The organism is uncultured Maribacter sp. (genome assembly GCF_947500405.1).
Lineage (GTDB): Bacteria > Bacteroidota > Bacteroidia > Flavobacteriales > Flavobacteriaceae > Maribacter_B.
Genome location: NZ_CANMRY010000004.1, coordinates 115,049 through 345,734 on the forward strand (window position 1 = coordinate 115,049; position 230,686 = coordinate 345,734).

Below are 230,686 nucleotides of genomic sequence, written 5' to 3' on the forward strand. Positions count from 1 at the left end.
AAAGAAGAAGAGCAGCCATTGTTTAATACGCTAAGCAGGCTTAAATTACAAGAGCCAATACAATATATTTTAGGGACTACAAATTTTATGAATTTAGATTTTACAGTAGATTCTAATGTCTTAATTCCTAGGCCAGAGACAGAAGAATTGGTGTGTTGGATATTAGAGGATTTAAAATCTAAAAAAGAGCAGAAATTAAAAATTCTAGATATTGGTACAGGTACAGGTTGTATTGCAATTTCTATAGCTAAAAATTTTCCAGAAGCAGAGGTTTATGCTTTAGATGTTTCTATGGGAGCGCTACAAATTGCTAAAAAGAATGCTGCGTGTAATAATGTAGCTATTAACTTTATAGAGGAAGATATATTACAATTACAATCTATTAATGTAGATTTTGATATAATTGTATCTAACCCGCCTTATGTTAGAGAGTTAGAAAAGGAACAGATGGCAGAAAATGTAAAGAACCATGAGCCAGATTTAGCATTATATGTTCCAGATAATAAGGCGCTTATGTTTTATGAAGCCATAAGTGTTTTTGCAAAAGAGAATTTAAAGTTAGGCGGTTTTTTGTATTTTGAAATAAACCAATACTTAGGAAAAGAAATGAAGGTTCTTTTGGAAGACAATAATTTTTTAGAAATTGAACTTCGAAAAGATATGTTTGGTAATGACCGAATGATAAAAGGGATAAAAGAATAAAGTAAATGAGCGTAAAAGAACAAATAGAAGCTTTACGAAAAGAATTAAGAATGCATAATTATAATTATTATGTGTTAGATAATGCTACTATATCGGATTACGATTTTGATATTAAACTTAAAGAATTACAAGCTTTAGAAGAAAAGCATCCAGAGTTTTATGATGCTTCTTCGCCAACACTAAGAGTAGGTGGGGAGGTTACCAAAAATTTTGAAACCATTGTGCATGAAAATCGGATGTATTCTCTAGATAATTCCTATTCTAAAGAGGATATAGAAGATTGGGAAAAAAGAATACAGCGTGTTTTAGGAGATGTAGAAGTGCAATTTACTTGTGAGCTAAAGTATGATGGGGCTTCTATTAGTTTAACTTATGAGGAAGGTAAATTAAAACAAGCGGTTACTCGCGGAGATGGTTTTCAGGGAGATGAAGCAACTACGAATGTAAAAACTATAAAATCGGTTCCATTACAATTAAAAGGCGATTACCCTCCAAAATTTGAAATTCGAGGAGAAATTGTTTTGCCTTTTGAGGGTTTTAAAAAAATGAATGAAGAGCGTATAGCAGCAGGAGAAGAACCCTATATGAATCCTAGAAATACGGCTTCTGGGAGTTTAAAGTTACAAGATAGTGCAGTAGTAGCACAACGCCCACTAGACTGTTTGTTGTACGGTATTGTTGGTGAGAATACAGGAGTTACTTCTCAGTTTCAAATGTTAGAAAAAGCTAGAGACTGGGGGTTTAAAGTGCCAACAATAGCAAAACTATGTAAAACCACTTCAGAGGTTATGGAGTTTGTAGAGTATTGGGATGTGCATAGACATGAACTTCCTTATGAAACCGATGGTGTGGTTATTAAAGTAAACAGTTTAAGATACCAAGAAGAGTTAGGGTATACTTCTAAATCACCTCGTTGGGCAATGGCTTATAAATTTAAAGCAGAACAAGTCTCTACCGTTTTAAATGAGATAACTTATCAAGTTGGGCGTACAGGGGCAATAACACCGGTGGCAAATTTAGAACCTGTGTTACTAGCAGGTACTACAGTAAAAAGAGCTTCATTACATAACGCAGACCAAATAGAGAAACTAGATATAAGAGAAAAAGATACGGTTTTTGTAGAAAAAGGAGGAGAGATTATTCCTAAAATAATAAAGGTAGATTTAGAAAAAAGACCAGGGGATTCTACAGTAACAAAATACATAACCTACTGTCCAGAATGCCATGAAGAATTGGTAAGAACAGAAGGGGATGCAAAACATTATTGTATAAATTATTATGGTTGTCCGCCACAAATTACAGGCCGTATACAACACTACATTTCTAGAAAGGCAATGGATATTGAAGGTCTAGGAGGTGAAACCGTAGAGCTTCTTTTTAAAGAGGGGTTAATTACTAATTATGCAGATTTGTATACTCTTACCAAGGAAGATGTATTGCCACTAGAACGTATGGCAGAAAAGTCTGCTGAAAATCTAGTTGCAGGTGTAGCGGCTTCAATAAAAATACCTTTTGAGAGGGTAATGTTTGCTTTAGGTATTCGTTTTGTAGGAGAAACTGTAGCAAAAAAGTTAGCTAAAGCCTATAAAAATATAGATGCGCTTATGGTAGCAACGGTAGAAGAATTAATTTTGGTAGATGAAATTGGACAGCGTATAGCCGAGAGTGTAGTAGAGTTTTTTAAGAACGAAAAGAATGTAGAAATAGTAAATAGGCTAAAAGAATATGGCGTACAGTTTGAAATTTCAGCAGACAAACTATTAAATCAAACAGAAAAGCTAAAAGGGCAAACTTTTGTGGTTTCTGGAGTTTTTGAAACTGTTAGTAGAAACGATTTAAAGAAAATGATAGAAGATAATGGAGGGAAAGTAGGTTCTTCTATTTCTTCTAAAACTTCTTTTTTAGTTGCTGGAGATAAAATGGGACCAAGTAAATTAGCTAAGGCAGAAAAACTAGGTGTTTCTATAATTTCTGAACATGAATTTATTGAAAAAGTGTCTTAATGCGTCAATAGAGTATTACAATTAGTAGTTTTCTGTGTAGTTTTAATATTATTTCTAGTTTAATTTTGTAACGAATTAAAACATATTGGTATGAGTCAAATAGTAACATTTGGAGAAGTTTTAATGCGTTTGTCTCCTCCAGGAAATAGAAAATTTATTCAATCTAACAGATTAGAATTTTATTTTGGAGGAACAGAATTAAATGTGGGGATTTCTATTGCTAATTTTGGAGGTAGAGTAAAACACATAAGTTGTATTTCGGATGATTTTATTGGCAACACGGCTATTTCTTATTTAAATAAATTTGATGTAGATACCTCTTCTATTGTTAGGTCAAGTAGGCCTTTGGGAGTTTACTTTTTAGAGGTGGGAGCGGTAATGCGCCCAAGTGCTATTTCATACAATAGGTCACATTCTTCTTTTTCAGAAATTGAAGCTTCTATGGTGGATTGGAACTCCTCATTAAAAGATGCTACCTGGTTTCACTGGACAGGTATTACACCTGCCTTGTGTCAAGGAGCTTATGAAACACTTAAAGAAGGTTTAATCTTAGCCCGTAAAAAAGGCATAACGGTAACTGCAGACCCCACCTATAGGAGTGGTTTATGGAAATATGGTAAAGATGCAAAATCTACCTTATCAGAATTATTAGAATATTCAACCATTTTTATAGGAGGTGTCAATGAAATTAATGAAGTTCTTGGTACAGCGTACGGATATTCTAATGAGGATTTTATTGAGGCAAGTAAATTGTTAATAGAAAAATATCCATCTATAGAAAAAGTGTTTGATAAAATTAGAACCTCACTAAATTCTTCTTGGCATAAAATTAGGGCTAGAATGTGGAATGGAAAAGAGTTTAGAGAATCAGAAGATTTAGATATTACCCATGTTGTGGATAGGGTAGGAACTGGTGATGCGTTTGCTGCAGGTTTAATTTTTGGGTTACAACATTATGATGACTATAAAGCTATGGAATTTGGTAGCGCAGCTTGTGCTTTAAAACATACTTATGAAGGAGATGTAAATTTTGCTACTGTTAAAGAAGTGGAAGCAATTTTGGAAGGGAATACAACAGGTAGGTTAAAAAGGTAACCTAGACTTCTTTTTTAAAACACAAACTGTTCTTAACGCCTATATACTGTCCGTAGTTAGGAATAATGTTGTAATTACATTTTTTATATAAAGCAACCGCTTCGGTTTGTCTTATGCCAGTTTCTAAAATACAAGAAGTGTAATTTAGTTCTTTTGTCCAAGACTCTAGTTCTTTAAGAATTCTAGTAGCTATACCTTTTCCTCTTGTTTTAGGGGAAACATACATTCTTTTTATTTCCATAGAAGAGGTATTTAATGGTTTTATAGCGCCGCACCCTACAGGAATATCATTTACATAAACAACTAGAACATATTTTAAGCTTTGTATAGAGTTAAATTGATTATAGAAAGCATGTTCATCGCCATCTGTAATAGCTAAATAAGCGTCTAGTTCTTTTACTAAAACAGTAAAATCTTTGTTTTTGGATGTTGTTCTTACTAATTTCATGTCTAAACCTTTATAGAAACACCGTTATATTCTGTATTTGTAGTGCCTCTAAAGTAAAAATCTACTCGTCCTAAATTTATACCAAAACAGCCAACTTGGTTTACTAAAATTTCTTTGTTTTCGGCGTTTTTAACTATGGTTGGTTTTTCAAGAAAAGTATGGGTGTGTCCGCCAATAATTAAATCGGTGTGTTTGGTTTTTGAAGCCAGAGTAAGGTCGTCAGGATTTTGTTCTGTAGTGTACTCGTAGCCTAAATGGGAAAGACAAATTACTAAATCACATTTCTCTTGTTCTTTTAGTTTGGTTTCTATGTCCGTAGCAACCTCAAAAGGGTTATGGTAAACCGTTTCTTTATATAAACTTTTAGATACAAGGCCTTTTAGTTTAATGCCTAGACCGTAAACACCAATTTTAAGATTGTTTATTACGTAGGTTTTATAGGGTTTTGTAAAACCACCCAGGACAGTATTTTTAAAGTCGTAGTTAGCTGTAATTAAATCAAATTTTGCGTGTGGTAATTGAGAAAGTAAACCATTAATTCCATTGTCAAAATCATGATTCCCTATCGTGGCAGCATCATATTTTAGCATACTCATAAGTTTAAACTCTAATTCTCCACCATAAAAATTAAAATAAGGGGTACCTTGAAAAATATCTCCAGCATCAAATAAAAGAGTATTTGGATTTTCTTTTCTAATAGAATGTACTAGAGTAGCTCTTCTGGCTAAGCCGCCAAGATTAGCAAACTCTGAATGGCTTTTGGGGAAAGGGTCTATGTGGCTGTGTACATCGTTTGTGTGTAAAATAGTGATTTTAGTAACCTCTTCCTTAATGCAAGAATCTAATGTTAAGCCTCCTAAGCCAATAAAAGCAGAAGAAGCGCTAGTATTTGTAATGAATTTTCTTCTGTTCATGATTATGTTTTTTTATAAAATCTATTATCTACTGTAGCGTGAAGAGTATCTACTTTCTTAAAGTAATCTATGATAGCATTTCTAAATTTATAATCTAGAGGTGTAATAGTAATAGCATCTTTAAAAAACACCATATTATCGCCTCCACTTGCTAAATAATTATGTGTCGCTACATAATACGTCTTTTTAGGGTCAAAATTTTTATTTTGAATTTTAAAAGAAGCTAAACTATTGTCTTTGTTTAGTATAATTTGCGCGCCAGAAATAGGGTGAGCGGTGTTGGAGTTTAGTATAAAATGTACTAGTTCTTGAATAGATTTTCCAGAAAGTTCTGCAACAACAATAGTATTTTCAAAAGGCATAATTTGATATGCATTTCTTGTGGTCACATTTCCTTTAGATATTATAGAGCGTATACCGCCATGATTTATAAGAACAAAATCTATTTCTTTTTTAGTGATAGATTTAAATATGGGGTTAGCTTGGTTGTACAAAAGGTCTGCTAATAAATTTCCTTCGGATGTGTTGTATTCCCCATCATCTGCAGTTATTTTCTTTGGGGTATAGGCAAGAGTACTATCCATTATTTGATTAATACGCTGTCTATAAGGATTAATATAAGATTCTACAGCATCGTTTTTTTCTAGGTCATTAGAAATTGATAGCTGTTTAACCTCTATTTTTGACAATTTTTTAGGAGGGGTAGAGCAAGCTATTACAAAACTAAATGTTGTAAATATAACAAAATGTGTTATTTTTAAATTCATGATTGTTTTAATTTTGACCTGTCCAAACAAATGAAGATTCTTTACATTTGTATAAATGTAAAAATACATGTTTAACGCAATAAAAGATAAATTAAAACGTAAATCTGGAGCTAAATTTTTAAAGACAGAATTAAGTAAGTCTAAAGTAGAAGTTAAGCGTAAAAAAGGGATTACATCTATTGGCTGTATTGTAGATTTAGATAAGTTTGAAAACTCAAATTTATTTTATGAATTTATAGAAGAATTTTCATTACGACCAAATGCTGTTAAAATAATAGGATATAAGAGTTTTTATGATAAAAATTCGCCATATTCTATTCCTGTTTTCTCTGGAAAAGACTTAGGTTGGAATGGAAATATAGAAAATAGTTACGCTTTAGAATTTCTTAGTCGCGACTATGATATGTTAATAAACTATTATAATGAGGAAAACTTATTATTAGAGTTAATGACAGTAAAAACAAGAGCAAGAGTAAATGTTGGGTTTGTTGAGGTAGATAAAGTTTATAATGATTTAATATTAGATACTCCAATGAATAATTTTAAAGTTTTTAAAACAGAACTTAAAAAATATTTAAGAGTATTAAACGAAATAGAATAATGAAAGAATTGTTGGGTACAGGCGTTGCTTTGGTAACTCCTTTTAATGAAGATGGGAATGTTGATGTTGCTGCTCTAACTGCAATAGTAGAGTATAATATTAATAATGGGGTAGATTATTTGGTAGTATTAGGTACTACAGGGGAATCTGTAACATTGTCTAAAGCAGAAAAGCAGTTAGTTATAGACACAATTACTAATGCAAATGCAGGGCGTTTACCAATGGTTTTAGGGGTAGGAGGTAACAATACAGCTTTAATAGTAGAAGAGTTATCTATAGCAAACTTAAAAGGTTTTGTTGCTATTCTTTCTGTTTCTCCTTACTACAATAAACCTACACAGGAAGGAATATATCAGCATTTTAAAGCTATTTCTTTAGCGTCTCCAATTCCGGTAATCTTATATAATGTACCAGGTAGAACAGGAAGTAATGTTTTGCCAGAAACCGTAGTTCGTTTAGCGCAAGATTTTGATAATATTGTGGCGGTTAAAGAAGCTTGCGGAGATATAGTACAAGTAATGGAATTAATTAAAAATACCCCAGATGATTTTCATGTAATTTCTGGAGATGACATTACGGCATTGCCTAGTGTTTTGGCTGGCGGTTCAGGTGTAATTTCTGTAATAGGTCAAGGTTTACCTAATGAGTTTTCTTCAATGATACGGTTAGGATTAGAAAAGAAAGTAGAAGAAGCTTATGCATTGCATTATAATATGCAAGAAGGAATGCAATTAATTTTTGAAGAAGGAAACCCTGCTGGAATTAAAACAATTTTAGAATTGGCAGGCTTGTGTAAAGTTACTGTACGCTTGCCTTTAGTTCAGGCAACATCAGAGTTAAAACAAAAAATTGAAGCATTTGTAAAGCCGTTTATTAAGGTTACAGCATAAATATTTTTACAAGAAAGTTAAAACTAGCATAAAAGCATTGTGGTATCCCACGAATGCTTTTATTTTAGCATTGTAAAAATGTTTTTTATATCCATTGATAATCCCTAATTTTGCAGAATGTTTTTAAAGAAGAGTAACTTTTTTTCAATTGTTATTGTCGCATTAGTATTACAATCATGTAGTGAGTACCAAAAAGTACTTAAGAATGATGATGTAAAGGCTAAGTACGACATGGCTGAAAAGTTTTATAAAGAAGAAGATTATAAACGTTCTAATCGTTTATTTGAGCAAATAGCTCCAAAATATATTGGTAAGCCGCAAGGGGAGAGAGTAATGTTTTTCTTTGCAAATACTTATTTTCAAAGAAAAGATTTTAATATGGCAGGCTATCAATTTGAACGCTTTATTAAATCTTACCCCAAAAGTGATAAGTTACAAGAGGCTGCATTTTTAGGGGCAAAAAGTTATTATATGCTTTCTCCTAATTATTCATTAGATCAAACGGATACGGATAAAGCACTATTGAAATTACAGAATTTTATTAATACATATCCAGATTCTGAGTATTTTAAAGAAGCAAATAAAATAGCAAAAGAACTTACGACTAAAAAAGAAAAAAAGTCTTTTGAAATAGCAAAGCAGTATAATAAACTTGGAGAGTTTAATTATGAGCTTTTAAAATCTTCAGTAGCAGCTTGTGATAATTTTGTTTCAGATTATCCTGGGTCTATTTTTAAAGAAGATATTTTATATATAAAGTTGCAAGCTACAACACGCATAGCAATGAATAGTTATGAAGTGTTAAAAAAGGATCGTTTAAGCAATGCAAAAGATGCTTATAACGTTTTAAAGAAAAAATATCCTGAAACTAAATTTGGAAAAGAGGCGGATGACCTTCTTAAAAAAATTGAAAAAGAATTAAAAAGTTTTCCTACGGAAGCAAAATAAATACCTAGTATTATGAACATGAACGATTTAAAAAATTCAAAAGCTTCTGTTTCTACAAAAACCATTAATAAAAATGAGTTTGATAAAGAAACAGAAAATATTTACGAGGCTATTTCTATAGCATCTAAAAGAGCTATTCAAATAAATTCTGATATTAAAAAAGAACTTTTAGAAAAATTAGAGGAGTTTGCTACGTATAGCGATAGTTTAGAAGAAGTTTTTGAAAATAAAGAACAAATAGAAGTTTCTAAATTTTACGAAAAACTACCAAAGCCACATGCATTAGCAGTAGAAGAGTGGTTAAATGATAAAATATACTACAGAAATACAGAGAAAGACGCATAATATATGTTAGCTAATAAGAACATCCTTTTAGGAATTACTGGAGGGATTGCAGCTTATAAGACTACATTTCTTGTTCGTAAACTTATTAAAACTGGCGCCAATGTTAAAGTTGTTTTAACAGAGAGCGCCAGCTCTTTTGTCTCTCCACTTACCTTAGCCACGTTATCTAAAAACCCTGTTGTAACCTCTTTTGTTTCTAAAGAGGAAAACCAAGTAGATTGGAATAATCATGTGGAATTAGGTCTTTGGGCAGATTATATGATTATTGCTCCTGCAACTGCAAATACTATGTCTAAAATGGCTAATGGTACTTGCGATAATTTATTGCTAGCAGTATATTTATCTGCTAAATGCCCTGTTTTTATTGCTCCAGCAATGGATTTGGATATGTATAAACACGGTTCTACAAAAGCATCTTTAACTACTTTGGAGTCTTACGGTAATATAATTATACCTGCTGCTTCTGGTGAATTAGCAAGTGGTTTAGTTGGTGAAGGCAGAATGGCAGAACCAGAAGATATTGTTTCGTTTGTAGAAAATGAAATAGCCAAGAACCTTTCTTTGCAAGGAAAAAAGGTTTTAATTACGGCTGGACCAACGTATGAGGCTATAGACCCTGTTCGTTTTATAGGGAATCATTCCTCTGGTTTAATGGGGTATGAACTTGCAAAAAGTGCTGCGAATTTAGGGGCAGAAGTAATATTAGTTTCAGGGCCATCTAAATACACTGTGGATCACAATTTTATTCATTTGGTAAAAGTAGTTTCTGCAGATGAAATGTATGACGAAGTACATAAATATTATAAAGAAATAGATATTGCAATTTGTGCGGCAGCAGTAGCAGATTATAAACCTAAAATAAAAGCAACTCAAAAAATAAAAAAGAAACAAGAGGAGTTTTCTATTGAGCTTGTTAAAAATAAAGACATTTTATTTTCTTTAGGTGAACAAAAAACGAATCAATTTTTAGTTGGTTTTGCTTTAGAAACAGAAAATGAAGTAGAAAATGCAACTGGAAAGTTAAAAAGAAAAAATTTAGATGCTATTGTTCTTAATTCTTTAAACGATAGTGGTGCTGGTTTTGGAAAAGCAACTAATAAAATCACCTTCATAGATACCAATTTACAGATAAAAACGTTTGAATTAAAAACTAAGGCAGCTGTTGCTCTAGATATATTAAACGAAATAATTCAAAGACTAGATGCGTAATCTAATTATCGCTATATTTTTTTTAGGTTTTTCTTTGTTTGTAAAAGCACAAGAATTAAACTGTAAAATTACTGTAAACTCTGATCAGGTTTCACAAACTAATCAGCAAATTTTTAAAACTTTAGAACGTTCTTTAAACGATTTTGTAAATAAAACAAAGTGGACAAATAAGGTGTATAAGGAGAATGAACGTATTAATTCTCAGTTGTTTATTACTATTACGGAGTATGAGTCTAACAGGTTTAAGGGTAATATACAAATACAATCTTCTAGGCCGGTTTTTAATACATCTTATGAAACTCCAGTCTTTAATTATAAAGACAATCAGTTAAACTTTGAATACATAGAATTTCAGCCATTAGTTTTTAATGAAAACGTGTATGAATCTAACTTAGTAAGTGTTGTAGCTTATTATGTGTATATAATGATAGGGTTAGATGCAGATACATTTGCATTAGAAGGCGGTAGTGAGTTTTTTAGAAAAGCGCAAAGTATAGTTACACAAGCACAAGGAGGTAATTCAGCAGGGTGGAGCCAGTCATCAGACCGAAGTCGTTTTGAACTTGTAGATAATTTACTTTCTAATACCTATAAAGAGTACAGAGTTGCAATGTATAATTATCATAGAAAGGGGTTAGATATTCTTGGAGATAACAATAGTACAGGTAAGCAAATTATTGCAGGTACCATGAACTTGTTTGATACTATGATAAAGAGAAGACCTAATGCTTTTTTAATGCAAACTTTTTTTGATGCTAAGTCTGAAGAAATTCAAAATATCTTTTCTGGAGGCCCAAAAGTGGATGTGGTGAAGTTAAAAGAAACCTTAAATAGGGTTGCGCCATTATATTCTAGTACCTGGAATGATATTAAATATTAACTCTATTTTTTTACGATAGAATATAGATTACATTTGTAGCAATAAAATTATCTACATTGCTTACAAATTTATCCATAAAAAATTACGCCCTAATAGATCACTTAAATGTATCCTTTACAAAAGGATTTACGGTAATTACGGGAGAAACAGGAGCTGGTAAATCTATACTTCTTGGAGGTTTGTCTTTAGTCTTAGGGAAACGCGCAGATTTGTCTTCTTTAAGAGATAAAACAGTTAAATGTGTTATAGAGGCAGAGTTTAATATAGAAAAGTATAATCTAAAATCTTTCTTTACCAAACAAGATTTAGATTATGAGAGTACCACAATTATACGTAGAGAAATACAGCCAAGCGGAAAATCTAGAGCATTTGTAAATGATACACCGATAACCCTAGATATACTATCAAGATTAGGAGAAAAACTAATCGATGTGCATTCCCAACATCAAACTTTACAATTAGGAGATAATAATTTTCAGTTAAAAGTAATAGATGCTTTAGCAGACAACTCTAAAATTTTAGAGAAATATGCTGCTGCTTTAAAATTATATCAATCTTTAGTAAAAGAATTAGAAGAGCTTATTTTATTTCGTGATAACGCCTCTAAAGAGCAGGATTATAATAGCTTTTTATTAAAAGAATTAGAGTCTGCGCCTTTAAAAGAAGGAATTTTGGAAGAATTAGAGCAAGAATATGAGCAGCTTAATAATGTAGAGCTCATCATGGAGCAGTTGGCAACAGGTAATCAATTACTTAATGAGGAGCAAATAGGTGTAATAGGGGCTCTTTCTCAATTAAAACAAGTAACTACTAAGTTGTCTAATTTTAGTACTAAATACAATTCTTTAAATGAAAGAGTACAATCTGTTTTTATAGAGTTAGATGATGTTGCTACAGAATTACAAGATTATATAGAGAATACCGAAGCAAATCCTAAAGTTTTAGAAGAGGTTAACGCAAAACTTCAGTTGTTGTATGATCTTCAAAAAAAGCATAGTGTTTTAACTATAGAAGAATTAGTTGCTGTAAGAGAAGATTTAAGTAAAAAAGTTTCTACTACAGAGAATATAGAATCTACAATTAAAGAAAAAGAAGAAGCACTTTCTAAGCAAAAAAATGTTTTAGAAGACATTGCTATAAGCTTACGAAAAAGAAGACAAAAAGTAATACCTAGTTTAAAAAAACAATTAGAAAATTCATTAAGTACTTTAGGAATGCCAAGTGCTTCCTTTACTATAGAGGTTAATAAAGCAGAGGCTTATAAAGCATTAGGTAAAGATGATTTGGTGTTTTTATTTTCTGCCAATAAAGGAGGTAATTATGGAGAACTAAAAAAAGTAGCTTCAGGTGGTGAACTTTCTAGAATTATGTTGGTAATAAAAGCAATATTAGCTAAATATGAAGATTTGCCAACCATAATGTTTGATGAAATTGATACAGGTGTTTCAGGTGAAATATCTGGACAAATGGGGGTTATTATGAAGAATATGAGTGCAGATATGCAAGTTTTTTCTATAACGCATTTACCACAAGTAGCATCTAAAGGAAACCAACATTATAAAGTACGCAAAACAGAAGATAAACAAGGAACAACTACTAATTTATACATACTATCTGAAGAAGAAAGAGTAGTAGAGTTAGCAGAAATGTTGGGAGGAAAAGAACATTCGAATTCTGCAATTGCACATGCAAAGGAATTATTAAGTGGAGCATAGATATTTATAGATGCTTAACTACTATTTTTTTAACATATTTTAAATATCTTTGATTTTTATAAAAACCCTAAGAACAGGAAAATGGCATATAATTTATTAAAAGGCAAAAGAGGAATTATTTTTGGAGCATTAGATGAAAATTCTATTGCATGGAAAACAGCATTAAGTGTCCATGCAGAAGGAGGTACTTTTGTTTTAACCAATGCGCCAATTGCTTTACGTATGGGGCAATTAAAAGAGCTTGGAGAGCAAACAGGTTCAGAAATTATACCTGCAGATGCAACAAGTGAAGAAGATTTAAAAAATCTTGTAACAAAATCTATGGAGATTTTAGGAGGTAAAATAGATTTTGTTTTACATTCTATAGGAATGTCTGTAAATGTTCGTAAAGGAAGGTCTTATATGGATGAAAACTATGACTTTACAGCTAAAGGTTGGGATATATCTGCTTTGTCTTTTCATAAGGTAATGCAAACATTATATAAGAATGATGCTATGAGCGAGTGGGGAAGTATTGTTGCTCTAACGTATATGGCAGCGCAAAGAAGTTTTCCTGATTATAATGATATGGCAGATAATAAAGCATATTTAGAATCTGTAGCACGTAGTTTTGGTTATTTCTTTGGAAAAGATAAAAAAGTAAGAGTTAATACTATTTCACAATCTCCTACTGCAACAACTGCTGGTCAGGGAATTAAAGGGTTTAATGGCTTTATTAATTTTGCAGACCAAATGGCACCATTAGGTAACGCAACAGCGCAGGATTGTGCAGATTATACCATAACACTATTCTCGGACCTTACACGTAAAGTTACCATGCAGAATTTATTTCATGATGGTGGTTTTTCTAATACAGGAGTTAGTAGAGAAGTAATGGATAAGTTTGAATAAAGTTATTTTATATAAATAATTTTTTAGGTTGACTTTTGGGAATACTATTCCTGGAAGTCAATTTGTTTTTTTACGTAAATTTACCAACAAATTAGGTTTCTATGGATTTGTCTTTTTCTTTTATTGTTCCAGTTTATAATAGACCTAATGAGGTTTTGGAGCTCTTAGAAAGTCTTTCTAAGCAAACGTATGCCAAACCTTTTGAGATAGTACTTATAGAGGACGGTTCTACAGTTTCTTCAGAAAATGTGGTGCAAAGTTTTGCATCAAAATTAAACATATCTTACTATAAGAAATTTAATTCTGGCCCAGGAGATTCTAGAAATTATGGAATGCGAAGAGCAAAAGGAAATTATTTTATAGTGCTAGATTCCGATTGTATAATTCCGCCTCAATATTTAGAAGTAGCAGAAAAATCTTTGCAAGAAAATTTTGTTCACTGTTATGGAGGTCCAGATGCGGCACATGAATCTTTCTCTACAGTGCAAAAAGCAATTAATTATGCAATGACCTCTTTTTTTACTACAGGTGGAATAAGAGGTGGAAAAAAGGCAGTAGACAAGTTTCAGCCTCGTAGTTTTAATATGGGGATCTCTAAAGAAGCATTTGAGAATGTAGGCGGTTACGGTAATATTCACCCAGGAGAGGATCCAGACTTAACCATACGTATTTGGAATAAAGGATATGATACAAAGCTAATACCAGAAGCATATGTGTATCATAAAAGAAGAATAGATTGGAATAAGTTTTATATACAAGTAAATAAATTTGGAATGGTAAGGCCAATTTTAAATAAATGGCATCCAGAAACGCAAAAATTAACCTACTGGTTTCCTACGCTATTTTGTATTGGTTTTATAGTATCTATTTTATTACTGTTATTTGGTATTTGGATTCCTTTAGCATTTTATAAAGTCTACTTTGTAATATTGTTTTTTCATTCTTTATTACAGAATAAAAACTTTAGTGTAGCAGCACTCTCTTTGGTTGCTGTGGTTATTCAGTTTGTAGGTTATGGATACGGTTTTTTAAAATCTACTTTTTGGATTAACTTTAGTAAAAAGAAACCAAGAGAAATATTTCCAAATTTGTTTTTTAAAATTAACAGCATACTTTGATAAAGAAAATAGGTAAACATTTAAAGAAGAGAAAAGTAAAAATATTTTCTATTTTTTTACTAGTTTCTAGTTTAGCTTGGTTTATAAACAAACTATCAGAATCTTACACGAGTAACACAACGTTTAAATTAAATTATTATAATATCCCTGAAGGGTATCTTTTAAAGTCTGTTACAAAAGAAAAGTTAGATGTAAAGTTACAGGCTATAGGGTTTCAGTTTTTAAGTTTTGGGTTAAGTGCTAAAGAAATAGCTATAGATTTATCGGAAGAAGAAGTAAAGAACTCTAAGTTTAGTTTATCTGTAAAGCAAATACAAAAACAAGTGGAAAAAGCTTTGCCAAACTCTATGGTTTTAAAAGATTTGGATAAGGAAAATATAGATTTTGAGTTGGTTAAAATAATAACGAAATCTATTCCAGTAAATGCCAATATAAAGCTAACTCTTCAAAAGAATTGTATGTTAGATGGTGCTATTGTTTTAGAACCTAATAGTATTGAAGTTACGGGGCCAGAAAATGAAATAGATACCTTGCAGAATTTAAAAACAGCCTTAGTAGAGTTGTCTAATATTGGGGAAGACTTTTCTAAAAGAACCAAAATAATAACTCCTAAAGTATTAAAAAATACAACTTATAGTACAGAGAATATTATTGTAAAAGGCGATGTTTCTCGTTTTTCAGAAAAAATAATTAATAATATTCCTATTAAGGTTATTAACTTGCCTCAAGGTACTATAGTAAAGATTTTCCCAGACAGAGTTAAAATTTTGTGTAAAGCAAAATTAGAAGTATTAAAAAAAATATCGAAAAAAGATTTTGTTGTAACAGCAAATTACAATAATATGCTACAAGGTAAAGAAAAAGTAGCACTGAAAATTACTAGTGCGCCAAATAAAGTTTATAGTGCAACTCTTTTAGAAAACAAAGTAACCTATATTATTAGCGAGCAATGAAAATAATTGGTTTAACAGGAGGTATTGGTAGCGGAAAAACTACTGTTGCAAACTTATTTTTAGCATTAGGTGTTCCTGTTTATAATTCAGATAAAGAAGCTAAAAACTTAATGAGTACCTCTAAATTTTTAATTAGAGAAATAAAAAAACTATTAGGAGAAGAATCCTACAAAAAGTCAAAATTAAATAGAAACTATATTGCGGGGAAAGTTTTTAAGGACAAAAAATTGTTACAAAAACTTAATGCTATAGTGCACCCAGCTGTACGGGAAAACTTTTTACAGTGGGTAAGTGAACAAAGTACTTCATACGTAATTCAGGAAACAGCACTTTTGTATGAAAATAATACAGCTTCATTATATGATGCTGTAATTTTAGTTACAGCTCCAGAAGAACTTAGAGTAGAGCGAGTTTTGCATAGAGACGCTACAAGTAAAGAAGCCATTTTAGCTCGTATTAATAATCAATTAAGTGATAAAGAGAAAATAGCAAAGGCAAATTTTATCATTGAGAATATTGATATTAAAGAAACAGAACAAAAAGTAGAAGCATTACATAAGTCTTTGCTTGCATATAGCTAGCATAGAGAGATTTTTACATTTTTGTTAAGGTTAGGTTAAAGGTGCAATTTTCTATAGGTTAAATCTTAATTTTACAAAGAATGAATAAGAGGTTGTTTGTTATTTTAGTTGTTTTAATGAGCCTCTCACTTGTTGGAATTATTTTTGTTCAAATCTTTTGGATCAAACAATCTGTTGAGGATAAGGAAGAACAATTTTCCAATACAGTGTCGGAAGCTCTTAATAATGTTACAAATAAAATAGCTAGTAGAGAAACAAGAAACTATTTTGATAGGTATTTTAATCTTAGAGATAGCATAGGGAAACCTAAAAGTTCTCACTTAAGGAATTTCTTTTTTATAGATAGAGATATAAACTCTAATGAGATACGTATGTATTCGCATGGTATCTTAGAAGAAGATTATAATATAGCATCTACGTTCTTTGACAATGGAAGTATAGACACCGTAACAACAATTAAAAACTATACAAGTAAGCGTACCACTGCAATTTATAAAGAAAATGTTGGTCTAGATGGCAAGCAATATGAATTAAATGCAGTTCAGAAATTTGAAAAAATTGGCGGCTTATCTGAAATAGAAAGAGCGCAAATGGAGGATGTTTTTAGTGAATATGCTAAGAAAGTACCTATTCATAGAAGAGTTTCTACACAGGAAATAGAGTTGTTGTTAGATCGTGAATTAAAAAATAGAGGATTAAATGTAGATTTTGAATATGGAGTATACAGTAAAGGTTTGCCAACAAAAGTAAAATCTAAAAAGTTTAAGTATACCAAAACAAATATTTACCAATCGCCTATTTTTAAAGATTTAGAAGGGAATTCTAATTTTTCTTTGCTTATTAATTTTCCGAAGAAAAAAAGATTTTTAATACAATCTATTTTAGGAATGGCAGGTTTGTCCTTGCTATTTACCTTAATTATTGTTCTTGCTTATGCAGGAGCTATATACCAGTTAATACAGCAGAAACAAATATCTGAGATTAAGACAGATTTTATAAATAATATGACGCATGAGTTTAAAACACCCATTGCAACTATTAATTTGGCTGTAGAAGCTATTAAGAATCCTAAAATAATAGAAGATAAAGAAAAAGTAATGCGGTATTTGCAAATGATACGTGATGAAAATAAACGTATGCACGCGCAAGTAGAAAATGTATTACGAATATCTAAATTAGAAAAAAACCAACTAGATATTAGTAAGGATAGGATAGATGTACATGACATAATAGAAGATGCAATAGCGCATGTAGAATTAATTGTTGAAGATAGAGGAGGTTATATAAATACACATTTAGAAGCGCAAAGAACAGATGTGTTAGCTAATGAAATGCATTTTACCAATGTAGTGGTAAATGTTTTAGATAATGCAATTAAATACTCTGTACAAGCACCAAAGATTGATGTATATACAGAAATTGCAAAGAGTAACATAATTATAAAAATAAAAGACCAAGGCTCAGGAATGAGTAAGGCGGTATTAAAAAAAGTGTTCGAAAAATTTTATAGAGAACACACAGGAGACATTCATAATGTAAAAGGGCACGGATTAGGGCTTTCTTATGTTAAAAAAATAATAGATGATCACCAAGGTGAAGTTTATGCAGAAAGTGAAAAAGGAAAAGGAAGTACTTTCTATATAAAGTTACCGTTAATTTAAAATAATATGGAGACAACAGAAAAAAAAATACTATTAGTAGAAGATGATCCAAATTTTGGTATTGTTTTAAAAGATTACTTAGCAATGAATAACTTTGATGTTACTCTTGCTAAAAACGGTATGGAAGGTTTTGAGAAATTTAAAAAGGACAATTATGACGTATGTATTTTAGATGTAATGATGCCTTATAAAGATGGATATACTTTAGCAAAAGAAATTAGAGAAAAGAACGAGAATGTTCCAATTATTTTCTTAACAGCTAAAACAATGAAGGAAGATGTTTTAAAAGGATACAAAGCTGGTGCGGATGATTATTTAAATAAGCCTTTTGATTCTGAAGTGCTTTTAATGAAACTTAAAGCAATACTTCAAAGAAAGACATCTAATACACTAGCTGATAGTAGAAAATTTGAATTTGTAATAGGTGGATTCCATTTAAATTCTAAACTTAGATTTTTAAAATTTGGAGAAGAAGAGGCTGTAAAACTTTCTCCTAAAGAAAATGAGTTATTGCGTTTATTAGCCTTACATGAAAATGATTTAATGCCAAGAGAATTAGCGCTTACAAAAATTTGGAGAGACGATAATTACTTTACCTCTAGAAGTATGGATGTTTATATTGCTAAACTTAGAAAGTACTTAAAAAAGGACGATTCTGTAGAGATTCTAAACATTCACGGAGAAGGCTTTAGATTAGTAATAAAAACAGAAGAATAGTCTCTGTATTTTAAAAAGATTTAAAAACCATCTAAAATTTTTTAGATGGTTTTTTCTTTTACCTGTTTTTCTAATGTATTTAAAAATACTTTCCAATCATAATTAAAATCAAGCCAAAGAGTGTCTTCATTCTTTTTAAACCAAGTTTGTTGTCTTTTGGCAAATCTGCGGGTATTTTTTTTAATTTCAGAAATAGCAAACTCTAAAGTCCACTCTCCATTTAAATAATTAAAAAGCTCTTTGTAGCCAACAGTATTTAAAGCATTTAAATGTTTTTTGCTTTCTAAGGATTTTACTTCTTCTAAAAGCCCTTCTTGTAGCATAATATCTACTCTTTTGTTTATACGGTCGTAAATTATTTCTCTATCTGCAGTAAGTCCTACTGTAATTACATTAAAAGGTCTGTTTTCTTTCTTATCTGTAATAAAAGAAGAATAAGGTTTACTAGAACCAATACAAACTTCTAAAGCTCTTATGACTCTATGTGGGTTTTCTGTATCTACTACAGCATAGTATTTTGGGTCTAATAGTTTTAGTTGCTCTTGGAGAGGACTAATGCCATCATTTATTAGAGTGTTATTTAGTTTTTCTCTAATTTCAGGAGCTACTTTAGGAAATGTGTCAAAGCCTTTAATTATTGCATCTACATACAATCCGCTGCCACCAACTAGTACTACAATTGAATGTTTTTTATGAAGTTTAGCAATGCAAGCAAGTCCTTCTTTTTCAAAATCTCCAACGGAATAGGGGGTTATAATACTTTTGTTTTGTATAAAATGGTGCTTGGCTGCTTGTAATTCCTCTTTTGTAGGAACAGCCGTTCCAATACGCATTTCTTTAAAAAATTGTCTAGAATCTGCAGAAATAATTTCAGTATTAAAATGCTGTGCTATTTTAATTGCAAGTTTTGTTTTTCCTATAGCTGTAGGGCCTACAACAGAAATAATGGTGTTTTTCATTATAAGGTTCCTCCGCAATTGTAGCAATGTTTGGCATTGTCTCTATGACCTTCCGCAGAGCAATTTGGACAACTTTGTGTGTTTGTATGAACAAAGTTACTTCCGTTATCTACGGCATTACCTTTCTGCTTATTGTTTTTAGCAAACTCAGTAGTTACAATACCTGTAGGAACCGCAATAATGCCATAACCTAATATCATAATTAATGTTGCAATAAACTGCCCCCAATGTGTCTGTGGAGCAATATCTCCATATCCTACAGTAGTTAAAGTAACTATAGTCCAATAAATACTTCTAGGTATGCTTGTAAATCCAGTTTCATCGCTCTCTATATAATACATTAAAGTACCCATTATTATAGATAAAATGATTACTACATATATGAAAACTGCAATTTTAGCTCTGCTAGATTTTAAAGCTCTAGTTAATTCTGATGCTTCGCCAATAAATTTAACAAGTTTTAATATTCTAAAAACACGTAACAGTCGTAAAGCTCTAACTGCCAAAAATATTTGGGAGCCCGCAAAAAAGTAAGAAATGTATAGTGGGATTGTAGATATAAAATCTATAATACCATAAAAGCTAAAAACATATTTTAAAGGTTTTTTAATACTTACTATTCTTAGAATATATTCTATACTAAAAAAAATAGTAACTACCCATTCAAAAGCATATAGAGCATCATGATACTTAGCATCAATCTCTTTTACACTTTCGAGCATTACTAGTATTACGCTTATTATTATTAGAATAAAAAGAATAATATCAAACCATTTACCCATAGGAGTATCTGCCTCATAAATAATTTCATGAATTCTATTCTTCCAAGTAGTGTTAGTTTTTTTTTTGTTCAAAATTTAGGTGTTCAATTCTATAATTTTTACGACTCTCTTTTTTCTAAGATAAGTTTCAATTAAATGTATGGCATTTTTACCACCATTCATAGGTGTTATAATAGATTCTAATATGTTTAAATTATTTATTTGAAAATTTAAATCGTAAAATCCTAACCCTATAAAAATACCATCTTTTATTAAAATGGCGCTATATTCTCCAATTTCTCTTCCTTTGTCAACAATAATTATGCTTTTGTTTGCAAGACTATATTTATTAATTGCCATTAATGCTCTCTGGTTATACTCCGTAACAAGTTCTTTTTCTATACAAGCACCATTACACTTATTTTCATCGTATTTAGAACAGTTTTTTTTAGCTTCCGAGACCCCATTTATTTTATCACATAAATTAAATTCTTCATTTATTTTATAAATAAAATTTTTAGCGCCATGAATGCTGTTAAATGTCGTAAGATTTGGTCTATTACCAGTAATATGACTTGCATTAAAACTAATGTAGCCTTCTTTAGTTTCTCCTTGATATACAGCGTGAGAATATATTTTTTGTTTATTCTTATTGTTGTATCTAGGTTTAGTTTTATTTTGCTCTTCTAGCTCTTTTAATAGAGCTATTAACTCATTTCCTGTTTTTTCGTAAGTTACTTTCTTTGTTTCTTTTTGAAGTTTACGAGCTCTATCTCCTCTTTTTGTAAAATGTATATTAACTCTTTTTTTAATGTTTTTACTGTGCCCCAAAAAGAGAATTTCCCCGTCTTTATTAAGCATGTAATAAACCCCAACAACAGATGGTAAGTCTTCTATGATATGAAGTTGTTTTTCAGAAAGTTCCCCATGGGTTTCTTTTCTTATTACAGTTTTAAGAATTTCTTTATCGGTATCTTTTGCAAGTAGTAACTTAAATAGTTTTACTGTTGCTAAGGCATCTCCATTAGCTCTATGTCTATCACTAACTGGTATTCCTAAGGATCTAACCAATTTTCCTAAACTATAAGATTCTGCATCTGGTAGTAGCCTTTTAGAAAGTTCCACAGTACACAAGGTTTTTCTTTCAAAATTATATCCTAGTCTTTTAAATTCAGTTCTTAAAATTCTATAATCAAACTGAGCGTTGTGTGCTACCAAAACAACATCTTCGGTAATTTCTATAATACGTTTAGCAACCTCGTAAAATTTAGGTGCTGTGCGTAGCATTTTGTTGTTTATTCCTGTAAGCTTAACTACAAAGGGTTGTATTTCTTTTTCAGGATTAACTAAGCTAATGAATGTATCTATTACTTTGTGTCCATCAAATTTATGGATAGCAATTTCTGTAATACCTTCTTCATTGTATTTTCCTCCTGTGGTTTCTATATCTAGTATTACGTACATTAAGTTGCTTTTTTAAGCGAGTTTGATGTTACTTATAATTTCTAACTCCAAAAATACTACTACCTATTCTTACCATGGTGCTTCCTTCTTTTATAGCTATTTGGTAATCTCCACTCATGCCCATAGATAAGATTGTAATGGTTGGAAGAATATTTTTTGTGTTGTTGTAAATTGATTTTAAAGAACTAAATTCTTTTTTTATTTGATTTTCGTCACTTGTAAAAGTAGCCATTCCCATGAGTCCCTTTATCTCTATATTTTTTAAATTTTCATAACTTTTAGAATTAAGAAGTGCTATTAATTCTTCTTCATTTAACCCAAATTTGGTTTCTTCTGTTGCAATATGAATTTGTAATAGGCAAGGAATTATTCTGTTGTGTTTTGCAGCCTGTTTATTAATTTCGGTAAGTAGTTTTAAGCTATCTACACCATGAATTAAAGAGACAAACTCGGCCATGTACTTTACTTTATTGCGTTGTACATGCCCAATCATGTGCCATTCTATGTCTTTAGGAAGTGTTTCCCATTTTTGAACCATTTCTTGAATCTTATTTTCGCCAAAAATGCGTTGACCAGCATTGTAAGCTTCTTGTAGATCCAGAATAGGCTTTGTTTTAGAAACAGCAACTAATGTAACCTCATTAGGAAGCGTGTTTTTTATGTTTTGTAAATTTTGCTTTATAGACATAAAGATATACTACTATTTTAAGCAAATTGCTTTGCTATTTTTTCTGCTTTTTTGGACTCGGAATAATCATAAAAACCTTCTCTTGATTTTACACCTAGCTTGCCTGCCATTACCATGTTTACTAAAAGAGGACAAGGAGCATACTTTGGGTTTTTAAAACCATCATAAAGTACGTTTAGAATAGATAAACATACATCTAAGCCTATAAAATCGGCTAACTGTAAAGGTCCCATTGGGTGCGCCATACCTAATTTCATAACGGTGTCAATTTCAGATACTCCTGCAACTCCATTATATAATGCTTCTATGGCTTCATTTAACATAGGCATTAAAATACGATTTGCAACAAAACCAGGATAGTCATTAACTTCGGTTGGAGTTTTTCCTAATTGGAGCGAAATGTCCATTATGGTTTTTGTAGTATTGTCTGATGTGTTGTAACCTCTAATAATTTCTACTAATTTCATGATTGGCACAGGGTTCATAAAATGCATTCCTATAACCTTATCTGGTCTATTCGTAACTGCAGCAATTTTAGTAATAGAAATAGAGGAAGTATTTGTTGCTAGAATAGTATTTTCTTGGCAAGCTTCGTCCAACTCTTTAAATATTTTTAGTTTTAAATCGGTTTTTTCTGTAGCTGCTTCTACTACTAAATCTGTGTTTTTAACACCATTAGGGATAGAAGTATATGTTGTAATATTTGCTAAAGTGTTAATTTTAACATCTTTCGTTATTTTATCTTTGGTAATAAGACGGTCTAAATTTTTAGTAATCGTAGCAATACTTTTTTCCAAAGATGCTTCAGATATATCTACTAGATTTACTTTAAAATTATTTTGAGCAAATACATGAGCAATACCATTACCCATTGTTCCTGCTCCAATAACAGCAATGTTTTTCATGCTAAATATGATTAAAAGATTCTATAATTTCTAATGCAACTTTTAATGCGGCAGTACCGTCTTGTAGGGTTACAATGGGAGTAGAGTTAGAGTTTATTGCATCTGCAAAGGTTTCTAATTCGTCTAAAATTGCGTTGTTTGTTTCTATTTCAGGGTTTTCAAAATAAATTTGCTTTTTTTCTCCTTCTGCATTTTGTAAAATCATATCAAAATCACCAGTTTTTTCGGGAGCATCTTTCATTTTTACAACCTCTACTTTTTTCTCTAAAAAATCTACAGAGATATAAGCATCTTTCTGAAAAAATCTAGATTTTCTCATGTTTTTTAAAGAAATTCTACTCGCTGTTAAATTCGCAACACAACCATTTTCAAATTCCAAACGAGCATTAGCAATGTCTGGAGATTTACTTATAACCGAAACACCACTAGCATTTACTTTTATGACCTTAGATTTTACAACGCTTAGAATAGCATCTATATCATGAATCATTAAATCTAAAACCACTGGCACATCTGTTCCTCTTGGATTAAATTCTGCCAAACGGTGCGTTTCAATAAACATGGGAGCATCTATACTATTTTTAACCGCAGAAAAAGCAGGGTTAAATCTTTCTACATGCCCCACTTGTCCTTTTACATTATTCTTAGTGGCTAAAGAAATAAGCTCTTCGGCTTCTTCTAATGTATTTGTTATAGGTTTTTCTATGAAAATGTGCTTACCTTTTTCTATTGCTTTTTTAGCGCAGTCGTAGTGAGAAAGAGTAGGAGTTACTATGTCAACAACATCTACGGCATCTATAAGTGCATTTATATTATCAAAATAGGTGTACCCAAATTGGTCGGCTACTTTTTTACCATTTATAGCATCAGGGTCATAAAAACCAATTAAAGTATATTTATTAGATTCATTTAATAGGCGAAGATGAATTTTTCCTAAGTGACCAGCGCCAAGAACACCAACTTTAAGCATATATTTCGTTTTTTCAAAAATACGGATACTTTAGAAGTTTATTGTCTTGATATTTTAAAACTTTATGGTTATAATAATAGAAATATTTGATACTAAAAATATACTAAGAAATAGCGTTTCGTTTTTATTCTTCTAATTAACTTTCCTAACTTTGAGAACTAAACCAACCCCGATTGAAAGATACTCTTAAACATAGCGGAATGCGTAATAAATTAGCAGAAGTGCTAATTGAAAAAGGTATAGAGGATAAGAATGTTTTAAATGCTATTAGGAAAATTCCCAGACATTTGTTTATGGATAGTAGCTTTGAGGGGCATGCGTACCAGGACAAGGCTTTTCCAATTGCAGCAAACCAAACTATTTCGCAACCGTATACTGTGGCTTTTCAGACAGAGCTTCTGCAAGTTTCTGCAAATAAAAAAATATTAGAAATTGGTACAGGGAGTGGGTACCAAACAGCGGTTTTATTGGCCTTGCATGCTAAAGTGTATTCTATAGAAAGGCAATTAGAGCTTTTTAAAAAAACATCTATTTTTTTTAAGAAAATGGGATATAGACCAAAAAAAATGATTTTTGGCGATGGTTACAAAGGTATGCCAGAGGAAGCTCCTTTTGATGGTATTATTGTTACTGCGGGTGCTCCAGAAGTACCAAAAACCTTGCTGGCACAATTAAAAATAGGAGGTAGGTTAGTTATTCCTGTTGGTGTAAATGATCAAATAATGACATTATTTGTTAGAAAATCTGAGAAAGAGTTTCAAAAAACCGAGTATGGTTCTTTTCGTTTTGTGCCTCTATTAGAAAACAAAAATTAAGAGTTGAAACTTTTCTTAACTCTTGCTAAATCTCTTTTGTTATCGCGATCTTTTATGGTTTCTCTTTTGTCGTAAAGCTTTTTACCTTTTGCTAAAGCAATATTCATTTTAGCAAAACCTTTTTCGTTTATAAAAAGGTTAAGAGGCACTATAGTTAGTCCTGAGGTTTTTACTTCTCGATCTAGTTTTTTTAACTCTCTTTTGTTTAATAATAGCTTGCGTGCAGCCTTTGGTAAGTGATTATAATGAGAGCCATGAGAGTATTCATCAACCTGCATATTAATTACAAAGAGCTCTCCTTTGTCATTAAACTCACAAAAACTTTCTGTTATAGATGCTCTTCCGTATCTAATAGATTTAATTTCTGTACCAGATAAAACAATACCAGCAGTATATTTATCTAGAATCTCGTATTCAAAACGAGCTTTCTTGTTTTTAATGTTTATGTTAGTTTGCATAATAAAACAAAAATAAGCACAATATTGGGATAAGCATTTTTATTGCCTTAAAAAAGAAAAACTTTATTTAAGTAAATTATAAACATAAGTGCGATATGTTAATCAGGGCAATTACAGTTTATATGTAAGCGTTGTGAAGTTGCAACCCCGTTAGTTATTTGAACAATAAAAAGGCTGCCATTGTCGTAGTCTTCCATAATACTGTATTTATCTTCTTCTAATAACTGATTAACAAATTCTGGAGTAGTATCACCATGACCAACAATTAAAATAGTTTGATTTACATGGTCTTTTTTAAACTGGTTTACTATAATATCATCAAAATTATAATACTTTACATCTATATTTTTTTTAACAGATGTAGGTGCAGCAGTCATAGAACTTCTTAAAAAATCTGTAGAATAAATAGCATCTAGTTCTACATCATCAAAAATTTCAGCCCAATGCATAGCTCTTCCTAGTCCTTTTTGAATAAGTTCTGGATCTATATTATCCGTGTTACTCCTGTCTTTTTCTGCATGTCTTATAAAATAGTAAGTAGATACTTCTTTTACAGGATTAACTTTCTCTGAATTAGTTTTGTCTTTACAAGAAGAAAAATTAACAAATAATAATATAACTAGTAGGCTTTTAATTGCTTTCATAATTGGATAGTCTGTAACTTAGATAATAACTAAAAATAGGGGAAAATAGTATTTAGAAGCAGTTTTTTTTGTTTTTTTGCATATGCAAAAAAATAATATACTTTATATAGTTTTTTTAATGTTCTTGGTGTCTAATGCGCAAAATGTTATTTTGCCTGGAGACATTAGGCAACATAATATTACAAATATTAGTAGCAGTTTATTAAATCCTGCAAGTTCATTATTAGGGAGAACAACTCAATCAATAGATTTTTGGACACGTTGGCAATGGCAAAATATAGATGCGGATCCAACATCTATATTTTTAAATTATAATAGAAAACTATCAGATGTTTCATCTATAGGGGTGGGGTATTTGCAAAATAATACAGGAGTTTTTATTGATACTGGTGGAGTAATAAATTATGCGCATAATATAAATCTAGGCTCTGGAATAGACTTAGGAATTGGGCTTAATGTTATTGGTTACCAGCAAGAATTAGCAGATACTCGTTTACAAACGAATCAACAAGCTCAATTGCCACATTTTATTACTAATAGTAGTGCAAGTGCATTTATATTGCAAGTGGCACCTGGAATAAACTTACAAATAGATCGTTTTAGTCTTGGTTTTGTTGCAGAGAATTTATTTGATTATAATTTTAAAACTAAAGAGAGACATTCATTTTCATCTGAACGCATTTATTATGTTTCTGGAGCTTATGAGTTTCCTTTATCCTTATTTAATGAAGATGCTTATTTACAGCCCAACATTTACTATAAATCTGTGCCCAACCAAGATTCTCAGTTTGGCATTACTACAATTTTAGATACGTCTAAGTTTTGGTCGCAAGTAGGTTATAATAATTTTTATGGTATATCTGCAGGAGCAGGAGGACATTTTTTTAAAAGTTTTTCAGTTGGTGCATTAGTAGAATTTGCAACTAGTAATGATTTAAATGATGTGAATCCAACTTTTGAGATTGTTACCGCGTATAATTTTGGTAAAGAATTAGAAAAACAAACTCCAGAGGATATTGAAAAAGAAAAGCAAGAAAAAGAACTTGAAGAAAAGGAGAAGTTAAAAGAAAAATTAACTAAAACGGAATCTCTTGCATTAAAGGAAGAAACTAAGAAAAAAGAAAAAGAAGCTAAAGAAAAAGCTAAAATTAAAAAAGATTCTTTATCTAAAGTTAAAAATACTAGGGTTGCTATTTCAACAAAAGATAATCGTAAACGCAAAAAAGATTCTATTAGGAACCATAAACGTAAATTGAAACTTGAGAAAGAAGCTAAGAAAGAAGAAACAAGATTAGCTATGATTAGAGCTCAAGAAAAAAAGACTGCAGATTCTCTTGAAAATATACGTTTGCAAGAAGCTTTAGCATATTCTAGAAAGTTAAGAGAAGAAAAGGCTAAGGATTCCCTTAATGCTATTAAACTAGCTCTTGAAGAAAAAGAGAGAATAAAAAATATAATAAAGACAGAAGTTGTTACTTTGCAAAAAGGGGAGAAGTATGAAGAGGTAATTAAAGAAGGAAATTTAGAGCCTGGATATTATTTAATAGCAAATGTATTTAGAACTAAAAAATATCATGAACTTTTTAAAGAAGACATGAGGAAGAAAGGATTTAATGTGGGGTCTTTTTATAGAAGTAAGAATAAGTTTAATTACGTATATTTAATTCGTTACAATACTATTAAAGAAGCTAGGCAAGGTAGAGATAGTGGTATAAGTGGAAGATATACTCAAAAACTATGGATATTTAGAGTAAAAGGAGAGTAGAATAAAATTAAATAGAGAGATTGAAATTTATTTTTTAATCTCTTTTTTTATAAGAACCTCTAAATAGGCAACTGTATTTAATAAGTATTTACGGTCTTTTGTAATAGTAGACATTGCAACAGCTCCTTGTATCATGGTGTACATTTGTTTAGCAAATTGTAAAGGAGTTACTGGTAAATGAATTTCATTATTGTTTACACCATTTTCTAGAATTAGAGCTATTTTACCTTCAATATCTTTAATTGTTTCTCTGGAAGCTGCAGCCAATAATTTATTATTGTGTTGCGCATCTACACCTGTATTAAGAATAGGACAACCACCTAAAGGAAGCGTAAAGATGTCATATTTACGGTAAAACTTTATAAGATTAAATAATTTATCTAAAGATTTCCCATCTATAGCAAGCTGTTTATCAATAGCATTTAATAGTATATTACGACTATATTCAAAAGCAGATAAAGCAAGGGCTTCTTTGTTTTCAAAATTCCCATATAAAGCACCTTTGGTTAAACCAGTAGCGTCCGTTAAATCGCTCATGCTGGTACCTATATAACCATGTTTATTAAAAACAGGAGCTACAGTTTCTATAATAAAAGCGGTTGTTTTTTTTGCTTTTCCAGACATTAATGGGGTGTTATTTTATACGAATATAAAAAAACTATATACTGTATGGTATAAATTTTAATAAAAAAAATCGATATAGCTATAATTATGAATAGCTATATCGATAAAATAAATAAAATTTATGAAGCTAGTTCGTTTTGATTTCTAAAAACTAAAGTATCGTTAAAAGAATCTATTAATACAATACTTTCAGCTTTAATGTTTCCTTTTAGAAGTTCTTTAGATAAATTATTAAGAACTTCTTTTTGTATTACTCTTTTTATTGGCCTAGCACCATACTGTGGTTCATAACCTTTATTTGCTAAGTATGTAATAGCTTCTTGTGTGGCATCTATAGCAATATTTTGCTTATTGAGCATTTTTTTAAGTTGTTCTATCTGTAGTTCTACTATTTGTTTAATATCTTCTTTGTTTAAAGGGGTAAACATGATAATATCATCTATTCTATTTAAAAATTCGGGCCTAATAGTTTTTCGTAATAAACCTAAAACTTCTACTCTGGCAGATTCTGTTGCGCTAAAAGTGTCTTTACTATTTTCAAATTTTTCTTGAATAATATGGCTTCCCATATTACTTGTCATAATTATAATAGCGTTTTTAAAATCTGCAACCCTACCTTTATTATCTGTTAATCTACCTTCATCCAAGACTTGTAATAGAATATTGAATGTATCTGGATGCGCTTTTTCTATTTCATCTAATAGTATTACAGAGTAGGGGCGTCTTCGCACAGCTTCTGTTAATTGTCCGCCTTCATCATAACCAACATAACCTGGAGGTGCACCTACTAATCTACTTACAGAATGACGTTCTTGATATTCACTCATATCAATTCTTGTCATAGCGTTTTCGTCATCAAATAAATAAGAAGCTAATGTCTTTGCAAGTTCTGTTTTACCAACTCCTGTAGTTCCTAAAAATAAGAAAGAACCTATTGGCTTTTTTGTGTCTTGTAAACCTGCTCTACTTCTTCTAATAGCATCAGAAACAGCAACTATTGCTTCTTCTTGCCCTACAATGCGTTTGTGTAAAACATCTTCTAATTGCAATAGTTTTTCTCTTTCGCTTTGCAGCATTTTTGTAACAGGTATACCAGTCCATTTTGCAACTACATCTGCAATGTCTTCATTAGTAACCTCTTCTTTTATAAGCGTTCCTGCATTTTGCTGTTGTTCAAGTTCTACCTGTAGTTTTTCTAGATTTTCTTGCGCATCTTTTATTTTGCCATACCGTAGTTCAGCAACTTTACCATAATCTCCATTTCTTTCTGCCCTTTCCGCTTCTAGTTTATAGTTTTCAATATCCTGTTTCGTTTTTTGGATATTGTCTACTACTGTTTTTTCACTTTCCCATTTTGCAAAAATTTCAATTCGCTCTTCTTTAAGGTTCGCTAATTCTATATTCAAAGACTTTACTTTAGCAGTATCGTTTTCACGTTTTATTGCTTCAACTTCTATCTCTAACTGCATTATCTTTCTATCCAAAACATCTAACTCTTCTGGTTTAGAATTAATTTCCATTCTTAATTTAGAAGCAGCTTCATCCATTAAATCTATAGCCTTATCTGGTAAAAAACGATTTGTAATATAACGTTGCGATAGTTCTACAGCAGCTATTACGGCTTCATCTTTTATTCTTACTTTATGATGCGCTTCATATTTTTCTTTAATGCCTCTAAGAATAGAAACTGCACTTTCAGTATCTGGTTCATCTACTATTACTTTTTGAAAGCGACGTTCTAGAGCCTTATCTTTTTCAAAGTATTTTTGATATTCGTCTAAAGTTGTTGCTCCAATTGCTCTTAACTCTCCTCTTGCTAATGCTGGTTTAAGAATGTTTGCTGCGTCCATAGCACCCTGACCTCCGCCAGCACCAACTAAGGTGTGTATTTCATCAATAAATAATACAATATCTCCGTCAGATTCTGTTACTTCTTTTATTACAGATTTTAATCTTTCTTCAAATTCCCCTTTATATTTTGCACCAGCTATTAGCGCACCCATATCTAAAGAATAAATAATTTTTTCTTTTAAATTTTCAGGAACATCACCAAGTACAATTCTATGGGCAAGGCCTTCTGCAATGGCCGTTTTACCAACACCAGGTTCCCCAACTAACATTGGGTTATTTTTGGTTCTTCTAGATAATATTTGAAGGATTCTACGAATTTCTTCATCACGACCTATAACAGGGTCTAAATTACCATTGTCTGCTAATTTGTTTAGATTTTTGGCATATTTATCTAGAGAATTATACGTTTCTTCTGCACTTTGAGAAGTTACATTTCCTCCTTTTCTTAACTCATCTATAGCAGCTTCTAAATCTTTTTGGGTAACGCCTTGGTCTTTTAATATTTGCGCTATCTTACTTTTAGATTTAAAAATGGCAAGTAATAAATGTTCCAAAGAAACATACTCGTCTTTCATTTTCTTAGCAAGAACACTTGCTTCAGTTAATGTTTTACTAGCCTCTCTGGATGCCATAATATCTCCTCCAGACACTTTTGGGAAACTCTCTAACTCTTTGTCTAATATTTGTTTTAATAAATTATTATTTACATTTAACTTTTTTAAAAGAAACGGAAGTACATTTTCATCTACTTCAGATATTCCTTTATATAAATGTTCATTTTCTATTTGTTGATGCCCTAAAGATTGTGCAAGTATTTGTGCTTGCTGTACAGCTTCTTGGGATTTTATAGTAAAATTATTAAAGTTCATAGCTCTTATAATTTAATGTTATTTCTTAGTTTTGGTGTATAGAGGTCAACAATCTTACCAAGAAGGGAGTGTAGACAAAATGTCTGAAATTGCTTGTTAACATAAGACATAACGGCAGTTTGTAAGGAAATAATAGTTGTGCGACTTATTAAATAAAGTAATTATGGGAATATTAAATAGCCTATTTGGAGGTAGTAGTAATGAAGAGAAAAAAGAAAAAAAAGTAATTCCATGGATACCTTTAACTAATGTTGCGCAATTAAATGATATAGAAGAAAAATCTAAAAGTAAACTACAGGTTATTTTTAAGCATTCTACTACTTGTGGTATTAGTAGAATGGTTATGAATATGTTTCAAGAAACTTATGATTTAAATGAGCAACAGGCAGATTTGTATTATTTAGATTTACATAGTTATAGACCTGTTTCTAACGAGGTGGCTATAAAATTTCAGTTAATACACCAATCTCCTCAATTACTATTAGTTAAAAATGGAGTAGTAGAGGCTAGTTCTTCTCACGGAGGAATTAACGATTTGGTATTAAAAGAATATTTGTAATTATTTAATCCATAATATTTGTTAATGTTTTTTTAATAAAATCTATTCCAAAAATGATTTTATAGTATTAAAAAATGATTCCCAATTTGTATTTTTGCATTTCATTTAATGCAAACATATAATATGCAACGCGACAACCTGATTTTTGATTTAATTGAAGAAGAAAGAGAGCGCCAGATTAATGGTGTAGAATTAATTGCCTCTGAGAATTTTACTAGCCCACAAGTAATGGAAGCCGCAGGCTCTGTATTAACAAATAAATATGCAGAAGGCTACCCAGGAAAAAGATATTATGGTGGTTGTGAAGTTGTTGATAAAGTAGAGCAATTAGCAATAGATAGAGCAAAAGAATTATTTGGAGCTGCTTACGCTAATGTGCAACCACATTCGGGGTCACAAGCAAATGCTTCTGTATACCATGCATGTTTAAAACCAGGAGATACAATACTAGGTTTTGATTTATCACATGGAGGGCACTTAACGCATGGTTCTCCAGTAAATTTTTCTGGTCGTTTATATAACCCTGTATTTTATGGTGTAGATAAAGAAACAGGAAGGTTAGATTATGATGTAATTCAAGAAATTGCAACAAAAGAAAAACCAAAAATGATAATTGCAGGAGCATCTGCATATTCTAGAGATATAGACTTTAAAAAATTTAGAGAAATTGCAGATAGTGTTGAGGCATTGTTGTTAGCAGATATTTCTCATCCTGCAGGTTTAATAGCAAAAGGAATTTTAAATGATCCAATTCCTCATTGTCATATAGTTACAACAACAACTCATAAAACTTTACGAGGACCAAGAGGTGGACTTATATTAATGGGCGAAGATTTTGATAACCCATTTGGAATAACTCTAAAAAATGGAAAATTAAGAAAAATGTCTGCATTACTAGATTTAGCTGTATTTCCAGGGAATCAAGGTGGACCATTAGAACATATTATAGCAGCAAAAGCAATTGCTTTTGGAGAAGCTTTATCTGACGAGTATTTGCACTATATGGTACAAGTAAAGAAAAATGCAGAGGCAATGGCTAAAGCATTTGTAACTAAGGGGTACGATATTATTTCTGGTGGAACAGACAATCATATGATGCTAATAGATTTAAGAAATAAGAATATTTCTGGAAAAGATGCTGAAAAAGCTCTTGTATTAGCAGATATTACAGCAAACAAAAATATGGTTCCTTTTGATGATAAATCTCCATTTGTTACTTCTGGTGTGCGTTTTGGTACCGCAGCAATAACAACAAGAGGATTAAAAGAAGCAGATATGAATGTAATTGTAGATTTTATTGATGAAGTAATTTCTAGTCCAGAAGATACAGAAGTACTTGCTGCAGTAAAAGCAAAAGTAAATGCTTTAATGAAAGGAAGAGATTTATTTAATGCTTAGATAAATATTTTTTTTAATTAAAAAATCCCATTATTACACATAATGGGATTTTTTGTTGAACTAAATTTAAAACTAATATTCTACCAAACAAAGATGTAGCTCTTCTGGTAAATATGAATTTTCTTTAACGTCATATATTACAGCCTCTTCTTCTGACTCAAAATAAATACCCCAGTATTCATTGTAGCTTTTTTGGCCACATTCTTCAGGGATATACATTTCCATATCAAAATCATTTTCTTCTAAAACTGGAATATATATTTCGAATGGCTTTTTTGTAAAACCATTTGAAATGTAAATATATTGACTAGCTATTTCTCTAAGGATAGCGTTTAATTCTTTAGATATATTTAGATTGTTTGTTTTATTAATTATGATTGATGTATCTTTTAAAAAAAGGGAGAACTCACTTATAGCTATATTACAGTTATTTTCATTCTGTAAGATTTCAATAGCTTTAGACAAAGGATTTAAATCTGTATTACTTTTAAAACCACCCCAAGTACCTAAGTTTGCATGATTTAATATTTCAATTAAAGATAGGTTGCAATCTAATTGTATTGAAATAGAAATGCTATCCTCTATATATCCAAAATTTTGTACAGTTACTTCTGCAAAAAAATCTTTTTCTATTTTTTTTATAAAAGAAAATATAGAAATAGTTTGAAGGGTATGGGGGAACCTCCAAGCATCACTTTTTTTAGAGTTGTCTTTGTATGTTGACATATGATTGCTTGTAATTTATTTATGATACAAACAAATATATATGTAAGTCTTAGTTTTAGAGCATAGGAAAACCTCATATAAAATGAGGTTTTTGCTTTATTTGATTATTTAAATGTTAAATTTTGAAAATTTGTAGTCCAGATTTAAATAAATCCTCTTTTTCTAGCCTCTTCTATTAAAGCTAAATCATTTCCGCTATCTATCCCAAAAAGTGTTTTTAATTGTCTTTTTCTGGACTCCACTGTGGTTATTGCAGCAGAAATTAAAGGCGCAATATCTTTGGTTCTAACGCCAATAGATAGGTTAAATAGTATTTTTTTATCTACTTCATCAATAACTATATCATTTGCCATTTTTCTTCTTACGGCAGCTAATGCTCCAGCGGTATAATAAGGAGGGTTTACAACTACAGTTTCTACCATTGCTATTAATGACTTTTCATCAATTTCAGATTTCACCATGTACCCGTCTGGATCCACTGTTTTAAATACACTGTTAATTTTATAGCTATCGCTAAAAGAAGACATAAAAACTACTTTAGAATCTGGAGAAACTTGACGTGCAAGTTTCCCTAAATCTTCTCCACTGCGCTCATCATGTAAATGCGTTGGAAAAAGTTGTATATCTAGTAAAATAATGTCATAATGAATAGATGATCTCCCAGAAGTTTCAATTTTAGATTTACCAAGTTCAAACCCTCTGGCAACATCTACTTTTACTTCAAAATTTTCAAATTCTGTGCCTTCTAAAATATATTTATATCCAAGAGGTGTCATTTCATGATCATCAATAGCTAAAATTCTAATTGTTTCCATTATATGCGTAGTTGTTGTTTGTATTGAAGGACCTAGCTATGCAGGTATTTTATGTTTATGTATGTTAGATATAGGTATGTTAAAAACAAGAGTAGTTCCTTTTTCTATAGAAGAATCAATCGTAAAATATCCATTAAGTTTTTCTATTCTAGATTTTATATTTCGCAAACCAAATCCTTTTTTCTCTTTATTAAACTCGTATCCTTTTCCATTATCACCTACAGTAACTACAAAATTAAATTTATGTATATTAAAATTTACATAAACTTTTTGGCATTCTGCATGCTTAATAGAGTTATGTATACATTCTTGAATCATTCTATACACATTAATCTTTATGTCTCCTGATAACGTATCCCAATCAAATGTATTGTTGAAATTAAATTCTTGCTCAATTTTTGCATTTTTGGCAAGAGTACTTAATAATTTCTTAATTGAATTAATAAAGTTAGGAATTTTTTGGTAAGCAGCATGGTTAAGTTCGTGAGAAATTGTACGAACTTCTCTTTCTACATTTTTTAAAATAGTTATGCCTTTTATTTTTTCTTCTATAGCCACAGGATCTATTTTTTTATTTAGACCAGTTAGTACCATTCTTGCTCCAAGAATTTTATCTAAAATACTATAATGCAATTCCTCGGAAATCCTTTTTTGTTCGTTTCTTTTAGCTTCCTCTATTTCTTCTTTTTGAGCAAGCATTAAATTAAATATTTCTTGGTCGTTAGCTTGTTCCTGTTGCGTAAATTTTAGTTTCTGGTTTTTATTACGTTGCCAAACTATTATGTATATAGCAATTAATAATAAAACTAAGCCAGCAGTAATACCAGTCCATAGTTTTTTTTCTTGATACAATAGTTTATTCTCCGCAATAACTTCATCAGTTTCAAAACGAATCCTAGTAAATTTATTTCGTATTTGCTGCTCTGCAATATGCATACTGTCTGTAATTTTTATATGTTCTAGGTGGTAATCTGCAGCATTTATTGGATTAATCTGAGCCAGTAATAGTAAAGATTTTAATAAGCGTAGTGTATTAGAGGCTTCTTTGGCATGACTTCTTGCAGACGTAGCATGCAAAAGTGCATTTGTGGTATCTTTTATGGAAAGATAATAATCTGCTAGGAAATAATGACTTGTACTTATTTTAAAAAGCTCTTTTTCTCTTTCTCTAATTTTTAGAACTTTTTCATAATTTTCTTTAATACTATCTGTTGCGCCAAGCATAAACCTAGAATAGGTTAAATTATTTAGGGCAAGTGCATACAATGAAGGACTGCTATTTTTTAAATTTTTAATTTCCACGACTTCTTTAAAGTAGGGGATTGCTTTTGCATACTCTTTTTTTTTTTGATAGGCATTTCCTAAGTTATTAATAATACCAAGATCAGTTTTTCTGTTATTTGCTTTAACATCATAAGCTGAAGCCTCTTTGTAATAGGCAATAGATTTTTTGGATTCTTCTAAATTAGAAGCAATTATACCTAAAGTATTATAACATTTAGAGAGGTGTTTATATTCCTTTAAAGGTTTTAGCAGCTCAATAGCTTTTATACAGTTAATTTCAGCACCCGTATTATCATGTATTTCTTCTTGAATACTAGCCATTGCTCTAAACATTCTTGCAGCATTTGTATTGTTTTTTATATCTAAAAAAAGTTTTGCTGCTTTTTGATAATAGAAGAAGGAGCTATCCATTACAAATTCTTTGTCATAAAAATAACCTAAATCCCAATAGGAATTGGCAAGGGTAGTGGTATCCTTAGTGGCTTTATAAAGTTCTATGGTTTCTGTATTGGTTTTTCTAAAGTGTAAAGAGTCTTTAAGACTAAGATAACGGTAAGAGATTGAAGATAGGTTTTTAATTTTAACAGAATCTGGTTTTACATCTTTATTTTTTAGATAGGCTTTGTTTACGAATACTAAACGCTGTTTTTTTGTAAGCTTTTTATCTTTTCCTTTCGCAATCCAAGAAGATATGCTGTCTGTTACAGGCGTAGTACTTGTGTTTTTATCCTTTACCAGCTTGGTACACCCAATACATAAACATAAAAGTAGTAGTGGTAATAATCTGGGAAATAGATTATTTTTTAATAGGTGTATTGTAGTAATCTTCATTAAAATAAAGGTATAAAAAAAGCCTTAAACTAAAAATTTAAGGTTCTACAATAGTTTAAAATTATAGTTTCTTTTATAATGTATTTTTTAGTTTAAGAAATCTTGATTTATGCAGAAATTTCTTTTTCTTCGTATTTTTTAATATTAGAAATTGGAATATTAAAAAAGAAAGAAGTTCCTTTTCCTAGTTTTGAATCAACTGTAAAATGTCCATTAAGTTTTTCTATTCTAGATTTAATATTTCGTAGACCAATTCCTTTTTTCTCTTTATTAAACTCGTATCCTTTTCCATTATCACCTACAGTTACTTCAAAGTTATATTTATGTATATCAAAATTTACATATACTTTTTGGCATTCAGCATGCTTAATAGAGTTATGTATACATTCTTGAATCATTCTATACACGTTAATTTTTATATCTCCTGATAACGTATCCCAGTCAACTGTATTGTTGAAATTAAATTCTTGTTCAATTTTTGCATTTTTAGCAAGAGTAGTTAATAATTCCTCAATTGAATTAATAAAGTTAGGAATTTTTTGGTAAGCTGCATGGTTAAGTTCATGAGAAATTGCACGGACTTCTCCCTCTACATTTTTTAGAGCAGCTATTGCTTTTGCTTTTTCTTCTATAGCTTCAGGGTCTGCTTTTTTGTTTAATCCTGTAAGAACCATTCTTGCTCCAAGCATTTTACCTAAAACCCCATCATGCAATTCTTCTGAGATTCTTTTTTGTTCGTTTCTCTTTGCCTCATCCACTTTTTCTTTTTGGGCAAGCATTAAATTAAAAACCTCTTGGTTGTTAGCTTGTTGCTGTTGCGTAAATTTTAATTTCTGGTTTTTATTACGTTGCGAAACTATTATGTATATAGCAATTAATAGTAATACTAAGCCAGCAGTAATACCAGTCCATAATTGTTTTTGTTTTTGTAGTAATTCGTTCTCTGCTATAAACTCATCTGTTTCAAAACGGATTCGGGCAAATTTATTTCGTATTTTCCGTTCTGCAATATGCATACTGTCTGTAATTTTTATATGTTCTAGGTGGTAATCCGTAGCATTTATTGGATTAATCTGAGCCAGTAATTGTAAAGATTTTAATAAGCGTAGTGTATTAGAGGCTTCTTTGGCATAATCTCTTGCAAATCTAGCGTGTATAAGTGCATTTGTGGTATCTTTTGTAGAAAGATAATATTCTGCTAGATAGTAATGACTTGCACTTATTTTATATATATCTTTTTCTGTTTCTCTAATTTGTAGAACCTTTTCATAATTTTCTTTAATACTATCTGTTGCGCCAAGTTTAAACCTAGAGTAAGTTAAATTGTTTAGTGCCAGTGCATACGATGTAGGATAGTTACTTTCTAAGTTTTTAATATCTATTACCTCTTTAAAATAGGGGATAGCTTTTGTATGCTCTTTTTTTCTTTGATAAATATTGCCTAGGTTGTTATTAATTTTGAAGTTAGTTTTTCTTTTATTCGCTTTAATATCATAAGCAGAAGCCTCTTTATAATAGGCAATAGATTTTTCTAATTCATCTAGATTACTTGCAATTAATCCTAAAGTATTATAACAGTTAGAGAGGTGTTTATATTCTTTTAAAGGTTTTAGCAGCTCAATAGCTTTTATACAGTTAATTTCAGCACCTGTATTGTCATTTATGTCTTCTTGAATACTAGCCATTGCTCTATACATTCTAGCAGCATTTGTATTGTTTTTTATATCTAAAAAAAGTTTTGCTGCTTTTTGATAATAAAAATAGGAGCTATCCATTATAGATTCTTTGTCAAAGAAAACACTTAAATCCCAATAAGAATTGGCAAGGGTAGTGGTATCCTTAGTGGCTTTAGAAAGTTCTATGGTTTCTGTATTGGTTTTTCTAAAGTATAAAGAGTCTTTAAGACTAAGATAACGGTAAGAGATTGAAGAAAGGTTTTTAATTTTAACAGAATCTGGTTTTACATCTTTGTTTTTTAGGTAGGCTTTGTTTACGAATTCTAAACGCTGTTTTTTTGTAAGCTTTTTATCTTTTCCTTTAGCAATCCAGGAAGATATGCTGTCTGTTATAGGCGTAGTACTTGTGTTTTTATTGGTTACTTGCGGAGTACATCCTAAAAGTAAAAGGAATAGTACTACAACTAGTAATCTAGGGGAGAGATTTTTTTTGGTTAAGCGTATTATATATACCTTCATTAAAATAAAGGTATAAAAAAAGCCTTAAACTAAAAATTTAAGGCTTTTTTTATTCTATAAGTTATTTTTTTTATCCATCTCTTCCTTCTCTTTGATCATCTCCAACATCATTTGCCAAGGCGTTTGTAATATTAGTAAAATCCTCTTCTTGTGTACTTACGAATGCTGTTGCAAACATACCTAATGTAAATAATGCTACTGCTAAAATACTTGCTACTTTTTTCATTTTCTAAATTATTTTCGGGTTATACTTAAATTCTATAGTAAAACTAGAAAATAGTAGAGGTGAAAAAATTAGAATAAATAGAATACTAGTAAACGTCTAAGTTCTGTGAGTATTTGGACTAGTTTTAAGAGTATTTAAATAATTAAGTTAGAAGAGTAAATTTAAAATAAAAAAGAATAAGAGGAGGTTGCTTCAAAAAAGCATGCAAGTATATAAAGTAAAAACAATTTATTGCATATAATATTGCAATTTTTTTACTTTTAGGCTGTTTTTTGTAAAATTTTTTTAATTAAGGGAAGAGGATATTGTATTTCTAGAAAGAATTTTTTTAAGCTCATCTACATTTAATTTGTATGATTTAGAGAAGGGTAGTGGAGCTTTAGTGAGCTTTAATGCGCAAATAGATTTTCCGTAATTTATTCTAGATACATAATTTGTGTTTACTATATAACTTTGATGTATGCGTACAAAATTTGGAGGTAGTTGGTTTTCAAATGTTTTTAATGTTTTGTAGGCATTATTTATAGAGCCATCGTTCATATGAAAATCGGTAGCGTTATTGTCTGCTTTTAAATACAATATATTGTCTGTATCTATATACTGAAAATCACGATAAGATTTTAAACATATAGTTTGTGGAGTATTCTTTTTTGGTAGTCTTTTTTTTAATTTAAGAAGAGATTTTAAAATTTCATACTCACTATATGGTTGTAGCCAGTAATCATAAAAATTATTTTTTATTGCGTCGTAAGCGTGTTCTTTAGTTTTTGAGATTCCTATAAAAATTGGAAGTTTGTCTAAATATTGATGTAATTCCGTAATCATATTAAAATAAGATTCCGCTAGTTCATTTAAATTAATAATGACTACATCTGGTGAGAATTTTAGAATACTTTTTAAACCTTCTTCTTTATTTTTTGAAATTGTTGTGCAAGAGAAATCACCATAGTCTTCCATGTAATGCTGTAATTGCAAATTGGAAGTTGCATTAGAATCTAATATGGCATATTTATATTGCAAAATCTTTTAGGTTTGTATGCAAATTAAGGATTGATACTAACAAACTAGCTTAGTAAAACCTTATAAAAAAAAAGGTTCTTTGTCTAAATTAAGAAAATTCTTCATAAATGAAAGAAAAAACTTACAATTTTTAAATATGAATTATTCGTTTAATTCAAAATATTCGAAAGCACCAAGGTCAGGAGAAGAAGTACGGTCTGTATTTTGAATATCTACAGGAGCATTTAAAGCACTTTCTAAATCACCTATATTAATAGCAAAAGAAGATTTATTTATATTAAAAATATTATTAAAAGCATCTTCAAAAGAGCTATCTTTATTTAGGAATACAGTATTGTAATAATTTGTGTTAGTAAAGTTATATATAGAGTTTGTAATATTGTCATTTATATCTGAGGTTATCATACAGTGGTTAAATAAAAAATTAAAACTACTATCATTATTTTTTTCTAATACTAATTCATTTCTTTTATTACCATCTATAATGCAGTTATTAAAAACAGCACTTAATTCTTTAGTATTATCTATTTTAAGAGCAGAGCCTTCTCTAAAACCATTTATCCAATAATTTGCTATTGTTGCATGTGTAAAGAAATAATTGCCTCCTAAATTACAATATAAGCCTATGTTTCCGGCGCTGCCTATGACCAAGTTTTTAGAGGTTACTTTAGCTTCTTTTAGCCATAAATTAATGTTAGCACTATTAAATATCTGGGAGTTGTTAATTTGTAAGTTACTATTAGGGTTAGTTATTTCTCCATTAAAGAGCACTCCTGTGGTTGCATTTTTAATGGTTGTGTAGTTTATTGTATTGTTAATACTACCTTGGTTTAGTATTATAGCCCCCCATTGTCCGGCTATATTTGCTAGCTCAGGTTCTAATCTATCTCCTTCAAAAATAACTTCTCCTTCTTTAACTTCTTCACCTTTGCTAAGGGTGCCATTTATTTGTATTGAGGCATTTTTTTGAACAACCAACCCAGAATTTTTATGAAAATGTATTCTACTACCGGCATCTATAATTAGTTGTTTCCCTTCTGGAACTGATGCGTAACCATATATTACATAAGGAATAGTGTTTGTAAAATGTAATTGCTCATCTGTAAGAGTTAGTCCGTCAGCAAAAATATTTTTCTCGTTAGCATCCTTTCCTATATACACTTGTTCTTTTAAGTTATTTTCTAAAATGGTCGGGGATAAAAATACAGCGTCTTTAATTAAGGTAACTAGCGGTATTTCTTGAATGTTTTTACCGGAATCAAATTGTAAAACATCTGTATATAGCCAATTACTCTGCTGTGTTTTAGAAATATCTTGGGTAATTTCTATAAAAACGTAAAGACTGTCTTGGGCAAATAAGGGTACGTTTTTAAAAGCTTTTCCTTCTTGTCCGTCTACATTTAATCTATAAGCACTATTGTTTCCTTCTTTTAACTGTATGGAAGGTATGTTTACATCATCTCTTGTGGGGTTGTATACTTTTAAAGAGTACGTACTGCTGCTTATGTTTGTAAATACAGTATCTAGATAAACAGTGTCTTTAGAAAACGTTAGGTTACCAGAACTTGGTCCATAATCAAAATCTTTTCGGCATGATGAGCCAAAAATAATTACTAGGATTAGTATTATAAGAGAAGTATATACTCGCATATTAAATACTATTATGCCTCTATATTTTTAGATTTTGTAAAAACGTTTTTTAGTTCTTTAGATATTCTCATTGGCTTATGAGTTTTTGCATTTAATAAACACCACTCTGTACTGGAACGTAATAATAAGATATTTGTTTTAGCATTGTACATTTCTACTATTCTAATAGATATAGCGCCTTTACTTTCAGAAATATGTGTTTTTACTATTATTTTATCTCCTAATTGTGCTGGTTTTTTATAAGCAATGTTGTGAGTTAGTACTACCCAAATAAACAACTCCTGTAAATGGTTTGGAGCTTTTGCTTTCCAATGTTCTTTAGAAATGTCTTGTATCCACTGTACGTATCTAACATTGTTAACGTGATCTAAGTCATCTAAATCATGGGCAGCAACTGTTATTGTTTTTTTAAATGACATTACTTTTTAAGTATTTTAACTTCAAAAAGTTTATCCCAATTTTTACCAGTAACAAAAAATGTTTTTCTTGTTGGGTGGTATGCAATGCCATTTAAGACATCAATATTATCATGTTTAGTAACTTTATTCTTTAAGCCACTAAAATTAATTACACCTTCTATAGCACCACTTGTTGCATCAATAATCATAATACTTGGTTTTTGGTACACGTTAGCATATAATTTACCGTTAACATACTCCAGTTCATTAGCTTTATTAAAGATAGATTTATTGGTTACCGTTTCAATATGCTCTTCTTCAATTAATGTGGTAGCGTTTAAAAACCATATTTTTTCAGTACCATCACTTTTAAATATTTTAGAGCCATCATTACATAAACCCCAGCCTTCTTTACTTTCTCCATATTGAAAGCTTCCTATTTTTTTTAGAGAGTTTACATCATATATAAACCCAGTTTTATTTTGCCAAGTAAGTTGATATATTTTGTCGTTTAAGATTGTAATACCTTCTCCAAAATAAGTTTTATCTAAATCTATTTTTTTAAGTACATTTCCTGTTTTATAATCTACTTTTCTTAAAGAAGAAAAACCTCTTCTTCCTGTACTCTCGTATAAAGTATCTTTATAAAATTCTAATCCTTGCGTATAGGCTTCTATGTCATGAGGATATTCATTAATAATTTCATAGGTGTAAATTTTAGGGGCTTTAGGGGAAAGAACTTTTATTTTTTTATGTATTTCTACTGTTGTATCCTCGTAAGTTATTTTTGCTGTTAATGTTTTATTTCCAAGAGTAATAGTTTTTATCTCAAGCTTATTATCTATAATCTTTAAAGGGGTGTTGTCTAAAAAATAGACTACTTTATTAATATCCTTTTCTTTTTTATTAATAATGCTTACCGCTACTTTTTGGTTGGGGCTAAATTCTTTTTTATTTTCTTCTAGACCAATTTCAAATAAAGAACTTGCTGTAGGGTTACTTCCTCCACAGTTTATAAATAACAAAATAGAAAGAGAAAAAATAAATAACTTAATGATATTCATGAGGTTACATTGTTTTGTAAATAAATATGATTAATGCATATTAAGTTTAATGCATTATTTTTTAATGTAGGAGCAAGTTAATTCATAAAAATTAGAAACTAAAAGGATTGTGAAAGTTTTAAAAGGTTGTATATTTGCAGCCGGCAAGTCCTACACGACCAGCTCCCTTTGAATCCCCCAGGGTGGGAACGCAGCAAGGGTATTAGGTTGTAGCGGTGCGATGTAGGTAGCTTGCCTTTTTTTGTACACTAAAGTTTCTTCCTTTTTTATGTGCAATTTCCTTTAATTTATTTGTTATTTTGTATTCTATGAATAGGAAAGTAGTTTTAATTACAGGCGGTTCTTCTGGTATAGGAAACTCTATTGGTTGTTATTTAGTCCAAAAAGGGTATGTTGTATATGGAACTACAAGAAATGTTCATAAATATCCTGATTTTAAAGATTTTAATTTATTGCAAATGGATGTTAGAGATACAGAGAGTATAACTAGCGCTTTTAAAAAGGTAATAGAAAAAGAAGGTAGTGTAGATGTTGTTATAAATAACGCAGGTGTTGGGATTACTGGAGCGATAGAAGAAACACCAACCAAAGAAATTCTAAATGCTTTTAACACGAATTTTAATGGCCCTATTAATGTTATAAAAGGTGTTTTACCTTATATGAGAGAACAGAGTAGTGGTTTAATAATAAACATTACATCTATAGCAGGTTATATGGGTTTGCCATATAGAGGCATTTACTCTGCAACTAAAGGAGCTTTAAGCATTATTACAGAAACATTACGTATGGAAACTAAAGATTTTGGTATCCAGATTACAAGTTTGGCTCCAGGAGATTTTGCTACAAATATTGCTGCGGGTCGTTACCATTCTCCAATTTTGGAAAACTCTCCCTACAAAAAACCATATAGTAAAACTTTAAAGGCGATTAATGCTGATGTGGGTAGCGGTGAAAACCCTATTTTGGTTGCAAAAGCTGTTTTAAAAATTATAAATACCCCAAAGCCTAAAGTGCATTATAAAGTGGGGTCTTTCTTGCAAAAATTCTCTATAAAACTTAAAAAAATTCTCCCAAGTAAAGTTTACGAGAAAATACTTTTAAGACATTCTAAGCTTTAAATTTTTCCGTAAATACTAGCAAAAGCATTAACTATAGTCGCATCTTTAGTTATTATGCATTTGTTAAGGGGGTATACTATTAATGATTTGGTTAGTTCTTCAAAATTATTAGTAGTATATTGGTTTTCTGTTTCTAATTGATTTGTATTTAGTATAGTTTTCCAACTATCAAAATTAGTTTTAAAGTTTATTCCTATATAAGTATAATTAGGTTTTGAAGTTTTTAAACTTTCTACTCTTTTAAAAATATTGCTGTAGTGTCTTTTATTTGTTTCTGACCAGAAATAAAAAACAACTTTTTTATTTTTTGCTATTTCTTGTAATGATATTTTTTCTCCAGAAATATTATTTACAATTATATTAGGTATTTTATTATTGGGTTGTATGTTTTTTATTCCAAGATATAAATCGTCTATTTCTTTTATATGTCTATTACTTCCAGAAAGTCTATGAAACTCTTCTATAAAAGCTTCATTGTTTTTTTCTATATCATTTGATTTAAGTAAATAATCAAAAGCAACATTTCTAAAGAGATTGTCTTTAAGTTCTTTTTCTATTACTAAACTGTCAATAAGATTCAGTTTATGTTTATTAAAATGAAGTTTGTTTTTTACCTGCTCATTTTTAATTAAGCATTTATGAGAACAAGTCATATAAGACAAATTACCAAAATGAGAGCGCATAAAATCATAATACGGTCTTAGGTAGTTTAATTGTTTATTGTTAAAAGAAATATTTTTTCTATAATCATAAAAGTCATCAGAAAGTTTCGCTATTTTTTTGTCTTCGGTGTGCTTTCTATGCTCAAAAGGGTATCTTTCTTTATAATTATAGTAGGTGTAATTTATGCTTGCTTCTGCAATATTATATGCATTATTAGATAAACCACCCTCTTCTTTTAATATATTTAAGGCATTTATTTTTTTTCCTCTTAAAGCATTTATTTTTTGTTTAAAATCTTCAGATTCTAATGCGTTATAATTTTTACTAACAAGTTGCTCTTCTTTCTCATTTCCTAAAAAAACATCTAATAGAAAATTATTAACCTCTTCTCCTTTTCCAGAAAACACAAGAGACTCATCAAAATCCACTGTGTTTAAACGTACCATTAAACTATCGCCTGGTTCTAAATAAACATATTGGTATTCTGGAGCGTGTTTAAAATGATAAAGACCCATTGGTATGGAGTCAAAAGAGAAAGAAAATCTGTTGTTTGTATCTAATAGGGCAGAGTCTATTACTTCTTCACCTTTGTGTAAGACTACATATTTACTAGTAGGGTTAACAATTTCACCTGCAAAAAAAACACTTGGGGAACCTTTTTCTACTGTATTACAACTTGCTATTAATAAAATAAAACAATAAAGTAAATTTCTATTCATATGAAATAGTTACAATATAACACTCAAAAATAAGAAACACATAGGCTTTACCTTGTTAATAGCGAGTTAAAAAAAAATAAAGTAACGTTAATGTATTATTTAATATGTGGAGCAAGAATATTGGTTTTAGGGGATAAATTTCTCTATTTTTGCACGAAATTTAAAAGAAAGAATTATGTTATCGGTATCTAATTTATCTGTGCAGTTTGGAAAAAGAGTGTTGTTTGATGAAGTAAATGTAGCTTTTACTCAAGGAAATTGTTATGGTGTAATTGGAGCAAATGGAGCGGGAAAGTCTACATTTCTTAAGATACTATCTGGGCAAATAGATCCAACCTCTGGACATGTACACTTAGAGCCTGGAAAACGTATGTCAATCTTAGAACAAAACCATAATGCTTCGGATGATTTTACGGTTCTAGAAGCTGTAGTTATGGGTAACAAACCTCTTTTTAAAATAAAAAAAGAAATTGATGCTCTTTACGCAGATTATACAGATGAAAATGCAGATAGAATAGGGGAGTTGCAAGTACAATTTGAAGAAATGAATGGTTGGAATGCAGACAGTAGTGCTGCGGCATTATTATCTAATCTAGGTATTCAGGCTGATTTGCATTTTACTTTAATGGCAGAGATGGATCCTAAATTAAAAGTGAGAGTGTTATTAGCGCAAGCTTTATTTGGTTCTCCAGATGTATTAATAATGGATGAGCCTACCAATGATTTAGATTTTGAAACTATAAATTGGCTAGAGAATTTCCTTGCAGATTATGAAAATACTGTAATTGTTGTTTCTCATGATAGACACTTTTTAGATACGGTTTGTACACATATAGGTGATATAGATTTTGGTAAAATGAATTTATATTCAGGTAATTATACTTTCTGGTATGAGAGTAGTCAGTTAGCAGCAAGGCAAAGAGCACAGCAAAATAAGAAATCTGAAGAAAAAGCGAAAGAGTTACAAGAGTTTATTATGCGTTTTAGCGCAAACGTTGCAAAAAGTAAGCAAGCTACCTCTAGAAAGAAAATGCTTTCTAAGCTAAAGGTTGAAGATATAAAGCCTTCTAGTAGAAGATATCCTGCCATAATTTTTGAAAGAGAACGTGAAGCAGGAGACCAGATTTTAAATATAGAAGGTTTGTCGGCAACATCTGAAGACGGAGATTTATTATTTAAAGATGTAAACATAAATTTAGCTAAAGGAGATAAGGTAGCAATATTCTCTAAAGATTCTAGAGCTACCACTGCATTTTATGAAATCATAAATAATAACAAGAAAGCAGATAGTGGTGAGTTTCAATGGGGAGTTACAACAAACCAGTCTTATCTTCCTGCAGATAATTCTTCTTTCTTTAATCAAAACGTAAGTTTGGTAGATTGGTTACGCCAATGGGCAAAAACAGAAGAAGAAAGAGAAGAGGTTTTTATTAGAGGTTTTTTAGGGAAAATGTTATTTAGTGGAGAAGAGGCCTTAAAAAAATGTACAGTACTTTCTGGAGGAGAAAAAGTACGTTGTATGTTAAGTAGAATGATGATGTTGCGCGCAAATGTAGTTATGTTAGATGAGCCTACAAACCACTTAGATTTAGAGAGTATTACGGCATTTAATAATTCTTTAAAGAATTTTAAAGGAACAGTTTTGTTTACAACACACGATCATGAATTTGCGCAAACGGTTGCAGACAGGGTAATAGAATTAACTCCAAAAGGCAACATTGACCGTTATTTAACGTTTGATGAATATATGTCTGATAAGACTATAAAAGAGCAACGAGCTAAAATGTACGCAGAATAATTTACTAGTTGTTTAAAATTTAAATCCTGCGAGTTTTAACTCGAAATTTAAAAGTTGCTTTCTTGTGAACACCTCATGGGTATACCTTGAGGTTATTAAATCTTATTAGACCTCAAATTTATTGTTATGAAAACCTATACCTACTTATGGGGACTTCTTGCATTTATTATATTAGGGTGCAGTAAGTCTTCCTCTAACGAACAAGAATCTAAAAAAGAACCCAATATAGCTACTTCGTATACAGTGTTATTGGATACGAATAATTCATTGTCTGCAACATTGCTAAATGCAGACGCAACTCTTGTATCCCAAAGTTCAAAAGAAAGTAGTTTTAATACAATCTCTACATCTGTTATTAAATATGATGGTAATAAGGAATATTCCTTTTATAAAAAAACTTCAGATTGTGATGGCGAAATTGTGCATTATGATTTTATAAATGAAGAAGAGCAAAAACTAAATGTTTTTCCTGATATGTTAGATTGTGAATTAGAGGTTTTGTCTATTATTACTACAAATTCTTCTTTTTTTATTGCTTATGAAGTTACTAATGCAAATTCTCCAAAAAAGTATGTAGTTAGAAAAATAGATAGAAACGCAACAGAATTTACTTTTATAGAATTAGAGCTGTCAAAAAAACCAATGCAGATGTCCTTTTCTAATAATAGGTTATTTATTTTATTATTTGATGAAGGAGTTACTAATGAAAATGAAGTTGTAATTGTTGATGGTACAAGTCTTAATGCTATTAATTCCCAAACTTTAGGGTATAACGTAAAAAAAATATTTAAAGATGCTAATGGTGATATTATTATAAGTTATGATGAATTACATACTGTTTTAGATAAAGTAACTTTAAGTGTAGATTATATCAGGTATGGTGAAGGTGCAGAACCCAAATTTGCGAATAGCTCTTTACACAATTTAGACTCAGAAGGGAAATTATATTATAGTATGCCATTAGAAGATGGAGCAACTTCTAGCATACCAGCTGTTTATAATTTGAAAGAAAATATAGCTACATTATATATTTATGAGAATTTTTTAACTGCAGCACAATTAGAAGTAGAGTATGAAATAGAAGAGACTACAGCGGTAAGTTATGATGCGCAGAATAATATAATACTAATTGGATATAAAAAGTCTGGAAGTCAAGACTTAGGAGGCATACTTCGTATTAAACCTGTGCCAGACTTGGAGCTTTTAGATAATATAGATTTACCAGGGATTCCGTATGATATTATAGTGCACTAACTGTTAATACTATAATATGAAAAATGCCATAATTTTTACATGTAAAAATTATAGCATTTTTTTTGGATATGCGCACTAAGTTTGTATCTTGTCGATGAAAATGAGCTATTTATCGATTAGACGTCGGTATTATCAACCCCACACTGAGAATACTTATGAGTAACAAAGTTTCCCTATTAATAGCAGTATTGCTATTTATTCCTACATTATGTATTGCACAAAACGTGTCTACTCCAGCAAAAAAAAATAAAGTATTACATATGAACCCAGAGTATTCTATAAGTAAGAATACTGGGTCGTCAAAAAAGCATTCCACGTTAATGGCTGTTATAAAGGCTGCAGACTTGGAAGAAATTCTTAATTACGATGGTCCATTTACTGTTTTTGCACCTTCTAATAACGCGTTTAGTTCCACAACAGATATAGATTTTTTATTAGACCCCACTCATAAAAAAGAAGTGTATTCTCTCTTAACACACCATATAGTGGCAGGTAATTTAACTGCGTCTAAAATACTAAAGGCCATGTGTAGAGGTAACGGCATAGCTTCTTTTACTACAGTATTGGGTAATAAGTTAATAGCAACAATGAATGGTATAGACATTGTTTTAACAGATGAGTTTGGTAATACTGCAAAAATAACGAATGCAGATGCTAATCAATGTAATGGTGTTATTCATGAAATTGATAGTGTTTTTTTACCAAATAAAATATAAGTTTACCTAAGTTCAGCTCCTAAATCATTTTCAAACTTATACTTTAGTTTGTTCATGATTTTATCAATTTGTTTATCTGTTAATGTGTTTTTATTGTCTTGAAGTGTAAAACTTACTGCATAAGATTTTTTATTTTCGGCTAATTTTTTCCCAACATAAACATCAAACAGAGTTACTTTTTTAAGTAGTTTCTTTTCTGTTTGTAAAGCTATGTCACGTATTTCCTTAAAAGTGATTTTGTTATCTAATAGCAAAGCAAAATCTCTTTTTACTTCCGGAAACTTTGGTATTTCTTTATAAGATATACTAGTGTTAGCTGCTAGTTTTAAAATTGCATCCCAATTAAAGTTTGCAAATAAAATATCTTGTTTTATATCAAACTTTTTAGCTATTACTTTTTGTATAACTCCAAACTCTACTATTGAGTTACGTTTGTATTCTATAGATAATCCTTCAGAAAAATCTGTATTATCAATAGGATTTTCGTTTGCGTTTTCAATACCTAAACGTTCTAAAATATTTTTAACAATAGACTTTATAAAAAAGAAGTTGGTTTGTTTGGTTTCTTCTAGCCAATTTTGATCCTTTTTATTGCCGCTTATTAAAAGGCTTAAATATTTGTTTTCAATTCTCTTTTCGTTATCATAAGCGTAAGTTTTTCCAAATTCAAATAACTGTAAATTAGATTTTTTACGATTAATATTATAAGAGGCAACTTCTAAAGAAGAAAACAAAGAAGATTGTCTCATTATAGATAAATCTGTACTTAAGGGATTAATTATTTTTATAGAATTATTCTCAGATAACTCTTTAGAAATAGAAACATATTCAGGAGAAATAAGACTATTGGTCATTATTTCATAAAAGCCTTTAGAGGCTAATAGGTTACCTATTTTGTTTTGTATTTTATGGTCATCAAACTTACTAGTAGCAGCAATAGACGCATTAAGTTTTTGAGTAAAGTTAATATTGTTGTACCCGTAAACTCTTAAAATTTCTTCGATTACATCAACAGGTCTTTGTACATCTACTCTATAAGACGGGACTACTAACCCTAAACCTGCTTCTGTAACACTCATTACCTTAATGTCTAATGATGTTAGGATAGATTTTATAGTGTCTATAGGTATTTCTTGTCCTATTAGTTGGTGCACTTTGTTGAATGGTAAGAAAACTTCAAAATCTTTTGCCTTGTTAGGGTAAAAATCTATAATATCAGATGTTATTTCTCCTCCAGCAATTTCTTTTATTAAAAGAGCTGCTCTTTTTAAACTATACTCTACATTTTCAATATCAATACCTCTTTCAAATCTAAAAGAAGCATCTGTGTTTAAGCCATGTCTTTTTGCTGTTTTTCTAACAGAAACTGGATTAAAGTATGCACTTTCTAGAAATATAGAAGTTGTATTCTCAGATACTCCAGAATGTACTCCGCCAAAAACCCCGGCAATACACATTGGTTTTTCGGCATCACAAATCATTAAATCTTCTTCGTGTAATTCTCTTTCTACACCATCTAAAGTGGTAAATTTGGTTCCTTTTGGAAGTGTTTTAACCACTATTTTATTTCCTTTTATTTTAGCGGCGTCAAAAGCGTGTAATGGTTGTCCAAGTTCATGTAAAACATAGTTAGTTGCATCTACTAAATTATTTTTTGGAGTTATTCCAATTGCATTTAGTCTGTTCTTTAACCAATCTGGAGATGGTTGTACCAATAAATTGCTCATGGTTACACCTGTGTATCTTGGAGCTAGTTCATTGTTATCAACAGTTATATCAAATTTTAATGAACGGTTGTCTACATTGAAATTACTTACAGGTGGTGTAATTAATTCTATTGCAATTTCTTTTTGCTTAAGTCCAGCTTTTAGGTCTCTTGCAACTCCAAAGTGACTCATAGCATCTGCTCTGTTTGGAGTTAGTCCTATTTCAAAAACCTCATCGTTTTCAATATCAAAAATTTCAGAACAAGGAGTTCCTGGAATTAATTTTTCAGATAAAACCATAATTCCGTCATGGCTTTCTCCAAGACCTAGTTCATCTTCGGCACATATCATTCCATGACTTTCTTCGCCTCTTATTTTTCCTTTTTTAATTGTCCAACTTTCATCCTCTTTAGTGTAAAGAGTGGTTCCTATTGTTGCTACAGGAACTTTTTGCCCTACAGCAACATTAGGTGCTCCACAAACTATTTGAACAGGGGATTCTGCTCCAATATCTACTGTAGTAACTTTAAGTTTATCTGCATTACTATGTTTTTCACATGTAAGTACATGGCCTACTACAACTCCAGATAAGCCGCCTTTTAGAGATTCAAAAGAAGAAACTCCTTCTACTTCTAAGCCTAGGTCTGTTAGTAATTCTGCAGTTTTTTGGGAATCCCAATCTATTTTAATAAACTGTTTTAACCAGTTGTAAGAAATATTCATTAGTTGTGTTTAAAGCTGGTAAAGATAAAACAATGGAATAAGACATTCAATAGGGAATCCTATTCAATTTTAATTTTTATGTAACGTAATTACTTTGTTTTGGACTTAGATTATTGTAGATTTTCCTAAACCTATATTTTCATCATTAATATTATGATCATCGTCGTTATCATCATTAATATTGTTTGCAATAAAATCTCCAACATAGTCTGTTCCATATTTACTACTCCCTAATACATCTGGGGTAACAATTTTCTTTGCAAAGGATTTTAAAACAGCAGATATTACCGCATTTGCTTCTTCTATTAAATCAAAGTGTTGTAGTAGCATTGCAACACTTAATATAGATGCTACAGGGTTAGCTATATTTTTTCCTTTTGCTTGTGGGTAAGAACCATGTATGGGCTCAAACATCGCATGTCCTAAGCCTACAGAGGAAGATGGCAATAAGCCAATAGATCCAGAAATAGCACTACCTTGGTCAGATAAGATGTCTCCAAACATATTGTCTGTTAAGATTACATCAAATTTATTTGGATGTAAAATCATTTCTACAGCTGCATGATCCATAAACATGCAGTTAAGGGTTACTTCTGGATAGCTACTAGCAATATTAGTAACTACTCTTCTCCAAAGTCTAGAGGTTTCTAATACATTTGCTTTATCTACTAGAGTTAATTTTTTTTGTCTACTTTTTGCTGCTTTAAAGGCAAGGTGCGTAATTCTGCTAATTTCTTTTTCAGAGTACTCACAGGTGTCTAGTGCTTTTGCTCCGTCTTTACTAACTTCTTTTTTGCCAAAATAAATTCCACTTGTAAGTTCTCTGTAGATAACTAAATCGGTATCTAATATATTTCCTCTATTTAGCGGAGATAATTTTGCTAATGTAGGAAAAACTTTAACTGGTCTAATGTTTGCAAACAAGTCTAACTCTTTTCTTAATTTGAATAAACCTTGTTCTGGCCATATTTTAGAAGTTGGATTTTGGTCATATTCTGGAGTTCCTATTGCTCCAAATAAAATGGCATCAGAATTTTTGCAAATTTTTAATGTTTTTTCTGGTAAGGGCTCTCCAGTTTTTTTCATTGCAACAGCTCCAATGTCTGCTTTTGTAAAAGAAAAAGTATGCCCAAAACTATGCTCTACTGCTTGTAGGCATTTTACAGATTGCGCCAGAACTTCTGGACCAATACCGTCTCCGCCTAATAGGGCAATGTTTAAATACATTAATTAAGAGCTTTTAAGTTAATACCGCTAGTTTCTATAATTTCATGAATGTCATTATCAACGACTTCTTTTCTGGTATCTGCGTATTTTAAAAATTCTTGATAAACAGTATCCAATTGAACTTTAGTAAGTTCGTAACCTACAATTTTAGCTCTGTAAGCTAAAGCAGCACGTCCACTTCTTGCGGTTAAAATTATAGAAGACTCATTGACGCCAACATCTGCTGGATCTATAATTTCATAGGTTTCTCTATTCTTAATTACGCCATCTTGGTGTATTCCAGAACTATGCGCAAATGCATTAGCACCTACAATGGCTTTGTTTGGTTGCACTATCATCCCCATTTTTTGAGAAACCATTAAGCTAGTGCTATTTAATAATTTGCTATTAATATTTGTGTCTAAGCCAAGAGTTGGGTGTTGTCTTAAAATCATAACGACCTCTTCTAATGCGGTATTACCTGCACGTTCTCCAATACCGTTTATAGTACATTCTATTTGTCTTGCACCGTTTACAACACCAGCAATAGAGTTTGCTGTAGCAAGCCCTAAATCGTTATGGCAGTGACAAGAAAGCGTAGCTTTATGTATTCCTGTGACGTTTTCTGTTAAGTATTTTATTTTAGCGCCATATTCTTCTGGTAAGCAATAACCTGTTGTATCTGGAATATTTAAAACAGTTACACCAACTTTTATTAACTCTTCACAAATTCTAGCTAAGAACTCATTATCCGTTCTTCCTGCATCTTCTGCATAAAATTCAACATCTTCAACAAAAGTTTTAGCATATTTTACAGCAGCAACAGCTTTTTCTATAATAGCATCTTTATTAGAGTTGAATTTATATTTAATATGTGACGCAGACGTTCCAATACCAGTGTGTATTCTTGGTCTTTTAGCGTATTTAAGAGCATCAGCCGCTACTTCAATATCTTTTTTAACTGCTCTTGTTAATCCGCATACAGTGACGTTTTTAACTAACTTAGATATTTCTGTTACAGATTTAAAGTCACCAGGGCTAGATACAGGGAACCCAGCTTCAATAATATCAACACCTAAAAGCTCTAGTCTTTCGGCAATTACTAACTTTTGTTCCGTATCCAATTTGCATCCTGGAACTTGTTCTCCATCTCTTAGAGTGGTATCAAAAATTTGTACTTTATCTTTGCTCATTATATTTACGTAGTTTTAACTAGTCATTACGAATATATGACCATTACCTTTAAATAACTAAATTAAGCACTAGCATTTACAATGTTAATGCACTTTTTAGTGATGTTAAAATACTGATAAACAAATATATAAACTATTTTTTTTACGATGACAAATGTGCATAAAGATGCTTTGTTCGTTTTGGTTAAGTCCCTTTCTAAGTCAGAGAAACGTCAGTTTAAACTTTACGTTGGGAGGCTAGGGGTTAATTCTGATGCTAAATTTTTAGCATTGTTCAATTTATTAGACAAAAGTAAGCTCTATAATGAGAAAAATATTTTAGAAAGTGGTATAGTTAAGAAGGAGCAACTATCTAACTTAAAAGCGCACCTATATAAACAAATATTGGTGAGTTTGCGTTTAAATCCTGTAAACCAGAATATAAGGGTTCAGATAAGAGAACAGTTAGATTTTGCAACTATTTTATATCAAAAGGGATTGTATAAACAAAGTCTAAAAATTTTAGATAAAGTAAAAACTACAGCAATAGAGAATGAAGAGAAAAACATTGCTTACGAAATAGTTGAGTTAGAAAAACTTATTGAGACTCAATACATAACAAGGAGTATACCTGATAGAGCCAATGAATTGGCGGTACAGGCAAAAAAATTATCTGGACAAAATGTAATGACAAGTAAGCTTTCTAATTTATCATTACAATTGTATGGAATGATGCTTAAAGTTGGCTATGTAAAGAGCGATGATAGCTATAAAATGGTACAGGACTATTTTGAAAAACATTTACCAAAATATAAGATAGAAGACCTAGGTTTTAGAGAAAAACTATGGCTTTATAAGGCTCATTTATGGTATAGTTTTTTAATACAAGATTTTCTTTCTTGTTATAAATATGCTAACAAATGGGTAGATTTATTTTATGAAAATAAAGATATGATTTATCTAAATCCTGTCTTTTTTTTAAAAGGGAATAATTATTTATTAGAGTCTTTATTTTATGTAAAATATAGTTCTCAATTTAAACAAACATTACAGAAATTAGAAGCAATATTAGAGTCTAGAAGCTTCCCTAAAAATGATAATATAAATTCATTATCATTTTTATATCTAAACTCTAATAAACTAAATAAGCATTTTTTAGAAGGTACTTTTGAAAAAGGGTTGTATTTAGTAAAGATTGTGGAGTATGGCATTAATAAGCATAAAGACCGTATAGATGCCCACCATGTTATGGTCTTGTATTATAAAATTGCTTGTTTATATTTTGGTAATGGAGACAATAAATCTTGTATTCAATATTTAAAAAAGATAATAGATAATAAGAATTTAAAAATGCGTGAGGATTTAATGTGTTTTTCTCGAGTTTTAAGTTTGGTTGCTCATTATGAGGCAGGTATGGATTATCATTTAGAGGTGCAATTAAAGAGTACCTATAAGTTTTTGTTAAAAATGAATGACATGCATGAAGTGCAAAAAGAAATGATAAAGTTCTTGCGTAATCTTGGTAATATTTATCCACATGAATTAAGAGATGAGTTTTTAAAACTTTATACAGAATTAAAGAAGTATGAAGAACATCCTTATGAGAAAAGAGCATTTTTATATTTAGATATTATTTCTTGGTTAGAAAGTCACTTAGAAGACAAACCTGTTTCTCAAATTATTAGAGAAAAAGCTATGGCCTTAAAGCGTTAATTTGTGAGTAGTTTTAAAAATAAGTCGCAAATAGGGCATTTATTAGAGATTAATTTAGCAATGTTATTAATAAGTACTTCTGGAGCTTTAGGAAGATATATAACATTAAATCCTATGGTAACTATAGGAGTAAGGGCATTATTAGCATGTTTGTTATTGTATCTATACTGTAGCTATAAAAAAATATCTTTTCATATACATAGAAAAGATAGATTGTTAATATTTACTAGTGGTGTTTTCCTTTGCATACATTGGGGTACTTATTTTTATGCTTTACAGCTTTCTAATGTAGCTATAGGTATGCTTTCTTTATTTACATACCCTGTTATAACTGCGTTTTTAGAACCATTTGTCTTTAAAAAAAAGTTCGAAAAAACTCACTTGTTGCTGGCTTTGTTGGTGCTATTTGGAGTATATTACTTGGCTCCAAATATTAATGTAGAAAGTAGTTATACTAAAGCAATAGGTTTAGGAATACTTTCTGCCTTTTTTTATGCATTACGTAATCTTATTTTAAAGAAAAAAGGAGGTAAATATAATGGTTCCAGTCTAATGTTTTATCAAGTAGCTATTACTGGGATAGTTTTATCTCCAACTTTGTTTTTTGTTGATATTTCACTTGTATTTGGACAATGGAAACCATTGCTAACTTTAGCATTGTTAACAACAGCTATAGGGCATACATTGTTTCTAAAAAGTTTTAAAAATTTTAGTATTACTAGTGCTAGTATTTTAGGAAGTATACAGCCCGTTTATGGAATTATCTTAGGAGTATTATTTTTAGATGAAATTCCGTCTTTTCGAACAGTAATAGGTGGTTTGCTAATATTAAGCTCTGTAGTTATAGAAAGTATTAGATCTTTTAAGAAAAAAACTTCCTAATTTTCTATAGTAGTTTTGTTGTTAGAAGAAGGGGAGTAATTAAGTTGGTTAATAAGGTTACTTCCAATATTTTCAAATTGATTGTTTTTGGCCATTTCGCGTACTTTAACAGGGTCAAAATTTCCATTGAAATATAAAAAAGAACCTGTTTGATTGTTGTTATTGTAAATTAAAATTTCTTTTACACTATTTTTCTTTTCACGAATAGAAACTACATTACGTTTTTGGTTATCATTTTTTCGATATACTTCAATAAAAGAATTACCTGTAATTCCGTTCATTTGTGTGTTTAAAAGACTTGTTTTTTCTGATGTCTCACTAGGAAATTGCATATATCTTAAATCTCTAGTATTACCAATTAAAGATTGCATTTCTGGAGATATATTACTTAATAAAGAAAGCATAAAATGAGGAACTCGAACTGCAGTAACATGGTTGTCATTTTTATGAGCATTATAAAAAGAGTCTATAGAGTTGTAGCTACTACAAGAGGAAATTATCAAAAAAATAAAAATTAATAGAACGTTCTTTAACATGGTATAGTGTTTTAATTAGAGTACTAAATGTACTAAAATTAACAAGAAGCGTTCCAAACTGGATCATTAGGAGGAGGTGCTAGTATAGTAATGGCTTCTTTTTTTACAGGATGAATAAAAGAGAGTTTTCTTGCGTGAAGGTGAATACTACCATCTTTATTACTACGGTTAAAACCGTATTTTAAATCTCCCTTAATAGGACAGCCAATAAAAGTTAATTGTGAGCGTATTTGGTGGTGTCTTCCTGTTTTTAAATCTATCTCTAGTAAATAAAAGTTGTCTAACTTTTTTAGTATCCTATAATCAAGAATGGCTTTTTTACTATCTGTAACTTCTTTTTTATTTGCATAAGATTTATTCTGCTTGGTATTTCTTTTTAGCCAGTGAGTTAAGGAGCCTTCTTCTTTCTCAGGTTTGTTTTTTACAATTGCCCAATATGTTTTTTTTGCTTCTTTCTCCGCAAATAATTTATTTAGCCTTGTTAGCGCTTTTGATGTTCTGGCAAATACTACAATGCCAGAGGTAGGCCTGTCTAGTCTATGTGCTACACCCAAATATACATTTCCAGGCTTGTTGTATTTTATTTTAATGTATTCTTTAACAACTTCACTTAAAGGTATGTCTCCTGTTTTGTCTCCTTGTACAATATCTCCTGGTCTTTTATTAATGGCAATAATATGATTGTCCTCGTATAGAACTTGTAAATTATTAGCGTTAGAAAGTATTTTTGTAGCCACTAAATTTCTATGTTTTTGTATCGAATGGAAATGAATATAATTAATAGAGCGCCTATGGTAACAGAAACATCGGCCATGTTAAAAATTCCTGTTTTAATGAAACTAAATTTTATTAGGAAAAAATCGGTAACAGAATTGTATAAAATACGATCTATAAGGTTTCCAATGCCTCCGCCAATAACAAAAGCAAATGCTATAGCTAAAACCGTATTTAAATGTGTTTTTAGTAAGGTTCTGTAAAGTAAAACTAATAAAACAAGAACAGGTATTCCTTGTAAAATAATGAGTTTAAAAATAGGGGGTAAGTTTTCTCCAAAACCCAACATAGCCCCTGTGTTCTCTACATTGGTAAGGATAAAATTATCTCCAAAAACTTGGATGTAGTCTTCAGGAATAACATTCTTACGAACTATGTTTTTTGAAATTTGGTCGCACCCAATGTTAAGTATAACTACAAGTATTATTAAAATTCTCTTTATTAATTTAGTGAATTGCATAAATTAATATTGTTCCTCATCATTAGGAAAATCTCTACTCTTTACATCATCTACATAGTTAGATATGGCTGTACTCATTTCTTCGTAAAGATTCATGTATCTACGTAAAAAGCGAGGGTTAAATTCGTGTGTCATCCCTAATAAATCATGAATAACTAATACTTGTCCGTCTGCATGTTTTCCGCCACCAATACCAATAGTAGGTATAGAGATACTTTCGGATACAACTTTCGTTAATTTTGCAGGTATTTTTTCTAGAACAATACCAAAACAACCTATTTTTTCTAGCATTTTAGCATCTTTCATTAACTGTACCGCCTCTTCTTCTTCTTTAGCTCGTACAGTATAGGTTCCAAACTTATATATAGATTGTGGTGTAAGTCCTAAGTGTCCCATGACAGGAATACCAGCATTTAGTATTTTTTTGATAGATTCTTTAATTTCTTCCCCTCCTTCTAATTTTACAGCGTGAGCACCGCTTTCTTTCATTATTCGTATAGCAGAATGCAACGCCTTTTTTGGATCACTCTGGTAGGTTCCAAAAGGTAAGTCTACAACCACAAGAGCCCTATCTATAGCTCTTATTACAGAAGATGCATGGTATATCATCTGGTCTAGAGTTATAGGTAAAGTTGTTTCATGACCAGCCATAACATTACTAGCAGAATCCCCTACTAATATTACATCTACATTTGCAGCATCTACAATTTTAGCCATAGAATAATCATAGGCGGTAAGCATTGATATTTTTTCGCCATTTTTTTTCATGTCCACTAAGGACTTTACGGTAACTCTTTTATATTCTTTTTTTGCTGTAGACATTCGTATTTTTTTAAGTGTGTTAAAAATAAGGAGATTTGTTCAATTCTATAGAATATAATGTTATTGAAATATTTCACTTAATTTTAATGATAACTATTTAACATAAAAGTTATGAAAAAAATAAGCTTTCTTCTGCTCTTTTTGTTCTTTCTTAATATGAATGCTCAAGATTTGGAAAAAGAAAAGGCAAAACAAACTGTTTTGGATTTTTTTGAAGCGTTCCATGCACAAGATTCTATTAAAATGAAAGGTTTAGTTACATTAGATGTTATTTTGCAAACAATTGGAAAAAATAGGGAAGGGAAAATAAGGATAAAAACAGAGAATTTTAAGGATTTAATTACTTCTATAATTAGTATTCCTGATAGTATACCTTTTAAAGAAAAACTACTTTCTTTTGAAATAAAAATAGATGGACCTATGGCACATGTTTGGGTGCCTTATGAATTTTGGTTCCAAAATAAGTTTCATCATTGCGGCGTAAATTCTTTTCAACTTTATAAAGAAGAGGAACACTGGAAAATTAATTATCTTATTGACACACGTAGAATTGAAGGTTGTAAAGACTAGAAAAATTAAATCTAAAATTAAAATAGGAATTAATTAAAAGGAGCTAAAATGGGGTATTTATTTGCTTAACAATCACTTAAGTATATCCCTACAGCTAAACCTCCCTCAGAAGTTTCTTTGTATTTAGAGCTCATATCTTTAGCAGTTTCCCACATAGTGTTAACTACTTTGTCTAAAGGTACTTTTGCGTTTTCTGGTTTAGAGCTAAGAGCAAGCTCTGCGGCATTAATAGCTTTTATTGCCCCCATGGAATTACGTTCTATACATGGTATTTGAACTAACCCACCAATTGGGTCGCAGGTTAATCCTAAATGGTGTTCCATGGCAATTTCTGCAGCCATAAGAACTTGCTCAGGAGTGCCTCCTAGTAGTTCTGTTAGCGCACCTGCTGCCATTGCAGAAGAAACACCAATTTCTGCTTGACAACCACCCATGGCTGCAGAAATAGTAGCACCTTTCTTAAAAATACTGCCTATTTCCCCGGCAACAAGTAAAAATTGCTTTATGTGCTTAAAATTTGCTTTGTGATTTTCAATTACCATATAATACATTAAAACAGCAGGAATAACGCCAGCACTACCATTAGTGGGAGCAGTAACTACCCTACCAAGAGAAGCGTTAACTTCGTTCACTGCTAAGGCAAAACAGCTAACCCATTTTAGAATTTGCCTAAATTTTACTTCCGTATTTCGTATTGTCTTTAACCATTCTTGTGGTGTTGTATATAGTAATTTTCCTTTTAGAGTATTATGTACATCATAGGCTCTGCGGGTTACATTAAGTCCGCCAGGTAGTTTTCCTTCGGTGTGGCATCCGGTATACATGCATTCTAACATAGTATTCCAAATACGATGTAGTTCTTTGTCTATATGTTCCTTTGTATGAAGAGATTTTTCATTTTCTAAGACAATTTCAGAAATACTTTTATTTTCATTTTTACAAAAGTTTAGTAATTCTACACCTGTAGTTATAGGGAAGGGAAATTGTTTAAATATTTCAATATTCTTTTTTGCTTTTTTTAGTTCCTCTTTAACAACAAAGCCTCCGCCAATAGAATAATAGGTTGCTTTAGTTTTTTTTCCAGAAGCTAAGTGTGCTTCAAAGGTCATACCGTTGGCATGAAAAGGTAAAAATTCTCTTTTAAAAATAATATTTGTTTCAGGAATAAAAGGGAGTGTTATTTCTCCATTAAACTCAATCTGTTTTTCTTCTTTTATTTTAGATACAATAGTTGTAATATTAGGAATGGGTATAAATTCTGGATCCTGTCCAGATAATCCAAGCATTAAAGCGTAATCTGTGGCATGCCCTTTTCCTGTTAAGGATAAAGAACCATAGATATACACTTTTATGGTAGATACTTGAGAAAAAACATTCGCTTCTTTTAATTCTTTAATCCATTTTTCGGCAGCACGCCAAGGACCAAGGGTATGGGAGCTAGATGGTCCAATTCCTATTTTAAGCATATCAAAAGTACTTATTGCCTCCATAGTTTATTTTGTTATAAATACAACTTAACTGGTAAATATACAGATTAATCTCACATTTTTTAGAAAAAAATTTATGGATTTTTTACTTATTTTTGGAATATATCCATATTTTTGTATCATGGAAATATTCTCTCATGGTAAAGTTAAAAAGTTAGAAAGGCAGCACATGCCCGAAGTATCTAAACAGACAGGCTTTCCTAGTCCAGCTACGCACTATATGGAGCCTAAGATAAGTTTAGAACAAGAATTAGTTACGAATAATGATGCTACTTTCTATGTACGTGTAGACAGTAATGCGTTAGAAGAGTTTAATATTTTAAAAAATGATGTTTTAATTATAGATCGTTCCTTATACCCCAAAAAAAATAGTTTAGTAATGGTAGTTATAGATGGAGAGTTTAAAGTTATTAGAATTGAATTAGAAGCTAAAGAAAAAGAAGTTACGCTTTGGGGTGTTATTACGTATGTAATACACGCTTGTAAATGATAGCATTGGTAGATTGTAATAGTTTTTATGCTTCGTGCGAGTTGGTTTTTAGACCAGACTTAATAGGCAGGCCAGTGGTTGTGTTAAGTAATAATGATGGTTGCGTTATTGCAGCAAATAAAGAAGCAAAGGCTTTAGCAGATATTCCAATGTTTCAGCCTGTTTTTAAAATAAAAAAAGAACTTATAGCAAATAAAGTAGTTTTCTTTTCATCAAATTATACGCTATATGGAGAAATGTCGCAACGAGTAGTTAATATATTAAAAACGTTTTCTTCTAAAGTAGAAGTTTATAGTATAGATGAATCTTTTATAGATTTAAGTACCGTTCCTCATGAAGAATTAGAAACTTTTGGCCATCAAATAAAAAATACCATATATAGGTTAACAGGTTTACCAGTAGGTGTAGGTATAGCAAAAACAAAAGTGTTGTCTAAGTTGGCTAATAAAATGTCAAAAAAAATACCAAATAAAAATCATGTTTGTGTTATAAATTCTGATGATGATAGGGTAGAAGCCTTAAAATGGAGCCCTGTTACAAGTATCTGGGGTATTGGTAAAAAACATAGTGAGCGTGTTATAGCTATAGGTGTTGCTACAGCTTATGATTTTACACAGTTACCTTTGGCGTGGGTGCGTAAAGAAATGACAGTTGTAGGAGAGTGTATTTGGAGAGAGTTAAGAGGGGAGTCTGTAATGGAGTTTATTACGGAGCCTAAAAAGAAAAAAGCAATAGGTACCGCAAAATCTTTTGGTAAAAAATTAGAGAGTTTAGATATAATAGAAGAAGCATGCTCTTATTATGTAGGGGAAGTTGCAGAAGTTTTACGAACCCAAAATTCTTGTGCGAGCGCTATACACGTTTTTTTAGTAACTAATTTTTTTAGCATGAGAGATAAGCAGTATTCCAACAGTATTACCGTGAAATTAGCAATGCCAACTAATGACACTTTTGTATTAGTAACCGAAGCCAAAAAAGCATTACATCTTATATACAAAGAAGGGTATAAGTATAAGAAAGTAGGGGTAAACCTTCTTGGTATTACTCCAGAAGAATATGTGCAAGGAAATCTATTTAAAATTCCAACAGAATCTAAAAAGGCATTAACAAAGGTGGTAGATGAGCTCAATGTTAAGTTTGGGAAACTAAAAGTGTCTTCGGCATTGGTAGGTACACGAGTAAAAGAGTGGGAACTTATAAAAGAAGAACGGAGTCCGCGTTACACAACACAATGGAAAGAAATACTTACATTAAAAGATAAATAACGAGTAAATTTAAAATAGTAGTAATACGTATAAAGCTGTCATGATTAATTTTTGGGAGTTAGGTAAATATAGTTGTAATGACAGTACTAATAGGTTCTTGCTGCTCATTGCTCATGCTTACTAGTGTAAAAATGACAACCTGTCAGTTTTTTTTGCTTGGCATATTGTTTGTCATTTACAAATCGATATAAAAAATTGCACTAATAATTTAAAACATATATAATGAGCAAAATTATAGGTATAGATTTAGGAACAACCAACTCTTGTGTTTCTGTAATGGAAGGTAATGAGCCTGTTGTAATCCCAAATGCCGAAGGAAAAAGAACAACACCATCTGTAATAGCTTTTGTAGAAGGTGGCGAAATTAAAGTAGGTGATCCTGCAAAAAGACAAGCAGTAACTAATCCGCACAACACTATATACTCTATAAAACGTTTTATGGGGAATAAGTTCTCGGAGTCTAGTAAAGAAGCTGGTAGAGTTCCTTATAAAGTGGTAAAAGGGGATAATGATACTCCAAGAGTAGATATTAACGGACGTTTGTATTCTCCTCAAGAACTTTCTGCTATGATTCTTCAGAAAATGAAGAAAACTGCAGAAGACTATTTAGGACAAGATGTGTCTAGAGCTGTAATTACAGTTCCAGCATATTTTAATGATGCGCAAAGACAAGCTACAAAAGAAGCTGGTGAAATTGCAGGCTTAACTGTAGAGCGTATTATTAACGAGCCAACCTCTGCTTCTTTAGCGTATGGTATGGATAAGAAAGATACAGACCAGAAAATAGTAGTTTTTGATTTTGGTGGTGGTACGCATGATGTTTCTATCCTAGAATTAGGAGACGGTGTTTTTGAAGTATTAGCTACAGATGGAGACACACACTTGGGTGGGGATGATGTTGATCAAAAAATTATTGACTGGTTAGCTGAGGAGTTTAAGGCTGATGAAAATATGGATTTACGTGAAGATGCTATGGCATTACAACGTTTACGTGAAGCTGCAGAGAAAGCGAAGATAGAATTATCTTCTTCTGCGCAAACAGAAATTAATTTACCATATGTTACAGCAACAGCTTCAGGTCCTAAGCACTTAGTACGTACGCTTACATTAGCTAAATTTAATCAGTTAATAGATGATTTAGTAAAAAGAACAATAGAACCTTGTGCGACAGCATTAAAAAATGCAGGATTATCTAAGAGCGATATTGATGAGATTATCTTAGTTGGTGGTTCTACAAGAATACCAGCAGTACAAGAAGCAGTAGAAAAGTTCTTTGGTAAAAAGCCTTCTAAAGGCGTTAACCCAGATGAGGTTGTTGCAGTAGGTGCAGCTATCCAAGGGGGTGTATTAACAGGAGATGTAAAAGATGTATTATTATTAGATGTTACACCGCTATCTCTTGGTATTGAGACTATGGGGAGCGTAATGACTAAATTAATAGAAGCTAACACTACTATTCCTACTAAAAAATCGCAAGTATTCTCAACTGCTGCAGATAATCAGCCTTCTGTAGAAATTCATGTTTTACAAGGAGAGCGCCCAATGGCAGGAGATAACAAGACAATAGGTCGTTTCCATTTAGATGGTATTCCACCGGCACAAAGAGGGACGCCACAAATTGAAGTTACTTTTGATATTGATGCAAATGGTATAATTAAAGTATCTGCAACAGATAAAGCAACGAATAAAACGCAGGATATTCGTATAGAAGCTTCTTCTGGATTAACAGAAGAGGAAATTGAGAAAATGAAAGCGGAAGCTGAGGCAAATGCTGAAGCGGATAAAGCTGCTAAGGAAACTGCCGATAAGCTAAATGAAGCAGACGGAATGATTTTCCAAACAGAAAAGCAATTATCTGAATTTGGAGACAAAATTTCTGATGCTAACAAGAAGCCAGTAGAAGAAGCTTTAGAAGAGCTTAAGAAAGCGTATGAATCTAAAGATTTAGCGGTTATTACACCAGCTTTAGAGAAAATAAATGAAGCTTGGAAAGGTGCCTCTGAAGAAATGTACAAAGCACAAGCAGAAGCACAGCAAGGAGGAGGGGCTGCTCCTGAAGGAGACGCCGCTGGAGCTGCAGGCGGAGAAGAAGGAGATAATGTAGAAGACGTAGACTTCGAAGAAGTTAAGTAGCCTGTGCTGAGCAAAGTCGAAGTATAGACTTCGAAGAAGTTAAGTAATTTAAAATTACTCTATAATTAAAAGAGGCTGTCTAAAAAGGCAGTCTCTTTTTTTATGATTATTTATTATCCTTCAAAATCAAAATCATCATCTCCACCTTCTCGATTTCCTCGCTCTCTTTGTTGTTGGTTTTGCTTTTGGTTAAACCTATATCTAAAAGAAAGCGTTATTTGTCTTTCACGTCTTTGAAACTCGCTATAAGTTTCTACATTTAATGTGGTAGCTTCTTTTCTTCTTTTACGAGTATTAAATAAATCACTAACATTTAAGGATAATGATGCTTTGTCTTTTATAACATCTTTACTAAAACCTAAGTTAGTGCTAAGCACGCCTTTGTATCTATTTTGTGTATTAGAATGTGGGCCTCTATAAAATAAATTGGTCTGAAAATCTATTTTTGCAGGTAAAGGAATTTTTGCACTTAAGCGTGTAAACCAAGCAAAATTATTAGAGTCAAAATTTTGAGTTATAGATTCGTTTAGAAAATTAATGTATGTATAATCTCCTTTACCAATTTGTTTAAACAAATTTACGTTCCAAGTTAGTCTCCAATTTCTTTTAGGGGTATAGGTAGTAGTTAGCTCCATTCCATACCTTGTGTCTGTAGCCAAATTTATTGGAGTGCTTACTTGTACTGGGACTAAAATAGGATTTGCGGTATCGTCTGGGTTTTCAATTTCTACAAAATCGCCTCTTTCTTGAGTAATAAACTGAAATACACCAGTGGAGCGGTTGTAATATGCTGAGGTACTGAAACTAATATTATCCCATCTTTTTAAATATCCTAAATCAAAAGCATTTGTATAAGTTGGGTCTAAATCTGGATTTCCTTGAAATAAATTTGTATTACTGGATCTAGAAGGAAAAGGATTTATATATCTAGAACGAGGCCTTCTTAGTCTTCTACTGTAGCTTAATGTAAATTGTTCTTTTTCAGAAAATTCGTACCCTAAAAATAAAGAAGGAAACCAGTCTACATATTTTTTGTTTGATATGTTGTTAGTGTTAACTAGTTCTATACCAATGTCTGAAGCTTCCATTCTTAGTCCGCCAAGGATATTAAACTTATTAATTTTTGTACCTAGTTGTATATATGCTGCATTTAAATACTCTTTGTAATTTAGTTCATTGCTAAAGTCGGGGTCATTATAAAATATGTTTTGTTCTAAAATTCCAAAATCAAAATCAGTATTAAAATTATTGAAGATACCGCGATATCCTAATTCTAATTGCGAACTATTATTTTTTCCAAAAGGTAAAACGTAATCTAATTGTACTAATTGATTTTTTTGAGATTCGTCATTAATAGTCTGTTCTGTATCTAATTGACTATTATCATTTAAAACCACTTCATTTATTATAGAATTTTCTATGTCAATACCACTAGAATACTGGTAGTCTATTTTTAATTCGTGGCCATCATTGTTAAATTTCTTTAGATAATTAACAGAGTACTGTACGTCTTCTTGTTTTTCTGCTTCATTTGTGTGCCTGTTTCTTTGTATAGTAGGGTTTCTATTGGCATCAAAATTAAAAAAATCAATAGCTACAGTATTATCTCCATTAGATTTTCTGTAGACTAAAGAATTTGTAATACTACTGGTAGAGTCTATAAATAATTCAAAACCAATATTTGTATTAAAACCATCTCTTTGCCTGTTGTAATCTCTTATTTCATCTTGAAAGGTAGCGGTATTGCCATCGGGGTCAAAGTTTTCTTGTTCAAAAAGAGCGTTACCAGGAGAATCTCTATAACGATAAGATGTATTGGTGAAAATGTTGAAATTTTTTCGTCTTAAGTTAAGGTTTACCGATGCGCCGTTATTTTTTGGATAGCCTGTATAAACACTAACAGAACCATTTAATCCTGTAGTTTTACTTTGTTTAAGAATTATATTTAAAATACCAGCTGTACCTTCGGCATCATATCTGGCAGAAGGGTTTGTAATAACTTCTACTTTTTCTATAGATTCTGCTGGGAGTTGTTGTAGAGCGTCAGAACTTAAACCAGATAGGGCAGAGGGTTTACCATTTATTAATATTCTTACACTTTCGTTTCCTCTTAGGCTAATTGCACCTTCTTCATCTACAGTTACAGATGGTACATTGTCTAAAACATCGGTAACAGAACCTCCTTTCACCGTTAAATCTGACCCTACATTATATACTTTTTTGTCTAATCTTAATTCTACGGTAGTTTTTTCTCCTACAACCTCTACGCCATCAAGTTGTTCTAAATCTGGAATAAGTTTTATTATTCCTAAATCTTTAGATGCTCTTAAAATTTGTGCTTTTTGTTCGTAAGATTTATAGGATAAGTATTCTATTTTTATATTGTAATTTCCTGGAAAGGTTTCTATGGAAAATTGTCCTTTTTCATTTGTTATGCCACCTGTAACGCGATCAGGTTTTCTAACATTTTGAAGAATTAAAGTTGCGTATTCTAATGGTAAATTATCGTCTTTGTCTAAAACGGTTCCTGTTATTGTAATTGGGGTACGTTTTTTGCCATTTGGTCTTTGAGCGTTAGAAGTGAAGATTGTAAAAATGGCAAGCAATAACAGGAGTGTTTTTTTCATATCAATCTTTTTTTCGTTTCTTTTTCTTTTTGTTTATTTTTTTTGTCTTGGCAATACCCTTTTTTTGCATTTCTACAAAAGCATCATATTTGTCTTGCGGTAAACCAGCTTTTAACTCTTCATCTTGGTTTTTTGTAATCTTTTCTAACCCCTCACGCATTTGTTCTGGACTTAATTCTAGTATTTGCATTTCTATACGTTGTTGCAAATATTTTTTTAGTACAGAACTTAAAACAGCAGTTTCAAATTCATTTAAATTTAATGCCTCCGTAATATTTGGCATTTCGTTATCTACAATTTGTGCAGCAGTTTTTGGTTCTTCCTTTTTGGGAGCAGATTCTGCTTGCGGAACGTTGTTTCGTTGTCTCCCATATCCGCCTCTATTTCCATATCCATATCCATAACCACCACCGCCATAGCCGTATTGAGCGTGTAATTCACTTCCTAGTAAAAAAAGAACTGTTAGTGCTAAAAAGCATTTTAAATTAATTTTCATGCTGTATGTTTTGTTAGATTAAAAAAGACTTAAGAGGTTTAATTGTGTTTAGTTAAAACTTTCTTGAAGTGTTTAATGGTTTCGTTAAAGTTGAATTCTCAATAAATGTACCATAATTTATTTTGGATGAAAAGAAAAGCTAATTATCTAGCAGTTTTGTAATGTTTTCTATAGGACGGCCAATAACTGCAGTATTGTTTTTTATTACAATTGGACGCTCTATTAACTTTGGATGTATAGCCATAGCTTTAATAATATCGTCATCAGATAAAGATTTTCCTTTATATAGTTTTTTCCAAACAGCTTCGTTTTTTCGTACTAATTCTAGAGGAGAAATTTCTAATTTTTCAATTATATATTTAAGCTCTTTTTCAGAAGGAACATCTTCTAAATATTTTTTAATTGTAAATTCTTTTCCAGAATTTTCTAAAACCTGTAGTCCTTGTCTAGATTTACTGCATCTAGGATTATGATATATTGTAATCATTTTTTTAATTTTCTTCTTCTTTTTGTCCCATCATCATTAAATAGGCTTTTAAAAACATATTTATGTCCCCATCCATTACAGCATCTACATTACCTGTCTCTTTTGTAGTGCGTACATCTTTTACTAACTTGTACGGGTGCATTACATAGTTTCTAATTTGCGAACCCCATTCTATTTTCATTTTAGAGGATTCTATCTCTTGTCTAGCTTCCATTTTTTTGCGCAATTCTATTTCATACAATTGCGATTTAAGCATTTTTAAAGCAGTAGCTCTATTGTCATGCTGGCTTCTAGAATCGGAACATGAAATTTGTATTCCGCTTGGTTTGTGTGTAAGTTGCACTTTGGTTTCTACCTTGTTTACATTTTGACCACCAGCACCACTAGAGCGTGCTGTAGTAATTTCTACATCCGCAGGATTTATGGCAATTTCAATACTATCATCAACTAATGGGTAAACATACACAGAAGCAAAAGAGGTGTGTCTTTTTGCATTACTATCAAAAGGGGAAATACGTACTAATCTATGTACACCGTTTTCTCCTTTTAGCCAACCAAAAGCAAATTCGCCACCAATCTCTAAAGTAACTGTTTTAATACCAGCAACATCCCCTTCTTGATAGTTTAGTTCTTTTACTTTATAGCCATTTTTTTCGCTCCACATCATATACATACGCATGAGCATAGCTGCCCAGTCACAACTTTCTGTACCGCCAGCACCAGCTGTAATTTGAAGTACAGCAGTAAGTTCATCGCCTTCTTCTGAAAGCATGTTTTTAAATTCTAAATTTTCAAGAGAATCTATAGTTTTTAGGTAATGTGTATGCACTTCCTCTTCTGTAACTTCTCCTTCTTTTAAAAATTCTACAAGAACTTCTAAATCGTTAACTAAAGTTTCTGAAGACAAATAATCATCTACCCATTTCTTTTTAGATTGAATGAACCTCATTTGTTCTTGAGCTTCCTGAGCATTATCCCAAAAATCTGGAGCTAAAGTTTTTTCCTGTTCATTTTCTATTTCAATAAGTTTCGCATCAACGTCAAAGATACCTCCTTAACGCACCAAGGCGATCTAAAAGACCTTTGTAGTGGTCTGTAGTAATTGTCATATTAAATAATTTTAAGCAAAAATAGCGCTCTTTTTGTTTTAATAGAAAAATTGTAGTGTTTTACTAATGGTTTAAATTCAATATTTGCTATTTTTTGTAGCATATTAGTAAATAAAGTAGATGTTATATATGAATATTAACCTAATAAGTGATATAGTTACCAAACCATCTCCAGAAATGTTGCAAGTAATGTTTTCTGCTAGTCTTGGTGATGATGTTTTTAAAGAGGGAGCTAACGTAAATCTACTAGAAGAAAAAACAGCTAAACTTTTTAATAAAGAAGCAGCATTATTTTTCCTAGCGAAACTATGGCAAACCAAACTGTTATAAAACTACATACGCAATCTGGTGAGCAACTAATTTGCCACGAATATTCTCATATATATAATTATGAAGGAGGAGGTGTAGGCTTTAATAGTGGAGTGTCTTGTAAAGAATACTACCAATAAAGGAGAAGGAGCTTGTTGGGATATAGAAGGATTAAAAAACATAAAAAAGGTGTGTACAGCTAATAAATTAGCTTACCATTTAGAAAGAGCAAGATTATGGAACGCTATAGTGGCAAAGAATGAAAAACCGGAAGAATACGGAGAAATTTTTGATACTATTAGCGTATGCTTAAGTAAAAGCATAGGGTGTTCTGTTGGTTCTGTATTAGTAGGGTAGTAAAGAGCAAAAGAAATAGGGGTGGTTTTACGTACATTACCTTTTATTAAAACGGTAGAACCTATAGAAACTAATATCGTAATTTTTGAAGTTAATGATGCTTATAAAACAAAAAAATAATTTTTAGAACAACTCTTAGTGCATGGCGTTTCTTTAATTGGAATGGGAGAAGGTAAATTAAAAATAATAACACATTTAGTATATACTTTAAAACAGCATGATTTATTTTTAAAAATATTAAAAACGTTATAACATTTTAAGGAATAGAAAGGATGCTTTCTTTAGTGTTGTTAATGCCATTTTCTAATCCGGCTTCAGAATCGTATAGTTTACTTGAACCTATAAGTTGTCCTTTTTTATTTTTAAGATTAAAAAGAAACTTACCGTCAAAATTAGTTTTTCTTTCAAAAACGAGTTCTTTCTCGTTTTTAGACTTTAAGTTGTTAACTGTCTTTGTAGCTTCTACCTTATCATTAAAGGTAATACTGTTAAGTAATATGCTGCCACTTTTTGCTTTTAAGTTAAAAGTGTATTTGTTGTTAACATCTTTTTTTATAGTAATCACCATTGTTAAATTTAGCCATTTAAAGTTATACTATTTTCTTCACTTTCAAAAAGGTATTGTGAGATTAAATGTTAACTTTTTCTAAATAAAAAATGTAGTTCATCGATGATTTTTATGATTTAATCGATTAAAATACTATTTTAGCCTATAGTTGTCGGTATTTTTTCTGTTAAAAGGTAACTTAGCGATAACTATAAGTTTTAACATTAATTAACACTATTACCATTATGAAAAAAATTTTATTTCTTTTTGCAGTTATGACTGCATCTGTGTCTATGGCACAAGATTTACCTGCAAATCCAGAACCTGGAAAGTGCTATGTTCGTTGTACAACACCAGACGTTTATGTAAATGAGACTGTTACATTAACAGTTAAACCAGCTTATAAAGTTTTAAAAACAGTACCTGCAACTTTTAAAACAGTTACTGAAAGAGTAGAAGTTAAAGCTGCTGGAAAAAAATTAACAGTAGTTCCTGAAAAATGGGGTACAGAAACAGTTTCTTATGTGTCTAAAGAAGGAGGTAATACTTTAAGAATTACACCAGCTACTTTTAGACCATCTTCAGAAACTATAGAAATTAAGCCGGCATACGCGCAATGGGAATTAGGGGCTTCTGCACCTGATTGTGCTTCTGGTAACCCAGATGATTGTAGATACTGGTGCTATAAAGGATATCCTGCAGAGTTTACAACTATAGATACGCAAGTTTTAGGAGCAGATGCTTCTGTATCTAAAACTCCTATTGGATCTAAAAATGCAAGTTATACTAAAAGAGTTCTTATTTCTCCTGCAAAAGTAGTAGAAGAAGTAATCCCTGCAGAATACAAGACAATTACCAAAACAGTTTTAGATAAAGATGCATATACAACAGAAGAAACAGTACCTGCTGTTACAAAAACTGTATCTAAAGAGGTTTTAAAACAGAAAGGTGGTTTAACTACATGGAAAGAAGTGGAATGTTCTTTAGTAGAATACCAAGCTTTACCAATAAGCTGGAACTTAGGAAGTGCAACTTTAACTCCTGCAGCAAAAAGTATTATAGATAACCGTTTAATGCCAGTTTTAGCACAAAACCCAGGTGTTAAAGTTGAGTTAGCTTCACATACAGATGTTAGAGGTTCTGCTGCTAATAACAAAGCCCTTTCTGAAAGAAGAGCTAAAGCAGTTGCAGATTACTTAATTACAAAAGGAGTTAACTCTAGTTTATTAGTAGCTAACGGTTACGGTGAAACTAAAACTAAGAACAGATGTAAAGAGGGTGTTTCTTGTACAGAAAGAGAGCACGCTGTTAATAGAAGAACTGAATTTAGATTGATTAACAACTAAATTCTAGTAACCAACCAAAAAAAAGAGCTTCCGAAAGGAAAGCTCTTTTTTTATTTTACATCTATTGTTAAAGATTATTTTTTAATAAATCTAAATGGTATTTTACTTCTCCATTCATGGCATAACCAGAGTACTCATCTAAAACAGCTCCTTTAGAATTTATGATTTTAAGTAAAGGAAAAACGCCTTTTTTATTAAGCTTAGGTAATAACTCTTTATTATGGCTATATTGTTCTTTAGAGAGTAAATCCTGATTTCTAGGCATATCTATATACAATAATATATAATTGTCTGCTAAACTTTTAAATTCAGAAGTTTCAAATAAATCACTTTTTAGCATTTTACATGGAGGGCACCAATCACTGCCAGTAAAATATATTAATACATTTTTGTCTTCCTTTTTAGATTTTTTTATAGCCTTATCATAATTAGTTAGCCATTTTGCATCTGCAGAATCCTCTATGGTAGATTGTGCGCATAGTAAGACAGGAAATAATAATAAAAATAAAAAACGCTTCATATTCTATCTTTTTTTTAAAGTTTAATACAAAAAACTTGCCATTTTATTTAAATAACGAATCCATTCCCGGAATATTGGGCATACCATCTTTCGCAACAGCAGCAAGTTCCGTTTCATTTACTTGAGTTGCTTTTGCTATTGCTGCATTTATAGTAAGTATAAGGTAGTCTTCTAATTGTTCTTTATCATGTAATAAATTATCGTCTATAGTTATCTCTTTAAGAACTCTGTTAGCAGTAATAGTAACATTTAAAAGATTGTCCGATGAACTTTCTTGAAGTGTAACTGTATCTAGCCTTTTTTTTGTGGCTTCTACTTTAGCTTGGGTTTCTTTTAATTTACCCATCATTCCCATCATATCTCCAAACATGTAATTTGTTTTTATTGTTAGTAACTCCAAAATTACTAAAATGATTGGATTTATAATTTTATTTAAGAAATGTATAAGAAATTAGATTTTTAAATAGTATTACTTTTGCATCTTTCTTTTTAAAATGAAATAGATACGTATGGCTAAAGTTAATATTCCAACAGTAAAAAAAATACCTAAAGAATTAATTAAACACAATGATGTTAGGATAGATAATTACTATTGGTTGAATGATAAAGAAGATAAAGAGGTTTTAAAATATTTAAAGGATGAAAATTCTTATTATGACTCTTTAACAGCACATACAAAAGATTTTCAAGAAGAACTCTTTTTGGAAATGAAAGGAAGAATAAAAGAAGATGATTCTTCTGTACCATACAAGAAAAACGGTTACTGGTACGTAACTAGGTATGAAAAAGGAAAAGAGTATCCTATATTTTCTAGACATAAAGAGACTTTAGATGCTGCAGAAGAAATTATGTTTAATGGCAATGAGATGGCTAAAGGACATGAGTATTTTAAAATTGGAGGAATATCTATAAGCCCAGATAATAGTTTAGCTGTTTTTGGAGTAGATACTGTTTCTAGAAGGCAGTATACGTTACAAGTTAAAAATCTTGTGACGGGAGAAATTTACGCAGACAAAATAGAAGATACCACAGGAGGAGCTGTATGGGCAAATGATAATAAAACCTTTTTCTATACTAAAAAGGACAGTGTTACATTACGCTCTGATAAGGTATACAAGCATATTTTTAATACAAATACAAAAGAAGATGTTTTAGTTTTTCATGAAAAGGACGATACTTTTGGGGCTGGTGTGTACAAGACAAAATCTAAAAAGTATATAGTAATAATCTCTTACAGTACATTAACTACCGAGATGCGGATCTTAAATGCAGATACTCCAGAAGGAGAGTTTGTAATTTTTTCACCTAGAGTTAGAGGTTTAGAATATTCAATTTCTCATTTTGAGAATTGTTTTTATGTGTTAACTAATAAAGATCAGGCAACCAATTTTAAACTTATGAAAGTTAGTGAAGAAAAAACTTCTCATGAGTATTGGCAAGAATTTATACCACATAGAAAAGAAGTGCTTTTAGAAGATGTAGATATATTTAAAGATTATTATGTTTTATCTGAAAGAGAAAACGGATTAAATGCTATTAAAATTATTAGATGGGATAACACAAATAGTTATTATTTACCTTTTAATGACGAAACGTATACCGCATACGTAGGTACAAATCCAGATTATGATACTTCTATTTTAAGATATGGGTATAATTCTATGACAACACCAAGTTCGGTTATAGATTTTAATATGGATACTAAGGAAGAAGTGGTGCAAAAGGAACAAGAGGTTTTAGGAGGTAAATTTTCTAAAGAAAATTATATTTCTAAAAGAATTTGGGCAACTGCAAGAGATGGGGTAAAAGTACCTATGTCTATTGTATATCATAAGGATACCATGATAAATAAAAACACTCCTGTTTTACAATATGCTTATGGTTCTTATGGGTCTACTATTGATCCTTATTTTTCAAGTATACGTTTAAGTTTATTGGATCGTGGATTTATATTCGCAATTGCGCATATAAGAGGTGGAGAATATTTGGGAAGACAATGGTATGAAGATGGTAAGCTCCTTAAAAAGAAAAATACATTCACAGATTTTATAGATTGTTCTAGATATTTAATAGAGAATAAATATACAAGTAAGAATCATTTATATGCAATGGGAGGTTCAGCAGGAGGTTTGTTAATGGGAGTTGTAATGAATATGGCTCCAGAATTATATAATGGTATAATTGCATCAGTACCATTTGTAGATGTAGTTACAACCATGTTAGACGATTCTATACCTTTAACAACTGGTGAGTATGATGAATGGGGTAACCCTAATGTTAAAGAGTATTACGATTATATGAAAGACTATTCTCCTTATGATAATATTGTAAAGCAAAAATATCCTAATATTTTAGTTACAACAGGTTTGCATGACTCGCAAGTACAATATTTTGAACCTGCTAAATGGGTGGCAAAGCTTAGAGAGTTAAAAACAGATGCTAATATTCTAATTTTTCAAATTAATATGGATGCTGGTCACGGAGGAGCTTCAGGAAGGTTTGAATCTTTAAAGGAAGTAGCCCAAGAATATGCATTTATCTTAGATTTAGAAGGTAAAACGCCAAAAAGTCAAAAAAAATAGTAATTTTGTACCTGAATTTTTGTCAATTAAATACTTTGACTAGTTCATGAACTTAGAAACCATTTTATGGAAAATAAGATAAATGCTTATAATAATATCCTAGAGTTAGTAGGAAATACCCCCCTTGTTAAGCTTAATAAAGTAGCTAAAGACTTTACAGGTAATTTTTACGCTAAAGTAGAAGCTTTTAATCCAGGACATTCTTCTAAAGACCGTATAGCTAATCATATAATTGAAGAAGCAGAACGTAAGGGTATATTAAAAAAAGGAAGTACAATAGTAGAAACAACCTCTGGTAATACAGGATTTAGTATTGCTATGGTTAGTATCATAAAAGGATACAAATGTATATTAGCAGTTAGTTCTAAATCTTCTCCAGATAAGATAGATATGCTAAGAGCAATGGGAGCAACAGTTTATGTTTGTCCTGCTCATGTAAGCGCAGACGACCCACGTTCTTATTACGAAGTTGCAAAAAAGATACATAAAGACACAAAGGATTCTATATATATAAATCAGTATTTTAATCAGTTAAATGCAGATGCGCACTACAAATCTACTGGTCCAGAAATTTGGAGTCAAACAAATGGAAATATTACCCATTTAGTAGTTTGTAGTGGAACTGGAGGTACAATTTCTGGAACGGGAAAATATATAAAAGAGCAAAACCCTAATGTAAAAGTTATTGGAGTAGATGCTTATGGTTCTGTTTTAAAAAGTTACCATGAAACAGGAAAGGTAGACCAAGAAGAAATTTACCCTTATAGAATAGAAGGATTAGGAAAAAACTTAATTCCTACTGCTACAGATTTTTCGGTAATAGATAAATTTATAAAAGTCACTGATGAAGAAAGTGCACATATGGCTAGAACTATAGCTAAAACAGATGGTTTATTTGTTGGCTATACTAGTGGAGCTGTTATGCAAGCTGTAAAACAGTTAAGTAAAGAAGGAGAGTTTACAAAAGATAGTAATGTTGTTGTAATTTTTCCTGATCATGGATCGCGTTATATGAGTAAGGTATATTGCGACCAGTGGATGGAAGCACAAGGCTTTTTAAACAAGCAAGAAGAAGAACAACCACAAGAAATACAATTTATTAAATAACAAGAAATTTTAAATTATAATAAAAGCAGCAACTTTTAGGTTGCTGTTTTTTGTTTTCTAATATTTTATGAAACCTTAGTAAAAATCTTTATTTTTGCAGATAGAACCAACTTAGTGCGATGAGAGACTTATTTGAGAGAATTATTGAGAATAAAGGGCCTTTAGGAAAATGGGCTTCACAGGCGGAAGGATATTTTGTTTTTCCAAAATTAGATGGCCCAATATCTAATAGAATGAAATTCCAAGGAAAAGACGTAATTACTTGGAGTATAAATGATTATTTAGGACTAGCAAATCTTCCTGAAATAAAAAAAGTAGATGGAGAAGCAGCTCTAGAGCATGGCGCAGCTTACCCTATGGGGGCAAGAATGATGAGTGGGCATACAGAGTTTCATGAACAGTTAGAAAATGAATTAGCAGCTTTTTCTCAAAAAGAAGCTTCCTATCTTTTAAATTTTGGTTACCAAGGTTTTATGTCTGTAATAGACGCTTTGGTTACTAAAGATGATATTATTGTTTATGATGTAGATTGCCATGCATGCATTATAGATGGGGTGCGTTTACACATGGGTAAGCGTTTTACTTTTGTGCACAATGACCCTGAGAGTTTAGAAAAAAACTTAGAGAGAGCAACAAAAATGGCGGAGCAAACTGGAGGAGGAATTCTAGTTATTTCTGAAGGTGTTTTTGGAATGCGCGGTGAGCAAGGAATATTAAAAGAAATTGTAGCTTTAAAGAAAAAGTTTAATTTCAGATTGTTAGTAGATGATGCTCATGGTTTTGGAACCTTAGGAAAAACAGGCGCAGGCGCAGGAGAAGAGCAAGGAGTACAGGGCCAAATAGATGTATACTTAGCAACTTTTGCAAAATCTATGGCTAGTATTGGAGCTTTTGTAGCTGCAGACCAGGAAATTATAAATTACTTGAAATATAATTTACGTTCGCAAATGTTTGCTAAATCATTGCCAATGGTATATGTAAAGGGAGCATTAAAACGTTTAGATATGTTGCGTACACAGCCAGAACTTAAAGCTAAGCTTTGGGAAAATGTTAATGCATTGCAATCTGGTTTAAAAGAAAAAGGTTTTGATATAGGAACTACTACAAGTTGTGTAACTCCAGTATATTTAAACGGTAGTATACCAGAAGCTATGGCTTTGGTGAAAGACTTAAGAGAAAATCATGGAATTTTCTGTTCTATAGTTGTCTATCCAGTAATTCCTAAAGGATTAATATTGTTACGTTTAATACCTACAGCTACACATACTTTACAAGATGTAGAAGAGACTTTAGTAGCTTTTTCTGCTATTAGAGAGCGCTTAGAGAATGGAACTTATAAAAGGCTTTCTGCGGCTGTTTCTGCAGCTATGGGAGAATAGTAATTTTTTTAAAGAATAAAAAAAACCTAAAGTATAGCTACTTTAGGTTTTTTGTGTTATAAGTCTTTCTTGTAAGTTCTTCTTCGTTTGTAAATTTCTGGTTTAAAATGTTTCCATATTTGTTTTATGGCAACATTGTCTTCTAATTCAGGGGTTCGTATACAATTAACAATTCCTTTTTCGCTAAAAGTTTTGTGGTATTGATTAAACATAACCGCAGTAACACCTTTGTTTTGATATTCGGGTAATACTCCAATTAAATAAAAAATAACATCTTTGCTATGCTTTTTTGCTTTTAATAAGTGATAAAAACCAAAAGGGAATAATTTGCCTTTTGCTTTTTGTAGCGCTTCGGAAAAAGAAGGCATAACTATGCCAAAAGCTATTAGTTTATCATCTTTATCTAAAATGAATTTAATATATTCAGGATTTATAAAACTTATATATTTTTTTTTGAAATATGCTTTTTGAATTTCAGTAATAGGAACAAATGATGATAATTGCGAATAGGTTTCGTTAAATAAATCAAACATTTTATCTGCCATAGGCATAACCTCTTCTGTTTTTGTAAAACTTAGAGGTTTAACCCCGTATCTAGCCTGTACTAACGAATCTACTTTTGTGAAAAACTTTGGGTCTGCATTAGAAAAAGGAAAACGATTTTCCATGTATTCTTTTTCTTTTACAAATCCTAAACGTTCATAATGCTCTTGGTAGTAGGCGTGGTTATACCAAGTTATCATGGTTCCCATTTCAGAAAACCCCTCAATTAAAACACCAACTTTGTCTAAATTAGAAAAGCCTACAGGCCCTTCCATATATTCTAGTTTATGCTCTTGGCCTATTTCTTTTACTTTATTTAAAAGTACTTCGGAGACTTCTGTATCATCCACAAAATCGAACCAACCAAAACGCATTTTTTTTATGCGTTGTTGTTTTATTTCTATCCAATTTACAATGGCGGCAATACGACCTACTATTGTATTGCCTCTATAAGCAAGGAAAAAACGAGCTTCTGCATCTTTAAAAGCTGGGTTTTTGTCTTTGTTAAAGCTGTCTAATTCGTCATTAATAATAGGAGGAACCCATTGTTTGCAATCTTTGTAAATGCTAAAAGGAAATTTTACAAATTTCTTTAAATCTCCTTTAGTTGTAGCTTCTTTTAAGATTATCATGACATTTTGTTAATATAGCATAAACGGTAAAAGTACAAATAACCAACAGTAATTACAGGTTTATTATACTAAGTTTTTTTAGATTTTTAAGACTGTAGAATTAGTCATAAAATAATCTTTTAACCGATCTAACTTTGGATTTAATTTTTCTGCTAGTATAATATACTGGCATTTTTTTATGCTTTCTGATGTTGTTGTTAAAGAAGTAATTTCTTTACGCTGTATTAAAAAATCTGCATCATCAACAAAAAATATTTTTAATTGTGATATACTAACACCATTTGTTAAAAATAATTTTTGAAGGTTTTTTGGTGTGCTAATGAGAATATCAATTCCCATATAAATTTCAGATTTTTGAATATCTATATGTAGTTCTTCATACCCCATATAAACTCTAAGGTCTGTATATTTTGTAAATTCTAAAAATTTAGAATGTAGTTCTTGAGCTTGTTTTTTATTTTCAATTATTACTATAGCTCTTGGAGCATCACCTTCAGCTTTACATTGTAATTTTTGTAAAGTGTTAATAATCATAGCTGTAGTTTTACCACTTTCTTTAGGAGCAATACCAAATATATTTGCGCCACTCTTTATTTTAGGAATTGCATTTTTTTGAAAAGCAGTTGCAGATTCTATTTCTAATCTTTCTAAAGCCTCTTTTAGAGAGGCATGGAGTTTTTTAAATGGCATTTACTTTGAGTTTAAAATAATTACCTATCTGTATAAAATGATAGAAGAACAAAGATAGTTGAAATGTACAACTACCTGCGTTCTTCTTATTAAATGAATTTAAAAAAAGATTGGTTTTATTCTTCTACATTAAAACTCAATAACACCATCATCTTTTTCTTTTTTCTTGTTTTTAGCTTTTTTCTTTTCTTCTTTTTTTAATTTTTTTAATTGCTTTTTTGAAGGACCTAAGTCAATATCTTCTGCTCCTGAGCCTTTGTTTTTTTCTTTTTTCTTCTTTTTCATGGAGTTCTTTTTAATAGGACCTCCATTTTGCCCAGCCTTTTGCTCATCTATAGAAACCTCAGGGTCTTTATGAAAATCAAATCTATAAGAAGCTCCTAAAGAAATAAAAACTCTAGAAGGTGTATTTTTAAAACTTGCGCCTAAATTAATATCTGCTTGCAATCTTTCGCTAAGAAGGTGTGCAACACCTCCTCTAAGAAGGTTATCTGCATAACGGTCACTTTTAATCCCTTGATTTTCTATAAAAACACTCCATTTAGGGTTTCTAAATGCATGTGATAAGGATACTAAATAACTCATTTCAGGGAAATCTGTGCTTATACGATCATATGCAAAATTAGTAATTAAGACAAACCTAGGAGTTAGTCTACTTTGTGTAGCAACCATAGCTCTATAGGATAAGTTTGGGTCTCCAACATAGAAAGGGTTGTCTCCAAATAAATAGTTTACACCAGCGTATACAGAAATAGCAGGCACTAGATTATCTAAGATAAATTTGTTATTAGCTTTCCAGCTATATAAATTAGGGTTGGCTCTTTTAGGATTTATAAAAGGATCAAAAACTAAAAATTTTAAACCTATACGGTTTCTAGAAAAGTTTGTATACGAATCTTCTGTACCATTATTAGCAAAAGTTATATCTTGATTTTGGAATATACCTTCCCAGTTTATTTCTAAACGTTCAAAAAGTAAGCCATAGCGTAATGAAAATTCTGTAGCCCAAATATTAGATTGTGTATTTAAAAGGCTGTGGTCTTGTTGTTCATAGAGTAAACCAGCTTCTAGCTGAACAACGTTTTTACCAACAGCAAAAGCACTTACAGATTGCCCTGGTCTATTGGAGTTTATAACATTAGTATACTGAGAAATACCGAAAAAAGGAATTACAAAAAGGAATGTTAATAACGTTATTTTTAGATTTTTTTGTTCAAAAGAACTTGCCATAGTTATGGTTTTAGTATTTTTTTAAGACTTTTGCTCAGTAAGTACAACGCTAGAATTGTATTTTTGATATAAATTTTTACAAATTAAATGGCATTTTTAAAGACAATTTTATTTATTCTTTTATTCTATTATTTATTTAAAATAGTAGCAAAATGGTTTGCGCCTAATATTTTAAGGTATGCGGCAAAAAAGACTGAAGCTCATTTTAAAGAGAAAATGAACGATTTTTCGCAACAAAACACTGTTAAAGAAGACCCTATAGGAGATGTTATAATTAATAAAAAAGCAACTAAAAAGAGGAGTAACGGTAAAAAAGTTGGAGAATATATAGATTTTGAAGAAGTAGAGTAACTATCTTTACAGTACTAACGACTATCTTATTTTAATGAAATTAGGTTTTAAAGCACTTTTTGTGCATTTTTTTGTTCTTGTTTTTTTTGTAGTAGCAGCTTTGCTTTACTTTAATCCTGTTTTGCAAGGGAAAGTTATACAACAATCGGACATTGTACAGTATACAGGTATGGCAAAAGAACAGAATAACTTTAGAAAAGTTACTGGAGAAGAACCGTACTGGACTAATAGCGCTTTTGGTGGTATGCCTACTTTTCAATTAGGGGCATATTATCCTCATAATTACGTAAAGAAGCTTGATAATTTAATTCGTTTTTTACCACGTCCTGCAGATTATTTATTTGTTTATTTCTTAGGCTTTTATATTCTTTTATGTTGCCTTAAGGTTGATTATAGATTGGCTGCTTTGGGAGCATTAGCATTTGGTTTTTCTACCTATTTAATTATAATCCTTGGCGTAGGGCACAATGCCAAGGCACACGCTATTGGCTATTTGCCTATGTTGTTAGGAGGTATTGTTTTAGTTTTTAGAAAAAAATACATTGGAGGCTTTATACTTACTGCAATTGCAATGGCTTTAGAAGTAGGGGCAAACCATTACCAAATGACCTATTATTGTATGCTCTTAATATTAATTATGGGAGCTGTTTATTTTGTAAACGCTATTCTTAAAAAGAAGTTTAAACACTTTGCAATTTCAATAGGAATATTATTACTAGCAGTAGCACTTGGTATTGCTACAAATGCTACTGGTTTAATGGCTACTAAGGAATATGCAGATTGGAGCACCAGAGGAAAATCTGAACTTACGGTAAACCCTGATGGCTCTCCAAAAGAAAACAGGGGCGGACTTAGTAAAGAATATATTACCCAATACAGTTATGGTATTGTAGAGTCTTTAAATATTTTTGTTCCTAGGTTATTTGGAGGTTCTAATGGGGAAAATTTAGGAGAAAGCTCTAAAACATTTAATTTTTTAACAGATCAAGGAATAACAAGAACGCAAGCAATTTCTTTTTCTAGTAGGTTACCTTTATACTGGGGAGACCAGCCAGGTGTAGCTGCACCAGCATATATTGGAGCAGTAATCTTTTTCTTATTTATAGTAGGATTATTTATAGTACAGCGCAAAGCTAAATGGTGGTTATTTGGTGGTACAATTATGTCTTTAATTTTATCTTGGGGAAAGAATTTTAGCCTATTGACTGATTTTATGATAGACTATTTTCCGTTATATGATAAATTTAGAGCAGTTTCCTCCATACAAGTTATTCTAGAGTTATGTGCACCAGTTTTAGCTGTTTTAGCTGTTAATGAGCTGTTTAAAAATAAGGTTACATCAACAAAAAAAATAAATGCTTTAAAAATTTCCGCAATTACGGTAGTTTCTATTTTAATTAGTTTATTACTTTTTAAAGGAATGTTTAATTTCTCTGGTAGTGATGATGCTTTTATAAAGCAAAATTACGGTAATGAATTAATGGCGTTGATTAAGCTAGATAGAGAAGCTGTGTATACGAATGATACTCTACGCTCTCTTTTGTTTATAGCTTTAGCATCAATAACATTATGGTTGTATATAAAAGGAAAGGTAAAAGAAAATCTTCTTGTTTTAGGATTAGGGGTTTTAATTCTGGTAGATTTAGTAGGGGTAGATAAGCGCTACGTAAATAAAGAGGACTTTGTTAGTAAAAGACAAATGAATGAACCTTTTAGGCAAACTGCTGTAGATAAGCAAATTGCAGAGGATGAAGGCAATTATAGAGTATATGATCCTCAAGAGGGATTAAATGGTGCTCGTACTTCATATTTTCATAAATCTATAGGAGGGTATCATGCAGCTAAACCTGCTGGAATTCAAGATCTGTTCGATTTTCATATTTATAAAGGTAAAGTAAGCGTGTTAAATATGCTTAATGTAAAATATGTAGTGCAGCAAGATGAAGAGGGTAGAAGTTACCCAGCAGTTAACCCAGATGCAAACGGTAATGCATGGTTTATTAAAAAGCTTGTGCCTGTTACTACAGCAAATGAAGAAATACAGGGATTAGGAACTTTGGATAATAAGAATGAAGCTATTTTTAATACTTCAAATTTCCCAAATATAAATAGATTCGCTTTTCAAACAGATTCTACAACAACAATTCAACTTAAAGATTATAAACTAAATCATTTAATCTATATTTCTAAAAATGAAAATGCAGGTGTAGCTGTATTTTCTGAAATGTATTATGGTAATGGTTGGAATGCTTATATAGATGGCGTATTAACAGATCATTTTAAAGTGGATTATGTTTTGCGAGCATTAAAAATACCAGAAGGGGAACATAAAATAGAATTTAAATTTGAACCTAAAGTTGTAAAAGACGGTAGTACAATTGCCTTAGCAAGTTCTTCATTACTAGGGTTCTTAATAATGCTAGGAATAGGTTTTACTTTTTGGCGTTCTAGAAAAAAGGAAAAAGTGTAATGAAAAAAGTGCTGATAATAGCATATTATTGGCCGCCAGCTGGTGGGCCAGGAGTGCAGCGTTGGCTAAAATTCATTACATATCTAAGAGATTTTAATATAGAACCTGTTCTTTATATTCCAGAAAATCCGCATTACCCTATACAAGATGCTAGCCTTTTAAATGAAATTCCTGAAGGAATTACTATTTATAAAAATTCAATTTTTGAACCTTATAAATTGGCAAGTATCTTTTCATCAAAAAAAACAAAAAGAATTAGTTCTGGATTAATTCAGACTAAAAGGCAATCCTTTTTAGAAAAAATATTTCTTTGGGTTAGGGGTAATTTGTTTATTCCAGATGCTCGTAAATTTTGGGTAAAACCTTCTATTTATTTTTTAGAAGATGTCATTAAAAACGAAAAAATAGAAACAATAATTACTACAGGGCCGCCACATAGTGTACATTTAATTGGTTTGGGTTTAAAGAAAAAATTAAATATTACATGGATTTCAGATTTTAGAGACCCCTGGACAACCATAGGCTATCATAAAAAATTAAAACTTACAAATGCTTCTAAAAAAAAGCATAAGTACTTAGAGAGTAAAGTTTTAAATACAGCAGATAAAATTATAGTTACAAGTGCTACAACAAAAAAAGAATTTAAGACAATAACGGCGCAACCAATAGAAGTTATTACGAATGGTTATGATTTAAAAATTTCAAAGGACGTAATATTAGACTCTAAATTTACAATAGCGCACATAGGTTCTTTATTAACCGGTAGAGACCCTGATAATTTATGGAAAGCATTATCAGAACTACTTTCTGAAAATGAAAATTTTAAAAACTTATTTTCTTTACAATTAGTAGGTGTTGTTAGTGATGATGTTCTAGAGAATATAAAAAAATACAAACTTGTTAATAATACTGAAATTATTGGGTATTTGTCTCATAAAGATGCAATTGCCTTTCAAAGAAAATCTCAGGTATTACTTTTAGTAGAAATAAATTCAGAAGAAACTAAAGGAATAATACCGGGAAAAGTTTTTGAATATTTAGCGGCTAAAAGACCTATCCTAGGAATAGGTCCTAAAGACTGGGAAGTTGGACAATTAATAAAAGATACTAATTCTGGTGAAGCTTTTATTTATGATAGTAAGGAGAAATTAAAAGAGATTATTCTAAAATGGTTTAACTTGTATCTTACTAATAAATTAGAAAGTACTTCTAGTAGTATAGAAAAGTATAGTCGTAAAGCATTAACAGAACAATTAGCGAAGCATCTTTAATGGGAATAGTATTAAAACAGTCATTAAAAAATACAATAGTTACCTATTTAGGTTTTGCTATTGGAGCTATAAATACATTGTTTTTATATACAAGTTTCATGAAAGAGGAGTATTACGGTCTTATTCAAGTAATATTATCTATATCTGCTGTTTTAATGCCACTTATGGCTTTTGGAGTACCAAATACTTTGGTGAAGTTTTATAGTGTTTTTAAAGAAGGTAAAAGTAAAGAGTCTTTTTTAACCTTAATGTTATTACTTCCTTTATTGTTTATAATACCTATAGCTCTTATTAGTTTTTTTGCTACAGATGTGATAGGAAATATACTTTCTACTAAAAACCCAATAGTAAAAGATTATGTCTGGTACATTTTCTTAACAGGAATGGCAATGGCTTATTTTGAGATTTTTTTTGCTTGGGCAAAAATTCAAATGAAATCTGTCTTTGGAAATTTTATGAAAGAGATTTTTTGTAGAGTAGGGCAAACCATTCTATTACTCTTGCTATGGAAAAAAGTAATAACAATAGACATATTTATAAAAGCTTTAGTTGGGTTTTATATTCTTAGAACGGTTATTATGAAGATCTATGCTTATAAATTACGTATGCCTAAATTAATGTTTAGCTTACCAAAAAACACAAAAGATATTTTAAAGTATAGCACTTTAATTATTTTGGGAGGGTCTACGGCAATTGTATTATTAGAGGTAGATAAAGTGATGTTAAATAATTTTCTAGAAATAGAGAACGTTGCTTATTATGCTGTTGCAGGCTTTATAGCCACAACTATAGCAGTGCCATCTAGAGCAATGCATCAAATTACATACCCAATAACGGCAACATATATTAATGCTAAAAATTATATTTCTTTAAAAGAGTTGTATCAAAAAAGTTCACTTACACTTTTTATTATTTCAGGGTTATTATTTTTATTAATTATAATAAATATTAAAGATATATATTCTTTTTTACCAGAGGCATATAGTAATGGTTATCTTATTGTTTTTTGGATAGGTTTAGCAAAAGTTTACGATGCTCTTTTGGGGAATAACAATTCTATTTTATTTAATTCAGATTATTATCGTTCCGTTTTATTTTTAGGGGTGTTATTAGCTGTTTTAGCTGTAGGATTCAATTTTTGGTTAATTCCTAAATTTGGAATAAAAGGAGCTGCAATAGCTAGTTTTTCTGCTTTTTTTGTATATAATTCTTTAAAATTACTATATGTAAAAGCTAAATTTAAAATACAACCTTTTACTATAGAAACCTTAAAGATTTTAGGATTATTAATTAGTGTAGGATTTGTATTTTATTATATGCCGCTTACTTTTCCCCCAATTTTAGCGATACTAGTTAAAAGTAGTTTAGCACTTATTTTATATATTGGAATATTATATAAACTTAGCATTTCTAGAGATGTAAATGTTTTAATTGATTCTGTTATTAATAAAATAATTAAGTAATTTGTTTATTGCAAATAAGTAATATACTCTTTTATTGTATAAGTTTTATTTGTAATAGTAAAAGCAAAAATTTCAGAAAATGAAAACTAGAAGAGAATTTACTAAGCTCGCTGCATTAGGAGTTATAGGAACAATACCTTTTAATGGTTTAGCTAACCCTTTATTTAACTCTGTAGTAGATTTAAATACAGATTTAGACATTTCTATATTTTCTAAACATCTTCAGTTTTTAGATTATGAGACTACGGGGGCTATGGCTACAGAAATGGGGTTTTCTGGTGTAGATTTAACAGTGAGGCCAAAAGGTCATGTATTACCTTCTAATGTAGAAAAAGATCTTCCAAAAGCTATAGCGGCAATAAAAAAAGGAGGTTCTTCATGTAAAATGATAACAACGGCTATAGAAAATGCATCTAAGCAATTAGATATTGCAGTTATTAAAACAGCAGCCAAAGAAGGGATAGAGTATTATAGGTCTAACTGGTTTGCATATAAAGAAGAAATTTCTATGGAAGATTCTTTAGCTTTTTATGTAAAAGAAATACAAAAGTTAGGAGTTTTGAATAAAGAGTGGGGGATTGTTGGTTGTTACCAAAACCATGCAGGTTTAAAAATTGGAGGTTCATTCTGGGAAGTTAAAAAAATATTGGAAACAGTAAATCCTAATTATTTTGGTGTACAGTATGATATTAGGCATGCAACAGTAGAAGGAGGTGTGTCTTGGAAAAATGGTTTGGCATTATTACAAACTTACATAAAAACTATAGTCCTTAAAGATTTTAAATGGGTACAAGTAAAAGGAGAATGGAAACTTGTTAATGTACCAATAGGGAAAGGTATGGTAGATTTTGATGCTTATTTTAAGTTGTTAAAAAAGTATGGTATAAAACCACCAGTTTCTTTACATTTAGAATATGATTTAGGAGGAGCAGAGAAAGGTAAACGTAGTATAACTGTAGATAAGAAATTAGTTTTTGATGCTATGAAAAAAGATTTAAAAGCAATTAATGTTTTGTGGAAAAATGCATAAAAAGAAACCCCATAGCATATAAATTTGCTACGGGGTTTACAACCAACCTAAAAACTTTCTTTATTATCTTCTGCTACTTCTTGTAGTTACAGATTTTTTATTACTTCTTGAACTTCTAGAAGGAGCTTTTGTTACTCTTTTAGAACTACTACTTCTTGAAATTGTATTTCTACTTCTAGTAGGTGTTCTGCTAATTGTTCTTTTACTATTAGAACTTCTTGTAGATACACCAGTACTTCTAGAGTTTCTTTGTGTATTATTGCTTCTTTTTACAACGGTTCTATTTGTTGTTCTAGATACAGGTTTTCTATATGTCTTAGTAGTACGTGTTACTGTAGTACTTCTAGGTGTTTTTGTTACTTGTCTTTTTGTAACTATACTTCTTCCAGAATTGCTTCTATAAGTTTTAGTATTACCTCTTTGAGCAGTACTTCTTTTTATAGAAGTATTGTTATTTCTGTTTGATCTAGGAGTAATGTTTCTATTTGTATTTCTACTTCTATAAGTGTTAGAACGTACAGCAACTCTTTTGTCATTTCTATAAATTTTAGACCTAGTATTTCGCATTTTATTGTACCTGTGTTCACGTCCAATTTTAGCGTACACTCTTCTTGTATTATATCTATACGGTCTATGATACGTATAACGAGTAGGAGTGTAATACCTTCTGTAAGGTCTATTATATACTAAACATAAATTAATAGAAGGTCTTAAAAACAGCCTGTGAAAAGGTCTAAAAACATAGGTCCTATTAAATCTGTTAATATAACCAGTATGGTAGTTAAAAATTCCTCTTTGGTTATAGTATACATGCATACCACCAACTCTAAATACTCGTCCATTTCTATACGCAATATCTACATTTCCTATGTTAGAAACACGTCCGTAATAGTCATAATAAATAGGAACGTTTTCTACTTGTATTACAGCACCGTAATCATCATATTGTGCGTAAGGGCTATAATCGTAACCAGAATTAAATGTTATATTACTATTTGTTCTTCCTAAACGGTTATCTATATAAAAATCGAATTCGCCATCTGGGAATACAGAAAACGTAATGCCATTTTCTACAAAAATAAAAGAGTTGTTGTATTGATAAGCATTGCGTGTTGCAACCTTATCATCAGTTGTACTAGCGTAGCTACTTAATGTACCTAAAACAATCGCTGTAAAAAGGAGTACTAATTTTCTCATGATATAAGGTTTTAAATTCTGAATGTAACTATTTACATTCCCTTAGTACATACCAAACAGCGTGCCAAAAAAATAGTATTTTATTTAAACAACTTATAATCAATGGTTTAAAATATTTTTTTATCAAAATTTAATTATCCAATTTCTCTTTTAAATAAGGAGCAGTGAAAGATTTTTTACTTTTTACAACCACTTCTGGAGTACCTTGCGCAATTAATTGTCCGCCATTATCACCACCTTCTAACCCCAAGTCTATAATATAATCTGCACATTTAATTAGCTCTATATTATGCTCAATTACCACAATAGAATGTCCTTTTTCTATTAAAGCTGTAAAAGATTTTAGTAGTTTTTTAATATCATGAAAATGTAAACCAGTGGTTGGTTCATCAAAAATAAATAGGGCTTTGTCTTTTGTTTTACCTTTAACTAAGAAAGATGCGAGTTTAATACGTTGTGCTTCTCCACCAGAAAGTGTAGAAGAGGATTGCCCTAAAGTTACATAGCCTAAGCCTACATCTTGTAAAGGTTGTAATTTATTTACTATTTTATTTTGCTCGTGGATTTTAAAGAATGCAATTGCATCATCTATTGTCATGGTTAGGACATCGTCTATACTAGCGTTTTCAAATTTTACTTCTAATACTTCTTTCTTAAAACGTTTCCCATTACATACATCGCATTCTAAATGCACATCGGCCATAAACTGCATTTCTACAGTAATTTCACCATCGCCTTTACATTTTTCACATCGGCCGCCATCTACATTAAAAGAAAAATGTTTGGCTTGGTATCCTCTAATTTTACTTAATTTTTGTCCAGCAAACAAGCTACGAATATCATCATAAGCTTTTATGTAAGTAACAGGGTTGGATCTAGAGGATCTACCAATAGGGTTTTGGTCTACAAATTCTACGTGTTTTATATCTTTATATTTTCCTTCTACACTAGTAAATTGTCCAGCTTTTTCACCATAACCGCCAACTTCTTTTAAAAGTATTGGATACAGCAACTTCTTAACTAAAGTACTTTTTCCGCTACCAGAGACACCAGTGACAACAGTAAGTACATTTAAAGGGAAGAGGACATCTATATTTTTAAGATTATTTTCTCTTGCTCCTTTAATTTCTATATAATTAGCGTATGGTCTTCTTTTTTTAGGAACTTCTATAGACATAGAACCATTAAGGTAGCTAGCTGTTAAAGAATCTGTTTTTAACACCTCTTTTAATGTACCATTGGCTACTACTTTACCACCATGGGTTCCAGCTTTTGGACCAATATCTATTACCTGGTCTGCAGCTTTCATAATATCTTCATCATGTTCTACAACAATAACCGTATTACCCAAGTCTCTTAAAGATTGTAGCACAGTAATTAGGTTTTCGGTATCTTTTGGGTGTAAACCTATACTAGGTTCATCTAATATATACATGGAACCTACTAAGCTACTTCCTAAAGAGGTTGCTAAATTTATACGCTGACTTTCGCCACCAGATAAGGTGTTAGATTTTCTGTTTAAGGTTAAATAACTAAGTCCTACATTATCTAAAAAGCCTAATCTAGAATTTATTTCTTGTAATAGCCTAGATGCAATTTTTGTATCGTGTTCATTTAGTTTTAATGCAGAGAAAAAAGCAATTAACTTTTCTATGGATAGGTTTACAAGTTGGTTAATAGATGTGTCGTTTATCTTTACAAAATTGGTTTCTTCCCTTAGTCTACGTCCTTTACAAACGGGACATTTTGTTTTTCCTCTATATCGAGAAAGCATTACTCTGTTTTGAATTTTATAACTCTTTTCTTCTAACATAGAGAAAAACCCATGGAGTCCAGTAAAATACGAGTTGCCATCCCAAACCAGTTGCTTTTGTTCTTCAGATAGTTGAAACCAAGGTTTGTGAATAGGAAAATTAAACTTATAGGCAGCATTCACCAAATCATCTCTGTAGGCACTCATGCTTTCTCCTCGCCAAGCAAATATGGCGTTTTCATAAACGGAAAGAGCTGTATTAGGAATTACCAAATCTTCATCTATACCTATAATATCTCCATAGCCTTCACATTTTGGGCAAGCTCCATAAGGATTATTAAAACTAAAAAGATGTACGTTTGGTTCTAGAAATTGTAAACCATCTAATTCAAACTTATTACTAAAATAATTTTGTTTCTGTGTTTCTAACTCTTCTATAATACAACTTCCTTTACCTTCAAAAAAAGTAGTATCTATAGCATTAGCTAAGCGATTATAAAAATCCTCATCATTTTTAGTAATAATACGATCTATTACTAAATAAAACTCTTTTCCAATATTTTTTGGAGCTTGGTCTATTCGTAAAACTTTGTCATTGAACTTTATTCTTGCATATCCTTGTTTAGAAAATAGTTCTAAAGATTTAATAGCGTCTCTGTCTTCTGCAATAGTTATAGGAGCTAATAAAAGTAATTTTGTATTATCGGTATAAGTCTTAACATGGTTAACCACATCTGTAACTGTATGTTTTTTTACTTGTTTACCAGAAACGGGAGAATAGGTTTTTCCAATACGAGCAAATAACAATTTTAAATAATCATAAATTTCTGTAGTAGTACCTACAGTAGATCTAGGATTTGTAGAATTTACTTTTTGTTCTATAGCTATTGCTGGTGCAATACCTTTTATATAATCTACTTTTGGTTTATTAAGTTTTCCTAAAAACTGTCTTGCATAAGAAGATAAGCTTTCTACATAACGTCTTTGGCCTTCCGCATAAAGTGTATCAAAGGCTAAACTAGATTTTCCTGAACCAGATAATCCAGTAATAACTACCAATTTATTTCGTGGAATTACAACATCTATATTTTTTAAATTGTGCAGTTTAGCACCTTTAATTATGATGTTTTCTTTTGGATTAACTTCTAGTAGTACAGACATGATTTAATTTAGAAAAACAAAGATACAATATGCCTTTAATTTATACGCAAAGTAATTAAACTCGGGGGCTAAAAGTTATATATTATATAGAGTCATTTGTTTTTAACATTTAATTTTTAGTATATTTGACAAACATTAAACGTTAATACGCCTATAGAAACAAGATTACTTTTTAAAGTTAGAATAGTACCCACAAGACCTTTTCATATGAAAAGGCCCCCAATTTTAACCCTAAAAAGTAAATCTCTATGGAACTACAGATTAACGATTCTATATTAGTAAAGCAATTTATAGATGGCGATGAAAGAGCTTTGGAAGCTCTTATTAATAAGCATAACAAACGTATTAATGGCTTTATTTATTCCAAGGTCGGTGACCGTGAAGTAACCGAAGATATTTTTCAAGATACTTTTATGAAAGTTATAAGAACCCTTAAAAGAGGAACTTATAATGAAGAAGGTAAATTTTTACCATGGGTCATGCGTATTGCGCATAATTTAATAATAGATCATTTTAGAAAAACGAATAGAATGCCAAAGTTTGATGGTTCTGATAGTTTTAGTATTTTTTCTATGATTGGTGATGATAAGCTAAACATTGAAAAGCAACTTATAAAAGACCAAATTAATTCTGAACTTTCTCAATTAATTAAGGAGTTACCTAAAGATCAACAAGAAGTTTTAGAAATGCGTATATATAAGGATATGAGTTTTAAAGAAATATCTGATAATACGGGCGTAAGTATTAATACAGCTTTAGGAAGAATGCGCTATGCATTAATTAACCTTAGAAAGATAATTGAAGAACATAATATTGTTTTAACGAATTAATAGGTAAAAGGTCGACTAGTTTTATTACTTTGTGCAATGAAGGCGTTCTACTATTGAAACAAAATCAAAAGTACTATGGAAAAAATTTACACTAAAGCACAAAAAGAATGTGAACTTATAAAGGCACAACCTGAAACGATTCAGTTTTTATTAAACTATTCAAAGTCTTTAAAAGTTACAGAAGCTAAAGGAATAAAATTTGAGAGTAACCTAAACTAGGTACCATTACAATATATATTAAAAGCCATTAAGATTATTTCTTAATGGCTTTTTTGTGTTTACTACTTTCCTATATTATTTAAAGAGTATAATGTTGCCCTGCATAGTTAGTAGCAATTCTTTTTTGGCAACTATATATATGTTAAAATATTGTGTAAAAAATAGAAAACAGCACTTTCACATCAAAAAGTAGGGGTTTTACAACATACTTTTTATGAAGGCCTATGTTTTATATAGTTTTAGACTGTAATTAAGAAATCATGTTGATTTTTTATTAAACAAATAAAATAACCATATAACTAAGAAAAGCCCCCTGATCTTAAAAATTAAAAAAAATCATATGTCAGTACAAATTGAAGATTCAGAATTAGTAAGAGATTATATTAGCGGTGATGAAAAAGCGTTAGAAATATTAATCAACAGACACAACCAACGTATTACTAGTTTTATCTATTCTAAAGTATTAGATAGAGATGTAACTGAAGATATTTTTCAAGACACATTTATTAAAGTTATAAAGACTTTAAAAAAAGGTAGATATAGTGAAGAAGGTAAATTTTTACCATGGGTTATGCGTATTTCTCATAACTTAATTATAGATCACTTTAGAAAGAACAAAAGAATGCCAATGTTTGAGGGGAGTGATGATTTTAATATCTTTTCTGTTATTGGTGATGATAAATTAAATGCAGAAAAGCAATTAATTAAAGATCAAGTAAACTCTGACTTAAGAGTATTAGTAGAAGAATTACCAGATGATCAGAAAGAAGTTTTATTAATGCGCATTTATAAGGATATGAGCTTTAAAGAAATTTCAGAAAACACAGGAGTAAGCATAAACACTGCTTTAGGAAGAATGCGTTATGCATTAATTAACCTTAGAAAAATTATAGAAAAGAACAATATAGTACTTACAAGTTAAAATTACTTTAGACTAGGTAAACAATATTTCTAATTTAGTGCCGTTATCTCTGTATAACAACATTAGAAATATGGAAAAAATTTACTTCGAGTACCAAAAAAAATTCAGTCCGGTAAAGGCAAGTACAGAAACTATAGAATTTCTAATAAGTTATTCTAGAGCACTTTATACGGTAAAATGTAATGATATGAAATTCAATATCTTATTAAACTAACATATAAAGCCCGTTATTTACGGGCTTTTTTACTTTTATAATAATAGTTTAAGACTGTTTTTCTTCCAATAGTTTTTGTAATTACATCTTTTTCCAAGTCCCATCCTCTAGCAGGACTATAATCACGACCATACCAAATTATTTGCAAATGCAGATCATTCCATAATTCTTTTGGAAATAATCTTTTAGCATCTTTCTCTGTCTGCACTACATTTTTACCATTAGTAAATCCCCACCTATACATTAATCTGTGTATATGAGTATCTACAGGAAATGCAGGAATTCCAAATGCTTGAGAAACTACTACACTTGCAGTTTTATGACCAACAGCAGGAAAAGTTTCTAAAATTTCTATTTCTTTAGGAACAATGCCATTATGGTTTTCTACTAGCATTTTAGAAAGACCGTAAATACCTTTAGCTTTCATAGGGGAGAGGCCTACGGGTTTAATAATTTCTCTTATTTCCTCAACAGATAATTTTATCATATCATAAGGATTGTCGGCTTTTGCAAAAAGTAAAGGCGTTATTTTGTTTACCCTAATATCTGTACTTTGGGCAGACATGAGTACTGCAATTAGTAGGGTATAAGGGTCTTTATGATCTAGCGGTATAGGAATAGTAGGGTATAATTCTTTAAGTGTTCTAATTACAAACGAAACCTTTTCCTTTATTGTCATATTTGGTTTATTTTTATACAGAAATAGAACTATAAAACTAAATAAAATTATATATGAAAACATTAAAAGTAGGAGATAAAGTTCCAGATTTTTCTGTTAAAGACCAAGATGGTAATACGGTTAGCCTATCGGACTATAAAGGAAAAAAAATTATTGTATTTTTTTACCCTAAAGCTAGTACCCCTGGTTGTACTGCAGAAGCATGTAATTTAAGAGATAATTATGCAGAATTACAAGCGAAAGGCTATAGTTTACTTGGTGTTAGTGCAGACTCTGAAAAAAGGCAAGCCAAATTTAAAGAGAAATATAATTTTCCTTTTCCGTTACTTGCAGATGAAGATCATACTGTAATTAATGCATTTGGTGTTTGGGGGTTAAAAAAGTTTATGGGTAGAGAGTATGACGGTATTCATAGAAAAACCTTTAAGGTAGATGAAGACGGTATTGTAACTTTAGTTATAGATAAAGTAAAAACTAAGGACCATGCAGCACAACTTCTAGAATAACAAAAAAAGGCATCAGATTTTACTCCTGATGCCTTTTTCATAAGTTTTTTTACAAAAAAATTATTTTTTCTTAGCTACTATTTCATCTATTTTTCTTACGAAAAGTTGCTTTTCTTTAATCATTTCGGCAAGACCTTTTGGTATCATTTCTTCCCATCCTTCTTCATTGTTTGTGATTTTTTTAAGAACATCTCTAGAAAAAATATGCATAATTTCTGGGTCGTAATCAAAAATGTCCATAACCTTTCCGTTATATTTAAAGAACTTATAAAGTTCTTTCATTCTTGGGTGTACTTTAACGTTGTTACTAGTCATTATCTGCCCAGTTTCTGTGTTTTTCATTGGGTATAAGTAAACTTGTAAATCTTTAAAGAATAATTTACCAAAAGCTTCTAAAATACCACCGCTTAAATGTCTATAATATTTTTCATCAAAGATGTCTACTAAATTATTAACCCCCATAGTAAGGCCAATTCTAGCTTTAGTATAATTATTAAAATATTCTACAAGTTTGTAGTATTCTTGGAACTTAGAAATCATAACTGTGTGCCCTAAAGAACAAAGTAATTGAGCTCTATCCATAAAATCTTGTTCATCAATTTCTCCAGAAGCTTTTAAGTTAGATAGGGTTATTTCAAAAATAACAATGGTTTTTTCTTCTTCCACCATTTTATCTCGTATAAAAATATCATACGATTTTTTAAACATATCTTCATTAACCTTCGTTACTGGCCTAAAACTACCCCTAAGTGCTAGAATGTTCTTTTTATATAAAACAGCTGCAGGTAATAAATTATTACCATCAGGGCCAAACATAACAGCATCTGTCATATCATTCTTAATAAGTCTTAAACTCATTAAGCGATTATCTACTTTTTTAAAATTTGGGCCAGAGAAATTAATCATATCAATTTCAACAGTATCCTTATCTATATGATCGTATAGATATTGTAATAATTTTTTTGGGTTGTGGTATTTATAAAAGGCACCATATATTAAGTTAACACCAAGAATACCTAAAGTTTCTTGTTGTAAGCGAGCTTCATTTTGTTTAAAACGAACATGTAAAATAATTTCGTCTAATTCTTTTTGTTTTGGGTCTAGTTGAAAACGAATACCAATCCAACCATGACCTTTATAACGCTTAGAAAAATCAATAGTTGCAACAGTATTTGCATAAGAGAAAAACAGACGATCGGGATGGTTTTCCCTACTAATACGCTCTTCCATTAATTGCATTTCATAATCTAGCATTGTTTTTAAGCGCGCTTGAGATACGTAGCGTCCATCATTTTCTACACCATAAATAGCATCACTAAAATCTTTGTCATAGGCACTCATTGCTTTTGCAATTGTACCAGATGCGCCGCCTGATCTAAAAAAATGCCTTGCAGTCTCCTGACCCGCACCAATTTCAGCAAAAGTTCCGTAAATATCTGGATTAAGGTTTATACGCAAGGTTTTTGCTTTTATGGAAGGAATGTTTTCAAATACATTATTATCCTTTTTAAGAACTGAAGCCATTTTTTGAAATTTAATTTTCACAAAGTTAGAAAGTTTGCGCAATCAATTAAATATTTATGTTATAAATTTGAAAGAAAATAATTATAGTTTGAAAATTACTTTTTTGGGAACAGGAACATCGCAAGGAATCCCAGTTATTGGGAGTACGCATCCTGTATGTTTAAGCAGTAATCCAAAAGATAAAAGACTTAGAGTATCTGTTTTAATTAGCTGGGAAAATTATAATTATGTAATAGATTGTGGCCCAGATTTTAGACAACAAATGCTTGCAAATCCTATATCTAAATTAGACGGAGTTTTATTTACGCATGAGCATGCCGATCATACTGCGGGTATAGATGATATTAGACCTTTTTTCTTTAGACAAGGAGATATTTCTATTTATGGGCATAGAAGGGTTTTAAAATCTTTAAAAAAAAGGTTTGATTATATTTTTGCACAAGAAAATAGATATCCTGGCGCTCCAGCTGTTACTGCTACTGAAGTTATAAATAATAAAAATATACTGCTAGGAAATATAAAAGTAATACCAATAGAAGGGGACCATAATAATTTACAAGTTTTTGGTTATAGATTTCTAGGCTTTACTTATTTAACTGATGTTAAGTATGTTGCAGAAGAAGAAATAGAAAAAATAAAAGGTTCAACAGTATTAGTGATTAATGCACTTAGAGAAGAACCGCACCATTCTCATTTTAATTTAGAAGAGGCTTTGGCTTTTGTAGAAAAAGTACAACCACAGAAAACTTATTTTACGCATATTAGTCATCTTTTAGGTTTTCATGACGATGTGGAGAAAAAATTGCCAGAAAACGTACATTTGGCATACGATAACCTTACTATAACAATACAATAAAAAAAATTCATGAAAAATAAACTTTTTCTTTACCTATTTATTTTTGCATCTTTAATAGCATTATATCTTTTTGTTAGCGGGGGATCTATGGTAGATGCCAAAGAAAAACGAATTTTAGGATTAGAGAATAAAGTAATTCAATTACAAGATTCTGTACAGAGTACTGAGCTTAAGGCGTTAGAAATGCAATATTTTTCTTTAGAAAATAATGATGATGCTTTAGCGTATTATGATCACTTAAAGCTTAAAGATGCCACGCGTTACATTTCGGATAAATTATTAGAAACAAATGAAACAAAAGGAAATAACCCTTTAATACCTTATGAAGGTATGGAGAACGATTTTAAGATAAATAAGATTAAAATCTTAAATCACAAATGGATTATTGCCGATTTCTCTGATGGCAAATATTGGGGAGAAGTTCTAATTAAATATGAGCTTAAGGACGATTTAGGAGTAGATTTTTCTCTTGTAGACCATCTTTTATATACCCGTAGTAATTAAATTTTATCTTCTAACCATTTTTTAAAGGAGTAAAAATTCTGTGGCGCAACACCATGCCCAACAGGAAATTCTTCATATAAATGTTCTATTCCTAAATTGGAAAGAAAAGGAGCCGATCTTTGTGCCCAGTCCACAGGAATTACTTGATCTACAGAGCCATGAGAAGCATATATACTTAAAGAAGCATGTGATTTTTTTGTATAATCTTCTTTTAAAATGGCTTCGTTAATGTAGCCACTTAAAGCTATTACATTTTTAATTTTTTCTGGGTAAGATAAGGCAACGGCATAACTAAGAATAGTACCTTGACTAAAACCTAATAAGGTTACATTATCTTTATCTAAGTTGTATGCGGTACATGCTTCCTCTATAAAAACAATTATTTTATCTCTAGATACTAAGGCTTGTTCATCATCACTCCATTTTCCTTTTTCCGCATCAAAATTAATAGCATACCAAGCATTACCTTGTGGTTGCATAGGGTAAGGAGCTCTTACCGATATTATGCAAAGTTCTTCTGGTAATTCAGGAGCAAAAGAAAATAAATCCTCCTCATTACTACCATAACCATGAAACATAAAAAGTACTGGGATTTTTTCTGTTGTTTTTGTAGATGGTTTTATAAGATGTTCTAAAGAAAGTGGTGCAGTTGTCATATTATTGAATAAAAGTAAACCATTTTTGAAATAAAGGACCTAACACAGGAACCGACTGTTTTTTATCTGTAATGGCACCTATAAATCCATAACCCCATAAAACAACATAAAAAATGTATAAGCCATACCATGCATACGCATTAAACCATTGGCTTAAAAATAAAGCAAAGCCTAAAAAAGTAATATGTAAACCAAAAGCTTGTCTAGTATGAAACCTAGCATAATCATGCTTTGGCTCTAAATTCATAGTAATTGCTATTAAAGCACCTACAATAGTAAAGTATGCTGTTATTGCTGTAGTTTTTCCTTCAGGCATTCTAAAATTTTTTGCAAGTTATACATTTTGAAACTAAAAAAGAGGTGCAAATTGCGCCTCCTTTTGTTATTCCTTAAAATAAAATACGTTATTATCCAATATTACCAATAATAGGCAATTTTTCATCTTTTAAGCTATTAGCATTCATTACGCCTAATACCATAAAAACTAATGGCGCATAGGATAAAAATTTTAGTATAGAAAGCCCTGTAACAGATATTATAATACCCATTGAAACAGAAATTATTATCCCTAGGATAAACACTCTTAAAGATTGCCCTATATGAAAAGAAACAAATTCATTTTCTTTATCGCCCCTGGTACTAAAATATGCAATTAATAATCCAATAACAGTAATATAGCTTATTATAGCCATTGTTTTTCCTTGTTCTTTTATGCTCTGATCCATTTTATTTAGTTTTTAGTAGTAGTTATAATAATATCCTAAAGATAGTTAAAAAAGAATTTCATTATTAGTTATAATACCATATACTTTTCCTCTAAGTTCTTTTTCTATAAAGGCAGAATTTTTACTAGTAGAAACAATGTTCTCTTTTTTAAAACTAAAAGTTTCTTCAGGATTAAAAAGAGTTATAGATGCTTTTTCTCCTTCTTTAATTTTAGGAGTCTCTAAACCATATCGTTCTCTTCCTTTTGTTAAAATTTCAATAGTTTTTTCTAATCCAAAAAGAGGAGTAAGAGAACCAAAAGCACTTTCTAAGCCAATAGTGCCATAGTCTGCATTATCAAACTCTACTTTCTTATTTTCAATGTTTATAGGCGTATGATCCGATGTCACAAAATCGATGACTCCGTCTTTAACTCCTTTTATTAAAGCTTTACAGTCTTTACTGGTTCGTAAAGGTGGCATTACTTTGTAATTACTATCAAAATCATGTAAAACAGTATCGTCAAAAATTAGATTATGTATAGCAACACTACAGCTTACATTAAGTCCTTTCTTTTTTGCATTGGCTATTAGTTTTACTCCATTTGCTGTAGATATTGTTGGTACGTGTAGTTTGCCTCCAGCATATTCTAATATAAATAAATCTCTTACTATTTGTAGTTCTTCTGCCAGAGCAGGAATACCTTTTAATCCTAACCTTGTACTTACGGCTCCTTCGTTTACAATGCCTTTTCCTGCTATTTTTTTGTCTAAAGGATAAGAGTATACTAGCCCTTTAAAACTTTCGGTATACTGTAAAGCAATTTTTAAAAGATTAGGGTTATCTATTGATTGTTTTGTATCATAAAAACCAACTGCACCCGCATTTTTCATGTCAAACAATTCTGCTAAAGATTCTCCCTTTGCATCATTTGTTAAGCATCCTAAAGGGTATAAGTTTACTCCTTTATTTTGTTCTGCATTTTTTAAGAAAACAATATCAGAACTAGTATCTGGAACAGGAGTAGAGCTAGGGTTTAAAATAATGTCTGTAAAACCACTTTTGGCAGCAGTTGCTATTCCATTTGCAATAGTTTCTCTTTCTTCATAACCTGGCTCTCCAAAGCTTACACTACTATCAAACCAACCAATAGATACATGTAAGTTTTTTAATTTTATTTCTTTTGTATTTGCCAGAGTATCTATTTTAGAAGCTATAGAGCTTATGTTTCCATTTTTTATTAGAATATCTCTTTTTTTAAGATGAAGTCCTTTGTTAGAACTATCGACTATTGTGGCAGATTTTAAAAGTATATTCATAATAAGGTACTTTTCTTTTTATAGGTATTCTTTAGTGTATAAAGTATAATGCTTACTTTAAAATTTTTTGAAATAGTATTTCAAGAAATATAAAAAGTAACGCTAAAATAATAAACCATTTCCAAAGGGCATTTATAGAGTTGTCTTTTTGCATTTCTGTAAAAAGATTTTCTATACTTGTTCCAACACTTTTTGCATTCAAATTTTCTATTGGTACATAGTTTAAATTACTTTCGGAACGAGTATAATTAAAACTTATATTTTGTATTGTATTTTCTTTATTATTTACTTGATAAATACCATCTTTCGTAGGGTTGTCAAAAAAGGATAAACTTACTTTATTAACAAAAGATTCTTGTCTTGGTATAAATTGATATTCTCCTTTTTTAACCGTTAAAATTTGGTCTCTTCCTAAGGAAACATTTAAATCTATAGTTGTATTAGCTCCTAGTTGTGTATACAATTGCGGCAATTTTAAGCTTTGTGCAGCCATGGAATAAAAGGTAGGAACAATTAAGGGCGAATTTTTAAAGTTAGAATTCTCTGTAGAAAGAGAAGCAGAAAAAAGATAAAACCCTTTAGTACCTATTAAAAATGCTGCATTGTTTTGATAGGATAACACCGCAGGAGCATTGGTGTTTAAAGTATAATTAGTTTTAGTAATTGGGTTTTGGAAATTAGTAACTTTTTTCTCAAATACATTACTATATATTGGATGACTAAAAGTAATGTTTGTTATTTTTTGCTCTTTGTTTATGTTTTTTTGTAAACTACTATTATTATAATATGTTGTTAACGTTTTATATGAATTTGCATCAATAGTAATGTCTGGAATAATAATTAGTGTACCTCCTTCTTTTGTAAACGAATGTAAAGCAGTAGTTAACGAATTAGGAATAGTAGGCAACTCATTAAGAATTATAGTATTTTGTTTTTGCAATAAACTATAATTAAGATTTTTTAAACTGTAGGTTTTAAAACTAAATTTGTCTTTGGTATATATTCTATTAAGGAAAGAATTTTTTTTCCCTATTGCTAGCACTTTTATTTTAGGCTCAATATCTAGGTTAAAATATAAGGTGTTATCGTATTTAAACCCATTATCTATAATATGTAGCTTCCCATGTATAGTTTCGTTTTTTGGGATGGTAAAAGTTACGTTTGCTTTTTTGTTATTATTAAAAACGGCTGCGGTTTTAGCTATAAGTTTATCCTTGTTATAAAGAGAAACTGGTGTACTTTTAATAGCTGTACTGCTAGTTAAATTTGCTACAATATTTATGTTTTCATCTTTTACTTCTTTTAGGAAAAGAGAATCTATACTAATATTAGTTATGCTACTTGGTCTTTTAACAATAAAATTGGTGTTGTTTTTTTGTAAACTATCTAGTACTATAGAGCTCTTACTTTCTTGAAAATCAGAAATTAGTATAGTGTTTTTAATAGAGGAGGGGTTATCAGAAAAAAGTGTCTTAGCTTTTAATAAAATAGCATCTAAAGGTAATTGAGTGGTACTATGCTCCAGAGAAAGCAATTCGTTCTGAATTTCTTTAATAGCTACATTTTTAAATACTTTGTTGTTTGTAAAAAGACTTGTTTTTTCATTTTTTGGAGAGGTTTTCAATAATTCTTGAATACTAGAAGTTAATAAAGTTCCATTTTCTGTAGGCGCTTGCATACTAAAAGAATTATCTATGTAAATTACAGTTTCTTTAGTTACTAAAGCCGATTTGTTAGCAAAAAATGGTTGCGCAAAAGCAAGTATTAATGCTGCAATAATTCCTAATCTACTTAACAATAGTAGCCACTTTTTTATAGAACTACTTTTTCTGGATTCAGAAATAACTTCTTGTAAAAGTTTTACATTAGTAAAAGGTGTTTTCTTAAATTTTCTAAGCTGAAAAAGATGAATAATAATAGGGATAACTAGTAGAAAAAGCCCCCAAAGAAGTTCTGGATATTTAAACTGCATACCTCTTATTAATTTCCCAAAGATACTTAAAAAAATAAGCATAAGTTTCTTTTTTTATTTAAGAAATATTCTAACAAAAGATAAAATAATCTTTTCCCTGTCGTTTGTTTTTTTCTTTAAAGAAACTTTTAATTTTCAGTTGCTCTTTTTCGTTTGCAACGGTGATTATGCATTGCGGATTTTGTAAATCAGAAATAGAATTAAAATGTTCTAATATCTTGTTATAAATTTCTTTTCCTATTTTTTTTGGATTATCACAGTGCCAAGTAAAGGCAACTCCTTTTTTATATAGGATTTTTGCAATTTCTTTTCCTTTATTGCCTGCTCCCCATAACGCTAATGGTCTGTTTGGATTAAAATCTAACTCCAGAAAATAATGCATTTTTAAGTCTATAAAATAATTAGCCGCATAGTGTTCACTAGTTCTAGAGGTACGTGTAGTATAATCTCTCCAATAATGAAGCATTTCTGAACAAGGAATAACCTTTAACCCTTTTTCATAAAATCTGAATGTTAGGTCATAATCTTCTGGATATCTATTAGAAAAAAAAGCACCGCAATCCTCAAAATCTTCTTTATAAACCATCCAACAAGGAGATGGAATAACACATTCTTTGTAAATTTCTTTAAAATTAGTTCCATTTTCGGTTAGCCCGTTTAGCCATTTCTCATAACGCGCATAACCGTTGCTAATGCCTTCCTTTGCAAAGTAGTTTACTTTTCCTGTTGCTACATGCCCCTTGCCATTTTCTATTAAATTATTTACTAGAATAGATAATTTATTAATGGGCATTATGTCATCAGAATCCATTCTTGTTATAAATTTCCCATTACTTTTTGCGTAAGCCAAACGTAAAGCATCTATGATTCCTGTGCCAGAATTAGAGTATACCTTTATTCTAGTATATTTCTCTGAAAAGCTCTTTAAAATAGCTAAACTAGAATCGGTTGATGTATCGTCAACAGCTAAAACTTCCCAGTTTTTATATTCTTGTTCTACTATAGAGTCTATACATTCTTTTAAAAATGTCTCGGTGTTTTTTACAGGTATAAGAATACTTACTAAAGCGTTTTGCATGGGTGCAAGGTAATTAAAAGGAAAAATAAAATTATAGAATTTTGTAATCTTGTTTTGGATAATTTGCTACATTTACAGAGTAAACTTTAGGGGTGTTCCTATTTTTAGGAACTGAGACATACCCTTTGAACCTGATGCGGTTAGTACCGCCGAAGGGAAAAGTTGAAAAGTGTATTGCAATATACATTTACAACCTTTTCATAAAGCACATTTGTTCTTTTTGTGTTTTTTTCAAAGAAATCTTAAGCCTTTATAATTTACAGCATATTTAAATATACTGTATATGATTACTATTTATGTAAATGATTCTCCGTTAAAAATGCGAGAGAATAGCAATGTTTTAGACCTTTTAAAGGAATTAAAATCTCCAACACAAGGTGTTGCCGTAGCAATAGATGATACTGTTGTTCCTAATTCTTCCTGGGAAACCCATCTTTTAAATCCTAACAATAAAATTTTAATAATTCAGGCCGCTCAAGGCGGATAAGATAGTTATTAGCTTTTGGCTGTTAGCCATTAGCAATACTATAAAACCAAATATCTAATTACTAACGGCCAAAAGCCAATTGCTAATAGCTTAAACAAAATGAAAAGTAAAGACACAGCACCAAAAGAAGGTCAAATTACGAGAAATCCTTTTCCAAATTCTAAAAAAATTTACGTACAAGGAAAAATACATCCTCAAATTAAGGTAGCAATGCGCGAAATTGAATTGAGTGATACAGTTGATTCGATGACGAAAAAGAAAACACCAAACGAGCCAGTTACTGTATATGATACTTCCGGGCCTTATACAGATCCTAATAAAGAGATTAATGTACACAATGGAATTGAAAGAATTAGAGAGCAGTGGATTTTAGACCGTGGTGACGTAGAGGAATTGGATGCTTTTTCATCAAAATATTGTAATGAGCGTTTAAAAGATAAAAGTTTGGACCACATGCGTTTTGACTTAAAACACAAACCTAAACGAGCTAAAAAAGGGCAAAATGTAACACAATTACATTACGCAAAAAAAGGCATTATTACTCCAGAAATGGAATATATTGCTATTCGTGAAAACCAGCGTATTGATGAAATGACGGAGATTAGAAAGCAACATCCAGGAGAACATTTTGGAGCATCAATTCCTGCAAAAATAACACCTGAATTTGTTCGTGAAGAAGTAGCTAGAGGGCGTGCAGTAATACCATCTAATATAAATCACCCAGAAACAGAACCTATGATTTTAGGTCGTAACTTCTTAGTAAAAATTAATGCCAATATTGGAAACTCTGCCACTACGTCTTCTATAGAAGAAGAAGTAGAAAAAGCAGTTTGGGCTTGCCGTTGGGGAGCAGATAATATCATGGACTTATCTACAGGACAAAACATTCACGAAACTCGTGAGTGGATTGTTCGTAACTCTCCAGTACCAGTTGGTACCGTACCAATTTATCAGGCCTTAGAAAAAGTAAATGGAGTTGCAGAAGATTTAACATGGGAAATTTTTCGTGATACGTTAATTGAACAAGCAGAACAAGGAGTAGATTACTTTACCATTCACGCTGGGGTTTTATTACGTTATGTACCAATGACAGCTAAACGTGTAACAGGTATAGTATCTCGTGGTGGATCTATTATGGCAAAATGGTGTTTAGCACATCACAAAGAAAGTTTTTTATACACGCATTTTGAAGAGATTTGTGAAATCTTAAAATCGTACGATGTTGCCTTTTCTTTAGGAGACGGTTTACGTCCAGGTTCGGTTGCAGATGCTAATGACGAAGCGCAGTTTGCAGAATTAGAAACTTTAGGAGAATTAACGCAAATTGCTCGTAAACACGAAGTACAATGTTTTATAGAAGGACCAGGTCACGTGCCAATGCATATGATTAAAGAAAATATGGAAAAGCAAATCGAGGTTTGCGATGAAGCACCTTTTTACACATTAGGACCTTTAACAACCGATATTGCTCCAGGTTATGATCATATTACTTCTGGTATTGGAGCTGCCATGATTGGTTGGTATGGTTGTGCAATGTTATGTTACGTAACACCAAAAGAACACTTAGGTTTACCCAATAAAGAAGATGTACGTGTAGGAGTAGTTACTTATAAATTAGCTGCACATGCTGCTGATTTAGCAAAAGGACACCCAGGTTCTCAGCACAGAGATAATGCCTTAAGTATGGCACGTTTTGAGTTCCGTTGGGAAGATCAGTTCAATTTAGGGTTAGACCCAGAACGCGCTCGTGAGTATCATGATGAAACCTTGCCAGCTGCAGGTGCTAAAATTGCACATTTCTGCTCTATGTGTGGACCAAAATTCTGTTCTATGAAAATATCGCAAGAAGTTCGTGACTTTGCTGCAGAAAATAAAATTTCGGATGATAACGAAGTCTTACAAAAAGGAATGGAAGAAAAATCGAAAGAATTTAAAGAGAAAGGTTCAGAGGTATATTTATAGTTGTTAGCCTTTAGCTATTTGCTTTTGAATAAAAAAGAGAGCGAATAGCAAGGGGCTAAAAGCCAAGAGCTAAGATTATGATAGTTTTAATAGCACCAGAAAACGACGTTTACAACGAAATTGAAATACTACATCAATTATTTCAAGAAGGTTTGCAGTATTATCATTTAAGGAAACCAAATAAGAATTACGAAGAACACTGCGCTTATTTAAATCAGATAAATAAAAAATATCACAATAGAATTGTAGTGCATTATTTTCATGAATTGGTAAATGAGTTCAATTTAAAAGGCATTCACTTTCAGGAGCAAAAAAGAAAAGATAACATTGATAATCCTGGGCAGTACTTTAAAGGTTTAAACATGTTTGGTAAAACCATAAGCTCGTCCTTTCACGAACCTGAAGATTTAGAAACCTGTTATTTTGAATTCGATTATCATCTGTTAAGTCCGGTGTTTTCGTCTATCTCAAAACAAGGTTATGAAGGTCGCGGTTTTAATGTAAATCACATCGATAAAAGGATTGTTGGTATGGGCGGAGTTACCACTGAAAACCTTGTAGAATTTGATAAACTAGGGTTTAAAGGTGTTGGTGTTTTAGGAGGAATTTGGAATAGTAGCGACCCGATAAATGTTTTTAAACAAATGAAAAATCACTTTATCAATTAACAATGTACAATTGACAAAGAACAATTAATAATTAGCAATTAGCAATTAACAATTAACAATTAACAATTAGCAATTAACAATTAGCAATTAGCAATTAGCAATTAGCAATTAGCAATGTACAATTAACTATGAGTAAAAATGTTATTTTATATAAGACTTATGACTTTGCAGTTGCAATAGTTAAACTTTCTCAGAAATTAGTTTCAGAAAAGAAAGAATACGTTTTATCTAAACAAATACTACGCTCAGGAACTTCAATAGGAGCTAATACAGAAGAAGCTATTGGAGGAATTTCTAAAAAGGATTTTATTCATAAATTATCCATTGCCTATAAAGAAGCTCGTGAAACCAAATATTGGCTACGAATATTAAAAGATACAGAATACATCAGTAAAGAAGAGTTTACATATTTGTTTGATAAAGTTGAAGAAATTCTAAGAATATTATACAAAATAATCAATTCATCTAAAAACAATATCTAACATGAAAAAAGAGAATTGTTCATTGCTTATTGATAGTTGTATATTGACTATAGCAGGTCACGATCCTTCGGGAGGAGCTGGTTTAACTTCAGATATTAAAACTTTCGAAGCACATGGTTTGTATGGCTTGTCCGTTTGTAGCGCAATAACCGTTCAGAATGATATTGATTTTAAAGCATGTATTTGGACTGATGTAGAAGTGATTCTAGCTCAAATTGAAACCCTGTTTGACCGTTTTGAAATTTCAGTAGTTAAAATTGGCATCATTCAATCTTGGGATGTATTATCAATCGTAATCAATAAATTACACGCTTTAAATTCCGAAGTAAAAATTGTTCTAGACCCTATAATTAATGCAACAGCTGGTTTTGATTTTCATTCAACCGAAAGCCAAGAGTTATTAGATAATATTTGGGAACGATGTTTTTTAATCACACCCAATTATGATGAAATTCAACAGCTATATCCAGAAAAAGATATTGAAACAACTATTGAACATATTTCAGAAAAAACAAACATCTATTTAAAAGGCGGACATAGAACCGATAAAAAAGGATGGGATGTACTGTACTACAATAAAATTGTAATGATAAATATACCGCCAATAGCCGAAAAAATTTCGAAAAAACACGGTAGCGGTTGCGTTTTATCTTCTGCTTTAGCAAGTAATATTTTATTAGAGCAAAGCTTAGAGGATGCTTCAAAAAACTCTAAATACTATACCGAAACGTTTTTAAATAGTAATAAGTCTTTGTTAGGAGTTCATAATTACAAAAACAGTTTTAACTATTCAAATTCTTAACTCCCATAATTCTCATATTCAAATAACCATGATTATACCAAAACTCCATTATATATCACAAGGCGCTACAGTTAAAGAGCATCTAGAAAACATACAAAAAGCCTGTCAATCTGGAGCAGAGTTAGTACAATTACGCCTAAAAAATGTTTCAGAAAAAAAAATATTAAAAGCGGCAGAACAGGCAAGAGAAATAACGTCGCATTTTCAAACACGTTTAATAATAAACGACCATTATAAAATTGCTAAAAAAGTAAAAGCAGATGGGGTGCATTTAGGTAAAGAAGATACTTGTCCTAAAGAAGCAAGAAAACATTTATATTCTTGGCAGATTATTGGAGGTACAGCAAACACTTTACAAGATTGCGAAGCTTTGATAGAAAAAGAAGTAGATTATATAGGTTTAGGACCGTATAGATTTACAACAACAAAGAAAAATTTGAGTCCTGTACTAGGAATTTTGGGATATCAAGGAATTTTAGATGTGCTAAAAACAAATACACCAATTATTGCAATTGGAGGTATTTTAGTTGATGATGTAAAAGAAATTTTGGAAACAGGAATTTCTGGTATTGCAATATCAGGAGAGATTACACAAGATTTTAATAAAATAGGGGAGTTTCATAAATTATTAAATACAGGAAGTGCTTTAGAGCAGCGCCACAGTTTTGAAAAATAACAGAAAGGAAAATGAGTGATATATTAAAAATAGCAGATAAAACATTTAACTCTAGATTATTTACTGGAACTGGTAAATTTAGTAGTTCGTTAAAAATGCGAGAAGCTATATTGGCTTCTGAAAGTGAGTTGGTTACAGTGGCTTTAAAACGGGTAGATGTAAAAAATGAAAGTGATGATATACTTGTGCATTTAAAAGAAAATCATATTAATTTACTGCCAAATACATCAGGTGTACGTACCGCTAAAGAGGCTATTTTTGCAGCACAATTAGCAAGAGAAGCTTTAGAAACTAATTGGGTTAAATTAGAAATTCATCCAGATCCTAAATATTTACTACCGGATCCTATAGAAACTTTAAAAGCAGCAGAAGAATTAGTAAAGTTAGGTTTTGTAGTAATGCCATATATTCATGCAGACCCTGTTTTGTGTAAACGCTTAGAAGAAGTAGGAACACAATGTGTAATGCCTTTAGGAGCTCCTATTGGTAGTAATAAAGGGTTAAAAACACAAGATTTTTTAGAAATTATTATAGAACAAAGTAATGTTCCAGTAATTGTAGATGCGGGTATTGGAGCACCGTCGCATGCAGCTTATGCTATGGAATTAGGTGCAGATGCAGTATTAGTAAATACTGCAATTGCAGTTTCTGAAAATCCTACTGCTATGGGAAAAGCATTTAAAATGGCAGTAGAAGCAGGGCGTATTGCATATATGGCAAAATTAGCTCCTGTAAAAAAATATGCGGAGGCTAGTAGTCCACTAACATCGTTTCTTAATTAGAGAAGTTTAGCGGTTCAGGAATTAAGGAAGCATAGATACTCTTAATAACTGAATTCTTTAAATTCTTAACTCCTAAATTATGGATAGCACATTTAAAAATATATTTGATACATACAACTGGAATACTTTAGAAAAAGAGATTTATTCTTTTTCTAGAGAAGATGTTAGTAGAGTTTTACAGAAAGAAAAAATAGATTTAGAAGATTTTAAGGTATTAATTTCACCAGCGGCCAAACCATTTATTGAGGAGATGGCGCAGCGTAGTAGTGCAATTACTAAAAAAAGATTTGGGAATACAATGCAAATGTATGTACCTATGTATTTATCTAACGAATGCCAAAATATTTGCACATACTGCGGATTTAGCATGACTAATAAAATTCCCAGAAAAACACTTACTGATGCAGAGATACTAAAAGAGGTTGCTCATATTAAAAAATTAGGGTATGACCATATTTTATTAGTAACGGGAGAAGCTAATAGAACGGTTGGAGTTTCTTATTTAAAACATGCTATTAGTTTAATTAAAGAGCATTTTTCTAATATTAGTATAGAAGTACAGCCATTACATCAAGCAGAATACGAAGAATTAGTTGCGGAAGGTTTGTATGCAGTTTTGGTTTATCAAGAAACGTATCATAAAGAAACTTATAAACAGCATCACCCAAAAGGGAAAAAATCTAATTTTGATTATCGTTTAGATACTCCAGATAGGTTAGGTAAAGCGGGTGTTCATAAAATAGGAATAGGGGCATTATTTGGATTAGAAGATTGGCGTGTAGATAGTTTTTATACCGCTTTGCACCTAAAATATTTACAAAAAACGTATTGGAAAACAAAGTATTCTATTTCTTTTCCAAGATTACGTCCGCACCAAGGAGAAGTGCAACCAAAAGTGGAAATGACCGATTCTGATTTGGTGCAACTAATCTGTGCGTATAGGTTGTTAGATGAAGACGTGGAATTGTCTATGTCTACTCGAGAAAGCGAAGTGTTTAGAAATAATATTATAAAATTAGGAATTACTTCTATAAGCGCAGAATCTAAAACAAATCCTGGTGGGTATAGCGTAGAACCACAATCTTTAGAGCAGTTTGAAATATCTGATGAGCGTTCTACGGAAGAAATTGCTACCATGATAAAATCACAAGGATATGAAGTGGTTTGGAAAGATTGGGATAAGAATTTTGTATAGTATATAAAATATATAACCCCTATGATTTTTATGGCATAGAGGTTATAATTGGGCACAATACAGTTTTGTTTACATCTGTTGTAATTTATAAAGGGCTTCAGATTTACTATTTACATTTAGCTTTTCATATATGTTTTGTATATGGTAGTTAACAGCACTATGGGTTACAAATAGCTTTTCTGCTATATCTTTATAAGTAGCGCCTTTACATAAATAGTCTATAATTTGATTTTCTCTACTAGAGAAAAAAGCGTAGGTTTTTTTTCGGAAATTATGAATTATTTGTTTTATAATATCATTACTCATTATTGCTCCTTCTGCTGTTATTGTATGCAATGCTCTGCGAAGTCTTTTAGAGCCTAATGGTTTTGTTAAATACCCATTTGCGCCATTTTTAAAAGCCTTTTTTATAAGTTCAAAAGAAGGGTTTTTACTAATCATTATAATTTTTACGTTTGGGTCTTTTCTTTTTAGCAGTGCAATACCATTTATTCCATTAGTTTTTAATAAGTCTATCTCGGAAACTATAATATTTGGTTTTAAAGTATCATATTTATTAAGTACTTCTTGTACCGATGTGTAAATGCCAATAAGAGAATACTCCTCATAATTTTTAAAATATTCTTTATAGATAGCATTATAATTTGGGTCTTTTTCTAGTACTATTATTTTGTGCAAATTAGATTTCATAGTGTATTGTTTTAATACTTGCATTTTTATCTGGGGGATTAAAAATGCAAGTAGTATTATAAATAAATAGTGTGTTATGCTTTTCAAAAAAAACATAAGAATCCCTTTCTAAAAGAAAAATATTTTTTTTAGATAGTGTTAAAACTATTGTAGGTATTAGCTTTAAAGCTCTTTATTGCTTTTTATTACGAAATAATAAAAGAATTATAATGCTGTCGTAGATTAAGAAAATTTAGATGCATTACTTGGTGTAAAAGTTGTTGTATTCTAGGGGCTATTTTTAAGGATTTTAGAATACTAGATTTTTTAGAGTAAAGTTTTACTTCCATATTTGGGGGATTTTAAAGGTTAAACTTAAACTATTATTTCACTTACTTAAATATATTAATTTATTGTATTTAATCGTCATAATCGTATGAAAATTCGTTCAAATGCATTCTTTTTGACAGTTTTTGTATTTTTTACTAGATGAAGTGCACTAATAATAAAAAGGAGGGAAGTGTTACTCCCCCCAGAGTCCCTCCTTTTATCTGCACAAAAACATTTAGTTTTTTAGTGACTCTATTAATCTTCGTAAATATTAGCAGCAGTTGCTGTATTATTATTTACTTGCATAATCCATTTTTCATGATTGTATTTTCCATTTAAGTTTGATGTATATGCAATTTCTGCATCTTGCTTGTAATTATAATCTGCTAAATACACATAGTAGAGTCCGTTTTCTTTATTAAAAAACTTTCTGGCATCTAAACCTTGTTCTTTTAAAGTATATATAAATGCATCTAAATACTTTTTAGTCTTATATACGTTTGCTATAACATAGTAGCCAGATTTTACTCCTACAATATCTTCTTGGTCCAATACTTTTATAGGAAGCTTTACGTAATGTCTTGTTTCTTTATTGGGTAATGATTTTGTAATTTTTGTTTTAGGGGTGCTTTTCTTTTTGTGTACTGCTAGGCTATTATATGTTTTTTTAACAGGTATGGTAGTAGGTTTTTCTATAGTATTTCTTCTAATTTCTGATTTTACTAAACGAGCTAAAGTTTTAAATCGTTGTTCTAAATCTGCATTACGAGCGGCTTCAATAGAGTCTTGTCTTAATATTAATGCATCTAATATTAATCTATTCTCATAGGCCAAATCATCTGTTTTTAGAGGTTTTTTAATTATTTTTTCAACTACTATTTCTTTCTTTTGCTCATTTTTTTCTTCATCCTTTATTGTATTTGTTATTTTAATTGCTTGGTTTTCTGCAAGTATTTCATTTTTATCAGCTATAAGTTGTAATATTTGCTCTTCATAGTTGCGTATAATACCATCTATTTTTTTGTCTTGTGAGTTTTCTGTAAATGCACCACCATAAGCATTTGTGTCTTTAAAAGTGTATGCAAGAGACAGTTCATGATTCCACCCAAGATTTGCTTCCTCTTTGGCAACGTTTTTTTCCATTAAATATCCTAAAGACATTTTTTTACTTAAGTTAAATCCAACTCCTGCCGAAATTCCATTTTCTATATCATAGGTACCTTGTAACCATCCATATTTAGGCATGTCTAACACCAATGAACCCATATAAGAAATAGAATTATCTATGTTTTGACCTATTTGTAGTAGCGGAAGCAGCCTAGCCTCTTTAAAAATACCTCGTGTGTTATTAAAATCATAGGTATACTGTAAAGATGCTTTTATAGTTTTAGAATTAATATTTGTGCTAAACTCATTTGTACTTTGATTGTACTTTAATAAATCGGTAGCATAAATACCAACATCAAATTTACCAATTGAAAGAGCCATGCCGGGTTGTATTGCTAGTTTACTTTCTTTTTTAGCATTACTAATTTGCACATCATTTGTATTGGCAACAATCCTATTCTTGTCTACACCTTCATTATAATAAGTAACATTAGTGCCAAAAGTAAGTTTGCTATTAGAACCTAACTGTACGCCTGTAGCATAATTAGCATTAAAGCCAAATTGTTGCACCACGCCAGACCATTGGCTATATACGCCAATACCTAAAGCGGTATTCTCATTTATTAAATTACTAAACCCCAAATAATAATTCTGACTATTATCTTCAAAGGTGGTATACTGGTTGCGATGTAAAATTGTTAGATATGATTTATTCTCACGAACTAAAGAGAACGTGGGGTTTACTAAATACCTGTTAAAGAATAATTGATTGTGGTAACCATTATTACTGTTACTATTGGTAACTGTTTCCTGTGCATTTATTGTTTGCATTTGTAATAGGTAGTAAACAATAATTAGCACACAATTTTTTAAAATTTGGGGGGTGGAGTTTTGCATGACACTAAAATTTGGGTTCTTTTTACTATGGGGCTTCTACCAAATTTAGATACGTTACTTGTGCATATATCTAAATAGGTAGTCTAGAATGTAAAATGGTTAGCGTTTAGTATTCTTATGGCGCTATTCATCTTCAAATACAGAGTTAGTATAGTTTGTATGTGTAGCATGTGTTGTTAAGGCTTCTAAGGAGTTGTATATATTCTTTTCTGTTGCTTTTGGTTTTATAGAAAAAGCAACTTGTTGTAAACCATTTTCTGTGGTACCTCTGTTACTAACCACATAACCTTGTCCATTATCTTTAAAAGCAATTGCAAAATCATCTTTACTACTATTTATAGATGCTCCTAAATTAGTAGAAGGACTAACTTTTCTTTTATAAACATTAGAAACATAAACATCTAAGCCGCCATATCCTTTATGACCTTCCGATGCATAAAATAAGGACGTTCTGTTTATAATTTTTGGATATAAATCGTTCTTTTTTGTGTTTACTTTTTGACCAAGGTTTTTAGCTATACCAAGAGAACCATCAGTATTTATTTCGGAAACATAAATGTCATATTTTCCAAAAGTTCCTGGCATATTCGATGCAAAGAATAGTCTTTTACCATCGTCGGAGACTGTTGGGTGTATGCTAGAATAGTGTTTAGGGCAAAGTGCAATTTCTTTTATATTTGTCCATTTTCCATTTACTTTTTTTGCAGAATAGGTTTTGTAAACCATTTGTTTTTTTGATAGTACACCTACCTTAGGTTTTATATAAAAAGGTTTACTAAAATAAGCAGTTTTACCGTCTTTAGTAACAGAGATAGGGGATTTATACACATTTTTATAGAGTAAATCTTTATCTGTAGTATACTCTTTTGGAGCGGTTTCCTGTTCTATTAAGGTTTCTAAACTTGCTGTAGTATTCGTGTTTAAGAAATCTAATTTTCTAAAATTAGTATGTTTACTAGTTTTATTTACTTCGTAATCTTTTTCTATTTCTGCTACCCAGTCTTTATTACTGGTTATTCCACTTGGTGTTTTAATTTTTTCAAGGGCATAACTATAACGTTCTGTGTAGTTTCCTTCTAAATCTCCCATTTCTTTTAATTTAGAATACCAAAAAACAGCAGTATCATAATTTTCCATTAAAAAATGTGCATTTCCTAAATCTTGAAAAATTGCATTATCAGAATAACCAAGCTTTTGGAGTTCTAAGTATTCTTTTACTCTATTGTTTATTTTTTTAGATGAAGTAGGGGTTTGGGCGGAAAGGGTAAGGAAGCTTATGCTAAATACACAGCAAAGCAACATGTTGTAGGTTAAATTGTGTTTCATAACGTAAGATTTAAATGTTTGTTTGTCAAAGTTGCGGAAACATTCTAAATCTATCATTAGCAAAAATTCATAGTTTTTTGTTAGTAAGTATTAAGAGAAGGTTTTTTAAAATTGCTGTTTAAATTCTTTGGGAGTACTTTTTGTTTTTAGTTTAAACACTCTAGAAAAATAAGCGTAGTCTTCATAACCTAATGTTTCTGATACCAGAGAGAGGGTGTTTTTGGAATGTATTAATAGTCTCTTAGCTTCAAGTATAATTCTTTCAGAGATTAATTCGCTAGTAGTTTTATTTAAAGATGATTTTGTTATTCTATTAAGATGTTTTGTTGTTATACTAAGCTTGTTAGCATAAAATAGAGCATATTTTTCTTTTCTGTAAAATTCTTCAATAAGATTTTCTAATGCTTCTAAAGTTTCTAGATAAGTTGATGAAATTGCTTTTTTGGGCTTTATTTCTGTAGAATAAATTCGGCTTAAATCTATATAAGTTACATTAAGAAGACTAGCTATTCTTTGTTTTTTATAGGCATAATTATGATTGCTTTCGTTATTTATTTCTTTAAACCTACTTTCTAAAGCTACTAATTCTGTGGTTTTTAAGTGTAAGTTTGGCGGGTTTTTATAAGAGTAATAAAAGGGAAATTGTGAAAGACTTTTTGAAGGAAAATAAAAATTATAAAATTCCTGTGTATGAAAAAAGATAAACCCTTCTGGAGGACTTTTAAATAACCAACTATGCACTTGTCCTGGCTTTAAGAAAAAAACACTTCCAGGGTTTATGGAATAGGTGTTAAAATCAATTTCATGAATACCAGTTCCTTTTGTAAAAAGTACGCATAAGTAAAAGTCATGCTTATGGGCTTTATGTATAATTTTTTCATTTTTCTTTAAATGTATAGAAAGTACATTGCTATAGAAATTTAGTTGGGTTTCTTTTTGGTCAAACTGTTTAATGTTTAGTATTGGTACCGTATTCATATACTTGTATATGTCTTAAAAGTACAAAAAATAGAGAAAATTAACCTAGAATTTATATGCTATAGTGTTATAATTTTGTAATTGTCTTATAATTATGTATTTAGTTATTTTTAATTCTTGTTTTAATAAGAAGTAATGAAGGTGTTAAAAGGAACAAAAGTGTATAGTATTCTAACAGGAAATTGTCCTGTTTGTCAAAAAGAAAGTATGTATGTAGAACCTAACCCATACAAGTTAGGGAGTACTTTAAAAATGGAAGAACGTTGTTCTCATTGTCATACAAAATATAAAATAGAACCTTCTTTTTTTTATGGAGCAATGTATGTTAGCTACCCTGTAGGTATTGCTTTTGCAACTGCCGCTTTAGTAATAGCATATTACGTTTTTAATTTAACTATAGTAAATTCTTACCTTGTTATAGTAGGTGTTATGATAGTTTCTTTACCTATTATATTAAGAATTTCTAGAAACATTTGGATTAATTTTTTTATGAATTATAAGAAATCAGAATATAGAAAGTAGAATTGTAATCTAAAAAAACAACTTAATTAACGCCTTTCATTGTTAATATAGTAGTAGCCCAAACAATTACAGAAGAAATAAAAATACCAATTGTATTTGCAATAAATGCTCTTTTCTTTTCCATTTTAAATAAATAGCTAGCAATACTTCCTGCATAAACACCTGTACCAGGTATAGGTAACATTACAAAGAAGATTAATCCCCAGAATCCGTATTTTTTTATTTTATCTCCAGAACCTGTTTTAGCTTTACGTGCAACATATAGCGCAGATTTTTTATAAAAATGCATGCGTAATAAGTATTTATTTATTTTTTCTAAAAAGAAAAACATAAGCGGAAATACCAATACGTTAGCAGCAAAACAAATAATAAATACAAAGTATTTATCTGCTCCTTTTAATAAACCATAAGGTATACCAACTTTGGCTTCTCCAAAAGGGGAGATGCTCCATAAGAATGCTATGATAAAGTCTTGTATCAAAAAAAATGTAGTTTAAAAAACTAGCAAATTTATCACTACAAAACCAATAATTAACTTTTTTTATCATAAAAAAAAACTAAATCTTTAAATTATAGATTAATTGAGACATAAAATCTTCTAAAACCATTTTCTTTATAGTATCTGTTACGATAATATTAGGGTATGTGAGGTTCGCAAATGTGATAATCTAAAATTTTTTCACGTCTATTGCTTATGAAAGAATAAAAAACGAATTGTTTTTCATTGTTGTAATCACCTTAAAAACAAATATTTACGATTTAATTTAGCTGTTCTAATCTATAGTCTTTAATTTTTTTATAAAAAAAGTTGTTTTTTCATTTTTTTTGTTTTCATTTGTTATGTGCAATTGAATATTGGTTTCATTGTATATTTAGCATTTAGCTGAGCATTATGAAAAGTGTTTCTGTGTTCGGACTTTGGGAGTTTAGGAAGTCAAAACCCAAAGTAGCTTATCAGATAGGTAGCCGAATTTTAAAGCTAACTTCCGAAAGTAATACCGCAATTGTGCAAAGTCAGCACAACTACTTTTTTATTCCCACAACTAGGGAACAAATTCTTATTTGATACACTATATCATTTTACTTTTTATTCTGTAATAGGCATACCTATTACCCTATCTCATATTATTTATTTTTTAATTTTTTATTAAATGAACACTAAGTATAGTGACCTAATTAATCAAACCTACGAGTTTCCTCAGGAGGAATTTAGCGTAGAAGGTGAAAGCTTAAAATTTCACAACATTCCCTTAAATGAACTAGTTGCTAAGTATGGCAGTCCATTAAAGTTCACGTATTTACCTAAAATATCGGAGAATATTAATAGAGCAAAAACATGGTTTGCAAATGCTATAGAAAAAAACAATTATAAAGGAAATTATAATTATTGCTATTGTACTAAAAGCTCTCATTTTCAGCATATTTTGCAGGAGGCATTAAAGAATAATATTCATATAGAAACCTCTTCTGCTTTTGATATTAATATTGTAGAACAATTAAAACAAGACGGTAAGTTAAGTAACAATGCTTACGTAATTTGTAATGGTTTTAAACGCGAGCAGTATATAGAAAATATTGCACGATTAATTAATAATGGACACCAAAACTGTATTCCAATTATAGATAATTATGAGGAAATAAATTTATTGTCAGAAGAGATTAATGATACCTTTAAAATTGGTATTCGTATTGCTTCTGAAGAGGAGCCAAAATTCGAGTTTTATACCTCTCGTTTAGGGATAGGGTATAAAAATATTGTTCCGTTTTATGAAAACCAGATAAAAGATAACGAAAAGTTAGAGCTTAAAATGCTTCACTTTTTTATTAATACAGGTATTCGTGATAACGCTTATTATTGGAATGAGCTTGTAAAGTGTTTAAAAGTATACACAAGGCTTAAAAAAATATGCCCATCATTAGACAGCTTAAATATTGGAGGAGGGTTTCCAATAAAAAATTCTTTAGCTTTTGAGTATGATTATCAATATATGATTGATGAGATTATTAATCAAATTAACATAACATGTGCAGAAGCAGATGTTCCTGTACCACATATTTTTACAGAGTTTGGAAGCTTTACAGTAGGAGAAAGTGGCGGGGCTATTTACGAGATATTATATCAAAAGCAACAAAACGATAGAGAAAAATGGAATATGATAGATTCCTCTTTTATTACCACTTTACCAGATACATGGGCTATAAATAAGCGCTTTATAATGCTACCAATTAACCGTTGGAATGATGAGTATGAGCGTGTTTTATTAGGAGGTTTAACTTGTGATAGTGATGATTATTACAATAGCGAGCAAAACCGTAATGCTATTTATTTGCCTAAGTATAAAAGAGATAAGCCACTTTATATAGGATTTTTTAATACAGGAGCATACCAAGAAAGTATTGGAGGGTATGGTGGTTTACAACATTGCCTAATACCGCAACCAAAACATATTTTAATAGATAAAGATGCAGAAGGTAATTTAGTAACTACATTATTTAATCCTCAGCAAAAATCAGAAGACTTCTTAAAAATATTGGGATATAAAAAAGAAGAAACACCAGTAGAAAAGGTTGAAGAACTTGTTACCGTTTAACAATAGTATAGTACATAAAAAATGAACACAATAAAAAATTACGCAGGTATTGAAGATAAATTTGCTCAATTAGAAACTGCAAAAATAGTTTTAATACCAGTGCCTTATGATGGCACAAGTACATGGGGGAAAGGGGCGGACAAAGGTCCAAAAGCTTTTTTAGAAGCATCAGAAAATATGGAGCTTTATGATATAGAAACGGCTTCAGAAGTGTATAAACAAGGAGTGTATTTAGCCAATGCAATTACAGAAGATAGTTCACCAGAAGCTATGGTAAATGCGGTACATAAAACCACAAAAGAGTATATAAAAAGAAACAAATTTGTAACTCTTTTTGGTGGGGAACATTCTATATCTATAGGTACAATTAGAGCATTTAATGAGTGTTTTAATAACCTTACAGTATTACATATAGATGCGCATGCAGATTTACGAAAAACTTATGATGGTACACCGTATAACCACGCTTGTGCAGTACATGAAGCTAGTCAAAATACAAATTTAGTACAAGTAGGTATACGCTCTATGGATGCTATAGAAAATACCTATATGGATCAAGAAAAAACATTTTTTGCTCATGATATGGTGAATGATGAGTTTTGGATGGATAAAGTGGTAGAATCTTTAACAAATAATGTATTTATTACGTTTGATTTAGATGCGTTTGATCCATCTATAATGCCATCTACAGGAACACCAGAACCAGGCGGTCTTTTATGGTATGAAACTTTAGAGTTTTTAAAACAAGTTTTTGAAGAAAAAAATGTAGTTGGGTTTGATATAGTAGAACTATGTCCAAATACAGTAGATAAATCTTCTGATTTTCTTGCAGCTAAGCTATACTATAAAATGCTAAGCTATAAATTTAATGGGCAAGATACGGATGAGGATTATGACAATACATACAATACAAACAAAAAAGAGGGAAACAATATTTTAAAATTTGCAGATAATGAAGACTAAAGGGGCTATTTCTAATTTTATAGAAAATTACTATTTACATTTTAATGCGGCTGCCTTGGTAGATGCGGCAAAAGGGTATGAAGAGCAATTAGCAAAAGGGTCTAAAATGTTAGTTTCCTTAGCAGGTGCCATGTCTACTGCAGAATTGGGTAAAATATTTGCAGAAGTTATTCGCCAAGATAAGGTGCATATTATTTCTTGTACTGGAGCAAATTTAGAAGAAGATATAATGAATTTAGTGGCGCACTCACATTATAAACGTGTTCCTAATTATAGAGACTTAACTCCACAAGATGAGTGGGATTTATTAGAAAAAGGATTAAACCGTGTTACAGATACTTGTATACCAGAAGAAGAAGCCTTTAGAAGAATACAAGAACATATTGTAAAAATTTGGAAAGATGCCGAAGCCAATGGGGAAAGCTATTTACCACATGAATATATGTATAAGTTGTTACTTTCAGGGGTTTTAGAAGAATATTATGAAATAGATATTAAAAACTCATGGATGTATGCAGCAGCAGAAAAAAATCTTCCAATAGTTTGCCCAGGATGGGAAGATAGTACTATGGGAAACATTTTTGCATCTTATGTTTTAAAAGGAGAATTAAAAGCCTCTACCATGAAAACGGGTATAGAGTATATGACTTTCTTGGCAGATTGGTATACTAATAATTCAGAAAACGGAATAGGTTTTTTTCAAATAGGAGGGGGCATAGCCGGTGATTTTCCTATTTGTGTAGTGCCAATGTTGTACCAAGATATGGAGCGTACAGATACGCCATTCTGGAGCTATTTTTGTCAAATTAGCGATAGCACCACTAGTTATGGTTCTTATTCTGGAGCAGTACCTAATGAAAAAATTACTTGGGGAAAACTAGATATTAACACCCCTAAATTTATAATAGAAAGTGATGCAACTATAGTTGCACCTCTTGTTTTTGCTTACCTTTTAAATATGTAATTATGGATAAAAACGCACATTTAAACCGAGTTATAGTAGATTTTAAAAAATTAACACCAGAAGTATTAAAGCTCTTGGTAGATCGTTACCCAGATGGGTATGATGATAGCGATATTATTTCTTTTAGAAACTCCCATGGGGAACGTATAGACGCGGTAGAAGTTTTAACTGTAGATACTAAGTATTTGGTAAAAATTAGTGAAAAACTAGAGTATACTATGGAAAATTATGATGAGGATGACTATGAGGATTTTGATAATGATGATCCTGCAGCGGTTCCAGAACCAGACCTATCATGAAAATAGAAGATATAACCAATATAGAACTTAAGTTCTTGAATTTAGATGATTATCAAGAGCTTAAAAGTGCTATGATATCTGTATATTCTAATATGCCTGGGGCATATTGGAAAGAAAAACACATACAATCTTTAATAAACAAATTTCCAGAAGGGCAAGTTGTTATAAAAATTAATGGAGAATTAGCTGGTGTAGCATTATCTATAATAGTTGACTATGATAAGTTTAATGAGGAGCATACGTATGAGCAAATTACAGGAAACTATTCGTTTAACACACATGATAATGATGGCGATGTTTTATACGGAATAGAAGTTTTTATAAAACCGCAGTTTAGAGGATTGCGCTTAGGACGTAGATTATATGATTATCGTAAGGAATTATGTGAAAAGCTTAATCTAAAAAGTATCGTTTTTGGAGGTAGAATGCCTAATTTTCATAACTATTCTGCAGAACTAACAGCTAAAGAATATATAGCAAAAGTTAAAAGAAAAGAAATAGCAGATCCTGTTTTAAACTTTCAGATAAGTAATGATTTTCATCCGGCAAAAGTAATGCGTGGTTATTTAGAAGGCGATAAAGCATCTAAAGATTTTGCAATACTTATGGAGTGGGATAATATTTATTATCAAAAGCCATCAAAAAAAGCAGCTACAAAAAAGAAAGTTATACGTCTTGGTTTAATACAATGGCAAATGCGTCCTTATAAAGATTTAGAAGCTTTATTAGAGCAGGCAGAATATTTTATAGATGCTGTATCTGGTTATAGGTCAGATTTTGCACTTTTTCCAGAGTTTTTTAATGCACCTTTAATGGCAAAAGATAACCATTTATCTACACCAGATGCTATTAGAGAATTGGCAAAACATACTAATGCAATAGTGCAAAAATTTTCAGAATTTTCTATTTCTTATAACATAAATATTATAACGGGTAGTATGCCACAAGTTATAGGTGGTAGGTTATATAATGTTGGTTATTTATGTAGAAGAGATGGTAGTACAGAAAGGTATGAGAAATTGCACGTAACCCCAGATGAAGCTAAAGTCTGGGGTATGCAAGGAGGCACACAATTAAAAGCTTTTGATACCGATTGTGGTAAAATAGGAATACTAATTTGTTATGATTCTGAATTTCCAGAATTAAGTAGGTTACTTGCAGATGAAGGTATGGATATTTTGTTTGTACCTTTTTTAACAGACACCCAAAATGGGTATTCTAGAGTTCGTAACTGTGCGCGTGCCAGAGCTATAGAAAATGAATGTTATGTTGCTATTGCCGGTAGTGTTGGTAACTTGCCTAATGTGCAAAATATGGATATACAATTTGCGCAATCTATGGTGTTTACACCTTGCGATTTTTCTTTTCCTACCAATGGTATTAAAGCAGAGGCAACCCCAAATACCGAAATGATTTTAATTGCCGATGTAGATATAGATTTACTTAGAGAATTAAACCAATTTGGCGCAGTTCGTAACTTAAAAGACCGTAGAAAAGATATTTTTGAATTACGTAAAAAATAGCATTTAAATTTACCCTTTAATTACATTAACGGGTTTGTTATCCAGGTAGGCTTCTAAATTATGTATAGCAGTTTGTAATAAACGAGCTCTAGATTCTTTAGGAGCCCATGCTATATGTGGTGTAATTATACAATTTTTAGCCCCTAAAAGAGGGTTTGTTTTTTCTATAGGCTCTACAGAAACAACATCTAAAGCAGCACCAGAAACTTTACCATTTTCTAAAGCTAATTTTAAATCTTCCTCTATCACTAATTGTCCTCTAGAAGTATTAATAATTTTAACACCATCTTTCATTTTAGAAATGTTTTTGGTATTTATAATGCCTTGGGTTTCTGGGAATAAAGGACAGTGAAGACTAATAAAGTCAGACTCTTTTAATAGAACATCCAATGAGACAAATTTACATGTACTAGTTTCTAATTCTGGTTTTTTGGTTCTACTATAGGTAATAACTTGCATTCCAAAGGCTTGCGCTAACTTTGCTGTAGCTTGTCCAATAGTGCCAAAACCAATAATCCCAAAAGTTTTTCCGGCAAGTTCTATCAAAGGAGTTTTCCAAAAGCTAAAGTTTCCATTTTTTGTCCATTCACCATCATGTACAGCGTTAGAATGTAAACCAGTATTATGGCACATTTCTAGTAATAGTGCCATAGTCATTTGTGCTACAGAGGTAGTGCTATATGCAGGTACATTAGTTACGATAATACCTTTGTTTATTGCAGCAGTAATATCTACTACATTATAACCTGTAGCTAAAACACCTATATATTTTATGCAGGGAGCATTATTAATAACCTCTTTTGGTAAAGGGGTTTTGTTAGTGAAAATTATAGAAGCATTACCAATAGTTTTTAAAACACTTTTAGGATCTACAGGAGTGCGCTCATGAACAGTTACATTCCCTAACTTTTTTATATTATCCCAACTTAAATCGCCAGGGTTAAGTGTATATCCATCTAAAACTACAATTTCCATATATTTTATTTACATATAAAGATAATGTAAAGCTAGCGTAGCTTAAAATAAGCTGTTATTTTTATTTTTGAAAGCAATAGAAACAAAAGAATAATAGTTAGATTGTTATTTAAGAAAAAGCTAAAATCAGAAGAATAGTGGTATATGGGTTTGGGATTTATAAATATTAGCACTTATGAAACTAACTAAATTACTAGAAATAGGAGCAGAGGGAGGTGCAATTAGTTTATGTAAAGTAAATGATAAAGAGAAAATCGCATACTTTTACACGGTAGATGAAATGGATTACAATTTAGAAGATTTTTCTGCAATACAAACAGGGAGTACTGCTTTCAGTACATTTATGGCTGCTTACAATGCACTTTTAAAAAAATATCCATTTATATATAGATTATACCCGTTATACATACACTCAGAAATTAAAACATTTATTTTATCAGAATTTAAAGTAGCAAATAATGATGGTACTAAAAATTATTCTTATAGCTATTGGTTAGAAAAATTAATGTAAATATTTAAAGATCCGTTTTATATGTTTTTTTTAAATAAGCTACCCACAAAGTTTATAAAATATAAATCACTTGTTTATAATTTATTATTGAAAAATGGTGTTAATTACTGCTCTCTAATTTTATTTGTTGCTCTAGTTCATAGAGTTTGCTAATTAATACTTTATCCTCTATAAATGCGTGTATTTCTAAATCTTGCGCAAAGTTTTTTAATTGTTCTAACAAAATTCTATACGAGGTTTCGTTTGTTTTTGGAGGAGAATATTGCCCTAAAATATTGGTGATATTTGCTAAATCTTCCGTAGTACTAGCATGGGTATCCACAAAATCTTTAATCGAATTTTGTTGTAAAAAATCGATAAAAAAAGAACTATTTTTCTTAAAAAATACAGCTTTGTAAAGATTGCTTCCATAAGAAAATATACCACTTTCTTCTTCTTTAAAATGTGCTTCTAAATCTACCTTATACTTAAAATAAAATTTATATAGAATTTCTAAAAGCGGGTGTTCCTTATCGTAATTAAGTAGTAGTTGGGTAATACTTTGTCCTATTTCTGGCACTATTTTTTCGGAATAATAGGTATGCGAACGTGTTAAGTAATCTAGAATAATAGGAACAGAGTAGGAGTTAAACTGCTCTACCGTTGGTTCTTTATAAGAACAAAAAACGTTTAGAACTTCAACTAAAAAATTAGGATTTATTTCTTTAAGAGCCGTGTTCATAGTAATTTTTTCTACACTATGGGCATTTATATTAAATCTATTAAAAATATGTTCTGTTATTCGGCTTTGTTTTAAAACATCAGAAGGTGATGTATAGGTTGTTATCATGCTTTGTTATTTTGTGTACTATTTTTTGCTATTCTTATTTGGAATAAATAAAAATAAGAAATACTTTCGGTAAAGTTATTAAGAATCATTCTAATTAATAGAATTTTTAGAAATAAATAATTTAAATAGTACGTATGGAATTAATATATAAGAATAAGTATGGGAGTAGTTTTAGCATGGATAATGTGTCTAATGCTAAATGTATGGTGCAATTAGTAATTGGGTCTATAGGTATATTTATGTCGGAGTATGAGCTTAATAATCTCTTAGAGATTGTAAAAAACTCTCATGAACCCTGTACGTGTGAAATTTGTGATGGAGATAAGTGTAATAAAATATGGACAACCAATAGTTTAATAGATATTTGCATTAAAGTTGATGATATTATTTTAGAATTACTAGAGGATTTAATTCAAGGAACCCTTTTTATTTTAAATATGAAAACAACCCTAGAGGAGAATAAAATAATGGATTATAAATAAGAGTACATATTATATGTTATAAATCTTCTTGTTGTTTAGCTTTTTCTTAAAAAAATGTGAAGCAACAATATTTTAATATAAAATACATTATAGATAGCATAATAATTAAAAAATGCTATTTACAGATGAATAAAATAGAGATAAATAACAATGTAGAAGAGTTAGAGCGTATTTCTACATTTCTTAAAAACAACCACATAAAACACGATGTTGTTGAAAATAGAAATAACCATCTTAGCTTAGAAGAATTAGTAGGGAGCATTAATTTTCCTATTTAAAGTGTAGCGTTATTTCTAAAATTTTAATTTTATAGGATCCCAAAAACTACTTGTGTTTTTGGGGTTTTCTTTTTTAGTTAGGGTTTTATGATACAATAAGCTATAGCCTTAAAGGCAAAACAAAAAAGCTAAACTTGCTAGGTGAGCGAGAGGGTTTTGAGGTACGAAAAAACTGGGTTTTGGGTTGTGGGGACTTGCTATTACTTATCGTTCATTTCCTGAACTTTAATACTTATTTCTGTTAGACCAGATTTATCTTCTTCTTTTGTTATTAACGAAATATAATGAGCGTCATTACTATTTGCATCACCAATTATTATTTCATCTTTCACAAAATTAGTAACATCTACAAAATCCAAAATACTACTAAATAAATTGCTTCTATATGCTTGTGGTGACATTCCTTGATGTCTTTCTGATATAAAAATATCATCACTACTATGGTCGCAATAATAATATAAGACAACCTTATTGTTATTTAAGAAATCTCTAACTATACGTGAAATAGCAATTAAATCTCTCAACCCAATAGCTTCATCTTTAGCTTCAACTAAAATAAGAGAAACGTCTATTACAGGAATAGAAAAATCTTCTTGTGATTCAAACTCTTTAAAATTTATAAGGAATTGACTGCCTACAGAACTTGTGTAAGGAACAACAATATCGTCAGCCATTAAACTATACTATTTAAAGTATTGCTCTTTTTTAGAAAGTAATTCTTTTTTTGTTTTCTCTTTATTTTCTTTAAGAGTTTTAACAAAAGAAAGTAGCCTTTCAGAAGGTTTGTTTATATGTAATGTTTTAGTATTCATAACTATATTACGATGATACAAAGGTATAATTTTATTTAATATATACAAAACTCATACCATTTATAACTATATCAGCTATTTATATAACGTACTATTTATTAATTTATTAGACGTATTAATAAGTCTAAAGTTACAATTTATTATAAGTATTGAAGTAAAACCTCGTATATCTTAACCATTGCCAACGTATCTAATTCGCAATAGTCTAAAAGGTTTTTTCTTGTTGCTTCTATATCTTCATTAAAGTTTGGGTCTAAAACCATTCTGCCCCAAGTATCTAATGCCATAGTACCATTATTAACATCTAAATCTGAATAGCTTATATCTGGACATAATACTGGCAATACTTTTTTAATAGAACTTGAACCGTGAAAACGATAGTCTATGTAGTCTTTTTTGAAAATCGTCTCTAAATCAAACGTATGCTCATTAATGTAAGTTAGATAATTGGTAAACTGTGGCAACCATTCTATTAAGTCTTTATTTCTTCCTATTTCAAAACTTGCGTGCCACGATACAAATGTTCCTGTGCTTCCTGTAAAGTCTTGCATTGCTTGTAACATACCTATTGGCATCTGCATTGTATCTAATAAATATTCAAAATGCGTTAGCGTATTGTCTTCTGTTAGTGTGTGAATAGATACTTGAAAGGTTAAATGTTTATGTGGACTTAAACCATCTAATCTTGGGATAGCACTTGCATAGGTTTCATAATCTATAAAATGTAATGGAAACTTTAATTTATCTAACTCTCTTTTGATATTAGACTGATTGATTATAGGTTGCTCTTGTTTTACAGATGCTACTTGGGTTTGCTGATTTACATTTAACGCAAAATCTAAAGGAATATCAATGATTGCTAATTGCTCATTATCTGCTAATAAACCTATTTTTTTTGCTGAAATACGACCTATTTCATAAATACTATAATCTGGAATTGTGGTATTAAAATACTTGAATGCATCACAATGATTAGACCTTGTTTTGTGTTTACAAGAACATACGGTTTCATTAATTAGTTCTTTATTTATAAAATTAGAACCTGCATTTATTTGATTGACTACACTTGAATATATCCCATCTACTGCTTCTGTTACATCAGTAATTTCTAACAACTCATTAGCTACAATATCACCTTGCTTAATATAATCTTTGTTTAAATGGATAATAGACACTTTAGAAACTATGTAACCACATTCTGTAAGTACATACTTCTGAAAACACGCATCTTCTATTTGTCTATGCTTTCTATCTTTTTTTATTGAGGTAGATGATTTTACTTCATAAATATGCCACGTAGCATCTTCTAAACGCTCTAATATATCTATACGTGCAAATACGTCCTTATTGGTGCTAAATGATGGCTGAAAATAAACGTTATGCGTATCTGTTAATGCGTTTTGAGTTCCTGTAGGACTGCCATATTCTGGTAAGTCTAAACCATTTGTAAATAATTGTTTTGCATAGGCTTCTACTTCATAACCCTCATTAATTAATTTCTCTGCAAATAAAGAAAACTCACCTTTAGGGTATACCTGTGGTTTATTTTTTAATAACCATATAGATTCTGGACAATCTAAATAATACTTAAAATCTGTTTTGGTGAGTTGATGCATAACTAAAACATCTTATTAAAATCTTTAGTAAAGTAGCTTGCAACAGATGCAGGAACACCAGTTGGTTCATTGTAAAAATGAAGCTCTACATCTACATCTATATCATTATATTTAATTTCATCCAAATCAAAAGTATTTACAAAACCTTTAGTTTTATCTTCAGCGTTACCAATACCTTGTTTATTACCTTTTGGGTCTATAAATTTTACAATATACTTTTCTTCATCTTTTACTTTTAACCAAAAAATAAAGTCAGGAAAGAAGTTACGATATTCTTGTTCATCAGTATCGTAATATGGTATAGAAACATCATCGGTATTTTGGTCTATTTTAGAGAAGTACCACCAATCATATTTAGATAATATATTTTTATTATTATTTAATTCTGTTAGAAATTCTATTTCAGAAGGAACCCAAATAATATGCTTAAATAAATGTTTGTAAGCATCGGTAGTTAAAAGTATAGGATTGTAATAGTGTTCAGCAAGAAAGTCTGTATTTATATCTAAATGATATTCGTTAAAGGTATAAGTATCATTACTTGGCTTATTAAATAATGCCAATTGTTCTTGTACTGCGCTAAAGTCAATATCACCGCTTTTATAAGCTAACTCTATTTCTTGAACGGAATTATATTCACTACCAGAACCATTTAATGCTTCTATTATTTTTTCTTCTAAATTTAATAATTCATCGTCAGGAAGATTTGCAACTTCAAATTTATCGTAATGATTTATTTCTGTGAGTAGAGGCTGAAACTCTTTAAACTTTTTAGGTTTTTGATGAAAATGTTTATTTAACAATAAAAGATTATCCATTACAGACCTTCCAGAGATGCTTTTTTCTAATTTAAAATTATCTTTGTCTCTAATTATTGAAAGTGTAGAAACCATCGTTTTAGAAACATTATCTGGTGTTTGCATTAAAAGAATCTTATCTAATGGACTTTCATCTTTACCGATAAAACAAAGCAACTCATTATATTCATTTTTAGATATTGCATAAGCTGGAATATCAGCATCTGACAATACGTATTTAGGTATAAGTAATTCCTTACTAATATCTGTCTTTGTTATATGTTTAATAACTTTCCAATCGTCAGCATCCTTTTCTCTATTAAGATTGTCCGTTATGTTTTTAATTACCTCTTTTTTAGTAGCAAAAATAAAAAGACTCTCTAAAGGTAAATTGCGTTTTAGGATTGACGCTTTAGTTTTTATGTCTATAAATCTTTTTAATATTTCTGTTTCTGCAGGGCTATTTATATGGTCTAACCTTTTCCTAATGCCTTTTACTGGTTGAATACGAACACCTCTACCAATAGCTTGTAATACAAACTTTTGAGCATCATCACTAACACCAATATTAATAAAGTTTACCACGTTTGGTCTATTACTATCCCAACCTTCAGAGAAAATACGTGAGCCTAAAAGTATATTAATACCACTATCAACACTATTAATAGTTTTAAAATATGAACGTGTTAATGGTGTTTCTGTATATTCATAATTATCTAATACATTATCACTCCATTTTGTTGCGTCAGAAGCTACAAGTAAACAGAAATGCTTCCCTGTCTCTGCTGTTTTCATTCTAAATGCTACTTCACGACTATTATTTGAAATCCTCGTGTATTCAATTTTACCGTGTGATGAAGCATTAAAAACGTGCTTTAAAATATCTTCTTTGGTAATGTCATTTATAACCTGAATAAACCAGGATGGTATTTCAGTTGTATTAAATTGATATTCTTTATTACTTAATAAATCACTTTTTAATTCGTTAATAGAGTATTCTAAATCATAAACACCTGAAGAAATAATACCTAATTGTTTAAAAAATAATTTCAATTCAGCATCTATAGTATTAACCTCATTAGCAATAGTAATAAGCAAAGGATTGTGATATAAATCTGGATGATGTTTTCTTATTGTTTCTGCTTCTTTCTTAATAGCGGTTAGTACTAATAATGATTTTACAACCATTGCTGTTTTTTCACTATCACTAAACTCACCTTTACTCTTTTTCCAATCTTTAAATTCCTCTCCACTAATAGTAATATGTTTACCATAACCACTCTCTATAAACTTTTTAAGGTTAAAGTTATAAGCAGTTGTTACAATATCTATTGTATCCGTAAATGTTGCAGAAAAATTGAATATAAAGCCTTTGTGCGCTAAAACAGAGTAGTATGCTTGTCTAACACTGTCTTGTTTATCACCTTTATGTGCTTCATCTAATAAGATATACCACTTACCATCATTCAGAACAGTTTCATAATTTAATAATTCTGTTTTGTCGGTATCAGTGATATTATCACTTCTATAATAGAAAACTGTAACTTCATTAGTATCATATAAAGAGGGTTGTAAGTGTTTTGACTTTTCAAACTCTCTTAAATCTTTTAAATTGATTTTAACAGTACCATTTTTATTGTAAATGTCAATATGTTCCTTAATTTGTTTAAGTATCTCTGGTTTTGGTGCTAAAATTAATATATCATTTTTAGGTATATCACCATTTGTACCCAACTGGTATAAAAACTCAATAAGTTTTATAAGAACTAATGTTTTACCTGAACCTGTAGCCATCCATAAAGATGCTCTATTAATAAACTGCTCAAAATTTATTGCACCATCTACAGCTTTATAATATTGATTTAATAAGTTGAAATGAGTGTTTTCAGTTGTGTATGCTATCTCTGTTGCCCATTGCTCATTTATGTGTGACTGATAATGTTCTTTTAATTTGTCCTTTTCATTGAAATAATAAAAAAGCATATTTAAAACATTTTTTAATGCTCCTTGTTGGTAGTCGTGCAACTGCCAATCTATACCAAATGACTCCTTATCTAAATTCTTATAAAATTCTGGTAAGTTAGCAGGTGTATTTTTTACTAATTTGTCTAAAATTATTTTTGCCATACTGCTATTTCTTACTATTCCACCAGATTAATGGTTTAATCCAAGGATGTTTTTCAAAAGTCATTTCATTATAAATAACCTCTGTACCATCCTTAAACACTACCTTATCTTCAAAAACTTGTTTTATATGTTTACCTGATAAATTTGATAAGGTTTCTGCAATATCTACATCTGGATATAATTTTTCAAAAACAATTTTAGCATTCTCACTTTTATAATCTATATCTATAGCATCTAATAATTTTTCATCTTGCATAAAGCTATATTGCTCTACTTGACTTTCTCCTTCTACACCTCGCCATTGAAACTTTGCTTTGGCTAAAACATCTTCATATTGTTCTAATTCATAGTAACATAGTATTCCACCGCCTTCATAATTATTATCAATAGAAACTACGGTTTTATGACCTAATAATGTTCTTTTAATTCTCGGTACAATAACACCAGAAAAATACTCATTTTGTTCTGCTGAAATAGCTTTTCTTCCAAGTTTTAAAGATGTAGCAATAGTTGAACCGCTACCGCCGAAGTAATCTAAAACAATATCCTTTTTGTCAGTACCAGATTTAATAATTCTTTCAAGTAATTTTTCTGGTTTTTGAGTATCAAATAAAATTCTTTCTGCTGATGTTGGTTGTTGCTGAAAAGACATAACATCAGACCATACATTATTAAATGGTAAGTTTTCATCAACTGCTGGAACTAATTCTTTCCACACATCAAGAAAAGGTCTCTCAACATCAATCAAATCCTTTATGTTTTGCCATACATCTCCATAAGGTTTCCCTTTTTCTTCAACTTCATCTCTGTAAATATTCCTACCGTGAGCAACTTGATAAAGTCTGCCGTCGTCATCTGTTTTATTAAAACTTTCTAAATATTTTAATGATTGTGGTTGGGTAAGTTTGTTAAATTTATATTTGTTGTTTTTAGAATAAAAATAAATTGATTGATGACCTAAAATCCAGTTAGTTTCAGCACCTTTCACTTTATAGCCAGATAAAACTTGAATATCCCATATTATTTCTCTTCTAAAATTACTTTTTCCAAATACTATATCAGATAGTGTTCTTCCTAAAAAATTTGCATTTTCATCAAGATGAAGATAAAATGTTGCATCTGGTTTCATTAACTCTTTAGAAAGGACTAAACGGTCAAACATTAAAGTTAACCAAGAGGCATCTTGATATGCATCTTTATATGCAAAATCACTACCCGTGTTAAAAGGTGGGTCGATATAGACTTGCTGAATTTGTTCTTTATATAATTTCCTTAAATTTTGTAGTAATTGAAAATTATCAGTTTTTGCAAGAATCAAATCTATTTGATTTTCATAATCATCTAACTCTCCTAATATTTCAAACTTATATTCTTTAAAATGTATAGTATCTATAGGTAAATATTGATATTCTAAATTTAGTTTGTCGTCGTTAATTATGTTAGATTTAAAACCTTCTTTATAGGCAAAATCAAATTCTTTCCATTCCTTCTTTTCTAATTCACCTTTATCATTAAACCATTCTTCTTTTAAGTTTTTCCATTCATCCACTTGTTTATCCCAACCAGCACTATCTATAATTTTATTTATTAAAGGAATATTACCTGCTAATTTATCTAAAGTAATGACATAATTACAGTTACGAATAAATTTAGGTTTTTCCCAAATTGCTTTTAATTCATCTTCAAAACGAGCAATATATTCAATAACCTTATGTGCAATCTTTTTGATGTCTTGCATACGCTTTACAGTTGCAGAATCAAAATCGGTTTCTAAATCATTAAACAACCAATTGTATACATAAATATCAAATTGTTCTTTTAAAAAACCTTCAGCATCTTTATGAATAAAATAATCTATCTCATTTTGTCTTTTGTAAATGGTAAATATTTTTTTTACATCATCTTCATATAATATTATCCCTTTTTTGTTTAGATATTTTAGTGTTAAATCAAAATTAGAAATAGTATAAGATACTTTAGCTGTATTTGTTACATCATCAATATTTTCAATATTAATACACTTTCTTATATCGCCTTTAGTAGTAAAAACATCTTTGTCTAATTCGCATTTATCAAATGCTACTTGACCGTGAAGTGATTCCCCATATTTTTCAAAACAAGTATCTAAAATATCGTTATTTTTGTCAATGCCTAAATACTCTTTAATGCGGTCATAACTATTACTTTCTTGATACTTTATTTTAAAAACTACCTCGCTATTTTCCGCCTTTACTAAATGAAATTGAAGAGATTTCTTTTCGTTTCCTTTAGTGTTTTTTATTTCTGATGCATCAAAAACTATTTTAACACCGTTAACTTCTGTTTGAAGGTCATCATAGTTCGCTTCTGATTTAACGTAATATAATTTTTGAGTTTTCCAAAATAGTGAAACATCATCACGGTCTGAATACACTTTTTCATAAAGGTTTCTATGTAGTTGTGATTTAGCAAAGAAAACCGTTCCTGTTTCATTTAAATAACAATCAAAAAAAGTATAAAGTTTCTCAAATAGCTCTTCTCGAAAATCTGGTTTTATAATCTTATCAATACTTTCTTGAATGTAAGGCTCTATTTCAGAAAAATATTGTGCCTTTAAATCCATTAAGTTAACGTACCCAGATTTACCTTTAATTGGTTGACCTATAAATGTATCCTTTAATGCAGAAAAGAATCTTTGTTCGTATGTATGCGCCATATATTATTTTGACCTTCTTAAAAGGTGATATTTAATTTAAAAACCCTAAAAATATAAATCTTTTTTGTGGTAATTAGGAATATTTCCAAGTAAATTTTTAAAGTCAATAACCCATTGGGTTTCTTGGGTTGTGTTGGGTTATTTATGCTACAACTTTTGCTTTCTCCTTTAAAGTTTCAAGATGCTTTATCATATTGCTTTTACACCATTCTTCACGAGCTAATTTAGGTGCGTGACCAATAGCTTTGGATAATTCTTCTTTCATTATAGTTTCTACCACATCAACATATTCTGCTGTTGTTGAAATACTATCGTGTATTGTAAATATTGGTGCATCTGGATATTCAACTGATATACGCTTTGCTATAACATTTATCATTAAGTAACTCTCAATACTCTGCAACAATCTTGGAAGTAATGTTTTGTCTTTACTCTTAATCTGTCTAAACACCTCATAGACGTATGGAAACATCTCCTTAAACATTTTCTTTGGTTTGGCATCCTCTTGCCCCAAGAATCTATTATCTGTAAATAGCACTTGAAATACTGCTGTTTTAACCTCTTTACGGTTAGCAAATGTTTCTCCCAATTCCACACCAAAACGGTGCTCTAAAAACTCATAAAGAGTACCACTCACCACAAGATTTATATACTGACTAAACTCACTACTCATAAGTGCTTTATCAATATCTCCTAACATAATGTAAGAATCAGTATCGTGGATTTTAATATGTGATATATTCAATCTATCATCAATCCTACCATCAACTTTATAAATATTATCATTTATATTATTAAAAGAAGAAAATAGCGACTTTTTGGGCTTATCGAATGTGATTGATAACTCTTTTGGTGCATTTGGCTCATTTTTTTGCTCAATCCAAAACGAGCGACTCAACAATATAGTGCTTAAATAAGGTTGACTATTTTTTATATCAATTGAAATTAATTTTTGGCCATCATACGTTACTGCATTTCTGATAACGCTTCGCATATTGGTAAGGTTGGAATGAAAACGATACACATTATCATCGTGCAACAAATAGTATTCTTCACGACTAATTTTTTCTGCGCTAATTTTTGCGTGGTTTAATTGTGATATAGGTTCTTTGAATTTTTTTCGACTTCTGTCATAGTCTTTTAACTGCTCGTTATTATCTTTTAATTCAAATTCTTGTGCTAAAAATTCATTGACGTAATTAATATCAATTTCTAACTTGTCATTAAACCACTTTGTTAAATAGTCAAGATGCTTAACAGATACTTCTCTATTATTTCGTTCTACTTTTAGTTTTCTGTAAAACGTAAAATCTGTTACTACTGTGGAAGTAATTGCTGTATTGTATTCATCTACTAATCGATACCCTTTGGATTTAAAACCTGGTATATATTGCCCATCAGTCTCAATTATTTTTAAATCGTGCAATAGATAATCTATGTACTCCTTATAATTGGATATTTTATCTTGTAAGAGTTTAGAGTTTAATGGAACAAAGCCATCAAACATCAAATCTTTGTTATAAAGAGGTAGCGCATTTATTAAGTGAATAATATAAAGTAGTTTATCTCTTTTGCATCCGTATTTTTTAAAATTCGGTGGATTATCATACATCAATTGGTCGACATCCAAATTCTCTGGTATGTATAATCTCATTATGCACTTTTGTTTTGGATTAAAATTCCGATTACATCATCATACTCATAGTACATTGTTTTACCCATTTTGGTATAGGGTAATGTTCCGTTGATTCGTAAGTTCTGCAACGTGCCTGCTGAAATATTTAATAGTTCACGTACGTCTGCTGATTTTAACCACTTTTTTTGCTCGTTTTGGCTTCCTAAAATTGTCTTAAGTTCTGTAATGATTTCTTGTTTTAGAGTCTTTAAATCATCCTTTGTAATTACTTCAAATGTCATTCTATATTAAAATGTATTAAAAGGTGTAAACACCTGATTTATATTGTGTTAATTTACGACAATTTGATGTTTTTATAAAATGAAGTTATAAACAGTTGTAAACAAAAAGGGCTCTTTTTTCAACAGAAAAACCCCTGTAAAAACAAGGGTATAAGCATATACTTATATATTCTGTATTTATGTTCTAATTAGCTATTCTTTTGGAATCGTCAACAATACTCTTATCTGCAAACTTTTGTTTTAAAATTGCCATATCATCACTCACTTTTCTATCCAATATTTTAGCATAGTGTTGTGTTGTTTTTAGTGATTTATGACCTAACATTTTACTTACGGATTCCATTGGCACACCATTAGACAATGTTACAGTAGTTGCAAACGTATGACGAGCTAAATGGGTGGTTAAGTTTTTGTTGATACCACACAAGTCTGCTATCTCTTTTAAATAGGCATTAGACTTTTGATTGCTTAATACAGGAAGTAATACGCCTTTTGTAACTGCCTCTGGATGGTTCTCATATTTCTTTATTATCTCTAAAGCGGTTGGAAGTAGTGGAATATTACTGCGTGTATCGGTTTTAGTTCGCTTTGTCTTTATCCATTTATCGCCATCAATACCAAATACCAAATTATCTTTTGATAGCTTCTTAACGTCGCTATATGCTAAACCTGTAAAGCAACAGAATATAAAAATATCTCTTACTTGCTCTAAACGATTGGTATGTAATTCTTTTTCGAGCATAGTTTGTATTTCTTCTTCTGAAAGGAATTGACGTTCTACTTCTTTTAAACGGACTTTATAATTGAGGAATGGGTCTTTTTTAATCCAATCGTTTGCTATTGCTATACGTACTATTTTTTTAAAATTCTTGATATACTTAATTGTACTATTGTGTCCGCAGTTTCTAACGGTTTTTAAATAGAACTCAAAATCTGTAATATACTTGTGGTCTATTCTGTTTACTGGTATATCACTTACATTGTATTGATGTTGCATAAAATCTTGCAGATGCTTACATACGGTTTTATAACGCTCTAAAGTTCCTGCCGAAAACTCTCTACCAACTAATTTTTCAACTTGCTTGTTGTGATTTTTAAAGATGGTTATAAGTGTTCTTTGTTTTTCCTCAACGCCTAAAAACTTGTTTTTGAGGGTTTCTGTAGTAACCTCTTTGTTATCTTGAACTAAGTCTCTTTGGCTTTGATATACTTTGGTAGTAAGTGAATCTAAATAGGCATTTAGTTCTCGTATATCTTCTGTTCTACCAATAGCTTTATTGGCTTCAATGCTCCATTTCTCAATCTCAATGGTACGTTTTGTACTAATCTCTGTACGCTTACCATCTATGGTAATACGTAGGTAAATAGGGCATTTGCCCTGTGCATCTACTTTACTTTTTTTTAAGTAGAATAATAATCCAAATGTTTTGTTCATTCTGGTGACCTTTAATTATACATTAATTTACAAAATTTCGAGGTCTTTTAATTGATATATTATGCTGATTTATAAATAGTTACAAACAATTAGGTGACCTAATTAAGGTTTAAAAAAGGTCACCTAATAGGTCACCAACAGAATGGTATTTAATACATATTTTGATGTTTTGGGTAAAATAAAAAGTCCCATAAACATTGAGTTTACAGGACTTTCGTCGATTTTGAATAAATCTTGGCGGAGAAAGAGGGATTCGAACCCCCGGAGGTGTGACCCTCAACAGTTTTCAAGACTGCCGCATTCGACCACTCTGCCATTTCTCCTGAGTGCCTCATCAGCTATTTGCTGAATGCGGGTGCAAATATAGAAAGCTTTTTTATTTTTATAAAGACTTTTTCTCTTTTTTATAAATATTTTTTTACAAAATCTAAGGTTTTTCCTTTTGTGTGCTTATTAATCAAAGGTTTAACGGTAGTTTACGTACTTAAAAAATTACTTCCGTACCTTTGTTTTATGAAATTAAATCTAAAAAACACCTTTTCTAAAGAGCTTCCTGCAGATCCTATTAAAGAAAATACTAGGAGGCAAGTTCCTGAGGCTTGTTTTTCTTATGTTACGCCTAAAAAAACAGCAAAACCAGAGCTTTTGCATGTTGTACCTTCTATGGCGCAAGCGTTAGGTATTTCTGAGGAAGAAACGTATAAAAAAGACTTTCTAGAGGTTTTTAGTGGTAATGCTATACTTCCTAATTCTAGCCCCTATGCTATGTGCTATGGCGGACACCAGTTTGGTAATTGGGCAGGACAATTAGGAGACGGTAGAGCCATTAATTTAGGAGAAATAGATCAAGCAAATAAACGTTGGGTGGTGCAGTTAAAAGGTGCGGGGGAAACCCCGTATTCTAGAAATGCAGATGGTTTGGCAGTTTTACGCTCTTCTATTAGAGAATATTTGTGTAGTGAGGCCATGTATTATTTAGGAGTACCAACCACAAGAGCATTGTCTTTAATGCTAACAGGTGATAAAGTGCTTAGAGATGTTTTATATAATGGCAATACGGCTTATGAAAAAGGAGCCGTAGTTACAAGGCTAGCGCCAAGTTTTATACGTTTTGGAAATTTTGAAATTTTTTCTTCTAGGAATGATATTGCTACCCTTAAGAAATTAACAGATTATACTATAAAGTATTTTTATTCGCATTTAGGAGAGCCTTCTAAAGAGGCTTATGTTGCTTTTTTTAAAGAAGTAGCAGACAAAAGTTTAGAAATGGTGTTGCATTGGCAAAGAGTTGGTTTTGTGCATGGCGTTATGAATACCGATAATATGAGTATTTTAGGACTTACTATAGATTATGGACCTTATGGTTGGTTAGAGGGCTATGATTTAGGATGGACACCCAATACCACAGACCGCCAGAATAAACGGTACCGCTATGGAAATCAGCCACAAGTGGTGCAATGGAACCTGTACCAATTAGCAAATGCCATATATCCTTTAATTGGCGAAGCAGAAGGCTTGGAAGAAATACTGCATAATTTTAGTACTACCTATGATGCTAAAGAACAAGAGATGTTAGCTTCTAAAATTGGGGTATTTACGAGCCAAAGCGGAGATGTAAAATTGCTACACAGCTTACAAGAACTTTTACAAGCAACAGAGACTGATATGACCATCTTTTATAGAGAGTTGGCAGCCTTTAAATTAGACGCTCCGTTAGAAGGATTGGACATCGTTAAAGAAGCTTTTTACACCCTAGAAGAACTTACAGAAGAGTTAAAAGAAAAATGGAATTTGTGGTTTACAGTCTATGCGGAAAGATTAGAGAAAGAAGCTCTGTCTGCAGATGAACGCATAGAAAAAATGCAGAAAATAAACCCAAAATACGTGCTGCGTAACTATATGGCACAGCTTGCAATTGATGCTTCAGATAAAGGAAATTATAGTGTTCTTAATGAATTGTTTACTATGTTATTGAAACCTTATGAGGAACAGCCAGAATATACTAAGTGGTATGCAAAGCGCCCAGAGTGGGCAAGAAATAAAGTGGGATGTTCAATGCTCTCTTGTAGTTCGTAAAAAGCAGAAAAATATTAGTCTATAAATGTATTTACCGAAGTAACAAGATTACACTTTTCTCGTAAATACTTCTGAAAATTAAAGGCAGTTTCATTATCCTCAAAAACCATGGCTTGGTGTATGCTTGGGCTAAGTTCTAGGTGTCCTAATAAGTATTCTACAAAATACGTATTGTCATCCGTTAGTAAAACATAATGGCCAGGTTCTTTGGTAGGCATACAGTATTTAAATTTCTAGTGTTTTATTTTGTACCTATAAAGTACAAAAAACAGCGTAATATACTGCTTTAATCTACTTTTTTATAGGTAATTATATTTTTTTTGATGTATTGGAGGTTAAAAAGGGTATTCTGTAGTTGCTGTTATTTCTTTTAAAACAAAATAGCTTTCTAAAACCCCAATATTTGAAATTTTAGAGAGTTTGGTGCGTACAAATTCATGATAGGCAGCAAGGCTTTCAATATTTATTTTTAAGAAAAAATCGACCTTACCAGCCATATGGTAGCACTCCTGTACCTCTTTTAGGTTTTTAATTTGTTCTTCAAATTTCTCTATAAATCCTTCATTATGATACCGTTGTGATACTAGGCAAATAGCAGTAACTGGTATATTTAGTTTGCTTTGGTCTAGTAAAGCCACATATTTTTTTATAATACCTCTTTTTTCAAGTTTTCTAATACGTTCATAAATGGGCGAAGCTGTAAGATTTAGCTCTTGTGCAATTTCTTTAGTTGTTTTCTTAGCGTCTTTTTGTAGAATTTGTAAAATCCTAAGGTCGGTTTCGTCTATTTGCTCCATCACAGTTATTTTTAGTTGTAAAAGATTAAAAAACAGATTTTAAAAGTAATAAATATGTTTTAAAATCAAACTTAAAGATAAATTTACTTAATTTTTAATTGAATGCAGTATATTTATTTGCATAAATAACTAAAAATGTAATTTTGTGCTTTAAATAGTACCTATTGAAAAAGGATAAAATATTAGTTACTGGAGCAGGCGGACAGTTAGGTACGGTTTTAGTAAAGGCATTGCAAGAACTTAAGGGCGTAGCTAATGTAATTGCTACAGATTTGTATGTTAAACCAGAAAAAGAAAATGTATTACTTTCTTTAGATGCTACAAATAAAGTAGCAGTAGAGCAAATAATAGAAGAATATTCTATTACGCAAATTTACCATTTAGCAGCAATTTTATCTGCAAAGGGAGAAGAGCAACCCTTACAAACTTGGAATATTAATCTAAAATCGCTTTTTACTATATTCGAAGCAGCACGTAAATACAGGGTAAGTAAGGTGTTTTTTCCAAGTTCTATTGCTGTTTTTGGCACTTCTGCTCCAAAATTTAATACACCGCAAGATTCTTGCTTAAATCCAACAACTGTTTATGGTATTAGTAAAGTTGCAGGAGAACAATGGGCAAATTACTATTTTACAAAATATGGTTTAGATGTTAGGTCTTTACGCTATCCTGGTATTATAGGGCATCAATCTTTACCAAGTGGAGGTACAACAGATTATGCAGTAGATATTTATCATAAAGCAGTACAAAGAAAACCTTTTGAGTGCTATTTAAAAAAGAATACCGCGTTGCCAATGATTTTTATGGCAGATGCCGTTAGGGCGACCTTAGAATTAATGGAAACACCTAAAAATCAAATAAAAACAAGGACTTCTTACAATTTAAATGCATTGAGTTTTACACCAGAGCAGGTTGCGAAGTCTATTCAAAAATGGTATCCAAATTTTAAAATAACCTATAAAGAGGATTATAGAGAGGCTATTGCGCAAAGTTGGTCATGTTCTATTCTAGACACCCAAGCACAAGAAGACTGGCATTGGGAGCCACATTATAGGCTAGATGATATTAGTAATGAGATGCTAACGGAATTAAAGAAAAAATATGATTTACATTCACAATTATAGAATACTATGTACGGAAAAGTTAAAAACCAGCTTCAGACAGAATTACAGGAAATTGAAGATTCTGGTTTATATAAAAAAGAAAGGATAATTACGACCAAGCAAGGGGCAGAAATTAAAACTACTCTAGGAGAGCCTGTTTTAAATTTTTGTGCTAATAATTACTTGGGGTTATCCTCACATCCAGAAGTTATAGAGGCTGGTATAGATGCTATGCGCTCTCATGGTTTTGGATTGTCATCGGTACGTTTTATTTGTGGTACGCAAGATATTCATAAGGAGTTAGAGAAAAAGACGGCAGAATTTTTAGGGATGGAAGATTGTATACTCTATGCTGCTGCTTTTGATGCTAACGGCGGTGTTTTTGAGCCTTTATTAACGGCAGAAGATGCGGTAATTTCAGATGAACTAAACCATGCTAGTATTATAGATGGTATACGATTGTGTAAAGCAGCTCGCCATAGATATAAAAATAACGATATGGCTTCTTTAGAGGAGCAATTAAAAGCGGTATCTGGAGCAAGAAGAAGGTTAATTGTTACCGATGGTGTTTTTTCTATGGATGGTATAATTGCTAAGCTCGATGAAATTTGTGACCTAGCAGATAAGTATAATGCTATGGTGATGGTAGATGAATGTCACGCCACAGGATTCATTGGGGAAACTGGAAGAGGAACCCATGAATATAAAAAAGTAATGGGCAGAATAGATATTATTACAGGAACCTACGGCAAAGCGCTTGGCGGTGCTTCTGGTGGGTTTACAGCAGCAAGAAAAGAGATTGTAGATATACTTAGGCAAAAATCTAGACCGTACTTGTTCTCTAATACACTGGCGCCAGCCATTGTTGGAGCATCTATTAAAGTTTTAGATAAAGTAAGTATAGACAATTCATTGATTTATAAATCTCAAGAAAATACCAAAAGGTTTAGAAGTGGAATGGAAAAAGCTGGTTTTACCATTACTCCTGGAGAGCATCCTATTGTTCCAATAATGCTTATGGATGCTAAGTTGGCACAGGAATTTGCATCAAAATTATTAGGAGAAGGTATTTATGTTATAGCCTTTTTCTATCCTGTTGTACCAAAAGGAAAAGCACGAATTCGTGTTCAAATTTCCGCGATGCATACCACAGAACAAATAGATAAAGCTATTGTAGCATTTATAAAAATAGGAAAAGAGCTAGGTGTAGTTGGCTAATTATGCACACTAGTTAAGAGAGCCGCAATTTTTAATTGCGGTTTTTTTTATGCTTTAAAAAGAAAGTAAGTAGGAAAATAAAGTTAATTTTGTTAAATGTAATAAGGTGAAGCTAGTTTAATAAATATAGCTCTTTCTATTGGTATAAAAAGCCTTAGTGCAGTGTTTTATAAAAAAAATAAAAGTGAGTAATATAATAGATAGTTTAGAGTGGCGCTATGCGGTTAAAAAGTTTGATGCTTTAAAGCGTATTAGCGATGAAAATATTGAGAAATTAAAGCAAGCATTTAACCTTACTGCTACTTCCTACGGTTTACAGCCAATAAAAATGGTAGTAGTAGATAATAAAAAAATACAGGAAAATTTAGTGCCACATTCTTTTAATCAGCCACAAGTGGGTCAAGCTTCTCATGTTTTAGTGCTTTGTGTTGAAAAAAGTGAAATGAAAAATACGGTTGCTTCATATTTTCATAAAGTACAAGATGTTCGTGGTACTAGTGATGAAATTATAGCACCTTATAAAAAAATGATGCTTACTTCTTTTGAAAACAAAAAAGAAGAAGAAATTTTTATTTGGTCTAAACATCAAGCGTATATAGCTTTAGGTAACTTAATGACTGTTTGTGCTATAGAGAAAATAGATTCTTGTCCTATGGAAGGATTTATTTCGCAAGGTTATAAAGATGTTTTGGGCTTAGAAGCACTAAGTTTAGAACCAGTATTAGTACTGCCAATAGGAATAAGAGCAGAGGATGATATGTTTGCAGATTTTAAAAAAGTAAGAAAAGAAGTGTCGGAATCTGTGATTTCTATTAAGTAGGTTAGGAGTTCTGAGTTTATAAAGAATATAGAAAATAGAGTAAAGAGTTTATATTATTAAGTAGGGTTTTTTAATTTTTATAATCGCTAAAAGCTAATAACCAACGAACATAACAGTATGCCAGGATTTGAATTATTTGGAGAAGAAGAAAAGAAACAAGTAAATGATGTTTTAGAAACTGGGGTTTTAATGCGCTATGGTTTTGATGGTATGCGTAATGGACAATGGAAAGCAAAAGAGTTTGAGAGCGCTTTGTCTAAAAGGATGCAGTCTAAATATACACAACTAGTGAGTAGCGGTACGGCTGCTCTTACAGTAGCTTTAGCAAGTGCGGGGGTTGGTGCTGGTGATGAAGTATTAATGCCAACATTTACTTTTGTTGCAAGTTTTGAGTCTATTTTGGCATTAGGAGCTGTTCCTATTTTGGTAGATGTAGATGCTACATTGACTCTTAATCCAGCTGCTGTAGAAAAAGCAATAACTCCAAGAACTAAAGTTGTTATGCCAGTACATATGTGCGGTTCTATGGCAGATTTAAAAGCGTTAAAAGCTATTTGTGACAAGCATAATTTGTTGTTGCTAGAAGATGCTTGTCAAGCAATTGGCGGAACCTTTGAAGGGAAACCACTTGGGAGTTATGGGGATTTAGGTTGTTTCTCTTTCGATTTTGTAAAGACAATAACAAGTGGAGAAGGTGGGGCAGTAGTTACAAATAATGAAAAGTATTATATTAATGCAGACCATTACTCAGACCATGGGCACGACCATGTTGGGAAGGATAGGGGTGCAGAAGCGCATCCGTTTTTAGGATATAACTATCGTATTTCAGAATTGCATGCAGCTGTTGGAATAGCACAATTAAAGCGTTTAGATGCTTTTTTAGAAAAACAAGAACAATATTATACTATAATTAAAGATGCATTAGCTACAATACCAGAAATAGTTTTTAGAGAAGTACCGGAAGGAGGAGTAGAAAATTATTCGTTTCTAAGTTTCTTTTTACCAACACAAGAACTAGCAGAAAAAGCACATAAGACTTTAGGGGAAGAGGGTGTAGATGCTTGTTTTTATTGGTTTCATAATAATTGGCATTATTATAGAAAATGGGAACATTTAACAAACCAAACCTCTTTAGGGAAATTACCAAAAGAAGTACAGGAGCAATTGCCAGATTATGCAAAATCAGATTTTTCTTTATCAGATAAGTGGGTGGGTAGAAATGTTTCTTCTTTAATTAAACTTTCTTGGACAACTGAAGAAGTAAAAGAAAGAGCAAGGAAAATGGTTAAAGCCTTAAAAAGTATTTTAGAATAAGGTTTTAGTAATTTACGTATTCTACTATTTCTAGGCCGTAACCTATTATACCAACTCTTTTTGTTGCAGCACTATTGGTTAATAAACGCAATTTAGAAATATCTAAGTTGTGTAAAATTTGTGCGCCAATTCCAAAATCTCTAGAATCCATTTCAATAAGAGGAGCTTTAAAAACGCCTTGTTTTTGTAGTTCTTTTAAATCTATTAAGCGAGACAATAGATTCATAGATTCTAAATCTTGATTTATAAAGATTATAGCGCCTTTTTTTTCTTTATTTATGGCATTAAACATTAACTCTAACTTTTTGTTGGGATTACTAGTTAGTGTTCCTAGTATATCATTATTTACTAAGTTAGAGTGTATTCTGGTAAGTACTTTCTCGTTTTTAGACCAATTTCCTTTAGTTAAAGCAATATGAACATTATTATTAGTAGTTTGTCTATAGGCACGTAATCTAAAATCTCCAAAACGGGTGGTTATAGTAAAATCATTCTCTTTAGTAATTAAACTGTCGTGCTCCATACGGTAGGCAACTAAGTCTTCTATAGAAACAATTTTTAAATTGAACTTTTTAGCAACATCCATTAGTTGTGGAAGTCTTGCCATAGAGCCATCTTCATTCATTATTTCTACAATAATTCCAGCAGGTTTTAGACCAGCAAGTCTTGCAAAATCTATAGCGGCTTCTGTATGCCCTGTTCTTCTTAAAACACCACCTTCTTTAGCTACTAATGGAAAAATATGTCCTGGTCTAGCTAAATCATGTGGTTTGGTATCTTTTTTAGTTAAAGCAATAACTGTTTTAGAACGATCGCTAGCAGAAATACCTGTAGTGACTCCCTCTCCACGTAAATCTACGGAGACAGTAAAAGCAGTTTCCATAGGGTCTGTATTATTAGATACCATCATGTGTAATCCAAGCTCAGAACAACGTCCTTCTGTTAGTGGTGCACAGATTAAACCTCTACCATGCGATGCCATAAAGTTAACGGTCTCTGGGGTGGCCAATTCTGCTGCAGCTAAAAAATCACCTTCATTCTCACGGTTTTCATCATCTACAACAATTATAACTTTCCCTTTTCTAATATCTTCAATAGCTTCTTCTATCGTATCTAGTTGTATGTTATTTTCCTTTGTCATTATTCAGAAACTAATTTTTGTTTTTTTTTGGGAATTATTCTTTTAAAGAAATCTATAATAATACCGCCTATATTGAGCATGCCTTTATCTGCTGTAGCTCTTCTTGTTAAAAATACGCCTAGAGGAAGCATTATTAAAGTAGATAGCCAAGCCCCTAAAATTGGGTGAATATTACCTTCCTTAGCATAGTTTCCAGCAAAAACCCCTATAAAGTAATATACTAGAAATAATACTATTGCAATTACCATAGGTAAGCCTAAACCTCCTTTTCGTATTATAGCGCCTAGTGGTGCGCCAACAAAGAAAAGTATAATACAGGAGAATGCTAGTGCAAACTTTTTGTGTAGGGATAGTATGTGAAGGTTGTATATTTTATAGCGTTTTTCTAATTCTTGTTTTTTACCTCTAATAGTATTTAAAATATTATTGGTATTGTTTTTTGCAGAAATTAGTATTTGTAATTGTTGCCTATCATCAAATAAATCTATAGTATTAAAATCATTTGCAGTTATATCTATTTTCGGGATAATAGAAGTGGTATCTTTTATATTATTTAAAAATTGCTCTTTTTCTATTTTATTTGGAGTTGTTGGTATTTTTTTTGGCTTTATTTTAGAGAAAACTCCCATTCTATTGGAAATATTTTTAGAAAACGCTTTAACAATTCTAAAGTTATCTTTCTTTAAAGAGTCTATATCTTTATTTAATCTAGAAACGTTTTTCATTTTATCGGTACTAACATCTCTATCGGCTTCTAAATCGTCATTATTTAATTCTGGCACCTCCATATTCATAGTGTAGGTGTCAAAATTAGCTTTGGCAAAAGGGTATTTTAGTTTTTTGTTATTCTTTTTGGCTTGTACATCTTCATAATAATGTCCATCGGTAAGTACTAGCTGTATTATTTCGGACTCTTTACTACTAATTAATTCTCCTTTTTTTGCTTTTATTACGGTACTATTGATGTTTAATTTTGTTTTTTTATGAATGATTACATTTTTTAGAAACTTGTCGTTTTCTCCAGATTTTTCGTCTACTTTAATGCTCATCCCTTCAAAATCACTAAATACTCCTTCGGCAATAATTGCAGCAGGTTTAACTTGTGCTATATTTTTTCTGAGATTATATATTTTTCTTTGAGATGCAGGTATTACGCTATTGGCAAAAAAGAAAGTAACAATGCCAAGAATACTTACAAAAACAATTAAGCTAAGCATAGCTCTTTCTAGCGATATACCAGATGCTTTCATTGCAGCAAATTCATAATTTTCTGCAAACGTTCCAAAGGTTAATATAGAAGAAAGTAATACGGTAAGCGGTAATACCTTTTCTGTTAAATCTGGCATTAGGTATAGTAAGAATTTGCCAATAATAACAATGTCTAACCCTTTACCAGCAAAATCGTCTATAAACAACCAAATCGTTTGAAATATGAAGATAAACATCAATATTATAAACGAACTGACAAAATTGGAGGTGAACCTGGATAGTATATATCGGTCTAGAATTCTCAATTGCTCTAATTTCTTATAATGTAGTACCCGTCATTCTTGTACTTACTTTCGTCAAAAGTAAATAAGGTTTTTGATAAAGGCTGGTCTGTTTTAAAAGAATTAACAGTAATTGTAGTTTTGGTACTGTTTTTTCCTGTTTCTATAATCTTATAAATGTTTTTAGTGCCTACATCTATCCCTATTAATATAGATTGTATTTCCGTATTTGTTTCTATCGGAGTAACTTTTACGAATTGTATTTTACGTCCTTGAACGTTTTGTAAAATATCCCAATCATAGGTATGTCCTGTTTTGTAAAAAGTTAGCATTTTAGAAGGAGTAACGGTATTTTCCTCTTCTGATTTGTTTTCTATAGTTACTTCTTCATTTTCGGGAACAACTGTGTAAACTTTAGAACCATCAAAAAGTTGTTTAGCGCCTAAATAGTTAAAAAGGTACTTGTCTCCTTGTATAGTTACATTTCCTTTAGTTTCTTGGTTAATGCCAGCTTCAGAATTGTGCAACGCTATTTTAAAGTCTACATAAATGTTTTTATAACTTTTTACATTAGTATATACTTGGTCTAAAAGTGTTTTTGCTTTTTGAGAGTTTTGTGCAATTGCAAAATTAGTTGCAAATAAAATTAGGCATGCTATATATATCTTCTTCATTATAATTTTATTTTTTTTCATTGTTAAAAATTTCTTCTAGTGCTATCATATCTGGCACATAGACTTGTCTTGCTTTACTACCTTCAAACGGGCCAACAATACCAGCGGCTTCTAATTGGTCTATAATACGACCAGCTCTGTTGTACCCTAATTTCAATTTTCTTTGGATAAGAGAAGCGGAACCTTGCTGGGCAATTACAATAACTTCGGCAGCATCGCGGAACATCGCGTCTCTTTCTGATATGTTATTATCAAGACTTGTGCCAGACTCTTCTCCGCTATATTCTGGTAATTCATGTGCTTCTGGATATGCTCTTTGCGCACCAATATATTCAGTAATTTTTTCTACTTCTGGGGTGTCTACAAAGGCACATTGTATACGAGTTACATCATTCCCTTGGGTGTAGAGCATATCTCCACGGCCTATTAATTGGTCTGCTCCAGAGGCATCTAAAATGGTTCTAGAGTCTATTTTAGAAGTTACTCTAAATGCTATTCTTGCAGGGAAGTTAGCTTTTATAATACCTGTAATAACGTTTACAGATGGTCTTTGCGTTGCAATAATTAAGTGTATACCAATTGCTCTTGCTAACTGTGCTAGTCTTGCAATAGGGGTTTCTACTTCTTTACCAGCAGTCATAATTAAATCAGCAAATTCATCAATAACCAAGACAATATATGGTAAGAATTTGTGACCGTCTTCGGGATTTAGTTTTCTAGATTTAAATTTATGATTGTATTCTTTAAGATTACGAACCATTGCTTTCTTAAGCAGCTCGTATCTGTCATCCATCTCTATACAAAGAGAATTAACGGTATTAATTACTTTTGCATTATCGGTAAGGATAGCTTCTGCGCTATCTGGAAGTTTTGCTAAGAAATGACGTTCTATTTTATTAAATAAAGTAAGTTCCACTTTTTTAGGATCTACCAATACAAATTTTACTTCTGCAGGGTGTTTTTTGTAGAGTAGGGAGGTAAGTACGGCATTTAAACCAACCGATTTACCTTGCCCAGTTGCACCCGCCATTAATAAATGCGGCATTTTTGCTAAATCTACCACAAAAGTTTCATTACTAATAGTTTTACCAAAAGCAATAGGAAGCTCCATTTCTGCTTCTTGAAACTTTTTAGAGGCAATAACAGAACGCATAGAAACTATAGTAGAATTTTTATTAGGTACTTCTATACCAATAGTTCCTTTACCAGGGATAGGGGCAATAATACGTATTCCTAATGCAGCTAAAGATAAAGCAATATCATCTTCTAAATTTTTAATTTTAGAAATACGAACACCAGCGTCTGGTACAATTTCATACAAAGTAACTGTAGGTCCTATAGTTGCTTTAATCTGTGCAATACCAATTTTGTAGTTTTTTAAAGTTTCAACAATTTTATTCTTGTTTTCCTCTAATTCTTCTTGGTTTATTGTAATACTCCCTGTTGTACCGTGTTTGTCTAATAAATCTAGGATAGGGAATTTATAATTTCCTAACTCAAGAGTAGGATCAAACTCTCCAAAATCTTCGACTAGTTTTTTTGCAATGCTAGATGGTTCCTCATTTTCTTCTACCACCTTTTCTACTTCCATAGCAACTTCTGGAACCTCTGATTTTATAACTTCTTTTTCTTCTTCTGGTACTGTTACTTCAAAATCATCCGATAATTTTATTTCTTTTTTGATAGAAGGAATTTCTTCTTTATGCGTATAAGCATCTGGAACTGCAATATTTTTTTCTCCTTTATCTATAGGAACAATTTCTTCCTTAGAAGGTTTTAATGTGGTAGATTTAAAGTCCGATTCTAAAGATTGTTTTTTACTCTTTATATAAGAAGCTATATTTTCTGGAGAAAATTTAAACAAACGAACCAAAATAAATATTAATCCAAATAATAGTAGCAATAAAACTCCTATTTTTCCGGTATAATCTTGAAGAAAATCGTTCATTTCATATCCTACTAAACCTCCTAGTAGTGGTTGTTTAATAGCAAAAAAGCCTAAAGCAATAGATATCCAGATGATAAAAATAAAACCCCATATCCATTTTTTTAAAATACCTTTTTTTTCTAATCCTAAAAAAAGATAAAGGCCAGTAATAGAAAGTAAAAAAGGAATTATTAAAGAAGCAATACCAAAACCTTTATATATAAAAAAGTGACTAATATTGGCGCCAAATTTATTAAGTAAATTATTTGCTTTTTCATTTCTGTTGGCAAATTCAGATAGCATACTTTGGTCATCTTGCCATGTAAAGTAAAACGATACAAAGGAGAAGAATAGGGCAATACTAAAAAGAATAAAAATACTACCTAACAAAATTTTATTTTGTTGGGATATTTTAAATGTTTCCTTTTTATTAGGAGTGCTTGCTGGCTTTATTTTTTTTGCCTTTTTTGCCATGAAATCTTTTATTCTGAGGGCTAAATTACGAATTTACCTCTGAAGGTGTTTATTTTCTTTTTTAAAGAATTTTTGGTAAGTAAATTATAAGACCAATTATGGTAGAAGCAATAGAGACTAGCATAACAGCACCAGCTGCAATATCTTTAATAAAACCAATTTTTTCATCGAATTCTGGATGAATAAAATCTGCTATTTTTTCTACTGCAGTATTAAGTCCTTCAATTCCCATTACTATACCAATTGCAAATATTTGCAAAATCCATTCTAGATTAGAAATTTTAAAATAAAATCCAGCAATAGTCATTACAATTGCAATAAAAAGCTGGATTTTTATACTAGCTTCTGTTCTTATTAAAAGGAAGGCGCCTTTAAGAGCAAAACCTACACTTTTAATTCTATTTACAAGAAAAGATTCTTTAGGCATTTATTAAGGCTTCTAAAGCTGCTTTATAATTTGGTTCTTCTGTTGTTTCTGCAACTTGCTCGTTGTAAACTACAGTTCCGTCTTGATCAATGACAATTACAGATCTAGAGTGTAGTGGTTGTAGAGGGCCATCTGCAAAATCTACTTGGTAAGCTTTTCCAAAATTACCATCTTTAAAATCCGAAAGAACTTCTACTTTATCTATTCCTTCAGCGCCACAAAATCTTGCTTGCGCAAAAGGTAAATCTTTAGAAATACATAATACTGCAGTATTATCTAATTCTGCTGCTTCTTGGTTAAATTGGCGAACAGACTGTGCACAAGTGCCAGTATCTATACTTGGGAATATGTTTAAAACTATTTTTTTTCCAGAATAATCAGATAATTGTGCGGTAGACAAATCGTTCTTAGTAAGTGAAAAATTTGGAGCTTTAGTACCTGCTGATGGTAAATTTCCTATAGTTGTTAATGCGTTTCCTTTTAATGTTACTGATGCCATGATAGTATTTTTATGGTTTAAGTTGTGAAATTAAAAAATATTAAGGGGATATGTAACTTTTTTATAAATAAAAAGTCCGTTACTCTAGAGTAACGGACTTTAATAATTTACTAGGAATTGATTATGAGTCTATAGCACCCACAACACGTTGCATAAATTCATTTAATGCTTCCTTTTTTGGTTTACCTTCTCTTACGGCTTTACTTACTTCTAAAGCGCCATACATATTAGAAATTAGTTCGCCAATTACATCTAATTCTTCATCTTTTAGCGAAGAAATCTCAGTAAGGTCTTCCAAAGTTTCTATAGTTTCTACTATATAATCTTCGTCATTAGCCTCAATAAAATTAGTAAGGTGTTTAATTACTGGTAATTTCATTTACAAGTTCTTTTAAAACATCATATTTATTGGTCTGTGTCTGGTTCTTAAATTTCCCATCTACAAAAGTTGCAAAAGTTGGTAAATTATCCACGTTTGCTAATTTTCTAGACTCTGGAAATTTTTCTGCATCTGCCAAAATAAAAGTAACCTCTTCATTAAGAGAAGCTTCTTTTTTAAATTTTGGTTTCATTATTCTGCAGTTACCACACCAAGTAGCAGAGTATTGTACCACTACATTATTATTATCGGCAATAATTTCTGCTAAATTGTCTTTTTCTAATTCTAGTAACATGCTTGTATAATTTTAGTTTACATGAGCAGCTAAATACTCTGCAGTACCTTTAGAGTTTGCTTGCATAGCATCTTTACCTTCTTCCCAGTTTGCAGGACAAACTTCTCCTTTTTCCTGAACATGTGTGTAAGCATCTACTAAACGTAAAAACTCATTTACATTTCTACCAACAGGCATGTGGTTTACTCCTTCATGAAAAACAGTACCTTCTTCATCTATTAAATATGTAGCTCTGTATGTTACATTGTCTCCGTCCACAGTTACTACACCTGTTTCTTCATTATACTGTTCATTAGTAACATCTAGGATGCCTAAAGTTGCAGCTAAATTTCTATTGCTATCTGCTAATAAAGGGTAAGTAACACCTTCTATACCACCATTATCTTTAGCAGTGTTTAACCATGCAAAGTGTACTTCTGCAGTATCACAAGATGCACCTATAACCAGTGTGTTTCTTTTTTCGAACTCTCCTAATGCAGCCTGAAAAGCGTGTAATTCAGTAGGGCAAACAAAAGTAAAATCTTTTGGGTACCAGAATAATAATACTTTCTTCTTATTTTTTTGAGCTTCTTCTAATACATTTAATTTAAATGTATCGCCCATTTCGTTCATTGCGTTTACTTCTAAATTCGGGAATTTTTTACCTACGATCGCCATTTTTTTATTTTTTTATGCTGTTAAATTTAAGCTGCAAATTTAGAATTTAGGTTGGTAAAAAAAATAGAGGAACTATTATAAATTCTAATTGAATAATAGTATTTATTAATGCTGTTTGTAACTTGTTAATTTTCAGTGGTTATGAAAATGTAGAACTGTAATTTTTAGTGGTTTTTTTATTCTGAATCTTACTTTTTAGGCTTTAGAGGAGATAATTTTTCTTATTTTAATATTAAAAGCAGCAAATAAAAGAGTGGTTATTGGACTTAGCCAGTTAAACATAGCATAAATAAAATATTCAGCAACGCCAACACCTAATACTCCTGATTGATAGGCGCCGCATGTATTCCATGGAATTAATACAGAGGTTACAGTACCAGAGTCCTCTAGAGTTCTACTGAGGTTTTCTGGAGCAAGGTTTTTATCTTTATATGCTTTTTTAAACATTTTTCCAGGAATTACAAGAGCTAAATATTGGTCGCTTGCAATGGTGTTTAAACCTAAGCAACTTATAACAGTACTGGCAAAGAGTCCAAAAGTACTTGTAGCTATAGATAATAGAGCACTTGTAATTTTTGCTAAAGCCCCAATAGCATCCATTATACCACCAAATACCATTGCAGAGCAAATAAGGTATATGGTCCAAAGCATGCCTTTCATACCACCCGAACTAAATAAGTCATTTAATTTTTCATTATCTGTAACAATAGAAGTATCTGTAAAAATTGCATTGAATACGGCAGTAACGTTAGATTCTGATAAGGTATTCAATATTTCTTCCTGAAAAAATATGGCAAAACCACCTGCTAAAGCAACTCCAGTTCCTAAAGCTACTAATGGTTTTGTTTTTAATAGTATTAAGGCAATTACAATAATAGGAACTATAAATAGGTACGGCGTTATATTGAATGTAGTATCTATAGTTGTTAATAAACCGCTAACATCTGCACCGCCAGATGTGGTAATATTTAGATTTAAAATGGTAAAAACAATTAGTGTTAAAATAATTGTAGGAACTGTAGTGTATGTCATATATTTTATATGGGTAAATAAATCGGTTCCTGCCATAGCGGGAGCTAAATTAGTAGTGTCACTTAAAGGAGACATTTTATCTCCAAAATATGCCCCAGAAATTACAGCGCCAGCAATCATGCCAGAAGAGATTCCTAAAGCGGTGCCAATACCAACTAGTGCAATGCCAACAGTAGCAGAAGTGGTCCATGAACTGCCAGTTGCAATAGAGATTATTGCAGATATTAGTATAGATGCAGGTAAAAATATTTCTGGGTTTAAAACTTTAAGACCATAATAAACCATTGCGGGTATAATACCGCTTACCAGCCATGTGCCAGCTAGTGCGCCAACTAAAAATAAAATCATTATAGGTATAAGAACACTTTTTAAGTTCTCTAAAATTTCTGCTCCCATAGTTTTTAAATTGGTTTTATTAAATAAACCAATTATAGCAGCAAAGAAACCGCCTATTAACAGGATAAATTGATTAGAATATTCCCCTAGCCATTCACCATCTGCAAAAAAAATATTGTATGCGAGCAAAGACATTAAGAAAACTACAGGAGTTAATGCCTCCCAAATGTTTAGCTCTTTATTTTCAACAATATTTTCATTTTCAGGACCATTTGGGTTTAGGCTGTTGTTATGCATGTAACTTTTTTTGATTTCCTTGTAATATTACGATTTTGAATACAGTTCTACAAACGGTAATTCGATAATAGTTCTATGCAGTAATTGTCTTTTTCTTTAAAATATTTAGTTGAAGCATGCAAGCTTTCATCATTTCATAAGTCCTTTTTATGTCGTTATCTAAACCTATAGAGAACCGTATTAGTCCGTCACCTAATCCCATTTCTATTTGTTCTTCCATTGGTATTTCTGATGAAGTAGAAGTTCCAGGAGCGCTAAATAATGTTTTGTAAAAACCTAAACTCACTGCTAGGTACCCGAGTTTTTGGTCTTGTATCATTTCCATAAGTGCATTAGCATTTTCTAAGGAGCCAACATCTAAAGTAAGTAGACCGCCAAAACCATATTTGCTATTCATTTGCTTTTTTAAAGTTTCATGTCCTGAGTGCGATTTTAAGCCAGGGTAAACCACTCTAAGTCCGTCTTCTTCAAATTTCTCTGCTAAATATTTTGCGTTTTCACTGTGCTTTTGCATGCGTATATGTAATGTTCGCATATTTTTTAGGATGGAGGATGCTCTAAGACTATCTAATGTGCTTCCTAATAACATTCCGGCACCACTATTAACATCTTTTAAAGCCAAACAAAAGTCTTTTGTGCCGCATACCACACCAGCAACGCAGTCACTAGTTCCGTTTATAAATTTAGTTAAGCTATGTATTACAATATCGGCACCTAATTTAGCAGGTGCAATAGTAAGCGGAGAAAAAGTGTTATCTACTACTAATGGTATTCCGTGTTTTCTTGCTAATTTAGAAAGTGCTTCAATATCTGCAACTTCTAAAAGAGGGTTGCTAACACTTTCGCAGTATATCATTTTTGTTTTAGGAGTGATAGCTTTTTCAACAGCATCAATATCTGTAATGTCTATGAAAGAAGTAGTAATCCCAAATTTTTTAAGAAAATTTTTCATAAAAGCATAAGTACCTCCATATATAGTTCTGCTGCTAACAATATGATCAGCAGTATCACAAAGTTGTAAAATTACAGCGGTAATAGCGCCCATTCCGCTTGCAGTTACATTGGCAGTTTCTGTTCCTTCAATAGCAGCTAATGCTTCTCCAAGATATAAATTTGATGGGGAAGAGTGTCTGCTATATAAATAACAACCTTCGGTGTTCCCTTCAAAAGTATCGAACATTGTTTTTGCAGAAATAAAGGTGTAGGTAGAAGAGTCGGAAATAGAAGGGTTAACACCACCATATTCTCCAAAATATTGTAAGTCCTGTAAATTGTTAGAAGCGTTATTTGACATAATTATATTATTTTTATGTTATAAAAATATAGATATACCATATTTTTATCAATAGTTTTTGTTTTTTATAGAAAATAAAACTATTATAAATTAGTTTTATAGTTTATATTTAATTTTTGGTTCTTTATTTGTTGTTTAATTAGAAAAAATCACATGTTTAAGTTTGATGAAATTGATAGGCAGTTATTAGCTATGCTTCAAAAGGATAGTAAAAAGACTAATAAAGAGTATGCAAATAAGCTAGGGCTTTCTACAACTGCCGTTTATGAGCGTGTTAAGAGGTTAGAAAAAAACAAAGTGGTAACTAATTATGTGGCTTTAGTAGATAAGAAAAAGGTAAACAAAGCATTTGTGGTTTTGTGTCATGTAAAACTAATACAGCATATAAAGGATAATGTTTTGCAATTTGAACGTGAAATATTAAAGCTAGAGGAAATTGCAGAATGTTACCATGTTAGCGGAGATTATGATTATATTTTAAAAGTTCATGTAAAAGATATGGAAGCATATCGTGGGTTTATGGTATCTAAATTAACTGCAATTGCCAATATAGGTAGCACACAAAGCACATTTATTATTAATGAAGTTAAGCATACAACAGCAATTGATGTTTAAAAATCAGAAAATAACACTAATTTTGTTTAAGAATAAAAACAATACAATTTTATGAGTTCATATGATGTAGCCGTTATCGGTTCAGGCCCTGGAGGATATGTTGCAGCCATACGCTGTGCGCAATTAGGAATGAAAACTGCAATAGTAGAAAAATACGCCACACTTGGTGGTACATGTCTTAATGTAGGTTGTATTCCATCTAAAGCATTACTAGACTCTTCGCATCATTATGAAGATGCTATAAAACATTTTGATACACATGGAATAGAAATTCCTGGAGAGGTTAAAGTGAATTTAGAAAAAATGATATCTCGTAAACAAGCGGTGGTAGATCAAACAACTGGAGGTATTGATTTTTTAATGAAAAAGAATAAGATTGATGTTTTTCAAGGTATTGGTAGTTTTAAAGATGCTACCAATATTAATATAACAAAAGAAGATGGGAAAACAGAAACTATAGAGGCTAAGAATACAATTATAGCAACAGGTTCTAAGCCTTCTAGTTTACCTTTTATTAAAATAGATAAAGAGCGTGTTATTACTTCAACCGAAGCTTTAAAACTTAAAGAAGTACCAAAACACATGATTGTAATTGGTGGGGGTGTAATTGGTCTAGAATTGGGGCAAGTATATAAGCGTTTAGGTGCAGAAGTTACAGTTGTTGAATATTTAGATCGTATTATTCCAGGAATGGATGGAGCTTGTTCTAAAGAATTGACAAAAGTTCTTAAAAAGCAGAAAATAAAATTTGCACTATCTCATAAAGTAAAATCTGTAGAGCGTAACGGTAATGAAGTTGTGGTTAAGGCCGATAATAAAAAAGGAGAAGAAGTTACTTTTACAGGAGATTATTGTTTGGTAGCTGTTGGTCGCCATGCATATACAGATGGCTTAAATTTAGAAGCAGCAGGGATTAAACTAGAAGAAAGAGGTAGAGTAGCAGTTAACGAGCATTTGCAAACCAATGTATCTAATATATATGCAATTGGTGACGTTATAAAAGGAGCTATGTTAGCCCACAAAGCGGAAGAAGAAGGAACTTTAGTGGCGGAAATTTTAGCAGGACAAAAGCCACATATAGATTATAACCTTATTCCAGGTGTAGTGTATACTTGGCCAGAAGTTGCTGCTGTTGGTAAAACAGAAGAGCAGTTGAAGGAGGCAGGTGTAGCATATAAAGTAGGTCAATTCCCTATGCGAGCTTTAGGTAGAGCAAGAGCAAGTATGGATATTGACGGATTTGTAAAAATTCTTGCAGATAAAAATACCGATGAGGTTTTAGGAGTGCATATGGTAGGAGCACGTGTAGCAGATTTAATTTCTGAAGCCGTGGTAGCCATGGAATTCCGTGCATCTGCAGAGGATATAGCTAGAATGAGTCATGCACACCCAACGTATGCAGAAGCTGTAAAAGAAGCAGCGTTAGCAGCTACGGAAGACCGTGCTTTACATATATAAGTAGGAATTAATATAAAAACTCCCGTCTAATTATAGACGGGAGTTTTTATATTAGTTTTTATGGCTTCCGTCACAAAACGGTGGGTTGCTAGTAAGCTTACAAGTGCATATCCCAGCTGTTTTATCTTCTTCTACCTGAAAAACTAAAGAGCCTGGTTTTTCGTGTTTTTTATGAGAACCATCGCAAAACACATTAGTTTCGGAATGTCCGCAGGTACACCAAGCGTATCTTTTATCTTTTTCTAATGCTAATTTAACAGGGGTAAATTTTTTATCACTCATGTAGTTGTTGTTTTAATTATTGTTGAAAACACTAAAAATAGAAGAATTCAGTATATGGTTTGTATTTTGATGTTAATTTTGAATCAATCCAAATAATCTCCAGCATAAGTATTATGTACAATTAATCTAAATAGTATATTTTTATAGGAAGATTTTATAACCAACGCTAAAGCGATAATAAAATGCAAATAAATGACAAATCGGGTGTAACTAATTACATGGCAGATTCTGAGCGGTATAAAACCATGCAGTATAATCGTTGTGGAAAGAGTGGTGTTTTATTGCCAGCTATTTCTCTTGGACTATGGCATAACTTCGGTTTTGTAGATAATCAACAGAATGCTAGAGAAATTCTGAGAACTGCTTTTGATTTAGGGATTACGCATTTCGATTTAGCAAATAATTACGGCCCGCCTTATGGTTCCGCAGAAGAAAACTTTGGAATGCTTTTTAAGAAAGATTTTAAAAGTTATAGAGATGAGTTATTTATAGCTTCTAAGGCAGGTTATGATATGTGGCCTGGTCCTTATGGTAATTTGGGTTCTAGAAAGTATCTAATCGCCAGTATAGACCAAAGTCTAAAGCGTATGGACTTAGATTATGTAGATATCTTTTACCATCATAGACCAGACCCAGATACCCCTTTAGAAGAAACCATGGGTGCGCTTGCGGATATTGTACGTCAAGGAAAAGCCCTTTACGTAGGTATTTCTAATTACGAGCCTAAAGAAACAGCAGAAGCTGCTGTAATATTGAAAGAGTTAAAAACCCCTTTTGTATTGCACCAAGCCAAATATTCTATTTTTGATAGATGTGTAGAAGGTGGACTTTTGGATACTTTAGAAGATAAAGGAGTAGGTTGCATTGCTTTTTCTCCATTAGCACAAGGGATGCTTACTAATAAATATATAAACGGTATTCCAAAAGATTCTAGAGCAGCTAAGAATTTTACATATTTAGATAAGAAACAGGTAGAGGCTAATCTAGAGAAAATTAAAAACTTGGCGGCATTAGCAGATAAAAGAGGGCAAAAACTCTCTCAAATGGCAATAGCATGGTTATTAAATAGGCCAGCAGTGTCTTCTGTTCTTGTGGGTGCTAGTTCATCGGGGCAGTTAAAAGAAAATATAAAGGCTCTAGATAATTTAGATTTTTCTAAAGAAGAAATGGATATTATAAATGCAAATTCTTAATTCTTTAAAATACCTAAAAGTCTAAGGACTTTAAAACTAAAAGATTTTACTAGTTTTGTAAATAGTATTAATCCGGGTTCTATAACTCGGATTTTTTTTGCAGTAAATATACTAACTCTTTTTGTGACGTTTCCTTTATGTCTTTCATATTGTAAGGCAATGCAAGAGCATGTAAACATAAATAGTATTGCACCAAGAATTACTATTGTAGGGGAAACGGAGTTACTAAAAAAGCGGTATAAACCCAAACCTGTAAAACTGCCATATAAAATTATGAAATGAATAATGTAGATAGACAGGGTGCTTTGCCCTAACTTAATTACGGTCTTGTTGGTTAAAAAGTTTCTTACCAACATAAAAATGGAAAAAACAACCAATACATCACCAAAACGTATAAAAAGGTAGTTGTTGTAATGGATAGACGCAAAGAGGGTAATATTTGTAGTATTGAATATATTCATAAATACATCCGAAGAAAAGAAAATTAATAGAATTCCAAGAGTAAGGCTTCCTATAATAGCAATAGGGTAAAAAGCACCTCTTTCTTTATACTTTTTAAACAAAAAAGATATTAAACCGCCGAGAGCTGTATAACCAAACCAAGGTATTACAGTAAAAACAGAACCGCTAGATTTTGCAAAATAATTAGCCATTGATTGTGGAAGAAAGCTAAAAGAGGATTTTGCATATATAGGTTCAAAAATAAAAAGAGCAACTCCAATAATGCCTAAGACAGTAGGGAATACATAGCTTTTTTGTTTACTAGTTAATACGTAAATAGTTATAATACCAAGTAAAGAAACTCCAATACAGTGTAGAACATCTATCAAATAGAAGGCATCATATATTTCTCCATATAAAAGACCAAGTAGGTTCATTCGCAATAAATAACCAATGCCAATTAATTGTAAGCCTCGTATTATTCCTTTCTTTACTCTAGGATTACCAAACCCTTTTATGGGGTTTTTAATTAAAAGAAAAGTAAAAATAAAACCAGAAACCGTAAAAAAGACAGGAGCAGTAATCCCTCTAAAATACTTCCATACAGAATAGAATATGTTAGTATTGTCTCTAAAAATAGGATCTAGCAAGCCGTCAATAAAGTGCCCTTGTAGCATCATAAGAATAGCCCATGCACGCATGGCATCTATAAAATAAAGACGTTTCTTATTTTTATTCATTTCCCTATATTAGGTTATTCTATTGAATAACAATTGTTTAGGTTTTTTATTGCAGCAAAAATATGTAAAAAACTCGCAATTAAAGCGTATTTACTTTATTTTCGTTGAATAAACTCTTTAATCTATATCTATGGCAGCTATATTAGCATTTGCAGGCAGTAATTCTTCAGAATCAATTAATTATAAATTAGTAAAGTATACGGTTTCTCAAGCAAAAGAGCACTCTGTTCAATTATTAAACCTTGCAAACTTTCCTTTTCCTATGTATAGTGAAGATTATGAGAAGGAAAATGGTTTTTCTAATTCTTTGGTAGAGTTTAAAGAAGATATACAAAAGGCTGATGGGGTACTAATTTCTGTGAATGAGCACAATGGTAATTCTTCAGCTTATTTTAAAAACGTACTGGATTGGCTTTCTAGATTAGAACGTAACTGTTTTGAGGATAAAAAAGTTTTTTTGATGGCTACATCGCCAGGAAAAAGAGGAGCTATTGGTGCATTAAATATAGTGGAAAATTCACTTCCTAGAATGGGGGCAGAAGTGGTAGTTACTTTTTCCTTGCCAGAGTTTCATGTAAATTTTGATGTTAAAAAGGGAATTACAAATGTAGAATTAGCAAAACAGCATCAAGATGCTCTAAATTTATTTTTAAGTAAGTTAGCTTAAGGTTAACACGTCAATCATTTAAAAAGTAATTGAATGTTAATTGCAACAAGGTTGGAGTATTTAAATCTTGATTATCGAGTAAAATATCTTAAGATTTGAGAAAAACAGTAGCATATGCTATTTCTAATATAAGCCAATTTAAAAAGGCAGCTTTGCAATGGGCGCAACAGTTTGATGAGGTTACCTGGTTAGATAGTAATAAGCACGCATCTAATTATAGTTCTTTTGACACTTTATTGGCTGTAGATGGATTAACAGCTTTTGTGACTGATGCTGCTAATGCATTTGAAGACTTTAAAGAATACCAAGCCACTACTAAAGATTGGCTATTTGGGTATTTGTCTTATGATTTAAAAAATGATGTAGAGTGTTTGTTTTCAGATAATTATGATGGATTACTTTTTCCAGAACTTTACTTTTATCAGCCAAAAAAAATTATACGAATAATAGGGAATACAGCAGAGTTTATTTACCTGAATATGGTAGATGATGAAATTCAAGAAGATTTTGATACTATAAATTCTATAAAGTTAATAGAAGATAAAAAAGAAAATTCTAAAGACATAAAGATAAGGCTGCGTATTTTTAAAGATGAGTATTTTAGAAAGGTAAATAAAATGCTGCAATACATTCAGAGAGGAGATATCTATGAAGCAAATTTCTGTCAAGAGTTTTATGCGGAAGATACAGAAATAAACCCTCTAAGAGTGTATAATAAGCTTAATATAATATCTAAAGCGCCATTTGCAACCTATCTTAAGGTTCAGGATAAGTACGTGCTCTCTGCCTCTCCAGAGCGTTATATAAAGAAAGAAGGAAGTAAGCTTATTTCACAGCCTATTAAAGGAACGGCTAAGCGTTCTAAAGATGAAAAAAAAGATAATGACTTAAAAAATAGATTGTCTTTAGATGAGAAGGAAAGAGCAGAGAATATAATGATTGTAGACTTGGTGCGTAATGATTTGTCTAAAAGTGCAACCAAAGGTTCTGTAAGGGTTCAAGAGCTTTGTAAGGTGTTTTCTTTTGAGCAAGTACATCAAATGATTTCTACTATAACCGCAGAGATTCCTAAAGAAAAGAATATAGTTGAGGTGTTAAAAGAAACTTTCCCGATGGGAAGCATGACAGGGGCGCCTAAAGTGTCCGCGATGGAGATAATAGAGGAGTTAGAATCTTTTAAAAGAGGAGTTTATAGTGGGGCAGTAGGGTATATTACGCCAGAGCAGGACTTTGATTTTAATGTAATTATTAGGAGTATTCTTTATAACGCTACACAAAAGTATGTTTCCTATGCTGTGGGCGGAGCAATAACTGCAAAAGCAATTCCAGAAAAAGAATATGAAGAATGTCTTCTAAAAGCCAAAGCAATGCGCCAGGTATTAGAAAGCACCTAAAGCGTGGATTAGCAAAAAGACTTTAGTACCTTTGTATTGTGCAAGAATTATTTAACACCCATATAGAAAAATCGTTTCCAGAATTAAAAACATCTAAGTTTCTTTTGGCATGTAGCGGAGGAATAGATAGTGTTGTTTTGGCACATCTTTGTGTTAATGCCAATCTGGATTTTGAGTTAGCGCATTGTAATTTTAAGTTGCGAGGAGAAGAAAGTGATAAGGATGAGGAATTTGCTTTAAAGTTAGGATTAAATATAGGTAAAAAAATATATATAACTAATTTTGAAACAATTGATTACTCATATTTAAATAAAGTGTCAATTCAAGTTGCAGCTAGAGAGCTAAGGTATGATTGGTTTTCCAAGATACAGCAAGAAAATGCTATTAAATATTTGGTTACTGCACACCATGCAGATGATAATTTGGAAACATTTATAATTAATCTTTCTAGAGGTTCAGGTATAGATGGTTTAAAAGGAATACCGCATAATACAGATGTAATAAAAAGACCTTTACTTCCATTTTCTCAAGAGCAAATTATGGCATATGCCCAAACCAATATGCTAAAATGGAGGGAAGATAAGAGTAATGCAGATACAAAGTATTTAAGAAATAAAATAAGACACCAAATAGTACCCTTGTTAAAAGAGTTGCACCCAACTTTTTTAGATAATTTTACAAACACCCAACACTATCTAGAGCAGACTGCAGCAATTGTAGATAATACTTTGAGTAAGGTAAAGAGGAGTTTGTTTTTGTCAGAAAACAATCGGTATAAAATTTCTATAGAGAAGCTTAAGGAACTACATCCTTTAAAAGGATATATATATGGTCTTTTTAAATCCTATGGATTTACGGAATGGCAAAATGTAGCTGGTTTATTAGAAGCTATGTCTGGTAAGGAAATTCATTCTAAAACCCATAGACTAGTTAAAAATAGAGGCTATTTGCTTTTAACAACATTAGAGGAAGTTCTAAATAAGGAATTTGTTGTTAAAGAAAGTATGGATGCTGTTAAAGACCCTGTAGTAATGGATATTAGCCTAGTAGAAAGTGTAGAAGAACGTTCTTTAAACACGCTTTATGTAGATAAAGAAACGTTAAAATACCCTTTAACGATAAGGAAATGGAAAAAAGGCGACTATTTTTATCCTTTTGGTATGCATGGGAAGAAAAAGTTATCCAAATTTTTTAAAGATGAAAAGATAGATGTTTTGTCTAAAGAAAGTCAATGGTTACTTTGTAGTGATGACCAAATTGTTTGGGTAATTGGTAAACGAGCAGATAATCGTTTTAAAATAACCTCAGAAACAAAACATGTTTTAAAATTTAAAGTAAAAGAATGAAGTATATTTTTCTATTAATTGTATCGGTAGTTACTGTTTTTTCTGGATTGGCACAGGATGATGAGAATCCGGTAATCTGGAAACAAGAGATAAAAAAAATAAATGATACGGATTATGAGTTGGTGCTTATAGGTGCTATAGCAAAAGATTGGCATATATACTCACAGCATACTCCAGATGGTGGCCCTTTAAAAACCGAGGTTACCTTTGCAAATTTAGGAAAAGACTATGAATTAATAGGGGAGACAGTTGAAAATAAAACATATACAGAATTTAGTGACGTTTTTGAAGTAGACGAAACCTTTTTTAAAAACAAAGCAGTCTTTACTCAAAAAATAAAAGTTTTAAATCCGTCTCTTTCTCAAATTAATGTAGAGCTCTTTTTTCAGATATGTAAAGAGGTTTGCATGAATAGGGAAGAAAATTTTGCTTTTTCATTAAGCGGAGAAACCATTGTTAAAACAGAAGAAACATTGGATTCACGAAGTTTAGCAATGACATCGGCATTAAAACTAGATTTAAAAAACAAAGAAATTTTGGAGGGTGCTATTATTAGTGTAGATACTTCTAGCCTTTGGATGATTTTTGGTTTAGGGTTTATAGGAGGATTAATAGCCTTGTTAACTCCTTGTGTTTTTCCAATGATTCCTTTAACGGTTTCTTTCTTTACAAAACACGCGCAAAACAAATCTAAAGGAATAATAGGAGCACTATTATATGGTTTTTTTATTATTGTAATATACTTTTTGTTAAGCTTACCATTTCATTTATTCGATTCTGTAGACTCACAAATATTAAATACTATAGCAACTAATGTGTGGTTAAACCTAGTATTTTTTATAGTGTTCGTGTTTTTTGCTTTTTCCTTCTTTGGGTATTATGAGTTAACATTGCCAAGTTCATGGGCTAATAAAATGGACAGTGCATCTACCAAAACAGGAGGATTTTTAGGAATTTTCTTTATGGCAGTTACATTGGCTATAGTATCTTTTTCTTGTACAGGGCCAATTTTAGGTGGGTTATTAGGAAGTACTGCATTAGCAGATGGCGATGTTGCTACTAATTTAACTGCGGGAATGACAGGTTTTGGTGTGGCATTAGCATTACCTTTTATGTTGTTTGCAATGTTCCCAGCTTGGTTAAATTCCTTGCCTAAATCTGGCGGATGGATGACTACTGTAAAGGTAGTTCTTGGTTTCTTGGAATTAGGTTTGGCTCTTAAGTTTTTGTCTAATGCAGATTTGGTTGGGAATTGGGGATTCTTAAAACGCGAAATATTTTTAGGAATATGGATAGTTCTTTCGCTATTCTTAACCTTATACTTGTTTGGTGTATTTAAATTCCCTCATGATGGCCCTAAGCAGAAATTATCTACAGGAAGAAAAGTTGCAGGAATAGCAAGTGCTGTTTTTTTGGGGTATTTGGTATTAGGAACAGCTAAGATTGTTAATTTAAAGTTGTTAAGCGGATTTCCTCCTCCAGAGTTTTATAGTGTTTTTGAACAAGAAAGCGATTGCCCTTTAGGGTTAGATTGCTTTAAAGATTTTGAAGCAGGTCTTTTACATGCTAAAAAAGTAAATAAACCTGTTTTACTAGACTTTACGGGTTGGGCATGTGTTAATTGTAGGAAAATGGAAGAAAACGTCTGGAGTGAGCCAGGAGTGTTTAAATTGCTTAAAGAAGATTATGTTTTAATCTCTTTGTATGTGGACGATAGAAAAGAATTACCAAAAGAATCTCAGTTTAAATTTAAATACGATTCTGGGCGTGTAAAAACAATAGAAACAATAGGGGAGAAATGGGGTACTTTTCAAGATGTAAACTTTAATGTAGCTTCACAACCTTATTATGTGTTGCTTTCTCCAGATTTAGAAGTTATAAATAGGGCTATACAAACTTCAGATAGTGCAACTTATGAAGTATGGCTAAAAGAAGGATTACAGAATATTAAGTATAAAACACAATAAGTAGGAATAATACTACGTTATTAATAAAAAGTAGTGTTATAATGATAAGATTAAAAAAAGCAGCAGTGCTGTTATTGTTATTTTTTGGTTTAGTTTTTTATATGGTACTATTTGTAGAGTATTTAATCAGTGTATTTTAACTTGTTGTTAATAAAATATACCTATATGAAGGTTTTTACATTAATTTAATAAAAAATATAGTTCCCCTTACTTAAAGCATTAAAGCACCATTTTAGGTGCTTTTTTGATTAATAAATTTTATCTTACTGGCATATCTGGAGAATAAGTATGGTGAAATTTAAAAAAATAGCCGTTTATATATTACTGTTGTTAGGTGTGTTAATTTTAATAGGCTATCTAATAATATGGCATCTTAAGCCAGATTATGAAGGTAAGATAGTAGATGCTGCTTTAGAAAAAGAAGTATCGGTTTATTATGATAAATACGGAATCCCACATATATTTGGGCAAACAGAAGAAGATGTTTATAGGGCTCTAGGTTATGTACATGCGCAAGACAGGCTTTGGCAAATGGAGCTAATGCGGAGAATTGCATCAGGAAGATTGTCTGAAGTTTTTGGTAAAGATTTAATTTCTACGGATAAATTTTTCCTCTCTTTAGATATAGAAGAAGCAACAAAGAGAACAGTTGCTAGTTTGGATGCAGACAGCCCTGTTGTAAAATTATCTAATGCATATTTGGAAGGTGTAAATAAATTTATAAAAGAAGGTCCTACGCCAATAGAGTTTTATTTAACCGGAATTAAAAAACAAAATTTTAGGTTAGAAGATATGTATAATACTATGGGGTATATGGCATTTAGCTTTGCCATGGCGCATAAAACAGATCCATTAATCACTAACATTAAAGATAAATTGGGAGAAGCCTATTTAGTGGACTTAGAAATAAATGTAGATACTAGTACCGTTTGGTTAAAAAATCATGAATCTTTAGAAGCAAAAAAAGGAATTAAAAACTCTGTAAGTGTATCTGTTTATAATGCTTTGAAAAACATAAGTTTACCTTTGTTTGAAGGGAGTAATGGGTGGGTTCTTTCTCCAGAAAAAACCAAAAATGGTGCCGTATTATTTGCGAATGACCCACATATAGGTTTTGCGCAACCTGCTGTTTGGTATGAGGCACATTTAAGTACGCCAACCTATGAAAAATATGGGTATCATTTAGGAGGAATTCCTTTTCCTCTTTTAGGGCATAATAGAAACTTAGCGTATGGCTTAACAATGTTTGAAAATGATGATGTGGATTTCTATTATGAAAAAACTAATCCTGCTGATAGTACAAAATATAAAACCCCAGAAGGGTGGAAGTCTTACTCCTACATAGCAAAAAAAATAAAGGTAAAAGACGAGCAAGAAATAAATTTCACCTATAAAAAAACAAAGCATGGTCCTGTATTAACGGGTATAGCTAAGCAAATAATGGAAGAAAAACCAATTAGTATGTCTTGGACCTATACGTTGTACGAGAATAAAGCTCTAGATGCTTTTTATAGTATATCTAAAGCAAATACTATAGCTGAATTTAAAAATGCTCTCCCAAATATTCATGCGCCTGGATTAAATGTTATGTATGGTGATGTAGAAGGAAATGTAGCTTGGTTTGCGTCTGCCAAATTACATACCTTGCCAAATGGAGCGCATTCTAAAATGGTTTTAAATGGAGCTGAAGGAAAAGAAGAACGAGTTGAATATTTAGATTTTAGTGAAAATCCTAAGGCTATAAACCCACCTTGGAACTATGTGTATTCTGCCAATAACCAACCAGATTCTGTCAATGGTAGGTTATATCCTGGTTATTATTTGCCGGAAAATAGAGCCAAAAGAATTACACAATTATTAGAGCCTAAAAACGATTGGGATAAGAAATCTGTGAGTAACATGATGCTAGATGTTACTTCTGTGGTTAATCCTATAGTAGTTGTAGGTTTAAGTAAGGTAATGGATGTTAAGTTACTGAATAAAAATCAAATAGAGGTTTTAGATATTTTAAAGGAATGGAATGGAGAATACTCTTTAAACAGCTATGAAGCAACAATATATCATAGGTGGATTTATTATTTTATAGAGGAAACTTTTTATGATGAATTGGAAGAAGAATTGTACTCTCAATTTTTAGCAACCCATTTATTAAAAAGGGTAATTGCTCCTATGGCATATAAATCAGAATCTGTATGGTGGGATAATAGTAGTACTGCTCAAAAGAAAGAAACAAAACAAGATGTGGTACATGCAGCTTTTAATAAAGCATGGAAATCTTTAGAAAAAGATTTTGGAAAAAATTATAAAGATTGGACGTGGAATAAAGTGCACACTTTAGAACATGAGCATCCAATTGGTAAAGTAGAAGCATTACGTTCCTTTTTTAATGTGGGACCATTTCCTGTAAATGGCACTAGAGAAGTCATAAACAACCTAGGGTTTTTATATAATGATACCGGAAGGTATAAAGTAACTTCTGGACCGTCTACTAGACGAATTGTAGATTTCTCCGATGTAGAGAATAGTATAAGTATATTGCCAACAGGGCAGTCTGGGAACCCCTTTAGTCCTCATTATCAGGATCAAGCAAAGATGTTTGTTACTGGGCAGTTCCGAAAAATGTTGCTGAATAAAAAAGAGATTCAAGAGACTTCAAAATCATTGCTTATATTTAGTCCAAAGTAAATAGGATTATGCTTACAAAAGTTTACGGTAGTTCTGTATTTGGTGTAGAAGCTACCACAATAGTTGTTGAAGTAAATGTAGATAAAGGAATTGGGTATCATTTGGTAGGTTTACCAGATAACGCCATTAAGGAAAGTAATTATAGGATTGCTGCTGCTTTATTAAACAACGGTTATAAAATTCCAGGAAAAAAGATTACCATAAACATGGCACCTGCAGATTTGCGTAAAGAAGGTTCTGCGTATGATTTAACGCTTGCTATAGGAATTCTTACGGCGTCAAACCAAATAGAATCTAATAATTTAGATTCTTATATTATAATGGGAGAATTGTCTTTAGATGGTAGTTTACAACCCATAAAAGGAGCTTTACCAATAGCTATAAAAGCAAGAGAAGAAGGTTTTAAAGGTTTTATACTTCCTAAAGAAAATGTAAAAGAAGCTGCTATTGTCTCCGATTTAGAAGTGTATGGCGTGGAAAATATAAAAGAAGTTATAGATTTTTTTGATAAAGGAACACCGCTAGAACAAACTATAATTAATACCAGGGAAGAATTTGCTAAAAGTTTAGATTTCCCAGAATATGATTTTTCGGATGTAAAAGGCCAAGAAAGTATTAAACGGTGTATGGAGATTGCAGCAGCTGGCGGACATAATATTATTCTTATTGGTCCGCCAGGAGCAGGGAAAACAATGTTGGCAAAACGTTTGCCATCTATTCTACCTCCAATGACATTGAATGAGGCTTTGGAGACTACAAAAATACATAGCGTTGTTGGCAAGGTTAAAAATATGGGGTTAATGAGTTTAAGACCATTTAGGAGTCCACATCATACCATTTCCGATGTAGCACTGGTAGGAGGTGGAGCATACCCGCAACCAGGAGAAATATCATTGTCGCATAATGGTGTCTTATTTTTAGATGAATTGCCAGAATTTAAAAGAGGAGTGTTAGAAGTAATGCGTCAGCCTTTAGAGGATAGAGAGGTAACCATATCTAGAGCAAGGTTTACGGTTACTTACCCTAGTAGTTTTATGTTGGTTGCTAGTATGAATCCTAGTCCTGGAGGGTATTTTAATGACCCAGATGCTCCTGTAACTTCATCGCCAGCAGAAATGCAGCGGTATCTTGGAAAAATATCGGGACCTTTATTGGATAGAATAGATATTCATATAGAGGTTACTCCTGTACCTTTTGAAAAGCTTTCTGAAGAACGTAAAGGAGAAAGTAGTGTAGAAATACGTAAGCGTGTTACAGCTGCTAGAGAATTGCAAACAGAACGATTCAAAGATTTAGAAAACGTGCACTATAATGCACAAATGAATACCAAGCAAATTCGAGAATACTGTAAATTAGATGCTACTTCTAAAGAGCTGCTTAAAAATGCAATGGAAAGGCTTAATCTTTCTGCTAGAGCCTATGATAGGATATTAAAAGTAGCACGTACCATTGCTGATTTAGAAAATACAAAAGAAGTAAACGGCACACATATTAGCGAAGCTATTCAGTACCGTAGCTTAGATAGAGAAGGTTGGTTGGGTTAAAATTGAAACTAATTCTAAATTAGGAATAGTTAGTATAAAATTCTATCAACTAAAATATATGGTTACAGTAAGAAATAATTGCCTTTTTTATATCCTTCTTACATTTTAAAAAATAAGTTAAAAGGATATTTATCATGTTTTTGTATAAAGATTTTTCTTATCTTTAAGAGTAGAGCTTAGTACTCTTTTAATTACCCCAAGTTTTACATAGTATAGACTTTAGAACATTTCCTTAAAAGTACCTCGAGCACTTCTTATTTCGGGGGTTAATTACTTTTCTGATTGTATTTTATATGAATTTTAAACGAAAAGTTATGTTACTCAAAAATAAAAAAGGCAAAGAACTAAATGAAGAAAACGAAATTGGAAATTGTTTAATTAGGATGGAACGTAGTTATAGGGATGTAATGCTCTTAAAAAATAGCCTATGTTCCTACTCTTGTGAACCACAAACCTATAAATTGTTTGAGGAGTTTGAAGATCTAAAATTAAACTTAGAACTATTACGAATATCTCATTTAAAATTAATAGATGCATTAAGACCCTCTGTTAATTTTGTAGAGTTAAAATTACAACAGGTAAATGATATAGTTAATAAGACTATTTCTTTAAAAGAAGAAGTACATAACTATATAAATTTAGTTAAAAAATAATTACACTATTCATTAAAAAATAATGTAATTATTTTTTAACCTAATTTCTGCATTTTAAATGTATTATTGAATTTATTTTAACTTTTAGAGGCTATATACTTCATTACAAAGTCTTCTAAAATGTTTAAAGGTATAGCTCCTTGAGAAATAACTACTTCATGAAACTCACGTATATCATATTTATCTCCTAAATCTTTCTTTGCTTTTGCGCGTAATTCTAATATTTTTAGCATACCAATTTTATAAGCTGTTGCTTGGCTAGGCATAACAATGTGTCTCTCTACCATTTTAACAGCATCTAGTTCGGCGTTAGGGGTGTTTTCTGTATAATATTTAATTCCTTCTTCTCGAGTCCATTTTTTGGAATGAATACCGGTATCAACAACTAATCTACATGCTCTCCATAATTCCATAGCTAAACGTCCAAAATCAGAATAAGGGTCAGCATAAAAACCCATTTCTTTTGGTATAAATTCAGAATACAAGCCCCAGCCTTCGGTATATGCAGTATAGCCCCCAAATTTTCTAAACATAGGTATACTATCTAATTCCTGCTGAATTGCTAATTGCATATGATGTCCTGGAATACCTTCATGATAAGCTAATGCTTCCATTTGATAAGTTGGCATTGATTTCATGTCATATAAGTTAGCGTAATAAATTCCAGGTCTGGAACCATCAGGAGCAGGACGATTGTAAAATGCTTTTCCTGCAGATTTTTCTCTAAATGATTCTACAGCTTTTACTAATATATCTGCTTTTGGTTTTGTTATAAATATTTCATCTAATCTAGTTTTCATGCTATCAATAATATGGACAGCTTTAGCTAAATAGGCATCTTTTCCTTTTTGGTTTTTAGAATAATAGAACTGACTGTCTGTTTTCATAAATTCAAAAAACTCTTGCAAATTTCCTTTGAATTTAACCTTTTTTCTAATTGCATTCATTTCTTCATGAATTCTTGCAACTTCTTTTAATCCTATTTCATGAATTTCATCTGAAGTTAAATTAGTTGTGGTTGTTCTCTTTAATGCATTATTAAAAAAAGCTTCTCCGTTGGGAAATTTCCACACGCCGTGGTCAGAATTCGCTCTTTTTTTCTGGTCTTTCATAAAAGAAATGAGGTTTTTATATGCAGGCTTCACAGATGTTAATAGAGCGTTGTTGGCTTGCGCTATTAAATTAGATTTTATGTTGTCCTCAATTTCTAATTTGTTTACTTTATTACTAAAGTCTTTTAGTAGAGTACTTTGTTTGTTAGTTTGATCAAATGGTTTTCCTTCTAGGATATTTTCAGAGTCTTGTATTACTTTATCAAAAACAAATTTTGGAGGGATAATATCAATAGCTTCTCTTTCTTTTAAATTTTCTATTAATTGTGTAAAAAACTTATTAAAATTTTCTAATCTAGAAATGTAAGCTTTCGCATCATAAACACTATCAATACTGTGCATATTTATCATAAATGCTGGTTTTCCAGATTGTGCTCCAAACATTTGGTTCACAGGATAGTTATACAAACGGTATTTGTAATCATTTATATTGTTTTCTATATTTTGTTTAAAGAGTTTATAGCTTAATAATACGTCTTGATTAAGGGCATTTATATTTACAGAATCTATTAGCCAAGCAAGTTTTTCCTTATTTAATTGTAAATCTCTTTCTTTTGCTTTGGGGGAATTATCATCTAATTTTCCATAGTCTTTTTTTATACCTAACCTTGTTTGAAATTCTGGATGTAAATCAACTAATTCATCAAATGATTTTTGAAAAAAATCATTAACCTTTTTTGATTCAGTTAATATTTCAATAGCTGAATATTGCTTTTCTTTTTTCTCTTTTTTACAATTAGCTAACAAAGTTATTACACTTAGTAATAGGAATGATTTTAAGAAATATTGCTTCATAAATTTGTGTTTTACAGTTGTTTTTTTTAAAAGTCACCATAAAGATATAAAGCTTATCTATCTTAAAAGCTATCTTAAGTAATTAATTTTAATGCTATTCCACTATACTAAAGTGTTTTATTATTAAAAGCGAAATTTTATAGAATATTTAAAGGTTTAGTACTATTACGAATTTTTCATTAAAAATTAATAGATGCTTTAATACCTCCTGATTAATTTTATAGAGTTAAAATTACAACAGGTAAATAACTTACAGAATAAGACTATATCTTTAAAAGAAAGAGTGTATAATTATATAAATTTAGTTAAATAGAATTTATGTGTCTGAGTTCTCTTTTTATCTTAGTAATTATACTAATTTTTAAATAATAAATATATATCGCATCAATTTTAGGGTTTACTTTAAAAATAATACAACGTGTATTTTGTGGGTGCTTTTGATTTTAGATTAATTGTACTTAAAACAGGTATCCTAAAATTAGTACAAGATATCGTTAATTCCTAATTTTGTTGTATGAAAGCAAGGTATATACAAGTAGAATCTCTTCCTAAAACATTAGAAAAAAAACTTCAAAAAAAGTATAAAAATCAGCAGTTATTTATAGATTGTTGTATTGCTGCAACTCCATTTAAAGAAAGAAGTAAAGGAAAAGAATTACTAAATTTTTTGAATACTCTAGAAGGTTTTAAAATAGACTATTTAAGTGTAGATTCTATAGATCAATTTGGGAGAAATTTACAAGATATTACAGCTACGATTAAAATTTTTGAAGAATTAGGAATAACAATTAAAATAGATAATTTAGGGATAGAGTCTTTAGTAAAAGGAAAGCCTAATGAAATCTTTGTTTTGTTATTAAAAGCATTTACAAATGTTTTTCAAATGGAAAAACAAAGTGCGTTAAAAATGCAGAAAAAAGGTATTTCAGTTGCAAAAGCAAAGGGAACTTATAAGGGTAGAGCAAAAGGCTCTGTAGAATCTAAAGAAGTTGTTCTTGAAAAACACAAAAAGGTGGTTGCTACTCTTTTAAAAGGTAAAACCTTAAGGGATACAGCTAAAATATGTAAAGTAAGTTTAGGTACTGTGCAAAAAGTCAAGAGACTTATTTAAAAATTATAATTGATACTCTCCTTTGTTATTCTGGTCTTTGTCTTCAAACTTTTGGGGCATAAAAAGATCCTTTAGTATATATCCGGTAATAACCGTTATGCCTGCAGATAATAAATGCATAGCATATTCCCAATGTAAAACATTTAATAAGCCGCCAGCAATTGTAGCAAGTATACCTAGTACTAAAGCAGCGTTCCATATAATTTGTATTAGTGTGTTTTTTGCTTTTCTATCTTCATCCATAAAATAAGCGGTGCCCTCCATAATAAACCATGCAATAAATGTAAAAGCAGTAACAATTTGAAAAAAGAGGGAGTATGGAAAATCTAATAGTTTTAGTACGCCATTTGTAGTCCAAAAAACTACTAAAATCATTTTTATATAATCTACAGTTTGTTTATCATTTTTTTTATTAAAACGAATAGTATATAATACACCAATTAATATAAACGACGCTATAATAACATGAAAAGCATATGGCCAATTTAATATTCTGGAAGCCATCCCTAGTAATAAGGTAGCAATAGAAATACGTAATGGGGTCTTTAGTATTTTATTTGTAGACATAGCTTTAATTTTGAATTATATGGCTTTTATATTGGCTTTTAAGCCCTCCATAATGCCTATAATGTTATTTACTGTTTCTTTTAAATAATATCTAATTAGAACATGCGGAATTCTTATGGTTGTAAATCCATTTTTAAAAGAGTGCATATCTTCCTCTAAATCATTAATAGCTTGTTCATGACTTAGTTTGTCATATTGAGAGTCTATTTCTATATTAAGTTTTACTCTAGAAATTGCAATGTCAATAGATTTTTTCCCGTCCCACCATTCTAACATAGCGCTTACACCAGCTTCTTTTAAACCATAATATAATTGTATAGCTTCTAATGGAGTGTTGTTTTTCTCTATTAATTTTTCTATTCTTGCCTGGTGTTTTTCACAAAGTTCTACACCAAGAGATTCCATAGCGTTTTTATGGTCAAGGTATCCTAATTCTTTATTGCATTCTAAGCAGGTCATTTATTTTTGGACATTAAAATTTGGGACTATTATAACCTTGCACTTTTAGTATTATTATATTCTTTCGATGTAATGCATAGTACTTTTAGACGAACTGCATTTTTTTAGACGAACTACACTTTAAATGTTAAAATTTGACTAGCTTTAAGTTCGTATATAGGCGGTATTACTGTTACTGAATTTTTATCTTTACAATATAGATAGTTCCGAATGAATGTAAAATACATAGATATTAATTGCGATGTAGGTGAGGGGGTTGCAAATGAATCTGATTTGTTTCCGTTTCTTACTTCTTGTAATGTTGCTTGTGGAGGGCATTTTGGTACAAAAGAAACTATGAAGACAACAGTAGATTTAGCAGTAAAATATGGAGTTAAAATAGGAGTGCATCCATCTTACCCAGATAAAGAGAATTTTGGAAGAGCTTCTATAAATATATCTAAAAATGCATTTGTTAATTCTATAAAAGAACAAATAAGTAATTTTTTAAGTGTTTTAAATGAAAAGAAAGTTGTTTTGCATCATATTAAACCACATGGTGCTTTGTATAATGATTTGGTTAAGAATAAAGAACTTGCCCAAACTTTTTTGGAAAGTATTTTAGCTTATAAAGAAAAGGCTTTAGTGTATTCGCCTTATAACTCAGTAATTGCAAAAGAAGCTTTAAAACAAGGTTTTAAGGTAAAATATGAAGCTTTTGCAGATAGAAACTATAATTCTGATTTAAGTTTGGTATCTAGAAAACAAAAAAATGCCTTAATAAGTAACTCTAAATCTGTGTTAGAACATATAAGTGTAATGTTGTTTCAGGAAAAAGTAAAAGTTATGTCAGGAGATTTAGTGGCAATACAAGCAAGTACTTTTTGTGTTCATGGAGATAGTTCTAATACATTAGATATTTTAACCTACCTTTCTAAGGAATTGCCAAAACTAAATATATTAAAAAGTGTCTAACTATACCATTTCTATAAGACCATTTGGACAGCATGCTATACTAATAGAATGGCCAAATATTGTTGATGAAGCTATTTTGGAAGATATTTTACAGTTTAAGACCTATTTAGCAAAGAATTTTTTATTTCCAGAGAAATGGGAAATCATACCATCATACAACTCTTTAACATTAGTAGAAAGAAATTTTCCAATAAATTTTAATGTGTTAAAACATAATATAAAGCAATGGTATTCTAAAAAAAGTGCCGTTGAAATTAAAAGAGAAAAGAATTTATGGAAATTACCTGTGTGTTATGACACTGATTTTGGAGTAGATTTAGAAGAAGTGGCAAGTACTGTAAATAAAAGCGTAGAAGAAGTAATAGCATTGCATACTAAACAATCGTATACGATTTATGGCATAGGTTTTCTTCCAGGTTTTATGTATTTGGGAGGTTTACCTGCAGATTTAGAAGTAAGTAGAAGGGAAGTCCCAAGGCAAAAAGTACTAAAAGGATCTGTAGGTTTAGCAGGTAAACAAACTGGAATTTACCCTCAACAATCCCCTGGAGGGTGGAATATAATTGGTAGTTGCCCTGTATCTATGTTTAAAGTAACAAGAGAAAACCCAGTATTTGTTAGTGTTGGAGATAAAGTTGAGTTCTTTGCTATAGAGAGAGCAGAATATAATTTATGTGCTATAGAAAATGAAGCTGGAGTGTATACTATTCAAAAAATTAAAATAGATGCTTAAAGTATTAGAGCAAGGTTTATTTACAACCTTACAAGACCAAGGAAGGTTTGGGTTTAAAGATAAAGGGGTACCAGTATCGGGTTCTATGGATACATACACCACTAAGGCTATAAATACTTTATTAGAGAATGCTTCCAATGCAGCGGTTCTAGAAATAACAATGACTGGACCTACGTTAGAATTTAAAGCACCTACCTATATATGTATTGGTGGTGCAAATTTTGTAGTAGCATTAAACAATGAGCCAATTTCTCTATACAAAATATATAAAGTAAAAGCCGGTGATGTGCTTTCTTATGGTAAATTAAACCTAGGTTTTAGGGGGTATTTAGGAATAAAAGGTGGTTTTAAATCTACTGTAATTTTAAATAGCTCTTCCTATTACTATCCAATAACAAAGTCTCGTTGTGTTAAAAAAGGGGAAGAATTAGATTATGAGGAGTGTCAAGACTTTAACCCAAAGATTTCTGAAATAAAAATAAGTTCTATTTTAAATAAAAATATACTAGAAATTGCAAAAGGTCCAGAATATAACCTTTTAAATCCGTCACAAATACAACAAATATTTACGACTATATTTTCTATATCTAATCAAAATGATAGAATGGCATATCAACTTCAAGAAAATATAGAAGGGATAAGTTATTCTATGTTAACATCAGCAACATTTCCAGGAACCATACAATTAACGCCATCCGGAAAGTTAATTATTCTTATGAAAGACGGACAAACAACAGGAGGCTACCCTAGAATATTACAGTTAACTGATAGAGCAATTTGTGTTTTGGCACAAAAAAAGTATGGAGATACAGTACGTTTTAAGTTGGTATAGAAATAGGATATTAAGAAAAGAATAAGTATTATTGTCTCATGAAAATAATAAAAACAATAGTTAGTATTAATATTATTGTCCCGTAACTGGGATGGTATAGTATTCTATTGTTTGGAAGCCTGTATCATAAAATTTATGATACAGGCTTTTTTTATGACCTAAATATTAGAAGTGAAAACTATTGAATATGATATGAAAGCACGTATTAATTGTTTGATTATAAGTTAGTTAATTAAAATTGATTAGACTTGAATTTGAACCAATAAAAAGTATAAACCAAATTGGTTTCAGTAAAGAATTATATTTGATTTGTTAAGAGTATCCAAGGAATATATAAAATAGAAAGATTAGTATAAATGGAATTAAATAAATACAGTAAAAACGTTACTCAAGATCCAACACAACCGGCAGCACAAGCAATGTTATATGCTATTGGTTTTAAAGATGAAGATTTTAATAAACCATTAGTAGGTATTGCAAGTACTGGTTACGAAGGTAACCCTTGTAATATGCACTTAAATGATTTAGCAAAATTGGTGAAAGAAGGAGTTAACTCTAAAGAAACTGTAGGCTTAATTTTTAATACCATTGGTGTTAGTGATGGTATATCTATGGGTACACCAGGAATGCGTTTTTCCCTTCCTTCTAGAGATATTATTGCAGATTCTATGGAAACGGTAGTACAAGGAATGTCTTATGATGCTCTAGTTACTGTTGTAGGTTGTGATAAAAATATGCCTGGAGCTTTAATGGCTATGTTGCGATTAAATCGTCCTGCAATTTTAGTGTATGGAGGAACAATAGAATCTGGTTGTCATAATGATCGAAAGTTAGACATTGTATCTGCATTTGAAGCATGGGGAGAAAAAGTAGCAGGCACTATGGATGAAAAAAATTATAAATCCATCATTAAGAAATCTGTGCCAGGAGCAGGTGCTTGTGGAGGTATGTATACGGCAAATACTATGGCCTCTGCAATAGAAGCATTAGGAATGTCTTTGCCTTACAATTCTTCTAACCCAGCAATTAGTAATAATAAAGAAGAAGAATGTATTGCTGCAGGAAAACAAATGCGTTTACTTATAGAAAAAGATATAAAACCTTTAGATATTGTTACTCGTAAATCATTAGAAAATGCTATTCGTTTAGTAACTATTATGGGAGGTTCTACAAATGCAGTATTACATTTTTTAGCAATTGCTAGAGCTGCAGATATAGATTTTACTTTAAAAGATTTTCAGCATATAAGTGACACTACACCATTTATTGCAGATTTAAAGCCAAGTGGTAAATATTTAATGGAAGATGTTCATAGAATAGGAGGAATACCAGCAGTTTTAAAATATTTATTAAAGAATGGTCTTTTACATGGAGACTGTTTAACTGTAACAGGAAAAACATTAGCGGAAAATTTAGAAAATGTTCCAGATTTAGAAGAAGGTCAAGATGTTATTATGCCTTTAGATAAGCCAATTAAAGAAACAGGGCATTTAAGAATGTTATACGGTAATTTAGCAGAGAATGGTTCTGTAGCAAAAATTACAGGAAAAGAAGGTTTGTTGTTTAAAGGAACAGCAAAAGTCTTTGATAGTGAGTATGACGCTAATGATGCTATACGAGGAGGTAAAGTAGAAAAAGGAAATGTAGTCGTCATTAGATATGAAGGACCTAAAGGAGGACCAGGAATGCCAGAAATGTTAAAACCAACTGCAGCAATTATGGGAGCTGGTTTAGGTAAAGACGTAGCGTTAATAACAGATGGTCGTTTCTCAGGAGGAACTCACGGTTTTGTTGTTGGGCACATATCTCCAGAAGCGCAAGAAGGCGGTGCAATAGGTTTGGTAAAAGATGGGGATGTAATTGTAATAGATGCAGAAACAAACTCTATAAATGTTGAAGTGTCTAAGGAAGAATTAGAAAAACGTAAAGAAGCATGGGTAGAACCAGCTTTAAAGTTTAAAAAAGGGGTATTGTATAAATATGCTCGATCAGTATCTTCTGCTGCGCAAGGATGTGTAACAGATGAGTTTTAGAACATTAATTAATTTAATTAACCCGTAAAAATCTGAAAAGATTGTTGGGTAAGGCTTATGGAAACATTAAAAGCAAAAAATAAAGAAACTAAAAAAACTACTATGAAAATTAGTGGAGCAGAAGCTATAATTCATTGTTTATTAGAAGAGGGAGTAGATTTAATTTATGGATACCCTGGAGGAGCAATTATGCCTGTTTATGATGAGTTGTATAAATTTCAGGATAAATTAACACATATTTTAGCTCGTCATGAGCAAGGAGCTACACATGCAGCACAAGGCTATGCTAGAGTAACTGGTAAAGTAGGTGTTGCAATGGCAACTTCTGGACCTGGAGCAACAAATTTAGTGACAGGTATTGCAGATGCTCAGATAGATTCTACTCCTATGGTATGTGTTACAGGGCAAGTATTTAGACACTTATTAGGGTCTGATGCTTTTCAAGAAACAGATATTATTGGAATTTCTACTCCAGTAACAAAATGGAATTATCAAATTACAAAAGCATCTGAAATTCCAGAAATAATGGCTAAAGCATTTTATTTAGCTCGTTCTGGAAGACCAGGTCCTGTTTTAGTAGATATTACTAAAAACGCACAATTAGAAGAATTTGAATTTTCTTATGAAAAATGTACAGGTGTGCGTAGTTATAACCCTGTTCCAAAACCAAAGCTAGATGCAATAGATGCTGCTGCAGAATTAATAAATAATGCTAAAAAACCATTTATTGTTTTTGGTCAAGGAGTAATTTTAGGAAAAGCAGAAGCAGAGCTAAAAGCATTAGTAGAAAAAGCTGGAATACCAGCAGCTTGGACAATATTAGGTTTATCTGCAATGGATACAGACCATCCTTTAAATGTTGGTATGGTTGGTATGCATGGTAACTATGGTCCAAATGTATTAACAAATGAATGCGATGTATTAGTAGCAATAGGAATGCGTTTTGATGACCGTGTTACAGGTAGGTTAGACGATTATGCTAAACAAGCAAAAGTTATTCATTTTGAAATAGACCCAGCAGAGATAAATAAAAATGTAATGTCTGATGTGGCGGTATTAGGAGATTCTAAAAAAACATTAGAATTAATTTTACCAAAAATTAAGGAAAATAAGCACGATGCTTGGCATAATGAATTCAAAGAAAAATATAAAGTTGAATTTGACCAAGTAATAAATGACCAACTTAACCCAACAAAAGAGGGGTTAACTATGGGAGAAGTGCTAAAAGAAATAAATATAGCATCAGAAAATAAAGCCGTAATTGTCTCAGATGTTGGACAACACCAAATGTTTGCTTGTAGGTATGCAAAATTTAACCAGAGTAAAAGTAATATTACTTCTGGTGGCCTAGGAACAATGGGATTTGCATTACCAGCAGCTATTGGCGCAAAAATGGGAGCAATGGATCGTGAAGTTGTTGCTATTATTGGAGACGGTGGATACCAAATGACAATACAAGAACTTGGCGTAATAAACCAACATAATGTACCTGTTAAGATAGTTGTGTTAAATAATGAGCACTTAGGGATGGTGCGCCAATGGCAAGAATTATTTTTTGATAAAAGATACGCATCTACAGTAATGACAAACCCAGATTTTGTAAAAATTGCAGAAGGGTATCATATTAAAGCAACTAGAATCTCTAAAAGAGAGAATTTAAAAGCTGCTATAGAAGAAATGATAGCTTTTAAAGGACCTTATTTCTTAGAAGTATGCGTAGAGAAAGAAGACAATGTGTTTCCAATGATTCCTTCAGGAGCTTCTGTATCAGAAATTAGATTAAAATAAACGTATTAATATATTGCTATACAAGCAAAATAGATAAGAGAAAAACCAATGGAAAAAGAAACGTATACCGTATCGGTTTATTCAGAAAATAATGTTGGATTACTTAATAGAATATCAGGGATTTTCCTAAAACGTCATGTTAATGTAGAAAGCCTTAATGTTTCTAAATCAGAAATAGACGGAGTTTCTAAATTCACAATTGTCATTGTAGAGAATAAAGAAAATGCTAGAAAGATTGTTGGTCAAATAGAAAAGCAAATAGAAGTTATTAAGGCCTATTATCATAAAAATGATGAAACCATATACCAAGAATCTGCTTTGTTTAAAATTAAATCGAGCTTACTTTTTGATGAAAGACAAATTCAAAATATTATAAAAGAAAGTAATTCGGAAATTGTAACGGTTTCTAGAGAATTTTTTGTTCTTTCAAAAACAGGAAGACGTTATGAGGTAGATGCTATGCATGATTTATTAAAACCTTTTGGAATAATGCAATTTGTAAGATCTGGTAGAATAGCGGTTACAAAAGAAGAAATGCCAATAACGGCATTATTAAAAGAATTTAATCAAAACTAAATAAATTAAAAACACTTAATAAGTACACAAATGGCAAATTATTTTAATACACTATCATTAAGAGATAAGCTTACACAGTTGGGAAAATGTAGGTTTATGGAATCTACAGAATTCTCTGATGGTGTATCTGCATTAAAAGGGAAAAAAGTTGTAATTATAGGTTGTGGCGCGCAAGGCCTTAACCAAGGGTTAAATATGAGAGATTCTGGCTTAGATGTTTCTTATACTTTAAGAGATGCAGCTATAAAAGAAAAAAGACAATCTTTTAAAAATGCTTCAGAAAACGGATTTACAGTAGGTACTTACCAAGAGTTAATACCTACAGCAGATTTATTAATAAACTTAACTCCAGATAAGCAACATACTGCAGTAGTAGAAGCAGTCATGCCATTAATGAAAAAAGGAGCTACGCTTTCTTATTCTCATGGTTTTAATATTGTAGAAGAAGGTATGCAAGTAAGAGAAGATCTTACTGTAATTATGGTAGCACCTAAAAGTCCTGGTTCTGAAGTAAGAGAAGAATATAAAAGAGGATTTGGTGTACCAACTTTAATTGCAGTTCACCCAGAAAATGATCCTCAAGGAAAAGGTTTAGCAGAAGCTAAAGCTTATGCTGTTGGTACAGGTGGAGATAGAGCAGGAGTTTTAGAATCTTCTTTTGTAGCTGAAGTAAAGTCTGATTTAATGGGAGAGCAAACTATTTTATGTGGTTTGTTGCAAACAGGTTCCATTCTTTGTTTTGATAAAATGATTGAAAAAGGAATAGACGCAGGTTATGCTTCTAAACTTATTCAGTACGGATGGGAAACTGTTACAGAAGGTCTTAAATATGGAGGAATTACTAATATGATGGATCGTTTATCTAACCCAGCAAAAATAAAAGCTTTTGAATTATCAGAAGAGTTAAAAGATATTATGCGTCCATTATTCCAAAAACATATGGATGATATTATGGAAGGTGAGTTTTCTAAAACTATGATGGAAGACTGGGCTAATGATGATAAAAATTTATTAGGATGGAGAGCTGCAACAGGAGAAACTGCTTTTGAAAAAACTACAGCTGGTTCTGTAGAGATTTCTGAGCAAGAATTTTATGATAACGGTGTGCTTATGGTAGCAATGGTAAGAGCTGGTGTAGAGTTAGCTTTTGAAGCTATGACAGATTCTGGAATTATTGGAGAGTCTGCTTATTACGAGTCGTTACATGAAACTCCATTAATTGCAAATACAATTGCAAGAAAAAAATTATTTGAAATGAACAGAGTAATTTCTGATACTGCAGAGTATGGTTGTTATTTATTTGACCATGCTTGTAAGCCTTTATTAGTAGACTTTATGAAGAATATAGATACTGATGTTATTGGTAAAAACTATGGAGAAGGTAAAGATTCTGGCGTAGATAATGCTAAATTAATTGAAGTAAATAAAGCACTAAGAGAGCACCCAGTAGAAATTGTAGGAGCAAGATTAAGAGCTTCTATGACAGCTATGAAACCAATTGTATAAATAAATTCCCTCCCTTGGGAGAACTTGAGGGAGTACAAAACCTATGACGTACTTCCCAACAATTGAGAATATTAAGAAAGCGGCGATAAACATTCAGCAAGTAGTGGATGTTACGCCGCTTTCTTTTAGTTTACGACTTTCTAAAGAATATAATGCAAGTATTTCTCTAAAAAGAGAAGATTTGCAAAGTGTACGCTCTTATAAAATTAGAGGAGCATATAATAAAATAAATTCCCTTTCTAAAAAAGAAAGAGATAACGGAATTGTATGTGCGAGTGCTGGTAATCATGCGCAAGGAGTAGCTTATGCATGTAATTATTTAGGTATTAAGGGTACAATATATATGCCAGCTGTAACTCCAAAACAGAAAGTAGAACAAACAAAATTATTTGGAGAGAGTTGGGTTACTGTTGTTTTAGAAGGAGATACTTTTGATGATTCTTACATAGCTGCAATGCAATATTGCGAAATAGAGAATAAAACTTTTATACACCCTTTTGATGACCCTAAAATTATTGAAGGACAAGGGACAGTTGGTTTAGAAATTTTAAATCAAACCAAAAAACCTATAGATTACATTTTTGTGCCAGTTGGCGGTGGCGGATTAGCTTCGGGCTTAATTGGTGTTGTAAAAGCAGCATCTCCCAATACTAAAATAATAGGAGTAGAGCCGCAAGGAGCTCCCTCTATGAAAACGTCAATAGATAATAATATAAATACGGAGCTCAAAAAAATAGATAAGTTTGTAGATGGTGCGGCCGTAAAAAGAGTAGGAGACCACACTTTTACTATTTGTAAGGAGAACTTACATAAGATGGTAACTGTAGCAGAAGGTAAAGTGTGTCAAACCATATTAGATTTATACAATAGAGATGCTATTGTTGTAGAACCAGCAGGAGCTTTAACTATTACATGCTTGGATATTTTTAAAGAAGAAATAAAAGGAAAAAATATAGTCTGTGTAATTAGTGGTAGTAATAACGATATTTCTAGAACTGCTGAAATTAAAGAAAGAGCCTTGCTATATGGAAAATTAAAACATTATTTTATTGTTCGTTTCCCACAACGTCCAGGCGCACTAAAAGAATTTGTGGCTGAAATTTTAGGGCCAACAGATGATATTACTCATTTTGAGTACTCCAAAAAATCTAATAAAGAAAATGCTCCCGCAGTAGTTGGAATAGAATTAAAAACTCCATCCGATTTACCTCCTTTAATTAAGAGAATGAAAGAGAATAATTTTTTTGGAGAGTACTTAAATGATAAGCCAGACCTTTTTCAATATTTGGTATAATAACATATATTGTTTCTTTCATGATATTATAAATTACGAAAACGTTTTCGTGTTTAACACTTTAAAAATTGGGTATTTTAGAGAGGTCTTTACTTTTTGTTTTTTACTAACTTAGTTGTGTAGAATTAAGTTTTAATAAGACAAATTCATAAAAATATAACACATATGAGTAAAGAAGCAATTATTCCAGAGCAATATCAAATTACCGAAGTTATTAATCAAAAAAAGTATTTGATAGATGGAGAGCTAAAAGATTGGAGTGGTAATTCTACAGAAGTTTTCTCTACTATATCCTCAACGAGTGATTATAAACCTACACTTTTAGGAACTATTCCAGACATGGGAGAAACAGAGGCTTTAGATGCTTTAAATGCTGCTTTAGGTGCTTATAATAAAGGACAAGGTGTGTGGCCAACTATGCATGTAAAGGATCGTATAGAGTGTATGGAAACTTTTGTGCAAAAAATGAGTACTAAAAGAGAAGAGATTGTAAAACTTTTAATGTGGGAAATTGGAAAATCTTTACCAGATTCCGAGAAAGAATTTGATAGAACGGTAGAGTATATCAATGATACTATTGAAGATTACAAACAGTTAGACCGTAATGCTGCTAAATTTCAGAAAAATGCAGGGGTTTATGCACACATAAAAAGAGGAGCACTAGGTGTTGTTTTATGTTTAGGACCATATAATTACCCTTTAAATGAAACTTTTGCCTTATTAATCCCAGCAATTATAATGGGTAATACTACCATATTTAAGCCAGCGAAACATGGTGTTCTTTTAATCACGCCACTTTTAGAAGCTTTTCAGAGTAGTTTTCCAAAAGGGGTAGTTAATATTGTTTTTGGTAGAGGTAGAGCAGTAGCAGCACCAATTATGAAAACAGGAAAAGTAGATGTTCTTGCGCTTATAGGAAATAGTAAATCTGCAAATGCTTTACAAGAGCAACACCCAAAGAGCAACCGGTTGCGTTTAGTTTTAGGGTTAGAAGCTAAGAATCCAGCAATTGTTTTACCAGATGCGGATTTAGATTTAACTATAGATGAGTGTTTAGCTGGTACCTTGTCTTTTAACGGACAAAGGTGTACTGCGTTAAAAGTATTATATGTTCATGAAGATATTGTAGAAGAATTTAATAAACGTTTTTCTGAAAAGGTTGATGCTTTAAAATTTGGAAACCCTTGGGAAAATGGAGTAAAATTAACACCATTACCGGAACCAGGAAAACCACAATATATTCAAGAACTTATTGATGATGCTAAAGAAAAAGGAGCTAAAATACTAAACAAAAAAGGAGGAAAAATAACAGAAAATTATATTTGGCCAGCCGTAGTTTATCCTGTTAGTAAAGATATGCGTGTATACCAAGAAGAACAATTTGGTCCAATAATTCCTATCGTGCCTTTTACGGATATAGAGGAACCTTTAGATGATATGGCAGAAAGTAATTACGGACAGCAAGTAAGTTTATTTGGGAAAGATATTTATGCGCTTGCTCCGTTAATAGATTCTTTAGTGAATTTAGTTTGTAGAGTTAATTTAAATAGTTCCTGCCAAAGAGGTCCAGATGTATATCCTTTTACAGGAAGAAAAGATTCTGCTCAAGCAACTTTGAGTGTGCATGATGCTTTACGTTCTTTTTCTATTAGAACATTTGTAGCTTTTAAAGACAACGATTTAAATACGGAAATTATAGAACAGTTGTTAGATGCTAAAGTTTCTAACTTTGTTAGTACAGATTATATTTTATAAAAACCAATTCATTTTTTTTGATTAAAAGGCCCTATTTATTATAACAAATAGGGCTTTTTAAATGAAACTATTATTAATAGAGTAGAAGGGGGTATAATTAGTAATACCGTAAATAAAACATTTTAGTAATAATTACGTTTTAGAGTTTGATTTACTAACCACAAATCATTAACCAAATCAAAAAAAATACTGTGAAACGTTTTAAAACATTAGGAGCAGCTGTACTTTTAATATTGCTATTTTTTATTGCAAAAACCTACATTAAAGCATCAAAAGATAATTTAAATGGTTATCAAAAATCTTCTCAAATTTTATCTGCAGAGCAAATTATACTAAATAAGGAAAAAGCTCTTATGTATAAAAAGCATAAAAAAGAATTAGAAGAAAAAATAAACTTGTATTTTAATAAGGCAATTAAATCTGGTGCTATTGTTGGTGCAGGAGTTAGTATTGTACATGGAGATTCTATTGTTATTTCTGATGGTTTTGGTAAAAGAAATATTAATAAAAAAGCCAAAGTTAATGGAGAAACAGTTTTTAGGTTAGGTTCTTTATCTAAAGGTTTTGCTGGTGTTTTAGCGGCCGATTTAAAAGGTGAGGGAAAACTTAATTGGGATGATAAAATCACGGATTATATTCCAGATTTTCATTTTGGAGATGAAGAGAATACATCTCATATAAAATTAGCTCACATTTTGTCCCATACTTCTGGAACCGCATATCATAGCTTTACAAATTTAGTAGAAGCAGGCTTATCTGTATCAACTATTGCAGAACGTTTTTCTAATATAAAACCAATTAGTACTCCAGGGAAATTATATAGCTATCAAAATGCTATGTTTTCATTAAGTCAAGAGGTTTTTAAGAAAGCTACTGGAGATGATATTAATACAGCTTTAAGAAATAGATTTTTTAAGCCTTTGGGAATGTCAACTGTTTCTATGACTCATGATGAAATTACACATAACAATAATGTTGCTTTGCCTCATGCTAAAAGTAGAAAAGGATGGAGAAGTTTACCTTTAACAAATAAATATTACAATGCTGTAGCTGCAGGTGGTATAAATGCTAGTTCTTTAGATATGGCAAAATGGATGCGTTTTTTATTAGGTCATAATCCTGAGGTAATGGGGAAGAACACTTTAGAAGAGGTTTTTAAGCCCTTTGTTTCAATTAAAGGACATACTAAGTACTATCAACGTTGGGCTGGGCATGTCTCTTCTTCTTATGGTTTTGGATGGCGTATTCACAAATTAGAAGATGAAAATACTAAAGATATAAATACTGTATGGCATCATGGAGGTAGTGTAAATAATTATAGAAATGAAATAGCTATGTATCCTGATTCAGATTTAGGAATTTGTGTTTTGTTAAATGGAAATTCCAAGTTAGCTAGAACTGTAATACCAGATTTGAGAGCAATTGTAGAGAAAGTTTTTAAGACAGTAAAAGAAGAAAATTCCATTTCAGATAGTTATGCAGTTTTAAAATTTACAGAGTAAAATATTTAAATAATAAGTTTAAAGATATGTTATCTTTTACACCAAGAATGCCAATAGAATGGGATAACTATTCGTTTAATCTAAATTTTAGACATTAAGTTGTCGTCATTACTGTAAGTCAAAAAAGAAGCTAGTTTTATGCTTGATGCTAATGAAATTGTTACAATCGTTCCAAATATTTCTGTAGCTATTTAAAACCATGAAAAACTAGTTTAGATTCTGTTTTTGTCTATAAAAAAACAAAGTAAGAGTTATATATTAATATGTTCTGGTTGTGTTTTGGCCACTACTTTAGTACTTCGCTCTTCTATTTTACGGACTTCATTATTAAAAAAACATCCAAGAGCTATTCCTTCAATTACAGAATAGGTTTTAGCTTCAGTAGTATGGAATTGATAATATGTTTTTTTGTATTCTTTCTTTAACTTAAAGAAATGTTTTTTTAATACTAATAAAAGGGAAGGAATTGTAATTAGTATTGGTTTCTTTTTAAATGCTTTGTATGCCAATACACTTATTTCTTTTTTGCTTAGTGTTTCAGGGCCTTTAATGTAAATTTCTGAAGATGGTTTTTTTATACTGTTAATAATTACTCTTGCTAAGTCTTTTAAGTGAATAGGACTATATTTTTCTTTCTCATTACATAAAAAAAGAAAAGGATTTTTACATACAGAATTTAATAAAGGCATAAAATCAGAAAAGATGATGTCAACATAGATTATGTTATACGCTATGCCAGAATTTTTTAAAGCTTGTAAAAACTCTTTTTTACTGTCTTGATATTGTGTGTCATTTCTTAAACTAGGATTTGGACGAACAATTAGAATAATTTTTTTTGTTTCTAAAAGTTTTGCTTTTTCTAATAAATAGAAATTCTTTTTATTGCGTAAAATCGCATCAAAATATGTTTCTTTTGGAAGTGAAACACCAAGTGTGGAGATAATTATATCTGTATTAGAACAAAGGGTTTCTTTGTCATTATGTTTAACTGAATATCTTTTTACAATTGCATTATCAGTATAAACATTCAATGCCAATTCTTGTATTAAATGTTGTTCAAGACAATCAACATGTTTAGTTATTAGTATTGATTGATTGGCGCTCTTTGGCGTCATTTTTTAATTTGTTATAAAATTAATTATAAACAAACTTATGTAATACAATAAAAAATAAAAGAATCCAATAAGTCTTTAATAGCCCGATAAGACATTAATTATATTTATTAATATCAGAAGGTAGCTTATTGTGACATTTATAAAATGCTTTAGAAAATTTACTTGCATTTTCATAATTGAATTTAAGAGCTATATCTTTAATTTTTATATCTCCTTCTTTTATATATTTTAAAGCCAATCCCATTCTGTTTTCTTGGAAATAAGTAAAAATAGGTTTGCCAAATAATAATTTAAAATTTTCTTTAAGCTTGGTAGGTGATATTTTATACTTTTCAGAAAGAAAATCTATTCCAGGAAATTTTTCATAAAGGTTACTTGATATAAAATACTCTATTTTTTGAATTTTAATACGATCTCCATGAGATAATTCGTTTGTGTTAAAATTCTCTTTTTCTTCTAATGAGTTAAAAAATAACTCAAAAAAATCATAAGCAAGTTTTTTAAGTTCAAACATATTTGGGCCTAGAGAATTATTAAACCCTTTCTTTACATCATTATGAAATAATTTAAAATCATCATATTTAAAGTTGTAGTTTAAAAAACTAATACTAGTATCATTCAATAATTTTTTTACTTCTTCTGGAATAGAAGTGGAGTTGATTATATTTTTAGTGACCCATTTTTCACTAAAATATAAAATATACATTATTTCATGAGAATCTTTAAAATGACAATTTATAAAATCGGTTTTTGGCCTTGAAAAGGAGAGAGAATGATTTGTAATTTTAAAATTATTAAATTCATAAGATTCATCTTTGAATTTATTTTCGATAAAATTTATAGATATAAAATAATAATCTGCTGGTAAAAACCTATCATATATGGGCTTGTAACTTACATTGTTTTTGTATTTCATGTCAGATTGAAACATCCATAAACCTTCTTCTAATTCTGCATATGAAAATTCTCCTTTGAGAAACGGGGTATCAGAATACAACATTTGTTTTTCCTTGTTATGTTTCATAAATGGCATTTTAACAAGGCTTTTAAGCATAATTGAAGGAGAGTTTGATAGATATGACAGATAAAAAAAACCTTTCTTATATGTAAAGAAGTATTGTTTTTGAAGATTAAACCAATTATTTATTCTATCAATTACCATTGAGTTTTCCTTTTGTACTTAAAAAAATATATACAATATATATTAAATAATGAGTATAAAAAAACCTCATAAACTTAAATAAGACTATGAGGTAATTTTTTTATTGTGGTATCTGATTTTAGATATTAGTTACTAACCAATCCCCAACTTCGCTAGTTTTAAAAGCTTTAGCTCCATCTGCTAAATCTTCTGTAACATAACCTTCAGCTAAAGATTTGTTTACTACATCTCTTATAGCTTTAGCTTCTGTTGTTAAACCAAAATCTTCAAACATCATTGCTGCAGATAAAACTGTTGCTAATGGGTTAGCAATATCTTTTCCTGCTGCTTGTGGGTAAGAACCGTGTATTGGCTCATATAACTTATTATCTGTTCCTACAGATGCAGATGGCATTAATCCCATAGAACCAGAGATTACAGATGCTTCATCGGTTAAAATATCTCCAAAAAGATTTTCTGTAATTAACACATCATAATCGCTTGGCCATTGTACTAATCGCATTGCTACAGCATCTACAAATTCATAAGAAACCGTTACTTCTGGATATTCTTTTTCCATTGCCTGTACTGTTTCTCTCCATAATCTAGAAGATTCTAATACATTGGCTTTATCTACACAACATAATCTTTTAGAACGTGTCATTGCTAATTCAAAACCCTTTTTTGCAAGTCTTTGAATCTCTTCACGAGTATAAGTCATGGTATCATAAGCAGTATTACCATCGTCTTTTCTTCCTCTTTCTCCAAAATAAACACCACTAGTAAGTTCTCTTAAGAAAACTAGGTCGGTACCTTCTATACGTTCTCTTTTTAAAGGAGATTTATCAATTAAAGAAGGGAAAGTAAATGTTGGTCTTACATTAGCAAATAAACCTAATTTCTGACGCATTTTAAGTAATCCTTGTTCTGGTCTTACTTTTGCAGAAGGGTCATTATCAAAACGAGGATGCCCTATAGCTCCAAAAAGAACAGCATCTGCTGCTTCACAAACAGCATGCGTACTATCTGGATAAGGTTCTCCTACAGCATCAATCGCTGCAGCACCTGTTAAAGCTGGAGTCCATGAGATTTCATGTCCAAATTTTTCTGCTATTTTATCAGATACTTTAACTGCTTGGTCTATTACTTCAGGGCCAATTCCGTCCCCAGCTAATAATGCTATATTTAATTTCATTCTATTTTATTTTGCAATAATTATGTATTGCGGTTTACTATTTAATTTATTTAAGTAGCTATTTAGATGATGTTTAACATCTTCTCTGTAGCTTTAATTGCCGATACGGTTTGGTCAGAATCTAATCCACGTGTAGTAAATTCTTTTCCGTTTTTCTCCCAAGTAATACTAGTTTCACAAAGTGCATCAGAATTACTCCCAGGAGGTATACGTACTGTATAATCTGTTAGTTTAGGGAAATCCATTTTTTTGCTTTCATAAACTTTTTTTAGAGCATTTATAAAAGCATCAAATTGACCATCACCTTGCGCATTTGCCTCATGAATTTCTCCTTCAATTTCTATGGCAATGGTTGTGGATGGTTTTAAGCCTTTAGAGTGCGTAAGCACATAAGACTTTATTATTATTTTGTTTAAATATTCCTGACTATCTAAAACATCAGAAATTATATAAGGTAAGTCCTCTTTAGTTACTCTTTCTTTTTTATCTCCTAAAGCAATTACTTTTTGGGTAACTTTCTTTAAATCCTCATCATTTAGAGTTAATCCTAAATCTTGTAGATTTTTCTGAATATTAGCTTTTCCAGAAGTTTTTCCGAGTGCATATTTACGTTTTTGTCCAAAACGTTCTGGAAGTAAATCGTTAAAATAAAGATTGTTTTTATTGTCTCCATCTGCATGAATACCAGCGGTTTGCGTAAAAACATTGTCTCCTACAATTGGTTTGTTTGCAGGTATTCTAAAACCAGTAAAAGCAGAAACTAATTTACTTACTTTGTGTAAAGCGGTTTCATTAGCATTAATTGTTACTTCTGGTAAAAAATCATTTATTACGGCAATTGCACTTGCCATAGGAGCATTTCCAGCTCTTTCTCCCATGCCATTTACGGTAAGGTGTAAACCATGGCAACCTGCTTTTGCAGCTTCCATGACATTTGCAACACCTAAATCATAATCATTATGACCATGAAAATCAAAATGTAAATTAGGGTAACGTTGTACTATTTCTGATATAAAAGAAAATGTTTCGGTATGTGTTAGTATACCTAAAGTATCTGGTAATAATATTCTCTTAACAGGTTGTGTTGCTAAAAAATCTAGAAATTGAAATACATATTCTTTAGAATTTCGCATTCCGTTACTCCAATCTTCTAAATATACATTGTTTGTTATACCTCTTTCTTGTGCTTTTTTAAACACAGATGCAATATCTGAAAAATGTTCTTCAGGAGTTTTTTTAAGTTGGTGTTTTAAGTGGTTGTAAGAACCTTTGGTTAAAAGGTTTTGCACTTTTGCACCAGCTTTTTCCATCCAATCTAAAGAAATTCCTCCATCTGTAAAGGTTAAAACTTCAACACGGTTTAAGTTGTCTGTTTCTGCAGCCCATTCCGTAATTTTTTGTACTGCCAATAATTCACCATCAGAAACTCTTGCAGATGCAACTTCAATACGGTCTACTTTAAGCTCTTCTAATAATAACTGCGCTAATGTAAGTTTTTCTGAAGATGAAAAGGATACTCCTGAGGTTTGTTCGCCATCCCTCAGGGTAGTATCCATTATTTCAAGTTTTCTTTTTTCCATGGCATGTACAGCAATACCTGCTTTAAATCTTATATTTTATAATGGTAATTCTTTTGCAAATTCGCTTATCTCCGATTTAATATTGTTTAAGTAATCAATATCATCAAAACCATTAAGCATGTTTTGCTTTTTGTAACCATTAATATCAAAAGATTCACTTTCTCCTGTTTTTACTAAAGTAACTGTTTGTTCAGGTAAATTAACTGATATTTCTGTTTTTGGATCTGCTTCTATAGCTGCAAATATTTTTGCAGCAAATTCTGGAGAAACCTGTACTGGTAATACGCCAATATTTAAGCAGTTTCCTTTGAAAATATCAGCAAAGAAACTAGAGATTACACATCTAAATCCGTAATCATAAACTGCCCAAGCAGCATGTTCTCTAGAAGAACCAGAACCAAAGTTCTTACCACCAACTAAAATCTTACCAGAATATGTTGGGTTGTTAAGAACAAAATCAGATTTTGGAGTATCGTCTCCATTGTAACGCCAATCTCTAAAAAGGTTATCTCCAAAACCTTTACGTTCTGTAGCTTTTAAGAAACGAGCTGGTATTATTTGATCTGTATCTACATTCTCTATTGGAAGTGGAACAGCCGTACTATTTAATATTTCAAATTTATCGTATGCCATTTTTTATAGCTTTTTGCTATTGGCTGTTGGCCTCTAGCTTTAATTTAGTATTTATTTTGCTAATGACCAGCACAGCCAATAGCTAAAAGCAAATTGGCTATGCCAATTCTTTCATTAATTCTCTTGGGTCTGTTACTTTTCCTGTAACTGCTGCAGCTGCGGCAACTAGAGGAGAAGCTAATAAGGTTCTTGATCCTGGACCTTGACGCCCTTCAAAGTTTCTGTTTGATGTACTTACTGCTAATTTTCCAGCAGGTACTTTATCATCATTCATTGCTAAACAAGCAGAACATCCAGGTTCTCTTAATTCAAAACCAGCTTCTGTTAAAATATCTAAAAGACCTTCTTCTTTTATAGCAGATTCTACTTTATGAGAACCTGGTACTAACCATGCGGTTACATTATCCGCTTTTTTGCGTCCTTTTACAATAGAAGTAAAGGCTCTAAAATCTTCAATACGGCCATTAGTACAACTACCGATAAATACAAAATCGATAGGCTTACCAATCATATCTTCCCCTTCATTAAAAGCCATATAGCCTAAAGACTTTTTATACGTAGCAACACCACCTTCTAAATCTTCTGCATTTGGAATACTTTTAGAAATTCCCATACCCATTCCAGGATTGGTTCCATACGTAATCATTGGCTCTATATCAGAAGCACTAAAAGTAAGTTCTTTATCAAACTCAGCGCCTTTGTCTGTTTTTAAAGTTTTCCAGTATGCCATGGCTTTATCCCAAGCAGCACCAGTTGGAGTAAATTCTCTCCCTTTAACGTATTCAAAAGTTTTTTCATCTGGAGCAATCATACCACCACGAGCACCCATTTCTATGCTTAGGTTACAAACCGTCATACGACCTTCCATAGTCATGTTTTCAAAAACATCACCAGCATATTCTACAAAATATCCTGTAGCGCCTGAAGTAGTTAATTGAGATATGATATATAAAGCAACATCTTTGGGAGTAACACCAAAATTTAATTCTCCTTCTACATTAATACGCATTTTCTTTGGCTTAGGCTGCATAATACATTGTGTAGATAATACCATTTCTACCTCAGAAGTACCAATACCAAATGCAATTGCGCCAAAAGCACCATGTGTAGATGTATGAGAATCTCCACAAACAATAGTTGCTCCTGGTTGTGTAATTCCATATTCAGGGCCTACAACGTGTACAATACCATTTTTTTCATGACCAAGCCCCCAGTGCGAAATACCGTATTCTTTTGCATTTTCTTCTAATGCTTTAAGTTGGTTCGCAGAAAGTGGATCTGCAACTGGTAAATGCTGGTTTATGGTTGGTGTGTTATGATCTGCTGTTGCAAAAGTTTTATTTGGAAATAAAACTCCAGATTTTCTGTTTTTTATACCTAAAAAGGCAACAGGGCTAGTAACCTCATGTACTAAGTGGCGATCTATAAATAATACATCTGGACCATCTTCTACATGTTTTACTACATGCGAATCCCACACTTTATCAAATAACGTCTTTTTTGTACTCATAATTTATTTGTATTCTAAGCTAACAAAACTAGGAAAACTAGTTCTTTTTAGAAATTATTGTGGGTGTAAATTACGATGTTCAAGACCATTTTTTGTGATATTTTCTAATTATTTAAGGGGTTAACTTATATAATTCCAAATATTTTTGTGTTTTATAATTTGAGCATACATGTGCCTTACTACCAAATTATTGGGATTTTCTAAAGAAGGGTCTTCTTTTAATAATTGTAATGCATGGTACCTTGCGGTTTTTAAGATGTCATTATCTTTTACAATGTCTGCTATTTTAAGATGTAGCATACCACTTTGTTGTGTACCCATAATATCGCCAGGACCTCTTAGTTTTAAATCTACTTCGGCGATTTCAAAACCATCGTTTGTACGTACCATGGTTTCTAGCCTTGTTTTAGAATCGTTAGAGAGTTTATGGCTGGTCATTAAAATACAAAAACTTTGATCGGCACCACGCCCTACACGCCCTCGTAATTGGTGTAGTTGTGATAGTCCAAACCGTTCCGCACTTTCTATAATCATTACCGATGCATTAGGAACATTAACCCCAACTTCAATAACTGTAGTGGCAACCATTATTTGTGTTTCCCCTTTTACAAAGCGTTTCATTTCATAATCTTTATCGGCAGGTTTCATTTGTCCATGTACAATAGATATTTGGTATTCTGGCTGTGGAAAATCTCGCACAATGCTCTCATAGCCATCCATTAAATCTTTATAATCTAATGCTTCAGATTCTTGTATTAGGGGGTAAACCACATAAATTTGGCGTCCCTTTTTTATTTCTTCCTTTATAAAACCAAAAACTTTTAATCTATTAGAGTCATATCTATGAACTGTTTTTATGGGTTTTCTTCCAGGCGGTAATTCATCTATAATAGAAATATCTAAATCGCCATATAAACTCATAGCCAAAGTTCTTGGAATAGGAGTAGCAGTCATTACTAAAATATGAGGTGGCAAATTGTTTTTATGCCATAATTTAGAACGTTGGGCAACGCCAAACCTATGTTGCTCATCTATAATAGCCAATCCTAAATTTTTATATTTTACTTTGTCTTCTAGCAAAGCATGTGTGCCAATTAAAATATCTAATTCGCCATTTTCTAATTGTTCATGAATAATTGTTCTTTGCGCTTTTTTTACGGATCCTGTTAAAATGGCAATTTTAATACCCAAATCTCCTAAAAGTTCTTTTATACCATTAAAATGCTGGTTTGCCAAAATTTCGGTAGGCGCCATTAAGCACGCTTGGTAGTTATTATCTATGGCTAACAACATAGTCATTAATGCTACAATAGTTTTTCCAGAACCAACATCGCCCTGTAATAATCTATTCATTTGCGCGCTAGTGCCTAAATCTGCTCTAATTTCTTTTATCACTCTTTTTTGTGCATTGGTAAGCTCAAAAGGCAAGTGGTTTTTATAAAATTCATTAAAATGTGTGCCAACTTGGTCAAAAACAAAGCCTTTAATGCGTTGTTTTCTAGTTTTGTTTTTTCCTAATAACTGTAGTTGAATGTAAAAAAGTTCTTCGAATTTTAACCTAAATTGAGCTTTGGCTAATAATTCCTGATTTTTAGGAAAATGAATATTAAATAAGGCTTCGCTCTTAGAGATTAAGTGCAATTCATGAATAATTTTTGGAGATAATGATTCTGAAAATTGCCCTTTGCAGCCTAAAAATAGCTGTTGCATCATTTTATTAATAACCTTATTGGTAACCCCAGTATTGCTAAGTTTTTCTGTAGAAGGATAAATGGGTTGCATGGCAATTTTAACTCCCTTTTCATGCCCTTCTAACAATTCCATTTCTGGGTGGGGCATAGAAAATTTACCATTATACCAATTGCATTTGCCAAAAATTACATAGGGTTTGTTAATTTTTATATTTTCTTTAATCCATTTTTGACCACGAAACCAAACCAATTCTATTTCTCCGGTATCATCTATAAATTTGGCGACTAAACGTTTTCCTCTTTTTTGTTCTACTGTTTTTAGATGAATAATTTTACCAACAACCTGTACATCTGCACTACTGCGCTGCAATTCCTTTATTTTATAGTATTTTGTTTTATCAATATACCTATTAGGGAAGAGATTAAGAAGGTCTTGAAAGCAAGAAATGCCAAGCTCTGACTGCAAAGAATTAGCCCTGTTAGGACCAACTCCTTTTAAATAAGCAATGGGAGTTTGTAAAAAATTTGCGTTCATTCGTCTAAATTAGGGCATAGCTAATAACAATGCAACAAAGTAAAATGCTAAATTTGGAAAGCATTACATATAATCCCCAAAACATGAAATTAATTTTTAAGCTACTATTATTTGTAACCCCTCTATGTTTATTTGCGCAAACACAAGTAAAAGTAGACTTTATTAGAGCAGAAGCTTTAATTTCTCCAATTGTAAAAGAAAAAGCAATAGCTGGTGTTGTTACTTATGAATTTAAGGCCTTGGAAAATGTAAGTTATATTTTCTTAGATGCGCATGATATGGAGTTTACATCGGTTTTATTAAATAATAAAAAGATTGATTTTTTAAATACAAATTCTAAAATATCAATAAAACATTCCTTTATGAAAGGAAAAACATATTTTATAACTCTTGCATATAAAGCAGTTCCTAAACAAACAGTATATTTTGTTGGTTGGGAAACTACTTCTGAGAGTCTAAATACAAATAAGCAAATCTGGACACAAGGTCAAGGTAAATATACCAGTCATTGGTTGCCTAGTTTTGATGATATGACAGAAAAGGTAGAATTTGATATTGCTATAGAATTTGATAAAGGCTACACCGTAATTTCTAACGGAAAACTTATAGAAAAACAAGAAAAAGAAAATACGAATCTATGGGCATATTCTATGGATAAGCCTATGAGTAGTTATTTAGTAGCTTTTGCTATAGGTAATTATAAATATGTAGAGGAGAAATCTAAAAGTGGTATTCCTTTAAAGTTATATTATTACCCAAATGATAGCTTGTTTGTAGAACCAACGTATAGGCATTCTAAAGAGATTTTTAATTTTTTAGAAACTGAAATTGGAGTTTCATATCCTTGGAAAAATTATAAACAAATTCCTGTGCACGATTTTTTATATGCGGGAATGGAAAATACGGGAACCACTATATTTTCTGATGGATACGTAATTGATTCTTTGTCTTTTGTTGATAAAAATTATGTTACGGTTAATGCACATGAATTAGCACACCAGTGGTTTGGAAATTTAGTTACCGAAAAAGATGGGAATAGCCATTGGTTGCATGAAGGGTTTGCAACATACTATTCATATTTGGCTGAAAAAGAATTATTTGGTGCAGACCATTACTATTGGAAATTGTTTGATAGTGCAAAAGCTATAAATGAAAACCAAAACAATGAAAATGGACAATCTTTACTAAACCCTAAAGCAAGTAGTCTTACATTCTATGAAAAAGGTGCTTGGGCATTACATATCCTACGAGAAAAAGTTGGAGATACGGTTTTTAAAAAAGGAATAGTATCGTATTTAAATAAATACCAATTTAAAAATGTAGAAGTAGCTCATTTTCTAAAGGAAATGGAGAATGCTGGAGCAGAAAATCTATCAGAATATAAAGAGAAATGGCTTGTAGAAAAAGCTTTTCCTTATGAAGATGTTAAGAATCATTTAGCAGCAAAATCTGAAGATATTAAGATGCTAAATTTTATAAATGAAGAAGTGGTAATTGCTAGTTCTAGCTACATACACAAAGAAGAAATAATTAAAGGGTATTGGGATAAAACAGAGTCTTACGAGTTAAAAGCCAGAATAATTAAAGATTTTTATAAATATTTATCGCCTAGTTTTATTGAGGAAGCATTAAAAACTCAAAATTTAATAATTCGTAGAGCAATAGCTAAATCTATTATTAAAGTTTCAAAGGAATTACAAACCTCTTTTGAGACTCTTTTACAAGATAAAAGTTATGTAACACAAGAAAATGCTTTGTTTGCATTGTGGAGTAGTTTTCCAGAAAAAAGAAACGAATACTTAAACGCTACTAAAGATATAATGGGTTTGCCAAATAAAAACGTACGACTTTTATGGTTAACCTTAGCAATGGTAACGCCAGAATATAACAGCTTAAATACTGGAATTTATTATAAAGAATTGGTAAATTATACAAGCTCAAATTATAGTATAGAAACCCGTATGAGTGCGTTTCAATTTTTAAAAGAAACCATTGGTTTAGACAACGTAAGTTTAAAAAATATTATACAAGCTAGTGAGCATCATAGTTGGCAATTTAAAAAATTTGCAAGAAATTTATTAGTTAAATTAGTAGAGGATAATGATTATAAGAAAAGAATTAATTTAGAGTTAAAAGAATTAGAAGAAAATAAATATCGTTATATAAAAGAATTAGTAAATAAATAATGAGGGCTTTAGTAATTTCTGGAGGAGGTAGCAAAGGAGCTTTTGCAGGTGGGGTTTCCCAATATTTAATGCAAGAACTTCACTATAAGTACGACCTTTTTTTAGGGACCTCTACTGGAAGTTTATTAATTTCTCATTTAGCACTAAATAAAATTGATAAAATAAAGGAAGTGTATACTTCTGTAAACCAGTATAGTATATTTAGTAATTGTCCTTTTGTTATTCAAAACAAACACGGTGTAAATTCTATAGGTATAGATCATTGGAATGTTTTTAAAAATTTTTACAGAGGAAGTAAAACTTTTGGAGAAAGTTATAATTTGTTAAAACTTATTAAACAAACAATAACAAAAGAAGAATTTTTAGAGTTAAAAAATGGTCCTAAAGAAGTTGTAGTAACCGTTTCTAATTTATCTTTAAATACGGTAGAATATAAAAGTGTAAATGACTATTCTTATGAAGAATTTTGTGAATGGGTTTGGATTTCTTGTAATTATACCCCTTTCATGAGTTTAGTTCGTAAAAATGGATGTGAATACGCAGATGGTGGTTTGGGTAATATGGTGCCTATTGAAGAAGCCATAAAAAGAGGAGCAACAGAGATAGATGTTATTGTTTTGCAAACTGAAGTAAGCCATTTAAATAGAATGCCATCTAAAAATGCCTTTTCTTTGCTTACTAATATGTTCGAGTTTATGCTAGATCGTATTGAAAATCAAAATATACGTATTGGTAAATATGTAGCAAACCATAATAACGCAATAATTAATTTATATTACACTCCAACCATTTTAACGACTAATTCTTTAATTTTTAATAAAGAAAAAATGAGTAAGTGGTGGGAAAGTGGTTATAATTTTGCCAAGTTTAAAAATACAGAAACTAGTCAGATAAAAATAGAATGAGAGCCTTAGTAATTAGTGGAGGAGGTAGTAAGGGAGCCTTTGCGGGTGGTGTAGCCCAATATTTAATGGAAATAGAAAAAAGAGATTATGACTTACTTGTAGGAACCTCTACAGGAAGTCTTTTAATACCTCAGCTAGCTTTAAATAAAGTTGGTAAGTTGTATGATTTATATACTAATGTAAACCAACGTAAAATTTTTAGTTTAAACCCTTTTGTTGTTCGTAAAAAAGGAGATAGAGAGTTTGTTTCTATAAATTTCATGACCACCTTTCTGCAGTTTATTAAAAAGAAAAGAACTTTTGGAGAGAGTAAATCTTTGCGAAGAACTATTAAAAAGAATTTTACAGAAGAAGAATTTAATGAAATTAGAAATACGCATAAAGATGTAGTGGTAACCGTTTCCAATTTATCTAAAAATAGGGTAGAGTATAAGTCAATTAAAGAATTTACTTATGATGAATTTTGTGATTGGATGTGGATTTCTTGTAACTATATTCCTTTTATGTCTTTAGTTAAAAAAGATGGTTTTGAATACGGTGATGGCGGTTTAGGCTGTGTTTTGCCAATACGAGAAGCTATTAAGCGTGGTGCTACAGAAATAGATGCTATTATTTTGGAATCTGAGAAAATGGAACATAATAAGGTTCTAGGGAAAAACCCATTTTCATTAATGCTTAGTATCTATGGCTTTGTATTAGACCAAATAGAACACCATGATATTTCTGAAGGAATTTTAGCAGCAAAGCATAGAGGCGTAAAGCTAAACTTATATTATACGCCAACGAAACTAACCGAAAACTCACTCGTATTTAACAAAAAACTAATGACGGAGTGGTGGGAACAAGGTTTTAATTATGCAGAGGCAAAATTTAATGTGCCTAAATAATTAATTACCACAATTCTCCAATTTCCTTTTTAACATAAGCTAATGCTGTTCCAGAAGGAGAAGCTTTATCCATAGTTTCGGTTAAAACATCTTCCCTTAGCTTATCTGCGGAGTCTGTTTCGCTTAATGCAGCTTTACGAATCATTTGTATAGTAGCACTTTTTGCAGCTTTTATTATATTCCAACATTCGTCGGTCATATATATTTGTTGTGATAGATTATGCTCAAATTCGTTTTCTATACTTTTTATAAGTAAATTTTCATACTCATTTTTGTCTGAAGTTTTAGGAGCTATACGAACTACTAAGCTTGGAATAGCAATTCTTTCTAAGAAAAGAGCCATTCTTTCGTATGCTTGTAAACGTATAGGTAATGTATTTGTTTGACTGTCTTTATGTAATAAAAAACGTCTTCTTCCTTCTTCATTTTTTGTGTGTAATCTAAAGAAATAAAAAGCAACAGCTCCAGTTACAACAGCTGGTAATAGATAGGCAAACATTTGTAAAATTCCTTGTTCAGACATAATTTTGGTTTTGGTTTCTGCATGTAAGAACGGTGTATTTATCTAAAAATTATGTAAAAAGTAATACAATACACGATTCTTAATAAAGGAAATGTTTTGGAACCTAAAAATAAGGAGTTTAATTATTTCCGTTCTTAATTGCTTCCCGAGCCATTAGGTAAAAGGCCTCGTAATTAGGGTGTATTTTAAAATTAATACCTTCTTTAAAGCCACCATCTTTAGCATTTACGTTAACTCTATCTTTAGCAATAGCCATATCTTTTATTAGAATATTAGCAATAGAAGTTGCTTGTAGTGTAGGAGTATTTAAATCTCCTGTCATACTTAGTCCTTCTATGGTAATCGTTGTTTTAGGATTAGCACTTAATACCGTTGCAATTTTATTTAACCAAGCTTTTGCTTCTTCGGTTACGTTAGTATTGGTATCGGAGCCATATAATGAAGTTAAATCTTTAGAAATTATAACAGTCCCATTTGCTACTCCAATTTTAGCATTTTCTCCTAAAGTTTGTTTTGCATTTGTAAGAACCACAACAGCTGTAGAATCATGACTACTAATGGCATCTGTAAAAACACTTAATTGTTTTTCTTTTTCTTCTAAGCTAGCAAGTGCTTTATTTACACTTTCAGAATTTTTACTAGAAATTTGAGCAAAACTATTTAAGTTTTTTAATAAAGTGCTATTTGCATTTTGTAAATCAACCACTTGTTTTTCAAAAGAAGCTGCTTTTTCTGCATTTACGCTACCATTTTTTTTAGAGGAAGCAAGCTCTATGTTTGTAGAGTCTAATTTTGCTTTTAATAAGTTTATTTCATTTATTAAATCACTTTTTCTCTGAGCATGTAGTGAAAGACAAGAAATGAATAAAAGTGTAAAAATTGATAATTTGATATTCATATTAATTTTTTTTTACAAAAATAGCACATTAAGGTTATTTAATACTGCCTAAATGAGGGCAATCGTATAGTTCTTGAACACCATTAAATGGAACTTCTGTTTTTTGATATTTATAGGTACTTCTTAAGGTTCTATTTAAATCGGTATCATCAACATTTACTTGAACATCATCCATATTAAATTGGCATGGGTGCTCGTAACCAGCAGCATGTGTAATTTCTGAAAATTCTTTCCTAAATGTTTTAAAATATTGTGCTAATCTATCCGATTTTAAAGGAACATTTACACCGTTTTGTAGCCATTTACTTTGTGTTGCAATACCAGCAGGACATCTATTGGTATGGCATACTTGCGCTTGTATACAACCAATACTCATCATTGCTTCTCTTGCAACGTTTATGCAATCTACGCCCATGGCAAATGCCATAGCTGCTTTAGCTGGGAAACCTAACTTTCCGCTACCAATAAATACAATCCTCTCTGTAAGTCCTTTTTCGGAAAACATTCTATATAAACTAGAAAAACCATAAACCCATGGTAAAGAAACGTGGTCCGCAAAACTTGGAGGAGCAGCACCAGTACCACCTTCACCACCGTCTACAGTAATAAAATCTGGCCCTTTTCCAGTTTCTAGCATAATGTCAGCAAGTTCTTCCCACTGTTTTAATTTTCCTATAGCACCTTTTATACCAACAGGAAGCCCAGTTTCATTAGCAATAACTTCTATAAGTTCCATTAATTCTTTTACATTGCTAAAAGCTTTATGGGTTGCAGGAGAAAGTACATCTTTACCTACTTCTACACCTCTTATTTCTGCAATTTCAGGGGTAATTTTTGCTCCTGGTAAAACTCCTCCTTTTCCAGGTTTAGCTCCTTGAGATAGTTTAATTTCAATTGCTTTTATACAAGGGTTTTCTTGTGTTAGCTTTTTAAGTTTTTCTATAGATAAACTACCCTCTTTGCTGCGAACACCAAAATACCCTGTTCCAAAATGAAAAACTACATCACCGCCTTTTTTATGGTAAGGAGAAAGACCTCCTTCTCCGGTGTTATGATAAGCTCCTGCTTTATGTACTCCTTTATTTAATGCTTCTATTGCAGTTGCAGATAATGAACCAAAACTCATTGCAGATACGTTTATTACTGAGGCTGGTCTAAAAGGTTTTTTTCTTTTATTGTATTCTCCTATTACCTTTGCACAAGGTAAAAAGGAATTATCTTTTTTGTTTGGATGATTTTCAGGCAGGTTATATGCCATCATTTGGTTCTTTATAAAAATATGTTGGTGCGCGTATAAATCTCTATCAGACCCAAAACCTTCATAATTGTTTTCTTTTTTTGCAGAAGCATATATCCAACCACGTTCAATCCTATTAAAAGGTAATTCTTCTCTATTATTTGCTACAAAATACTGACGCATTTCTGGACCAATACTTTCTAACCAATACCTAAGATGGCCAACTACAGGAAAATTGTGACTTATGGTATGCGCTCGTTGTATAAATATATCTCTAATTGCGACTAAAATAAGAGCAATTATAACCCACATCCACCACGAAATGTTTGAAAGAAATTCAAGAATAGTATCCATAAATATATTTATATATTACTTGTAAAATTGCATCAAAAATAATACAAAATATAAACAAAGTTACTTTTAAGTTTTAAAGAAAAATTAATTATTTAAATAGTTAATACTCATTTCTGTTAGTGCTTTTACACCTAATAACAAACCACTATCGTCAATTTTAAAATCTGGAGTATGGTGTGGAAAAGATTCTTTGCTGTCAGGACTCATTCCTCCTAAGAAAAAATAAAAACCAGGAACTTCATTTTGGAAATATGAAAAGTCTTCACCACCAGTTACGGCCTTTTGTTGCTGTACTTTATCTATACCAGCTACTTTTTGCAACGTAGGTAACATTGTAGCAACAAGAGAAGGATTATTATAGGTTATATCTGTAAAATTTTCTAATATAATTGTGGCTTCTCCGCCATATGTTTTAGCAATAGATGGTACCATTTCTTGTATTCTTTTTGTAATTAGTTTCTGCATATTATAATCTAGCGTTCTAATGGTTCCAATAAGCTCTGCACTTTCTGGAATTATATTAAAACGTACACCACTTGTAATTTTACCTACACTAATTACTGCAGCTTCATTAGTAAGGTTAACTTCTCTACTAATTATTGTTTGTAAACCATCAATTATTTTGGCACTGATTAAAATTGGGTCTATTCCTTTCCATGGCTGCGAGCCATGTGTTTGTTTTCCTTTTACATTAATTACAAAGCGCTGTACCGCAGCCATTGTACCTCCAGACTTGTATTTTATTGTTCCTACCGGAGTTTCAGAATTTATATGTAACCCAAAAATGGCATCTACATCAGGATTTTTTAAAACCCCTTCCTTTATCATAAGTTTAGCCCCACCTTCTTCTTCTGGTGGTGGGCCTTCTTCTGCAGGTTGAAAAATGAATTTTATAGTTCCATTTATTTCATCTTTATTTTTTGCTAAAATTTCTGCGACTCCCATTAATATAGCTGTATGCGTATCATGACCGCAAGCATGCATAACACCAACCTTTTCTCCAAGAAATGTGGAAGTAGCATTAGATTTAAAAGGTAAATCATTGCGCTCCGTAACTGGTAGCGCATCTATATCTGCTCTTAGTGCTACAACTTTTCCGTCTTTTTTACCTTTTATAATTCCTACTACTCCTGTGTGTGCAACTTTAGTTTGCACTTCTATTCCTAAAGATTTTAGATGTTTTGCTATTTTTTCTGCAGTTTTAAATTCTCTATTAGATAGTTCTGGATTTTCATGAATATCTCTTCGCCAAGAAATTACTTTTTCTTCTATATTACTATATTCTGATTCTGAAATTGTTTGCTGAGCAATTGCACAAGAGCAACAAAGTATAAGTAAAAAGAGTAATGTGTTTTTCATGATATTTAATTGAATTACTAAATATATTCAAATTAAAAGGAATCTGCCTTTATTGTTCATAAATCTCTTCGTACTAACTTTTGGATAACAGTTATTATGGCTAAATTCACAGTTCTAAAAAAATTATTAGGATTTGAGTAGTTTTATTGATGGTTTAAATGATGCGCAAAAAGCCCCTGTATTACATAAGAATGGGCCAATGATTGTAATTGCAGGAGCAGGTTCTGGAAAAACAAGAGTGCTTACTTTTAGAATAGCCCATTTAATGGCACAAGGAGTAGATTCTTTTAATATTTTGGCACTTACTTTTACAAACAAAGCAGCCCGTGAAATGAAAGCAAGGATTGCTAATATTGTTGGTAATTCTGATGCTAAAAATTTATGGATGGGAACTTTTCATTCTGTTTTTGCAAAGCTTTTACGTGTAGACGGTAATAAATTGGGATACCCACCGAACTTTACAATTTATGATACCCAAGATTCCCAGCGTTTAATTTCTTCTATAATAAAGGAATTGGGTTTAGATAAAGATATTTACAAGTACAAGCAAGTGCAAAGTAGAATATCATCCTATAAAAATAGTTTAATTACGGTAAAAGCTTATTTGAATAATCCAGAATTAGTAGAGGCTGATGCTATGGCAAAAAAGCCAAGAATGGGGGAAATATACCAACAATATGTGGACCGTTGCTTTAAGGCTGGGGCTATGGATTTTGATGACCTTTTACTTAGAACAAATGAGCTCTTAAATAGGTTTCCTGAAGTTTTAATGAAATACCAAGAAAGGTTTAGATATATATTGGTAGATGAGTACCAAGATACGAACCATTCGCAATACTTAATTATTAAAGCTCTTTCAGATAGATTTCAAAATATATGTGTGGTTGGAGATGATGCGCAAAGTATTTATTCTTTTAGAGGAGCTAACATTAGTAATATTTTAAATTTTCAGAAGGATTATGATAATGTAATAATGTATAGATTAGAGCAAAATTATAGATCTACAAAAAATATTGTAAATGCTGCTAACTCTGTAATATCAAACAATAAAACACAATTAGACAAAGTAGTTTGGACCGATAATGATGAAGGGCCGGCTATTAAAGTACATAGAAGTATTACCGATGCAGAAGAAGGTAGGTTTGTTGCAGGTTCTATTTTTGAGAATAAAATGCAACATCAGCTTAATAACGGTGAGTTTGTAGTGCTTTATAGAACCAATTCGCAATCCAGAGCAATTGAAGATGCTTTAAGAAAAAGAGATATTCCGTATAGAATTTATGGCGGACTTTCTTTTTATCAGCGTAAAGAAATAAAAGATGTTTTAGGATATTTAAGATTGGTAGTAAACCCAAAAGATGAAGAGGCTTTAAAGCGAGTAATAAACTTTCCAGCAAGGGGTATAGGGCAAACTACTATAGATAAATTAGTGGTTGCAGCTAACCATTACGGGCGTTCTATCTTTGAAGTTATTCAGAATTTAGACCGTATTAATTTAAAAATTAATGCAGGAACTAAAAGAAAATTGGAAGACTTTATTACCATGATACAGAGTTTTCAGATAATGAATGAAACTACGGATGCTTTTACACTTTCTGAGCATGTTGCTAAAAAAGCTGGGGTACTTTTAGAGTTTAAAAAGGATGGTACTCCAGAAGGTATAGCTCGTATGGAAAATATTGAGGAGCTTTTAAACGGTATTAAAGACTTTGTTGAAGGACAGAAAGAATTAGACGGCGCTACCGGAAATATAAGTGAGTTTTTAGAAGATGTAGCTCTTGCTACGGATCTTGATAATGATCCTGGAGATGATGATAGAGTAGCGTTAATGACCATACACATGTCTAAAGGTTTGGAATTTCCATATGTTTATATTGTTGGTATGGAAGAGGATTTGTTTCCCTCTGGAATGAGTATGAATACTCGTAGTGAGTTAGAGGAGGAGCGAAGGCTGTTTTATGTGGCATTAACAAGAGCAGAAAAACAAGCATATTTAACGTATACACAAAATAGATATCGCTGGGGTAAATTAATAGATGCAGAACCCAGTAGGTTTATTGAGGAGATTGACGAAAAGTACATAGAAAACTTAACACCTGTAGATGGTGGTTATCGTTATAAATCTTTTTTAGATACAGATATTTTTGGAGAAGTAGATAAAAGTAAACTTAGGCAAACAAAACCTAAAAGAGGAACCCCACCTTTAGTTGGGAAACCTACCGAAAATCAATTACGAAAGCTTAGAAAAATTAAACCAGAATTGTCTAAGCCTGTTGGGAATACAAATACTATAGACCCTGGGCTTTCGGTTGGTTCTCTAGTAAACCATACAAGGTTTGGTAGGGGAAAGGTATTAAATTTAGAAGGTATTGGTAGCGATCGTAAAGCCGAAATACAATTTGATAAAGGAGATATAAAAAAATTGTTACTTCGTTTTGCTAAATTAGAAGTACTTTAGGGTGTATTATGGCAGAACTAATAAAACTGTATGAAGAAAACCCCAATCCTAAGCAGGTAAAACGTATTGTTGATGTTTTACGTAAAGGAGGTTTGGTAATATACCCTACAGATACTGTTTATGGTTTAGGTTGTGATATAACAAACACAAGGGCATTAGAGAAAATTGCTAGGATTAAAGGAATAAAATTAGCAAAAGCAAATTGGTCTTTTATATGTGCAGGTTTAAGTAATATGTCCGACTATGTTAGGCAAATAGATACAGCAACTTTTAAAATACTTAAAAGAGCTTTGCCAGGACCTTATACTTTTATTTTACCAGGAAATAATAATTTACCAAAAGCTTTTAAGAAAAAGAAAACAGTAGGTATTAGAGTGCCTGATAATGCCATAGCTAGGATTTTGGTAGAAGAGTTAGGTAACCCTATTGTATCTACGTCTATTAGAGATGCAGATGAAGTGTTAGAGTATACAACAGATCCAGAACTTATTTATGAAAAGTGGAATAATCTAGTAGATATTGTAATTGATGGTGGTTATGGAGATAATGTTGCCTCTACTGTTATAGACTTGTCTGAAGGTAAGCAAGAAGTAATAAGAGAGGGAAAAGGAAGTTTAAATATATTATTGTAAGACTATTTTTAAATAAAAAAAGCAGCCATTTGGCTGCTTTTCTATTTATATATTTTTAGAAATTATTTTCCTCCAATTGCAGGATCTTTCATTCCTTCTTCAATCATACTATAAAATTGGTCAATTTTAGGAAGTACAACAATTCTTGTTCTTCTATTTCTAGATTTTTCTGTTGTAGATAAAGGAACAAATTCTGCTCTACCAGCAGCAGTCATTCTCTTAGGATCTACATTATAATCATTCTGAAGTATACGAACAACTGCAGTAGCACGCTTAACACTTAAATCCCAGTTATCTTGTAAAACACCGCTTCTGTAAGGTACATCATCTGTATGTCCTTCTACCATGAATTCAAAATCTGGCTTGTTGTTTACAACTTGTGCAACTTTTCCAAGTACTTTCTTTGCTTTACTTGTAATGTTATAGCTTCCGCTGCTAAATAATAGTTTATCAGAGATAGAAACAAAAACAACACCTTTTTCTACACTAATTTCAATGTCTTCATCATCTAAGTTACCAAGAACCCCTTTAAGACTTTGTACTAAAGATAGGTTAACAGAATCTCTACGTGTAATCGCATTGTTTAACTTTCTAATAGTTAAATCTTTTTCTTGTAAGCTTTCTAAAGATTTTTCTAAGTTTTCTGCACCTTTAGTAGTTAGGGTAGTTAAGTTCCCCATATTATTAATTAACTCTTGATTGTTTGCTTTAAGGAAAGCATTTTGATCTTCTAAGGTTTTTATTTTTGCATTATCTTCTAAACAGTCATTTAATTTAACTGTAGCAGAATTTAACAAATCTTGAGTTTCATTTGCTTTGGCCTCTAACTCTGCATACTTTTTCTGAGATACACATGAGGATAACAAAAGGGTTACTCCTAAACATCCTAAAATAACTTTTTTCATAGTTCTAAAACTTAAATATTTAAATAATTTATATTTTATTAATGGTTATCTAATAAATAAACACCAAAATTATACAATTGCAAAATTTTATATACTGTAATTTAGTTAATCTTTTACTAAATTACTAAACCTTGCTACTTGATGTACGAAATGAGACCACACTATGGACTTTGTTGCATAGTATTTATTTGTAAAATTTTTCTTTTCTCTTTTTTTATACATCCTTCTAAAGTTTTTATAAAAGCTTAAATGTGCTTTTATAATAGCTAAACAATGTTTAGGTTTTAATTGAAAAACAAAACGAATACCAGCAATACCATCTAATAATAGTCTTAGGAAAATAATAATAAAAGCTTTTCTTAAAGGTAAATTTTTTGTGATAGAAAAAAGAGAGTTTCTAAAATTTAAGTATGTTTTTTTAGGGTTCATGTTACTTAGCGTAGAACCGCCAAGATGATAAATACTAGATGTACCAACATAAAAAACTTTACATCCAATATTTTTTGCTCTCCAACATAAATCTACCTCTTCTTGGTGTGCAAAATAATCTTCATCAAAACCGTTTAAGTTATGAAAAACATCACTTTTAATAAACATACATGCTCCCGTTGCCCAAAAAATTTCTTGAATATCATTATACTGTCCTGTGTCTTTTTCTAAGGCCTGAAAAATTCTTCCTCTACAAAATGGATATCCTAACTGGTCTATATAACCGCCTGCAGCTCCAGCGTATTCAAAATAGTCTTTACGCATATGGTCTAATACTTTTGGTTGAATAATAGATGCGTCAGGAATATCTTTAAAAGCATTAATAATAGGAGGTAACCAATTTTTAGTAACTTTTACATCGGAGTTTAATAAACAATATATATCTGCTTTAACATGTTGTAATGCATCATTATATCCTTTAGCAAAACCACCATTGCTAGAATTTTGTATAATTTTTATTGTTGGGTAATTATTTTTTAAAAATGAAATAGAGTCATCTGTAGAGGCATTATCTGCAACATAAATATCTGCTCCTTCAGAATGTTTCATTACAGATGGTAGGTATCTTTCTAAAAGTACCTCTCCATTCCAATTAAGTATTACAACTGCTATATTCAAAACGGTGCAAATTAACGGCTAAAATCAGGAATTTGCCTTAAAAAGGAGTATTTTTCTTCTATAAAATTCATTTTACAGTATAAATGTTGCAATCCGTTAGTAACCATTAAAAAGTTAGCATTTAATTGCATATTGTATGTTGCTATTTGGTCAAAAGTGTTTTGGGTAATTTTTATTTTTGGAGCTTTACATTCTACTAAAAGTTCTATACTACCGTCTGAATTAAAAATAACAATATCATATCTTTTTTTTAATCTGTTGATTGTGAGTTGTTTTTCTACATTAATAAGGCTTAATGGATATTTTTTTTCTTCCACCAAAAAATGAATAACATTTTGTCTTACCCATTCTTCTGGCTGTAATTGCACAAATTTTTTACGAACAACATCAAAAATTTGCACCTTATTTTCGCTATTTTTGAATCGAAAGTTATATTTCTTAAAGTTTAAAGGTAACATTTCACAAATTTGATGATTTTTTTTTAATGGAGGAAGTAAAACAAATAGTATCGGATATTAAGGCAGGTAATGTAAAGCCTATTTACTTTTTGTTTGGTGATGAACCTTATTATATTGATAAAATATCGGAGTACATTGAAAAAAGTGTTCTTTCTGAAGAAGAGAGAGGGTTTAATCAAATGGTTTTGTATGGAAAAGAAGTTTCTGTAGATGATATTGTTAGTAGTGCAAAACGATATCCTATGATGGCTCCTTACCAGGTTGTTATAATTAAAGAGGCGCAACATTTGTCTAGGACTATTGAGAGCCTCTTAGGGTATGTTAAAAACCCTCAAATGACAACTGTTTTAGTAGTTTGTTATAAATATAAAAAGCTTGATAAAAGAAAAAACCTTTATAAAGAGGTTAAAAAGCAAGGTGTAATTTTTGAAAGTAAAAAACTTTATGAAAATCAAGTTTCTGATTGGTTAAGGAAAGTTCTTCGTTCAAGTGGATACACTATATCGCACAAGGCAGCAATTTTACTTGTGGACTATTTAGGCACTGATTTAAGTAAGATCAGCAATGAGTTAGAGAAATTAAAATTAGCATTACCTAAAAATACAGAAATCACTCCTGCACATATTGAAGAGCATATTGGCATTAGTAAAGATTATAACAATTTTGAATTAAAAAAAGCTATTGGAGAGCATAATGTTGTTAAGGCAACGCGAATAATTAATTATTTTGCTCAAAACCCCAAAGACAACCCATTTATATTAACAATAACCTTATTGAATTCATTTTTTACGCAACTTTTACAATATCATGGGTTAAAGGATCATTCTCCTAAAAATGTAGCTAGTAAATTACGTATAAACCCATATTTTGTTAGTGAGTTTCAGACCGCTGCCAAAAACTACCCAATGCGTAAGGTAAGTAAAATAATTTCTCATTTAAGAGAAATGGATTTAAAAGGAAAAGGAGTAGGAGCAAGCGCATCTACTTCATCAGATTTACTAAAAGAACTATTGGTTAAGATTATTTAACCTCTTTAAATTAAAATAGGTTGTATTACATTAGTTTAGGATAATCAGATGGGTTAGCCTCGTTCATAATCTCATATGCTTTTTCAAAAATATCTTCTACATTTGGTTTAGAGAAATAATCTCCATCAGAACCATAAGCTGGTCTATGCGCTTTTCCAGAAAGTGTTATTGGTTGGCTGTCTAAATATTTATACCCCCCTTGTTTATTTACAATTTCGTCTAATAAATAGGCAGAACATCCACCAGGAACATCTTCATCAATTATTAGTAATCTATTGGTTTTTTTTAAACTTTTTAAAACGTCATGGTTAATATCAAAAGGTAATAAAGTTTGCGCATCTATTACTTCAGCATCAATACCAACTTCAATAAGTTCTTTTGCGGCTTGCTCTGCTATTCTTAGTGTAGAACCGTAGGATACAAATGTAATGTCTGTTCCTTCTTTTACGGTTTCTACCACACCAATAGGAATAGTGAATTTTCCTAAATTATTTGGTTTAGGTTCTTTTAACCTATATCCGTTTAAGCTTTCAATTACAAGTGCTGGTTCATCACTCTTCATAAGTGTATTGTAAAAACCTGCTGCTTGTGTCATATTTCTAGGAGCTAGAATATACATTCCTCTTAAAAGGTGAATTAACCCTCCCATTTGCGATCCAGAATGCCAGATACCTTCTAAGCGGTGCCCTCTAGTGCGAACTATTAGTGGCGCCTTTTGTAAACCTTTTGTTCTATATAATGTTGTTGCTAAATCATCTGTTAGGGTAGGTAATGCGTAAAATATATAATCTAGATATTGTATTTCGGCGATGGGTCTTAGTCCTCTAAGTGCCATTCCTAATCCTTGTCCTATTATTGTTGTTTCTCTAATGCCAGTGTCTGCAATACGTAATTCTCCATATTTGGCTTGTAAACCTTCTAATCCTTGATTTACGTCTCCAATATTACCTGTGTCTTCTCCAAAAATTAAAGCCTCAGGGTAATTCTTAAAAAGCTTGTCAAAATTCTCCCTTAGAATTATTCTTCCATCCACTTGCTCAGCATTTTCATCATAAGCAGGTTTAGTTATTGAAACATTTGTTGCTTTAGATTCTTTTTCACTGTATAAATTGGAACTAAATTTTGCTTGCGCACTCTCTAAATAATTTTTAGTCCAAGAAATTAAATTTTGTTTTTCAAAAGTGTTTTCACCAATAAGATATCGCATTGCTTTTCTAGCACTAGTTGCTATATCTTTTTTTATTGGTTCATCTATAGCAATAAGGTCATTTTTTATTTTAGAAATAAATACCTTGTTAGGGCTTTTAATTGCAGCTTTTTCTAGTAAGCCTACAAGTTCTCTTTTGGCATTTAATTGCGTTGTAAGATGCTCTGACCAAGCTTCTCTTTTTGCAAGTCTTACCTCTTTTTTAATTTCTTTTTCTATACCTTCTAGTTCTTCTTCAGAAGCTATTCTGGATTCCAAAATCCATTCTTTAAATCGTTTGTTACAATCATTTTCTCTTTCCCATTCTAAACGATCATCACTTTTATAACGCTCATGTGATCCAGAGGATGAATGCCCTTGCGGTTGTGTTAATTCTGTTACATGAATTACAACAGGAACATGTTCTGTTCTTGCAATATCTGAAGCATTTTCATAAGCATGCATTAATGCTGTATAGTCCCAACCTTTTACTTTTAAAAGTTCTAGGCCTTTTTCATCATTAGTTCTCTGGTAGCCGCTTAAAATTTTTGAAATATCTTCTTTTGTAGTATGATGTTTTGCGGGGACAGATATTCCATACTCATCATCCCATATACTTATTACCATTGGTACTTGTAGTACTCCAGCAGCATTAATAGTTTCAAAAAACATACCTTCACTTGTACTGGCATTCCCAATTGTTCCCCATGCTATTTCATTACCATTTTTAGAGAAATTAGTGGCGTCTATATCTTTTAAGTTTCTATATATTTTTGATGCTTGAGCCAGGCCTAATAACCTAGGCATTTGTCCTGCTGTGCAAGAAACATCACTACTTGTATTTTTTTGTTGTACTAAATTCTTCCAGGAGCCGTCTTCATTAAGGCTAGGGGTAAGGTAATGCCCAATCATTTGCCTTCCAGCACTCATTGGTTCTTTTTCTATATCTGTGGTAGCATAAAGGGCATGGAAAAAATCTTTAGGTTTTAAAACTCCAATAGCCATCATAAAAGTTTGATCTCTATAATACCCACTTCTAAAATCACCGTTTTTAAAAGATCTAGCCATAGCTAATTGTGGAAGTTCTTTGCCGTCTCCAAAAATTCCAAATTTTGCTTTTCCAGTTAAGACTTCTTTTCTGCCAAGTAAACTGCAGGTTCTACTTAAAAAAGCAGTTTTATAGTCCTGTAGTATTTGAACTCTAAAATCTTCAAAAGAAATGTCATTACTTGTTTTTTCAGATATATCCATATAGAAACTATGATTTTTACAAAAATACCTAAACATTTAGATTAAAACAATGAAAACAAAGACAATTTTATTGCATTATTTTTATAATATCATGTTTAAATGTGTGGTTATTGTAAAATTATAGTTATTAAAGAGGTGTATTTTGTGAATATGAAAAAATTAAAACCATTTCCTAGTAAATAACCCAATTAAGGTTTTAGGGCTAACAGTTATTATAAAACGAATTCTTTCTTCATAATTAGGTTGTGCAATTTCCCACCCATTGTTAGAGTAGAAAGGGAGGTATAATTCAAAGTAATCTGTCACCAAATTTAATCTTACTCCGGCATCATAAACAAAACGTTCATTTGCGCCTTTGTTTTTCATAAAGCCGGCATCCCCATATACTTCAATCCACTTCCAAAGGTTAATGCTAGCATTTGTTGTTGCCATCCAATCATTTGCATACGGGTTTTCTAGCATAGATTTAAAACCACCTTCTGCTATAATAATTTGTTGGCTATAAAGACCAGAATCTTCAGACCGACCTAAATAACTATAATCAAATAAATAATCAGTAGGACGGTCTAAAGCAAAGCTATAAAAGTTTGGATCACTATATTCTGTTGTTTTATTTCTTAAAAATTTACCAGCAAAAAAACGAAGATTTAACTGTCTGTTATTTTGAAAAAGTTTACGAAATTCCCATTCAAATACTAGTTTAGAAAAATCATTAGCATGTTGAGCATCTAAAAACCAGGAAGAATAGTCTATTATGCCGTTATTTGAGTTTCTATAACGAGCGTTTAAAACACTGTAATCTGGAGGGGTTTCAAAGTCCCCTAAATTTTCATCTCTACTTCTAAATACATTAACATATCTAAAGTTTAAAATTTCTCTTTTATTAGAACGTAAATTATCTGGTTTCCACCCAAAGCTTATAGAAGGGGTTATGGTAGAGTATCTAGAATTTTCTTGAAAGTGGAATGTAGAGCCACTAATAGAATAGTTAGCAAGGTATAGCCCAGTTTTACTCAATAATTTTTGATAGGATAATCTACCGTAGCCAACAAATGCTTTTTCTCTAAAAGAATAGGAGGGAGAAAAATCATAAATAAATGGTTTTCTTAAGAGTGTCTTGTTGTGTAATCGCATCCCTGGCGCCCAACCATCATATATATTAAAACTTATAGTAGGGACATAAAAAATTTGATTATAATCAGGGTTTTCAGCATCTTTAAAGAATTGCAGTTTAAGTTTTCTGTTACTAGATAAAAACCCCTTTAAAGATTTCCAGTTATCTCTTTGATTAAACTCTGGTATTTTTTTATCGTAATTTAAAACTAATTTATCTTCTCCATTTTTTGGAATAGTAAATGTTTTTTCTTCTTTTATGTTCGTAAACCAATATTTAGAAACAACAGAATCTTTTTGTAATCCGAAGATAGAAATAGGGACATTGGTTCCTTCCTTATTTTTTAATGTTATTGTTAGTGAATCTTTATGTTTTTCAACATTTTTAATTTTGAAATCAATTTTACGATCTGTAGAAACATATTCCTTAAAAAACCAATTTATATCTGTAGTGGTAGATCGCTTTAGAATAGATTCAAAATCTAATACTTTAACCGTGTTGCTTTGGTAATATTTATAAAAGGTTTTTATGCTTTCATCTATTTTTTCTTTCCCAATAAATACACCTAAATATGTTAGCCCTTGTCCTGCCTTATATTTATTCGCAATTTTTTGGTTAAATTTTATTAGAGAATCATTTGGTGTGGTTAAAGACTGGTCTAAGTTTTTACGAGCAGTAACATTATATAAAAATGGATACTGGTCATTAAAATCCATTTTGGCTAAATTAAAACTACGAACCCCCCAAATTTTAGATAGTTTACCTAGAAGTTTTTGATTTGGATAATGTTGTTCAACGTAAGAAATTAATAAATAGTTGGCAATAGCTTGGTTTACCCATTGGTCTTTTCTAGGGTCTAAAAAAATGGTTTCTCTTAAAATACTATTCAACGCAGTTTTAAGAAATTTCATTTCAAATTGAAATTGCTGTTCGTAAGGTCTAATAAATGAAGGTAATTGGTTTATACCGTATAAAGGACTTTTGTTATAATCTATTTGACTAACAAGTAATTGCGGGTGTGGGTATTTCCCTAAATTTTCATATATAAATTTTGTTACATTATTTATAGAGATGCCTTGCGCTATTTTATTGTATTTAGGTGCTTCTATATCTGTTACTACGGTCATGTATGGAGTTACGTGTGTTGTAAATTTTTTAGTAGCATTTAAAATTATCTCGCAACTTTTTTGTTTTATTCCTTTTAGTTGTGCTAGTTGTCTTATTGGGTATTCTGAGTTTCCTAAATTTCTGTAATTAGTAGTTAAAGATAAACTGTCTGGATAATTGAAATTTACTGTAGTTTCCGTTACATCGGTATATAAATCTTCTAAATTTTTATTGGAATACAATTTCCATTTTCCATTATAAACTGCAGGTGTTAAATACCAGTCTTTTAGGTAGTATTCCCCTTTATTATTGTATCCATAGGGAGTAAACTTACTCATTGGTAATTTAACGGTGTAACTAATAAATAGTTTAACGGTTTTGTTTGGAGGTAAAGGGTCATTTAATCTAATTTTTAAAATATCCTTACTTTTTTCTCTTTCCCAGTGTAGTCCTCTATATTCGTTATCTACAGCACTAATAATTTTAGTGTATCCTCTTTCATTGTCTCTTGCTAAATGTAGGCTTTTTTTAAATTCCTCTGCAAAACGTTTAGCTAAACCAGTATTTTTATTAGAATATGCATTAGCCCAATCATTAAAATATAAGTATCCTAAAGGATAGTTAGAGGTGTTTTTAAAAACAAATTCTTGTTGTATATTTAATTCTTTAGTTTCTTCATTTAGATATACGGTAAGTGTGTTACTATGTTGTCCAAAAGCCTGGAAAGAGCTAAGGAAACTATAAAGTATACTTACTAGAACTATTATGTTTGGGAACTTATGCACTAGCTATTAAAAATTAGGGCTAAGTGCACGTTCTTTGTAGAAAGAATCTATAATTGCTACAACTTCTTCTTCGGTGTCTACAATTTTTATTAAATCAAGGTCTTTAGGGCTAATATTACCTTCGGAAAGCATGGTGTTTTTAATCCAATCCATTAAACCTGTCCAGAATTTAGTTCCTACTAAAATAATTGGAAATTTTTCTATTTTATTCGTTTGTATTAACGTAATTGCTTCAAAAAGTTCGTCTAAAGTTCCAAAGCCACCAGGCATAACAACAAAGCCTTGCGAGTATTTTACAAACATAACTTTGCGAACAAAGAAATAATCAAAATCTAAGCTTTTATCTCCATCTATATAAGGATTATCGTGCTGTTCAAAAGGTAAGTCAATATTTAAACCTACAGATGTTCCTCCGGCTAAATTTGCTCCTTTGTTTCCGGCTTCCATTATTCCTGGTCCACCGCCAGTTATAACGCCATATCCAGCGTCTGCAATACTTTTTGCAATTTTTACTGCTAATTGATAATACGCATTGTTTTCTTTTGTTCTTGCAGAACCAAAAATAGATACACAAGGTCCTATTTTACTCATTTTTTCAAAACCATTAACAAACTCTCCCATTATTTTAAAAAGGGCCCAAGAGTCATTAGTTTTAATTTCGTTCCAACCTTTATGGTGTAATTCTTTTCTCATATTATTTTTACTATTTAATAGTGTTTTTTTTATATAACGTTTTATACTCCTAATTCTTTTATTAAGAACTTAGCAGTGTAACTTTTTTTGTCTTTACTTACTTGCTCAGGTGTACCTTTGGCAACAACCATTCCTCCATTTCGGCCTCCTTCGTATCCAATATCTATAATATAATCTACCATTTTAATTACATCTAAATTATGTTCAATAACTAAAACGGTATTTCCTTTGTCTGCTAATTTGTTTAAAACTTCCATTAAAACACGAATATCTTCAAAATGAAGCCCCGTAGTAGGTTCGTCTAAAATATAAAACGTATTTCCTGTATCTCTTTTAGAGAGTTCTGTTGCTAGTTTTATTCGTTGTGCTTCTCCTCCAGAAAGTGTAGTAGATTGTTGTCCTAAGGATATATACCCTAAACCAACATCTTTTATCGTTTTTAACTTTCTGTATATTTTTGGTATTGCTTCAAAAAAAGATACTGCTTCATTAATAGTCATTTCTAATACATCCGCAATAGATTTACCTTTATAGCGTACTTCTAAAGTTTCTCTATTAAAACGTTTACCATTACAGGTTTCGCACTCTACATAGATATCTGGTAAAAAGTTCATTTCTATAACCTTTAGACCACCACCTTGGCAAGTTTCGCAACGACCTCCTTTTACATTAAAACTAAAACGACCAGGTTTATAGCCGCGTATTGCAGCTTCTGGAGTTTTTGTGAATAACGAGCGAATTTCGCTAAAAACGCCAGTATATGTTGCAGGGTTAGAACGTGGTGTTCTTCCTATTGGTGATTGGTTTATGTCTATAACCTTATCTATATGTTCTAAACCATTAATTTTTTTATACGGCATAGGAATTTTAACACCATTAAAATAATGAGCGTTCATAATAGGGTATAGGGTCTCGTTAATAAGGGTAGATTTACCACTACCAGATACCCCAGTTATGCCTATCATTTTTCCTAAGGGAATTTCAATATCTACATTTTTAAGATTATTTCCTGTGCAACCTATTAGTTTAATTTTTTTGCCATTTCCTTTTCTTCGTTTTTTTGGAACAGCTATTTCTCTTTTACCAGTAATATAATCTGCGGTAAGTGTTTTGTGTTTTTTTAAATCTTCAGGCTTCCCTTCAGAAATTATTTCTCCGCCGTGTTTTCCTGCTTTTGGCCCAATGTCTATAACATGATCTGCGCGTTCTATCATGTCGCGGTCATGTTCTACAACAATAACCGAGTTTCCTATATCTCTTAACGCTTCTAAAGATTTTATTAAACGAACATTATCTCTTTGGTGTAATCCAATACTAGGTTCGTCCAAAATATATAATACACCAACTAGCTGAGAGCCAATCTGTGTAGCAAGTCTAATACGTTGTGCTTCTCCGCCAGAAAGTGTTTTGGAACTCCGGTTTAAGGATAAATAATCTAAGCCAACATCTAAAAGAAATTGAACTCTGGTTTTAATTTCTTTTATAATTTCTTCAGCTATAATTAATTGATTGGCATCTAATTTTTTTTCTAAACCATTAAAAAAACTAGCTAAATCTGATATATCTAAATTAGATAATTCAGAAATATTTTTTTCATTAATTTTAAAATTTAAAGACTCTTTTCTTAATCGAGAACCTTCACAACTAGGACAAATAATTTTGTCCATATATTCTTTTGCCCATCTTTTTATAGAGGTGGATTCTGCGTTATTAAATTGGCTTTTTATAAAATTAGCAATGCCTTCATAGTCTATTTTGTAGTTTCTTTTAACTCCTAGAGTTTTAGACTCTATATCAAAACTTTCTTTTCCGCCATGTAAAAGAATATCTAAAGCATCTTGCGGAATACTAGCTATAGGATCCGTTATTTTAAAATTATAGCGTTGTGCAATAATATCTATTTGTTTAAAAGCCCAAGAGTTTTTATAGGGGCCAAGAGGCGCAATGCCTCCTGCTTTTATAGAAAGCTTTTTATCGGGAAATATTTTAGTTTCATTTACCTCAAAAACATGACCTAGACCACTACAGTTTTTACACATTCCTTTTGGGGAATTAAAAGAAAACGTATTTGGCTCTGGAGAAGGGTAGGATATACCAGAAGTAGGACACATTAAGTCTCTACTAAAATAACGAGGTTCAGGTACACCTTCTTCTAATACCATTAAAACATTTTCGCCACTATACATTGCGGTGTTAATGGTTTCTGTGAGTCTTTTATCTAAATCTGCAGTTTCATTAACTTTTAAGCGATCTATTACAATTTCTATATCGTGTGTCTTGTAACGGTCTACTTTCATGCCCTTTACAATATCTTTTACTTCGCCGTCTACACGCACTTTTACAAAGCCTTGTTTTGCAATTTGTTCAAAAAGTTCTCTGTAATGTCCTTTTCTAGATTTTATTACGGGAGATAAAATGGATATTTTCTTATTTAGATAATCGGTTTTTATTAGCTCTTTAATTTGAGTATCGTTATAGCTCACCATTTTTTCGCCGGTAACATAGCTGTAAGCATCGCCAGCTCTAGCAAAGAGTAACCTTAAAAAATCATAGATTTCGGTAATTGTACCAACCGTAGATCTTGGAGATTTAGAAGTTGTTTTTTGTTCAATAGCAATAACAGGCGATAATCCGTCTATTTTATCTACATCGGGTCTTTCTAATCCGCCAAGAAATTGTCGTGCATAGGCCGAAAAAGTTTCTATATATCTTCTTTGTCCCTCTGCATAAATGGTGTCAAAAGCTAAGGAAGATTTACCACTGCCAGATAAACCAGTTATAACCACAAGTTTTTCTCTAGGTATGGTAACGTCTATATTTTTAAGGTTATGAGCTCTTGCTCCCTTAACTTCAATATTTTCCTCGTAGTTTATCATTTTTATGGCAAAGTCGCAAAGTTACTGTTTTGGCAATTAATATTAACGTTGACTTTATTTAGTTTTTGTTAATTCCTAACATAGTTTTAAATTCGTAATTATAATTTTTGATATAATTTAAGGCATGAAAATTTTAGGAATAGGGTCTCGTATTAATCATAATGAGTTTGGTAAAGGAGTAATAACAAATGTTACTTCTACTATGTATTGGGTAACTTTCATGGATAGTGGAATAGAAACTATTTCTTTGGATTCTGATTTTGAAATTATTGAAGCTGTTACAGATGATGTGGATACCATAAGTTTTTCTGAAGTAGAGCAATCTTTAATTTCTATTTTGCGTAAGTGGAGTGATGCTTCTTCCATAACTCCTATAGCAGATAAATGGAAAAAAGGAACTTTAATTTTACAGCCATTAGATTCTAACTTAGCAAGTAAAGAAATTCCAATAGATACTTTTTTTCATAAAATTGTAATGGTTCGCGATAGAATTAGAGTTATGGAGCAAAAAATTAATTCTAGTAAAAATTTAGAAGACCAAGAGAAGGTAGATTTACAACAATATATCACTAGAATTTATGGTAGTCTTACGACTTTTAATGTTTTGTTTAATAATAAGAGTGACCATTTTATTGGGGTAAAAAGTAATTAATTTGCAATTCTATTTAAATTTAATTTACTGTTATTAAATGGAAAATTATTTTGTTGTAGTTTATTAATTACCAGTGTTATTATATTGTTTTTATTAAAGTGTTTATTTAATATTTTAATTTTCGCACTATTGTTCGTCAGTTTACTTTGTGAGGCTTTAAATATTTGATTTGTATCAAGCACAATCATTTCAATACTGCGAGTGTCATAATAAATACCATAATTTCTATTTACATCATAAATTAACCATGGTTTTTTATTAACTCTAATCCTAAAATGTTTTGATAATAAAGGTATAACATCAAAGTCAGGAGCAATATTTGTGTAAAAAACACCATCATTAGATTCTTTAAATTTTATAGTTTTTTCTAAATATATTTTTTCTTTTGCAACAGTTAAAGAAACATCCTCTATGTTAATTTGTTCTGTAATTGAAAAACCTATTTGTGCTGCTTGGTAAGGGTTAAATAAACTTTTGATATATAGATACAATACATTTTCTATGTTTTTCTTTTCGCTTAAAAAAGAAAAATAAATATTTTTTAGAGCAGTGCTATTTTTATTTTGAATTGTTTTCCAAACACGTTCAGCTTTATTCATGTCTGTAAATATTATTTTAGTTTTTGTAAATAAGTTGTTATTATAAGATGTTCTTTTGTTGATATTTAAAGTTTTTCTTTTTTCTTCAAAACCTACAAATACAGCAGTTAAAAAACCATTAAAACTACCGTCATAAATTAAAGTCTTAGTTTCTTCCATAATTAGTTAAATAAAGAAAGTTGTATTGCATTTGTATTCTTAATTACTTTACTATTTGTAATTGAAGTATTATTTTTTGGAATATTTCCAAAAAATATAGGTTTTCTTTTTTTTCTTGGAATTACACTAATGAATGAATCTTCCTCGCTAATTGTAGCAATAGCTTGTAGTTTGGAGTGTATTTCTTTAAAAACCATAGTGTCTAATTTTAGTATCTATCCAAAAATATGGAATATTTCCTAATTATGGAAATTTTCCAATATATTTTTTGGAAATAATCCTAATTGTGTATATTTGATATATGGAAAATGACGCTATTTTAAAAAGGTTTACAGATCTAAGAAGGGAATTAGGATTTACACAATCTGAGTTTGCTAAACAAATTGGTGTTTCTAGTACTACAGCAGATATTGAAAGAGGTAGAACTAAATTATCTGGAAAAGTAGTTGTAGAGCTTTTAAAAAAATATAAGATTAATCCTCTTTGGTTATTTGGAGAAAGTACCCAACAATATATAGAAACTTCGTCTACAAGCGTTATTCCAAAAGTAGTTACCGTAGATTCTGCAGAAAATGATAATATGGTTTTGGTTAATGCAAAAGCTGCTGCCGGATATCCTCAAAATATAGAAGATACTAGTTGGTATAAAGAGTTACCTGCTTTTGATTTGCCTTTACCAGAGTTTAGAAATGCAACTTACAGAGGATTCCAGGTAGAAGGAGATAGTATGCTTCCTAATTTAAAGCCTGGAGAATGGGTTTTAGCAAAAGCCACAGAAGATTTAAAAGAAGTTAGTGCTAATAAAATATATGTAGTTGTATTACAAGATGCTGTTTTAGTAAAAAAAGTTATTAGTAAGCCAAATTCTCCTAACGTTACTTTAGTTTCTTTGAATGAGTCATATCCTCCCTATGATATTGAGCCTCATCAGATACAAGAAATATGGGAGGTAAACAGTAAAATTACTTTTGGTATAGATGCTACAACAGAAAAAGGCTTATTAAAACAACTCCAAGAATCTATGGAGGAATTAAAAAGCCAAATAAATAAAACGAACGGGTAGTGCTTACTTATAAATGCATTTGTATGCACTATCTACACTAACTTTTACATTAAAAGATTGGTTAGCTTCTACCTCAAACATTTCATAAGGCTTATAGGTTTTCCAAGTAGACTCTCCTGGTAGTTGCACTTCCATTTCACCAGATACTACAGTCATGTATTCCTTAGATGTAGTTCCAAAAGTGTACTCACCTGGAGCCATAACGCCAACGGTTGCTTTTCCTTCATTAGAATCAAAGGCTATAGATAATACTTTTTTATCAAAATAAGAATTGGTCTTAAACATGTTTTTCTTTTATTGTGAAATACAAAAATAAATAGAATTTATAAGAGGAATATAAGCTTAACAAAGGAGTCTTATTTTGTGTTTTAATACGCTTTTATAGTTCCCATGTCTAACGTTATAGGTCCTAGTTTATGTTTAGAAGGAAGAAGAATACCACTTTTCATCATCTTCCAATTTTCCCAAGTTGCTTTAATACCGCCTAGAGGAATAATGCTGACCCACATTTTATAACTCTTTGGTGTTCCATTTGGTTGTAGTTCCCATAAATAAGAATCTCCTGGAGTAGAACCTCCAATCGTATACGATACTAGTAGTGCTTCTTCACCATTTTCTAGTGTTACTATTTCTCTTTTGGTTCCTTCATCAAACACTTTAAATGGAGCTACAAGCCAGAAAGAATCGTTGTTAAAATAATCTAAAGCAGTTTGTAGTAATTCTTTTTCCTCTTTAGTAGTAAGTATGGTATTTTCTTTGGTTATAGAGCTTAGAGATTTATTGTTTAGATTAAGTTTGGCAGTGTAATTGTCCCATTTTACAGTAACAAGTCCTAAAGATTTATTCCATTTATACCTATGAGAACCATTTGCGAATGACCATTCTAAAAAGTTTGTGTTAGCATATTTCTCTCCGCCAATGGCTTGCATCATTTTTTTGGCAAGAGCATCGGCTTTATTTCCTTTCTGCCCATTAGGAACAGATTCATTGCAAATTATATATAAAATGCCTACCCCTAAAAGAATAACAATTAAGCTGTAACTGAGTAATTTTCCAATTTTCTTTACATATTTCATATCTAATATCCTACAGCAGTATCATCTCCTCTTTTATCTGCTCCGGCTTCTAGGCTACCATCAGGCAACACAAGAATAGCATCTACCTTGCCAATAATAGGAGTGCGTTCTTCATTTATTATGTATTCTTTGGATTTTAATTCCTCTTTTAAAGATTTAGAAAATCCATTTGGTTCAAATATGACAGCATCTGGCAACCATTGGTGGTGAAAACGAGGGGCGTTTACAGCCTCTTGCATACTTAAATTAAATTCATAAGTGTTAAGAATAGTTTGTGCTACTGCTGTAATTATAGTTGATCCGCCGGGAGTGCCAACAACCATCCAAAGTTTGTTGTCTTTTTCTACAATAGTAGGTGTCATGCTACTTAGCATTCTTTTTTCTGGTGCAATACTATTAGCATCTGCACCAATTAAACCAAACATATTAGGTACTCCTGGTTTTGCACTAAAATCATCCATTTCATTATTAAGAAAAAAGCCAAGTTCGTCACAATATAATTTAGAGCCATAATTACCATTTAATGTAGTGGTAACAGAAACTGCATTACCATCTTGGTCAATAATAGAGTAATGGGTGGTTTCGTTACTTTCTGATATAATATTTATTGCTCCATGAGATACAGTAGAAGACTTTGTTGCTTTATCAAAAGAAAAATCATTCATACGATTTTTCAAGTAGTCATCACTTAAAATTATATCTAGGGGTATAGTTACAAAATCAGGGTCTCCTAAAAAATAATTACGATCTGCATAAGCTCTTCTAGAAGCCTCTGTAAATAGTTGAATAGTTTTGGTAGTGTTGTGTCCAAATTCTTTTATTTTATGAGGTTCTATCATCTTAAAAATTTGTTGCATCGTAATTCCTCCACTACTTGGAGCTCCCATTGAAATTATTTTTAAATCTTTATATTTAAAAATAACGGGTTGTCTCCATTTTACATTATATTTTTCTAAATCTTCCTCGGTAACATAACCACCATTTTGTTGAATAAAGGAAGATAATTTTTTTGCTACACGACCCTTGTAAAACCCATCTCTACCATGTTTAGAAATACTTTTTAAAGTATTTGCTAGAGCTCGGTATTTTATAGTGTCTCCTGCTTTATAAGGAATAGAAAATTTACTATGTTCCCCGTTTACTTTAATAAAGTCTTTTAAATAAGGTGCAATTTTTTTCTCTTGTTTTTCTGTAACAACAACTCCTTTTTCTGCCAAAGCTATTACTGGGGCTAAAATTTTAGAAAGAGGAAGAGTACCAAACTTTTTATGAACCTCAATAGCTCCAGCAACAGAGCCTGGAACACCTACAGCAGTTGCTCCGAGTGTACTCATTCCTGGAATTACATTTCCTGTAGCGTCTAAATACATGTCTTTATGGGCACTTAAAGGTGCTTTTTCTCTAAAATCTATAGCACCAATATCTCCATTTCCTTTTCTGTATACCATAAAACCACCACCAGAAATATTTCCTGCAGATGGATGTGCAACAGCCAAAGCAAATTGAGTAGCTACCATAGCATCAAAAGCATTACCACCTTGTTTTAAAATGTCTGAACCAATTTTTGAAGCTTCTTCTCTGGCAGAAACTATCATGGCTTTAGTTGTAATTAAACCAGTTGGAGAATTATTTTGCTTTTTACAATTGTAAATTAATGTAAGAAAGCAGAGTAATAGAACCTTTATTGTTTTCATAATCAGTAGAATTTAAAGCTCTTTTAGGTTAAAGGGAAATATATTTTTGCCTAGAAAAGGTAATTAATTCTTCAAAAAAGGCATTGAACTCCTCTTCAAAAGCAGCATAGTGTTCTTCAAGGTCTAAAATTGCAAAGTTCATTTTAGATTTATTTTTGGTACGCCTATTCATTCCGTTAAGAACACGGTTTATCCCCTCCATATTAGAGTAATTGTAAATCCAATTTTCACTTATCATATAAGGCATCATGCGTTTAACTCCGTCGGGCAAAATGGTATAGTTATCTTCTAGTAAGTCATAAAAATTATTAACAAAAACAGCTAAAGGTATGTCTGAGTAATTTTCCCAATTTTTAGCAAGAAAATGATCATAAAAAATATCTACTATGACTCTACTATAGTGGCTATAGTTTTTATGAAGCCGTTTACTACTAATTTTTGGGATAGCATGTGTATCTGTAAAAGTATCAATAAACCTATGTAATTGTATTCCTTGTTGCACACGTTCTGGTAAGTGTTTAAACTTATTCCCTCTAATACTATCTGCAATGAAATTTCCTATTGTAATTTCATTATCACCAAAAGATAAATAAATGTGTGCTAAAAAGTTCATATAACGATAGAAGTTTTCTTAAGGTCGAATTTACGAAATGCTAAACTTAGGATAAGAAATAGTCCTGTATATTTGCAAAAACTTTTTTATTTATTATATGACACTAATCAAATCAATATCAGGAATACGTGGAACCATTGGAGGGCAGCCAGGAGATAATTTAACGCCAATTGATGCTGTGAAATTCGCAGCAGCTTACGGAACATGGTTAAAAAGGTACTCTAAAAAAGAAAAATTAAAAGTAGTAATAGGTAGAGATGCTAGACTTTCTGGGCAAATGATTCAGAACCTTGTTGTTTCTACACTTACTGGTTTGGGAATAGATGTGATAGATTTAGATTTATCTACCACGCCTACTGTAGAAATTGCTGTTCCTATTGAAAAAGCTGATGGTGGAATTATACTAACAGCAAGCCATAACCCTAAACAATGGAATGCTTTAAAACTTTTAAATGAAAAAGGGGAGTTTTTAGACGCAGCGCAAGGTGCTGTTATTTTAGAATTGGCAGAAAAAGAAGAGTTTACTTTTTCAGAAGTAGATAATTTAGGTACCGTTGTTGAAAACAACGCATATATAGATATACATATTGACGAAGTTTTAGATTTACCATTGGTAGATGCAGAGATAATTAAAAAAGCTAAGTTTAAAGTTGTTGTAGATGGTGTAAATTCTACAGGAGGAATAGCAATTCCAAAATTACTAGATGCTTTAGGAGTAGAAGTGGTGAAATTATATTGTGACCCAACAGGTCATTTTCCACATAATCCAGAACCGTTAAAAGAGCATTTAGGAGATATTTGTGATTTAGTAGTAAAAGAAAAGGCTGATTTTGGTATTGTTGTAGATCCAGATGTAGACCGTTTAGCTTTTATTAGCGATGATGGCGAAATGTTTGGAGAAGAGTACACTTTAGTCGCTTGTGCGGACTATGTATTGGGAAAAACAAAAGGGAATACAGTTTCTAACCTATCCTCTTCAAGAGCTTTAAGAGATATTACGCAAAAACATGGTGGTACCTATGAAGCGGCTGCAGTAGGAGAAGTGAATGTAGTTACAAAAATGAAAGCTAACAATGCTATTATTGGTGGCGAAGGTAATGGCGGAATTATTTATCCAGAAAGCCATTATGGTCGTGATTCTTTAGTTGGAACTGCTTTATTTTTGATGCATATGGCAGAAAAAGGAGGAACGGTAGCGGAACTAAGAGCTAGTTACCCATCTTATTTTATGAGTAAAAAGAAAATACAATTAACACCAGGATTAGATGTAGATGGTATTTTAGTAGCTATGGCTAAAAAATATGAAGGAGAAGAAATCTCTACTATAGATGGTGTGAAAATTGATTTTGCTGAAAATTGGGTGCATTTAAGAAAGTCTAATACAGAACCAATTATTAGAATATATACCGAAGCTAAAAGCCAAGCTGAAGCAGATAGTTTAGCAGATAAAATTATTGGAGAAATTAAAGAAGTGGCTGGGATATAATTGCTTTTTGATTTGTAAAAGAAAAAGCCTAATATAAATAGTATTAGGCTTTTTTTATAAAAACTCTTTAGGAACTCTATTTCTGTGTTTCCACCTTCTATGTGTCCATAAATAATGTTCAGGTTTTTCTTTTATTTGTTGTTCTGTTAGCTGTAAAAATTGATTAGTTATTTCGTTCTTTTCCGTATTCTTTGCATTGGTAGTAATTGGAATAAACTCGGCGGTGTAATATCCTCTCTTAACTTTGCTAACTTTTAAGAAAACTACAGCTAGATCTAATTTTCTAGCCATTGTTTCAGCGCCATTAAAAATAGGAACTTTAATATCCATAAACTCTGTCCAGTATTGCCCTTTATGTACCATAGGAGATTGGTCACTTACCATACCGTATATAGATTTTACGTTGTTTTTAACGTTGGACATTACTGTTTTTACAGTCTCTTTTTGTGTAATTAATGTAGTATTCCAACGGGCTCTAGTTTTTTTTATCCAAGAGTCAAAATAATCATTACTTACTTTTTGGTAAACCGCATAGCCTTTGCCGTCTACATAATTATTAATACTAACATTCCATTCCCAATTTGCATAATGGGAGCATACTACTAAAATGCTTTTGTCTTCAAGAATATTCTGAAGTACATTAATATTTGTAACGTTATATCTTTTTTTAACTTCTTCTCTAGATAAATGCATTGTTTTTACCATTTCTAAAAACATATCACACATATGTTTATAAAAATCCTTTTCTATTCTTCTAAGTTCAATATCGCATTTTTTTGGAAAAACTAAAGTAAGGTTGTCCCGGACAACTTTTTTACGATACCCAAAAATCCGATATACAATGATATACACTACATCAGAAAAAAAGTAAAATAACTTATAAGGTAGTCTAGATATTATCCATAACAATGGATAAATTAAAACATAAACAAGCAACTGCATATTCTATATTATAATTGGCAAATATAGTTATATTTGAAAGGTATATAAATTTTTAGATAATGAACAATCTTCATGTGGCTACTATAGCTGTAATGGCTGCCAATATTATAGTTTCTTTTAAAGGTTTTAATGACTCTTCTTTTTTTGAACGTTATAAATTTGGTATTGGTCCAATTAAGGCAGGGCAGAAGGAGCGTATGCTTACTTCTGGTTTTTTACATGTAGATATTTCTCATTTATTTATGAATATGTTTACGCTATATTTTTTTGCAGATGTAGTTATTGATTATTTTGGACCTGCTAAATTTCTTTTAGTATATGTAGCTAGTCTTGTCGCGGGTAGCCTATTGGCTTTATTTTTTCATAAAGATGAGCCCTATTATTCTGCGGTTGGAGCTAGTGGTGCGGTAACAGGTATATTATATGCAGCAATATTATTAGAACCAAATATGCGTTTAGGAATTATGTTTATTCCTATTCCATTACCAGCATATGTTGTAGGTATAGGTTATTTGTTATACTCTATATATGGAATGAAAAGTAGATTAGGTAATATTGGACATACTGCTCATTTTGGTGGTGCAATTGGCGGTTACGTAGTTACATTACTTTTTATGCCTAATTTATTAATTACAGATACGCTAATTGTTTTGTTATTGGCAGTTCCTATTATTATACTTATTGCTTTAGAAAGAATGGGGAAATTGTAAACTATTATAAAAATATGGTAAACTACCTCGGGGCAAGCCCACGAGGCATTAGAAGGAAAATTAGCATTGATTTCGACACAAGCGTCGGAGCATTTAAATCTCTATTATCGAGTAAAACTTAACTATAGTATAGTGTTAAATAGCTATAAGTAAGTGTATTTCATCGAAA

At 31.1% G+C, this 230,686-nt stretch carries 208 protein-coding genes, 1 tRNA gene, 1 other RNA gene, 1 pseudogene and 1 riboswitch (1 of these 212 only partly in view); of the genes and pseudogenes, 101 read left to right on the top strand and 110 right to left on the bottom strand.

Features of this window, described 5'->3' with window-relative positions; all coding sequences use genetic code 11:
• The 3 genes from prmC to Q0945_RS06950 form a co-directional block, all read left to right on the top strand.
• A protein-coding gene (gene prmC, locus Q0945_RS06940) for a peptide chain release factor N(5)-glutamine methyltransferase (protein ID WP_299432576.1) crosses the window boundary here: on the top strand, positions 1–702 show its 3' portion. The gene continues 153 nt to the left of window position 1, outside the view; only the last 702 of its 855 coding nucleotides appear in the window; its start codon lies off the left edge, out of view; its stop codon occupies positions 700–702.
• 5 nt (positions 703–707) lie between these two features.
• A complete protein-coding gene (gene ligA, locus Q0945_RS06945; RefSeq protein ID WP_299432579.1) occupies positions 708–2,705 on the top strand; it encodes an NAD-dependent DNA ligase LigA in 1,998 nt (665 codons plus the stop codon).
• Between the two features lie 90 nt (positions 2,706–2,795).
• The gene (locus Q0945_RS06950) at positions 2,796–3,800 is read left to right on the top strand and encodes a sugar kinase (RefSeq protein ID WP_299432582.1); all 1,005 of its coding nucleotides are present in this window, start codon (positions 2,796–2,798) and stop codon (positions 3,798–3,800) included.
• 1 nt (position 3,801) lies between these two features.
• Here the strand turns inward: Q0945_RS06950 and Q0945_RS06955 are convergent, their stop codons facing one another.
• From Q0945_RS06955 to Q0945_RS06965, 3 genes are read right to left on the bottom strand one after another with little or no spacing between them, the layout of a single operon-like run.
• Entirely contained in the window at positions 3,802–4,248 is a 447-nt protein-coding gene (locus Q0945_RS06955) for a GNAT family N-acetyltransferase (protein ID WP_299432585.1), read from the bottom strand.
• Positions 4,249–4,250: 2 nt separating this feature from the next.
• Positions 4,251–5,162, bottom strand: a complete 912-nt coding sequence (locus Q0945_RS06960; protein WP_299432588.1) for a metallophosphatase — start codon at positions 5,160–5,162, stop codon at positions 4,251–4,253.
• Between the two features lie 2 nt (positions 5,163–5,164).
• On the bottom strand, positions 5,165–5,929 hold the full coding sequence (locus Q0945_RS06965) for a 5'-nucleotidase (RefSeq protein ID WP_299432591.1): 765 nt from the start codon (positions 5,927–5,929) through the stop codon (positions 5,165–5,167).
• A 67-nt stretch (positions 5,930–5,996) separates the two neighbouring features.
• Between Q0945_RS06965 and Q0945_RS06970 the strand changes: the two genes are divergently transcribed.
• The 13 genes from Q0945_RS06970 (at position 5,997) to Q0945_RS07030 (ending at position 18,438) form a co-directional block, all read left to right on the top strand.
• The gene (locus Q0945_RS06970; protein WP_299432594.1) at positions 5,997–6,530 is read left to right on the top strand and encodes a hypothetical protein; all 534 of its coding nucleotides are present in this window, start codon (positions 5,997–5,999) and stop codon (positions 6,528–6,530) included.
• Positions 6,530–7,420, top strand: a complete 891-nt coding sequence (dapA, locus tag Q0945_RS06975; protein ID WP_299432597.1) for a 4-hydroxy-tetrahydrodipicolinate synthase — start codon at positions 6,530–6,532, stop codon at positions 7,418–7,420. Before Q0945_RS06970 ends, dapA begins: the two co-directional genes overlap by 1 nt.
• Before the next feature lie 117 nt (positions 7,421–7,537).
• Positions 7,538–8,368, top strand: coding sequence for an outer membrane protein assembly factor BamD (gene bamD / locus Q0945_RS06980; RefSeq protein WP_299432600.1), 831 nt, complete (start codon positions 7,538–7,540; stop codon positions 8,366–8,368).
• 12 nt (positions 8,369–8,380) lie between these two features.
• Positions 8,381–8,713, top strand: a complete 333-nt coding sequence (locus Q0945_RS06985) for a DNA-directed RNA polymerase subunit omega (protein ID WP_211333210.1) — start codon at positions 8,381–8,383, stop codon at positions 8,711–8,713.
• A 3-nt stretch (positions 8,714–8,716) separates the two neighbouring features.
• Positions 8,717–9,922 carry a bifunctional phosphopantothenoylcysteine decarboxylase/phosphopantothenate--cysteine ligase CoaBC gene (coaBC, locus tag Q0945_RS06990; RefSeq protein WP_299432604.1) on the top strand — a complete coding sequence of 402 codons (1,206 nt, stop codon included), beginning with the start codon at positions 8,717–8,719 and terminating at the stop codon, positions 9,920–9,922.
• Positions 9,915–10,802: a DUF4835 family protein gene (locus Q0945_RS06995; RefSeq protein WP_299432607.1), complete on the top strand. Its 888-nt coding sequence runs from the start codon at positions 9,915–9,917 to the stop codon at positions 10,800–10,802. Before coaBC ends, Q0945_RS06995 begins: the two co-directional genes overlap by 8 nt.
• A 56-nt stretch (positions 10,803–10,858) precedes the next feature.
• Complete coding sequence (gene recN, locus Q0945_RS07000; RefSeq protein ID WP_299432610.1) at positions 10,859–12,517, top strand: DNA repair protein RecN; 1,659 nt, start codon at positions 10,859–10,861, stop codon at positions 12,515–12,517.
• 81 nt (positions 12,518–12,598) lie between these two features.
• Positions 12,599–13,408, top strand: a complete 810-nt coding sequence (locus Q0945_RS07005; protein ID WP_121067438.1) for an SDR family oxidoreductase — start codon at positions 12,599–12,601, stop codon at positions 13,406–13,408.
• A 101-nt stretch (positions 13,409–13,509) separates the two neighbouring features.
• On the top strand, positions 13,510–14,526 hold the full coding sequence (locus Q0945_RS07010; RefSeq protein ID WP_299432614.1) for a glycosyltransferase: 1,017 nt from the start codon (positions 13,510–13,512) through the stop codon (positions 14,524–14,526).
• Positions 14,523–15,479 carry a YbbR-like domain-containing protein gene (locus Q0945_RS07015; RefSeq protein WP_299432616.1) on the top strand — a complete coding sequence of 319 codons (957 nt, stop codon included), beginning with the start codon at positions 14,523–14,525 and terminating at the stop codon, positions 15,477–15,479. Before Q0945_RS07010 ends, Q0945_RS07015 begins: the two co-directional genes overlap by 4 nt.
• A complete protein-coding gene (coaE, locus tag Q0945_RS07020; protein ID WP_299432619.1) occupies positions 15,476–16,060 on the top strand; it encodes a dephospho-CoA kinase in 585 nt (194 codons plus the stop codon). Before Q0945_RS07015 ends, coaE begins: the two co-directional genes overlap by 4 nt.
• 80 nt (positions 16,061–16,140) lie before the next feature.
• The gene (locus Q0945_RS07025; protein WP_299432622.1) at positions 16,141–17,721 is read left to right on the top strand and encodes a HAMP domain-containing sensor histidine kinase; all 1,581 of its coding nucleotides are present in this window, start codon (positions 16,141–16,143) and stop codon (positions 17,719–17,721) included.
• 6 nt (positions 17,722–17,727) lie between these two features.
• A complete protein-coding gene (locus Q0945_RS07030; protein WP_299432625.1) occupies positions 17,728–18,438 on the top strand; it encodes a response regulator transcription factor in 711 nt (236 codons plus the stop codon).
• Positions 18,439–18,479: 41 nt separating this feature from the next.
• On the opposite strand, the gene miaA is transcribed toward Q0945_RS07030, so the two are convergent.
• From miaA to Q0945_RS07060, 6 genes are read right to left on the bottom strand one after another with little or no spacing between them, the layout of a single operon-like run.
• On the bottom strand, positions 18,480–19,397 hold the full coding sequence (miaA, locus tag Q0945_RS07035) for a tRNA (adenosine(37)-N6)-dimethylallyltransferase MiaA (RefSeq protein WP_299432628.1): 918 nt from the start codon (positions 19,395–19,397) through the stop codon (positions 18,480–18,482).
• Positions 19,397–20,251, bottom strand: a complete 855-nt coding sequence (locus tag Q0945_RS07040; protein ID WP_299432631.1) for an ion transporter — start codon at positions 20,249–20,251, stop codon at positions 19,397–19,399. Before Q0945_RS07040 ends, miaA begins: the two co-directional genes overlap by 1 nt.
• A 3-nt stretch (positions 20,252–20,254) precedes the next feature.
• A complete protein-coding gene (locus Q0945_RS07045) occupies positions 20,255–21,622 on the bottom strand; it encodes an exonuclease domain-containing protein (RefSeq protein ID WP_299432634.1) in 1,368 nt (455 codons plus the stop codon).
• Between the two features lie 28 nt (positions 21,623–21,650).
• Positions 21,651–22,310, bottom strand: a complete 660-nt coding sequence (locus Q0945_RS07050) for a YggS family pyridoxal phosphate-dependent enzyme (protein WP_299432636.1) — start codon at positions 22,308–22,310, stop codon at positions 21,651–21,653.
• Between the two features lie 17 nt (positions 22,311–22,327).
• Positions 22,328–23,215: a 3-hydroxybutyryl-CoA dehydrogenase gene (locus Q0945_RS07055; RefSeq protein ID WP_299432639.1), complete on the bottom strand. Its 888-nt coding sequence runs from the start codon at positions 23,213–23,215 to the stop codon at positions 22,328–22,330.
• A 1-nt stretch (position 23,216) separates the two neighbouring features.
• A complete protein-coding gene (locus Q0945_RS07060; RefSeq protein WP_299432642.1) occupies positions 23,217–24,185 on the bottom strand; it encodes a Gfo/Idh/MocA family oxidoreductase in 969 nt (322 codons plus the stop codon).
• Positions 24,186–24,358: 173 nt separating this feature from the next.
• Here Q0945_RS07060 and Q0945_RS07065 point away from each other — a divergent pair, with 173 nt between their 5' ends.
• Positions 24,359–25,000, top strand: a complete 642-nt coding sequence (locus tag Q0945_RS07065) for a protein-L-isoaspartate(D-aspartate) O-methyltransferase (protein WP_299432645.1) — start codon at positions 24,359–24,361, stop codon at positions 24,998–25,000.
• On the opposite strand, the gene smpB is transcribed toward Q0945_RS07065, so the two are convergent.
• Positions 24,997–25,458 carry an SsrA-binding protein SmpB gene (gene smpB, locus Q0945_RS07070; RefSeq protein ID WP_299432648.1) on the bottom strand — a complete coding sequence of 154 codons (462 nt, stop codon included), beginning with the start codon at positions 25,456–25,458 and terminating at the stop codon, positions 24,997–24,999. The two genes, Q0945_RS07065 and smpB, sit on opposite strands and share 4 nt — an antisense overlap.
• A 98-nt stretch (positions 25,459–25,556) precedes the next feature.
• A complete protein-coding gene (locus Q0945_RS07075) occupies positions 25,557–26,102 on the bottom strand; it encodes a phosphoglycerate mutase family protein (protein WP_299432651.1) in 546 nt (181 codons plus the stop codon).
• Between the two features lie 82 nt (positions 26,103–26,184).
• On the opposite strand from Q0945_RS07075, the gene Q0945_RS07080 reads away from it, so the two are divergent.
• Positions 26,185–27,867, top strand: coding sequence for a PorP/SprF family type IX secretion system membrane protein (locus Q0945_RS07080; RefSeq protein ID WP_299432654.1), 1,683 nt, complete (start codon positions 26,185–26,187; stop codon positions 27,865–27,867).
• Positions 27,868–27,894: 27 nt separating this feature from the next.
• Here Q0945_RS07080 and Q0945_RS07085 read toward each other — a convergent pair whose 3' ends face one another.
• Both Q0945_RS07085 and clpB read right to left on the bottom strand, forming a co-directional pair.
• Positions 27,895–28,491, bottom strand: coding sequence for a TetR/AcrR family transcriptional regulator (locus Q0945_RS07085; RefSeq protein WP_299432657.1), 597 nt, complete (start codon positions 28,489–28,491; stop codon positions 27,895–27,897).
• Between the two features lie 119 nt (positions 28,492–28,610).
• Positions 28,611–31,211, bottom strand: a complete 2,601-nt coding sequence (gene clpB / locus Q0945_RS07090) for an ATP-dependent chaperone ClpB (RefSeq protein ID WP_299432660.1) — start codon at positions 31,209–31,211, stop codon at positions 28,611–28,613.
• Positions 31,212–31,374: 163 nt separating this feature from the next.
• Between clpB and ytxJ the strand changes: the two genes are divergently transcribed.
• Both ytxJ and glyA read left to right on the top strand, forming a co-directional pair.
• Positions 31,375–31,770 carry a bacillithiol system redox-active protein YtxJ gene (gene ytxJ / locus Q0945_RS07095; RefSeq protein ID WP_299432662.1) on the top strand — a complete coding sequence of 132 codons (396 nt, stop codon included), beginning with the start codon at positions 31,375–31,377 and terminating at the stop codon, positions 31,768–31,770.
• Positions 31,771–31,893: 123 nt separating this feature from the next.
• Positions 31,894–33,168 carry a serine hydroxymethyltransferase gene (gene glyA, locus Q0945_RS07100; RefSeq protein WP_299433302.1) on the top strand — a complete coding sequence of 425 codons (1,275 nt, stop codon included), beginning with the start codon at positions 31,894–31,896 and terminating at the stop codon, positions 33,166–33,168.
• A 72-nt stretch (positions 33,169–33,240) separates the two neighbouring features.
• Here glyA and Q0945_RS07105 read toward each other — a convergent pair whose 3' ends face one another.
• The 9 genes from Q0945_RS07105 to Q0945_RS07145 form a co-directional block, all read right to left on the bottom strand.
• The gene (locus Q0945_RS07105) at positions 33,241–33,894 is read right to left on the bottom strand and encodes a hypothetical protein (protein ID WP_299432665.1); all 654 of its coding nucleotides are present in this window, start codon (positions 33,892–33,894) and stop codon (positions 33,241–33,243) included.
• Positions 33,895–34,037: 143 nt separating this feature from the next.
• A complete protein-coding gene (locus Q0945_RS07110; RefSeq protein WP_299432668.1) occupies positions 34,038–34,709 on the bottom strand; it encodes a histidine kinase in 672 nt (223 codons plus the stop codon).
• Positions 34,710–34,745: 36 nt separating this feature from the next.
• Positions 34,746–36,824 (bottom strand): tetratricopeptide repeat-containing sensor histidine kinase, encoded by a 2,079-nt coding sequence (locus Q0945_RS07115; RefSeq protein ID WP_299432671.1) that lies wholly within the window; start codon positions 36,822–36,824, stop codon positions 34,746–34,748.
• Positions 36,825–36,931: 107 nt separating this feature from the next.
• Entirely contained in the window at positions 36,932–39,019 is a 2,088-nt protein-coding gene (locus Q0945_RS07120) for a tetratricopeptide repeat-containing sensor histidine kinase (RefSeq protein WP_299432674.1), read from the bottom strand.
• Positions 39,020–39,089: 70 nt separating this feature from the next.
• Positions 39,090–39,245 carry a hypothetical protein gene (locus Q0945_RS07125; RefSeq protein ID WP_299432676.1) on the bottom strand — a complete coding sequence of 52 codons (156 nt, stop codon included), beginning with the start codon at positions 39,243–39,245 and terminating at the stop codon, positions 39,090–39,092.
• A gap of 285 nt (positions 39,246–39,530) precedes the next feature.
• On the bottom strand, positions 39,531–40,265 hold the full coding sequence (locus Q0945_RS07130) for a LytTR family DNA-binding domain-containing protein (RefSeq protein WP_299432679.1): 735 nt from the start codon (positions 40,263–40,265) through the stop codon (positions 39,531–39,533).
• Positions 40,266–40,406: 141 nt separating this feature from the next.
• Positions 40,407–41,915, bottom strand: coding sequence for a hypothetical protein (locus Q0945_RS07135; RefSeq protein WP_299432682.1), 1,509 nt, complete (start codon positions 41,913–41,915; stop codon positions 40,407–40,409).
• A gap of 11 nt (positions 41,916–41,926) precedes the next feature.
• Complete coding sequence (locus Q0945_RS07140) at positions 41,927–42,334, bottom strand: thioesterase family protein (protein ID WP_299432685.1); 408 nt, start codon at positions 42,332–42,334, stop codon at positions 41,927–41,929.
• Positions 42,334–43,377: a glutaminyl-peptide cyclotransferase gene (locus Q0945_RS07145; protein WP_299432688.1), complete on the bottom strand. Its 1,044-nt coding sequence runs from the start codon at positions 43,375–43,377 to the stop codon at positions 42,334–42,336. Before Q0945_RS07145 ends, Q0945_RS07140 begins: the two co-directional genes overlap by 1 nt.
• A 141-nt stretch (positions 43,378–43,518) precedes the next feature.
• On the opposite strand from Q0945_RS07145, the gene ffs reads away from it, so the two are divergent.
• Both ffs and Q0945_RS07155 read left to right on the top strand, forming a co-directional pair.
• An RNA gene (gene ffs, locus Q0945_RS07150) (signal recognition particle sRNA small type) lies at positions 43,519–43,617 on the top strand.
• Positions 43,618–43,685: 68 nt separating this feature from the next.
• On the top strand, positions 43,686–44,495 hold the full coding sequence (locus Q0945_RS07155; protein ID WP_299432691.1) for an SDR family oxidoreductase: 810 nt from the start codon (positions 43,686–43,688) through the stop codon (positions 44,493–44,495).
• Here Q0945_RS07155 and Q0945_RS07160 read toward each other — a convergent pair.
• Positions 44,492–45,877 (bottom strand): transaldolase, encoded by a 1,386-nt coding sequence (locus Q0945_RS07160; protein ID WP_299432694.1) that lies wholly within the window; start codon positions 45,875–45,877, stop codon positions 44,492–44,494. The two genes, Q0945_RS07155 and Q0945_RS07160, sit on opposite strands and share 4 nt — an antisense overlap.
• 175 nt (positions 45,878–46,052) lie before the next feature.
• On the opposite strand from Q0945_RS07160, the gene Q0945_RS07165 reads away from it, so the two are divergent.
• The 3 genes from Q0945_RS07165 to Q0945_RS07175 all read left to right on the top strand — a co-directional run bounded on the left by Q0945_RS07165 (position 46,053) and on the right by Q0945_RS07175 (position 49,645).
• Positions 46,053–47,675, top strand: a complete 1,623-nt coding sequence (locus Q0945_RS07165) for an ATP-binding cassette domain-containing protein (RefSeq protein WP_121067351.1) — start codon at positions 46,053–46,055, stop codon at positions 47,673–47,675.
• A 126-nt stretch (positions 47,676–47,801) separates the two neighbouring features.
• Positions 47,802–48,929 (top strand): hypothetical protein, encoded by a 1,128-nt coding sequence (locus tag Q0945_RS07170; RefSeq protein ID WP_299432698.1) that lies wholly within the window; start codon positions 47,802–47,804, stop codon positions 48,927–48,929.
• Positions 48,930–49,084: 155 nt separating this feature from the next.
• On the top strand, positions 49,085–49,645 hold the full coding sequence (locus Q0945_RS07175) for a fasciclin domain-containing protein (protein ID WP_299432701.1): 561 nt from the start codon (positions 49,085–49,087) through the stop codon (positions 49,643–49,645).
• A gap of 2 nt (positions 49,646–49,647) precedes the next feature.
• Here Q0945_RS07175 and pheT read toward each other — a convergent pair whose 3' ends face one another.
• The 3 genes from pheT to Q0945_RS07190 form a co-directional block, all read right to left on the bottom strand.
• Positions 49,648–52,074, bottom strand: a complete 2,427-nt coding sequence (gene pheT / locus Q0945_RS07180; RefSeq protein ID WP_299432704.1) for a phenylalanine--tRNA ligase subunit beta — start codon at positions 52,072–52,074, stop codon at positions 49,648–49,650.
• A 105-nt stretch (positions 52,075–52,179) separates the two neighbouring features.
• Positions 52,180–53,301 (bottom strand): 3-isopropylmalate dehydrogenase, encoded by a 1,122-nt coding sequence (gene leuB, locus Q0945_RS07185; RefSeq protein ID WP_299432707.1) that lies wholly within the window; start codon positions 53,299–53,301, stop codon positions 52,180–52,182.
• A complete protein-coding gene (locus Q0945_RS07190; RefSeq protein WP_299432710.1) occupies positions 53,301–54,473 on the bottom strand; it encodes a 2-isopropylmalate synthase in 1,173 nt (390 codons plus the stop codon). The genes leuB (Q0945_RS07185) and Q0945_RS07190 overlap by 1 nt, the downstream gene beginning before the upstream one ends.
• Positions 54,474–54,620: 147 nt before the next feature.
• Here Q0945_RS07190 and Q0945_RS07195 point away from each other — a divergent pair, with 147 nt between their 5' ends.
• Together Q0945_RS07195 and Q0945_RS07200 are read left to right on the top strand one after the other, a co-directional pair.
• Positions 54,621–56,165, top strand: coding sequence for a hypothetical protein (locus tag Q0945_RS07195; RefSeq protein WP_299432713.1), 1,545 nt, complete (start codon positions 54,621–54,623; stop codon positions 56,163–56,165).
• 3 nt (positions 56,166–56,168) lie between these two features.
• Positions 56,169–57,047 carry a DMT family transporter gene (locus tag Q0945_RS07200; RefSeq protein WP_366136001.1) on the top strand — a complete coding sequence of 293 codons (879 nt, stop codon included), beginning with the start codon at positions 56,169–56,171 and terminating at the stop codon, positions 57,045–57,047.
• Here the strand turns inward: Q0945_RS07200 and Q0945_RS07205 are convergent.
• The 4 genes from Q0945_RS07205 to panB are packed head-to-tail and all read right to left on the bottom strand — an operon-like array spanning position 57,044 to position 59,639.
• Positions 57,044–57,583, bottom strand: a complete 540-nt coding sequence (locus Q0945_RS07205) for a DUF4252 domain-containing protein (RefSeq protein ID WP_299432716.1) — start codon at positions 57,581–57,583, stop codon at positions 57,044–57,046. The two genes, Q0945_RS07200 and Q0945_RS07205, sit on opposite strands and share 4 nt — an antisense overlap.
• 38 nt (positions 57,584–57,621) lie before the next feature.
• Positions 57,622–58,320 (bottom strand): RluA family pseudouridine synthase, encoded by a 699-nt coding sequence (locus tag Q0945_RS07210; protein ID WP_299432719.1) that lies wholly within the window; start codon positions 58,318–58,320, stop codon positions 57,622–57,624.
• The gene (gene lspA / locus Q0945_RS07215; RefSeq protein WP_299432722.1) at positions 58,320–58,817 is read right to left on the bottom strand and encodes a signal peptidase II; all 498 of its coding nucleotides are present in this window, start codon (positions 58,815–58,817) and stop codon (positions 58,320–58,322) included. Before lspA ends, Q0945_RS07210 begins: the two co-directional genes overlap by 1 nt.
• Before the next feature lie 3 nt (positions 58,818–58,820).
• Positions 58,821–59,639 (bottom strand): 3-methyl-2-oxobutanoate hydroxymethyltransferase, encoded by an 819-nt coding sequence (gene panB / locus Q0945_RS07220; protein WP_299432725.1) that lies wholly within the window; start codon positions 59,637–59,639, stop codon positions 58,821–58,823.
• A gap of 111 nt (positions 59,640–59,750) precedes the next feature.
• On the opposite strand from panB, the gene Q0945_RS07225 reads away from it, so the two are divergent.
• Positions 59,751–60,209 (top strand): nuclear transport factor 2 family protein, encoded by a 459-nt coding sequence (locus Q0945_RS07225; RefSeq protein ID WP_299432728.1) that lies wholly within the window; start codon positions 59,751–59,753, stop codon positions 60,207–60,209.
• Between the two features lie 65 nt (positions 60,210–60,274).
• Here Q0945_RS07225 and Q0945_RS07230 read toward each other — a convergent pair whose 3' ends face one another.
• On the bottom strand, positions 60,275–61,699 hold the full coding sequence (locus tag Q0945_RS07230; protein ID WP_299432731.1) for an L-serine ammonia-lyase: 1,425 nt from the start codon (positions 61,697–61,699) through the stop codon (positions 60,275–60,277).
• A 73-nt stretch (positions 61,700–61,772) separates the two neighbouring features.
• Between Q0945_RS07230 and Q0945_RS07235 the strand changes: the two genes are divergently transcribed.
• The 3 genes from Q0945_RS07235 (at position 61,773) to dnaK (ending at position 65,584) form a co-directional block, all read left to right on the top strand.
• Positions 61,773–62,186 carry a S24 family peptidase gene (locus Q0945_RS07235; RefSeq protein WP_299432734.1) on the top strand — a complete coding sequence of 138 codons (414 nt, stop codon included), beginning with the start codon at positions 61,773–61,775 and terminating at the stop codon, positions 62,184–62,186.
• The gene (locus Q0945_RS07240; protein WP_299432737.1) at positions 62,183–63,451 is read left to right on the top strand and encodes a Y-family DNA polymerase; all 1,269 of its coding nucleotides are present in this window, start codon (positions 62,183–62,185) and stop codon (positions 63,449–63,451) included. The genes Q0945_RS07235 and Q0945_RS07240 overlap by 4 nt, the downstream gene beginning before the upstream one ends.
• Positions 63,452–63,673: 222 nt before the next feature.
• A complete protein-coding gene (dnaK, locus tag Q0945_RS07245) occupies positions 63,674–65,584 on the top strand; it encodes a molecular chaperone DnaK (RefSeq protein ID WP_299432740.1) in 1,911 nt (636 codons plus the stop codon).
• 113 nt (positions 65,585–65,697) lie between these two features.
• Here dnaK and Q0945_RS07250 read toward each other — a convergent pair whose 3' ends face one another.
• The 4 genes from Q0945_RS07250 to prfB all read right to left on the bottom strand — a co-directional run bounded on the left by Q0945_RS07250 (position 65,698) and on the right by prfB (position 70,303).
• Positions 65,698–68,211 carry a TonB-dependent receptor gene (locus Q0945_RS07250; RefSeq protein WP_299432743.1) on the bottom strand — a complete coding sequence of 838 codons (2,514 nt, stop codon included), beginning with the start codon at positions 68,209–68,211 and terminating at the stop codon, positions 65,698–65,700.
• 1 nt (position 68,212) lies between these two features.
• Positions 68,213–68,707 (bottom strand): hypothetical protein, encoded by a 495-nt coding sequence (locus Q0945_RS07255; RefSeq protein WP_299432746.1) that lies wholly within the window; start codon positions 68,705–68,707, stop codon positions 68,213–68,215.
• A gap of 139 nt (positions 68,708–68,846) precedes the next feature.
• The gene (gene arsC / locus Q0945_RS07260; RefSeq protein WP_299432749.1) at positions 68,847–69,194 is read right to left on the bottom strand and encodes an arsenate reductase (glutaredoxin); all 348 of its coding nucleotides are present in this window, start codon (positions 69,192–69,194) and stop codon (positions 68,847–68,849) included.
• A 4-nt stretch (positions 69,195–69,198) separates the two neighbouring features.
• Positions 69,199–70,303 (bottom strand): peptide chain release factor 2 gene (prfB, locus tag Q0945_RS07265; RefSeq protein ID WP_299432752.1). Its coding sequence is split into 2 segments (ribosomal slippage): positions 69,199–70,236 and positions 70,238–70,303, totalling 1,104 coding nucleotides; the frame shifts between segments, so codons are not numbered across the junction.
• 129 nt (positions 70,304–70,432) lie between these two features.
• On the opposite strand from prfB, the pseudogene Q0945_RS07270 reads away from it, so the two are divergent.
• Positions 70,433–71,221: pseudogene (locus Q0945_RS07270) on the top strand (beta-eliminating lyase-related protein).
• Positions 71,222–71,225: 4 nt separating this feature from the next.
• Here Q0945_RS07270 and Q0945_RS07275 read toward each other — a convergent pair.
• A complete protein-coding gene (locus Q0945_RS07275; RefSeq protein WP_299432755.1) occupies positions 71,226–71,537 on the bottom strand; it encodes a YegP family protein in 312 nt (103 codons plus the stop codon).
• A 224-nt stretch (positions 71,538–71,761) separates the two neighbouring features.
• Here Q0945_RS07275 and Q0945_RS07280 point away from each other — a divergent pair, with 224 nt between their 5' ends.
• On the top strand, positions 71,762–72,862 hold the full coding sequence (locus Q0945_RS07280) for an OmpA family protein (RefSeq protein ID WP_299432758.1): 1,101 nt from the start codon (positions 71,762–71,764) through the stop codon (positions 72,860–72,862).
• A gap of 67 nt (positions 72,863–72,929) precedes the next feature.
• On the opposite strand, the gene Q0945_RS07285 is transcribed toward Q0945_RS07280, so the two are convergent.
• Positions 72,930–73,382 carry a thioredoxin family protein gene (locus tag Q0945_RS07285; RefSeq protein WP_299432762.1) on the bottom strand — a complete coding sequence of 151 codons (453 nt, stop codon included), beginning with the start codon at positions 73,380–73,382 and terminating at the stop codon, positions 72,930–72,932.
• A gap of 43 nt (positions 73,383–73,425) precedes the next feature.
• Positions 73,426–73,752, bottom strand: a complete 327-nt coding sequence (locus Q0945_RS07290) for a YbaB/EbfC family nucleoid-associated protein (RefSeq protein WP_299432765.1) — start codon at positions 73,750–73,752, stop codon at positions 73,426–73,428.
• Between the two features lie 139 nt (positions 73,753–73,891).
• On the opposite strand from Q0945_RS07290, the gene Q0945_RS07295 reads away from it, so the two are divergent.
• The 3 genes from Q0945_RS07295 to Q0945_RS07305 all read left to right on the top strand — a co-directional run bounded on the left by Q0945_RS07295 (position 73,892) and on the right by Q0945_RS07305 (position 78,450).
• Positions 73,892–75,964 carry a S9 family peptidase gene (locus Q0945_RS07295; protein WP_299432768.1) on the top strand — a complete coding sequence of 691 codons (2,073 nt, stop codon included), beginning with the start codon at positions 73,892–73,894 and terminating at the stop codon, positions 75,962–75,964.
• 66 nt (positions 75,965–76,030) lie between these two features.
• Complete coding sequence (locus Q0945_RS07300) at positions 76,031–77,071, top strand: cysteine synthase family protein (RefSeq protein ID WP_299432771.1); 1,041 nt, start codon at positions 76,031–76,033, stop codon at positions 77,069–77,071.
• A 119-nt stretch (positions 77,072–77,190) separates the two neighbouring features.
• Positions 77,191–78,450 carry an aminotransferase class I/II-fold pyridoxal phosphate-dependent enzyme gene (locus Q0945_RS07305; RefSeq protein WP_299432774.1) on the top strand — a complete coding sequence of 420 codons (1,260 nt, stop codon included), beginning with the start codon at positions 77,191–77,193 and terminating at the stop codon, positions 78,448–78,450.
• Between the two features lie 56 nt (positions 78,451–78,506).
• Here the strand turns inward: Q0945_RS07305 and Q0945_RS07310 are convergent, their stop codons facing one another.
• The 3 genes from Q0945_RS07310 to Q0945_RS07320 form a co-directional block, all read right to left on the bottom strand.
• Complete coding sequence (locus Q0945_RS07310) at positions 78,507–79,625, bottom strand: GTP cyclohydrolase (protein ID WP_299432777.1); 1,119 nt, start codon at positions 79,623–79,625, stop codon at positions 78,507–78,509.
• Between the two features lie 78 nt (positions 79,626–79,703).
• A complete protein-coding gene (locus Q0945_RS07315; protein ID WP_299432780.1) occupies positions 79,704–80,315 on the bottom strand; it encodes a DEAD/DEAH box helicase in 612 nt (203 codons plus the stop codon).
• Between the two features lie 129 nt (positions 80,316–80,444).
• Entirely contained in the window at positions 80,445–81,545 is a 1,101-nt protein-coding gene (locus Q0945_RS07320; RefSeq protein ID WP_299432783.1) for a transporter, read from the bottom strand.
• An 87-nt stretch (positions 81,546–81,632) separates the two neighbouring features.
• Between Q0945_RS07320 and Q0945_RS07325 the strand changes: the two genes are divergently transcribed.
• From Q0945_RS07325 to Q0945_RS07345, 5 genes are all read left to right on the top strand, one after another.
• Positions 81,633–81,896, top strand: coding sequence for a DUF4834 family protein (locus Q0945_RS07325; RefSeq protein WP_299432786.1), 264 nt, complete (start codon positions 81,633–81,635; stop codon positions 81,894–81,896).
• A gap of 34 nt (positions 81,897–81,930) precedes the next feature.
• Positions 81,931–84,366: a hypothetical protein gene (locus tag Q0945_RS07330; RefSeq protein WP_299432789.1), complete on the top strand. Its 2,436-nt coding sequence runs from the start codon at positions 81,931–81,933 to the stop codon at positions 84,364–84,366.
• Complete coding sequence (locus Q0945_RS07335) at positions 84,366–85,637, top strand: glycosyltransferase family 4 protein (protein WP_299432792.1); 1,272 nt, start codon at positions 84,366–84,368, stop codon at positions 85,635–85,637. Before Q0945_RS07330 ends, Q0945_RS07335 begins: the two co-directional genes overlap by 1 nt.
• Complete coding sequence (locus Q0945_RS07340; RefSeq protein ID WP_299432795.1) at positions 85,637–87,100, top strand: polysaccharide biosynthesis C-terminal domain-containing protein; 1,464 nt, start codon at positions 85,637–85,639, stop codon at positions 87,098–87,100. The genes Q0945_RS07335 and Q0945_RS07340 overlap by 1 nt, the downstream gene beginning before the upstream one ends.
• 79 nt (positions 87,101–87,179) lie before the next feature.
• Positions 87,180–88,130 carry a TIM barrel protein gene (locus Q0945_RS07345; RefSeq protein ID WP_299432798.1) on the top strand — a complete coding sequence of 317 codons (951 nt, stop codon included), beginning with the start codon at positions 87,180–87,182 and terminating at the stop codon, positions 88,128–88,130.
• A gap of 63 nt (positions 88,131–88,193) precedes the next feature.
• On the opposite strand, the gene Q0945_RS07350 is transcribed toward Q0945_RS07345, so the two are convergent.
• Entirely contained in the window at positions 88,194–89,327 is a 1,134-nt protein-coding gene (locus tag Q0945_RS07350) for a hypothetical protein (RefSeq protein WP_299432801.1), read from the bottom strand.
• A gap of 130 nt (positions 89,328–89,457) precedes the next feature.
• Positions 89,458–92,241, bottom strand: coding sequence for an excinuclease ABC subunit UvrA (gene uvrA / locus Q0945_RS07355; protein WP_299432805.1), 2,784 nt, complete (start codon positions 92,239–92,241; stop codon positions 89,458–89,460).
• 248 nt (positions 92,242–92,489) lie between these two features.
• Here uvrA (Q0945_RS07355) and Q0945_RS07360 point away from each other — a divergent pair, with 248 nt between their 5' ends.
• The 3 genes from Q0945_RS07360 to Q0945_RS07370 all read left to right on the top strand — a co-directional run bounded on the left by Q0945_RS07360 (position 92,490) and on the right by Q0945_RS07370 (position 94,212).
• Positions 92,490–93,071, top strand: a complete 582-nt coding sequence (locus Q0945_RS07360) for a sigma-70 family RNA polymerase sigma factor (RefSeq protein ID WP_299432808.1) — start codon at positions 92,490–92,492, stop codon at positions 93,069–93,071.
• 75 nt (positions 93,072–93,146) lie between these two features.
• A complete protein-coding gene (locus tag Q0945_RS07365) occupies positions 93,147–93,290 on the top strand; it encodes a hypothetical protein (protein WP_170146734.1) in 144 nt (47 codons plus the stop codon).
• 340 nt (positions 93,291–93,630) lie between these two features.
• Complete coding sequence (locus Q0945_RS07370) at positions 93,631–94,212, top strand: sigma-70 family RNA polymerase sigma factor (RefSeq protein WP_299432812.1); 582 nt, start codon at positions 93,631–93,633, stop codon at positions 94,210–94,212.
• 227 nt (positions 94,213–94,439) lie between these two features.
• On the opposite strand, the gene nth is transcribed toward Q0945_RS07370, so the two are convergent.
• Positions 94,440–95,105, bottom strand: a complete 666-nt coding sequence (nth, locus tag Q0945_RS07375; protein ID WP_299432815.1) for an endonuclease III — start codon at positions 95,103–95,105, stop codon at positions 94,440–94,442.
• 53 nt (positions 95,106–95,158) lie between these two features.
• Between nth and bcp the strand changes: the two genes are divergently transcribed.
• A complete protein-coding gene (bcp, locus tag Q0945_RS07380) occupies positions 95,159–95,611 on the top strand; it encodes a thioredoxin-dependent thiol peroxidase (RefSeq protein ID WP_299432819.1) in 453 nt (150 codons plus the stop codon).
• 60 nt (positions 95,612–95,671) lie between these two features.
• On the opposite strand, the gene Q0945_RS07385 is transcribed toward bcp, so the two are convergent.
• On the bottom strand, positions 95,672–97,135 hold the full coding sequence (locus tag Q0945_RS07385; protein WP_299432822.1) for a TonB-dependent receptor: 1,464 nt from the start codon (positions 97,133–97,135) through the stop codon (positions 95,672–95,674).
• An 88-nt stretch (positions 97,136–97,223) separates the two neighbouring features.
• On the opposite strand from Q0945_RS07385, the gene Q0945_RS07390 reads away from it, so the two are divergent.
• On the top strand, positions 97,224–97,991 hold the full coding sequence (locus Q0945_RS07390) for an MBL fold metallo-hydrolase (protein WP_299432825.1): 768 nt from the start codon (positions 97,224–97,226) through the stop codon (positions 97,989–97,991).
• 9 nt (positions 97,992–98,000) lie between these two features.
• Positions 98,001–98,495: a hydrolase gene (locus Q0945_RS07395; RefSeq protein WP_299432828.1), complete on the top strand. Its 495-nt coding sequence runs from the start codon at positions 98,001–98,003 to the stop codon at positions 98,493–98,495.
• Here the strand turns inward: Q0945_RS07395 and Q0945_RS07400 are convergent.
• The 6 genes from Q0945_RS07400 to Q0945_RS07425 all read right to left on the bottom strand — a co-directional run bounded on the left by Q0945_RS07400 (position 98,492) and on the right by Q0945_RS07425 (position 104,225).
• A complete protein-coding gene (locus Q0945_RS07400; RefSeq protein ID WP_299432831.1) occupies positions 98,492–99,151 on the bottom strand; it encodes an alpha/beta fold hydrolase in 660 nt (219 codons plus the stop codon). The genes Q0945_RS07395 and Q0945_RS07400 overlap by 4 nt on opposite strands.
• A gap of 1 nt (position 99,152) precedes the next feature.
• A complete protein-coding gene (locus Q0945_RS07405; RefSeq protein WP_299432834.1) occupies positions 99,153–99,467 on the bottom strand; it encodes a hypothetical protein in 315 nt (104 codons plus the stop codon).
• Positions 99,468–99,558: 91 nt separating this feature from the next.
• Entirely contained in the window at positions 99,559–99,876 is a 318-nt protein-coding gene (locus Q0945_RS07410; RefSeq protein WP_299432837.1) for a DUF4870 domain-containing protein, read from the bottom strand.
• Between the two features lie 45 nt (positions 99,877–99,921).
• Positions 99,922–101,175: a dihydroorotase gene (locus Q0945_RS07415; protein ID WP_299432840.1), complete on the bottom strand. Its 1,254-nt coding sequence runs from the start codon at positions 101,173–101,175 to the stop codon at positions 99,922–99,924.
• A gap of 52 nt (positions 101,176–101,227) precedes the next feature.
• Positions 101,228–103,189, bottom strand: coding sequence for a BatA domain-containing protein (locus Q0945_RS07420; protein WP_299432843.1), 1,962 nt, complete (start codon positions 103,187–103,189; stop codon positions 101,228–101,230).
• A 28-nt stretch (positions 103,190–103,217) separates the two neighbouring features.
• Entirely contained in the window at positions 103,218–104,225 is a 1,008-nt protein-coding gene (locus Q0945_RS07425) for a glycosyltransferase family 2 protein (protein ID WP_299432846.1), read from the bottom strand.
• Between the two features lie 78 nt (positions 104,226–104,303).
• Positions 104,304–104,400: riboswitch (TPP riboswitch) on the top strand.
• 108 nt (positions 104,401–104,508) lie between these two features.
• On the opposite strand from Q0945_RS07425, the gene thiS reads away from it, so the two are divergent.
• The 8 genes from thiS (at position 104,509) to thiH (ending at position 111,279) form a co-directional block, all read left to right on the top strand.
• Entirely contained in the window at positions 104,509–104,712 is a 204-nt protein-coding gene (gene thiS, locus Q0945_RS07430) for a sulfur carrier protein ThiS (protein WP_299432849.1), read from the top strand.
• A gap of 99 nt (positions 104,713–104,811) precedes the next feature.
• Positions 104,812–106,674, top strand: a complete 1,863-nt coding sequence (thiC, locus tag Q0945_RS07435) for a phosphomethylpyrimidine synthase ThiC (RefSeq protein ID WP_299432852.1) — start codon at positions 104,812–104,814, stop codon at positions 106,672–106,674.
• A 77-nt stretch (positions 106,675–106,751) separates the two neighbouring features.
• Positions 106,752–107,342, top strand: a complete 591-nt coding sequence (locus Q0945_RS07440) for a thiamine phosphate synthase (RefSeq protein WP_299432855.1) — start codon at positions 106,752–106,754, stop codon at positions 107,340–107,342.
• A gap of 128 nt (positions 107,343–107,470) precedes the next feature.
• On the top strand, positions 107,471–107,824 hold the full coding sequence (locus Q0945_RS07445; RefSeq protein WP_299432858.1) for a four helix bundle protein: 354 nt from the start codon (positions 107,471–107,473) through the stop codon (positions 107,822–107,824).
• Between the two features lies 1 nt (position 107,825).
• Positions 107,826–108,626: a hydroxymethylpyrimidine/phosphomethylpyrimidine kinase gene (locus Q0945_RS07450; RefSeq protein WP_299432861.1), complete on the top strand. Its 801-nt coding sequence runs from the start codon at positions 107,826–107,828 to the stop codon at positions 108,624–108,626.
• A gap of 28 nt (positions 108,627–108,654) precedes the next feature.
• Positions 108,655–109,302: a thiamine phosphate synthase gene (gene thiE / locus Q0945_RS07455; protein WP_298503403.1), complete on the top strand. Its 648-nt coding sequence runs from the start codon at positions 108,655–108,657 to the stop codon at positions 109,300–109,302.
• Positions 109,303–109,313: 11 nt separating this feature from the next.
• On the top strand, positions 109,314–110,084 hold the full coding sequence (locus Q0945_RS07460; RefSeq protein ID WP_299432864.1) for a thiazole synthase: 771 nt from the start codon (positions 109,314–109,316) through the stop codon (positions 110,082–110,084).
• A 79-nt stretch (positions 110,085–110,163) separates the two neighbouring features.
• Entirely contained in the window at positions 110,164–111,279 is a 1,116-nt protein-coding gene (gene thiH / locus Q0945_RS07465) for a 2-iminoacetate synthase ThiH (protein WP_299432867.1), read from the top strand.
• A 69-nt stretch (positions 111,280–111,348) separates the two neighbouring features.
• On the opposite strand, the gene Q0945_RS07470 is transcribed toward thiH, so the two are convergent.
• The 4 genes from Q0945_RS07470 to Q0945_RS07485 form a co-directional block, all read right to left on the bottom strand.
• Positions 111,349–111,969, bottom strand: a complete 621-nt coding sequence (locus Q0945_RS07470; protein WP_299432870.1) for a response regulator transcription factor — start codon at positions 111,967–111,969, stop codon at positions 111,349–111,351.
• Between the two features lie 564 nt (positions 111,970–112,533).
• Positions 112,534–114,282, bottom strand: coding sequence for a type IX secretion system membrane protein PorP/SprF (locus Q0945_RS07475; RefSeq protein WP_299432873.1), 1,749 nt, complete (start codon positions 114,280–114,282; stop codon positions 112,534–112,536).
• 123 nt (positions 114,283–114,405) lie between these two features.
• Positions 114,406–115,608, bottom strand: coding sequence for a cell envelope biogenesis protein OmpA (locus Q0945_RS07480; RefSeq protein WP_299432876.1), 1,203 nt, complete (start codon positions 115,606–115,608; stop codon positions 114,406–114,408).
• A gap of 105 nt (positions 115,609–115,713) precedes the next feature.
• Positions 115,714–116,586 (bottom strand): helix-turn-helix transcriptional regulator, encoded by an 873-nt coding sequence (locus Q0945_RS07485; protein ID WP_299432879.1) that lies wholly within the window; start codon positions 116,584–116,586, stop codon positions 115,714–115,716.
• A gap of 135 nt (positions 116,587–116,721) precedes the next feature.
• Here Q0945_RS07485 and Q0945_RS07490 point away from each other — a divergent pair, with 135 nt between their 5' ends.
• Entirely contained in the window at positions 116,722–117,108 is a 387-nt protein-coding gene (locus tag Q0945_RS07490) for a DUF983 domain-containing protein (protein WP_299432882.1), read from the top strand.
• 22 nt (positions 117,109–117,130) lie between these two features.
• On the opposite strand, the gene Q0945_RS07495 is transcribed toward Q0945_RS07490, so the two are convergent.
• A complete protein-coding gene (locus Q0945_RS07495; RefSeq protein ID WP_299432885.1) occupies positions 117,131–117,589 on the bottom strand; it encodes a small multi-drug export protein in 459 nt (152 codons plus the stop codon).
• Positions 117,590–118,259: 670 nt separating this feature from the next.
• Between Q0945_RS07495 and Q0945_RS07500 the strand changes: the two genes are divergently transcribed.
• From Q0945_RS07500 to Q0945_RS07520, 5 genes are read left to right on the top strand one after another with little or no spacing between them, the layout of a single operon-like run.
• On the top strand, positions 118,260–119,699 hold the full coding sequence (locus tag Q0945_RS07500; RefSeq protein ID WP_299432888.1) for an arginine decarboxylase: 1,440 nt from the start codon (positions 118,260–118,262) through the stop codon (positions 119,697–119,699).
• A gap of 21 nt (positions 119,700–119,720) precedes the next feature.
• Positions 119,721–120,662, top strand: a complete 942-nt coding sequence (gene speB / locus Q0945_RS07505; RefSeq protein ID WP_299432890.1) for an agmatinase — start codon at positions 119,721–119,723, stop codon at positions 120,660–120,662.
• Positions 120,652–121,626 carry a deoxyhypusine synthase family protein gene (locus Q0945_RS07510; RefSeq protein WP_299432893.1) on the top strand — a complete coding sequence of 325 codons (975 nt, stop codon included), beginning with the start codon at positions 120,652–120,654 and terminating at the stop codon, positions 121,624–121,626. Before speB ends, Q0945_RS07510 begins: the two co-directional genes overlap by 11 nt.
• A gap of 2 nt (positions 121,627–121,628) precedes the next feature.
• A complete protein-coding gene (locus Q0945_RS07515) occupies positions 121,629–121,925 on the top strand; it encodes a hypothetical protein (RefSeq protein WP_299432896.1) in 297 nt (98 codons plus the stop codon).
• A complete protein-coding gene (locus Q0945_RS07520) occupies positions 121,922–123,448 on the top strand; it encodes a carbon-nitrogen hydrolase family protein (RefSeq protein WP_299432899.1) in 1,527 nt (508 codons plus the stop codon). The genes Q0945_RS07515 and Q0945_RS07520 overlap by 4 nt, the downstream gene beginning before the upstream one ends.
• 9 nt (positions 123,449–123,457) lie before the next feature.
• On the opposite strand, the gene Q0945_RS07525 is transcribed toward Q0945_RS07520, so the two are convergent.
• A complete protein-coding gene (locus tag Q0945_RS07525; RefSeq protein WP_299432902.1) occupies positions 123,458–124,423 on the bottom strand; it encodes a D-2-hydroxyacid dehydrogenase in 966 nt (321 codons plus the stop codon).
• 175 nt (positions 124,424–124,598) lie between these two features.
• Here Q0945_RS07525 and Q0945_RS07530 point away from each other — a divergent pair, with 175 nt between their 5' ends.
• Positions 124,599–124,934, top strand: a complete 336-nt coding sequence (locus Q0945_RS07530) for a hypothetical protein (protein WP_299432905.1) — start codon at positions 124,599–124,601, stop codon at positions 124,932–124,934.
• A gap of 100 nt (positions 124,935–125,034) precedes the next feature.
• Here the strand turns inward: Q0945_RS07530 and Q0945_RS07535 are convergent, their stop codons facing one another.
• Positions 125,035–125,763 carry a hypothetical protein gene (locus tag Q0945_RS07535; protein WP_299432908.1) on the bottom strand — a complete coding sequence of 243 codons (729 nt, stop codon included), beginning with the start codon at positions 125,761–125,763 and terminating at the stop codon, positions 125,035–125,037.
• A gap of 134 nt (positions 125,764–125,897) precedes the next feature.
• Between Q0945_RS07535 and Q0945_RS07540 the strand changes: the two genes are divergently transcribed.
• Positions 125,898–126,245, top strand: a complete 348-nt coding sequence (locus Q0945_RS07540) for a hypothetical protein (protein ID WP_299432911.1) — start codon at positions 125,898–125,900, stop codon at positions 126,243–126,245.
• A 125-nt stretch (positions 126,246–126,370) separates the two neighbouring features.
• On the top strand, positions 126,371–126,523 hold the full coding sequence (locus Q0945_RS07545; protein ID WP_299432914.1) for a hypothetical protein: 153 nt from the start codon (positions 126,371–126,373) through the stop codon (positions 126,521–126,523).
• 200 nt (positions 126,524–126,723) lie between these two features.
• Here the strand turns inward: Q0945_RS07545 and Q0945_RS07550 are convergent, their stop codons facing one another.
• The 9 genes from Q0945_RS07550 to Q0945_RS07590 all read right to left on the bottom strand — a co-directional run bounded on the left by Q0945_RS07550 (position 126,724) and on the right by Q0945_RS07590 (position 138,245).
• Entirely contained in the window at positions 126,724–127,197 is a 474-nt protein-coding gene (locus Q0945_RS07550) for a hypothetical protein (RefSeq protein WP_299432917.1), read from the bottom strand.
• 9 nt (positions 127,198–127,206) lie between these two features.
• Positions 127,207–127,335, bottom strand: coding sequence for a hypothetical protein (locus Q0945_RS07555; RefSeq protein ID WP_299432920.1), 129 nt, complete (start codon positions 127,333–127,335; stop codon positions 127,207–127,209).
• 140 nt (positions 127,336–127,475) lie between these two features.
• A complete protein-coding gene (locus tag Q0945_RS07560; RefSeq protein WP_299432923.1) occupies positions 127,476–128,951 on the bottom strand; it encodes a DUF2779 domain-containing protein in 1,476 nt (491 codons plus the stop codon).
• A gap of 2 nt (positions 128,952–128,953) precedes the next feature.
• The gene (locus tag Q0945_RS07565) at positions 128,954–131,875 is read right to left on the bottom strand and encodes a DEAD/DEAH box helicase family protein (protein WP_299432926.1); all 2,922 of its coding nucleotides are present in this window, start codon (positions 131,873–131,875) and stop codon (positions 128,954–128,956) included.
• Between the two features lie 4 nt (positions 131,876–131,879).
• Positions 131,880–134,570: a site-specific DNA-methyltransferase gene (locus tag Q0945_RS07570; protein WP_299432929.1), complete on the bottom strand. Its 2,691-nt coding sequence runs from the start codon at positions 134,568–134,570 to the stop codon at positions 131,880–131,882.
• Between the two features lie 142 nt (positions 134,571–134,712).
• Positions 134,713–136,077 carry a hypothetical protein gene (locus Q0945_RS07575; RefSeq protein WP_299432932.1) on the bottom strand — a complete coding sequence of 455 codons (1,365 nt, stop codon included), beginning with the start codon at positions 136,075–136,077 and terminating at the stop codon, positions 134,713–134,715.
• Between the two features lie 146 nt (positions 136,078–136,223).
• Complete coding sequence (locus tag Q0945_RS07580; RefSeq protein WP_073087194.1) at positions 136,224–136,487, bottom strand: helix-turn-helix domain-containing protein; 264 nt, start codon at positions 136,485–136,487, stop codon at positions 136,224–136,226.
• Between the two features lie 184 nt (positions 136,488–136,671).
• Positions 136,672–137,922 carry a site-specific integrase gene (locus Q0945_RS07585; RefSeq protein WP_299432936.1) on the bottom strand — a complete coding sequence of 417 codons (1,251 nt, stop codon included), beginning with the start codon at positions 137,920–137,922 and terminating at the stop codon, positions 136,672–136,674.
• Between the two features lie 235 nt (positions 137,923–138,157).
• Positions 138,158–138,245, bottom strand: a tRNA-Ser gene (locus tag Q0945_RS07590).
• Between the two features lie 190 nt (positions 138,246–138,435).
• Here Q0945_RS07590 and Q0945_RS07595 point away from each other — a divergent pair.
• On the top strand, positions 138,436–139,998 hold the full coding sequence (locus Q0945_RS07595; RefSeq protein WP_299432939.1) for a protein adenylyltransferase SelO: 1,563 nt from the start codon (positions 138,436–138,438) through the stop codon (positions 139,996–139,998).
• A 14-nt stretch (positions 139,999–140,012) separates the two neighbouring features.
• Here Q0945_RS07595 and Q0945_RS07600 read toward each other — a convergent pair whose 3' ends face one another.
• Together Q0945_RS07600 and Q0945_RS07605 are read right to left on the bottom strand one after the other, a co-directional pair.
• Positions 140,013–140,216, bottom strand: coding sequence for a hypothetical protein (locus Q0945_RS07600; protein ID WP_121067093.1), 204 nt, complete (start codon positions 140,214–140,216; stop codon positions 140,013–140,015).
• Positions 140,217–140,333: 117 nt separating this feature from the next.
• Positions 140,334–140,795: an Lrp/AsnC family transcriptional regulator gene (locus Q0945_RS07605; RefSeq protein WP_299432945.1), complete on the bottom strand. Its 462-nt coding sequence runs from the start codon at positions 140,793–140,795 to the stop codon at positions 140,334–140,336.
• Between the two features lie 164 nt (positions 140,796–140,959).
• On the opposite strand from Q0945_RS07605, the gene Q0945_RS07610 reads away from it, so the two are divergent.
• The 4 genes from Q0945_RS07610 to Q0945_RS07625 all read left to right on the top strand — a co-directional run bounded on the left by Q0945_RS07610 (position 140,960) and on the right by Q0945_RS07625 (position 145,250).
• A complete protein-coding gene (locus Q0945_RS07610; protein WP_299432948.1) occupies positions 140,960–141,919 on the top strand; it encodes an NAD-dependent epimerase/dehydratase family protein in 960 nt (319 codons plus the stop codon).
• Between the two features lie 6 nt (positions 141,920–141,925).
• Entirely contained in the window at positions 141,926–143,116 is a 1,191-nt protein-coding gene (kbl, locus tag Q0945_RS07615) for a glycine C-acetyltransferase (RefSeq protein ID WP_299432951.1), read from the top strand.
• Between the two features lie 184 nt (positions 143,117–143,300).
• Positions 143,301–143,936, top strand: a complete 636-nt coding sequence (locus Q0945_RS07620) for an NAD(P)H-dependent oxidoreductase (protein ID WP_299432954.1) — start codon at positions 143,301–143,303, stop codon at positions 143,934–143,936.
• Positions 143,937–144,053: 117 nt separating this feature from the next.
• Complete coding sequence (locus tag Q0945_RS07625; protein WP_299432957.1) at positions 144,054–145,250, top strand: DegT/DnrJ/EryC1/StrS family aminotransferase; 1,197 nt, start codon at positions 144,054–144,056, stop codon at positions 145,248–145,250.
• A 4-nt stretch (positions 145,251–145,254) separates the two neighbouring features.
• Here Q0945_RS07625 and ribB read toward each other — a convergent pair whose 3' ends face one another.
• From ribB to Q0945_RS07680, 11 genes are all read right to left on the bottom strand, one after another.
• Positions 145,255–146,391 carry a 3,4-dihydroxy-2-butanone-4-phosphate synthase gene (gene ribB, locus Q0945_RS07630; RefSeq protein ID WP_299432960.1) on the bottom strand — a complete coding sequence of 379 codons (1,137 nt, stop codon included), beginning with the start codon at positions 146,389–146,391 and terminating at the stop codon, positions 145,255–145,257.
• Positions 146,391–147,884 carry an LptF/LptG family permease gene (locus Q0945_RS07635; RefSeq protein ID WP_299433308.1) on the bottom strand — a complete coding sequence of 498 codons (1,494 nt, stop codon included), beginning with the start codon at positions 147,882–147,884 and terminating at the stop codon, positions 146,391–146,393. The genes ribB and Q0945_RS07635 overlap by 1 nt, the downstream gene beginning before the upstream one ends.
• Positions 147,885–147,910: 26 nt before the next feature.
• Positions 147,911–148,555, bottom strand: coding sequence for an outer membrane lipoprotein carrier protein LolA (locus tag Q0945_RS07640; protein ID WP_299432964.1), 645 nt, complete (start codon positions 148,553–148,555; stop codon positions 147,911–147,913).
• A 7-nt stretch (positions 148,556–148,562) separates the two neighbouring features.
• On the bottom strand, positions 148,563–150,956 hold the full coding sequence (locus Q0945_RS07645; RefSeq protein ID WP_299432967.1) for a DNA translocase FtsK: 2,394 nt from the start codon (positions 150,954–150,956) through the stop codon (positions 148,563–148,565).
• A 61-nt stretch (positions 150,957–151,017) separates the two neighbouring features.
• Positions 151,018–151,383 (bottom strand): diacylglycerol kinase family protein, encoded by a 366-nt coding sequence (locus Q0945_RS07650; protein ID WP_299432970.1) that lies wholly within the window; start codon positions 151,381–151,383, stop codon positions 151,018–151,020.
• Positions 151,376–151,882, bottom strand: a complete 507-nt coding sequence (gene tpx, locus Q0945_RS07655; RefSeq protein ID WP_299432973.1) for a thiol peroxidase — start codon at positions 151,880–151,882, stop codon at positions 151,376–151,378. The genes Q0945_RS07650 and tpx overlap by 8 nt, the downstream gene beginning before the upstream one ends.
• Positions 151,883–152,003: 121 nt before the next feature.
• The gene (locus Q0945_RS07660) at positions 152,004–152,261 is read right to left on the bottom strand and encodes a hypothetical protein (protein WP_299432976.1); all 258 of its coding nucleotides are present in this window, start codon (positions 152,259–152,261) and stop codon (positions 152,004–152,006) included.
• A complete protein-coding gene (locus tag Q0945_RS07665; protein WP_299432979.1) occupies positions 152,242–152,556 on the bottom strand; it encodes a thioredoxin family protein in 315 nt (104 codons plus the stop codon). Before Q0945_RS07665 ends, Q0945_RS07660 begins: the two co-directional genes overlap by 20 nt.
• A gap of 12 nt (positions 152,557–152,568) precedes the next feature.
• Positions 152,569–153,213, bottom strand: coding sequence for a peroxiredoxin (locus Q0945_RS07670; RefSeq protein ID WP_299432982.1), 645 nt, complete (start codon positions 153,211–153,213; stop codon positions 152,569–152,571).
• 195 nt (positions 153,214–153,408) lie between these two features.
• Complete coding sequence (gene nhaC, locus Q0945_RS07675) at positions 153,409–154,878, bottom strand: Na+/H+ antiporter NhaC (protein ID WP_299432984.1); 1,470 nt, start codon at positions 154,876–154,878, stop codon at positions 153,409–153,411.
• A 73-nt stretch (positions 154,879–154,951) separates the two neighbouring features.
• Positions 154,952–156,172, bottom strand: coding sequence for an aminotransferase class I/II-fold pyridoxal phosphate-dependent enzyme (locus Q0945_RS07680; RefSeq protein WP_299432987.1), 1,221 nt, complete (start codon positions 156,170–156,172; stop codon positions 154,952–154,954).
• Between the two features lie 153 nt (positions 156,173–156,325).
• Here Q0945_RS07680 and Q0945_RS07685 point away from each other — a divergent pair, with 153 nt between their 5' ends.
• Both Q0945_RS07685 and lpdA read left to right on the top strand, forming a co-directional pair.
• Positions 156,326–156,787: an Lrp/AsnC family transcriptional regulator gene (locus Q0945_RS07685; RefSeq protein WP_299432990.1), complete on the top strand. Its 462-nt coding sequence runs from the start codon at positions 156,326–156,328 to the stop codon at positions 156,785–156,787.
• A gap of 51 nt (positions 156,788–156,838) precedes the next feature.
• Positions 156,839–158,245, top strand: coding sequence for a dihydrolipoyl dehydrogenase (gene lpdA, locus Q0945_RS07690; RefSeq protein ID WP_299432993.1), 1,407 nt, complete (start codon positions 156,839–156,841; stop codon positions 158,243–158,245).
• A gap of 51 nt (positions 158,246–158,296) precedes the next feature.
• Here lpdA and Q0945_RS07695 read toward each other — a convergent pair whose 3' ends face one another.
• Positions 158,297–158,527, bottom strand: a complete 231-nt coding sequence (locus tag Q0945_RS07695) for a CDGSH iron-sulfur domain-containing protein (RefSeq protein ID WP_299432995.1) — start codon at positions 158,525–158,527, stop codon at positions 158,297–158,299.
• A 182-nt stretch (positions 158,528–158,709) separates the two neighbouring features.
• On the opposite strand from Q0945_RS07695, the gene mgrA reads away from it, so the two are divergent.
• Positions 158,710–159,720, top strand: a complete 1,011-nt coding sequence (mgrA, locus tag Q0945_RS07700) for an L-glyceraldehyde 3-phosphate reductase (RefSeq protein ID WP_299432998.1) — start codon at positions 158,710–158,712, stop codon at positions 159,718–159,720.
• On the opposite strand, the gene Q0945_RS07705 is transcribed toward mgrA, so the two are convergent.
• Complete coding sequence (locus tag Q0945_RS07705; RefSeq protein ID WP_299433001.1) at positions 159,717–160,901, bottom strand: acyltransferase family protein; 1,185 nt, start codon at positions 160,899–160,901, stop codon at positions 159,717–159,719. The genes mgrA and Q0945_RS07705 overlap by 4 nt on opposite strands.
• Positions 160,902–161,031: 130 nt before the next feature.
• On the opposite strand from Q0945_RS07705, the gene Q0945_RS07710 reads away from it, so the two are divergent.
• From Q0945_RS07710 to Q0945_RS07740, 7 genes are all read left to right on the top strand, one after another.
• On the top strand, positions 161,032–161,568 hold the full coding sequence (locus Q0945_RS07710) for an NAD(P)H-dependent oxidoreductase (protein ID WP_299433004.1): 537 nt from the start codon (positions 161,032–161,034) through the stop codon (positions 161,566–161,568).
• A 95-nt stretch (positions 161,569–161,663) separates the two neighbouring features.
• Positions 161,664–162,962, top strand: coding sequence for an anthranilate synthase component I family protein (locus Q0945_RS07715; RefSeq protein ID WP_299433007.1), 1,299 nt, complete (start codon positions 161,664–161,666; stop codon positions 162,960–162,962).
• A gap of 38 nt (positions 162,963–163,000) precedes the next feature.
• Positions 163,001–164,308: a tRNA lysidine(34) synthetase TilS gene (tilS, locus tag Q0945_RS07720; protein ID WP_299433010.1), complete on the top strand. Its 1,308-nt coding sequence runs from the start codon at positions 163,001–163,003 to the stop codon at positions 164,306–164,308.
• On the top strand, positions 164,305–166,275 hold the full coding sequence (locus tag Q0945_RS07725; protein ID WP_299433013.1) for a cytochrome c biogenesis protein CcdA: 1,971 nt from the start codon (positions 164,305–164,307) through the stop codon (positions 166,273–166,275). The genes tilS and Q0945_RS07725 overlap by 4 nt, the downstream gene beginning before the upstream one ends.
• Before the next feature lie 288 nt (positions 166,276–166,563).
• Positions 166,564–168,960 carry a penicillin acylase family protein gene (locus Q0945_RS07730; protein WP_299433017.1) on the top strand — a complete coding sequence of 799 codons (2,397 nt, stop codon included), beginning with the start codon at positions 166,564–166,566 and terminating at the stop codon, positions 168,958–168,960.
• Between the two features lie 8 nt (positions 168,961–168,968).
• Complete coding sequence (locus Q0945_RS07735; protein ID WP_298486138.1) at positions 168,969–170,504, top strand: YifB family Mg chelatase-like AAA ATPase; 1,536 nt, start codon at positions 168,969–168,971, stop codon at positions 170,502–170,504.
• 314 nt (positions 170,505–170,818) lie between these two features.
• Entirely contained in the window at positions 170,819–171,157 is a 339-nt protein-coding gene (locus tag Q0945_RS07740; protein ID WP_299433020.1) for a hypothetical protein, read from the top strand.
• Between the two features lie 77 nt (positions 171,158–171,234).
• Here Q0945_RS07740 and Q0945_RS07745 read toward each other — a convergent pair whose 3' ends face one another.
• Positions 171,235–173,064 carry a DUF885 domain-containing protein gene (locus Q0945_RS07745; RefSeq protein WP_299433023.1) on the bottom strand — a complete coding sequence of 610 codons (1,830 nt, stop codon included), beginning with the start codon at positions 173,062–173,064 and terminating at the stop codon, positions 171,235–171,237.
• A 514-nt stretch (positions 173,065–173,578) separates the two neighbouring features.
• Between Q0945_RS07745 and Q0945_RS07750 the strand changes: the two genes are divergently transcribed.
• Positions 173,579–174,175 carry a recombinase family protein gene (locus Q0945_RS07750; protein ID WP_299433026.1) on the top strand — a complete coding sequence of 199 codons (597 nt, stop codon included), beginning with the start codon at positions 173,579–173,581 and terminating at the stop codon, positions 174,173–174,175.
• Between the two features lie 3 nt (positions 174,176–174,178).
• On the opposite strand, the gene Q0945_RS07755 is transcribed toward Q0945_RS07750, so the two are convergent.
• A complete protein-coding gene (locus Q0945_RS07755; protein WP_299433027.1) occupies positions 174,179–174,742 on the bottom strand; it encodes a hypothetical protein in 564 nt (187 codons plus the stop codon).
• Between the two features lie 15 nt (positions 174,743–174,757).
• Complete coding sequence (locus Q0945_RS07760; RefSeq protein WP_121066967.1) at positions 174,758–175,201, bottom strand: hypothetical protein; 444 nt, start codon at positions 175,199–175,201, stop codon at positions 174,758–174,760.
• A 210-nt stretch (positions 175,202–175,411) separates the two neighbouring features.
• Between Q0945_RS07760 and pxpA the strand changes: the two genes are divergently transcribed.
• The 11 genes from pxpA to Q0945_RS16140 all read left to right on the top strand — a co-directional run bounded on the left by pxpA (position 175,412) and on the right by Q0945_RS16140 (position 188,272).
• Positions 175,412–176,155 (top strand): 5-oxoprolinase subunit PxpA, encoded by a 744-nt coding sequence (gene pxpA / locus Q0945_RS07765; RefSeq protein ID WP_299433039.1) that lies wholly within the window; start codon positions 175,412–175,414, stop codon positions 176,153–176,155.
• A complete protein-coding gene (gene pxpB, locus Q0945_RS07770; protein ID WP_299433042.1) occupies positions 176,148–176,888 on the top strand; it encodes a 5-oxoprolinase subunit PxpB in 741 nt (246 codons plus the stop codon). The genes pxpA and pxpB overlap by 8 nt, the downstream gene beginning before the upstream one ends.
• A complete protein-coding gene (locus Q0945_RS07775; protein WP_299433045.1) occupies positions 176,881–177,720 on the top strand; it encodes a biotin-dependent carboxyltransferase family protein in 840 nt (279 codons plus the stop codon). Before pxpB ends, Q0945_RS07775 begins: the two co-directional genes overlap by 8 nt.
• 356 nt (positions 177,721–178,076) lie before the next feature.
• Entirely contained in the window at positions 178,077–179,753 is a 1,677-nt protein-coding gene (gene ilvD, locus Q0945_RS07780) for a dihydroxy-acid dehydratase (RefSeq protein WP_299433048.1), read from the top strand.
• Between the two features lie 57 nt (positions 179,754–179,810).
• Positions 179,811–181,541 (top strand): biosynthetic-type acetolactate synthase large subunit, encoded by a 1,731-nt coding sequence (gene ilvB / locus Q0945_RS07785; protein ID WP_299433051.1) that lies wholly within the window; start codon positions 179,811–179,813, stop codon positions 181,539–181,541.
• A 48-nt stretch (positions 181,542–181,589) separates the two neighbouring features.
• Positions 181,590–182,117: an acetolactate synthase small subunit gene (gene ilvN, locus Q0945_RS07790; protein ID WP_299433054.1), complete on the top strand. Its 528-nt coding sequence runs from the start codon at positions 181,590–181,592 to the stop codon at positions 182,115–182,117.
• 30 nt (positions 182,118–182,147) lie between these two features.
• The gene (gene ilvC / locus Q0945_RS07795; RefSeq protein WP_299433057.1) at positions 182,148–183,623 is read left to right on the top strand and encodes a ketol-acid reductoisomerase; all 1,476 of its coding nucleotides are present in this window, start codon (positions 182,148–182,150) and stop codon (positions 183,621–183,623) included.
• A 43-nt stretch (positions 183,624–183,666) separates the two neighbouring features.
• The gene (ilvA, locus tag Q0945_RS07800) at positions 183,667–184,917 is read left to right on the top strand and encodes a threonine ammonia-lyase IlvA (RefSeq protein WP_299433060.1); all 1,251 of its coding nucleotides are present in this window, start codon (positions 183,667–183,669) and stop codon (positions 184,915–184,917) included.
• A gap of 165 nt (positions 184,918–185,082) precedes the next feature.
• The gene (locus tag Q0945_RS07805; protein WP_299433063.1) at positions 185,083–186,672 is read left to right on the top strand and encodes an NADP-dependent glyceraldehyde-3-phosphate dehydrogenase; all 1,590 of its coding nucleotides are present in this window, start codon (positions 185,083–185,085) and stop codon (positions 186,670–186,672) included.
• A gap of 191 nt (positions 186,673–186,863) precedes the next feature.
• The gene (locus Q0945_RS07810; RefSeq protein WP_299433066.1) at positions 186,864–188,174 is read left to right on the top strand and encodes a serine hydrolase domain-containing protein; all 1,311 of its coding nucleotides are present in this window, start codon (positions 186,864–186,866) and stop codon (positions 188,172–188,174) included.
• Between the two features lie 26 nt (positions 188,175–188,200).
• Positions 188,201–188,272: a glycosyl hydrolase family 65 protein gene (locus Q0945_RS16140; RefSeq protein WP_366136066.1), complete on the top strand. Its 72-nt coding sequence runs from the start codon at positions 188,201–188,203 to the stop codon at positions 188,270–188,272.
• A gap of 153 nt (positions 188,273–188,425) precedes the next feature.
• Here Q0945_RS16140 and Q0945_RS07815 read toward each other — a convergent pair whose 3' ends face one another.
• The 7 genes from Q0945_RS07815 to recG all read right to left on the bottom strand — a co-directional run bounded on the left by Q0945_RS07815 (position 188,426) and on the right by recG (position 197,574).
• Positions 188,426–189,289: a hypothetical protein gene (locus tag Q0945_RS07815; RefSeq protein ID WP_299433069.1), complete on the bottom strand. Its 864-nt coding sequence runs from the start codon at positions 189,287–189,289 to the stop codon at positions 188,426–188,428.
• Positions 189,290–189,383: 94 nt separating this feature from the next.
• Positions 189,384–190,313 (bottom strand): AraC family transcriptional regulator, encoded by a 930-nt coding sequence (locus tag Q0945_RS07820; RefSeq protein WP_299433072.1) that lies wholly within the window; start codon positions 190,311–190,313, stop codon positions 189,384–189,386.
• Positions 190,314–190,569: 256 nt separating this feature from the next.
• Positions 190,570–191,625 carry a 3-isopropylmalate dehydrogenase gene (gene leuB, locus Q0945_RS07825; protein WP_299433075.1) on the bottom strand — a complete coding sequence of 352 codons (1,056 nt, stop codon included), beginning with the start codon at positions 191,623–191,625 and terminating at the stop codon, positions 190,570–190,572.
• Between the two features lie 62 nt (positions 191,626–191,687).
• Entirely contained in the window at positions 191,688–193,205 is a 1,518-nt protein-coding gene (locus tag Q0945_RS07830) for an alpha-isopropylmalate synthase regulatory domain-containing protein (protein WP_299433078.1), read from the bottom strand.
• A gap of 36 nt (positions 193,206–193,241) precedes the next feature.
• Positions 193,242–193,838 (bottom strand): 3-isopropylmalate dehydratase small subunit, encoded by a 597-nt coding sequence (gene leuD / locus Q0945_RS07835; RefSeq protein ID WP_299433081.1) that lies wholly within the window; start codon positions 193,836–193,838, stop codon positions 193,242–193,244.
• 97 nt (positions 193,839–193,935) lie between these two features.
• A complete protein-coding gene (gene leuC, locus Q0945_RS07840) occupies positions 193,936–195,348 on the bottom strand; it encodes a 3-isopropylmalate dehydratase large subunit (protein ID WP_299433084.1) in 1,413 nt (470 codons plus the stop codon).
• A gap of 120 nt (positions 195,349–195,468) precedes the next feature.
• A complete protein-coding gene (recG, locus tag Q0945_RS07845) occupies positions 195,469–197,574 on the bottom strand; it encodes an ATP-dependent DNA helicase RecG (protein ID WP_299433087.1) in 2,106 nt (701 codons plus the stop codon).
• A gap of 83 nt (positions 197,575–197,657) precedes the next feature.
• Here recG and Q0945_RS07850 point away from each other — a divergent pair, with 83 nt between their 5' ends.
• The 3 genes from Q0945_RS07850 to Q0945_RS07860 are packed head-to-tail and all read left to right on the top strand — an operon-like array spanning position 197,658 to position 201,552.
• Entirely contained in the window at positions 197,658–199,760 is a 2,103-nt protein-coding gene (locus tag Q0945_RS07850; RefSeq protein WP_299433090.1) for a M1 family metallopeptidase, read from the top strand.
• Positions 199,760–200,665 (top strand): patatin-like phospholipase family protein, encoded by a 906-nt coding sequence (locus tag Q0945_RS07855; RefSeq protein ID WP_299433093.1) that lies wholly within the window; start codon positions 199,760–199,762, stop codon positions 200,663–200,665. Before Q0945_RS07850 ends, Q0945_RS07855 begins: the two co-directional genes overlap by 1 nt.
• Positions 200,662–201,552: a patatin-like phospholipase family protein gene (locus Q0945_RS07860; protein WP_299433096.1), complete on the top strand. Its 891-nt coding sequence runs from the start codon at positions 200,662–200,664 to the stop codon at positions 201,550–201,552. The genes Q0945_RS07855 and Q0945_RS07860 overlap by 4 nt, the downstream gene beginning before the upstream one ends.
• A 4-nt stretch (positions 201,553–201,556) precedes the next feature.
• Here the strand turns inward: Q0945_RS07860 and Q0945_RS07865 are convergent, their stop codons facing one another.
• The 4 genes from Q0945_RS07865 to Q0945_RS07880 all read right to left on the bottom strand — a co-directional run bounded on the left by Q0945_RS07865 (position 201,557) and on the right by Q0945_RS07880 (position 205,923).
• A complete protein-coding gene (locus Q0945_RS07865) occupies positions 201,557–202,075 on the bottom strand; it encodes a hypothetical protein (RefSeq protein WP_299433099.1) in 519 nt (172 codons plus the stop codon).
• A 118-nt stretch (positions 202,076–202,193) separates the two neighbouring features.
• Positions 202,194–202,973, bottom strand: a complete 780-nt coding sequence (locus tag Q0945_RS07870) for a hypothetical protein (protein ID WP_299433101.1) — start codon at positions 202,971–202,973, stop codon at positions 202,194–202,196.
• A gap of 34 nt (positions 202,974–203,007) precedes the next feature.
• Positions 203,008–204,564: an FMN-binding glutamate synthase family protein gene (locus Q0945_RS07875; protein ID WP_299433104.1), complete on the bottom strand. Its 1,557-nt coding sequence runs from the start codon at positions 204,562–204,564 to the stop codon at positions 203,008–203,010.
• A gap of 84 nt (positions 204,565–204,648) precedes the next feature.
• Positions 204,649–205,923: an amidohydrolase gene (locus Q0945_RS07880; RefSeq protein ID WP_299433107.1), complete on the bottom strand. Its 1,275-nt coding sequence runs from the start codon at positions 205,921–205,923 to the stop codon at positions 204,649–204,651.
• Positions 205,924–206,122: 199 nt separating this feature from the next.
• Here Q0945_RS07880 and Q0945_RS07885 point away from each other — a divergent pair, with 199 nt between their 5' ends.
• Entirely contained in the window at positions 206,123–208,381 is a 2,259-nt protein-coding gene (locus Q0945_RS07885) for a UvrD-helicase domain-containing protein (RefSeq protein WP_299433311.1), read from the top strand.
• Between the two features lie 8 nt (positions 208,382–208,389).
• Positions 208,390–209,013, top strand: coding sequence for an L-threonylcarbamoyladenylate synthase (locus Q0945_RS07890; RefSeq protein WP_299433110.1), 624 nt, complete (start codon positions 208,390–208,392; stop codon positions 209,011–209,013).
• Between the two features lie 62 nt (positions 209,014–209,075).
• Here the strand turns inward: Q0945_RS07890 and Q0945_RS07895 are convergent, their stop codons facing one another.
• The 3 genes from Q0945_RS07895 to Q0945_RS07905 all read right to left on the bottom strand — a co-directional run bounded on the left by Q0945_RS07895 (position 209,076) and on the right by Q0945_RS07905 (position 211,483).
• Entirely contained in the window at positions 209,076–209,918 is an 843-nt protein-coding gene (locus tag Q0945_RS07895; protein ID WP_121066891.1) for an OmpA family protein, read from the bottom strand.
• 105 nt (positions 209,919–210,023) lie between these two features.
• The gene (locus Q0945_RS07900) at positions 210,024–211,025 is read right to left on the bottom strand and encodes a glycosyltransferase family 2 protein (RefSeq protein WP_299433117.1); all 1,002 of its coding nucleotides are present in this window, start codon (positions 211,023–211,025) and stop codon (positions 210,024–210,026) included.
• An 11-nt stretch (positions 211,026–211,036) separates the two neighbouring features.
• Positions 211,037–211,483 carry a type I restriction enzyme HsdR N-terminal domain-containing protein gene (locus Q0945_RS07905; RefSeq protein WP_299433120.1) on the bottom strand — a complete coding sequence of 149 codons (447 nt, stop codon included), beginning with the start codon at positions 211,481–211,483 and terminating at the stop codon, positions 211,037–211,039.
• A 26-nt stretch (positions 211,484–211,509) separates the two neighbouring features.
• Here Q0945_RS07905 and holA point away from each other — a divergent pair, with 26 nt between their 5' ends.
• Positions 211,510–212,511, top strand: coding sequence for a DNA polymerase III subunit delta (gene holA, locus Q0945_RS07910; RefSeq protein ID WP_299433122.1), 1,002 nt, complete (start codon positions 211,510–211,512; stop codon positions 212,509–212,511).
• 25 nt (positions 212,512–212,536) lie between these two features.
• Here the strand turns inward: holA and Q0945_RS07915 are convergent, their stop codons facing one another.
• The 4 genes from Q0945_RS07915 to uvrA (Q0945_RS07930) form a co-directional block, all read right to left on the bottom strand.
• A complete protein-coding gene (locus Q0945_RS07915) occupies positions 212,537–214,948 on the bottom strand; it encodes a thiamine pyrophosphate-dependent enzyme (RefSeq protein WP_299433124.1) in 2,412 nt (803 codons plus the stop codon).
• Between the two features lie 159 nt (positions 214,949–215,107).
• Positions 215,108–217,954: a metalloprotease gene (locus tag Q0945_RS07920; RefSeq protein ID WP_299433127.1), complete on the bottom strand. Its 2,847-nt coding sequence runs from the start codon at positions 217,952–217,954 to the stop codon at positions 215,108–215,110.
• 6 nt (positions 217,955–217,960) lie between these two features.
• Entirely contained in the window at positions 217,961–218,647 is a 687-nt protein-coding gene (locus Q0945_RS07925; RefSeq protein ID WP_299433131.1) for a TIGR00730 family Rossman fold protein, read from the bottom strand.
• A gap of 41 nt (positions 218,648–218,688) precedes the next feature.
• Complete coding sequence (uvrA, locus tag Q0945_RS07930) at positions 218,689–221,523, bottom strand: excinuclease ABC subunit UvrA (protein ID WP_299433134.1); 2,835 nt, start codon at positions 221,521–221,523, stop codon at positions 218,689–218,691.
• A 124-nt stretch (positions 221,524–221,647) separates the two neighbouring features.
• Here uvrA (Q0945_RS07930) and Q0945_RS07935 point away from each other — a divergent pair, with 124 nt between their 5' ends.
• Positions 221,648–222,175 carry a hypothetical protein gene (locus Q0945_RS07935; protein WP_299433137.1) on the top strand — a complete coding sequence of 176 codons (528 nt, stop codon included), beginning with the start codon at positions 221,648–221,650 and terminating at the stop codon, positions 222,173–222,175.
• Here Q0945_RS07935 and Q0945_RS07940 read toward each other — a convergent pair.
• The gene (locus Q0945_RS07940; protein WP_299433140.1) at positions 222,172–222,933 is read right to left on the bottom strand and encodes a TIGR03915 family putative DNA repair protein; all 762 of its coding nucleotides are present in this window, start codon (positions 222,931–222,933) and stop codon (positions 222,172–222,174) included. The two genes, Q0945_RS07935 and Q0945_RS07940, sit on opposite strands and share 4 nt — an antisense overlap.
• Positions 222,934–222,935: 2 nt before the next feature.
• On the bottom strand, positions 222,936–223,130 hold the full coding sequence (locus Q0945_RS07945) for a hypothetical protein (RefSeq protein ID WP_298486042.1): 195 nt from the start codon (positions 223,128–223,130) through the stop codon (positions 222,936–222,938).
• Positions 223,131–223,234: 104 nt separating this feature from the next.
• Here Q0945_RS07945 and Q0945_RS07950 point away from each other — a divergent pair, with 104 nt between their 5' ends.
• Positions 223,235–223,996, top strand: a complete 762-nt coding sequence (locus tag Q0945_RS07950) for a LexA family transcriptional regulator (protein WP_299433143.1) — start codon at positions 223,235–223,237, stop codon at positions 223,994–223,996.
• A gap of 3 nt (positions 223,997–223,999) precedes the next feature.
• Here the strand turns inward: Q0945_RS07950 and Q0945_RS07955 are convergent, their stop codons facing one another.
• From Q0945_RS07955 to Q0945_RS07970, 4 genes are all read right to left on the bottom strand, one after another.
• Positions 224,000–224,281 (bottom strand): pyrimidine/purine nucleoside phosphorylase, encoded by a 282-nt coding sequence (locus Q0945_RS07955; protein ID WP_299433146.1) that lies wholly within the window; start codon positions 224,279–224,281, stop codon positions 224,000–224,002.
• An 83-nt stretch (positions 224,282–224,364) separates the two neighbouring features.
• Complete coding sequence (locus Q0945_RS07960) at positions 224,365–225,072, bottom strand: hypothetical protein (protein ID WP_299433149.1); 708 nt, start codon at positions 225,070–225,072, stop codon at positions 224,365–224,367.
• Between the two features lie 2 nt (positions 225,073–225,074).
• Positions 225,075–226,766 (bottom strand): gamma-glutamyltransferase, encoded by a 1,692-nt coding sequence (gene ggt, locus Q0945_RS07965; protein WP_299433151.1) that lies wholly within the window; start codon positions 226,764–226,766, stop codon positions 225,075–225,077.
• A gap of 28 nt (positions 226,767–226,794) precedes the next feature.
• Positions 226,795–227,379 carry an acyl carrier protein phosphodiesterase gene (locus Q0945_RS07970; RefSeq protein WP_299433154.1) on the bottom strand — a complete coding sequence of 195 codons (585 nt, stop codon included), beginning with the start codon at positions 227,377–227,379 and terminating at the stop codon, positions 226,795–226,797.
• 97 nt (positions 227,380–227,476) lie between these two features.
• Here Q0945_RS07970 and glmM point away from each other — a divergent pair, with 97 nt between their 5' ends.
• A complete protein-coding gene (gene glmM, locus Q0945_RS07975; RefSeq protein ID WP_299433157.1) occupies positions 227,477–228,865 on the top strand; it encodes a phosphoglucosamine mutase in 1,389 nt (462 codons plus the stop codon).
• Positions 228,866–228,919: 54 nt separating this feature from the next.
• Here glmM and Q0945_RS07980 read toward each other — a convergent pair whose 3' ends face one another.
• Positions 228,920–229,807: a lysophospholipid acyltransferase family protein gene (locus Q0945_RS07980; protein ID WP_299433160.1), complete on the bottom strand. Its 888-nt coding sequence runs from the start codon at positions 229,805–229,807 to the stop codon at positions 228,920–228,922.
• A 59-nt stretch (positions 229,808–229,866) separates the two neighbouring features.
• Between Q0945_RS07980 and Q0945_RS07985 the strand changes: the two genes are divergently transcribed.
• On the top strand, positions 229,867–230,517 hold the full coding sequence (locus Q0945_RS07985; protein WP_299433163.1) for a rhomboid family intramembrane serine protease: 651 nt from the start codon (positions 229,867–229,869) through the stop codon (positions 230,515–230,517).
• Positions 230,518–230,686: the final 169 nt, after the last annotated feature.

Coding starts and splice junctions, on each gene's coding strand:
- ligA (WP_299432579.1), top strand. CDS start 708: ATGAGCGTAAAAGAACAAATAGAAGCTTTACGAAAAGAATTAAGAATG.
- Q0945_RS06950 (WP_299432582.1), top strand. CDS start 2,796: ATGAGTCAAATAGTAACATTTGGAGAAGTTTTAATGCGTTTGTCTCCT.
- Q0945_RS06955 (WP_299432585.1), bottom strand. CDS start 4,248: ATGAAATTAGTAAGAACAACATCCAAAAACAAAGATTTTACTGTTTTA.
- Q0945_RS06960 (WP_299432588.1), bottom strand. CDS start 5,162: ATGAACAGAAGAAAATTCATTACAAATACTAGCGCTTCTTCTGCTTTT.
- Q0945_RS06965 (WP_299432591.1), bottom strand. CDS start 5,929: ATGAATTTAAAAATAACACATTTTGTTATATTTACAACATTTAGTTTT.
- Q0945_RS06970 (WP_299432594.1), top strand. CDS start 5,997: ATGTTTAACGCAATAAAAGATAAATTAAAACGTAAATCTGGAGCTAAA.
- dapA (WP_299432597.1), top strand. CDS start 6,530: ATGAAAGAATTGTTGGGTACAGGCGTTGCTTTGGTAACTCCTTTTAAT.
- bamD (WP_299432600.1), top strand. CDS start 7,538: ATGTTTTTAAAGAAGAGTAACTTTTTTTCAATTGTTATTGTCGCATTA.
- Q0945_RS06985 (WP_211333210.1), top strand. CDS start 8,381: ATGAACATGAACGATTTAAAAAATTCAAAAGCTTCTGTTTCTACAAAA.
- coaBC (WP_299432604.1), top strand. CDS start 8,717: ATGTTAGCTAATAAGAACATCCTTTTAGGAATTACTGGAGGGATTGCA.
- Q0945_RS06995 (WP_299432607.1), top strand. CDS start 9,915: ATGCGTAATCTAATTATCGCTATATTTTTTTTAGGTTTTTCTTTGTTT.
- Q0945_RS07005 (WP_121067438.1), top strand. CDS start 12,599: ATGGCATATAATTTATTAAAAGGCAAAAGAGGAATTATTTTTGGAGCA.
- Q0945_RS07010 (WP_299432614.1), top strand. CDS start 13,510: ATGGATTTGTCTTTTTCTTTTATTGTTCCAGTTTATAATAGACCTAAT.
- coaE (WP_299432619.1), top strand. CDS start 15,476: ATGAAAATAATTGGTTTAACAGGAGGTATTGGTAGCGGAAAAACTACT.
- Q0945_RS07025 (WP_299432622.1), top strand. CDS start 16,141: ATGAATAAGAGGTTGTTTGTTATTTTAGTTGTTTTAATGAGCCTCTCA.
- Q0945_RS07030 (WP_299432625.1), top strand. CDS start 17,728: ATGGAGACAACAGAAAAAAAAATACTATTAGTAGAAGATGATCCAAAT.
- miaA (WP_299432628.1), bottom strand. CDS start 19,397: ATGAAAAACACCATTATTTCTGTTGTAGGCCCTACAGCTATAGGAAAA.
- Q0945_RS07045 (WP_299432634.1), bottom strand. CDS start 21,622: ATGTACGTAATACTAGATATAGAAACCACAGGAGGAAAATACAATGAA.
- Q0945_RS07050 (WP_299432636.1), bottom strand. CDS start 22,310: ATGTCTATAAAGCAAAATTTACAAAACATAAAAAACACGCTTCCTAAT.
- Q0945_RS07055 (WP_299432639.1), bottom strand. CDS start 23,215: ATGAAAAACATTGCTGTTATTGGAGCAGGAACAATGGGTAATGGTATT.
- Q0945_RS07060 (WP_299432642.1), bottom strand. CDS start 24,185: ATGCTTAAAGTTGGTGTTCTTGGCGCTGGTCACTTAGGAAAAATTCAT.
- smpB (WP_299432648.1), bottom strand. CDS start 25,458: ATGCAAACTAACATAAACATTAAAAACAAGAAAGCTCGTTTTGAATAC.
- Q0945_RS07075 (WP_299432651.1), bottom strand. CDS start 26,102: ATGAAAGCAATTAAAAGCCTACTAGTTATATTATTATTTGTTAATTTT.
- Q0945_RS07080 (WP_299432654.1), top strand. CDS start 26,185: ATGCAAAAAAATAATATACTTTATATAGTTTTTTTAATGTTCTTGGTG.
- Q0945_RS07085 (WP_299432657.1), bottom strand. CDS start 28,491: ATGTCTGGAAAAGCAAAAAAAACAACCGCTTTTATTATAGAAACTGTA.
- clpB (WP_299432660.1), bottom strand. CDS start 31,211: ATGAACTTTAATAATTTTACTATAAAATCCCAAGAAGCTGTACAGCAA.
- ytxJ (WP_299432662.1), top strand. CDS start 31,375: ATGGGAATATTAAATAGCCTATTTGGAGGTAGTAGTAATGAAGAGAAA.
- glyA (WP_299433302.1), top strand. CDS start 31,894: ATGCAACGCGACAACCTGATTTTTGATTTAATTGAAGAAGAAAGAGAG.
- Q0945_RS07105 (WP_299432665.1), bottom strand. CDS start 33,894: ATGTCAACATACAAAGACAACTCTAAAAAAAGTGATGCTTGGAGGTTC.
- Q0945_RS07110 (WP_299432668.1), bottom strand. CDS start 34,709: ATGGAAACAATTAGAATTTTAGCTATTGATGATCATGAAATGACACCT.
- Q0945_RS07115 (WP_299432671.1), bottom strand. CDS start 36,824: ATGAAGATTACTACAATACACCTATTAAAAAATAATCTATTTCCCAGA.
- Q0945_RS07120 (WP_299432674.1), bottom strand. CDS start 39,019: ATGAAGGTATATATAATACGCTTAACCAAAAAAAATCTCTCCCCTAGA.
- Q0945_RS07125 (WP_299432676.1), bottom strand. CDS start 39,245: ATGAAAAAAGTAGCAAGTATTTTAGCAGTAGCATTATTTACATTAGGT.
- Q0945_RS07135 (WP_299432682.1), bottom strand. CDS start 41,915: ATGCGAGTATATACTTCTCTTATAATACTAATCCTAGTAATTATTTTT.
- Q0945_RS07140 (WP_299432685.1), bottom strand. CDS start 42,334: ATGTCATTTAAAAAAACAATAACAGTTGCTGCCCATGATTTAGATGAC.
- Q0945_RS07145 (WP_299432688.1), bottom strand. CDS start 43,377: ATGAATATCATTAAGTTATTTATTTTTTCTCTTTCTATTTTGTTATTT.
- Q0945_RS07155 (WP_299432691.1), top strand. CDS start 43,686: ATGAATAGGAAAGTAGTTTTAATTACAGGCGGTTCTTCTGGTATAGGA.
- Q0945_RS07160 (WP_299432694.1), bottom strand. CDS start 45,877: ATGAATAGAAATTTACTTTATTGTTTTATTTTATTAATAGCAAGTTGT.
- Q0945_RS07165 (WP_121067351.1), top strand. CDS start 46,053: ATGTTATCGGTATCTAATTTATCTGTGCAGTTTGGAAAAAGAGTGTTG.
- Q0945_RS07170 (WP_299432698.1), top strand. CDS start 47,802: ATGAAAACCTATACCTACTTATGGGGACTTCTTGCATTTATTATATTA.
- Q0945_RS07175 (WP_299432701.1), top strand. CDS start 49,085: ATGAGTAACAAAGTTTCCCTATTAATAGCAGTATTGCTATTTATTCCT.
- pheT (WP_299432704.1), bottom strand. CDS start 52,074: ATGAATATTTCTTACAACTGGTTAAAACAGTTTATTAAAATAGATTGG.
- leuB (WP_299432707.1), bottom strand. CDS start 53,301: ATGTATTTAAACATTGCCCTATTAGGCGGAGACGGTATTGGTCCAGAA.
- Q0945_RS07190 (WP_299432710.1), bottom strand. CDS start 54,473: ATGAGCAAAGATAAAGTACAAATTTTTGATACCACTCTAAGAGATGGA.
- Q0945_RS07195 (WP_299432713.1), top strand. CDS start 54,621: ATGACAAATGTGCATAAAGATGCTTTGTTCGTTTTGGTTAAGTCCCTT.
- Q0945_RS07205 (WP_299432716.1), bottom strand. CDS start 57,583: ATGTTAAAGAACGTTCTATTAATTTTTATTTTTTTGATAATTTCCTCT.
- lspA (WP_299432722.1), bottom strand. CDS start 58,817: ATGCAATTCACTAAATTAATAAAGAGAATTTTAATAATACTTGTAGTT.
- panB (WP_299432725.1), bottom strand. CDS start 59,639: ATGTCTACAGCAAAAAAAGAATATAAAAGAGTTACCGTAAAGTCCTTA.
- Q0945_RS07225 (WP_299432728.1), top strand. CDS start 59,751: ATGAAAAAAATAAGCTTTCTTCTGCTCTTTTTGTTCTTTCTTAATATG.
- Q0945_RS07230 (WP_299432731.1), bottom strand. CDS start 61,699: ATGGAGGCAATAAGTACTTTTGATATGCTTAAAATAGGAATTGGACCA.
- Q0945_RS07235 (WP_299432734.1), top strand. CDS start 61,773: ATGGATTTTTTACTTATTTTTGGAATATATCCATATTTTTGTATCATG.
- Q0945_RS07240 (WP_299432737.1), top strand. CDS start 62,183: ATGATAGCATTGGTAGATTGTAATAGTTTTTATGCTTCGTGCGAGTTG.
- dnaK (WP_299432740.1), top strand. CDS start 63,674: ATGAGCAAAATTATAGGTATAGATTTAGGAACAACCAACTCTTGTGTT.
- Q0945_RS07250 (WP_299432743.1), bottom strand. CDS start 68,211: ATGAAAAAAACACTCCTGTTATTGCTTGCCATTTTTACAATCTTCACT.
- Q0945_RS07255 (WP_299432746.1), bottom strand. CDS start 68,707: ATGAAAATTAATTTAAAATGCTTTTTAGCACTAACAGTTCTTTTTTTA.
- arsC (WP_299432749.1), bottom strand. CDS start 69,194: ATGATTACAATATATCATAATCCTAGATGCAGTAAATCTAGACAAGGA.
- Q0945_RS07275 (WP_299432755.1), bottom strand. CDS start 71,537: ATGGTGATTACTATAAAAAAAGATGTTAACAACAAATACACTTTTAAC.
- Q0945_RS07280 (WP_299432758.1), top strand. CDS start 71,762: ATGAAAAAAATTTTATTTCTTTTTGCAGTTATGACTGCATCTGTGTCT.
- Q0945_RS07285 (WP_299432762.1), bottom strand. CDS start 73,382: ATGAAGCGTTTTTTATTTTTATTATTATTTCCTGTCTTACTATGCGCA.
- Q0945_RS07290 (WP_299432765.1), bottom strand. CDS start 73,752: ATGTTTGGAGATATGATGGGAATGATGGGTAAATTAAAAGAAACCCAA.
- Q0945_RS07295 (WP_299432768.1), top strand. CDS start 73,892: ATGGCTAAAGTTAATATTCCAACAGTAAAAAAAATACCTAAAGAATTA.
- Q0945_RS07300 (WP_299432771.1), top strand. CDS start 76,031: ATGGAAAATAAGATAAATGCTTATAATAATATCCTAGAGTTAGTAGGA.
- Q0945_RS07305 (WP_299432774.1), top strand. CDS start 77,191: ATGAGAGACTTATTTGAGAGAATTATTGAGAATAAAGGGCCTTTAGGA.
- Q0945_RS07310 (WP_299432777.1), bottom strand. CDS start 79,625: ATGATAATCTTAAAAGAAGCTACAACTAAAGGAGATTTAAAGAAATTT.
- Q0945_RS07315 (WP_299432780.1), bottom strand. CDS start 80,315: ATGCCATTTAAAAAACTCCATGCCTCTCTAAAAGAGGCTTTAGAAAGA.
- Q0945_RS07320 (WP_299432783.1), bottom strand. CDS start 81,545: ATGGCAAGTTCTTTTGAACAAAAAAATCTAAAAATAACGTTATTAACA.
- Q0945_RS07325 (WP_299432786.1), top strand. CDS start 81,633: ATGGCATTTTTAAAGACAATTTTATTTATTCTTTTATTCTATTATTTA.
- Q0945_RS07330 (WP_299432789.1), top strand. CDS start 81,931: ATGAAATTAGGTTTTAAAGCACTTTTTGTGCATTTTTTTGTTCTTGTT.
- Q0945_RS07335 (WP_299432792.1), top strand. CDS start 84,366: ATGAAAAAAGTGCTGATAATAGCATATTATTGGCCGCCAGCTGGTGGG.
- Q0945_RS07340 (WP_299432795.1), top strand. CDS start 85,637: ATGGGAATAGTATTAAAACAGTCATTAAAAAATACAATAGTTACCTAT.
- Q0945_RS07345 (WP_299432798.1), top strand. CDS start 87,180: ATGAAAACTAGAAGAGAATTTACTAAGCTCGCTGCATTAGGAGTTATA.
- Q0945_RS07350 (WP_299432801.1), bottom strand. CDS start 89,327: ATGAGAAAATTAGTACTCCTTTTTACAGCGATTGTTTTAGGTACATTA.
- uvrA (WP_299432805.1), bottom strand. CDS start 92,241: ATGTCTGTACTACTAGAAGTTAATCCAAAAGAAAACATCATAATTAAA.
- Q0945_RS07360 (WP_299432808.1), top strand. CDS start 92,490: ATGGAACTACAGATTAACGATTCTATATTAGTAAAGCAATTTATAGAT.
- Q0945_RS07365 (WP_170146734.1), top strand. CDS start 93,147: ATGGAAAAAATTTACACTAAAGCACAAAAAGAATGTGAACTTATAAAG.
- Q0945_RS07370 (WP_299432812.1), top strand. CDS start 93,631: ATGTCAGTACAAATTGAAGATTCAGAATTAGTAAGAGATTATATTAGC.
- nth (WP_299432815.1), bottom strand. CDS start 95,105: ATGACAATAAAGGAAAAGGTTTCGTTTGTAATTAGAACACTTAAAGAA.
- bcp (WP_299432819.1), top strand. CDS start 95,159: ATGAAAACATTAAAAGTAGGAGATAAAGTTCCAGATTTTTCTGTTAAA.
- Q0945_RS07385 (WP_299432822.1), bottom strand. CDS start 97,135: ATGGCTTCAGTTCTTAAAAAGGATAATAATGTATTTGAAAACATTCCT.
- Q0945_RS07395 (WP_299432828.1), top strand. CDS start 98,001: ATGAAAAATAAACTTTTTCTTTACCTATTTATTTTTGCATCTTTAATA.
- Q0945_RS07400 (WP_299432831.1), bottom strand. CDS start 99,151: ATGACAACTGCACCACTTTCTTTAGAACATCTTATAAAACCATCTACA.
- Q0945_RS07405 (WP_299432834.1), bottom strand. CDS start 99,467: ATGCCTGAAGGAAAAACTACAGCAATAACAGCATACTTTACTATTGTA.
- Q0945_RS07410 (WP_299432837.1), bottom strand. CDS start 99,876: ATGGATCAGAGCATAAAAGAACAAGGAAAAACAATGGCTATAATAAGC.
- Q0945_RS07415 (WP_299432840.1), bottom strand. CDS start 101,175: ATGAATATACTTTTAAAATCTGCCACAATAGTCGATAGTTCTAACAAA.
- Q0945_RS07420 (WP_299432843.1), bottom strand. CDS start 103,189: ATGCTTATTTTTTTAAGTATCTTTGGGAAATTAATAAGAGGTATGCAG.
- Q0945_RS07425 (WP_299432846.1), bottom strand. CDS start 104,225: ATGCAAAACGCTTTAGTAAGTATTCTTATACCTGTAAAAAACACCGAG.
- thiS (WP_299432849.1), top strand. CDS start 104,509: ATGATTACTATTTATGTAAATGATTCTCCGTTAAAAATGCGAGAGAAT.
- thiC (WP_299432852.1), top strand. CDS start 104,812: ATGAAAAGTAAAGACACAGCACCAAAAGAAGGTCAAATTACGAGAAAT.
- Q0945_RS07440 (WP_299432855.1), top strand. CDS start 106,752: ATGATAGTTTTAATAGCACCAGAAAACGACGTTTACAACGAAATTGAA.
- Q0945_RS07445 (WP_299432858.1), top strand. CDS start 107,471: ATGAGTAAAAATGTTATTTTATATAAGACTTATGACTTTGCAGTTGCA.
- Q0945_RS07450 (WP_299432861.1), top strand. CDS start 107,826: ATGAAAAAAGAGAATTGTTCATTGCTTATTGATAGTTGTATATTGACT.
- thiE (WP_298503403.1), top strand. CDS start 108,655: ATGATTATACCAAAACTCCATTATATATCACAAGGCGCTACAGTTAAA.
- Q0945_RS07460 (WP_299432864.1), top strand. CDS start 109,314: ATGAGTGATATATTAAAAATAGCAGATAAAACATTTAACTCTAGATTA.
- thiH (WP_299432867.1), top strand. CDS start 110,164: ATGGATAGCACATTTAAAAATATATTTGATACATACAACTGGAATACT.
- Q0945_RS07470 (WP_299432870.1), bottom strand. CDS start 111,969: ATGAAATCTAATTTGCACAAAATAATAGTACTAGAAAAAGACCCAAAT.
- Q0945_RS07475 (WP_299432873.1), bottom strand. CDS start 114,282: ATGCAAAACTCCACCCCCCAAATTTTAAAAAATTGTGTGCTAATTATT.
- Q0945_RS07480 (WP_299432876.1), bottom strand. CDS start 115,608: ATGAAACACAATTTAACCTACAACATGTTGCTTTGCTGTGTATTTAGC.
- Q0945_RS07485 (WP_299432879.1), bottom strand. CDS start 116,586: ATGAATACGGTACCAATACTAAACATTAAACAGTTTGACCAAAAAGAA.
- Q0945_RS07490 (WP_299432882.1), top strand. CDS start 116,722: ATGAAGGTGTTAAAAGGAACAAAAGTGTATAGTATTCTAACAGGAAAT.
- Q0945_RS07500 (WP_299432888.1), top strand. CDS start 118,260: ATGAACACTAAGTATAGTGACCTAATTAATCAAACCTACGAGTTTCCT.
- speB (WP_299432890.1), top strand. CDS start 119,721: ATGAACACAATAAAAAATTACGCAGGTATTGAAGATAAATTTGCTCAA.
- Q0945_RS07510 (WP_299432893.1), top strand. CDS start 120,652: ATGAAGACTAAAGGGGCTATTTCTAATTTTATAGAAAATTACTATTTA.
- Q0945_RS07515 (WP_299432896.1), top strand. CDS start 121,629: ATGGATAAAAACGCACATTTAAACCGAGTTATAGTAGATTTTAAAAAA.
- Q0945_RS07520 (WP_299432899.1), top strand. CDS start 121,922: ATGAAAATAGAAGATATAACCAATATAGAACTTAAGTTCTTGAATTTA.
- Q0945_RS07525 (WP_299432902.1), bottom strand. CDS start 124,423: ATGGAAATTGTAGTTTTAGATGGATATACACTTAACCCTGGCGATTTA.
- Q0945_RS07530 (WP_299432905.1), top strand. CDS start 124,599: ATGAAACTAACTAAATTACTAGAAATAGGAGCAGAGGGAGGTGCAATT.
- Q0945_RS07535 (WP_299432908.1), bottom strand. CDS start 125,763: ATGATAACAACCTATACATCACCTTCTGATGTTTTAAAACAAAGCCGA.
- Q0945_RS07540 (WP_299432911.1), top strand. CDS start 125,898: ATGGAATTAATATATAAGAATAAGTATGGGAGTAGTTTTAGCATGGAT.
- Q0945_RS07545 (WP_299432914.1), top strand. CDS start 126,371: ATGAATAAAATAGAGATAAATAACAATGTAGAAGAGTTAGAGCGTATT.
- Q0945_RS07550 (WP_299432917.1), bottom strand. CDS start 127,197: ATGGCTGACGATATTGTTGTTCCTTACACAAGTTCTGTAGGCAGTCAA.
- Q0945_RS07555 (WP_299432920.1), bottom strand. CDS start 127,335: ATGAATACTAAAACATTACATATAAACAAACCTTCTGAAAGGCTACTT.
- Q0945_RS07560 (WP_299432923.1), bottom strand. CDS start 128,951: ATGCATCAACTCACCAAAACAGATTTTAAGTATTATTTAGATTGTCCA.
- Q0945_RS07565 (WP_299432926.1), bottom strand. CDS start 131,875: ATGGCAAAAATAATTTTAGACAAATTAGTAAAAAATACACCTGCTAAC.
- Q0945_RS07570 (WP_299432929.1), bottom strand. CDS start 134,570: ATGGCGCATACATACGAACAAAGATTCTTTTCTGCATTAAAGGATACA.
- Q0945_RS07575 (WP_299432932.1), bottom strand. CDS start 136,077: ATGTTTGATGGCTTTGTTCCATTAAACTCTAAACTCTTACAAGATAAA.
- Q0945_RS07580 (WP_073087194.1), bottom strand. CDS start 136,487: ATGACATTTGAAGTAATTACAAAGGATGATTTAAAGACTCTAAAACAA.
- Q0945_RS07585 (WP_299432936.1), bottom strand. CDS start 137,922: ATGAACAAAACATTTGGATTATTATTCTACTTAAAAAAAAGTAAAGTA.
- Q0945_RS07595 (WP_299432939.1), top strand. CDS start 138,436: ATGAAATTAAATCTAAAAAACACCTTTTCTAAAGAGCTTCCTGCAGAT.
- Q0945_RS07600 (WP_121067093.1), bottom strand. CDS start 140,216: ATGCCTACCAAAGAACCTGGCCATTATGTTTTACTAACGGATGACAAT.
- Q0945_RS07605 (WP_299432945.1), bottom strand. CDS start 140,795: ATGGAGCAAATAGACGAAACCGACCTTAGGATTTTACAAATTCTACAA.
- kbl (WP_299432951.1), top strand. CDS start 141,926: ATGTACGGAAAAGTTAAAAACCAGCTTCAGACAGAATTACAGGAAATT.
- Q0945_RS07625 (WP_299432957.1), top strand. CDS start 144,054: ATGCCAGGATTTGAATTATTTGGAGAAGAAGAAAAGAAACAAGTAAAT.
- ribB (WP_299432960.1), bottom strand. CDS start 146,391: ATGACAAAGGAAAATAACATACAACTAGATACGATAGAAGAAGCTATT.
- Q0945_RS07640 (WP_299432964.1), bottom strand. CDS start 148,555: ATGAAGAAGATATATATAGCATGCCTAATTTTATTTGCAACTAATTTT.
- Q0945_RS07645 (WP_299432967.1), bottom strand. CDS start 150,956: ATGGCAAAAAAGGCAAAAAAAATAAAGCCAGCAAGCACTCCTAATAAA.
- Q0945_RS07650 (WP_299432970.1), bottom strand. CDS start 151,383: ATGCCTAAAGAATCTTTTCTTGTAAATAGAATTAAAAGTGTAGGTTTT.
- tpx (WP_299432973.1), bottom strand. CDS start 151,882: ATGGCATCAGTAACATTAAAAGGAAACGCATTAACAACTATAGGAAAT.
- Q0945_RS07660 (WP_299432976.1), bottom strand. CDS start 152,261: ATGAAATTACCAGTAATTAAACACCTTACTAATTTTATTGAGGCTAAT.
- Q0945_RS07665 (WP_299432979.1), bottom strand. CDS start 152,556: ATGTTACTAGAATTAGAAAAAGACAATTTAGCAGAAATTATTGCCGAT.
- Q0945_RS07670 (WP_299432982.1), bottom strand. CDS start 153,213: ATGGCGATCGTAGGTAAAAAATTCCCGAATTTAGAAGTAAACGCAATG.
- nhaC (WP_299432984.1), bottom strand. CDS start 154,878: ATGCATAACAACAGCCTAAACCCAAATGGTCCTGAAAATGAAAATATT.
- Q0945_RS07680 (WP_299432987.1), bottom strand. CDS start 156,172: ATGTCAAATAACGCTTCTAACAATTTACAGGACTTACAATATTTTGGA.
- Q0945_RS07685 (WP_299432990.1), top strand. CDS start 156,326: ATGTTTAAGTTTGATGAAATTGATAGGCAGTTATTAGCTATGCTTCAA.
- lpdA (WP_299432993.1), top strand. CDS start 156,839: ATGAGTTCATATGATGTAGCCGTTATCGGTTCAGGCCCTGGAGGATAT.
- Q0945_RS07695 (WP_299432995.1), bottom strand. CDS start 158,527: ATGAGTGATAAAAAATTTACCCCTGTTAAATTAGCATTAGAAAAAGAT.
- mgrA (WP_299432998.1), top strand. CDS start 158,710: ATGCAAATAAATGACAAATCGGGTGTAACTAATTACATGGCAGATTCT.
- Q0945_RS07705 (WP_299433001.1), bottom strand. CDS start 160,901: ATGAATAAAAATAAGAAACGTCTTTATTTTATAGATGCCATGCGTGCA.
- Q0945_RS07710 (WP_299433004.1), top strand. CDS start 161,032: ATGGCAGCTATATTAGCATTTGCAGGCAGTAATTCTTCAGAATCAATT.
- Q0945_RS07725 (WP_299433013.1), top strand. CDS start 164,305: ATGAAGTATATTTTTCTATTAATTGTATCGGTAGTTACTGTTTTTTCT.
- Q0945_RS07730 (WP_299433017.1), top strand. CDS start 166,564: ATGGTGAAATTTAAAAAAATAGCCGTTTATATATTACTGTTGTTAGGT.
- Q0945_RS07735 (WP_298486138.1), top strand. CDS start 168,969: ATGCTTACAAAAGTTTACGGTAGTTCTGTATTTGGTGTAGAAGCTACC.
- Q0945_RS07740 (WP_299433020.1), top strand. CDS start 170,819: ATGTTACTCAAAAATAAAAAAGGCAAAGAACTAAATGAAGAAAACGAA.
- Q0945_RS07745 (WP_299433023.1), bottom strand. CDS start 173,064: ATGAAGCAATATTTCTTAAAATCATTCCTATTACTAAGTGTAATAACT.
- Q0945_RS07750 (WP_299433026.1), top strand. CDS start 173,579: ATGAAAGCAAGGTATATACAAGTAGAATCTCTTCCTAAAACATTAGAA.
- Q0945_RS07755 (WP_299433027.1), bottom strand. CDS start 174,742: ATGTCTACAAATAAAATACTAAAGACCCCATTACGTATTTCTATTGCT.
- Q0945_RS07760 (WP_121066967.1), bottom strand. CDS start 175,201: ATGACCTGCTTAGAATGCAATAAAGAATTAGGATACCTTGACCATAAA.
- pxpA (WP_299433039.1), top strand. CDS start 175,412: ATGAATGTAAAATACATAGATATTAATTGCGATGTAGGTGAGGGGGTT.
- Q0945_RS07775 (WP_299433045.1), top strand. CDS start 176,881: ATGCTTAAAGTATTAGAGCAAGGTTTATTTACAACCTTACAAGACCAA.
- ilvD (WP_299433048.1), top strand. CDS start 178,077: ATGGAATTAAATAAATACAGTAAAAACGTTACTCAAGATCCAACACAA.
- ilvB (WP_299433051.1), top strand. CDS start 179,811: ATGGAAACATTAAAAGCAAAAAATAAAGAAACTAAAAAAACTACTATG.
- ilvN (WP_299433054.1), top strand. CDS start 181,590: ATGGAAAAAGAAACGTATACCGTATCGGTTTATTCAGAAAATAATGTT.
- ilvC (WP_299433057.1), top strand. CDS start 182,148: ATGGCAAATTATTTTAATACACTATCATTAAGAGATAAGCTTACACAG.
- ilvA (WP_299433060.1), top strand. CDS start 183,667: ATGACGTACTTCCCAACAATTGAGAATATTAAGAAAGCGGCGATAAAC.
- Q0945_RS07805 (WP_299433063.1), top strand. CDS start 185,083: ATGAGTAAAGAAGCAATTATTCCAGAGCAATATCAAATTACCGAAGTT.
- Q0945_RS07815 (WP_299433069.1), bottom strand. CDS start 189,289: ATGACGCCAAAGAGCGCCAATCAATCAATACTAATAACTAAACATGTT.
- Q0945_RS07820 (WP_299433072.1), bottom strand. CDS start 190,313: ATGAAACATAACAAGGAAAAACAAATGTTGTATTCTGATACCCCGTTT.
- leuB (WP_299433075.1), bottom strand. CDS start 191,625: ATGAAATTAAATATAGCATTATTAGCTGGGGACGGAATTGGCCCTGAA.
- Q0945_RS07830 (WP_299433078.1), bottom strand. CDS start 193,205: ATGGAAAAAAGAAAACTTGAAATAATGGATACTACCCTGAGGGATGGC.
- leuD (WP_299433081.1), bottom strand. CDS start 193,838: ATGGCATACGATAAATTTGAAATATTAAATAGTACGGCTGTTCCACTT.
- leuC (WP_299433084.1), bottom strand. CDS start 195,348: ATGAGTACAAAAAAGACGTTATTTGATAAAGTGTGGGATTCGCATGTA.
- recG (WP_299433087.1), bottom strand. CDS start 197,574: ATGAACGCAAATTTTTTACAAACTCCCATTGCTTATTTAAAAGGAGTT.
- Q0945_RS07850 (WP_299433090.1), top strand. CDS start 197,658: ATGAAATTAATTTTTAAGCTACTATTATTTGTAACCCCTCTATGTTTA.
- Q0945_RS07855 (WP_299433093.1), top strand. CDS start 199,760: ATGAGGGCTTTAGTAATTTCTGGAGGAGGTAGCAAAGGAGCTTTTGCA.
- Q0945_RS07860 (WP_299433096.1), top strand. CDS start 200,662: ATGAGAGCCTTAGTAATTAGTGGAGGAGGTAGTAAGGGAGCCTTTGCG.
- Q0945_RS07865 (WP_299433099.1), bottom strand. CDS start 202,075: ATGTCTGAACAAGGAATTTTACAAATGTTTGCCTATCTATTACCAGCT.
- Q0945_RS07870 (WP_299433101.1), bottom strand. CDS start 202,973: ATGAATATCAAATTATCAATTTTTACACTTTTATTCATTTCTTGTCTT.
- Q0945_RS07875 (WP_299433104.1), bottom strand. CDS start 204,564: ATGGATACTATTCTTGAATTTCTTTCAAACATTTCGTGGTGGATGTGG.
- Q0945_RS07880 (WP_299433107.1), bottom strand. CDS start 205,923: ATGAAAAACACATTACTCTTTTTACTTATACTTTGTTGCTCTTGTGCA.
- Q0945_RS07885 (WP_299433311.1), top strand. CDS start 206,123: ATGATTGTAATTGCAGGAGCAGGTTCTGGAAAAACAAGAGTGCTTACT.
- Q0945_RS07890 (WP_299433110.1), top strand. CDS start 208,390: ATGGCAGAACTAATAAAACTGTATGAAGAAAACCCCAATCCTAAGCAG.
- Q0945_RS07895 (WP_121066891.1), bottom strand. CDS start 209,918: ATGAAAAAAGTTATTTTAGGATGTTTAGGAGTAACCCTTTTGTTATCC.
- Q0945_RS07905 (WP_299433120.1), bottom strand. CDS start 211,483: ATGTTACCTTTAAACTTTAAGAAATATAACTTTCGATTCAAAAATAGC.
- holA (WP_299433122.1), top strand. CDS start 211,510: ATGGAGGAAGTAAAACAAATAGTATCGGATATTAAGGCAGGTAATGTA.
- Q0945_RS07915 (WP_299433124.1), bottom strand. CDS start 214,948: ATGGATATATCTGAAAAAACAAGTAATGACATTTCTTTTGAAGATTTT.
- Q0945_RS07925 (WP_299433131.1), bottom strand. CDS start 218,647: ATGAGAAAAGAATTACACCATAAAGGTTGGAACGAAATTAAAACTAAT.
- uvrA (WP_299433134.1), bottom strand. CDS start 221,523: ATGATAAACTACGAGGAAAATATTGAAGTTAAGGGAGCAAGAGCTCAT.
- Q0945_RS07935 (WP_299433137.1), top strand. CDS start 221,648: ATGAAAATTTTAGGAATAGGGTCTCGTATTAATCATAATGAGTTTGGT.
- Q0945_RS07940 (WP_299433140.1), bottom strand. CDS start 222,933: ATGGAAGAAACTAAGACTTTAATTTATGACGGTAGTTTTAATGGTTTT.
- Q0945_RS07945 (WP_298486042.1), bottom strand. CDS start 223,130: ATGGTTTTTAAAGAAATACACTCCAAACTACAAGCTATTGCTACAATT.
- Q0945_RS07950 (WP_299433143.1), top strand. CDS start 223,235: ATGGAAAATGACGCTATTTTAAAAAGGTTTACAGATCTAAGAAGGGAA.
- Q0945_RS07955 (WP_299433146.1), bottom strand. CDS start 224,281: ATGTTTAAGACCAATTCTTATTTTGATAAAAAAGTATTATCTATAGCC.
- Q0945_RS07960 (WP_299433149.1), bottom strand. CDS start 225,072: ATGAAATATGTAAAGAAAATTGGAAAATTACTCAGTTACAGCTTAATT.
- ggt (WP_299433151.1), bottom strand. CDS start 226,766: ATGAAAACAATAAAGGTTCTATTACTCTGCTTTCTTACATTAATTTAC.
- Q0945_RS07970 (WP_299433154.1), bottom strand. CDS start 227,379: ATGAACTTTTTAGCACACATTTATTTATCTTTTGGTGATAATGAAATT.
- glmM (WP_299433157.1), top strand. CDS start 227,477: ATGACACTAATCAAATCAATATCAGGAATACGTGGAACCATTGGAGGG.
- Q0945_RS07980 (WP_299433160.1), bottom strand. CDS start 229,807: ATGCAGTTGCTTGTTTATGTTTTAATTTATCCATTGTTATGGATAATA.
- Q0945_RS07985 (WP_299433163.1), top strand. CDS start 229,867: ATGAACAATCTTCATGTGGCTACTATAGCTGTAATGGCTGCCAATATT.